Here is a 230686-nt window from a genome sequence, read left to right on the forward strand (position 1 = left end):
TTTAGGCTACGGAGGATTTCCGTATTCTTTGTGTATTTCACCCAACGAACAGGTGGTTCACGGTTTCCCAAGCAAAGAGGAGATTAAGGAAGGAGATGTACTTTCTGTAGACTGTGGAGCCATTTTAAATGGTTTCGTAGGAGATCATGCTTATACTTTTGAGATAGGAGAAGTAAAGCCTGAAACCAAAAAATTGATGAAAGTAGCTAAAGAATCCCTATATAAAGGAATCGAGCAGTGTATCAGAGGAAAGAGAATCGGAGATATTTCTCACGCGATTCAGGCTCATTGTGAAAAAGAAGGTTACGGAGTCGTTAGAGAGCTTGTAGGACATGGCGTTGGAAGACAAATGCACGAAGATCCTCAGGTTCCGAATTACGGAAAACAAGGAAGCGGAAAAGTAATCAAAGACGGTTTAACCATTGCTATTGAACCGATGATCAATCTGGGTACTGAAAAAGTGAAATTTCATAATGATGGTTGGACAGTAACAACATTGGACAATCAGCCTTCTGCACATTTTGAACATGATATCGCTGTAATTAACGGAAAACCGGTGTTACTTTCTACATTCCAGTATATTTATGATGCTTTGGGTATTGTGAGTGATGAAGAAAAGCCATTCCAATTGGATTTTTAATGAAAAAAGTAACTAAGCTTTTACTAAATAAAATTCCGCGTCCCTTACTTATTAAAATGAGTATTTGGGCACGTCCGCTTATTTATCAGTTTTTTAAGGGAAATACATTTCTTGATCCTATTGATGGTAAATCTTACCGAAAGTTTCTTCCATACGGATACGGAAAACAGCGTGAAAATGCTTTGTCTCCGGGAACGTTAAGTTTAGAAAGGCACCGTCAGATGTGGTTGTATCTTCAGAACGAAACCGATTTTTTCATTAAAAACTACAAAGTTTTGCATATTGCTCCTGAACAGGAATTTTTAAGAAAGTTCAAGAGAATGAGAAATCTGGATTATATTTCTGCAGATTTATTTTCACCCATAGTCGATGTGAAAGCCGATATTCTGGATCTTCCTTTTGCTGATGAAAGTTTTGATATTATTTTCTGTAACCATGTATTGGAACACATTGAAGATGATGCAAAAGCAATGAGCGAATTGTACAGAGTATTAAGACCTGGAGGATGGGGAATTTTACAGGTTCCCATGAAAAATTCTTTAGAAAAAACATACGAAGATTTCTCTATAAAAGACCCTAAAGAACGTCAAAAACATTTCGGACAATATGATCATGTTCGTTGGTACGGAATGGATTATTTTGATCGCTTGAGAAAAGCAGGTTTTGAGACAGAACCTAATTTTTATTCTAAAAAGTTTTCAGAAGAAGAAATTAAAAAGTACGGGTTAAGACATAACGAAATCTTACCGATCGTTTTGAAAAAATAAAAAAGCGGCTTCAAATTTTTTGAAGCCGCTTTTTTATTCATTGAAGTTGAAAACTTATTTCTTGAGAAACAATTCAGGCTTAAAATTTTCTACACTCAAAATATACTGTCCCTTTTGAAAATCGGTTGTATTTACCCTTAAAGCTTTACCGGAGGATAAAGTTTCAAAAAGAAGCTTTCCGGACATATCATAAATCTTAACCTTTAAATTCCTTTCTAAATTTTCAACGATTAAAAAATCATTCACAGGATTTGGATAGATTGTAAATGTTTTCTTAAGAGCATTTTCTTTCGTTCCTAAAAACGCATTGTTGTAAAAGATCTGGTTTCCGGAATTAGGATTAGTCACAATAAGAGTTTTTGATGTTCCGTTAGCTAAAATTTGATAATTATAAATTGTTCCGGGAAGGGCATAGCTTATATAAAAATCACAGTTTTTTTGATCATATTGCTGAACAGCTGTCATATTTACTCCCCAATAATCGGCTAATGTACAACCGCCTCCGATTTTAGTGAAGCTGCTTGTTGTAGAGGAGAATGTAATATTGATTTGCGCAGTATTGAAATATTTGGAAGCAAAGTAATAATTAGAGTTGTTTTGGGTAAATAAAGAGGGAGAAACAGCGTATGCCATGGACGGAGTTGTTACCGTCTGTCCGTTGGTTACGATTTGCGAAATATACCAGTCATTGGTAAAAAGCTCAGAATTTTGAGCAGACAAAAATACACTGCAAAGTAAAAGGAATAAAGTTTTTTTCATGATTAATAATTTTTATCAAATTTATAATAAAAAACCGCTTTCAAAGATTGAAAACGGTCGTATTTTAATAGGATAGCTAATTTAAAGTGAATTCATTGTTGGATTTTAATGAGAAACTGCTTTCAATCCAACTACAGAACCAATTAAGGTAACAATAAAGAAAATTCTCCAGAAACTTACCGGATCTTTAAAAAAGAAAATTCCCATTAGTGCCGTTCCTACAGCGCCAATTCCGGTCCATACTGCGTAAGCCGTCCCGATTGGTAGGGTTTGTGTTGCTTTAATTAACAATACCATACTGATGGTCATGGTAATCAGGAAGCCGGTAAACCAAAGATACATAGGTGTTCCTGTGGTTTCTTTTACTTTTCCTAAGCATGAGGCAAATGCCACTTCAAATAATCCTGCGATAATTAAGATAATCCAATTCATTTTTCATTATTTTCTGCTGCAAAGTTCAGGATTTTGATAGAATTAAAATTTTACAATTGTTAAAAAATGAAACTATTTAATTTCCGCTCTGATCCTGCTTAAACTTACTTGTGTAATGCCTAAATAGGAAGCAATATATCCTAATTGAACCCGTTTCAGAAGATGGGGCTTATCTCTCATAAGATCTTTATAGCGTTCTGATGCGGTTTTAAACTGCCTTGAAATAATTAATTCTTCTGTTTTTATAAGTTCTTTTTCTGCAAATTTCCGTCCCCAGTTTGCAATATGAATATCCTTGTCAAAAAGTTCTCTTAAATGAACCGTTTCAAGTTTGTACAACTCACAATCCTCCAATGATTCTATATTTTCATAGCCGGGTTTATCTTCCACATAACTTTTCATTGAAATGACGGTATCTCCTTCACTTCCAAACCAAAAAGTAATATCATTATCTTCGGTAGAAGCATATGCGCGTACAATTCCTTTTTTTACAAAATAAATATAAGGAATTACTTTCTGAGCTTCCATCAGACAAGATCCTTTTGGATAAGAAACCTCTGCGATATGTTTTTTTAAGCTCTGCCTGGAAATATCGGGAATAGGATAGATATTGTTTATGATTTCATCAATCGTCATAATTGTAAGTTAATTATAGATATCAAAAATATTAGTTTTTTAGTGTGAAATTTAAAAAATAGTTAAATAATTGCAGATAAACGTTTAATCTAAATTATCTATTCTAAAAAAATAACGATCCTTTTTGCTTTATTCAATTAAGCTTTTATTTTATATTTTAAATTTAAATTACTGATTTACAGTTTTTTAAATTGTTTTTAAGGCGAATTTTAAAAGTTTGCGAAAATACAATTATTTTTAAAATATTCAAAGAAAATATCTATTGTTATTAACCATTTAATAAGATATTTTTGTTTTTATTAATCCATACAATGAAAAGAGCTTCCATTAAAGATATCGCAAGAATAGCAGGTGTTTCTGTTGCAACAGTTTCTTATGTTCTTAATAAAAAAGAAGGAAGCAGAATAAGTCAACAAACAAGGGAAAAAATTTTAGAAATTGCCGATTCAATCAACTATGTTCCCAATAAGATTGCCAAAAGCTTAAAAATGAGCAGAAGCAAACTGATAGGGCTCATTTTGGCAGATATTTCAAGCGGTTTTTATTCTACAATGGCTCGTTGCATTGAAGATGAAGCCATAAAACTGGGCTATACTCTTATTATCGGAAGTTCAGATGAAAGTCCTGAAAAATTTAAAAAATTAACAGAATTGTTTGCTGAACATCAGGTTGACGGAATGATTGTAGCTCCGATTATGGATTCTGATGATACGTTAAGAAAACTAATTAAAGAAGAATACCCTGTTATAACGATCGACCGTTATCTTAAAGAGGTTGATTTGCCAGGTGTTTTGGTTAATAATTTCGAAATTTCAGAGCAGATTTTTGATTTTCTGAAAGCCAAAAAGTTTGAAGAAATACTTTATGTAGGCTATAATACAGAGCTTCCCCATCTTTTGGACAGACAACACGGTTTTGATAAACAATTTCCGGAAAGCGGTATAAGCTACAAACAAGTTTTGGTAGGACTGGAAAACAGAAAAGAGGAAATACATAATGCTCTTGAAAAAAATCTAAATCTTTCTAAGAGAACAGCAGTTTATTTTGCCAGTAATAAATTAGGAATTGCAGGAATGAGCTATTTTATTAAACATAATATCAAGGTTCCTGAAGATCTTTCGATGATTACCTTTGATGAAGCTGAAGCCTATGAGCTTTTCCCTATTGAACTTACTTACGTTAAGCAACCTTTAAGGGATATGGCAAAAATGGCGATAAAACTTATTGATGATGAAATTACCTGCTACAAAAAAGATGGCGAAAGAGTTACTTTTAAAGCTCAATTAATTCATAAAAATTCGGTAAAATAAATTCCTGAGAATTTTAACTTGATCTTTGTTGAAGTATTTTGACAGTTTTTGCCGAGAAGTTTTCTATTAATCGGGAAAGACGATTTTGTTTTAGTAACTTTGCAGTTCGTAATATAATTTTTATGCACAAAGCAGGATTTGTAAATATAGTTGGAAAGCCAAATGCCGGAAAATCGACCTTACTTAACCAATTGATGGGAGAGAAGTTGGCGATTGTTACTCAAAAGGCTCAGACAACACGTCACAGAATTTTTGGAATTTATAATGAAGAAGACCTTCAGATTGTATTTTCGGATACTCCCGGAGTTCTGGATCCTAAATATGGTTTGCAGGAGAAAATGATGGATTTTGTGAAAGATTCTTTACAAGATGCAGATGTTTTTCTTTTTATTGTAGATGTAACAGATAAGGCAGAACCTTCCGAATTTTTAATTGACAAATTGAATAAAATTCCGGTTCCGGTTTTATTATTATTAAATAAAGTAGATCAGACTAATCAGGAAGGATTAGAAAAACTGGTTTCAGACTGGCACGACAGAATACCGAAAGCTGAAATTTTACCTATTTCTGCGTTGAATGCCTTTAATACGGATATTATTCTTCCGAAATTAAAATCGATGCTACCGGAAAACCCTGCATATTATGATAAAGATATGTATACGGATAAGCCGGAGCGTTTCTTTGTAAATGAAGCCATAAGAGAGAAAATTCTTTTGAATTATGACAAAGAAATTCCTTATTCCGTAGAAGTGGTAACAGAAATGTTCAAGGAAAAAGAAGGGATTATCTTCATTGATTCTATTATTTATGTAGAAAGAGATACACAAAAAGGGATTATTATTGGTCATAAAGGAGAAGCTATCAAAAAAGTAGGTACAGAAGCAAGACTGGATCTTGAAAAATTCTTTGCTAAAAAAATTCACTTGAATCTTTTCGTAAAAGTGAAAAAAGACTGGCGAAAAAATGACAGAGATCTGAAAAATTTTGGGTACCGATAGACTAAAAGTTCAATATTCATCGTTGTATTAAAAGATTTTTATTATCTTTAATTTTAAATTAATACTGAATGAGCTACTCGAACTTAAAGACTAATCCTATTTATGTAGATATCGTTTTATTGATGGTAAGATTATTTGTCGGATTTGCAATGTTATCTCATGGGTTTCCTAAACTTCAACAATTGTTGGAAGGAGGTGAAATAAAGTTTTTCGACTTTATGGGACTTGGACCGACAGTTTCATTGGTCTTAACCGTATTTGCAGAGTTTGTGTGCTCCATTCTTTTAATTTTAGGTCTTTTTACAAGAGTAGCGACCGGATTTTTAATTTTTACCATGGCCATTGCAGCCTTTGTAGTGCATGGAGCAGATTTATTTGATAAAAGAGAATTAAGCTTACTTTACCTATCTGTCTACTTACTTATTATTTCTCTTGGAGCAGGTAAGATTTCAGTAGATTACATGATTGAGAAGAGAAAGAGAGCCTCAGATTGGTAATTCTTTACTATAAAATATTAAAAAGCAGGAAAAACTTTTCCTGCTTTTTTTATGTCATTAAATTCATTAAATTCGTGAAAAATGAATTATAATGAAGATAAAACTAACAATCTGTCTTCTTGCGTTCCTTAATTTTTATAATGCGCAGGAAAGTATTACCTATCAAAAACCTTCACCTGAAATTTTAAAACTTGCTGATTATGATAGACCACCAAGCGTTTTAATGAACAGTAAGAAAGATTGGATTGTTTTTACGTATCGCCCGACTTACAAGACACTCGAAGATTTAAGCCAGCAGGAAATGAAACTTGGAGGGTTGAGAATTAACCCCGTAACCAATATTTCAAGCAGTGCTACTTATCTGAATAATCTGAAGGTGAGAAAAACGAGTGATAAAAATGAAATACAGGTGAAAAATCTGCCCTCCAATGCAAGAATTGTCAATACTTCATTTTCACCGGATGAAAAGAAATTTGCTTTTACCAATACAACAAGCAAAGGAGTAGAACTTTGGATTGTTGATCTGGAAACGGCTACTGCAAAAAAGATTACATCAGATAATCTGAATGCTAATTTAGGTTCTCCGTATGTTTGGTATAAAGATTCTCAGAACCTTTTGATCAGAACATTACCACAAAACAGAGGAACTTTAATTGATTCAAGCAAAGATTTACCAACCGGTCCTATCGTTTCTACTGCAGATGGAAAAGTTTCTCAAAACAGGACTTATCAGGATCTTTTGAAAAATCCACAGGATGAAAAAAACTTTGAAATCCTTACTTCTTCAGATATTTATAAAGTTGACCTCAATGGAAACTTGAATAAAATAAAAGAAAAAGATATGTATGCCGGACTGAGCTTTTCGCCGGATGGAAATTATCTGATGGCAACGACTATTAAAAAACCATTTTCATATATCGTCCCTTTAAGCAGATTTCCAATGAGCACAACGGTTTATGACCTTAATGGAAATGTAGTAAAAGTAGTAAACGAAACTCCTTTGAACGAAATCATGCCTAAAGGATTCTCTTCTGTAAGAACAGGAAAAAGAGATATGGGATGGAGAAGCGATATGCCTGCAACATTGGTATACGCAGAAGCTTTGGATGGGGGAGATCAGTCAAAAACAGCTGAATACAGAGACGAAATTTTCACTTGGGAAGCCCCGTTTAATGCTAATCCGAAGACTTTCTTTAAAACCAAGCAAAGATATGAGGATGTAAGCTGGACAAACGATCATTATGCTATTGTTCATGAATCTTGGTACGATACAAGGAATACAAAATCTTTCTTAGTAGATCTCAACACGAATGAGTCTAAAGTGATCGATGACCGAAATTATCAGGATGTTTATAGTGATCCTGGGAACTTTAATACCACAAAAAATCAGTTTGGAAGAACCGTTCTTGATGTAAAAGGAGGAAAAGCGTATTTAATCGGAGCAGGATTCACAAAAGAGGGGCAACATCCTTTCATTGATGAAATGGACATTAAAACCTTGAAAAAAAAGAGATTATATACTTCTAATTTAAAAAATGAAAAAGAAGAGATCATTGATATTCTAAACCCTTCTAAAGGGGATATTCTTACGATCCAACAGTCGGCAAGCCAATATCCGAACTATTTTAAGAGAAATATAAAGTCCAATAAAACAGAATCGGTAACCAATTTTGCCAATCCTTTTGAAAGCATAAAAGATGTGTATAAAGAAGTGATTACCTATAAAAGAAATGATGGAGTTACCCTTACAGGAACCCTTTATCTGCCTGCAAATTATGACAGAAAAGCTAAAAAAGAAAAACTTCCTCTTTTGATCTGGGCTTATCCTACTGAATATAAAGATAAAAATACGGCAGGACAGAGTACACAAAATCCAAATGATTTTACGTTTCCATATTATGGTTCGTTCGTGTATTGGACAACAAAAGGATATGCTGTATTGGATGATGCCGCTTTCCCGATTATTGGAGAAGGAAAAACAGAACCGAATGATACGTTTCTACCTCAATTAGTAGCCAACGGAAGAGCTGCTATTGATGCCGTTGATAAATTGGGGTATATAGACAGAAAAAAAGTTGCAGTAGGAGGTCACTCTTATGGAGCATTTATGACAGCAAACCTTTTAACCCATTCTAAAGACTATGCTTGCGGAATTGCAAGAAGTGGAGCGTACAATAGAACGTTAACTCCGTTTGGCTTCCAAAGTGAACAGCGAAATTATTGGGATATTCCTGAAATTTATAATGCAATGTCTCCATTTATGAATGCCGATAAAATGAAAACCCCATTGTTATTGATTCATGGAGATGCAGACAATAATCCGGGAACTTTCACTTTGCAGACGGAAAGATATTTCCAGGCACTAAAAAATTTAGGAGCTCCTGTAAAAATGGTTCTTCTTCCAAAAGAAGCTCACGGATATGCTGCTAAAGAAAATATTTTGCATTTGCTTTGGGAACAGGATCAGTTCTTAGAGAAATGTCTGAAAAAATAATAAATAAGACTCGCTCAGATTTGAGCGAGTTTTTTTATAAATACTCCAAAATATCACTGATTTTCTCCAATTCCATAAAATTAGGATGCTCCAAATGAAGATCATGCTGTTCGTGAGACCATGTTACATGATAAGGAATATGAGCTGCAGATCCTCCAATCTCTAAAACGGGCAAAATATCTGATTTAATGGAGTTTCCTAGCATTAAAAAATGTTCAGGTTGACAATCTAAATGCTTTAAAAGCTTTTGATAGTCATTTTCTTTTTTATCACTCATGATTTCAATATGATGAAAATATTCCTGTAATCCGGATTTTTTTAATTTACGTTCCTGATCCAGTAAATCGCCTTTTGTAGCAACAACCAGTCTGTATTTTCCCTTTAAATTTTCAAGTGTTTCAGTGACTCCATCCAGAAGTTCAATAGGTTTTTGAAGAAGTGTATGACCAATTTCGATGGTTTTATTAATTAATCCTAACGAAGCTGTGTTATTTGAAACCCTGCAAGTTGTTTCAATCATACAAAGCATAAACCCTTTTACGCCGTATCCGTACAAATGGAGGTTCTGCATTTCGGTTTTAAATAATTCCTGAGCGAGGGAATGTTGCGGAAGATAGTCTTCCAATAATGCACAAAATTCTCTTTCAGCTTCCTGAAAATAAGGTTCATTAATCCAAAGTGTATCATCTGCATCAAAAGCGATGGTGGTTATCTCATTATTCATATTAAGTTTACTTTAGTTTTTGTATTTTTCTGCCGACAAAAATCAGAATAAAAACCAAAACAGAAAAGGACATTTGTCCCAAACAAAACATGTTACGTACGAATCAGCCATTTTTAGATTATTTAGAAAAACTTTATGAGAATCAGGACCATAAAGGGAATATTGTATTAAAGTCCTTCGAAAAAGGAGATAAGATATTGACACAAAATGAAGTTTCCACTAAAATAATGCTCGTCAAAAGTGGAATTACGAAGTGTTATTTTGTGGAAGAAAATGATAAAGAGTATATCGTTGAATTCTTAGGAAAAGGTGAAATTGTTGGTGAAATAGAAGTAATTAAAAACGTTCCCTGCCTTTGTAGTATTGAAGCCATCACAGAAGTTAGCGTGTATTCGATGACCATTCCGTATTTTCAGTCTTTAATTAAAAATGATCTTACATTAAATAACTTTTTATTGGATGTCTTCGCAGATCGAATCGTGAACACTTCAAGCAGAGCGTCTTATCAGCAGTTACATACTACAGAACATACGTTGTCTCAGCTTTTGGAAGTAAAATCAAAAGAAATGAAAATCTCAAAAGAAGATATGGCAGCTTACTTGGGAACTACAGTGAGAAGTCTTAACAGAGCCATGAAAGAACTGAAAGATAAGGATCGTAAAGAATAATTAGCCGCAATAGAAAGGAAATCTTCATGTATCTTTGCAGAAATAGGATCGTAGACAATGGAAGAATTAACGTTCAGCAATGCAACGCTTGAAGATTTACCGAAAATCGTTGAGATTTATAATTCAACAATCGCCTCCAGAATGGTAACTGCAGATACGGAAGAAGTGTCTGTAGAAAGTAAATTGGAATGGTTTAAAGAGCATAATCCTGAAACCAGACCTCTATGGATGATTGGGGATCAGCAAAAGAATGTGGTTGGCTGGGTGAGTTTTTCTTCATTTTATGGAAGACCTGCTTACAACGGAACCGTAGAAATGAGCATCTATATGGATGAAAGCAGTAGAGGAAAAGGTCTTGGAAAGAAAGTGCTGCAATATTGTATTGACAATGCCGGAAAACTAGGAGTAAAGACTTTGTTAGGCTTTATTTTTTTACACAATGAACCTAGCTTAAAACTATTCAGACATTTTGGGTTTGAAGATTGGGGGGTACTTCCCAATGTTGCTGTATTAGATAGAGTAGAGCGAACTTTAGTGATTTTAGGAAAGAGAATAGTATAAAAGTAATTTTAAAATAAAACATAAAAAACTCGCTTTTAAGCGAGTTTTTTTATTAATTGAACTTAGGCTCTTTATCTTTTTCAATATAAATATATCGGCTTTTTATTCCTTTTTGCAACATTGCTTTCTTTTTATTCAGTTCTTCTAAAGATCCTACTGTTTCTTTTCCAAAAGTAGAACCACCATTTTTCACCCCCTCCGAAAACATTCTTACAGGATCGGAATAGGTATCTTCAAGATATTTATTGAATTTTTCGATGGAAATAGGTAAAGCTGCTTTTCCGTAATGGGTTTCAACAAAGTCTTTTGTAATATAGGTTTCCGGAAGTTTTATGTTTTTAACAAGCTTATATACGAAATCTTTTTTATCATCTTCAATAATAAAAATCAACCCGGGAAGTCCTCTGAATTTATAAGGTCCTTCCTGAGTATCTATTTCTTTAGAAAACCAGGCTGTCCATTGTCTGCCTCCAAAATCGGTAGTTGCCTTTTGTAGAGTGTAGCCATTGTAAGTTTGTGTATCTGAAAAGAGTTTCCATTTCATTTCGTCATTTGTTTTTATGACAAAGTATTCAAAGAAATCTCTGTACCAATTGTTTTTATAAGAATTAGGCTGCCTTTCGATCACCTGATCCGTTTTGGTGCTGAAATGAGAATTGCCCATTTGTGAACTCTTATTGATAGAATCGTAGTCAGCAAAGTTCTTATCATAAAATTTAATGGATTTCGGACTGATATCAAGGTTCATTAAGGCTTTTCTGTATTCCTGGTTAGCATCTGTCCTGAATTGCAGCTCGTAGATAAACCTATTAGTTTGCGATTGATAGAAAGATACTGTGCAAATACCTAATAGGAGAAGAATTTTTTTCATCAGAATTATAATTGTCTTTTTTTGATTTTTAATAGAAACAAAAGTACAAATATCTTTTATCTAATTCACGGGATAATGAATAGGATTGCAAAAAAAAAAAAACGATCCATTAAGGACCGTTTTTTAATTTATTGATTTAGTTTAATTTTTTTTGCTGACATATTGAGGAATCGCTTTACGAGAAACAGCGCTGAAATGGTAAGTCCTAAACCTAGCGCGATCCACATCCCGAAAGCACCCATTTTCAAGGTAACACAAAGGAAATATCCTAATGGAATGGTAATAACCCAATAGGCAATAAAAGTATAGATAGATGGGATTTTCACATCTTGCAGTCCTCTTAATGTTCCTAAAGCAGTCACCTGAATTCCATCTGATAACTGGAATAATGCTGCTATAATCATTAACTTCGAAGCTAAAGCAATCACTTCAATTTCTTCTTTTTTGGTAAAGAACGTAGGAAGGATGTTTCGTCCCAGAATGAAAATAATTCCACAGATGCACATGAAAATAAAAGCTATTTTCAGATTATTAATTCCTACTTCTCTTAGTTCAACATAGTTTTGTTCACCCAGTTTTCTTCCGATCATAACCGTAGAAGCAACACTGAAACCAATACATAAATTGAAAGTAAATGAAGCCATACTTAAAGCAATCTGGTGAGAAGCAATATCATGGGCAGAAATCAATCCGCAGATAAAAGCAGCACCAGCAAAAGCAGTAACTTCAAAAAACATCTGCAACGCAGTAGGAAGTCCCAATCTCACCATTTTATCGAACATTTTTTTAGAAAAAACTTCAATTTTCAAAGAAAAGGCTTTGATGTATTGTTTTGTTTTTGGTTCTTTTAATAATACGATATATAGAAAAACAACCATGAAAATACGAGCAATTAAACTTGCCAATGCAGATCCTTTTACTCCCATTTCAGGAAATATCCAAAGCCCTTTAATGAAAACATAGTTAAGAACGATATTGATCACGTTGGCGATAATGGTTGCTTTCGTTACTCCAATAGTATAGGATAAACCTTCAGAAACTTCTCGTAAGGTCTGGAATGCCATAAATGGAACAATACTTATGGCCATAATGGTTAAAAAGTCTACCGTGTCAGGAATAATCTTAGCTGGTTGACCCGAATGATAGAGTAGAGGCATCCCCAGAAACAAAAGGCCCATCAGAATAATACCCACCGACATATTGATAATAAATCCGTGGCTGAACACTGAATTGATTGTTTTATGATCATGCTGTGAATGTGCTTCAGAAACCAATGGCGGAATGGCAAATGAGAACCCCAATGCTAATACAAACATGGAGAAAAAAACGGCATTTCCTAAAGATACGGAAGCCAATGCATCTGCTCCTAACAGTTTTCCGACAATTATGTTGTCAAATAAGTTTACTGAAACTTGTCCTACCTGCGTCAGCATTACGGGTAAGGCAAGCGTTAAGGTTTCTTTTGTATATTTTTTATGTAAAAAGTTCATCGTTTAAAATTCATATAGTTTGAGTTCAAAAAAAAATTGCAGTAACAAATGATACTGCAATTTTATAATTTATTTAAAATAATCGTTAAATTATTTCCTTACAAAACTTGCAACATCTTCGGCAGAAACAGTGTTTCCTCCTAAAATAATTAACCTTTCCACTACGTTTCTCAACTCTCTGATATTTCCAGTCCAGGAAAGTACTTTTAAGGCTTCAATAGCCTTATCATCGAATTTTTTCGTAGCTGTACCATGCTCATCCGCAATCATTCCAGAAAAATGTTCTACCAACAATTTGATATCTTCTTTTCTTTCATCCAATGGCGGTACATAGATTTCGATCACAGAAAGTCTGTGGTAAAGGTCTTCTCTGAATCTTCCTGCTTCTATTTCCGTCTGCATATTTTTATTGGTTGCTGCAAGTACTCTTACATCAACTTTTATTTCTTTGTCGCTTCCCACAGGAGACACTTTACTTTCCTGCAATGCCCTCAATACCTTTGCCTGAGCAATTAGACTCATATCTCCGATTTCATCTAAGAAAATCGTTCCCCCGTTTGCCTGTTCAAATTTCCCCTGCTTATCTTTGATAGCACCTGTAAAAGAACCTTTTACATGTCCGAAAAGTTCAGATTCAATCAATTCTGAAGGAATTGCAGCACAGTTTACTTCTATCATTGGTCCTCTGGAACGTTCGCTTTGGTTGTGAATAGCGTGTGCTACAAGTTCTTTTCCTGCTCCGTTTGGTCCGGTAATTAAAACTCTCGCATCAGAAACAGCTACTTTTTCAATCATATCCTGGATCTTCTGCAATCCCGCAGATTCACCAATCATTTGATATTTTTTGTTTACCTTTTTCTTTAGCGTTTTATTTTCGGTTTGAAGATTTTTATTTTCTTTTTTAAGTGTTTCTTTAGTTAAAGCATTTTTAACACTTGTAATCAATCTGTTAATGTCGATTGGCTTTGATATAAAATCATAAGCACCTTCCTTTAAACAAGAAACTGCAGAATCGATATCTGCATGTCCCGAAATCATGATGAAAGTAGTTTCAGGTTTCAGTGCTAAACTTTGTTTCAGAAGCTCAGTTCCTGAAAGTTTAGGCATTTTGATGTCAGAAATTACCAATGCAAAGTCTTCTTTTTCTACCTGTTTATAGCCTTCAAGACCATCTTCGGCGATTACAAATTCATAATCAGTAAGTTCATCAGAGAGAATACTGTGAAGAACTCCCGATATTGCTTTTTCGTCTTCTACGATAAGGATTTTTTGCATAGTTGCAAATTTAGAAATTTTTGATTGAATTATTAGCAAAAACCATACCTAAATAATCTATTTTGTATAATCTCTTCTGCCAAAAATTGCAGAACCTACTCTTACAGAATTGGCACCACATTCTATGGCGACAGGGAAGTCATCACTCATTCCCATCGATAAGGTTTCTAAAGATTTCTGCTGATTCAACTCATCAAAAAGATTTTTTAATACTGAAAATTCTTTTCTGATTTGCTGTTCATTGTCCGTAAATGTTGCCATTCCCATCAACCCTGTAATTTCTGTATTTGGAAACTCACCGTTTATGTATTGCTGGAATAAAGCTTTAGCCTCATCAATTTCCAATCCGAATTTGCTTTCCTCTTCAGCAATTTTCACTTGAAGCAATACTTTAATTTTTCTGTTGTATTTAGTAGCTTCTTTGTTGATTTCTAATAGTAATCTTTCAGAATCTACACTTTGGATCGTATCTACAAATTCTGCAATATATTTTACCTTATTGGTCTGTAAATGCCCAATGAGATGCCATTGAATATCTTTAGGAAGGAGAGGTTGCTTTTCAAGAACTTCCTGTACTTTATTTTCTCCAAAAACCCTTTGACCTAAATCATAGACCTCTTGAATGGCAGAAACCGGATGTGTTTTTGATACAGCGACCAATTGTACGTGATCTGGAAGCTGACTTTTTATATGGGTGTAATTTTCCTGAATGCTCATAATTGCAAATTTCTGAATTTTAAAAGCAAAAAACGAATTAATTTATAAATTTTAGATGATGAATGATTTATAGAGAAATGATTTTGTTTGTCATTCTGAACGCAACGAAGTGGAGAGAAGAATCTCTTTGATAATGTAATTAATAAAAGATTCTTCCTTCGTCAGAATGACAAACTACCTGAATATTTCAATTAATTCAAAACCTCATTAATTCTAGGATATTCTGAAATTTTCCTGAATACAAAACGATTGCTTTTTTGAAGTTTTTCAATAAATAAGTCCAATTCTTTAATGGAATCTTCGTCCGTTAAATACTGATCATGAGTAAGAAAAACAAGGTGTCTTGAAGTTTTTTCTAAGTCATTGAAGAAGATGCTGTCAACTTTTTTCAGCATGTCTTCATGTTTTCCTTTTAGAATCATTTTATTGGTCGGTTTCCATTCCAGATCCCAGCCTATAACTTTATATCCGGCTTGCTTTAATTTATTGGCTGCCTCGGTTGAACTTTTAAGATCAGTAACAGTAATATTATTTAACCTCCAAATATTTCTTCCCGGAGTTCTTGCGATTTTATCATACAACTTTAAGCTGTCTTTTGCGATATTAAAATCATTAACTACCGCTTCCGGATTTTTGTAAAAATCGGTGTATTTGTTGTGTGCATGCGTAAAACTGTGATTCGCCAATTCTACCAACGGATCTTTTCTCAGAAGATCAAGGTCCTCTTTTTGCTTTTTGCTTCCATAAACGTGTTTGCCGACTAAGAAAGCCGTAGCGCAGACATTTCGTTTGTTTAAAATTCGGAGAAGATTTTCTGTGCCTTGATTGGGACCGTCATCGAACGTAAGGTAAATAACTCTTTTGTCTGAAGCTACATTTTCATCGTTGATTTTTGAGACGGCTTTTGCGACGGGAGGTTCTTGTGGAATCAGCTTTTCTGATTCTTTTTTGTCTTGTTTTTGGTTACAACCATTAAATAGAACCGAAGTTGCACTCATCAATGCAAACATCCCAAGAAAAGTCTTGTTTCTAGACTTTTCCGCAAAAGTTTTTTTCATAAAAGTTAAGAGGAATTTAAATTGTTAAAAATTGTTAATTTTTCTAAATTATTCTTAACAAATTCTATGCCGCATTTACTTAGATTTTACTTTTTTAAGGATATTTTAATAACTTTATTCTGAGTAAGTTCTATTGAAAAATTTTCTTTAAATACAAACTATTTTTAATGGTTGTGGTTCCTCAAGTATTATTGAAAAAGATAAATATTTTATGTTGCGAATTTTTATTTTTTTTGGCTAAATCATTAAGGAAATCTTCAATGTATTCAGCTGAGTAAAGAACAGGTTTTCCATAAAGTCGATAGTTCAAAATGTAAGAATGGCTTTCTGTAGAATGTTGAATTAATATTTATACAAATCAAAATCCAACTTATTATTATCCTTTTTTAAATTCTCTTTGAAACGCTTTTCATTATTTCTCATCACTTCATTAGCATCTAACTTCTTTCCGGATGCATCTACAAAATTAAAAGTAGAGTTTCCCTGTGCATCCACTCCTGCACTTGCAATTTTCTGCCTTGTTACTTTATTAGGATCCTTAACATATTCCTTCCAAAGCTTGTTGAATTGATTATTGTTTACGGTAATTTCGTTAGGACCATCTTGTTGATCTTTATTTACAGGTTCTTTAACCGTTTTGTTGCCGATTAAAATCATAACGTGGCCCTTATTTTTATCTTCTAATTTTACAATTAATCCGGGTAAACCATAGAATTTATAGGGACCATCCTGAAAAGGTAAATCGGTAGAAAACCAAGCAGTCCATTGTCTTCCTAAATAATTGGTAGTTGCTTTTTGAGCAGTGTAATTTCCAATTTTTTCTTTTGGGGGAAGTATTTTCCAAACAGGCTTTCCGTTTTCTTCCACCGTATAAAAATCTGAACTCAAAGAAGTATGTAAATACGTTTTGTAATCAGGATATTCTTTGGTTACTTTACTTCGAATGACACCTTTATAGTTACTATTTGGCTTTGCAAATGCCATAATGTTTGTGGTACTTCCTTGCTTTTCAAGTTCAGCATTCATAATAGAATCCGTTACAAAAACTTCGTAACTGTAATATTTTGAACCTTTGTTTTTAATATCCAGAAGCATCGTCTCTTTTTTTACATCCGCCATGTTTGTAGAATCTTTAACAAATGAATATTCGTATGTAAATCTTTGAATTTGTGCTGAATACAAAGCTGAAAATAATAAAAAAAGAAGGGTGTAATTTTTCATAAATAAATATTAGGTGTTTTGTAAGTATTTGGTCTCTAAAAATAAACTTTTTATCAATTTCTTACCTAAAAAACACCTGATATTATTTTATTTACTGTTTAAATCAACAGAATTTAAGCGTAAAGAGTTTAAAATCACAGATAGTGAACTGAAACTCATTGCCGCCGCAGCAATCATTGGAGATAAAAGAATTCCAAAAAATGGATATAATAATCCTGCTGCAACCGGAACTCCTAACACATTATAAATAAAAGCAAAAAACAGATTTTCTTTAATATTTTTTAAAAGTTTCTCACTTAATGTTTTTGCTTTGGCAACCCCTAAAATATCTCCTTTTAGCAATGTGATTTCGGCACTTTCAATAGCAACATCAGTTCCTGTTCCCATGGCAATTCCAATATTTGCCTGAGCTAGAGCAGGAGAGTCGTTGATTCCATCACCGGTCATTGCTACGATTTTACCTTGTTGTTGCAGTTTTTTAACTTCATTTAATTTATCTTCAGGATGACAATTCGCCTTGAAATGTTTAATTCCCAATTCTTCTGCAACGGCTTTTGCTGTATGCTCATTATCTCCGGTCATCATAATGACATCGATTCCTTCACTTAACAATTGCTGAACAGCTGCTTTAGAACTTTCTTTAATTTTATCGGTAAAACTGATGAATCCTAATGCTTCATTTTCTCTGGCAACATAAGAGATGGTATGTGCTTTAGACTGAACTTCAATTGCCTTTTGTTTTAAATAATCAGGAATTAAAATCTGATGTGAAGATAATAAACTTTCATTTCCAAGATAAACGGTTTTCCCGTTGATGTTTCCTTTGACACCTTTCCCTGAGATATTCTCAAAATTTGCCACTTTTTCAGGAGAAACACCTGCTTCTTTTGCTTTTTTGATGACAGCATTTGATAAAGGATGTTCCGAATTCTGGTTTAAAGAATAGGCGAGTTTCAGCATTGAGTTTCTATCTTCCAAAATCGTTTCAATATATTCTACAGAGGGTTTTCCTTCAGTCAACGTTCCTGTTTTATCAGTAATCAGAACGTTTACTTTATTCATTTGTTCAAGAGCTTCAGCATTTTTAATAAGGATACCATTTTTAGCGCCTTTACCAATTCCTACCATTAAAGACATAGGTGTAGCTAAGCCCAGTGCACAAGGACAGGCAACAATAAGAACGGCAACTGCATTTACAAAAGCAAATAAACTTCTTTTACCTTCCGGACCGAAAAACTGCCATAGAATGAACGTTATGGCTGCAATTAAAATGACTGTCGGAACAAAAACTTTTGAAACTTTATCTGTTAATTTTTGAATTGGAGCCTTGCTTCTGCTTGCTTCGTTCACCATTTTAATGATTTGAGAAAGTAAGGTTTCGTCACCTACTTTTTCTGCTTTCATGATGAAAACCTGATTTCCATTGAGGGTGCCTGAAGAAACTTTGTCATCTACAGTTTTTTCAACAGGTATTGGTTCACCTGTAATCATACTTTCGTCTACATAGGAACTTCCTTCTATTAATTTTCCGTCGACAGGAATTTTTTCGCCGGGTTTTACTTTTAATAAATCTCCAATTTTCACCTGGGAAAGCAGCACTTTTTTTTCTTCTCCGTTAACGATAAGATTGGCTTCATCAGGTGATAGGTTCATTAATTCCCGGATGGCATTTCCCGTTTTTTTATGAGCAAGAGCTTCCATAAGCTGTCCTAAGATCACTAATGTTAAAATAACACAGACAGCTTCAAAATATAAGGGGATTTCATGATTGTGACCACGAATTTCATGAGGAATCATATCAGGAAAAGCTAAAGCGACAATACTGAAAATAAATGCTGCGGCAACTCCTAAAGCAATTAAGCTAAACATATTCAAATTCCAGGTTTTGAACGAAACCCAGCCTCTTTTCATTAAGAACCAACCTGAATAAAACAGAATGGGAAGCGTTAAAATAAGTTCGATAACTCCCTGGGTCTGGTGTGAAAAAGGGAAATTAATAAACATTCCGCCCATCGAAAGAATAAAAACTGGAATAGTAAAAGCTAAAGAAATAATAAATTTTCTTTTTAAAATAGTATAGGTTTCATCTTCCTCCTCATCGTCTTGATCAGGTATTCTGACTAAGTCCATCCCGCAGATCGGGCAATCTCCCGGTTCATCACGAATGATTTCAGGATGCATAGGACAAGTATATTTTGCTGTTTTTTTCTCCGGATATTTTACCAGATCCATCCCACAAACAGGACAGCCAACATTGCTGTCGTACACTTTATCCCCTTCACAATACATGGGACAGTAATATTTACCTGCCATTTCATCTGTGACTTTTGGAGCTTCGTGATGGTGGCTGTGATCATGAGAATGATGATGATGGGAGTGTGCTTCAGCATGTTGAACCAAGTCTTCTGTGATTTCCTCTAAATGCATATGACAAACAGGACAATGGCCTTTTTCGTCATAAGTTTTATCGCTTTCACAGAACATGGGACAGTAATATTTCCCAATGTTATCTTTAAAGTTCTCAGGAAGATAGGTAGAAGAATACGCCGGCTTAAAATTAGGATCTTTAGCTTTTTTTTCTTCAATTGGAACCAGATACATATTGCACGTCGGACATCTTTTTCCCTGCTGGAAATAGACTTTATCGCCTTCACATTCCATCGGACAATAATAAACAGATGATGGAGAAATTCTGTCTTGTGGTTTTATGAAAGCTTTGTCGGGGTTGTCCGGATCTTCTAATTTATAATTTCCGATTTCACCTAAAGCTGTATTTAATGAATGTAATGTAATTTCTTTTTCTGAAGTGATGGTCGCTGTGCTGTTTTCAAGATTGACATCAGCTTTTAGACCTTCAATACTGTTCAGTTTTTCAGATATTTTTTTCTGACAGCCGGAACAGGTCATTCCAAGAATTTTATATTGTTTATCCATGATCCTTTAATTTATACTACAAATTTCCAAAATGCAAATGGAAGGGTGTTATAAATTTAAGGATGAATTTTATAGAATTCGGATTAATTTCTATTTAAAAGATAATTGATAATTAAAGTCAATCTCGAATTTATATTTTTCTTCTAATGTTTCGAATCTCTCTTTAACTAATGGAAATTTATTTATTATATTTTTAATCATAATATTTGTCATTAAATAAGAGTAAAACAACATTATATAATGTAATTCTTTCATATTTTTATTTTCCATTAAATGCTTAGTTTCTTTTAATTGAAGAGCTAATAATCCTTCAGAATGTGCATATACGGAGGCTATATAATAAATTTTCGAAAAGACACCATCCTTAGTAAATTTTGAATCGTCAAAAATTGTATCCCAATTCTTAAATAATTTGCCTGATCCATTATCCAGTAAGCTTTTCTGTTGTTTTCCTGATAAAAGATGGAATGCAGGATTGTTTTGAATGCTATCTTTTAACTCGAAAATAGACTTTTCTTCATTAATTAAGGCTTTATTATTTTTTTGTTTTGAATTAGAAAAAACTTTTTTTCTAAGCATCATTGAAGACATTATCCATGATTCAAATCTCAATTTTTTTTCTTCTTCCGATTCAATGTTAATGTATAAATGTTGATACATAAGTAAAGACTCATATTGAGACCTTACAATTGTAATAATAGAAGATATATCTAAAAATTTTATTTGAGAATTTTTATTTTTAAAGAAATTTGAAATTATACTATGCCCCTGTGAAATTTGAAGTAGACTTTGATTTTGTAAATGTATTTTAATTACTAACTGCTCTGAATAAACATCCTTCTCAGTAAGATTAATTTTTTTTTCTGCAAGAACTTCATGAAGATATATTAAAATGTCTGAAAAGACAAAAAGCTTTTCTTTTATCTTTTCGATGTCTTTACTTTCATACAAATGAAATAGTTTTATTGCCCAAATATCTTTTTCATTCATGTTTTTATCCTTTTTCTTTAAAAGCTATCTAAAGGTTTTCTGTTATGAACTTTCAGTTTTTTGAATTCGGTAGGGGTGAAGCCTGAACTGTTTCTGAATTGTGAGGACAAATGCTGAACACTTTTATAACCTAGCTTTCCTGCAATTTCTGTTAATGTAAATTCATTATATAAAAGCAGTTCTTTTACTTTTTCAATCTTTTGGAGAATGAAAAATTGCTCCAAAGTAATATTTTCATTCTGAGAAAATGTTTTTGAAAGGGAACTGTAATCTTTATGAATTTTTGAGATTAAAAACTCAGACAAAAGAAAGTTCTCATCAATATCAAGTTCGCTTATTTTTGCAATAATCAGATTTTTAATTTTCTCAACAAGTTGGTGGGTAGAGTCTTTTATTCTTTCAAAACCTGTTTCCAGCAAATGTTTTTCGAGATACTGAAGATCCTGATCTGAAATTTCAACTTCAGTCTCCACTTCGCCAAGAGCAATGGATTTAATTTGAATATGAGCTTCGTTAAAAATAGTTGTGACTGCAGAAATACATCTTCCGCAAACCATATTTTTTATGAAAATCTTCATTATTGAGTTTGGTTATTTAGCCTGTTTTTCACAAATTCAACCTGTGTTTTTCCATGAGGAGCAGGATTGCCATCCTGATCAAGGTTTACCATCACAATTCTATCCACTGTAATAATTGTTTGATGGGTCATTTTATTTCTAACATCACATTTTAAAGTAAGTGAAGTAGAACCGAAATTTGAGACTTCGATACCGATTTCAATAATATCACCCTGTTTTGCAGAGCTTACAAAATTAATTTCTGAAATAAATTTGGTCACGACTTTCTTGTTTTCCAGCTGAATGACGGCATATAATGCAGCTTCTTCGTCAATCCATTGTAATAATCTTCCTCCAAAAAGTGACTGGTTGGGATTTAAGTCTTCGGGTTTTACCCATTTTCTTGTATGATAGTTCATATTTTAATAATTTGCAGCACAAATTTAACGTTAAAAACTTGCTTTATCAAAGGTTTAAGATTGAGTTGTTGAAAGATAATGATTTGTTTTCTCAATAAATTAGGATAAAGTGCTTTTAAAAAGGGCTATTTTCAGTTTAACTTACTCAATTTCAATATTAAGTGAGAATTAATTATAAAAATGCTTTGTTTTGAATTTTTTAATTGTATCTTGCAATCGTTTATATTTGGAATCAATATTTGTTCATTAATTTATGTTGCTTTTCTTTTATATACCAAATTTTTATTAATTTTTTAATTTTATTTAAAATGAACATTTTTGTTTCAAACATCAATTACGCAACTAAAGAATATGAGTTGCACGACTTATTTGCAGAATTTGGAGATATCGCATCTGCTAAAATTGTAACAGACAGAGAAACTGGCCGTTCAAGAGGTTTTGGTTTTATTGAAATGGGTGACGAAGAAGGAAAGCAAGCAATTGAAGCTTTAAACCAAAAAGAATTCAACGGAAAAATCCTTAATGTATCTGAAGCTAAACCAAGAGAAGAAAAGCCAAGAAGAAGTTTCGATAACAACAGAAGTGGTGGTTATGGAAACAACCGTGGAGGTAACGGTGGTGGTTACGGAAACAATCGTGGAGGTAACGGCGGTGGAAATCGTTGGTAAAAAATATAAGCGGCTTTTGAAGCCGCTTTTTTTATGTCTTAAAAGGAGAAATGTTCTTAGATTCAGTCTTTTTTCTTCTTCTTTTTCTTATCTTTCTTTTTATCTTTCTTAGGATTCAAAATTTCTTCGGCATATTCATGTTTAGGTTCTTTTACTTTTGCCGGCTTTAGTTCTATTTTAAGATCAAAATAACCTCTCAAATCATTTTGAGAAATTAAATTCTCATTAAATAAAAATTCTAAAATCTCTTTCCCTGAATTATTAAAGAAATGAAGTGAAAGCTCTTTTAATAAAAATTTTCTGTATTCTTCAAGAGGAACAAGAACAGTATATTTAAAAATTCTCCCTTCTTTTTCTGTAGATAAATATCCTTTTTCAACCAATATTTTCAAGTAAGTAGAAACTGTATTTTGGTGTGGTTTGGGTTCCGGATGCTGTTCCATAACGTCTTTTAGATAAAAAGATCCCAACTTCCAGAATAGTCTCATTAAGTTTTCTTCTGCAGAGGTAAGATGGTTTATTTTCATAGTCGATGCTTAATGTTGAAATTGTATATTGCAATATAGGTAAATAAAAGATACGATAAAAGCGATGAATGCGCCCATGAATACTTCTTTGGGAGTATGTCTGTTTAGAATAATCCTTGTAATTCCTACCAAAACTGCAATTCCCAACCATATAAAGCCCATAGTTATATTTAAAGCAAAAAATAATGCGGCAACAAATATGTTGAATACTGTATGCATAGAACTTTTAATAAAAAAGTTACTGATTTGTAAGGCAAAAAGTAAAATGAGGATGAATAGCATGACGAAATCAACATATCCATTCTTAAAATAATTAAAAGCGAGATAGGCAATGACACAAGCTGCAATAAATATATATAAAGTCTTTCTTTGGACACGATTGGAAACATCCATATTGGTATATCTTCCGGTTTTTACATTCCAGACCAGCCATATAATGATGGGGGCAATGATAAGCAATAATATTGGTAAGAAGTAGGATAAAGAATCTTTCAGCGAATAATTCTTTATGCTCATATATAAGAAGAATATAAATAAAGAAAGTAAAGGATTGAAAAAATCGGATATAATTTTTGATATTCTAAGGACCAACGAAGGTTGTTTTTCTTCCATATTTTAGTTTGATACTGTAAATATAATATTATAAGTAAAAAAACAATTGGTATGTATACAATAAAAACGAAGTTTTTTTTATAATTTTGCTCAACTATTTCATAATAAATAAGCAAGAGCTCAACACATGAAAGAATTTTCTAAAGAGGTATACCTGAAGTGGTATGAAGATATGACTATGTGGAGAAGGTTTGAAGACAAATGCCGTTCTCTTTATTTAAAACAAAAAATCAGAGGTTTTTTACATTTGTATAACGGTCAGGAAGCTATTCCTGCTGGTTTTACCCATGCAATGGATTTGTCAAAAGACAGTATGATTACTGCTTACAGATGTCACATTCATCCAATGGCGATGGGAGTAGATCCTAAAAGAATCATGGCAGAGCTTTGTGGTAAAGCTACAGGTACGTCAGGAGGTATGGGTGGATCTATGCACATTTTCAGTAAAGAACATAGATTTTATGGAGGTCATGGTATTGTAGGAGGACAAATTCCTTTGGGAGCAGGTATTGCTTTCGCAGATCAGTATTTTGACAGAAAAGCTGTAAACATTTGTTTCTTCGGAGACGGTGCAGCGAGACAAGGTTCTTTGCATGAAACATTCAATATGGCAATGAACTGGAAGTTACCTGTAATTTTCGTTGTGGAAAACAACCAGTATGCAATGGGTACTTCTGTTAAAAGAACAGCTAATCACGAAGATATTTACAAATTAGGTTTAGGATATGAAATGCCTTGTCTTGCAGTAGATGCAATGGATCCTGAGAAAGTGGCAGAAGCTGCTTACGAAGCTATTGAAAGAGCAAGAAGAGGAGACGGACCAACTTTCATTGAAGCAAGAACTTACCGTTTCAGAGGTCACTCAATGTCAGATGCTGAACCATACAGATCTAAGGAAGAAGTAGCGATTCACAAAAATGATGATCCAATTGAATTGATAAAACAAAGAATTTTATCAAACGGATGGGCTACTGAAGAAGAATTGGAAGCTACGGATAACAAATCTAGAGATTTCGTTGAAGAGTGTGTAGAGTTTATGGAAAACTCTCCGTATCCGGATACAGAGAAAATCTATGAGTATGTATATGCTCAGGAAGATTATCCATTCTTAGATAAATTAGAAAACTAAAATTAATAATTAATTTGATATTTGAATTTGAGTTTCCCTAATCTCAAATCTCGAATCTCGAATCTCAAATCAATATATATTATGGCAGAAGTGATTACAATGCCACGTCTTTCCGATACGATGACGGAAGGAAAAGTGGCAAAATGGCATAAAAAAGTAGGCGATAAAGTAAAAGAAGGAGATATTTTAGCTGAAATCGAAACAGATAAAGCGGTTCAGGATTTTGAATCTGAAATTGAAGGTACTCTTTTATATGTAGGTGTAGAAGAAGGAAATGCAGCTGCTGTGGATTCAGTTTTAGCAATTATCGGTAGTGAAGGAGAAGATATTTCAGGATTAACAGGTGGAGCTGCTCCCGTTGCAACTTCTGAAGAGAAAAAAGAAGAGCCTAAAACAGAAACAACTACTGCTCCGGAGCAGGCTTCAGCTGAAGTTCCTGCAGGAGTAGAAGTGATTACTATGCCAAGACTTTCTGATACAATGACAGAAGGTAAAGTTGCGAAATGGCACAAAAATATAGGCGATACAGTAAAAGAAGGAGATCTTCTTGCTGAGATCGAAACAGATAAAGCAGTTCAGGATTTTGAATCTGAATTCAACGGGGTATTATTGAAGCAAGGTGTTGAAGAAGGAGGTGCTGCTCCGGTTGATACTGTATTGGCAATTATCGGTCCTGCGGGAACAGATATTTCGGGAGTTGGTGCTCCAAAAGCAGCTTCTTCATCAGAAAAACCAGCTGAACAAAAAACTGAAGCTAAAGCAGAAGAAAAAGCTGCTCCGGCAACAAATACTACCTCTACAGACAGAGTGGCAATTTCTCCGTTAGCGAAGAAAATGGCTCAGGATAAAGGTGTTGATATTAATGCTGTGCAAGGTTCAGGAGAAAACGGAAGAATCGTTAAAAAAGATATTGAAAATTATCAACCATCTGCAAAACCAGCAGCTTCAGCTCCGACTGCAAGTCCAGCGGCTCAAGTGGCATTAAGCTTTGTACAGGGTGAGGATACGGAAACTCCGAATTCACAGGTAAGAAATATCATTGCAAAACGTCTTTCTGAAAGTAAATTCACAGCGCCTCATTACTATCTGATGGTAGAAATTAATATGGATAAGGCGATTGAAGCTAGAAAAGAAATCAACTCTTTACCAGATACTAAAATTTCTTTCAACGATATGATTATTAAGGCAACAGCAATTGCTTTAAGAAAACATCCACAAGTAAATTCTAGTTGGGCAGGAGATAAGATTATTCATAGAGGAAACATCAATATTGGTGTAGCGGTTGCCATTCCAGACGGATTGGTAGTTCCTGTTCTTAAGAATACAGATCATATGAGCTACACTCAAATTTCTGCTGCTGTAAAAGATATGGCCGGAAGAGCAAAATCTAAAGGTCTTAAAGCAAACGAAATGGAAGGTTCTACATTCTCGATCTCAAACTTGGGGATGTTCGGAATTGAAACATTTACAAGTATCATTAATCAACCAAACTCTGCAATCCTTTCAGTAGGAGCAATTATCGAGAAACCAATCGTAAAAGACGGACAGATCGTAGTTGGAAACACGATGAAGCTTTCATTAGCTTGTGATCACAGAGTGGTAGACGGTGCTACAGGAGCTCAGTTCTTACAAACACTAAAAACGTATTTAGAAAGTCCATTAACTTTGTTACTGTAATTTTCTAAACTGTACATAGTAAAACGCTTCTCAATTGAGGAGCGTTTTTTTGTTTATTTATATTCAAAAAAGATGAGTAATCTGAATTCACAATTCACTGCGAAATTATCTCATATCTCAAATCAATTTACTATTTTTGAATCATGATTAAAGCAAGAAATATCCATAAATCATATGGAAATTTAGAAGTATTGAAAGGCGTTGATATTCATATCAAAACAGGAGAGGTAGTTTCTATTGTTGGAGAGTCCGGAGCTGGAAAATCTACACTTTTACAGATTTTAGGGACATTAGATCTTCCTACAAATTCAAAAAGTTTTGATACTGAAATTACCATTGCAGGAGAATCTTTCATTAACATGAATGATAAACAAATTTCTAAATTCAGAAACCAGAATATTGGTTTTGTTTTTCAGTTTCATCAATTACTTCCTGAATTTACAGCCTTGGAAAATGTTTTGCTTCCCACAAAAATTGCAGGAGCTAACGAAAAAGAATCGATTGAAAAGGCATATGCTTTATTTGAAGATTTAAAAATAGAACAAAGATTGCATCATAAACCCAATCAATTATCCGGCGGTGAAGCACAAAGAGTTGCTGTGGCAAGAGCTTTAATAAATTCTCCAAAAATTATTTTTGCAGATGAACCGACAGGAAATTTAGATTCAAAGAATGCAGATGATCTTCATCGCCTTTTTTTCGATCTGAGAGATAAATATGACCAGACTTTTGTAATTGTAACCCACAATCCTGGTCTTGCTGAAATTACCGACCGAAAATTAGTCATGAAAGACGGAATGATTATCGAATAATACCTTCTGCGAAAAATGGGAAAAAGCTTTATTTTTTTATTCCTTTTTTTTCTGTCCTGTTCAAAAATTGAATCTCAGGCTACAAGTACTATTGATTATTTGCCAACGTCAAAAATTTTAGAAATTAAAAATTATTTGAAAGGGAAAAACTACAATCAGGATTTGGCTGTTTTTATTAATTTTAAAATTCATTCAGGGAAATATCGCTATTTTGTTTATGATTTAAAAAACAATAAAATCTTACAAAAAGCAATTGTTGCCCATGGTGAAGGTTCTGTAATGAAGAATTCAGAAAACCTCCAGTTCAGTAATACGGATGGTTCTCATCAATCATCTTTAGGAAAATACGAAATCCGGGAAAGCTATTCAGGAAAATTCGGAAAAGCCTATCGTTTGGATGGCTTAGATTCTACTAACAGCAATGCAAGAGAAAGAGCGATCGTTCTTCATTCGTATTATTGTGTTCAGGATAATGAATCGGGAAATCCGGCTTGTCTGAGTTTTGGTTGTCCTATGCTTTCAAAAAATGCATTTGCTCAAACGTCCAAATATATTGATCAATCACAGCAGCCTATCATTTTATATGCTTTTTATTAATCGTAACTTAATTCATTAATCTAAAAAATGCCCATAAAGTTTCTTGCTGAAGACGACAGACCCAGAGAAAAGTTTTTATTAAAAGGTAAAGACTCGCTTTCTGATTCAGAGTTACTGGCAATCGTTATGGGAAGTGGAAATAAAAATGAAACAGCTATTGAATTAGCTCGAAGAATTTTGGCTTCTGTCAATAACAACTGGAACCAATTAAGTTTACTTTCAGTGAAAGATTTGATGAAATTTAAAGGAGTAGGGGAAGTAAAAGCCATTTCAATTGCAACGACATTGGAAATAGGACGAAGAAAAGCCAGCCAGGAAATCCCCGAAAAAACAGTAATTTCAAACAGTAAGGATGCTTATCTTGTTTTAAAAAATTATTTGGCAGATCTAAGAACCGAGGAATTTTGGGCTATATTTTTAAACCAAAGTAATAAAGTTATTTATCTGACACAGCTTACACAAGGTGGCATCAATCAATCTATTGTGGATGTAAGGGTGTTGTTTAGGACAGCTCTGGAGCATTTTTCGACAGGAATCATCATTGCTCATAATCATCCTTCTGGAAATTTTAAACCCAGTAAGGAAGACACTGAGATTACACAAAAAATAAAAGAAGCCGGAAAGGTATTAAGTATTCAGTTGATGGATCATTTGATTATTACACAGAATTCATATTTCAGTTTCTCAGACGAAGGATTACTATGATTAGAAGGTTAAAATACGACGAAATAGATTTTAAGAAATATACTAAATGTCTGGAAAAATCTGAACAGAGAAAATACTCTGCAGCAAAAGATTTTTTGGATGTTACTTCAGGAAAACAATGGGAAGTTCTGGTGTATAACGATTATGAAGCTGTAATGCCGGTTCCTTTTGTGAAGAAATACGGTGTTAAAATTGTACATAATCCGAGACTTTGTCAACAATTGGGAGTATTTTCTGCTGAAGACAATATAAATATAAATGAAGAATTTCTTAGTTATCTGAAGGACAATTATTTGATACGAATTTATACATTTAATGATACCAATCGTTTTATTTCAACCATCGAATTAAAAAATAACTTTCTTATTTATCCGGATGTGTATGAGAAAGTATATGCCAAATATTCTCCAAAAAGGAAAAGGAAACTAAGATTGGATGAAGAAACTCTACAGAATTCTGAAATAAAGGAAATTACCTATAAAGAAGCTGAAGGTTTTGTAAAAAATAATTTTATCGGAGCAGAAAATGAAGATGATAAACTCAGCTTTATGAAAATTTTTGAATCCTTTTTCAACATTAATAGCCTTACATTCTTAGCTTTTTATTATCAATCTAAAATTATTAATATCATTGTAACCTTTGCTGATAAAGAGAGTATCGCGCTTTTAGGTACTTTCAATGATAAAGAATATGTGAAATTATCCGGAGCTTCTGTTCTGATTGATCAGGCGATTAAAGAAAATATTGAGACTCATATTTTTGATTTTGAAGGGGGAAATCTTCCGAATATCGAGGAATTTTTTAGAGGCTTTCGCCCGGAATTAAAGCCTTATCCTATCATTGAAGGTTCTAAAAAAGATCTTTTCAAAAAACTTTTAAAACTTATTTTTAACGGGAAATTCTTTTAGTAGAGTAAATCAAGCCAATTTGTTTAGATTCATTCTAATTGGAATATTATTTTTGTAACTTTATCTCAAATTATTACATAAATCTCTTATGTTAAAGCAAATCCGAAATTATAAACTTCCGTATGTAGTTTACAATTTTTTTAATAAAAGTAAATTAAAACATAATATTCCTCTGTATAAAAAGTACGGAATCAATAAAAACTACTTTTCGAGTATTTCCAGTAAAGATTTTGCCCATCTTCCCGCAGATGAAAGAAAGATAGATACTGAGAGATTAGCGGAAACATCATTCTACAAAAAACTTTCTGAAGAAAATAAAGATAGTGTAAGGAGTTTTGAAAAGGAGGGATATTTAATTTTAAAGAATTATTTAAGCCCTGAAACTGCCGATAAAATCAATACTGAAATTGATACATTAATGGCAGACGGAACTATAAAATTCCGCTATGGAGGGAAATTAATGTTTGTGATTCATCATTCTGAAATCATCAGAAATATTGGGAACGATAAAAATCTGTTAGAATTTCTTTCTGTTTTAATGGATGGCGAGGCAAAACTTTTCCAAAGTATCAATTTCATTAATGGGAGCCAGCAAAAAACGCATTCTGACAGTATTCACATGACGACTTACCCTTTGGGAGGACTTCTCGGTGTATGGATTGCTCTTGAAGATATTGACGAAAACAATGGGGCTTTACATTATATTCCGGGAAGTCATAAACTTCCTTATTTCCTAAATTCAGATTATGATAATGAAGGAGATAGCATGAGGATTGGAAAAAAAAGCTATAAAGCCTATGAAGAATTTCTTGAAGAAAAAGTAAAAGAATTAGGACTTAAAAAAGAAGTTTTCAGAGCAAAAAAGGGAGATCTATTAATTTGGCACGCCAATATTCTTCACGGCGGTGAACCTCATTTGGATAAATCAAGAACAAGAAAAAGCTTAGTCTATCATTATTTTGATGAAAATAGTGTTTGCTATCATGAGGTAACGCAAAGACCGGCACTTTTTGAACTGTAAAAAATAATTAAAAAGACTATGAGATTTTCGTAGTCTTTATTTTTTGTATCTGGTAGAATATAATTGGGAAAATCTATAAATTAAAATTCTGAAAATGATAGCAAAATAGCCAAATTATTAGTAATTTTGCTACCTCAAATTATGACAAATTTTTCAGGATATCTACCGTATGCATTTGCATTAATTATTGCAATCCCTTTCTTGGTTTTGTTGAGACAGTTTGTATTTACGTACATTAAACTTAAAGAACAGGAGATCAAATTGCTTTCTGTGAAATCAAACTCTGAAAATAAGACTCAGGCTTACGAAAGAATGACTTTGTTTTTAGAAAGAATAAAACCATCAAACTTAGTTCAGAGGTTTAACAAAGACCTTGCTAGCCACGAATTTATTTTCCTTACCGAAAAAACAATCAATGAAGAATTTGAATACAATTCTTCTCAGCAATTGTATGTTACGAAAAATTCATGGCAAAATATCGTTGATTCTAAAAATGCTGTGATAGATTTGCTTCATCAAACCTATGATGGATTGAATGGAAATACTAATCTTGACGAGTTTAAAACCATTTTCATCATGAATTATATGGAAAACGAAGATTATATTTCGGTAACCATAGAAGATTTGAGAAGAGAAATTTTAATAATAGCTTAACTAAAAAAATAAAAATTTTAAATAATGATTCCAAATTTTAAAGCACATCCATGGCATGGGATTTCTGCAGGAGAAGATGCGCCAAATGTTGTAAATGTTTTCGTGGAGATCGTTCCTTCAGATACTATTAAATATGAAGTAGATAAAGAAACAGGATTTTTAAAGGTAGACAGACCTCAGAAATTCTCAAATATTATTCCTGCATTATATGGTTTTGTTCCTAGAACATACTGTGACGAAGCCGTAATGAATTTAGCAATTGAAAGAGGAGCAAATGATGTTACAATGGGAGATCATGACCCTCTTGATATCTGTGTCCTAAGTTCTCATAATATTCATTCAGGAGGTTTATTGATGGAAGCTATTCCAATCGGAGGTTTTAAAATGATCGACGGAGGAGAAGCTGATGATAAAATCGTTGCTGTAATGATTGGAGATCATGCTTTTGGTCATTATAGAGACATTTCAGAATTACCTGAAGCTGAAGTTAAAAGATTAATGCACTATTTCTTAACGTATAAAAACTTACCAGATGAGCCTGCAAAATGCAGAATTCAGGAAGTTTACGGAGCAGATCATGCTAAAAAAGTAATCAAAGCTTCTCAGGAAGATTATGCAAATAAATACGGAGGATAAGATTCTCAGGATTTAAAGATAAAAGTTAAAGGCTAAATGAATTTTCATTTAGCCTTTTTTATTTAATAATTAATATTTTTTTTGGTAGTTGTATTATTTTTCCATAATCCTTGAGAATTATTTATTATATTTAATTCTCTATTACCAAAAAAATATTAAACTATGGACTTATTTGTGTTAGTACCAATTTTTGGTGTCATTGCTTTGCTGTATACTTTTATTCAGAGCAATTGGGTTAGTAAGCAGGATGCCGGAAATGAAAAAATGAAAGTTATCAGCGGACACATCGCTGACGGTGCAATGGCTTTTCTCAAGGCCGAGTACAAGATTTTAATGTATTTCGTAGTAATTGTAGCTATTCTTTTAGCGGTGATGGGAATGAGCAACGCCAACTCACATTGGAGTATCGGAATTGCTTTTGCTGTGGGAGCTGTATTTTCTGCTACGGCAGGTTTTATTGGGATGAAAATCGCTACGAAAGCCAATGTAAGAACGGCAGAAGCGGCAAGAACTTCACTCTCAAAAGCTCTTAAAGTTTCATTTACAGGTGGTTCTGTAATGGGAATGGGAGTTGCCGGATTAGCCGTTTTAGGATTAGGAGCATCATTTTTAATTATTAAGCAAATTTTCGCTCCGGATGCTACAGTTGATTCTCATGAAATGGAAAGAACCATTGAAATCTTGACCGGATTTTCTTTAGGAGCAGAATCAATAGCGCTTTTTGCAAGAGTAGGAGGCGGAATTTATACTAAAGCAGCCGATGTCGGAGCAGATTTAGTGGGAAAAGTAGAAGCCGGAATTCCTGAAGATGACCCTCGAAATCCAGCAACAATTGCTGATAACGTAGGAGATAATGTAGGAGATGTTGCAGGAATGGGGGCTGATTTATTCGGTTCTTATGTGGCAACGGTATTGGCAACAATGGTTTTGGGAAGAGAAACTGTTTCGGAAGATTCTTTTGGCGGTTTTGCACCAATTCTTCTCCCAATGTTGATTGCAGGAACCGGAATTATATTTTCTATCATCGGAACTTTATTTGTTAGAATTAACGATAATGAAGGATCCTCTACTTCAAGTGTACAAAACGCATTAAATCTAGGGAACTGGGGAAGTATCGTTATAACAGCTATAGCTTCTTATTTTTTGGTTACTTATATCTTACCTGAGAAAATGGTTCTGAGAGGCCTGGAATTCTCTAAAATGGGTGTTTTTGGGGCAATTATGGTTGGTTTGGTCGTGGGTACTTTAATGAGTATCATTACAGAATATTATACTGCAATGGGAAAAAGACCCGTTTCAAGTATTGTAAGACAATCTTCAACAGGTCATGCAACCAATATTATTGGCGGACTATCAGTGGGTATGGAATCTACTTTACTTCCGATTATTGTTTTGGCAGGTGGAATTTATGGTTCTTATTTATGTGCAGGCCTTTATGGTGTTGCGATTGCAGCAGCTGGAATGATGGCAACAACAGCGATGCAGCTGGCAATTGATGCTTTCGGACCCATTGCAGATAATGCAGGAGGAATTGCCGAAATGAGTGAATTACCAAAAGAAGTTCGTGAAAAAACAGATATTCTGGATGCTGTAGGAAATACAACAGCTGCAACAGGAAAAGGTTTTGCCATTGCTTCTGCAGCATTGACGGCTTTAGCTTTATTTGCTGCTTTCGTAGGAATTGCCGGAATTGATGGAATTGATATTTACAGAGCTGATGTTCTGGCCGGGTTATTTATCGGAGGAATGATTCCTTTTATCTTTTCTTCATTGGCTATTACGGCGGTCGGGCAGGCTGCAATGGCGATGGTAGAAGAAGTTCGCAGACAGTTCAGGGAGATTCCTGGGATTTTGGAAGGAAAAGCTCAGCCTGAATATGAAAAATGCGTTGCTATTTCTACCGATGCTTCCATTAGAAAAATGATGCTTCCGGGAGCAATTGCCATTATTTCACCTTTATTAATTGGATTTATTTTCGGACCTGAAGTGTTGGGTGGTTTTTTAGCCGGAGCTACTGTGTGTGGAGTTCTTATGGGAATGTTCCAAAATAATGCAGGTGGAGCTTGGGACAATGCCAAAAAGTCTTTTGAAAAAGGAGTTGATATTAACGGACAAACTTATTACAAAGGATCTGAACCTCATAAGGCTTCAGTGACAGGAGATACAGTGGGAGATCCATTTAAAGATACTTCAGGACCTTCTATGAATATTTTGATTAAATTGATGTCGATCGTATCTCTCGTTATTGCACCTACTTTAGCTACTTTACATAAAGATAAAATTGAAGCTAACCGAAAAGCAAAGATTGAGGCTTTAACAGGGGTTTCCGGATTGGGTTCTGCAGCGAATGTTGATGCTTCTATTCCGTTAGCTCCAAAAGAAATTAAAGGATATGTAAATGAAAACGGCGATTTTGTTTACGATACAGGAAATAGTAAGGAAGTTGAATTAAAAGGTGGAAAGAAAATTTCTATGGGTGAAGGAAGCCAGATCTATCAACTTTATAATTCCGTAAAACGAAAAGATAAAAGAATTTTGGATCCCAATAATTGGTATACGATCGAGAACCTTTATTTTGAAACCGGTTCAAGTGATTTAAAAGCAGGTTCTGAAGCTCAACTCTTGAATTTGGTTGAAATTCTTACTGCTTATCCGGATCTAAAAATAAAATTAGGAGGTTATACTGATAACTCAGGAAATGATGAAAGCAATCAGCAGCTTTCAAATCTAAGAGCTCAAACTGCAAAACTGAAATTATTAGAGTTAGGAATTGCAGCAGATAGAGTAGAAGCAGAAGGATATGGCTCGCAGCATCCTATTTGTGCAGCGAATGATACCGATGAATGTAAAGCAAAAAATAGAAGAATTGATGTAAGGGTTTTAGCTCTTTAAAACAAGTAGATAGTATTAAAAAGCACCGCATAATGTGGTGCTTTTTTATTGATTTATAAATGATTTTAACCTTAAAGATTCTTTCTTAAATACTCTAAAGCATCAATAATCAGATCATCTTTTTTTGCAAAACTAAATCTTATATAATCCGAATTTGTTTTAGCATTATAGAATGCAGAAACGGGAAGACAAGATACTTTTTTTTCTATGGTCAGCCATTTGGAAAACTCAACATCTGTAATGGTTTTTGAAATGTTTCTGAAATTTACAATCTGAAAGAAACTTCCCTGTGCTTTTTGCTCAACCTGTAAAGGAGTGTACTGAATAAGTTCATTAAAAATATTTCTTTTATTTTCCATGGCTTTTCGGTTCTCTTCAGGATCAAATACATCAAGATATTTGGCTACCGCATATTGAACAGGAGCATTCGTACTGAAAGAAATATACTGCTGATAACTCCTAAAATCCTTTAGAAGATCTTCTGCAGCAAGTAAGTAACTTACTTTCCAGCCGGTTGCATGGAACATTTTTCCGAAAGAAAATATGCAGAAGGTTCTTTTTCTTAATTCCGGATGAAGAAATGAGCTGTAATGCTCAATATTGTCATAACAATAAATATCATAAATTTCTTCTGAAATAAGGTAAATCTCCTGGTCTTTGATGAGTTCATACAATCGTTCCCAATCACTTTTACTCCATATTTTACCGGTTGGGTTCTGAGGTGAATTGACAATAATTGCTTTTGTTTTTACCGAAATACAACTTTGAAGTCTATCCCAATCGACTGTAAAATCATTTTCCAGATCATAATAAACCGGAACACCTCCGTTAAGAACAATTGAAGGAGCGTAGGTATAATATGACGGCTGTATAACAATAACTTCATCTCCTTGATTGATAATAGATTTTAAAGAAGTATATAAAGCAAAAGTTGAACATGGAACAATATTTACTTCTTCTCTTCTTATGACAATGCTATTCTTTCTGCTGGCGTTAAATTTAATAATATTGTCGATCAGTAAAGTATTGCCTTCAAGTGATTCGTAGCTATGGCTAATGCTGTCTGCAGATTCTTTCAGATAATACCGTAGCCGGCTATCTACTTCAAAATCAGGCAGACCTAAAGACAAGTCAAAACTTCCATGCTTTCGGGAAAGTTCAGACATTTCGGTAAAAAAAGAATAATGATTAAATCCGTAAATTTCTTTCATTCATTTGGCATTTAAATCAAATATAATAAATTTTAGATTTCATTAGAGGATAAATATAAATTTGCTATTTTTAAGAAAATTATTTTAAATGAGAAAGTTAATCATTCCACTATTCGCTGCTGCTTTACTTACCAGCTGCGGAGCTTCAAAAGTTTCTACTGAAACATCAGGTTCTTCTGTTACTTCCCCTAAAAAATATAATAAAGCATTTCAGTCTGCTTATGAGGAAATTAAGGCAGAAGATCTAAAGAAAAACTTATATGTAATTGCTTCAGATGAAATGGGAGGGAGAGATACCGGAAGTCCAGGGCAAAAAAAGGCTGGAGAATACATGATTAATTATTATAAAAGTTTAGGGATTTCTTATCCAAAAGCATTGGGATCCTACTATCAGAAAGTTCCTGCTGATTTTATGAAGCAAAGAGGAGGAGGAAATCTGCCTGATTCTGAAAATATTTTAGCATTCATAGAAGGAAGTGAAAAACCTGAAGAAATTGTTGTTATTTCTGGGCATTATGATCATGTGGGAACAAGAAATGGAGTAGTCTATAACGGTGCAGACGACGATGGGAGTGGAACTGTTGCTGTTATGGAGATTGCAAAAGCTTTTCAGAGTGCTAAAAAAGCAGGAAAAGGACCTAAAAGATCGATTTTATTCCTTCATGTGACGGGAGAAGAACATGGTTTGTTTGGATCAGAATATTATACTGATAATCCTGTGTTTCCGTTAGCAAATACAGTGGTGGATTTAAATATCGACATGATTGGGCGTGATGATCCGGAAAACAGAGGAAAACAGTATGTTTATGTAATCGGTTCCGATATGCTAAGCTCTCAATTAAAAGTAATTAACGAAGCTGCTAATAAAACAACAAATAACCTGGAATTAAATTATAAGTACGATGATCCGAATGATCCTCAAAGATTATATTACAGATCAGATCATTATAATTTTGCCAAAAACAATATTCCTGTAGCGTTTTTCTTTGATGGAATTCATGAAGATTACCACAAACCAACGGATGATGTTGAAAAAATTGATTACAATTTATTGGCAAAGAGAACACAATTGGTTTTCGCTACGGCTTGGGAACTGGCCAACAGAACAGAAAGAATTGTAGTAGATAAGAAATAATTTGTAAAAGTTTAATAAATATAAAGGCAGATTTGCAGATAAGCAGTTTGCCTTTTTACTTTTAATATATATTCTGCATGGAAATCAGAGAGGCTAGAATAGAAGATATTCCGCAGATACAGATCGTGAGAAATTCTGTAAAAGAAAATACATTGTCTGATCCTGGATTAGTTACCGATAAAGATTGTGAAGAATTTTTATTTGAAAGGGGAAAGGGCTGGGTTTGTGAAATTGATCATCAAATTGTAGGATTTTCCATTGTAGATATGAAGGAAAACAACATTTGGGCATTGTTTTTACATCCTGATTCTGAGAAGAAAGGCATCGGAAGAAAACTTCACGATGTAATGCTAAATTGGTATTTTGAACAGACCAAAGAAAACGTTTGGCTTGGAACCTTACCTCATACAAGAGCCGAAGAATTTTACAGAAAATCCGGATGGAAAGAGGTCGGATCTCATGGAAAAGGAGAAATAAAATTTGAAATGACTTATAATGGCTGGATAAACAGATTATCATGAAACAAAATTTACAATCAATTCGCCCATTTATTGGCGCTGAAAACTTTGAAGTCAGCCGTAATTTTTACAAAGACTTAGGATTTGAAGAAGTTGTTTTAGAACCTAAATTATCCTTATTTAAGAAAAAGGAAATTGGGTTTTATTTACAAGATGCCTATGTAAAAGACTGGATTGAGAATACCATGCTTTTTATAGAGGTTGAAAATACAGATGAGTTTTGGAATGAACTTCAGCAATTGAATCTTGAAAAATATGAAGGAGTAAGGTTAACTCCTGTCAGAACAATGTCTTGGGGAAAAGAATGTTTTGTTCATGATCCTTCAGGAATTTTATGGCATTTTGGAGAATTCTTTTAAAAACGAGTTAAATATTAAATGAGATATGATTGATATTTTATGAATACTGACAAATGTCAGTGTGTTTTTATTTTTATTAATTCTAAATAAATATAAATTTGTGTCAGTAAAAATTTACTAAAACACATATTAATCATATCCATATCAATTTTTGTTTTTTCGAACCGGCAAGTCATATTTGCCGGTTTTTTATAGCTATCTCTGATAAAGAGACTTTCTGTATTCAATACCCCATTTAGCAATTTCATCAATAATAGGTTCTATCGTTCTTCCATATTCTGTCACTTCATATTCTACGGTAACAGGTTTGGTATCGAGTACAGTACGTTTAATAAGATGATTGATTTCCATATCCTGAAGCTCTTTTGAAAGCATTTTAGCTGCAATACCGTCAATTTCTCTCAATAAATCCATAAAACGCATAGTCCCTCCCTGCAATAATGTTCCTAAAATATGAAACTTCCATTTGCCTGATAAAATCTCCATAGCATCCTTAATAGCACTCATTCTGTGCTTGCAAACTAATGATGTATTTAAATTGGCTTCCTTTTTCATTCTATTTTTGCTTCTTTAAAAATGTAAAAACGTTTGATTGTACAAATCTAATAAAAATTATTCAGGTAGTTTCCTAGAGGAAACTAGTTTCCAAAAGGGAATTTATTGTTAAAATGTAATGATTAAACGTTAGCTTTGCATTCAATAATAACCAAGTATTAAATATTATCATGATTAAAAAAATGATAAACTGCAAAATACTAACATTCTTGTTCCTTACCGTAACTTTAAGCAGTTGCAATGGGCAGAACGATAAAAGTAAAAAAATGGAAAACAAAACAACCAACCCGTTATTATGTGATCCTGCTACAGGAGTTTGTGAAACGCCGGGGGAAAAAACAGAAAATGGGAACAGTAAAACCAATGAAAAGCCAGTGAAAGTTATTTATTTTACAGACCCGATTTGTTCTTCTTGCTGGGGAATTGAACCTCAATTGAGAAAACTTAAATTAGAATACGGAAACAACGTAGAAATAGAATACAGAATGGGAGGTCTTCTTCCAGACTGGAGCTACAACAGTGGAGGAATCAGTAAGCCTTCAGATGTTGCTCATCATTGGGATGAAGTAAGCGGATATTATGATATGCCGATTGATGGAGATGTGTGGTTAAAAGACCCATTAGATTCTTCTTATCCGCCTTCAATTGCGTTTAAAGCAGCTCAGCTTCAGGATAAATCTAAGGCGTTGGAATTCATGAGAGAGCTTCGTGAAATGGTGTTTTTGAGAAAGAAAAATATCGCAAAATGGGAACATATCTCAGCTGCCGCTAAAAAAGTTGGTTTAGATACTGATAAATTAAAAGCTGATTTTGACGGAAAAGCAAAAGACCTTTTCCAGGAAGATCTTAAATTGGCAAGAGAAATGGGAGTTCGTGGTTTCCCTACTATGTTTTTTACAAACGGAGGAGGAAGCAGAGAAACAGTATATGGTTCAAAACCTTATGCATTCTACGAAACTGCAATTTTAAAAATCAATGCAGAAACAAAAAAATCTGAATATTCTAAAAACTGGGAAAGTCTTTTTGCAAAATACCCTTCACTTACTGCAAAAGAATTTTCAGAATTATCCGGAACACCAAGAGTTGAAAGCGAGAAAATCTTAAATGAACTTGCTTCTAAAGGTACTCTTGAAAAATTTACGACTAAAAATGGTTCAATCTGGACTTTAAAATCGTAATTAACTACAATCATATTTAACAAATTGTACCGAAGGTTCTATGAATCTTCGGTATTTTTTTATAGAATTATTACATCATCTGATTACATTCCCGGCCAATATAAAACATTAAATTTGTGTCCGTCCGGATCGGAAAATCCAAAAGTGTATCCTTCTTTGATTTCATAAGGTGCCGCAAAAATATTTCCGCCGGCTTTTTCGACTGTTTTTACCCATCCATCAACTTCATCTTTACTTCCCGCCGAAAGACTGAAAATGATTTCGTTTCCGGTTTTTAAATCTGAAAAACTCATTTTAGTATTCGTTTCAAGAATGTCTTTCAGGAAAAAATTGATAATAAAATTATTTTTTCCAAAAGAAAAGCTTGTCAGTTCATCAGATTTCACGGAATTATTGGATGTAAAGCCTAATTCTTCATAAAACTTTGTGGTTCTTTCAAGGTCTGCCACTGCCAGATTTGCCCAGATTTGTTTCGTTTCCATATTGATTGATTTAGGAATAAAGTGTTGTTTTAGAATGAAATTTTCAGACCAATTTCATTTTGGCTACATGAAAATCCGTTTTGGCAACTTTAGTCCTTTCAAAAGTGCGGACTTTTGTCATGTAATTTTTAAACAATAAAAAAATGAAAACAATTTTCATAACAGGTGCCTCAACAGGACTAGGAAAAACAACGGCAAAATTATTTCAAAGCAGAGGATGGAATGTGATCGCAACGATGAGAAATCCGGAAGCAGAAACAGAATTAAGTCAATTGGAAAATGTTACGATTCTTCCATTAGATGTTACCAATTTAGAACAAATTCAATCAACAATAAAAAAAGCATTGGCTTATAGTGATATTGATTTGGTATTCAACAATGCAGGTTATGGCTTGATCGGACCTTTAGAAGCGTTGAATGATGATCAGATCTTAAAACAATTAGATACCAATTTATTAGGCGTTATTCGTGTCACAAAAGAATTTATCCCTTATTTCAGAGAGAGAAAAAACGGAATGTTCATCACGACTACATCAATCGGAGGTTTGATTGCATTTCCGTTGGGGTCAACCTATCATGCTACAAAATGGGCATTGGAAGGATGGAGCGAAAGTCTGGCGTATGAATTAAATACTTTCGGAATTGATGTAAAAACAGTGTCTCCGGGAGGAATTAAAACAGATTTTATCAGCCGTTCTTTAGATATGGGAACTCAACCGGAATATCAGACAATGGTAGATACGATGTTTTCGAATACAGAAGCTATGATGGAAGGAGCTTCTGAACCTGAACTTATTGCAGAAGTAGTGTATGAAGCTGCAACGGACGGTAAAACACAATTAAGATACGTAGCAGGAGATGATGCAAAAGCATTGTATGCGCAACGATTGGAAATGGGTGCGGAAGTTTTCAGAGAACAATTTGGAAAACAGTTTATCTAAATCTTATAACCAGCGTATTGGATTAATAATCATAGCTTTGATTAGTCATATCGCTTCTTTTTAATACCTTTAATTATGGAAAAGAAAGATTATTCTCCTTTAAAAATTTCATCGGTTTCGGAATTGCATACTATTTTACAGCTTCCAAAACCTCTTCATCCGCTGATTAGCTTGGTGGATAACAGAACGATGAGTGTGAATAAGGATTTTCTTCACCGAAGTTTTACATTGGGATTTTATAAAATTTCCTATAAATTTTCGGAAAACGGTAAAATAGGGTATGGACAAGGCTATTATGATTTCAATGAAGGAGGAATGATGTTTACTGCCCCTAATCAGGTGTTAATTACCGATGAAAATGCCGAATATTATGGGTATACTTTATTTATTCATCCGGATTTTTTAAGAAACTATCCTTTGGCAAAAAATATAAAGAAATATGGTTTCTTTTCTTATGATACCAATGAAGCTTTGCATTTATCGGAAAAAGAAAAAACAACCATTGTCAGTTTGATGAATAATATTAATGATGAGCTCCATACAGCAATCGATGAAATAAGCCAGGATGTTATTATTTCTTATATAGAAGTTTTGCTGAATTACAGTAATCGCTTTTACAAAAGACAATTCATCACCAGAAAGATGGTTAATCATGATCTTCTTTCTAAAATGGATGATCTGCTGGAAGATTATTTTAACTCCCAGAAGACACTCACGAATGGCCTCCCAACTGTAGACTTTTTAGCTTCTGAGTTACATCTGTCGGCTCATTATCTGAGTGATATGCTTAGGAATCTTACAGGACAGAACGCCCAGCAACATATCCATGAAAAATTGATAGAAAAAGCAAAGGAATATCTTACCACAACCGGTTTTTCGGTATCCGAAGTAGCTTATCAATTGGGTTTTGAGCATTCCCAGTCTTTTAATAAGCTGTTTAAAAAGAAAACGAATACAACGCCTTTAAGTTACAAGCAATCATTTAATTAAAAGAATCCGTTCTTTAGGAACGGATTCAGTAGATAAATACATCTCATTTTTTTAATTAGACAACAATAAAAAAGCACAGCCGACAATGCTGTGCTTAAATTTTTATAAATTTAATTGCAATTTCAAAACTGAAAAAAGCAAAATATGTTTTCACCTCGTTTGTATTACATAGTAAATGTAGTAATAATTTTAATACGAAATATTAATTTAATGTTAAAATTAACAAGTTACTAACATTTTGTTGTGGATAAAGTGTTGCAGCTGAAATAAGGTCTTTGGTGATGCACTATATAAAGCTTCAGGATTTTTGTATATTTTGTTGTGAATCAATCTATTTTTTATAAATTTGGAATATATTCACACTTATGAGAAAAATTTTTATTCTACTATCTGTAATCTTCTCGGCTTACACACTAAATGGTCAAACCTCATTTCCTTACACCAGATCTTGGGGAACTTATGTAGGAGGTACAGGAAATTTATTATTTGATGAATATAAGGTGGAAACCAATGTGTTTCAAGATTCTCAAAATAATATCTACACCAACTCACAAACCACGATGCAAAATGGTTATCAGAGCAGTTATTATAATCAGTTTGTTTTAGGAGGAGATAATTGTAATCTGTCTTTTAGTATTAATCTGTATCATGCGGTATTCGGAAGCTCAGGAGCAATGATTTATGCAGGGTATAAAGGCAGTGACACAGGAACAGCCGGTAATTTTGAAATTTTAAGAGGTATTGATCCTCAGGATAACAAGTATATTTTGAAAGGATATAGCAGTATTGTAAATAATCTTGCGACTTCCGGAGTCTGGCTTACTCAAAATCAAAATTCACTTTCAAACAAAACATTTACACTTTCAAAATATTCTCCCTCGGGAAGCCTGTTGTGGACCACCTATCTTCCCAAACCATTTACAGCAAGAGGAATGATGCTCAGGTTTGATTCGGATTCCAATATCTATTTAGAAGGACATACGAATGAAAATATTCCCGGGCTTACTACTTCCGGTGTGTTTCTTGAGAATTTTATTACTTACCAGAATAGTACAACTACCGGAATAAACAGTTATCTAGTAAAACTTAACAGTTCCGGACAAAAGATATGGGCCACTTTTTCGCCCGAGATTTATGATTATGAAGTACTTGAAGGTTATATTTATACTGTTTCACAATATCATCCTGCAATGCCTGGAAATTATACGGATTCAGGAACTTTTCAGCCTACTTCAACCGCACAAAATTTAATTACTAAAATTAATAGTACCACAGGGCAAAAAGTATGGGGAACCTTTTACGGAACTCCTCTTTCACCCAATACCTATACGGGAACCGGAATCTATGATATGGGTATAAATTCTACAGGAATTTACGTGTCCGGACAAAATGAAGATGCAAATTTTCCTACTTACTTTGCAACAAGTGGAGCATTTAAGCCACAAATGACGGGCTCAGGAGATCTTTTCTTAAGCAAATTTGATTTTACAGGAAACAGAGTCTGGAGTACTTATTTTGGAACCAATGGATATGATACTAACCTAGGTTTTGCTAATCTGTCTGTTTTCGGTAACAAAATTATGATTACGGGCAATCAATATGGAGCTTCTGATAATATTTCTACCCAAAATGCTTTTTTAACGACCATTCCTAACACATCATCAAGTTGGACAAATATGTATTTTGCTGAGTTTGATGATACCGGTGCAAGAAAATGGTGTTCTTATTACGGAGGACCGGGAACCAGTTTTTGGGGAGAATATATCACGCCAAAATTCTTACATGATGGTTCTTTCATACTTTATGGAACAACAGGAGCGACTTCAGGGATCGGAACTTCCAACGGAGCGTTTCCATCCATGCTGAATCCTGCTGTTCAGCAGCCTTTTGGTTATATTGCAAAGTTTGATTTAAAAGAGCAGCTTTCTACATCTGAAGCTACAAAACCAATCGATCTTATCCTTTATGATAATCCAAACAATGGTAATTTCTATTTAAAAGGAAATGTCCTTGAAAAGGAACATACTTCCATTAAACTTTTAGATATGTCCGGAAGATTGGTTGCCAAACAAAAACTTGAGAAGAATGATACTAATTTTATTCAGATGAAAGGAAAACTTTCTGCAGGAAATTATATGCTTCAGGTTCTTTCTGATCAATCAGAACAAATTAAAGTATTTAAAATGACTGTGAAATAGGGATTTAATAAATCAATTACATAAAAACAACAAAAAAGGAAGCAAATTTTGCTTCCTTTTTATTTAGATATGACTACCTATTTTCTATAATTTCTCAGCAACATACTTCGCTGTGTGAGATTTCTTATTTTTTGCTAAATCTTCCGGTGTTCCGGCAAAAACAACTTCACCACCATATTTTCCGGCTTCTGGACCAATATCGATGATATAATCAGCACATTTAATGATATCCGGCTGATGTTCGATCACGATTACAGAATGTCCCAAATCAATTAAAGCCTGTAAGGATTTCAATAATTTCTGAATATCATGAAAATGCAGTCCGGTTGAAGGCTCATCAAAAATAAATAAGGTTTTATCTGTAGTAACACCTTTTACCAAGAAAGAAGCCAACTTCACACGCTGTGCTTCACCTCCCGAAAGAGTAGAAGAGCTTTGTCCTAACTGTAAGTATCCTAATCCTACATCCTGCAGAGGTTTTAGTTTAGTAACAATTTTTTCTTCATGGTTATCTTTGAAAAATTCCAAGGCTTCATCAACCGTCATGTGAAGTATATCGGAAATATTTTTTTCGTCAAATTTTACTTCCAGAATTTCGTTTTTGAAGCGGGTTCCTTTACAAACCTCGCATTCCAACTCAATATCCGCCATGAACTGCATCGAAACATTGATAACACCTTCTCCCTTACATTCATCACAGCGTCCTCCATCTACGTTGAAAGAGAAATGTTTGGGTTTGTAGCCCATCATTTTTGACACCTTTTGTTTCGCAAACAAATCTCTGATGTCATCATACGCTTTAAGATAGGTTACAGGGTTTGATCTGGAAGATTTTCCGATTGGATTTTGGTCAATCAGTTCAATGTGCTTAATGAGTTTTTTAGGAAACTCAACAGAATCATAATCCCCTTTTTTGCCGCCCATTCCCAACTGAATCTGAATATCATTCGTAAGGATTTCTTTCATTAAAGTAGATTTTCCACTTCCGGAAACTCCTGAAATCACTACAAGATTTTCTAACGGAACATCTACATCAATATTTTTAAGATTATTTTGACGGGCTCCTTTTATATGGATCCACTCTTTACCTTTTCTGCGTTTTGAAGGAACTTCAATTTCTAATCTTCCTGTCAGATATTTTGATGTTAAAGTATCTGCATCTTTCAGTTCTTTATAATCACCTGCAAAAACAAGCTCACCACCCAAATATCCTGCTTCAGGACCAATATCAATGATATAATCGGCTGCTTTCATCACATCTTCGTCGTGCTCTACAACAATTACGGTGTTTCCCAGATCACGAAGATTTTGTAAGACTTCAATCAGGTTCTCTGTATCTCTGGAGTGAAGTCCTATCGACGGTTCATCTAGAATATAAATAGATCCCACCAAAGAACTTCCTAAACTCGTCGCTAAATTAATTCTCTGACTCTCACCTCCGGAAAGGGTATTGGATGTTCTGTTTAATGTTAGATATCCTAAACCAACCTTTAATAAAAATTCAAGGCGGGTTGTAATTTCATATAATAATCTCTTGGCAACTTCTTTGTCGTGATCAGATAATATTAAGCTGTTAATTAAAGGAAAAAGCTCATCTAAAGGAAGCTCAATCATCGACTGGATATCGTGTCCGTCAATTTTCACCCAGCTGGTTTCTTCACGCAGTCTCAGTCCTTCACAGGTAGGACAAAGTGTTTTTCCGCGATATCTGGAAAGCATTACACGATACTGTATTTTGTATAAATTTTCTTCCAGCATCTGGAAGAAATTATTTACGGATGGGAACGTTTTACTTCCGTCACCTTTCCAAAGATAAGCTTTCTGTTCTTTGGTCAGCTGATGATAAGGCTTATGAATAGGGAAATCTTTTGCTTTTTTGATAAAATCTTTTTTCCATTCGCTCATACTTTCGCCTTTCCATGAAGCAACAGCATCTTCGAAAATTGATAGTGTTTTATTCGGAATGACCAAATCTTCATCAATTCCGATTACTTTTCCGTAGCCTTCACATGTAGGACAAGCTCCATAAGGATTATTAAAGCTAAAAAAATGAACATTCGGTTCCAGAAATTCAATTCCGTCGAGCTCAAACTTGTTGGAGAATTCTTTAATTTTTCCGGTATCAATATTCTTTAATGCACAGTATCCATGACCTTCATAAAACGCCATTTGAATAGAGTCTGCCAATCTTTGAAGGAAACTTTCATCTTCTTCATAAGAAAAACGGTCGATCACCAGATTGATTTCCATGCCTTCTTCGGGAGTGAATCCAAAGCTTTCCAAATCTTCAATTCCGGCAACATTCCCGTTGATTTCCAAACGTGTGAAACCAGCAAGCTTTAATACATTTAAATTTTCGCCAAAATTTGACACATCATATTTCAGTGGTGCCGTTAATAAAAAGGAAGAATCTTTTTTGGATGATTTAATAAAATCTACCACATCCGTAACCGAATCTTTTTTCACTTCTTCGCCCGAAACAGGAGAATAGGTTTTCCCAATTCTTGCGAAAAGAAGTTTCATATAATCATAAATCTCTGTAGAAGTTCCTACCGTAGAACGTGGATTCGAAGAAATTACTTTTTGTTGAATCGCTATGGAAGGAGCTAATCCTTTAATATCATCAACTTTTGGTTTTTCTAGTTTTCCCAAAAACTGACGCGCATAAGAGCTTAAACTCTCAACGTATCTTCTCTGTCCTTCCGCATAAATCGTATCAAAAGCCAGTGACGATTTTCCGCTTCCGGAAACTCCTGTGATGACAATTAATTTATTTTTAGGAATAAGTACATCTATGTGTTTCAGATTATTAAGGTGTGCATTCTTAACGAAAATCTGTTTTTTAATATCTATATCTGTAGTTGAAGCCATAGTAAAATTAAGACTAACAAAATTACGAATTTTTATGGGAATATGGTGATAACAATATCTTAATAGGATTAATAATTTTTTGTTTTCTATCCCATTAAGATTCAATTTAAGTGAATAAGGATATTGTGTTGATATTTTAAACTTTTTAATCTTCAACGATATGAAAATTAGATGTTTTTAACAGTATGACAACAATCATTTTGCGGTGTAAGTAAACTCTGCTACTTTTGGGGACTTTTAAAAATGACTAAAAACTAAAAGTAAATACCGTTATGATCAAGAGAATAGGCAGTCTTTTTTTTGTTGGATCTGTGTTTTTTATACAAGCTCAGGAAAAAACTACTGACATTGAAACCATTGAGGTTCAAGGGAAATTTATTTCTACTCCGTATAAATCGGCTAATCAAAACATTACCATCATTACGAAAGAAGAGATTGTAAATTCACCGGCAAAAAGTATTGACGAAGTTCTTCAGCAGGTTGCAGGAATGGATATAAGAAGGAGAGGTGCAAATGGAGTACAAAGTGATGTTACTTTTAGAGGGAGTTCTTTTGAACAGGTTCTTCTCCTTATCAACGGAATCAGAATGAACGATTCTCAAACCGGACATAATTCTTTGAACATTCCGGTTGATCTGGCAGATGTAGAAAGAATTGAGGTTATAAAAGGACCTGCAGCAAGAAGATTCGGACAGAATGCTTATGCAGGAGCTATCAATATTATTACAAAAATCAATTCCGGTAAAAATGTAAAGATTAATGCAGAAGCCGGAGATTATGAATCTTATGGATTAGGACTGAGTGCTCATTTGGGAGGTGAAAAATTCTCAAATTCATTAAATATGAGTTCCAATTCTTCTCAAGGATATATGTATAATACAGATTATGACATCCGTAATATTTTTTATCAGAGTCAGTTAAAAATAAAAGACGGTGATCTAAAATTACAGGCTGGTTTCTCTGAGAAAAAATTTGGAGCTAATGGTTTTTATTCTTCTGCAGCGGCGACTGAGCAGTATGAAGAGCTTCAGGCTTCCATTATAAGTTTGGCTCACAGACAGAGTTTTGGAAAGTTTAAACTCAATTCAAATGTATATTGGAGAAGAGGGCAAGACATGTATCTGTACAACCGTCAGAAACCTGAAATCTACAGAAATATGCACATTGGAAATAATGTAGGCGGAGAAGTGAATTCGAGCTATACTTGGGGATTAGGAACGACGGGTGTAGGCGTGGAGCTGAGAAAGGAGTTTTTAGCAAGTAATAATTTAGGAAACAGGGAACGATTTGTATCACAGGTTTTCCTTGAACATTATTTCTCATTCTTCGATAAAAAGCTGAATGTTTCTCCCGGAATTTCATGGGCAAACTATTCTAATGTAGGAAACTTTTTTTATCCGGGTCTTGATGTTGGATATAACTTTACCGGCAATAGTAAAGTCTATGGTAATATTTCAAAAGTTCATAGAGTTCCTACATTCACTGATTTGTTTTACATGAGTAAAACAGAGAATGGAAACCCTAATTTAAAACCGGAAAGCGCTTTATATGCAGAAATTGGATATCAGTATCAAACTAAAAATATCTTGGTAAAAGCAAGTGGTTTTCTGAGAGATTCTGACAAGCCCATTGACTGGATAAAAACGTCTTTAAACGATCCTATTTGGTATGCTCAGAATGTGGGAGATATGAAAATAAAAGGGATTGAGATTGAGGTCAGTCATCAGGTACTAAATTGGCTTAAATATTCTGTAGGATACACATATTTGGATAATGATTTCAAGCAGTCCAAAGATTTTGTTTCAAGATATACTTTAGACAACCTAAAACATCAGGTGATTGCAAAACTGGAAACCAAATTCCTGAAAAGTTTCACCAACGAACTTGTTTACCGATATAACCAGAGATTAAATAATGGAAGTTATAATCTTTTGGATGAAAAAATAAGTTTCGCTAAAAAAGACTATTCGGTGTATGTTTTAATTAATAATATTACAAATACGGAATATACAGAAGCATTCGGTGTGAAAATGCCGCAAAGATGGTTTCACATTGGGTTTTCATATAATATCAATATTAAGTAAATGTTAATTGATGATGAATTAAAGTTAATATTACGAAATTGTTAATTCAATTACATTTGCAAAAATTTTTTCAAGATGAAACTTTTTCTAAGCCTTAGCTTACTTTTAAGTCTTACTTTTATTAAAGCCCAGGAACATATTTCCGGATTCGGCGCATTAACGTTAACCTATAAGTTTCATCCGAAATTTTTCCTTTACGGGGAAGGTCAGGTAAGAAGTATTGATGAGTTTACTTATCCTGATTATTATGAAATAAAAGGAGGATTAGGATATTATCTTACTAAAAATCACAAACCTTTTATTGGTTTGGGAAGATATGCAACCTATAAAGATCATGCGATCAACAAAGAAGAATTCAGAGTATGGTTACAGGATGTGATTGATATTAAAAAAGGGATCGTAAAATTTGAAAACCGTTTTCGTGCTGAGAAAAGTTGGTTTTATGAACCTCAGACGGATAAAAGCTCACAAAGAATGCGTTACCGTTACCGTTTGAATGTGAGTGTTCCTTTAAATGCTAAAGAAGTGAAAAAAGGAACCGTGTTTGCAAATGCATACGATGAAGTGTTTTTTGTAACTCCAATGAAACCTACTTTTGCAAGAAACAGAGTGTATGGAGGATTGGGATATCAGATCGACAACAATTTAGGGGTTGCAACAGGGTATCTTTGGCAAAGAGAATTTGAAGCAAAAGGAAACAAAAATTTACATTTTCTTTACGTTGCTTTAAATATCAATATTGACGGTACCAACCATCCGGTCAAAACATTTGACTATCCTGGTGCGGATTAATAATCCAGGTTTATCTATAAATAAAGGCATTAAGAATAACTTTCTTAATGCCTTTATTATTTTATAATGTAAAGCTTAATACTTTTCCGTAAGATAGCGGTAAGCTTTCAGGTATTTATTGAATCGTTTAATGTCTTTTACAGTAAGTTCTCTGTTCACTCTTCTCAGATCCATATTATCCCGAAGGTCATTCATTTTAACAGCAACTGCCAAAGGAGATCTTTCGGTTCTTTTAATGAATTCATCATAATCTTCATCAGGATCATATTTGGTCAAACAGCTCACCGCGAAAATAATATATTCTGGAAACCCTTCGTTTCTTAAATAATCCAGACTGAATTCTGAAGGATGATCTTCCACTACATCATGCAAAACACCTACGATTTTTTCATCGGTAGTTTTACCATATTCCATGACACGCATTACATGAGCGATATAGGGTGCATGATACTTGTCGGTTTGTCCTTTGTGTGCTTTAGTCGCTATTTTAATTGCTTTATGAAGCAGTTCTTCTTTTATCATTTTTCTTAGGAAAGTAGATACAAAAATAAAAAATGTCCCAAAATCCTGAGACATTTTATAAAATTTATTTACAAATTAATAGTATTAATTTGTTTCTTCTTCTACAGAGGCATCCGGTGCATTAGTTTTTACAGATTCTATGCCATTTTCCATACCGCTTGCAGCCTCATACATTTGGCTTGTTCCTATGATCTGTCCGTTTGTTGCCTTTAGATTAAAGTAGTGACGTCCGTCTTTCGCTGCATTTCTTTCGAATTTTGAATCGTCCTGTGAATTTTTTTTTACAGAATCAATTCCGTTTTCGCAGGATGATTTAGTGCTATACCCTTGGCTGGATAATATAACCTGACCGTTTCCTGCTTTCAAATTAAACTGAAAATCTCCGTTTGAACGGGTAGAAATGATAAATTTTCCCATAATTTTAAAATTGTGATTGGTTGTACAGGATAAAAATATTCATTTTTCTTTACAATTTAAATATTTTTTTCTTCATTTTTAAATCATTACTAAAATATAGTAATACAAATGAATTTAATCGTACCAATATTCTTTCTTAATAGAATATCCAGCTTTTTTAAATGCATTAATCAGTTCGTTAGCCAATTTTTCGTTCTTTTTTTCATGTGATAAATTTAAAAAGAACAGATCGCCACTATAGGTTTCTTCTTTACCAGTTTCCTCAATTTCTGTTGCCTTTGAAGCATTAGGTTCTGTAGTAAATATAATGTTGATGTCTTTCACAATTGCTTTGATCTTGGACAGTTCTATTTGCTGTTTAATAGTATAATAGATGTTTTTGTAGTTGTTTTTCTTTCGGATTTCAAGAGTCAGAATTTTATATTTTCCTTCAAGACTGTCTTTGATACTGTATGGCTTTATCACTTCAAAATTTTCTCCGTAATAATTGGCTGAATCTTGTTTTTGTGCTTTAATTTCCTTTTGAATTTCACGGTTCAATATCTTCACAATTTTTTGCACCTGTGCGGGAGCAAAAACTGCTTGTAAAAGAAAAGCAAGAGAAATAATCAACTTTTTAGTCATAATGATTGTTTTCAGAGATCAATATTAGTTTTATTTACTTGACTGGTTTCATAAGTATTATGCAATTTCCGATTTATATTGACATAAAAAAATACCGCATTTGTAGTATTTTAAGAGAATTTTAAGTATTTTTATAAAAACTCATTGCCTATGGAGCCTGTTAAACATATACTTAATGATATTTGGGATAAATACCCGGAAGCTTTGTCTAATGAGTATATAACGGTGGCATTACCTGAAGTAGAAAAACTTATTGCTGAATTATTTGCTTTAGGACCTTTCTATTATTATACCTTAAATGTTGGAAACAGTACACTTTGCAATTTCAGCGAGAGTATTCTGTCTATTCACAACCTGAAAAAATACCCTCAGCATCTGAAAGATGTTATCGATCTTGTTCATCCTGATGATTTACCTTTTGTAATGGAAGCTGAAGCTTGGACGTTAGAAATGTATAAGGAAATTGGCTTTGAACATCAGACGCAATTGAAATCAGGGTATTGTTTTCGTATGAAAACAAAGGAAAATGTCTATGAACTTTTTCATCATCAGGCAATCCATACCTTAAAAGATGAACAGGGAAGACTGCTGCAAACCATAAATATCCACACCAATATTCAGAGCATTTCACAGGAGAATAATTATGTGGTAACAGTTTCCGGGATAGGATCAAGGCATGATTTCTATCAAAAAACCTTACGCCCGGAATTGTTTGCTTTAAATATATCCGAACGTCTCACGAAAAGAGAACTTGAAGTTTTCGTATTACTAATAAAGGGGTACAGTGATAAGGAAATCGCCGAAACTATAGTAATTTCGTATCATACGGTTCGTACTCATCACAAAAATATCCTGAAGAAAACCAAAAGCAAAAACAGTAAAGAACTTATAAAAAAGGGGTTGGTACAAGGTTTTTTATAAATCTAAATTTTCTATGCATTTAAAAGCCTGAATAGAGTAGTCTTATTTCTCTTTGGGAAGAGACGCTATTTTTTCAGGAATTGCCAGGTTTAATACTTTATAATCTGTAGTATCCCTCTTTTTATCTTTCAGGCATGAATAAATTGCTAGGTCTTTAGGCTTTACAACAAGTATTTTATAGAAATCTTTTTGTTTCTCTTTTTTTGATAGATGAAGATCAGCCATCTTCATGCTCATTGTATCTATTTTAAGGGAAGGTATTCTCTTCTCTGCCTTCTGAGCATATATTGATACAGAAACAAATACAAGTGGAATGAATAATAATTTCATGGGGTATGTGAATTTTCTATTGGTTTTAATAAGACAATTCAGACCAAGTAATTATTACTTTCTTTTTGAAATTATTTTAAAAAATGATACGATTAATATTTTTGTAATTCCAATAATAAAAGGTTTATTGAATTTTGTTTCAATAAACCTTCTTTTTTTTATTAAGTTAATCTTTCAAAAAATTACATTAGAAAACTATTGATTAGCATATTCTACCATATAACTTTTTATTTTCCCCTTCCATGAGCCTAAATCATTATTATCTCCGGTAAATACTTTAGAATTTCCTTTAAAATCTTCTTTGTCAAAAACAACAAACTTTAACCCCTTATCTACATATATGTTCTCCAACTCCTGAACACGGTTGGGCTTTCTGGCTCCCAGATATTGGTTAAATTGATTCCCATAACTCTCACTACTTTTAACAGCTAAATTTTCTATTTCAAAGCTTTTAATTTTATTCGACCAATTGGAGGGAAGGGTAGATTGGTTGGTTGTAATTTCCCAATCATTTCCGTCATATTCTTCAGAATCATAAGCAATCATCATCATACCCGGAGATATTTCAATCCCCATCACATCCTGCTCGGGTTTCAAAGTTTCATGCGAGCAGCCTGCTTTGTGAAGATGTCCTTTTCCTTCACTGTTTTTTATTCTTACATAATGGGTGATTGCCGGATCAAATAATTTACCCGTTTTCTTATCCTCTCTTGATCCATAATTAACTTTATTGGTCGTTACTCTTATATAGTATTGGCCATCATAGTAACTTACATAAGCTTTCCAGGCATTGTCTTTACTCATCCAAATATCGCTTCTCCAAAATTCATTATCCGTTAGCTGGATTTTTTGATGGGTAAGGACATAGCTGGCTGCTTGCAGCTCTTTGTAAAAAGCAATATATTCTTTGTGGGATAAATTGGAGGTTCCAACTCCTTCGCATTTATCATTGATTACAAGAATAGTGATATCATTTTCAACATTATCATCATCTGAAACAAATTCATATTCTACAAAATTTCCTATATCATATTCGTCTTCCATCACGAATTTACTTTGTTTCAGTTCCTTTCCTAAATTGTCTTTATTCATCTTCATAATCTTTTTGAAATCCTCCATTGTTTTAGGAGGAACAATTTGTGCCTGTATCATTATACTGAAGATAACAAGCATTAAAGATAATTTTGATGTTTTCATGCGTTCAGTTTTTTGAGGTTAAAATTAAAGAGATCAGTATCTATATTTTTTCTATGAATTATCGTGTGCTGACTATAAGCTCAATTTCCGGATATTGTTTTTGCCAGACTTCAATTAAATGGTTGTCATTTTCAGGGATTCCTGCAATTAAAGTTTGCAGTTTAGGAAATGCCTGTAAAATTTTTAAAATTCCATTAACGGTAACATCGGTAAATTTTATATAGAGGTATTCCAAATTTTCAAGATGTAAGATACAATCCAGGTTATCATCATTCAAAGGCATACTTCGTAAATCTAAATACTCAACATTTTTTAATTTTTTCAGATATTGCAAACCTTCTTCCGTTACAAACGACCCTCCAATAGCCAAACGATCAATATGAGTGACGTATTGGGTGATGAAAAACAGTTCATTATCAGTAAGATCACTATCACGACAACCAAACTGACTTAAATATGCCGGAATGTTTTTGTTATTTTTAGTGCTAAAATATTTTTCAAGCAAATACTTTTCACGGTTTTTGGAAAGTTTAATCATACCAGTTTTCCATTTCGATAGAGTAGCCTGTTTTTTCTAGTAACGCCAAGAGTTCATTCGCCCAGGTTTCGTTGTATTTTTCCGAACAGCAAAGTTGTAAGAAAAATAAGCTGTATGTTCTTGTTTCTTTGCCGTTTTCATAAATTTTCACCGCGTCAGGCTGGGTTACAAAAATAACATTGATATCTTTTGAAAGTCTGGTGATTTTACTTAATTCAATCTCTTGTTTTTCAGTGAAATAAGTTTCTGTATATTTATCTCCTTGCTCCGAAAATTCCACTTTTTTACGCTTTACTGCGATGCTTAACATTCCATTTTTAATCTGAAACGGCTCTACAACCACAAGTGTGTCATAGCGTTCAACTCTGTCAGAATTTTTAAATTGATTTTCAACTTCCCAACGCAGGTCTTTGTTTAAAAAATCTACGATTTTTTTTTCCTGTGCTTGAAAATTTAGCGAAAAAAGAATGATGAGAAAAAGTAGCGGTTTCATTTTGTTTTAAAAATAGGTTATTATTTATACGATAGGAGTGAGAACTCTGATGACACTCGGAAATGTTCCCATTTTTTCCAGTTCTACTATTACAGCATATTGGGTTCTACAATACTTAAAATATCCGAAAGTAATGCAGTAAAAGAGTAATAGGTTCATTTTAAATTAATCAAGATTATATCTCGTCTTTATAGACTTCTATCTCTTCTAACTCCCCGTTTTCTTTGTAGTATTTCCATTCACCATCAGCTTTTCCTTTTTTATATTTTCCGATTTCTTTCAGTTTCCCACTTTCATAATAAGTTTTCCATTCTCCACTTTTTTCTCCATTTTTATACTTTCCAGCTTCTTCTAATTTTCCGCTTTCATAGTAAAGTTTCCATTCACCTTCCGGTTCTCCTTTTTCAAAATTCCCAATTGATGCCAATGTTCCGTTTTCATGATACGATTTCCATTCACCAATTTCTTTTTCTTCAGCATTTTCATAACCGGAAGACATTAGTGTACCGTTGTCGTAATGATATTCTTTGAGCTTTTTGGATTGTGCAAAACTAGAAATACTTAAAAGTAATGAAAGAATAATAGTAGTGTGTTTTATCATAGTTTTAAAAGTCGTTTTTAAGTTGAGTTAAGACATGATGTTATTTCTTTACACAAAAGGTTGCCAAATGCTTTATTGCCTTATCTACATCCGGAATGTATACACTTTTATCATCAAACCTTAACGTACTGGTACGGTCTTTACTTAAAAATTCTCCTTCAAAATTTGTAATTGCAGTTTCTTCATTATAGAAAAAGTGACCGGGATAACTTTCATTGGAACCAATAATTCGATTGATATTTGTGGGTAAAATTTGCTCAAATACCAATTGTTCCGTCTTACCCTGCTTATTTGTTGAACTTAAAGTATAATTAACTACAATCTTACATTCATCAACACTTTTTATAATGACATTAGTAGCACGAGATGCATTTTTTCCGTAGGCTTTTAGCTTTTCTGTAAGCCACTTAATAGTTTCGTCTTTGGTTTGTGCAGTTGCTGTAAATATCCCTGCTCCGAAAGCAAGTACTAAGAATAGTTTTTTCATATAGTTATTAGTATTTCTTTAATTTATCGTAAGGTTCTAAATAGCTTCAAGATTGTATCTATTTAGATCTTCCCTGCAAATTTCCGATTAATACTATTAAAAACAAATACCACAATAGTAGTATTTTTAAGTATAATCATTTATTTCTACTTTAAAATGTAGCAATTCATTATTATCAATCACAGAAAATAAAAAAAACGTCTCAATGTTGAGACGTTTTAAAAATCAAATTTATATTTAAAAGACTAGTAAGATCCTTTATTAATGTAATGTGCAGCTACTTTTTCTGTTAATGCCACTACATTCGGATGGTTGGTATACTTTGTAAACCTTCTTAGGCCTGAAAGCATCATTCTTTGTTCGTCACCTTCTGCGAAAGAAATAATTCCTTCTTTTGCCGCTACGATGATTTTTTCAACCGCTTTGTAAAGGTTTAATTGAGCCATTGCAGCTTCCACAGAATCAGCAGCGAAGTGTTTTTCTGCTCTTAAAATTGCAGATTCTGCCATGTAGATTTGGTTAAGGATTTCAGAAGCGTTTAGTAATAAATGCTGTTGCTTCTCAATATCCATCATATATTTTTGAAGAGCAGCACCTGAAACCATCAAGAACACTTTCTTAAGGTTCGCGATAATTGCCTTTTCTTCACTCATGAATGCAGAATAATCAGGAACTTCGAATGAAGGAATTCCCATCAATTCTTTGCTGATTGCCATTGCCGGAGATAATAAGTCTAATTCCCCTTTCATCGCTCTCTTAATCAACATTCCAACTGCCAACAATCTGTTGATTTCGTTGGTTCCTTCATAAATTCTTCCGATTCTTGCGTCTCTCCATGCAGATTCCATTGGAGTATCTTCAGAGAATCCCATTCCTCCGTAGATCTGGATTCCTTCGTCAGCAGTAGTCTGAGTAAGATCTGATACGAAAACTTTAAGAATAGAAGCTTCTACAGCAAATTCTTCAACTCCTTTTAATTCAGCTTGCTGATGATCCATTCCTCCGGCAACCAATTCTGCAATTTTATCTTCAACATTTTTTGCCAAACGGTAAGAACCAGCTTCACTCACAAAAACTCCGGTTGACATTTCAGCAATTTTCTTTCTGATCGCTCCAAAAGTTGAAATAGAAACACCAAACTGCTTTCTCTCGTTGGAATACTGAATAGAGTGGTTTAAGATTCTTCTTTGTCCGTCAAGATTTGCCGCCGCTAATTTAATTCTACCAACATTTAATGCATTCAAAGCGATTTTGAAACCATTATTTCTTTCTCCCAACATATTCTCTACAGGAACTTTCATATCGTTGAAGAAAACCTGACGTGTAGAAGACGAACGAATTCCTAATTTGTGCTCTTCCTCACCGAAAGTCAGACTTTCAGGATTTTCCAATTCTGAACGGTTAATCACAAAACCAGTGATGTTTTTATCATCATCAATTTTAGCAAACAAAGTGAAAGTATCTGCAAAACCAGCATTGGAAATCCACATTTTTTGTCCATTGATGATATAATGTTTTCCGTCTTCAGACAATCTTGCTCTTGTTTTCCCTGAATTGGCATCAGAACCAGCATCCGGTTCCGTCAAGCAATATGCTCCGAATTTTGTTCCTGCAGCTAAATCAGGAAGATATTTCTTTTTTAATTCTTCACTTCCGTAAAGAAGAGTAGGTAATGTTCCGATTCCTGTGTGTGCCCCGTAAGCTGTTGCTAATGAACCGTTTCCTCCTGAAACGTAATCACAAGCCAACATCGTGCTGACGAATCCCATTCCAAGACCGCCATATTCTTCGGGAACAGTAATTCCCAGCAATCCCATTTCTCCTAACTGACGCATTTTTTCCTCTGTCAATGCATAATCTTTTTTCTCAAAACGATCATGTTGCGGAATCACTTCTCTATCAATAAATTCTTTCGCAGAATCGCGAAGCATTTTTTGCTCTTCTGAAAGTTCTTCAAGACTGAAAATTTCGTTTGCAGGAATTTCTTTGATCAGGAATTCACCTCCTTTTAGTGTTTTATTAAGTGTAGTCATTATTTTATGATTTTTTAGATTAAAGAATAAAGAGAAAAGAAAAAAGACTTACAACTTTAAGTTTTTTTGAAAGCCGGATATCATTCTCTGTAATTCTGTGATTTTATTTTCTATAATTTCAAGTTTTATTTGTTCAAAATAATCTCTATTGGAAGAGATTATAATTTGAGTTTGCAATTAATAAAGAGAGCCAAGACTTATTTCTAAAAATCGATTAAAATCTTTATTCGAACTTCTGCTTGAACCTTCAGCAATATTTGAAGCAACAGAAACAGAACATCTTCTAAGTTGAGATTTTAAACCAAATTCTTCACTTTTAGGGAAACTGTCTGTAAGAATATAAATATCATTCGCCAATTCAATTGACAATTTCCAGATATCCAGATTCTTAAAATTATGTTTCATTCGGGTCTTTTCTCTTTATTCTTTGTTCTTTTGTCCTTACAATAATTCAAAAATACTCGCCGCTCCTTGCCCTGTTCCCACACACATAGAAACCATTCCGTATTTGTTTCCGCGTCTTCTCATTTCATCAAGAAGTTGTACCGTTAATTTTGTTCCAGTACATCCAAGTGGGTGACCCAATGCGATCGCTCCTCCGTTTACATTCAAAATATCAGGATTTAAACCTAATTCTTTTTTAATGGCAACTGATTGCGATGCGAAAGCCTCATTTAGCTCAATTAATTCAATATCTTTTAATTCTAAACCTGCTTGTTTAAGAGCTTTAGGAATTGCATAGATTGGTCCCATTCCCATAATCCTTGGTTCAAGTCCGGCTGCTGCATAAGCAACTAATCTAGCTTCTGGCTGTAATCCTAATTCTTTTACCATCTCTTCGCTCATTACCATTACGAAAGCTGCTCCGTCACTCATTTGAGAAGAGTTTCCTGCAGTTACGCTTCCTCCGTTGGCAAAAACCGGTCTTAGTTTAGATAAACCAGCCAAAGACGTATCTGCTCTCGGACCTTCATCTACTGAGAAATCAAACTTTTTAGTCTGCATTTTCTGGTTTTCATCCAGGAAATTATATTCAACTGGAATCGGAACAATCTGATTGGCAAATTTCCCTTCCTGATTAGCCTTTAAAGCTTTCATATGAGATTCAAAAGCAAACTGATCCTGTTCTTCTCTTGTGATGTTGTATTGTTTGGCAACTTCTTCTGCCGTATATCCCATTCCCCAATAATAATCAGGGTTTGTTTTAGCTATATCTGTTTCAGGAACCGGCTTATAACCACCCATTGGAATATAAGACATTGATTCTGTACCTCCTGCAATGATGCAATCAGCCATTCCTGCCTGAATTTTTGCAGACGCAATGGCAATTGCCTCACTTCCTGATGCACAATATCTGTTTACGGTAACTCCGGGAACTTTGTCTGTGTTTAATCCCATTAAGGAAATTAAACGAGCTACGTTTAAGCCCTGTTCAGCTTCCGGCATTGCGTTTCCTACAATAAGGTCATCAATTCTGTTTTTATCTAATTGCGGAAGTTCAGCCATTAATTTTTCAATTACGGTTGCCGCCATTACATCGGGTCTTGTAAATCTTAAACTTCCTTTTGGTGCTTTTCCAACGGCAGTTCTGAAACCCTTTACTATATATGCTGTCTTTGACATTTTTTAAAATTATTTGATTAAACATCTACTTTGTCATGCTGAAAGCATCTCAGCTTAGATTCCTACGGAATGACAAAAGATTATGCTAATTTGGGTAGTTATTAATTTCTCAACGGTTTTCCATTCTGTAACATATACTGAATTCTCTCCAACGTTTTTCTCTCACCACAAAGCTGTAAGAATGTTTCTCTTTCAAGATTCAATAAGTATTGTTCGGTTACGACAGTTGGTTCAGAAAGATTTCCTCCTACCATTACATTAGCTAATTTATCTGCAATTTTTTTGTCGTGTGCAGAGATGAAGTTTCCGGTTAACATTTGGTCTGTTCCCACATAGAACATTCCCAAAGCATCTTTACCCAAAACTTTTACTTTCTGTTCGATAGGTTGAGTATATCCTTGTTCTGCCAATAGTTTTGCTACTTTTTTAGCTTCAGCAATCTGTCTGTTTTTGCTTACAGAAACAATATCTTTCCCTTTTTCAAGGATTCCCATATCGTAAGCTTCGTAAGCGGAAGTTGCCACTTTACCCATTGCAATGTTCATAAAAGCATCACGAAGTCTGTTGTTTTTAACATCATCGTTGTGAAATTCTCTTGAAGTTCTCAAGGTCAATTCTTTTGTTCCACCACCACCAGGAATTACACCGACTCCGGTTTCTACCAATCCGATATACGTTTCTGCTGCTGCAACCACTCTGTCGGCATGCATCGTCATTTCGCAACCACCACCAAGCGTCATTCCGTGAGGAGCGACCACAATAGGAATAGAAGAGTAACGAACTCTCATCATTGATTTTTGGAAATAAGCAATCGCCATATTCAAATCATCCCAATCTTGCTCGATAGCCATCATTAAAATCATTGCTAAATTGGCTCCAACAGAGAAATTAGCACCTTGATTTCCGACCACTAATCCGTCATATTCTTTTTCAGCTAAATCAATCGCTCTGTTTAATCCATCCAAAACTTCACCTCCCAAAGAGTTCATTTTAGAACGGATTTCAAAGTTGATAATTCCGTCACCCAAATCTTCAATGGCAGCACCGGAGTTGCTCCAAAGCGTTTTGTTTTTTCTGATATTATCTAAAATAATGAAAGCATCCTGTCCAGGAATTTTATTGTATTCGCCTGAATTTTTATCAACATAAATACTTTGTCCTTCATCATTAACTTTATAGAAAGTCTCTACATTTTTCACCCAGTCTGAAACTTGATAACCTGCTTCTGTTGCTAACTCAATACCTTTTTGAACACCAACTGCATCCCAGATTTCAAACGGCCCGTTTTCCCAACCGAAACCGGCTCTCATCGCATCGTCGATTTTGTATACTTCATCAGAAATTTCAGGTACTTTATGCGAAACATAAGCGAACAATGCCCCTAAAGATTTTCTGTACAATTCTCCGGCTTTATCTTTTCCGCCAATTAATACTTTGAATCTGTCAATCGGCTTGTCAATGTTTTTAGTTAATTCTAAGGTCGGGAAAGAAGATTTTCCTTGAAGTTCATATTCTAAAGTATCAAGATTTAATCCGTGAATTTCAGATTTTCCTTCTGCATTTTTTACTTTTTTGTAGAAACCTTGCTCTGTTTTTGAACCTAACCATTTATTATCAACCATTTTCTGGATGTAATCAGGAAGCGCAAAAACATTATTGAAATCATTAGCTTCTGCACCGCTTTGACGAACACCATTGGCTACCATCACCAATGTATCCAATCCAACAACGTCCGCTGTTCTGAACGTCGCAGATTTTGGACGACCGATTACAGGACCAGTTAATTTATCAACTTCAGAAACTGTTAGACCTAATTTCTGAACATTATGAAGTAAATCCATCATGGAAAATACTCCGATTCTGTTGGCGATAAATGCCGGTGTATCTTTTGCTAAAACCGTTGTTTTTCCTAAAAATTTTGCTCCGTAATTCATATAGAAGTCAATAACTTCCGGAGCAGTGTCGTTAGTAGGGATAATCTCTAAAAGAGGAAGGTATCTTACCGGATTAAAGAAGTGCGTTCCTGCAAAATAATGTTTAAAATCATCGCTTCTTCCTTCCGTTAGTAAATGAATAGGAATTCCTGATGTATTTGAAGAAATCAAAGTTCCGGGTTTTCTGAACTGTTCAATTTTTTCATAAACGGATTTTTTGATGTCAAGTCTTTCAACTACCACTTCAATAATCCAGTCTGTATTTTTTATTTTTGGCAAATCATCGTCAAAATTTCCAACTTTGATTCTATCTGCGAATTTCGGAGAATAGAGTAGAGCCGGACTTGCTTTTTTCAGTTTTTCAAAGTTTTCTGAAGCGATTCTGTTTCTTACCGCTTTATCCTCTTTGGTCAAACCTTTTTTCTGTTCTGCTTCAGTCAGTTCAAAAGGAACGATATCCAAGAGCGAAACTTCTACGCCAATATTGGCAAAGTGTGCTGCAATACCGCTTCCCATAATTCCTGAACCAAGAACTGTAACGTGTTTGATTCTTCTTTTCATTTGAATATATTTATTTTATTATTGGTCAAATGTAACTTAGCAAGTTTCATCTGTAACATATTTATTTAATGGATCAGATGTAACCTCACGGTTTCATTTAGATTTATTATTTGTAATTGTTTTTAATTGGGTCAGAAAAATTTATTTTCTGTTGTTTAGGTCTGTTGCTATTTTCATGATTTCGCACATCACTTCTTTGAAGGTATCTAACTTCTCAGGAGTAATCTTCTCCATCACTCTTTTGTTAAAGTTTACCACAACTTCTTTAGACATGTTTCTGGAATTCAATCCTTTATCTGTAAGTTTAATAATAACCTCACGCTTATCTGTGGTGGTCTTTTCTTTATAGATATATCCGTTGTCTTCGAGAAGTTTGATGATTCTTGTAAGAGAGGTTGGTTCAATAGCCATTTTAGGACCTAGATTCGTACTTCTGGTTCCTTCTTTTGGATCAATTTTGAGAAGAGTAAGCGCCTGAACTGCCGTAGAATCATGTTCCTGCGCAAGATCTGTATACATTTTAGAAACAGCCAACCAGGTCTGTTTTAAAATTAAATCCACGTTTCCTATTTTATCTTTATTGTTATCCATCATATTTTGCTGTAATGGGTTTACCCAAATTTAGCAAATATTATGCATGCATAATATTTATTAACGTTAAAATTTGTTAATACACTGATAATAAACGGATTAAATTGTATGAGAAGCATAATACTATGCATGCATAGTATATGGAATATCTAAAGAAAAAGAAGGATTAGTAAATGGTTTTCACGAAATTAACGATTTCTTCGAAGGATTCGCATTGTTGTTTAAAAGAATTACCGGAAATTAACCAAAAGTTGGTCTGAAATTCAAAATGTAGAGCAGAAAGGTCTTTTTGGAAGTTTTTTTGAAGCAAAGAATACAACATTTCTTTATAAAAATCAGGGGCGATGATTTTAGGAGCAACAAATTTGTCATTAATTTGGAATAGAGAAGCATTTGTCAATTCATCATGCTGTAGCAAAATATCTTCAACGATTCCTGTATACAAATGATGGTCTTTTACATACCATATTTTATCTGCAAATTCTTTTGCTAAACGCCAGTCATGAGAAGAGAACAAGATTAATTTATTTTGTTCCTGAGCTAATTTGCGTAGTGTTTTTAAGATAATAATCTTATTTTTTTCGTCTAAATGAGTTGTAGGCTCATCGAGAATAATGATAGGAGAGCTCTGTGTTAAAGCTCTACCGATAAAAGCTTTCTGAAGATTTCCGTCTGAAAGATTTTTAAGTAAAGTATTTTTATATTGTACTAAATCAAGTTCCTCAATAATATGCGAAACTTCTTCCCGGTCTTCTTTTTTAAGCTCAAAATAGAAAGGATAATAAATATATTTTCCTAAAGAAATCAAATCTTCAACCGTATAATTCTGCGGAATGATCGATTTTGAAAAAACTACCGCAATATGTTCTGCAATTTCTTTAACAGAAAGGTTCTTTACATTTTTATGATGAATAGAAATTTCTCCGCTTAATAGTGGAATTTGATGTAAAATCGATTTAATTAAAGTTGTTTTTCCTACACCGTTGTTACCAATTAACAAGCATACTTCTCCTAAATTCAATTGTGCATTTGCATTTGAAATTAGGGTTTTGTTGTAGCCGATATTTGCTTGTTGAATTTGTAGGTGCATGTTGTTGGGTTATTGCAAAGACGCAAAGTTTATTTTACAAAAATACTGTTTTAAGGTGCAAAGAATTTGACTTTATCAAATTTTTAGAATTTAATTTTATAAAAAATTTACCATTCTTGTTACACCATTTTTGAAAACATCGGATTGAAAATTTAAAAGTAATCCTAATTTACAATTTGTCATTTTTAAATAAGTTAAAAGCTGAGCCTTATGAATAGAATTAATATAATCAACAGTCTTAATTTCTAAAATTAATTTATTTTCAATGATCATATCTAATCTAAAGGCATTTTCAATTTTTAATTCTTCGTATATTATTGGAAGTAATTTTTGCTTTTCTACGAATAGACCGGTTTTTGTTAATTCATAGAACATACATTCTTCATAAACATGTTCAAATAATCCTGATCCGAGTTTCTTATGTATTTTTAACCCGGTATCAAAAACTACTTTTGATAATTCATTTTCTGTCATTTGTTTTGTGTTTTTATATTTATTGTTGGTTTATCGCAGAGGCGCTAAGATAAAAAACTATAATGTTGTTTTTAAGACGCAAGAAAATCAAAGATTTTCAATTTGAAGTGTTCAATTTTATCGAAGATAAAATCTTTGCGCCTTTAAACATTAAATTATAAAATAAACTTTGTGTCTTTGCGAATTTCCAACTGCTAAACTTTATTCTGTTTCAAAAGCATCATTAAAATTACCGGAATTCCGAAAACGGAACTTATTACATTTAAAGGTATTTGTGTTTTTTCTGCAATGATCGAAAAAACGAGCATGATGAACATCCCTAAAAACATATTCAAGATCCATTGCTGCCAAAGTTTTGCCGGGTTATAAATTAGTCTGCAAAAATGGGGAACAATAATTCCTATAAATAAAATGGGTCCTAAGAATGCTGTAACAGAAGCTGAGAGCAGGGAAGAAGCAACAATAATGAACAGTTTTAACTGATTTAAATTAACACCTAAACTTTGTGCGTATGAACTTCCCAACGAATTTCCGATCAAAGGTTTTATACTTTTAAAACAGATCAACAATCCGATGATCACTAAAACTGTCAATACATACACCTGATTTCTTGATACCATATTGTTAGCTCCAAAAGACCACAAAATGTAATTTTTCAGACTTTGGTTTTCTGCATAGAACTGAAGCAAGGAAACAATTGCTCCGGCAAAAGCTGAAACCAAGAAACCAAATATGATCAAATATGATTTGTCCTGGAATTTATTTGACATGGATAATAAAACCAGCATCAGTAATAAACTTCCCCCAATTGCAGCTAAACTTAAAAAACTGTTTTGAAGAAATTCAGGAATCAGAATGTCATGTGAAAAGAAGATATAAAAAGCCACAGATAAACTCGCTACAGAAGTGATTCCCAAGATATCGGGTCCGGCCAAAGGATTCTGAAAATATTCCTGCATCAGAAACCCGGAAGTAGGAATGGATATTCCCGCCAAAAGCATCACTAAGACACGGTTTACCCGAATTTCTGCAATCTGACTATTCGATGAATCCTGAAAGAAATCCTGAACATGTAAACTTAAAAATCCTGTGTTCAGATTAATGATCGCTGTTAAGATAATTGCGATTATTAAAATTAAACACAGAATTTTAAACTTATTTGACATTATAAAGTCTGAAGTTTATTTTAGAAAAGAATTAATTTTCTCGTTCAGCTGTTCTTCGCTTATCATTCCCAATGTTTCATCTGTTTTATCACCTTTTCTCATAAAAGTAAAAGGAATTGCATTGCCAGTCCATTGCTTGAAATTATTTTTGAAGAAATATTCATCCATAAGCTGCCCATCTACAAGAACGGTATGATCCTGAATTCCATGTTCTGCTACAAAGCGGGGAACTTCCGTATTCCATGCTTCTTTTTGGTCTAAACTTACAAAGGTGATTTTTACGGGTTTTCCCTTTAGTTCTTCAATTTTATTTTTAAAATGTGGTATTTCTTTTACACAAGGACCACACCATGTTGCAAAAAAATTGGTTACATACAGGGTGTCATTTTTCTTATTTAAAATCTCGGAAACTTTATCCAAAGTAAGCATTTTCAAAGGAGCTACCGCAGAAGAGGGTTCTGAAGCGGAAATAGAATCCGTTACTGCAACAGCTTCATCATTTTTCTGGCTTTCTTTTTTACAACTTGCTATGGCAAACAGAACAAGCGTGGATAAAATTATCTTCTTCATAAATTATTTTTTATCTATTTTTGAATTGAAGTATGGAACAACAAATCTATAAAGGGAAACTGACACAGTTTCATTGGTTAAAAATAGCGAAAAAGCAAGAACTGACCAAAAATACTTTTTCTCTAGAGTTCGAAATTCCAGAGAATTTAAAAGGAAATTTTGCGTTTGAAGCCGGGCAGTTTGTTAGTGTGAAATTTCAGGCTCATGGCAAAGAAGTGATCAATGACTATTCGATGACTTCAGCTCCGTATGAACATAAAATAACATTAGGAATAAAGGTGAATTCTCCAGATGGAGTAACTTCACAATTATTTAAAAATTATAATATTGGTGATGAATTGCTTGTAAGCGAACCTAGTGGAAGATTTACTTTGGTATCAAAACCCAGTGAGTTTAGAACGATTGTAGGTTTTGCTGCAGGAATTGGAATTACTCCTATTTTAAGCCACTTCAAAAACATTCTTCACAACGAGCCTAGAACAAGGTTGTTTTTATTTTATGGAAATAAGAGTTCACAGGATTTAGTTTACAGAGAACAGCTGGACAATCTTGCCAGAACTTGCGGCGAACGATTACAGATTTTCTATTTTTATTCTCAAGAAAAAACATCCAATAACTTCTTTTACGGAAGGCTGGATGAAAAAAAGCTGGGTTTAATCATCAATCAGATTCTTCATTTGGATGATACTGATGAAGAATCTACGATCTGGGATGCAGTAGACGATGTATTAATTTGCGGAAAAGGAGAAATGATTAAAACATTGGCAAATGCTTGTTATCATCACGGAATTCCGAAGAAAAATATTCATTTTGAGCTTTTTGAAGAGTTTAATGACAATATTTATCCTATAGAAAAAGAATTTCCTCTCATTGAAAATGTAGCAGTAGAGTTTAAAATGTTAGGTCAAAAATATGAAACCGAACTTCCGGACAATAAGGAAAAAATTCTGCAACAACTATTGATTCAGAAGTTTCCGGTACCGTATTCATGTAAATCAGGAATCTGCGGTAGCTGCGAATGTATTTTGGAGGAAGGAGAAGTAGAACTTCTTGAAAATGAATATTTAACGGAAAAAGAAGAAAAGAAAGGACATATTTTAGCTTGTATGTCTATTGCTAAAAGTAAAAAAATAAAGCTTAACTTTGATTTTAGTTGAGAATTCTAAAAAACATATATCGCCTTTTTTTGTCATCAGTAGAACTTGGAGTTTTATTGATTATTTTGGCGAATGCATGGGTTTTTGCTCTTACGAACGGAAGAACTTATACCAAAATATCTAAAATTCCCCCCAGAGAAATTGCGCTCGTTCTGGGAACTTCACCCAAGATGAGATCGGGAATTTCCAATCCGTATTTTACGAAAAGAATGGATGCAGCGGCACTACTTTATCATCATGGAAAAATTAAAAAGATCATAGTAAGCGGAGAGAAAAGCAAAGGGTACAACGAACCTGCTGCCATGAAAAATTATCTGGTATATGAAGAAGGAGTTCCCGAAGAAATTATTATTGAAGATCCTAAAGGATTTAATACCTATAAAAGCATTTTACGCTGTAAAAATGTCTATAAAGGAAAACATGTGATCATTGTATCTCAAGGTTTTCATAATCTCCGTGCTTTATTTTTTGCAAGAAATAATAATATGAATGCTTTGGGATTTGATGCTCAGGATGTTAACAAACCGGAAAGTTACTACAGAAACCAATCCAGAGAAGTTCTTGCCAGAGTGGCTGCTGTAGTATATTATATTTTGGGAATATCTCCTGATTAGAAAGGATAACCAAAACCTATATTAAAGGTAGGTTTTAACGGATTAAATTCTTTGAATCTCCATTTTTCTCCTTCAGGTTTATTCGGATCATAGATTTTGTAGGCAAAATCGAATCTAAGCTTAATATAAGCAATATTCACTCTTATTCCGAAACCACTTCCGATACCCACCTGTCCTAAAAATTTATTGAATTTAAACTGATCATTAAATCCATTATCTCGTAAGCTCCAAATGTTCCCGATATCTGTAAAAATTGCTCCTTCATACATATCATTGAAAGGAACTCGATATTCGATATTGGTGGTCAGCTTCAGATTGTCCATAACGTAAGTACGCACTTTTTCATCAACCTGCGAATTCGCAGGTCCCAATCCTCCAAAAACAGTCCATGCTCTGATATCATTGGGTCCTCCGTTAATATAAGAACGTATTACAGGCATTGAAGAAGAGTTTCCATAAGGAATTCCGATTCCCATAAATTGTCTTAACACCAATGTCTGATTACCGAATTTAATATATTTTCTGATGTCAAAATCAAATTTTACAAACTGAGAATAAGGGACTCCGAATATTGTACGCTGCGGATTTGATGCAACGATACCGCTTTCTTCTCTTTTCTGATTAAAAATACTTGGAATATTACCCGCGAATTCTACCTTTCCATTGAAATAGAAAGGGTTTTCGTAATCCCTTTTACCAATTTCGTTATAGATAAAGTTATAGATCATAGAAGAAATGATCACATCCTGTGTTTGTCTGTCCTTGTTAATCAGAGACTGATGGAAACTATTCAGATCATTGGTTTGTTGTGCATCAAGACTGTTTCTATAACCTTCATCTTTTATAATCTGCGCTGAAACTGCGTCTGCTGAAAGTAAGCCAGCATTATATTTTTGACCTGTAACAGAGTCAAACTGGAAATAATCCTCATAAACGAGATCTCTGATTTTTGCATCATTTACAAAGAAATCGTAGTAAGCGCTTTTATTTTTCGTTAAACTCAATTGAAGGTTAAATAATGTCAATCTATGGGTAATCCTATCATTGACATTGGCTGCGTAATTAAGTCCTGTATTAAAGTTTATTCTCCCCAATCCGATATTATTCTGAATTGATGATCCTAAAAGAATAGAGGTCGTAGGAGTGTAACGCTTAGGAATCAGTTTATAATAATTAAAAGGAACTAGTAGTCTAGGAAAATTAAGAGCAACCTGAGCGGTTAGTTCATAGGCTAAAATCCTTTTATCTAAATTCTTAGGGTTTTTAATGGTACCAAAGGTTCCGGCAACACTGGTCGATAAGTTTTCTGCTCCTCCAAAAACATTTCGGGTCACTAAATCTACAGATGGAGCAACACCAAAATTCAATAATGGAGAGTAATTGACATCGGTTGCCACTTTAATATCATATTTATCAAGTGGTTTCAGGATATAAAGAACATCTACTATACTGTCGTTCGGAGAGGTTCCGCCTCCTCTTCTTAAAGAATCTTTCGCCTTCAGAATACTGAAGTTATTCATAGACAGAATATTTCTTTTCGTAACATCCAGCTGTTTTTGATCATAGATCGAATTTGGAGCGACGATGATTGACCTCCAGAGCGCAGGAGTTCTATACTGTTCATTAATTTTATGAAACCTAATTCTTCTAAGACTGTCTTTCTTTGTGTTTTTAGGAAAATCACTTATCCTGTCAACTATGGCTACATCCACATTTCCAAAGGTTGCAATTTTATAGGGCGTATTTACAGAATCTTTATGGATTTCTAAGGTTAAAGGAACATTTTTAGTGCTTTTCAGTGAGTCTGCCACAAAACCAACCTCTTCTCCGGAAGCGTTGAATTTATAGTATCCCTGTTCTCTCATCACCTCATTAATTCTGTTCACTTCCTTTTCCAACACAGTCTGGTCAAGAATTTGTCCGGATTTGATAAGGCTTTTCTGTAAATTCAGCTGATAATTACTTTTTATACCGGGATCAGGAATGTTATAATAGTATTCTTTGATGAGCGTAGGATCATTATGGGTAATATAATAGGTGGTCTGAGCTTTTTTAGAAGTAGAATCTGTGGTAATTTTAAACTTTACTTTTGCATCCCAATATCCTTTATATCCCATTCGGTTTTCAATGGATTCGGCTCCTTTTTCCGTTCTTGTAGGATCCAGAATAACAGGGGCGGATCCCCAGTTATGATATAGCCTGTCCAGAAATAAACTTTTGCCTACACTGCTTTTCATGTTGTATTTCAAAAAAAGAGAATCTCTTAGTTTCTGATCTCTCATTTCGTTGGGATACGTCATATATTCATTAAGAATAGTATCATATTTAGGATCCGCAGCATTATACAACCATAAACTCAAAGGCATGAAAAGAAACTGTTTCTTATTCGGTTTTTGCTGTACATAGCCTTTTAATTCACTATCAAAAGGTTGTTTGGTATCTTCGAATTCAAATGAATTTTTGGTAAGCAAATATTCTCCGTCAGGAACTTTTTTGGTGGTGCTACAAGCATAAAGTAGCCCCACAAATGTTGCAAATGATATAATTTTATAATATTTTTGAGGAGAATTCATAAAATGCTTACAGCTCATACAATAAAAATTTTACAGTCTTTAGATAAAAAGAAGTTCAGACAAAAATACAATTTGTTTTTGGTTGAAGGTAATAAAACCATCCGAGAACTCTTCAATTCTAACTTTAAAATTAAAGAAATATTCTCTACCGATCCACAAAAATTGGATTGCGGTACGATACCCGTTACTCATGTCTCTGAAAATGAATTGAAAAAGATCAGTTTTTTGATGAATCCTAAAGATTCCGTTGCTGTTTGCTGGCTTAATGAGGAACAGGCTGAAATCGTAGACAAAAAGATTCAGCTTGTTTTAGATGGTATTCAGGATCCAGGAAATTTAGGGACGATTATCCGTTTAGCAGATTGGTTTGGAATAGAACAGATTGTTTGCAGCGAAGATACCGTAGATTTTTATAATCCAAAAGTTGTTCAGGCGACAATGGGGTCATTCACGAGAGTAAATGTTGTGTACACAAACCTTACAGAATATCTTTCAAATACTCAAAATATCAATGTAGGAACGGATATGGTAGGAGAGAGTATTTATACTTTTGAAAAACCTGAAAATCTGAATTTAATTTTAGGAAATGAAGGTAACGGAATACGTCCGGAAACAGAAAAATTACTTCAGAAAAATATTACAATCCCAAGATTCGGAAAATCCCAGTCTACAGAAAGCCTGAATGTTTCTATGGCAGCAGGGATTATTTTAGGACAACTGTTTTCAAAATAATAGGGAAGAGGTAAGAAGTAAAAAGTTAAAGGTTAGAAATTAGCCTATATAAAACAAATTTCTAACCTTCAAGTTTTAATTTAAATCAGTTGTTCCAAACTGGAGACACTTTTGTTCTTTTGATATTCTTCCAATTTTTTTCTTACCATTTTCAAGGCAATAGGAGCAATGTATATTAAAGCGGCACCTATCAGTTTTTTCTTCCAATTGGAGCTGCCCATATTCTTTTTTGCATAGTTTCCTACAAGAGCTGTTACTCCCAGTTTTACTACACTATCCAATGCATTTCCTTTAAGCGCAGAACTGGCAATTCCCAATGCTGTACTTTTATTCATGAATACATCTTTTACTTCTGTAGCAAGCTGCTTCGCAATTACATCTTTTCTTAAAACGATCTTCTCATCTCCGTCTTCGTCTACTTTCTCCTGCAGATACTGATCGGTAAGTCCATTGGTAAATGCACTTAAGCTCTCTTTTGTATTTTTAAAAGTTAAAAGCCCCTCCAAATCATTAATTTCATTTTTTAATAATTTTTTCTTGATTCTTAACTCCTGTATGCTCTCATATTTTGCACTCATGGTTTAATGATTTAAAAATTTGATTACCTTATCTGCTACAGAATATACTATTTTTTGTTTGAAAGCTACAATGAAAATCATGATTACGAAATAAAATGCAGCAACAATTAAAAAACCGTAAGAAGTATTGTCCAATGCTTTTCCTATAAGAAATGCAATTCCAAAATTAAAAAGAATGATGAAAAATGCAAAAGCAACCAACATAATGACAAGGTAAGTAATAATACCCGCAGAAAGAGAAGACTTTTCTGTAGCTTCAAGCTTGAGCAGGTCTATTCTTTTCGATGCATATTCTTTAATAGTTTCTACCATTGTTTTTGTTTAAAGTTACAAAAAAAGGAACTTTCATTCACAAAGTTCCTTCTTATAATTTATTCCAGAAAAATAAATTATGTATTATTTCAGATCATTCAATTCTGCTTCTACATCCTTTACAACATCTGTAGTTTTAGCAACAATTTGATCTTTATATTTATCATAACCATCCTTTACAGTATGTGCTACATTATTTGCTGTTTCTTTAAAAGTAGACGAAATGTTACCATACTGATCTTTTACTTTTTCAGAAACTTCTCCGTATTTACTTCTTGCCTGATCTTTTAAATCATTTGCTTTATTTTTAATTTTCTTTCTCGTTTCTTTTCCTTCTTCCGGAGCATAAAGCATTCCCAAAATAACTCCTGCAGCTGCTCCTGCAAGAAGTCCTGCCAAAATTCCCGCTGTATTGTTTCCTTTTCTAGACATTTCTTGTTTTTTTAATAGTTAATAAAATTAGTTTTTACGGTAAAAATAATTACAATTAATATACCAAAGGATAGAAATCGGCTATTAAAAAATGTTAAATCTTCTGAATATAAGCCAGTATGCTTTCTATGGTCTGTTCTTTGGTAAGAAGACTGTTGTCTATGACAATGGCATCATCAGCCTGCCTTAATGGCGCAATTTCTCTTTCGCTGTCTATTTTGTCACGTTCTATCAGATTTTCTTTTACTTGCTGTTCTTCAGCTTGTATTCCCAAACCTATAAGTTCCTGATATCTTCTCTTTGTTCTTTCGTCTATGCTTGCTGTAAGAAAAAATTTGTAATCAGCATTAGGAAGAACCACGGTTCCTATATCTCTTCCATCCATGATAATTCCACCTTTATCTGCTAATGAACGCTGTGCTTCAAGTAAAAAATCTCTAATTTCTTTTTGCTTAGCTACCAAACTTACATTATCTGAAACCTCATTGGTTCTGATCTGTTTGGAAATATCAATATGATTAAGAAAAAGCACAAGCTCGGTTCCTACATTTTTAAATTCCAATTCAATCTGATCCAACGAAGAAAATAATTCGTTCAAATTAATGGTCCCATCTTCATTAAGACAATTTTGAAGAGCAAACCAAGTCACCCCTCTGTAAAGAGCTCCCGTATCTAAATGAATAAGCCCAAGTTTTTCGGCAATCACTTTAGATATCGAACTTTTTCCGGTAGATGAGTACCCATCAATTGCTATTACAGGTTTTTTCATCCTACAAATTTCAAGAAAATTTCTTGAAAAAAGTAAGAAACCTTAAGAAATTTCTTAAGGTTTTATATTATTTAATGATAAAATTTTTAATTCGAATTAATATCCTGCATGACTTGACAGATCTACAGAAACACCTATCTGATTGACATTGGAAGAGTTATGGTATCTTACGTGAGCATAATCAATTCTGAATCTTGACAATTTAATTCCAAAGCCGGCAGAAAGTCCTGAAAAGTTTCTTTGATCGGCAACAGCCAACTCATTTCCTCTTTTCACATTGTATCCTAATCTGATATTAAAGCTTTTTTCCGGGAAAAGCTCAGCTCCGATAGAAAAGTGATCGGCAATTTTTCTTCCCACATTTACTTCTTGTCCGTCTACATTATATTCTGAAGAAATATCAAATTGCTGAAGATCATGTGCCGTAATAGTAACCGCTAAAGGAATGGTCTTTAAAATTTTTGTATATCCTAAATCTACTCTGAACGGAAGATTTTCTCTTGTTCCGTTGAAAGACTTGAACTGATATCCGAAATTTCTCGCCACTACCGATACCACTTCTTTATTTTTTTTGTTGTGATAAGTAATTCCTGCTGTTCCGGAAATAGCAGAAGATGTATAATTATCAATTTTTGAAGTGATGAAGTTTAATCCCCCTCCAATTGTCCAGTCTTCTTCAAACTGATAAGCATATCCTGCTCCGATGGCTACATCTGAGGCTGAAAATTCTCCATTTTCAAAACCACTTTCATCTGTTCTGGGAATGTTGCCGTAACTCATGTAACGGGCATTCACAGTGGCCATATGTCCATTATCAAAGTCTTTTGCATAAGCAATCGTTCCATACTTTGAATCGGCCAAATAAGCGGTTCCGTTTACAGAAAGTTGTTGATCTGAGTCTTTATTGAGCAATGCAGGGTTTGCAATTGCAAAGGAAACATCATAATCTCTTATCGTAATTGCGTCTCCTCCCAAAGCTGCTTGTCTTGCAGATACAGGAATATTTAAGAAAGGATAAACATTTGTTCCTGTTTGTGCATAAGAAACAATTCCTGACAGAAATAATGAAAAAATGATAATTTTCTTCAATTCAATTTATAATTAATGCAAAAATAATCCTTTTTCGTACGTAGCAAAATATTTAGAACATTATTTACACCTAAATATTTTTCTTTTTGCAATATTTTTAATGATTATATTTGCAGCATCAAATTTAAAAGAATTTGGTTCTAAAATAAACTCTTAAAAATAAAAGATGAAATATAAAAGAATCCTTCTAAAACTTAGTGGTGAAGCCTTAATGGGAAACAGACAATATGGTATTGATAATGACAGGCTGCAGGAATATGCTTTGGAGATAAAAAGAGTAGTAGATAAAGGATGTGAAGTAGCTATTGTAATTGGAGGAGGAAATATTTTCCGTGGCGTAGCAGGAGCTGCTAAAGGAATGGATAGAGTACAGGGAGATTATATGGGGATGCTGGCAACAGTAATCAACGGAATGGCTCTACAAGGTGCATTGGAAGATGCAGGAATCAAAACAAGACTTCAGTCTGCTATCGAAATGGATAAAGTGGCTGAACCTTTCATTAAAAGAAGAGCGGTAAGACATCTTGAAAAAGGTAGAGTAGTGATCTTCGGAGCGGGGACAGGAAATCCATATTTCACAACAGATACTGCTGCAACCCTAAGAGCAATTGAAATCGGAGCGGATGTAATTCTAAAAGGAACAAGAGTAGACGGAATCTATGACAGCGATCCTGAAAAAAATGAAAACGCCGTAAAATTTAATTCATTATCTTTCGACGAAGTTTATGCTAAAAACCTTAAAGTAATGGATATGACAGCATTTACTTTAAGCCATGAAAATAAATTGCCTATTATTGTTTTTGATATGAACAAAGACGGTAATTTAGAAAGAATTGTTGACGGGGAAAGTGTTGGGACTTTAGTAGATTTGTAATCAGGTAGAAGGTAATAGATCTTAGGAATTAGGTTTATTACTTATTACTAATCATTTAAAATGTGTAATTACTCAAATTTTATATATATAATGGAAGAATTAGATCTTATATTAGAATCTGTAAAACAGGACATGGATGCAGCAGTAAAGCATTTGGATCATGCATTTCAAAGAATTAGAGCAGGACGTGCTTCTACAGCTATGGTTCAGGATGTAATGGTAGAATATTACGGAGCATTGACTCCTATCAACCAGGTTGCTAACGTTTCTGTACCGGATGCCATGACGATTTCTATTCAACCTTGGGATGCAAAAGCAATTAATGATATTGAAAAAGCAATTATCAATTCAAATTTAGGTTTTGCACCCTCTAACAACGGTATCAATATTATTCTGAATGTACCACCATTAACGGAGGAAAGAAGAAAGGACTTGGCAAAACAGGCTAAAGTAGAAACTGAAAATACTAAAATTGTAATAAGAAATGCAAGACAGGACGGTTTAAAAGAACTGAAAAAGTTGGATGGTGTTTCTGAAGACGTTGTTAAAGGAATTGAAGCAGATATTCAGGTACTTACCGACAAATATGTGAAACTTTGTGATGAGCATCTGAAAACTAAAGAAGCAGATATTTTGAAAGTATAATTTTCAAAAAAAACATATAAAAAAGGTCTTCAATTGAAGACCTTTTTTATTTTATTCATGCTTGAACCTGTCAAAGGTCTGCCAATATTTATCTTTATAAATATGATAGTCTATTTTTAATTTGTCTGAATACTTGGAAATTGTTTCGTGTGTAATTCTAGATGAGTCTCTAAACTCTCTGCAGGCAAAGAAAATTTCTCTAAGATTATCTGCCGTTTCTCTGCCTATATTCAAGTAACCTTCTGTATCAATAAGAACTTTATTCAGTTCTTCTTCAAAGGCATTCATCAAAGACGAATCTTCGGAATTAGGTAGTCCGTGATTATCTTTTCCATCGTAGTGAATTTCAATTTTTAAAACCCAGGGATGCGAAGCCTTATGATCCCATTCCAAAACGGTAGTATTTGCGATCGCAAAATAAGGTTTTCCATTGCTGAGAGCAGCTTCAAAACTTCCCCAATTATCTTTTTGGGCAGAATATCTTTTGTTTTGATATTTTTGTTCAAACTCACTTTCTCTCCATGAGAGATAATCTTTCAATTTTACAATAGGAATAAGTTCTACTTGCTCCTGGCTGTTCCCTTTTATCTGTAAATGATCAATGATTGTTGCGGAAGATAGCTCGCCAAGAAGATTATTTATATAGAGGTACACTCCGTTTATGATCAGGTCTTTTTCGGTCTCAATAAAATGATCATATACAATGGTAAGGTCTATTTCATCAGGATAATTGTCTTCATGAGTCGCAAAAAAAGATAAATTGTCTGCGGAAAAAGTATGATTTTCCATTTTAATCTGAAACTTAGAAATATTTACTTCCGGTTTGAGTGCTGTGAATTTCCAATTATCAATATCTGGCGCGGATTTTATAAGGTCTTCTACAAAAACAATATTTTTAATATTTGTATCTGCGGTCAGAATAAGCTCTGCCGTGCGATGGTCATACATTCCTGTAAGAAAATAAATTCCGTCTTTAATTTGATTTAATTTTGACATCATCTTATCAAAAAAGACTTCCTCTATTTTTTCGCCATTATGTATTGCTTTCCAAATTTTTTTTTGATTGGCAGAGAACCAATTCCAAAAATCTGTATTCGTAGCAATATTTTCGTATTTAGAAGGGAACATTCTACGGAAAAAATTCATCGATGTATTTGTGTATCTATTTGTATTTCTACAAAAGTAGGGAAGAAGTTTCTAAAAAGACCTCAATTTAAATTAAATTTTTAAGTGTTTTTATTAATTTTTCAATTAACCTGTTAAAATATTTTCAAATAGTGAATTTTATTTACCAGTTATTAAGTCCGTCTTCAAGAGCTTTTTTGTAATTTTCTTCATCAAAACTATACAAATCCGGTGCTTTATAAGCTCCTCCACGACGCTGTTCATCCAATTTTCTCAGAATACTTAAGTTTTTAATTTTTCTGTAAAAATTTCCGCGATTCAGTTCTTTTCCTAAAATGGCTTCATATAATTTTTGCAACTCAGGTAGGGTAAATTTTTCAGGGAGAAGGTTAAATCCAATAGGTTTTATAGAAATTTTTTCTCTTAAGGTAAGCAAAGCTTTTTCGATGATTTCCCGGTGATCCATTGCCAATTCAATTTCAGGAAGTTCACTTAAATAAATCCATTCACAGGTTTCACTCATTTCATCAGCAACAGGATGAAGCGTTGTAGCATTGTAAAGTGCATAGAAACCAATTGTTATGAACCTTTGCTTCTGGAATAATGTTTCATCAAAATCTTCAAAGTAAAACTCACTTCTGTTCTTTTTCCCAAAAACTCCGAATTCTTCAAGGTATGAAACGGCAACACCCGCTCTTTCTTTCAAAAGTCTTACAATACCTTCATCTAGATCTTCATCTTTTCGAATATAACCTCCGGGAAGCATCCATTGCTTTCTGTAATTCATTTTCAGAAGCAGAACTTTCAGTTCATTATTATCGAAACCGAAAATTACGGGATCTGCAGATAAATGGGGCAGAAAAATTTCTTTTGCTTCTGAAGATTTATCTAAAAATTGTTGTTTAGAATCCATACTTATACTGATAAAATCTGAGACTACAAATGTAAGGTTTAATTTCAGAGATCATTCTAATTTTACTTCCTGCTTTAGTGAAATTTATCTATTTTATGAATTTCATAAGTTTTTAAGTAAAAAATCGGGATTTAAAAATCATACGATCAATTAAAAAGGAATTATCTTTAACCTCTTTTATTTTAAATGAATGATTATGACGAATGAAGTAAACACTAAAAGCAGGAATTATACGATTCCTCTTATTACCATTACACTTTTATTTTTTATGTGGGGATTCATTACTTGTATGAATGATATCCTTATTCCTTATCTGAAACAGCTTTTTAAACTGACTTTCTTCGAATCGATGCTCGTACAGTTTTGTTTCTTTGGAGCGTATTTTATAGGCTCGCTGATTTATTTCCTGATTTCTACCTCAAGCGGAGACCCTATCAACAAAGTAGGGTATAAGAAAGGAATCCTGTTCGGGATTTTTCTGGCGGCTTTAGGATGTATTTTATTTTATCCGGCTGCTACTTTTTCTTCTTACGGATTATTTCTTGGAGCTTTGTTTGTTTTAGGATTAGGATTTACGGTGTTGCAGATTACTGCTAATGCTTATGTTTCGCTTTTAGGTTCAGAAGAATCTGCATCCAGCCGACTGAATATGACACAGGCTTTTAACGCCTTCGGAACTACTATTGCTCCTGTTTTGGGAGGGCATTTAATTTTTGAATTTTTCTCTGCCGCAGACGGATCTTTCAGTGCAGTAGCGACAAGAATTCCTTATTTAATTTTTGCTGCAATTTTACTTTTGGTTGCCTTACTGATTTCAAGGGTAAAACTTCCTTCTTTCCAGACCGAAGAAGAAGAGATTGAAAAAGGATTTGGTGCTTTTCAATTCAATCACTTAAAATTTGGGGTGTTTGCCATGTTTTGTTATGTTGGTGGGGAAGTAGCGGTAGGAAGCTTTATCATCAGCTTTTTAGAACAACCTCAAGTGATGAATCTTACCGAAGTCGTAAGTAAAAATTACCTTTCTTTATATTGGGGAGGAGCCATGATTGGGAGATTTTTAGGAGCCATTTCTTTAAATCAGTCGATTAGCCAGACAAAAAAAGCAATGTATATGTTAGGAGCTGCAACGTTAGTTTTTCTAGTAATTTTTAGTATTGTTAATTTAACGTTTGCGCAAATCAGCTTCTTCTTGGTATTCATCGTTCTTAATTTTATAGCCTTCTTTATTGGAAAGGCAGCGCCGGCAAGAACATTATCTATTTTTGCAGCCATTAATGTAGTGCTGCTTATCTCTGCAATGCTAAATCACGGAGAATTGGCTATGTACAGTATTTTAGGGATTGGAATTTTCAATTCTATTATGTTTTCGAATATCTATACACTGGCAATTTCAGGATTAGGGAAATATACAAGTCAAGGTTCTTCATTAGTCGTAATGGCAATATTGGGTGGAGCGATTGTTCCTATCTTCCAAGGATATCTTGCAGATAATTTTGGAGTACAACATTCTTTTATTATTCCGGTGTTCTGCTATTTGGTCATTTTGATTTTTGGAGCGTATTGCACGAAGTATTTAAGCCATGTACAACATGATGGAGCTGCAAAATCCGGACATTAAAACTTACTTTATTAAAATAAAAAACCTGCTTTTAAGCAGGTTTTTTTGTTGAAAAGGATATTCAGACTTATTTCTTAATAATTTTCTCAGTACTTATATTTCCTTTAGCATCTATAATTTTCAAAATATAAACACCTGAAGGAACATGTTTAATATCAATTCTATTATTCTGATTAGTAGATCTTGATACACTCTTACCACTCAGCTCATATACCACTGCTTCTTTTATTTCAATATCACTTTTAATATTGATGAAATCCGATGTCGGATTAGGATATATTGTTAATTTTGGTTTAGATACGGCTTCAGAAACTGCCAGTGTAGCATCTTTTATAATGACAACTTTGTTACCTGTAGATGAAAATGCATAGCAACCGTTGCCACACGTAATAAGACTTTTTACCGTTCCGAAAGCCTGAGAAATAGGTAAACTATCGGTAAGAAGGAAAGTATTAGGATTAAACCTTTTAAAAGTAATATTTCCTGAAGAATCATAGCTTGCATAGGCAACTTTGTTATAATAAGTATCAAAAGCAGCCGGACCATACACATTACTGAACTGCCCAATTACAAAAGGGGCGGCCGTTGCATCAACAACCTTCCCGTCAATAGAATACATTCTATTGTCATGATAAATAAAATCCAGATAAAAATTGTTTAAAACACTTTGAGTAACTCCAAGATTGGTCACACCAGAACTATTTATGGATAATCTTCTGATTCCGAACTCGGTTGATTCATTATTATATCCGATGAGTGCGTTTGGTCCTGTAAATTCAATTTTATTACTTCCTGTATGATCCGGAGTTGTGATAGCTCTCATCACTCCATTGTCATATATTCCTACACCTTCATGTCTGGGTGAAAATCCTACATTTCTTCTTGATACGGCTATTGTTCCTGGCTGACCGGGCATTACTTCTATGTCTTCAACATAAAATGGTCCGTTACTAGGATCTGCTCCCAAAGTAAATTGAAGACCTGCCGTTTGTGTTCCTACATCGAAACGACGGACAATTGATGCACCGCTAAAGCCCGAATAGATGTACTGTCCATTATCGGAAATCGCTAAAAATGTAGGTTCACTTCCCATAAAAACAGTATTCTCGAGAGTAATTGTATTGGGATTAATAATTCCTATACTGTTTCCATTTGCTCCGTTTGCACTGGGAATTGAGGCATAAATCTTATTAGTATTTGAATCATAAACCAAATCATTTGCTGTTATATCAAGCGTAAAAACCTGAAGTTGGGCAAATGCAGCCACACTGATTCCAAAAAATAAAGCGGATAGATTTTTTTTCATACAAAATGATGTTTTTCCTTTAAAAAATATTTTCCAAAGATAATATTTTTTTCAAATCACACCTATGGGAATATTTATAATTTATAGAGATTTAAAAATGGAGAATAAAAAAATCCGGATAACCCAGATTTTAAATTATTGATATCTTTTATGCTCTTTACTTTTTGAAAATCTTTTTGTAATAGGTTTCAGAAGAGATTTGTATTTTTCAGCATCAAAAAGCTGTGAGTCTGTAAGTGCCTTATAAGTCATCCAAATTCCAAAAGGGAATAATACCAGATTCGGGATCCAAGAGGCCAAGTAAGGGTTCATTTTCCCCGCCCAAGCTAAGTTTTCCATTCCTACGTTAATGATGTAGAAAATGATGAAAATAACAATAGCAATAATCACAGGAAGTCCCATTCCTCCTTTTCTGATAATGGAACCTAGACTCGCTCCAATTAAAAAGAAAATAATACAGGTGAAAGAGTAGGTTACAATTCTCTGCTGATACATGACTACTTTTCCAAAGTATTTTACACTCGGATTGATTTCATTGTTTTTTGTTTCCAGAGTGGCTTTTAAATTATTCAGTCTGTCGTTTGCATTAGAAATCATTTCCAGCTTTTTATCGCCTTTTACGGTATCTAGTTTTATTTGTTGTTTTGCTGCAATTTTCGACTTGGTTTTGTCCATATAAGTAACTACAGAATTTACCTGATTCAGGACATCTGAATTTACTGTATTAAAAAACGATGCGTTATCTTTTTTACTTTTTTCAATGGTTTTATTCAGTTCGCGATAGGTCTGGAAACGGTAATCGTCTGTGATTTGCTCTTCTTCAATCGCTTTATTGATTAATTCACTCACATCGAAATGTGAAACCAATGTATCAAATTTAATCACCTGATCCGGCTGTTTCAACCTTACATTTTCACCTTTCCCAGCAAAATTATCTTCAACTACATAACCATCATAAAGCTCAAGCTTTAAAAAGTTTTTATTGGCAGGCGTTACAAATTTCCCTTTTTTAGCAACAATAGTCTGTTGATTTTCGAAGGTACTTGCTTTTTTATGAACAAAAACACCTTCTATATCTTTTCCTTCTTCACCATAAATTTTGTCAAACTTTACCATATATCCCGGAAGCTGATCGATAAACTGACCCGGTGTAAAGTTCAGAGCAGGTTTAGTCTGAGCAATATTGAAAAGCATATTTTTTGCCTTTCTCTGAAAATCAGGAATAATATTGTTGGAAAAGAAGTAAAGCATAATGGCAAGAACAGCTGCTACCCCTAAAAGAGGTGTCATTACTCTTGTTAAGGAAATTCCTGCCGCTTTCATTGCTGCAAGTTCATACCGTTCTCCAAATTCTCCGAATGACATGATACTTGCCAAAAGTATGGTAAGCGGTAATACCATACTGATAACGCTTACTCCAAGATAAAAAAGAAGTTTAACAATTTGAAAAGTGGTAAGCCCTTTTCCCATAAACTGCCCCAATTGTACCCAGATAATATTCACAATGAAGATGAAAAACAATACACTGAAAATAAAGAAAAAGGGACCAAAAAAGGTTTTTATGATATAGCGGTCTAATATTTTAAACATTTGCCAAAATTAAAAAAAAAAGCCACAAAGTTGTTCTTTGTGACTTTATATATTTTACAGATTTCTATTACAATTCTGTGATGATATAATTTTTGAACTTATTTTTATCAAAAACAAACATATTGGGATCCAGATTTTGATTTTCTTTATATTCTTTAATCGCAATAATGGCAACATCTTTATTGTTTCCGTGCTGTTCCAATTTTAACATTTGTTTTTTTGCAGAATTTACGAAAATATATACGGCTTCAAGACCATTGTTTTTTACAGGAGTTAGTTTTATAAAATCAGCACTTACTCCGTCTACCGTTTTCTTACCGTTGTAGGTTACGTTATAATCTTTTCTGTAAGTCGTCAGATAATTAATAGGGGAGAACATCGCGCTGCTTCCGTTCGGCTTTGCAATGGTAACTTCCATATCTTCCGTGTTAATGTTGTAAATTTTGTTTCCGTCAAAAATCTGTTCTGTTTCCATGATTTTCAACTTGTATTTATCTCCTGCTACATAATAGATTCCCGGTTCTGTTTTAGAAATCTGCCCGTTAATACCGCTTCCAAAAGAAAATTTGAAATAAGAGTTTTTCTTAGAATTATAATTTGCAGTCACATCGTCAAGTATTTTTTTAGCCTTTGCATCAATTTTCTGTGCACTTGCTAATCCTACTGTTCCTACCACCAAACCACTCAGTATAATTTTTGAAATAATATTTTTCATTTTTTTAATTTAATAATATATAGATATTTTAGATTGATAAAGGTTAAACAATCATTTTTTCCTTTACTTACGCAGGTCTTCCAAAAACTGTTCCAAAGAATGAAGATCTCCGATAATCACTTCTCTGGCTTTAGCTCCGTTAAATCCTCCAACAATACCACTTGCTTCCAATTGATCCATAATTCTTCCGGCTCTGTTGTATCCTAGTTTTAATTGTCTTTGAAGCATTGAAGTAGAACCTTGCTGCGTAGAAACGATAATTCTTGCTGCTTCTTCGAATAAAGCATCTTTTTCGTTTGGATCAAAAGCTCCGACTGTACTTGTTGATTCTTCAGAAGTATATTCAGGAAGAAGGAAAGCAGACGCATAGCCTTTTTGTTCCCCGATAAATTCTGCCAATCTTTCTACTTCAGGAGTATCTACAAAAGCACATTGAAGTCTTAAAATTTCATTTCCGTTAAAATAAAGCATATCTCCTTTACCAATCAGCTGGTCTGCACCCGGAGAATCTAAAATCGTTCTTGAGTCCACACTTGAAATTACCCTGAAAGCTGCTCTCGCCGGGAAGTTGGCTTTAATCATACCTGTAATAACGTTTACAGAAGGTCTTTGCGTTGCAACAATCAAGTGAATCCCTACTGCTCTTGCAAGCTGAGCTAATCTGGCAATCGGTAATTCCACTTCTTTTCCGGCAGTCATAATCAAGTCGGCAAACTCGTCGACTACCAAAACGATATACGGTAAAAATCTATGCCCGTTTTCCGGATTTAACTTTCTTTCCGTGAATTTCTTGTTGTATTCCTTTAAGTTTTTACAGAATGCATTTTTAAGCAAATCATATCTTGTATCCATCTCTATACAAAGAGAATTCAATGTATTGATTACTTTATTGGTGTCTGTAATGATTGCTTCTTCAGCATCCGGAAGTTTTGCCAGGTAATGTCTTTCAATTTTTGAATATAAAGAAAGTTCCACTTTTTTAGGATCTACCATGACGAATTTCAATTCGCTCGGATGTTTTTTGTAGAGTAGGGAAGTTAGAATCGCATTGATTCCTACTGATTTTCCCTGACCAGTTGCACCCGCCATCAATAGGTGAGGCATTCTAGCTAAATCTGCCATGAAGATCTCGTTGGAAATCGTTTTACCAAAAACCACAGGAAGATCCATATCGGTGTTCTGGAATTTTTGAGAAGCAATTACCGAACGCATAGAAACCATCGTAGGATTCTTTCTCGGAACTTCAATCCCTATTGTTCCTTTACCTGGCATTGGAGCAATGATTCTGATTCCTAAAGCAGATAAATTAAGGGCAATATCATCCTGCAATTTTTTTATTGCTGCTACTCTAATCCCTGCTTCCGGTACAATTTCATATAAGGTAACAGTCGGACCAATTGTTGCTTTAATTTCAGCAATTCCTACATTGAAATTCTTAAGAAGTCCTACAATTTTATTTTTGTTCTCTTCTAATTCTTCTTTATTGATTGAAATTTCTTCGTTTCCGTAATCTTTTAAAAGATCTACAGGTGGCATATGAAAGTTAGCCAGATCCAGTTTATGATCATAAAGACCATGTTTTTCTACAAGCTCCTGCGATTTTTTATCAGATTCATCCAAAATATCGATAACCGGAGCTACTTCTACATTAAATTTAATATCCTCTTCACCTTTACTTATTGATGTTATTGGCTTACTATCAAAAGCGTCTGCGGGATTTACTACAGGAATAGAAGGCTTTGTGTTAAGATTTAAATTAATCGATGGCGAAATCTCTTTATCCTCGTCAAATGAAGTCTGATTAGGAGTAGAAATCGTTTCGATAACCGGTGAAGAAGGAACTTCTGTAAAATCTTTTGTAATACTTAAAGGCTCTTCATTCATTTTAGGGGTAACCACTTCGGTTACAGTAACATTATTTTCACTGATCTCTTCTTCCAGTTCTTCATCAGCTTCAAACTCTTCATCAGAACTCGGCATCATTGATTTTACTCTTCCGATTGTATTTTCGTTGATCTCATTCAATTTAGCTTTTACAGAACTTGGACGAAGGTTGAATTCTAAAATAAAATACAGGGCGATACTTGCGACTAAAACTAACCACATCCCAATATTTCCAATGATTGTGTTAAGAGAATCCATGATCTGATATCCATAAACGCCACTTAAAACTCCGCCTTGATTTTTTGTAAAGGCAGCTCCAAAGAAGATCGGAAGCCAGCAAATGAAAAACAAAGAATGACCTATGGTTTTCCAGGGCTTGAAATAATTTTTTTTCAGAATAAGAGTTCCAAAAACAAAAACTAAAAATGCAATGATAAAAGAAGCTATTCCAATACTGTCAAAAATGAAAATATGTCCCAACCAGTCGCCCACCTTCCCAAAAAGATTGGATGATTTTATGGTTTTATCAAGCATCGTTCCGGCCTGGCTTTGATCTGATTTCCAGTTCATCAAATAGGAGATGAATGAAAAGGTAAGGATGATAGAAAAAAGTATAAATATAAGCCCGAAGAATATACGCGGCTTTGATAATATCTTGCCTTTATCAGGCGCTTCCTGTGTTTTTGTTTGCGTCTTATTCATAATATCAATGTGGGCAAATTTAATGTTTTTTTGAACATTTAAACATCATTTTGATTTTAAATTTTAGATTCTAAATTAATGGTATTTTATCAAAAAGACGAGCTTTTTTAGATGAAATTTGAGAAAGGTTTTACCACAGGCAAATAGAAGGTTACAATAAGAGATATAGCTTTTATAAATAACTATCGATAGGATATAAATATTTAAATTTTCCTCAAGAGAATTTACATTATTAAGAATGAATCAAAATAAGGTTTTAAGGGCTTTCAACTGACAAATGACAGTTTTTTTTATCCCCCTTTTCATTAATCATCCTTATTTTTGCATGTCAAGTATATAAAATATGAAGAAGCTCCAGGACATTCTTATTTCAACCAGGACAATGGCTGTATTGCTGCTGGTTTATGCATTTGCGATGGCATATGCAACGTTCTTAGAAAATGACTACGGAACACCTACAGCAAAAGCTTTAATTTATGAAGCAAAATGGTTTGAACTGATTATGGTTCTGCTGATTCTTAACTTTATCGGAAATATCGGAAGATACAGACTGTGGAAGAGAGAAAAGTGGCCGGTTTTGGTTTTTCACTTAGCCTTTATATTTATCTTCATTGGAGGTGCTATCACAAGATACATCAGTTTTGAAGGTCAAATGCACATCAGAGAGGGGGAAACTTCCAATGAGATTATGACCGACAAAAATTTCCTTAAAATTCAGATTGAAGAAAAAGGAGACGTTCTTAATTATCAGGACATTCCTTACTTAATGTCTCCACTGCATAAAGATCTTGAGGCTACTTACGATTTTCATGGGAAAGAAGTGAAAGTAGTTGCCAAAGAATATGTTCAGAGAAAAAAAGACAGTTTATTGGCTGATCCAAACGGAGCTGAATATCTTCATTTGGTTTCTACAGGAAATACCGGAAGACAAAATATTTACATCAAACCGGGCGAAACAAAATCAATCAACGGAACATTGGTTACTTTCAACAGACCGATTGAAGGGGCGGTTGAATTTAAAAATGAAAACGGACAACTATTCATCAAAACTCCTGTTGATGCTGCTTATATGACCATGGCAACTCAAGCTACAGGAAACACTGTGAAAGACCAGTTCCAGCCTTTAGCTTTAAGAAGTTTATATACGATCAATGAATTAAAATTGGTTGTTCCTGAAGGTCTGAAGAAAGGAAAATTAATGGCAATTGAAGGAGACAGAAAGAAAGATCAGAATGTTCCTGATATGCTTACCGTTGAGCTTCAAGGACCAAAAACAAAGCAATTGGTAGACTTATCTGTTGAAAAAGGAAATCCTAATGCTTACAAGCAAATTACTATGGATGGCTTAAACATCATGGTAGGATTCGGACCAAAGATCTACAATACTCCTTTTGCACTTAAATTAGATGATTTCGTAATGGAAACGTATCCGGGAAGTTCATCTCCAAGTGCGTATGAAAGTCATGTTAAAATTGTAGATGAAGGTAAAGAAACTCCTTATAAAATATACATGAACCACGTTCTTAATTATAAAGGTTACCGTTTTTTCCAGTCGAGTTTCGATCCGGATAGAATGGGAACTGTTCTTTCTGTAAACCACGACTATTGGGGAACTTTGATCTCTTATATTGGTTATGCCTTATTATTTGGAGGGATGTTTGTTATTTTCTTCTGGAAAGGAACGCACTTCTGGAAGCTTAATAAAATATTGAAAGACGTTAATAAAAAAAGAACTGCGGCAGTACTATTGTTGTTCTTAAGCTTAGGTTTAAATGCTCAAAAAATTGAAACACACGGAACAACCGACGGAAGCAGAGAGCACATTCATGTAGAAGGCGACGGACATACTCACGCTCAGACGTCTGAAACAGTTCGTCCACAAGGTGCACAACCTTTTACGAAAATGAAAGTGGTTTCAGCTGACGAAATTATTGCAAGAAATAAAATTAACAAAGAGCACGCGGATAAATTCGGTTATTTATTGGTTCAGAATTTTGAAGGAAGAATCGTTCCGATCAACACTGAAGCATTAGATGTTTTAAGAAAGTTATACAAAAAAGACGAGTTTAAAGGAACTGACGGAAAGTCTTTGACTGCTAATCAATGGTTTTTGTCTGTCAATACAGATACACCAAGTTGGACAATGGTTCCGATGATTAAAATCGGTCCTAAAGGAGGTGATGAATTAATCAAAAAAACAAAAGCTAATGAGGATGGTTATACTTCATTAATGAATCTTTTCCCGGCAGATGCTAATGGAAATTTAACATACATTCTTGAAAGCGATTACAACACAGCCTTCCGTAAAAAACCGGCTGAACAGACCAATTATGATAAAGAAGTAATTTCCGTAAACGAAAGAGTTCAGATTTTCAATCAATTTTTCAGTGGTCAGTTTATGAGAATTATTCCGGTGAAAAATGATGCGAATCACACTTGGCATTCTTGGTTGGATCAAAAAATGGAACCGGATATGGAATCTCAACAAGTAATGGGACCTTATTTTGCAGAAGTTTTACAAGCTCAACAATCAGGAAACTGGAGCAAAGCAGATACAGAATTGGTAAAACTTTCAGAGTACCAACAGAAATGGGGTAAAGCTGTAGTTCCGGCAAAATCTAAAGTAGATCTTGAGGTTTTCATGAATGAAGTGAATCTTAACTTTAAACTATTAATTTTCTATACTATAGTTGGAGGTCTATTATTGATCTTAGGATTTGTTGAATTATTTAAATCTAGAAAAGGTTTAAATAAAATCATTAAAGGAATTATTGCTTTGGGAATCGTGGGATATTTCTTCCATTTCCTAGGATTAGTAGCAAGATGGTATATTTCCGGTCATGCACCTTGGAGTAACGGGTATGAAGCCATTATCTTTATTTCTTGGGTAGGTATTACTGCTGGTTTATTTTTATACAGAAATTCAAATGCATTAATTCCTGCAGCAGGATTTATGGTTGCGGTTATCATGATGGGATTTGCACACGGAGGTTCTGCACTTGATCCGCAGATTACACCGCTTGTACCGGTATTAAAATCATATTGGTTGATTGTACACGTTGCCATTATTACATCCAGCTACGGGTTCTTTGCCTTGTCAATGATTATCGCAGTGATCAGTTTGGTATTCTATATTATTTCCAATAAAGAGACCTACAAAATTCACCATGATACCACATTGAAAGAATTGGCAATCGTATCTGAAATGTCTTTAACAATAGGTTTATTTGCATTAACCGTTGGAAACTTCTTAGGAGGAATCTGGGCAAACGAATCTTGGGGAAGATACTGGAGCTGGGATCCAAAAGAAACCTGGGCATTTATTTCAATCATGGTGTATGCTTTTGTATTGCACATGAGATTAGTTCCGGGATTGAGAAGCAGATGGGCAATTCATGTTGCCACCATGTTTGCATTCTGTTCAATGGTAATGACTTATTTTGGAGTAAATTATTATCTAAGTGGACTTCACTCTTATGCAGCAGGAGATCCGGTTCCGGTTCCGGCTTGGGTATATATCGGATTAGCAACAATGCTTCTTTTATCAGTAGTTTCTTACGTTAAATTTAAAGCATTAACTAAAAAATAAATTCAAAATTTATCAATAAAACGAATCCTGGAATTTTTTTCCGGGATTTTTTTATGCTGAAGTATTCAAAAGATTAATCAGAAAACTTTAAATTATCCAAAATTTAATAATACCTTTATGATATCAAAATAATATCAAACTAAAAATCACATCATGGAAAAAGTCTTAAAACCAATGTCCGGCTATTTAACTTTAGTAATATGCTTAATACTTTTTATAGCCGCTATTTATTTTTTTATAACAGGAGTGGACAACAATATTACTTTTGTCATTCTTGCCATTCTTTGCTTTATTGCGTCGTGTTTTTTCTTAAAAGGCTTAATGATTATTCAGCCCAATCACTCAAGGGTTTTGAATTTCTTCGGAAAATATGTAGGAACAGTAAAAGACAACGGATTGTTTTTTATCAACCCATTGTATTCATCCCAAAGAATCAGCTTACGTTCTGAAAACCTTCAGGGACAAACCTTAAAAGTAAATGATAAAATGGGAAATCCGATTGAAATTGCAGTTGTCATTGTATGGAAAGTAGGAGATACCTATAAAGCAGCTTTTGATGTTGAACGCTATTCAGACTTTGTAAAAATGCAGAGTGAAGCAGCTGTTCGTCATTTAGCAATGAGCTTTCCTTATGATAATCTGGAAGACGATCATGCTCCCATTACCTTAAGAGAAGGTGGAGATAAAATCAATTCAATTTTAGAACAGGAGCTTACAGACCGACTTTCAAAAGCAGGAATTGTTATTCAGGAGGCCAGAATTTCGCATTTGGCTTATGCTTCGGAAATTGCAGGAGCAATGCTTCAAAGGCAACAGGCAACAGCAATTGTAGCGGCAAGAACCAAAATTGTAGAAGGAGCGGTTGGAATGGTAGATTTAGCGTTGAAAAAGCTGTCAGAAGAGAATATTGTTGAATTGGATGATGAAAGAAAAGCAGCAATGGTAAGCAATTTAATGGTCGTTCTGTGTGGTGAAAAAGCGGCGACTCCAATTCTAAATGCCGGAACTTTGTATAACTAGGAGAAATCCTGAGAAAAATCAAAAAATGAAATCAGAAAAAACTCAAACTTCTCCCGAAGGCAAAGGCAAAAAATCTTTTGTTATAAGGATAGATGAGTCTACTTACAAACTCCTTGAAAAATGGGCCAATGATGAATTCAGAAGTGTAAATGGACAAATTGAGTATTTACTTCATCAAAGCTTAGTCGATTCGGGAAGAAAAAAGAAAGAATAAGAAAAAAGGTTACAGTTGATTCTGTAACCTTTTTGTTTTAGCTTTACTCTATTGTTTTAGAAGTCATACTTTTTAATCTAAAAAAAAATAAAATGGAAACGACACAACTAAAACAAAATGTACAACCTGTTTTTACTATTTTAAAAGCTACTTTTACAATAGTTCCTGTAGTGGCCGGACTGGATAAGTTCACCAATATTCTTTGTGACTGGACGCAGTACATCAATCCAGGTATTCACAGTATGTTACCTTTTTCCGACTCAACATTTATGATGATTGTAGGAATTATTGAAATCATTGCCGGAATTCTGGTATTTGCAAAACCTAAAATAGGAGGTCTGATTGTTTCGGCATGGTTAACTTTAATTGCACTGACGTTATTAGCTGGCTGGAAATTTGCAGATGTGGCAGTAAGAGATCTTGTCATGGCAATTTCAGCTTTTTCAATGACTAGATTAGCTTCAATTTTCGATAATAAGTAAATGAATGCACAAGATAAATATACTGACCAGGAATTAATTGAGAAGATTCTGAATAAAGAAACTGCTATTTTTGAATTAATTATCAGACGAAATAACCAGTATTTGTACCGAATCGGAAGAATGTATCGCTTCAGTCATGAAGATACACAGGATCTGATGCAGGAAACTTATATCGAAGCTTACACCCATCTTAATCAATTTGAAAACAAGTCTTCTTTTCGAACCTGGATTTCAAAAATAATGCTTCATCAATGCTATCATAAAACCCAAAAATGGTATACAAAACATATAGAATCTCTCGAAAATAACAGTCAGGTCATCGAAAATCTGCACTATACTGAAACATCAAGTTATGTGATGAATAAAGAACTCAATTCAATTATTGAAAAAAGCCTGCTCAATATTCCGGAAGATTACAGAACAGCTTTTACCCTAAGAGAAATTAACGGATTAAGTGTTCGGGAAACTGCTGAAGTTTTGGAGATAAGTGAAAACAATGTAAAAGTCCGCGTGAACAGAGCTAAAACTTATTTGAGAAAAGAAATAGAAAAGTTTTATGTGAAAGAAGAAATTTTTGAATTTAACTTAGTCTATTGTGACCGTATGGTTTCACAGGTAATGAATAAAATAAAGGAAATATCCAGCTAAATTACCATAAAGAAAAGCAGAGAAATTTCTCTGCTTTTTTCAATTTCATATATCAATTAAATTAATCAAAAATCGTCGTAAAATAATTGCTAATTATAGTCCAGAAATTTTTACCAAGAAAATAAATAAGAGTAGAAGTAATGATTCCCTTTACTGTAAAGAATATAATCCCGCCAATTCCAAACTTCTTAACCAGGCTTTTCCATTTAGAATTTTTCTTTTCTTCTTCAGATTCTTTTAGCATTTTATTATTTTCCATTTCTGAAATTCAAATATTTACCTTACAAAGATAATTATGTTTATAATTAGTCCAAATAAAAAATAAGTTAAAAAAAATTAAATTTTGAGGTTCGTATAATATTTTTATCTTTAGAGAAAACGAAAAGTAAAATTTTTATGTCTAAAAAAATAAAGGATTTCGGAATCGAAAAAACACTGAAAAACTTAGGAATTAAAGAAGAAAATAAAGGAACTTCGGTAGGCGGAAAATATTTCGCATCTGGAAAAACTATAGAAAGTTTTTCGCCGGTAGATGGTAATTTGATTGCTAAAATAAAGACTTCCGGAGAATCTGATTATGACAAGGTGATTGAAACTGCTGAAAAAGCGTTTAAAGAATTCAGATTAATCCCGGCTCCTAAAAGAGGAGAAATCGTAAGACAATTGGGTCAGAAATTAAGAGAATACAAAGATGATCTTGGAAAACTGGTTTCTTATGAAATGGGTAAATCTTTACAAGAAGGTTTAGGAGAAGTTCAGGAAATGATCGATATCTGCGACTTTGCAGTAGGAGTTTCAAGACAGCTTCACGGATATACCATGCATTCGGAAAGACCGGGTCACAGAATGTACGAACAATATCACCCGCTTGGAATTGTGGGAATTATTACGGCTTTCAACTTTCCGGTAGCAGTGTGGTCTTGGAATACAGCTTTAGCATGGATTTGCGGTAACGTTACGATCTGGAAACCTTCAGAGAAAACGCCACTTTGTGCGATTGCATGTCAAAATATAATGAATGAAGTTCTGAAAGAGAATAACCTTCCGGAAGGAATTTCAAGTGTATTGGTTGCAGATCATGAGATCGGACAAAAATTAGTGGATGATAAAAGAGTTTCTTTGATTTCTTTCACAGGTTCTACAAGAGTAGGAAGAATGGTTTCTACAAACGTTGCTCAAAGATTTGGAAAATCTATTCTAGAATTAGGAGGAAACAATGCCATTATTATTTCTAAAGATGCAGACATCGATATGTCGATCATCGGAGCTGTTTTCGGAGCGGTTGGAACAGCTGGTCAAAGATGTACTTCTACAAGAAGATTGATCATTCACGAAAACGTGTATGATGAAGTTAAAAACAGATTGGTAAAAGCTTACGGACAATTAAAAATTGGAAATCCATTGGATGAAAACAATCATGTTGGACCGCTTATCGATACAGATGCGGCAAATATGTATGAAGAAGCCATTAAAAAAGGGAAAAAAGAAGGAGCGAAATTCATTGTTGAAGGTGAAGTTTTAAAAGGAAAAGGATACGAATCTGGTTGCTACGTAAAACCTTGTATCGCTGAAGTTAAAAACTCTTATGAAATTGTTCAGCATGAGACTTTTGCACCGATTTTATATTTAATTAAGTACAAAACTTTAGACGAAGCAATCGCTATTCAGAATGATGTTCCTCAAGGATTATCATCTGCGATCATGACACAAAACCTAAGAGAAGCAGAATTATTCCTTTCTCAAGCAGGTTCTGACTGTGGTATTGCCAACGTAAATATCGGAACATCGGGTGCTGAAATCGGCGGTGCTTTCGGTGGAGAAAAAGAAACTGGAGGCGGAAGAGAATCCGGTTCAGACGTTTGGAAATACTATATGAGAAGACAAACCAACACTATAAATTACACCACACAACTTCCTTTAGCACAAGGAATTAAATTCGATTTATAAAAATAAATTTAACCATTTAAGTTATGTAAAGATTTAAAAGTTTATAGCAAAGTCTTTTAATTTTTAAATCTTTACCTCTTTACATCACATACAATATGGAACACACAACAATTGATATACAAGCAAATAAAGTAAAAGAAACCGTAGGAAGACACGTTTTGGCAGACGGCTTTGATTTCGTAATGGATATTGAAAAATCTCACGGATCATGGCTGTATGATAAGCTTACCAATAGAGAATATTTAGATATGTTTTCAATGTTCGCTTCAGCTTCTGTAGGGTATAATCACCCTTACATTGTTGAAAAATCGGCATGGTTAGGAAAAATGGCGGTGAATAAACCAACATTGGCAGACGTATACTCAGAAGAATATGCTCATTTTTTAGAAGTTTTCGAAAGAGTAGTCATTCCCGAAGAATTGCAATATGCTTTCTTTATTGAAGGTGGAACTTTAGGGGTTGAAAATGCAATGAAAGCATGTTTTGACTGGAAAACAAGAAAGAATTTTGAAAAAGGTCTTGATATTGAAGCAGGAATCTGCATCCATTTCAGACAGGCATTTCATGGAAGAAGCGGGTATACATTAAGCTTAACGAATACTTCAGATCCAAGAAAATATCAATATTTCCCGATGTTTAACTGGCCTAGAATTCTTAATCCTAAATTAACGTTCCCGATAACGGAAGAAAATTTAGAAGAAACAATCCAAAATGAAAAATTGGCCCTTATTCAGATTGAAGAAGCGATTCTGATGAATCCTGATAAAGTGGCATGCATCATTATTGAACCTATTCAGGCTGAAGGAGGAGATAATCATTTCAGAGACGAATTTTTAGTAGGATTAAGAAAAATCTGTGATGACAATGAAATCTTATTGATTTTTGATGAAGTGCAGACCGGAATCGGAATTACAGGAAAAATGTGGGCTTTCCAGCATTTTACAGCAAAACCGGACATTATTTCTTTTGGTAAGAAAGCACAGGTTTGCGGAGTGTTGGCGAATAAAGAAAAGTTTGACGAAATTTCAAACAATGTGTTCAGAGAAAGTTCAAGAATCAATTCTACGTTTGGAGGTAACTTTATTGATATGCTTCGTTTTCAGTTGGTAATGGAAATTATTGAAAAAGAAAATCTGGTAGAAAATGCAAGAGTGGTAGGAGATTATTTACTGGAAGAATTGAAAAAACTAGCCGAAAAATATCCTGAAAAACTATCCAATGCAAGAGGTAGAGGATTGATGTGTGCTATTGATCTTCCTACTCCTCAGCTAAGAGATGTATTAAGAGACGAATTATGGAACGACGGAATGATCATTCTTTCTTGTGGAGATCAGTCGCTTCGTTTCAGACCTCACTTAAATGTTACGAAAGAAGAAATCAAGCTTGCCATAGACAAAATCGAGAATAACCTTAACAAAATTTAAAACCTCAATTTGTAATTTCAAAATAAATGTCATATATTTAGATACTCAAATGGAACAGAATATGGAAAGAAGCACAAGAGTATCAGTTTTTGAAAGTGATATACACACAGAAATTCAATTGATCAAATCTAAGTTAGATGATGCGCAGATTACAAATGCGGTAGAAAACAATTACATGACTTTCACAACTACGCCTACAGCGACTTCGTTGAAAGTAATGGTAGATTTGCAAGATGAGAAGAAAGCATTTGAAATCATAGATGCTTATCTTCAACAAAGTGAAAATCAATAAAAACAATTTCATAATTTTAAATTTTACTACTTCGAACCGAAAATTAATTACAATTAGTTTTCGGTTTTTTAATTCAAATTTTTCACAGCAATGAATTCAGAAATTAAACTAAGAAAGGCAGAAATTGAAGACAGAGACATTATCTGGAATATTTTGCAACAGGCCATTGAAAGAAGAAGACAGGACGGAAGTACGCAATGGCAACAAGGTTACCCTAATTTGGATACTGTAGAAAGTGATATTGCAAAAGGTTTTGGATATGTAATGACAGTAGATGAAGAAATTGCAGTATATACTGCACTAATCCTTAATGACGAGCCGGCTTACAGTACCATAGAAGGAGAGTGGCTGAGCAATGGGGAATTCGTTGTTGTACACAGAGTAGCAGTGGATGAAAAATTTGCAGGTCAGGGAATGGTGAAAAAATTATTTGATCATATCGAAGATTTTACAAAAAACAATGGCATTCAGAGTGTTAAAGTAGACACAAACTTTGACAATATTGCCATGTTAAAGATTCTTGAAAGGAAAGGATATACATACTGCGGAGAAGTTTTTCTGGCCGGCGGAATGAGAAAGGCTTTTGAGAAGATTATAATTTAAGCAAAAAGTTAAATCAACTTTCATTGAATTTTTAAAAGACCCAATATTGAGAAACTCTATTGGGTTTGTTCGTTTAGTTCTGAACTAATTTTTACATTTGTTCAAATTTATATACCATGCATAAGAGTATAGAAATTGATGAAAAGATTTTTCAGGATGCTGTAAAGTTCTACGGCACCATTTTCAATGTACCTCCATTAGCTTCCAAAATTTATGCCTATCTGCTTTTCGATTATGATAAAGTGGGGATTACTTTTGACGAGTTTGTGGAAGTTCTTTCTGCAAGCAAAAGTTCGGTTTCTACAAGTATTTCTTTATTACTGAAAGCCCAGCTTATTGTGGATCATAATAAAATGGATGAACGAAAACGATATTTTTTCATCAATGATGAATATAAGAAGATAAGATTTGAAAAAATAGTTCAAAAGATGCAAGACGAATTAAAACTACTAGATGACTTAGATCAATTTAAAAAAAATCATGACGATGGGTACAACGAAAAAATGGAAGTTTACAAAGCTCTATTAAACAAAAACATACTTAATATTCAGGAATCACTTAATAAACTATAAAATGAACAGTAAACTAGTTATACTTTCTATTGCGGCGCTTTCACTCACAGCCTGCAAAAAAGAAGCTCCGAAGCAGGATGGTGCAAAACCATATCCTGTTGTGAATGTGGAGGTAAAAAATATAGTCGGCTATCAAACATTTCCGGCTACCATCCAAGGTAGAGTAAACAATGATGTTCGCGCTAAAATACAGGGATACATTACACAGGTTTTGGTAGATGAAGGACAGCATGTTACTAAAGGACAGCCTTTATTCCGTCTTGAAACCAATATCTTGAGCGAAAATGCAGCTGCTTCAAAAGCAGGAATCGGAGCAGCAGAATCTAATATTGCAGCAGCTCAGGCTTCAGTAAATGCAGCTCAGGTTGAAGTGAACAAACTCAAACCGCTTGTTCAGAAAAATATCATCAGTAATGTTCAGTTACAAACCGCTCAAGCAAATTTAGCTCAGGCTCAAGCCCAATTGCAACAAGCCAATGCAGCAAAAAGACAAGCAGTTGCCAATTATAAAGGAGTAGAAGCCAATATCGAATATTCTGTTATTCGTGCTCCTATTTCAGGAGTAATCGGGAAGCTTCCTTTGAAAGTAGGAAGTTTGGTAGGACCAACAGATCAAACCCCTTTGACTACGATTTCAGATACTTCAGAGATTTATGCTTACTTTTCAATGAATGAAAAAGAATATTTTGATTTCCTTGAAAAATCTCCGGGAGCTTCAATGCCTGAAAAAATAAAAAACCTTCCGATGGTTGAATTGCAACTGGCAAACGGAAGCCTTTATCCTGAAAAAGGTAAAATTGAGGCTATTACAGGACAAATTGACCCAACAACAGGAACAATCCAGTTCAGAGTAAGCTTTAGCAATGCTCAAAAACTATTGAGTAACGGGAACAGCGGAACAATCAGATTACCAAAAGCATATGACAACGTTTTAGTTGTTCCGGAAAGTGCTACTTACGAACAACAAGGTATTGTTTACGTTTACAAAGTAGAAAAAGACACTGCTAAAAATGCTGTTGTTGAAGTTATTGACAGAATCGACAATATGGCTTTAATTAAATCAGGAGTCAATAAAGATGAAACAATCATTGCAGCTGGAATTGGAGGTTTAAAACCGGGAACAGCAGTAATTAAAAAACCTGTGAAAATGGATAGTCTTGTTCAATCAATAAAACCGAAATTCTAAGATGATTAAAAATTTTATAAACAGACCGGTTTTATCCACTGTAATCTCAATTTTGATTGTGATTCTCGGTGTTTTAGGACTTGTCTCGTTGCCGGTTACACAGTATCCCGACATTGCTCCGCCTACCGTAAGTGTTACGGCAAACTATACAGGAGCCAATGCAGAAACTGTAATGAAAAGTGTTGTTGTACCCTTGGAAGAACAGATCAACGGGGTAGAAGGAATGGACTATATTACCTCTTCTGCAGGAAATGACGGTTCTGCCAATATTCAGGTTTTCTTTAAACAAGGAATTGACCCGGATATTGCTGCGGTGAACGTACAAAACCGTGTAGCGAGAGCCACTCCGTTATTACCAAGTGAGGTTACACGTTCCGGGGTGGTTACCCAAAAACAACAGACGAGTGCATTGATGTATATGTCTTTCTATTCTGAAAACAAGGATTTGAATGACGTATATCTTCAAAACTTCTTGAATATCAATATCATTCCGAATTTAAAAAGGATTAATGGAGTAGGAGACGCCAACGTTTTCGGAGGGAAAAACTACTCTATGAGAATCTGGCTTGATCCTGCTAAAATGGCGGCTTACAGCCTTACACCAAATGATGTTACTACGGCAATCAATGAACAGAGTAGAGAAGCTGCAGCGGGTTCTATCGGACAAAACAGTGGAAGTTCTTTTGAATACATTATTAAATATGTCGGAAAATTCAACGATAAAGAACAGTACGATAATATCATTATTAAATCTCTTCCGGACGGACAAAATTTAATGCTGAAAGATGTTGCAAAAGTAGAATTGGCAGGTCAGTCTTACACTGGAATTGGGGAAAATGGAAACAATCCGTCCATCAGTATGGGGATTTTCCAAACGCCAGGTTCTAATGCACAGGAGATTATTCAGAACATTAAAACTTACTTAAAATCAGCAGAAAGTAGTTTCCCACAAGGAATTAAATACACCTATAACTTCGATACCAACGAATTTCTTGAAGCATCAATCGAAAAGGTGGTTCATACCTTAATCGAGGCATTTATTCTGGTATTCATTGTAGTGTATATTTTCCTTCAGGATTTCAGATCTACCCTAATTCCGGCCATTGCAGTTCCGGTTTCTATTGTGGGGGCATTTTTCTTCCTGAATTTATTTGGATATTCACTCAACTTATTAACGCTTTTTGCTTTAGTTTTAGCCATCGGTATTGTGGTAGATGACGCCATCGTCGTCGTCGAGGCAGTACATGCTAAAATGGAGCATGGGATTTCTGATGCCAAAAAAGCAACAGTAGAAGCCATGGATGAAATTACAGGAGCGATCATTTCAATTACTTTGGTAATGGCTGCCGTATTTATTCCGGTAACGTTTATTACAGGACCTACAGGAGTTTTCTACCAACAGTTTGGTATTACCTTGATTGTGGCGATTATTATTTCTGCTGTAAACGCATTGACATTAAGCCCCGTTTTATGTTCATTATTCCTAAAACCACATGCGGCGCATCATGAAGAATATCAAAAAATGAACATCCTTAATAAGTTCTTCTATAAATTTAATATAGCTTTTAAAACTGCCACAGAACGATACGGAAAAGGGTTTGTATTTCTATTGAGACACAAATGGGTTACTCTTATCATTTTTGCAGTTACCGGGGGAATTTTATTCTGGGCAAGTTCTACCATGAAAAAAGGATTTGTACCTACAGAAGACCGAGGAATCATTTTTACAGATGTTCAGCTTCCACCGGGAGCTTCTATGGAAAGAACCTATAATGCTCTGAAAACACTTCAGGCAAAAGCATTAAAAATACCTGGAGTACAAAACGTAACGATTTCTACCGGTAGAGGTTTCTTATCAGGAAACGGAAGCAACAACGGTCTTGCTTTTGTTAAATTAAAGCCTTTTGAGGAAAGAAAAAAAGACAATTTAACCTCAGAAGACATTACAAAAAAATTATTTGGAATCTCAGGAGCTGTTCCTGATGCTAAAGTTGTGTTTTTCCAGCCTCCAAGTGTACCTGGATTTGGTAATAGTGCAGGATTTGAAATGGTGTTGCTTGACAAATCGGGAGGTGCCTATACAGATCTGGATGCTAAAACCAATGAATTTATCGGTAAATTGATGGAAAGACCTGAAATTGAGTTCGCCCAGACTTCATTCAACACCAAGTATCCTCAATATCAAATGGAAATCAACGTTCCTTTGGCAAAACAACTTGGCGTTTCTGTAAGTGATATCTTGGCAACAATGCAAGGCTATATCGGAGGAATCTATACGGCTGACTTTACTAAGTATGGAAAACAGTTCAGAGTAATGGTTCAGGCACTTCCTGAAAACAGACAAAATGTAAATAATCTTAATCAATTGTATGTAAAAACAGGTTCGGGAGCAATGTCACCAATTTCACAGTTTGTAACATTGGAAAAAGCATACGGACCACAATCGGTAAGCCGTTACAACCTATTTACGTCGGTGAAAATCACAGGAGCCAACTCTGCAGGATTCAGTTCCGGAGATGCGATTGGAGCTGTACAACAGGTTGCCAAAGAAACCCTGAATCAAAATTATGATGTTGAATTTACCGGATTAACCAGAGAGGAATTAAATTCTGGTTCTCAGACCCTTTTGATCTTTGCATTAAGTTTAGTATTTGTTTACTTTATCCTTTCTGCTCAGTACGAAAGTTATATTCTTCCGTTAATTGTAGTAATTTCCCTACCTCTTGGGGTAATGGGAGCTTATTTCGGACAAAAAATCATGGGCTTGGAAAATAATATTTATTTCCAGATTGCCTTAATCATGTTGGTCGGATTATTAGCTAAAAATGCCATTTTGATTGTAGAATTTGCTGTTCAGAGAAGACATCATGGTGAAACGATCGTTATGTCTGCCATTAATGCTGCAAAAGCAAGGTTAAGACCGATTCTAATGACCTCATTTGCATTCATCTTCGGTTTATTACCATTAGTTTTAGCAAGCGGAATTGGTGCGGTAGGAAATAGATCGATCGCGACAGGTGCGGCAATAGGATTATTAATAGGAACCATTTTAGGATTATTCGTAATACCTGTTTTATATGTGATTTTCGAATATCTACAAGAGAAAATTAAACCTATCAAAAAAGAAGAAATCAATTTAGCAGAATAAATGTAAAGTTTAGGAAATTAGAAGTTAGCCTAAAACTAGCTTCTAACTTCTAAACTCTAACTTCTAATTACAAAAAATGAAGAGTTTATTAAACATCATAAAAGGAATCACTTTTTCAGTTGCAATTCTTGCTGCCGTATCATCTTGTATGGCCAGAAAAGAATATGAACGCCCCAAAAATGTGGTAGACGAAAAGCTGTTCCGTACAGATATGCTTCCTTCAGACAGTATAAATGTTGCAAACGTTTCCTGGAAAGAAATTTTTACAGATCCGATACTTCAGGGGCATATTTCTAAAGCTTTAGAAAACAATTTAGACATAAGAATTGCTTTACAGAGCATTACTTCCGCAGAAGCCTATTTAAAACAAAGTAAAGCGGCATATCAACCTACTGTAACGGTGGGTCCCGGCTATACTTTTCAGACACAGTCTTTAAATACACAAACCGGACGTTTGTTTGGTGACAGAAGATATATCAATCAGCTTGATATTACTGCAAGTATTGGTTTTGAGGCTGATATTTGGGGGAAATTGAGAGCTCAGGAAAAAGCGCAAATGGCAACTTATCTAGGGACTGTTGCCGCTCATAAGGCAGTAAAAAGTGATTTGGTTGCATCTATTGCTTCCTCATATTATCAATTACTGACTTTTGATGATCAAAAAAGAATCATCACTGAAACTATTGCGGTTCGTGAGAAAAATTTAGAAACCACAAAAGCTTTAAAAGCATCCGGAACCGTTACAGAAGTTGCTGTTCAGCAAAGTGAAGCACTGGTTTTCAATGCAAAATCTTTACTCATCGATATTGATACGCAGATTCAATTATTAGAGAACACAATGAGTCTTTTAATGGGAGAACCTTCTCATGCCATTGAAAGATCAACATTGAAAAGCCAGCATGTTCCGATTGATTTAAAATTAGGATATCCGGCTCAGTTATTAGCCAACAGACCTGATGTAATGAGAGCTGAATACAGTCTTATGAATGCTTTTGAATTGACCAATGCTGCAAAGGCTCAGTTTTATCCTACGTTGAAAATTACAGGAAATGGAGGGTTACAATCGATGGACATCGATCATTTATTCAGTGTTAATTCATTATTTGCAAGCGTAGTAGGAGGTTTAGCTCAACCTATTTTGAACAGAAGAACAATTAAAACCAACTATGAAGTAAGCCTTGCCAATCAGGAAACCGCTTATTTAAATTTTAGAAAAACAGTTCTTACGGCTGGAAAAGAAGTTTCTGATGCCATCAGAGTATTCTCTGTTCAGGATTCTTTTATTGACTTAAAACAAAAAGAATTGGAATCTTATAAAAAATCGGTAGACTATTCTCAGGAATTGGTTAATTACGGAATGGCCAACTATCTTGAAGTATTGAATGCAAGCGTAAATTCATTAAACGCAGAACTTAATATTTCAAATGCCCAATACAGTAAAATGAAAGCTGCTGTAGAGCTTTATCAGGCTTTAGGAGGCGGTTGGAAATAAATATTGCGATCTATTTTCTTAAAAAACGTATGCTGGTTTTAGCATGCGTTTTTTTATTTCAGTCTTAAAATAGTATAAATAATGATAATTATACAGATAATTTCTATTTTCGTTAAATAAAAACTAACAAATTATTTGTATATGTAGTTTAAATACTTACTTTTGTAGCGTTTCAGAATACGGACGACGAATGGGGGATTGGCGCAGTTGGCTAGCGCGTTTGACTGGCAGTCAAAAGGCCACGGGTTCGAATCCCGTATTCTCCACAATTGAATTTATTTCATAAAACTTTTTTATTAAAACTATGAAGAAACTTTTTTTACTCTTATTAACAGCTTTTTTATTTATTGGATGTAGCTCTGATGACGACAGCATTTACGACTTTATCGGAACTTGGCACGGAACATATGATGGTAATGATAAAGGAGTTTGGAATATTGTTGTAGCAAGTGATGGGAAAGTTACCGGAACGATGCATTCTGATAACAATCAGGAAAACTATAACATTTCAGGAAACCTGAATTCTTCAGGAGATTTAAACGCAGTAGTAGGGCTTCCATCAGACGGAGAATTCAGAGGTAATCTTAACACTGATAAAAAAGGAAGCGGAACTTGGGTAAATTCAGTTCCTACACCAGGAAGATCAGGAAGCTGGACAGGTGAAAAGGATAAAAATTAAGATTAAGAATACATATACAGAACCGGAAAATTTACTTTTCCGGTTTTTTGTTTTTAAAGACATAAATCAATTACGAAATATTAGGTTAATTTAACAAAATCTAAGGATTACATCCTATTCTAAATGTATATATTTGCAATACACATACTTCATTAAACAACCATCCAGCGTATGAAATTGGGATTATTTGAAAAACATTTAAGAATAAAACGAGTATCTGTTCTACTGATTACATCCTCAATTATCATTTCCTGCGGAAGCTCAAAAAGTGCTTCCAATAAAAATTCAAAAACCAAATCTGTAGCAAGAGCCGAAAACCTAAGAAAATTAGATTCAAAATTTGACGGTAAAGTATCCAAATCGATTAATGATATTTTAAAAGATGCCGAAAAATATATTGGTACCCCTTATAAATTCGGAGGAAATACACCTTCCGGTTTCGATTGTTCTGGGTTTACCTTAAAAGTATTTGAAGAAAACGATTTCAAACTTCCCAGAAGATCTTCAGATCAGGCTTTAACCGGAGAACAAATTGATATTACTGACGTAAAACCGGGTGATCTTTTATTTTTTGCAACAGGCGGAGGAAGCAGAGTTTCTCATGTCGGAATCGTACATGATATTGGAAGTGATGGTGAAGTAAAATTCATTCATGCTTCTACCTCAAAAGGAGTTACCATTTCTTCACTCAATGAAAAATACTGGAATAAGGCTTATCTTCATGCTCAAAGGGTTTTATAAATCATAGCAGAGACAATGAGCATGGAAAATAAAACTTTTGCCTTTATTAAAACAGACAAAAAATTGATCAAGCTATTTTTTGATGATATTACCGTGATAAAAGGGCTGGGAAATTATGTTGAAATCAATACTGTTCATCAAAAAAAATATATTTACTATAAAACCCTTAAAGATTTAATTGAGAGCCTTCCACAGGAATTTATGCGTATTCATAATTCCTACATTGTTAATCTTACCAATATTGATTCTTTTGAAAACAATCAAATTATCTGCAAAGATTTAAAAATTACAGTAGCCAAAAGCTATCGCGAGTGTTTGATAAACACATTACACAAAATGATGTTATAAAATCAACTTACATCAAAAATAATTGAATCTGCATTCTATTTCATACAGACGGAATAATAAAATTGCAGTTTTTTTGTATTCAAATTAGTTTTGTTAAAAAATTAAAATGAATAAAAGCATTGCATTGAACTTTATCAAAAACAATACGATCATAGGAATAAAGGCAGGTATAGAGCGCTCCGATTTTTTAGAAATTTGGATGGTGGTCGTTGAAGACCGGATTTTTGCAAGATCGTGGGGACTTTCTGAAAAAAGCTGGTACAACACTTTTATACAGCATTCAAAAGGTCAGATAAAATGTGGAAATCTTATTTTTGATATACAAGGAATAATTCCTGCAGATAATGATGAGCTTACTCCTCATATTAATCATGCTTATTTAGCAAAATATAATTCTGCACACAATATAAAATATGCAGAAGCAATCATTAAAAAAAAGCACATTGAAAAAACCATGGAATTCATTATAGATTGATTAAAATCATTTTTATCATTATCAATTTTCAAAATTATTTGCTTGATCTTTTTTGTATCTTTGGAGCTCTAATTATTCAATTAAATTCAAATAAGAAACATGTCGTTACAACAAACTATTGAAAACATCTGGGACAACAGAGAATTATTGCAGAATGAAGACAGCCAGAAGGCTATCAGAGAGGTTATTTCTTTGGTTGATAAAGGAGAACTTCGTACAGCAGAGCCTACGGAAAACGGATGGCAGGTAAATGAATGGGTGAAAAAAGCTGTCGTAATGTACTTCCCAATCCAGAAAATGGAAACTATTGAAGTAGGTCCGTTTGAATTTCATGACAAAATGCCTTTGAAGAGAAACTATGCTGAAAAAGGAGTGAGAGTTGTACCTCATGCAATTGCAAGAGAAGGAGCTTACATTGCTCCGGGAGTAATTTTGATGCCTTCTTATGTAAACATTGGTGCTTACGTAGATTCAGGAACAATGGTTGATACTTGGGCAACTGTTGGAAGCTGTGCACAAATAGGTAAAAACGTTCACTTGAGTGGTGGTGTAGGAATCGGTGGTGTTTTAGAACCGCTTCAGGCTGCTCCGGTAATCATTGAAGATGACTGTTTCATCGGTTCAAGATGTATCGTTGTAGAGGGTGTTCACGTAGAAAAAGAAGCCGTTTTGGGAGCAAATGTTGTTCTTACAGCTTCTACAAAAATCATTGATGTTACAGGTCCTGAACCTATCGAAATTAAAGGAAGAGTTCCTGCACGTTCAGTAGTAATTCCTGGAAGTTATACAAAACAATATCCTGCAGGAGAATATCAGGTTCCTTGTGCTTTGATCATCGGTCAGAGAAAAGAATCTACAGATAAAAAAACATCTCTTAATGATGCATTGAGAGATAACAATGTAGCAGTTTAAACTCATACAAAACTATGGCCATTCCTAAACAGATCTTTCAGACTTTTAAAACCGATAAGCTGCCCTGGCTTACGAAGTTTCATATTAAAAGAATGTTGAAGAAAAATCCGGAATATCAGTATCATTTCTATGATGATAAAAGGATTACCGAATTCTTTAAAGATGAATTTCCGCCTGAATATCTGAAAGCCTACAACAGGCTTACCATAGGAGCTGCCAAAGCAGATTTTTTCAGATATGCCATCTTATACAAAAAAGGAGGTGTATATCTTGATATTGACAGCGGAATAAATATCCCGTTAAGGAAATTAATTCGCGAAGATGATGCTGCATTAGTTACGGATGAAGATCCGCCAACATATTATGTACAATGGGGTCTGGTTTATGAAGCCGGACACCCATTTTTACAAAGAACATTGGAAAATATAATGGATAATATCAAAAATAATCCACATCCTCATAATGTTCATAAAACCACTGGTCCAACAGTTTATACAGACTCAATTAAAGAATGTCTTAAAGAAAATCCAAATATTCCTCACAGATTTTTGGGACCTCATTATGACAACAAAATGCAGTTTAAATATAAACTTGGCAAGTTCTTCCTGTATAAAGACAAATCCGAACACTGGAAAAAGAAACAATTGACCCAAAACATCATAAGACCGGAGAATGAAGATAGCTTATGATGCGAAACGTTTTTTTCATAACACATCAGGATTAGGCAACTATTCCCGTGATCTGGTTCGTATTCTATCGAAATATTTCCCTGAAAACGAATACATTTTATTCAATAAAAATCAATCAGATAGAGGGAAAGATATTTTAGAAAATCCTAATGTTTATTTTGTTGAAACCTCAAAAGGAAGCATGTCCCGACAATTTAAAATGGGAAAAGATGCACAAAAACAAAATGCAGACATTTTCCATGGATTATCAGGAGAATTACCATTAAAGTGGGACAAAAAACCAATCAAAAAAATCGTTACGATTCATGATTTGATATTCGTACGATATCCTCATTATTATTCTTTTTTTGATCGAAAAATTCATCTTTGGAAATTTAAAAAAGCAGCAAATACTGCAGATAAAATCATTGCCATTTCAGAGCAGACCAAAAGAGATATCATCCAGTTTTTAAAAGTTCCCGAATCTAAGATTGAAGTGATTTATCAGGGCTGTCACAAAGCTTTTAAAGAACAACAATCTGAAGAATTTATCCAACAGACAAAAGAAAAATTTAACCTTCCTGAACGATTTATTTTAAATGTCGGAACCATAGAAGACCGTAAGAATCTTTTAAATATTGTAAAAGGAATTAACGGAACCGATATTCCATTGGTTGTAGTCGGAAAAAAAACAAAATATTATCAAAAAATAGCTGCTTTTATCCAGAAGAATAAAATGGAAAAACAGATTCATTTTTTAGAAGGAGTTTTGATGGATGAATTGGCTGTTATTTATAAATCAGCTGATATTTTTGTCTATCCAAGCTTTTTTGAAGGTTTTGGAATCCCTGTAATAGAAGCCCTTTTCTCAAAAACAGTAACGATCACAAGCAATACAAGCTGTCTTCCAGAAGCAGGCGGTCCGGATTCTGTTTACATTGATCCCCAAAATCATTTAGATATTCAGTCAAAAATAAAGTTTTTGTGGGAGAATGAATCTGAAAGAAAACGCCGTGCTGAAAAGAGTTTTGAGTTTGTTCAGAAGTTTAATGACGAACCTATTGCCAACGAATTGATAACGCTCTACAGAAAAATTATTTCGTAAAATTCTTGCAGGATTAAAAATTAGTCCTACATTTGTACCACAAAATTTCAACAATGAAACCGAATTTTTTAACAGTACATCATTATTATCATCATCTCTGCTAGACGGAATTGTTGATCAATGACTATGTTAAAAATCAAAATAATTAAAAACCGTCTGAGTAAATAGACGGTTTTTTTGTTTCTAAATTTATCCCGGGAAATTTTTTCAATTCAACCATTTTTATTTGCTCAGACTCAACAAAAGTAAAATGAGTACAATAAAAATAGCGATACAAAAAAGCGGACGGCTTTACGAAGAATCTCTTCAGCTCCTCAAAGACTGTGGAATTTTCATCAACAACGGAAAAGACCAGCTCAAAGTTTCTGTTGATAATTTCCCAATGGAAATCATGTATTTACGAAATTCGGATATTCCTCAATATCTAGAAGACGGAGTGGTTGATATTGCCATTGTAGGTGAGAATCTTCTCGTTGAAAAGCAAAAAAACATTCAAATTATCCAACCGTTAGGCTTCTCAAAATGCAGGGTTTCCTTAGCCATTCCCAAAGAAATTGAAACGAATGATATCAATTACTTTCAGGGTAAAAAAATTGCAACCTCTTATCCGAATACTTTAAAAAACTTTCTTCAGAAAAATAATATTTCAGCAGATATCCATATTATTTCAGGTTCTGTCGAAATCGCTCCTAATATTGGTCTTGCTGATGGAATCTGTGATATTGTAAGCTCCGGAAGTACTTTATTTAAAAACGGATTGAGAGAAACACTTACCCTTTTAAAATCCGAAGCTGTACTGGCAAAAACTTCACAATTAAGTCCGGAAAAAGTATCCATCTTAGAGAAGTTCCTATTCAGAATCAAAGCCGTTTTAAAGGCAAAAAATTCAAAATATATTCTGATGAATGTTCCGAATGAGAAGATAGATCTTATTTCAAAAACACTTCCCGTCCTTAAAAGTCCTACCGTAATTCCATTAGCAGAAAAGGGTTGGAGCAGTATTCATTCAGTCATTGATGAAGAACGTTTTTGGGAAGTCATCGACGAACTGAAAGAAAAAGGAGCACAAGATATTCTAATAATCCCAATTGATAAAATGGTAATTTAAGTATGAAAATTAATACATATCCTCAAAAAGAAAATTGGTCGGAATTGGTAAAAAGACCTGCTTTACAAAGGGAAAAACTCACAGAATTAATTGCTGATATTTTTAAGGAAGTTGAAAAAAATGGAGATCAGGCATTACTTAATTTTAATAAGAAATTCGATGGAGCTGAAATCAACAATATAAAAATTTCTGAAAAAGAAATAGAAGATGCAGTAAGCTTAATCAGTGATGAGTTAAAAGAAGTTATTCAACAGGCAAAAGATAATATTACAAAATTTCATGCTTCCCAAATCACTGAAATAGAAAAGATTGAAACTACAACAGGAGTGGTTTGCTGGAGAGAAAACAGAGCCATCGAAAAAGTCGGAATTTACATTCCCGGAGGAACAGCACCCTTATTTTCTACGGTTTTAATGCTTGCTATTCCTGCTCAATTGGCAGGTTGCAAAGAAATCATTTTATGTACACCTCCTGATAAAAATGGAAATATTAATCCGGCGATTCTTTACACGGCAAAGCTTTGTGGAGTGACTAAAATATTTAAAACCGGTGGAGCACAAGCCATTGCAGCAATGACTTTAGGTACAGTAAGTATTCCGAATGTGTATAAAATTTTCGGACCTGGAAACCAATATGTTGTAGCAGCCAAAGAATTTGCTCAAAATTATAATGTAGCCATTGATATGCCTGCAGGACCAAGTGAAGTACTTGTAATTGCCGATCAACAGGCTATTCCTGAATTTTGCGCAGCAGACTTACTTTCTCAGGCAGAACATGGAAGCGATAGTCAGGTAATTTTTCTTTCAACGGATGATGAAATTTTTAATCAAACCATTAAAGAAACGGAAAAACAGCTTAAAGGACTTCCCAGAAATGAATTTGCCAAAGAAGCTTTAAAAAATAGTCACTTTATTTTGCTAAATACAATTAATGAAGCTTTAGAATTCAGTAATTTATATGCTCCAGAACACTTGATTTTAGCTTTGGAAGACTTTGAAAAGTATATCCCTGAAATTCAAAATGCAGGTTCTGTTTTTCTTGGAAATTATTCTTGTGAAAGCGCAGGAGATTATGCAAGTGGAACCAACCACACTCTTCCCACCAACGGATTTGCAAAAAATTACAGCGGAGTTTCTTTAGACAGCTTTGTGAAGAAGATTACGTTTCAGAATTTATCACAAAAAGGACTTCAGAATTTAGGGAAAACAATAAAAATCATGGCAGAAGCAGAAGGATTATTCGCTCACAAAAATGCCGTAAGTATAAGATTAAAATAAGAACATGAAAGAATTTAACATCAATAGTTTAGTAAGAAAAAATATCTTAGAATTACAACCTTACATCAGTTTTAGGGATAACAATGAATTTGAAAATCCTGTTTTACTTGATGCGAATGAGAATCCGTTTGGTGAACTGAATCGTTACCCCGATTCTACTCAGAAGAAATTAAAACAAAAACTTTCTAAGATAAAAAAAATTTCAGCCAGTCAAATCACAATAGGAAACGGAAGTGATGAATTAATTGACTTGATCATCAAGGTTTTTTGTGAGCCGAAAAAAGATTCGATCTTAATGATGAATCCATCGTTTGCGATGTATGGTTTTTATGCTTCTATCAATGAAAATAAGGTCATAAAGCTTAATTTAAATGCAGATTTTGAAATTGTAAAAGATGATTTTATCAAAATTTCAAAAGATTTTAAATCTAAAGTATTTTTCTTGTGTTCGCCCAATAATCCAACCGGGAATTCTGTAGAAGACATTGAATTTTACATTCAAAATTTCGATGGAATTGTAGTGGTTGATGAAGCTTACATAGAATTCTCAGGAAAAAGATCATGTACTGAGTTATTAGAAAAATACCCTAATCTGATTGTTCTTCAAACCTTTTCAAAAGCTTGGGGAATGGCAGGAGCAAGAGTGGGAATTGCTTATTCTTCAGAAGAAATTATTAAGCTGATCAATACGGTGAAAGCGCCTTATAATATTAACTCATTAAGTTTAAATAAAATAATTGAAATAATTAACAAACAAGAAGTTGTAAAATTAAATATAGAAAATACTTTAAATGAAATTTCCTGGCTTAAAAATGAATTTCAGTCTATAAAATGTATCAAAAAAGTATATCCGACTGACGCCAATTTCTTTCTTATTGAATTTGAAAATGTAGAAAAAGTGTACGAAAAACTATTAGAAAATGAGATTCTGACCAGTAAAAGAAGTCCTCAAATTCCTAATTGTATAAGAGTGAATGTGGGAAATCGAGAAGAGAATATTCAATTCATTCAGGTTTTAAAAAGTATGTGATCATGAAAAAAGTATTGTTTATAGATCGTGACGGAACTTTGATTATAGAACCGCCAACAGATTTTCAGGTTGATTCTTTAGAAAAATTAGAATTCTATCCCGGAGTTTTTCAAAACCTTTCAAAAATTGCTAAAGAACTGGACTTTGAATTGATTATGGTAACCAATCAGGATGGGTTGGGAACAGCAAGTTTTCCTTATGAAAATTTTATAGAGCCTCATGAAAAGATGTTGAATGCCTTTAAAAACGAAGGAATTGTTTTTAATGACATTCTGATCGATAAAAGCTTCGAAAGTGAAAATTTACCTACAAGAAAGCCCGGAATTGGGATGTTAGGAAAATACATCTATGGAGATTATGATCTTGAAAACTCTTTCGTGATTGGAGACCGGTTGACAGACATTCAATTAGCAAAAAATTTAAATTCAAAAGCAATTTTCATTAATTCAATTCAGAATGAAGATGCAGCATTGACCACAGAAAGCTGGAATGAAATCTACCAATATTTAAAACAGATTCCGCGAAAAGCCAAAGTTTCAAGAAAAACCAACGAAACGGCTATTGAAATAGAAGTCAACCTTGGCGGGAAGGGAAGTTCCGAGATTTCAACAGGATTACATTTTTTTGATCACATGTTGGAGCAGATTTCAAAACACGGCAATTTAGACTTAGAAATTAAAGTAAAAGGAGATCTGCAAGTTGATGAGCACCACACGATTGAAGATACAGGAATTGTATTAGGAGAAGCTATTTTAAAAGCTTTAGGAAAGAAAAAAGGAATTGAAAGATATGGTTTTCTTCTTCCGATGGACGATTGTTTGGCACAAGTAGCTCTTGATTTCGGAGGTCGCTCTTGGTTAGTTTGGGAAGCTGAATTTAAACGTGAAAAAATCGGCGATGTTCCGACTGAAATGTTTGAGCACTTTTTTAAATCTTTCACTGATTCTGCTAAATGTAATCTCAATATCAAAGTGGAAGGAGAAAATGAACACCACAAGATTGAATCTATTTTTAAAGCATTTGCGAAAGCAATAAAGATGGCAGTTAATCAATCGGATCAGAATTTTAATGTACCCTCAACAAAAGGAAGTTTGTAATATGATAGCCATTATAAAATACAACGGCGGAAACGTTAATTCTGTACAGAATGCCTTGAACAGGTTAGGAGCAGAATCAATTATTACAGATGATTTTGAATTAATAAAAAAGGCAGATAAAGTGATTTTTCCCGGAGTCGGAGAAGCATCTTCCACCATGAAAAATTTAAAAGAAAAAGGATTGGATAAACTAATTCCAACGTTAAAACAGCCTGTTTTAGGAATTTGCCTGGGAATGCAACTGATGTGCGAAAATAATGAAGAAGGAAATACTGTCGGGATGGGAATTTTTGATATTAATGTAAAGAGATTTCCGGCGAAAGATATTATTCCGCATATGGGATGGAATACAATTTCAGGCTTTCAATCCTCAATTTTTAAAAGAATTGAAGAGGAGAGTGATGTCTATTTTGTTCACAGCTATTATTGCGAGCTCTCGGAGAATACTACTTCGGTTTGTGGTTACATTTTGCCTTTCAGTGCATCTTTGCAAAAGGATAATTTTTACGCTATGCAGTTTCATCCTGAAAAATCCGGAAAAATTGGAAGTCAATTATTAGAAAACTTTTTAAAACTTTAATTATGAAAATCATTCCTGCCATTGATATTATCGATGGAAAATGTGTTCGTCTCTCAAAAGGAGATTACGGAACGAAAAAAATATACAACGAAAATCCGATTGAAGTCGCCAAAGAATTTGAAAGTTTTGGAATCAGATTTCTGCATTTGGTTGATTTAGACGGTGCAAAATCCAGGCATATTGTCAACCAGAAGGTTTTAGAAGATATTTCCAGAGAAACTTCTTTAGAAATTGATTTCGGAGGTGGTTTAAAAACTTTACAGGATATTGAAATTGCTTTTAATTCAGGAGCGAAACAAATTACCATTGGAAGTATTGCTGTTCAAAATCCTGAGTTTTGCTTTGATTTAATTAAAAAATATGGTTCGGAGAAAATTATTCTGGGAGCAGATTGTGATAACAGAAAAATCAAAACTTCAGGCTGGTTGGAAGAAAGCGATCAAGATGTGATTGATTTTATTCTTCAATATCAGGAAAAAGGGGTGAAAAATGTAATCTGTACTGATATTTCAAAAGATGGAATGTTGGAAGGACCTTCAATGGATTTATATCAGGACATTTTAAATCAAACTTCCATTCAGCTGGTTGCAAGTGGTGGAATTTCCTGTATTGAGGATGTATATCGAATGAAAGAAATCGGTTGTTCCGGGACGATTATCGGAAAAGCAATTTACGAGGGAAGAATCAGCTTGGAACAACTTAAAAACTTTATTAAAAATGCTTAAAAAGAGAATTATTCCTTGTCTGGATATAAAAGACGGAACAACGGTAAAAGGGGTCAACTTTGAAGGGTTGAGAAACGCAGGAAATCCTATTGAACTGGCAAAGAAATATGAAAATGATGGTGCTGATGAATTGGTTTTTCTGGATATCACTGCTACAATTGAAGAACGAAAAACTTTCGTTGAATTAGTGAAAGAAATTGCCCAAGAACTCAGCATTCCTTTTACGGTAGGTGGTGGAATTTCAACAATTGGAGACGTGAGAAAATTATTGGAAGCCGGAGCGGATAAAATCAGTATCAATTCTTCTGCCGTTAAAAATCCACAATTGATTTCTGATCTTGCAAGAGAATTCGGAAGCCAATGCATTGTTGTTGCCATTGATACAAAATTTGTTGAGGATTTAGATTGGGTTCACGTGAAAGGAGGAAGGGAAATGACCAATTTAAAAACATTAGATTGGGCTAAAAAAGCTGAGGAATTGGGAGCTGGAGAGATACTTCTCACTTCAATGGATGGCGATGGAACCAAAAATGGTTTTGATCTTAGAATTACAACATTGATTTCTGAGAACGTGAATATTCCGGTTATTGCTTCCGGAGGGGCAGGAAAGATTGAAGATTTTGAAACGGTTTTTAATGAAACGAAAGCAACCGGAGCTTTGGCGGCAAGTATTTTCCATTTTGGAGAAGTAAAGATACAGGACTTAAAAAATGAATTAAAAGCTAAAAAAACTGCAGTACGATGAACATAAATTTTAATAAAAGTGATGGTTTAATTCCTGTTATTATTCAGGACAACAGAACTTTACAAGTGTTGATGCTGGGTTATATGAATGAGGATGCTTTTGAGAAAACAAAAAAAGAAGGAATTGTTACATTTTTCAGTCGTTCAAAAAACAGACTCTGGACAAAAGGCGAGGAATCAGGGAATTTTCTAACCGTAAAAAACATGGATATTGATTGTGATAACGATACGATTTTAATTAAAGCTATTCCTAAAAATGTAGTGTGTCACACCGGAAGCTTCAGTTGTTTTGGAGGAAAAGCTTCTAAAGGGTTTTTATATGAATTGGAGGAAAAAATCAACCAACGAATTGATGAAAAAGTAGAAGATTCTTACACCTATTCTTTATTTCAAAGAGGGATTAATAAAGTGGCTCAAAAAGTAGGAGAGGAGGCTGTAGAATTGGTGATAGAAGCTAAAGATAATAATGAGGATTTGTTTAAAAATGAAGCCGCAGATCTGCTTTATCACTATTTAATTTTATTAAAAGCTAAAAATTTAAGTTTAGAAGAGATTGAAGAAGTATTGATAAAACGAAACAAATAACATGAAATAAAAAGAGCCGGTTTATTAAAACAGGCTCTTTACTTATTTTGTAGAATTTATTTAACTAAAAACTTTCTCACGGCAGTTTTATCTTCAGATTTGATAATTCCTAAATACGCTCCTTTCTTTAGCATCGAAACATTAATTTTTGTTTCATTTTCTGTTTTAAGCAAAGATCTTCCTGATAAATCTGTAATCTCGAAATTAAAATTTCTGATATCCTTAGGAAGCCAAATATTTAAAGTATCTTTTGCCGGGTTCGGATACATCCTAACAGCATCAAGTTTATCAATTGATAGATCGGAAGTTGATAGCGTAGAACTTGCTATTGCAAAATGCTGAAGCGCTCCAACGGCCGCCTTGCCCACATTAAAAACATAGGTAGGATCTACATTGGCAAAAGTATCATTTGAGGTATGCTCATTGTAACTTCTTGTTGTTTCATAAAAACCGGTGATAATATCTCCTTTACCTTCAAAAGGCATATAATCTGAAGCATACGTATTTGACATATTCGTCTGGAGTGGAGAATACAATGTTGTACAGGTGGCTAATTGTTGCGTAAAGGATAAAGAAGTAGCATTGTTACCTGACTGACCACTCTGATCACTTTCACAATTAATCGTGTTATTGGTATTTCCGATTTTCCCACCCACCTGATCTATGTTAAACACCACACGTAAATTCAGCTGACGAACACTATTTTGGAATACAACGTTGTTTACATAATGAGTACTTCCTATCAAGCCCTGTTCTTCACCCGAAAAATGAATGAATTTAACAGAGTATTCCGTAGGAACATCTTTCAAAATTCTTGCTGCTTCCAGTATAATGGAAGTACCGCTTCCGTTATCACTTACCCCTGGTCCGGTTATCGTATCATAATGCCCGCAGATAATAACATAGGTGTTCGGATACAATGTTCCGGTTTTGGTAATAATCAGGTTTTTCGATGTGGAACTTCCGTACGTAAAAGAATCTTCCGTAATCTGGCTTACATCATAGCCATAAGATTGATATTTTGCTTTTAACCAATTTAATGCATTTGTATTCGCCGTAGAGCCCGTAGTTTTCACTCCCAGATTACCAAACTCCTGTAAAAGAGTAGTAACATTCGTCTGAGAAACCTGATTGGCTCTCGTTTGATATGCCTGAATAAAACTCTGTGCCTTACTGCAAAATCCTGCTACTGATAAAAGTAGAATAGTGGTAATCTTTTTCACTGAAATTCCTGATTTTAAACTTTACTAATAAAAATAAAGAACAAATGTAAATAATTAAAAAATCCCGAGCAAAAAACCCGGGATTTATATTGATAACAAAAATTTTACATTATTTTACTTGATCTACAACTGCTTTGAAAGCTTCAGGGTGATTCATTGCTAAATCTGCTAAAACTTTTCTGTTAAGCTCAATGTTGTTCTTCTTAAGAGCTCCCATAAATTGAGAGTAAGACATTCCGTGTACTCTAGCTCCCGCGTTGATACGAGTGATCCAAAGTGCTCTGAAGTTTCTTTTCTTCTCTTTTCTACCACGGTAAGCATATTGCATTGCTTTTTCTACCGCGTTTTTAGCTACTGTCCAAACGTTCTTTCTTCTACCGAAAAAACCTTTAGCTTGCTTAAAAATTTTCTTTCTGCGTGCTCTTGAAGCAACGGCATTTACTGATCTTGGCATAATTTAAATTGTTTTTTTGAAATGTGCGGTAAATTATTTCATTACTCTTAGCTGCTCCATTTCAGGGTTAAATTGTTGAATTTGTTTTGAATTCTTATAAACCGAATATAGATTTATAAAAACTACTTGATTGCTAATTGACGTTGAACGCTTTTCTCATCCACTTTAGCTACGTAAGAAGTACTAGTAAGATTTCTCTTTTGTTTAGTTTCTTTCTTAGTTAAGATGTGGCTTTTGTAAGCATTTTTTCTTTTGATCTTACCTGTTCCAGTAAGAGCAAAACGCTTTTTAGCACCTGATTTCGTTTTTAATTTTGGCATTGTTTTGCTTTTTATTGTTTTGTTATCAATATCTGTTTTGGTTACTCCTAAACTTATTTAGGAATAATAGTTTGCAAAATTACGAAAAAAACTCAAACTGTAAAAGGTTTTTAGGCTAAATATTTATTTATTGAACTTGTTTTAATTCTGAAAATTAGAAAACCCTAGATACATCTAGAAATTAAGGAGTTTATTGAATATAAAAATAATTTAAATCATTGAATATGAGTAAAATGCAATTTATTACTTTAATGTTTTCTATTTGCAAAAGTATGAGGTGAATCCACCACTTTTTCTCTGTAATTTCACATTCTCTTTATTTTTTTTCATTAATTTAGTTGTATGCAAAAATATCGGTTCATTTAGGATATTTTGCTAACTAAAACCTATTTTAAATCAATATATCGCAAATAATTTTCCGTCATATAAAATTATAATAAATACAGTATAGCAATAGCGAACGGGAGTTTAACATAAGAACCTATCACAATTTTTAATATAAGTAGCGAGGCCGAAAACTACATTATGAAAGAGTAGGCATTAAAAATTAATTTTGAAAAAAATGAAAAAAATTATTTTCTCACTTGCTTTTATTCTCATTGCAACTCTTGGGTTTAGCCAAAACACTGACACTCAAAAAAAATTTTCATCTCTCATTTTAGGAAGTTGGAAATTGAGAGAGGTTCCTGACGAAGGAGCAGTTAAAGGCTTTGCCATGTACGGTGATCAATATTATGGAGAAAGCTTCTATAATGATAACGGTACAGGAACCCATATTTCTCTTTACAAAACTTCCTGGAAGATTGATAAAGATGTACTTACCGAAACGGTGACAGAAGACGACGGACAAACGCCAACAGAAGAAATCTGGATAAAGTATAGAATATTAACACTGGATGACACAACATTGGCTCTGGAAGTAATTGATAGACATGGAAATACAAACCATAGAATTGATGGCTCATCTAAATTAATATTTAAAAGACAATAAACAATAAGATAATAAAAGCTACAATTGATACTTTTCAATTGTAGCTTTTCTTTAAATATATAGATAAAATTATGATTGAATAAACTCCAAAAGATCTTTATTAATCGTTTCATGTTCCGTAGTTGGCATTCCGTGAGGGAAGCCCGGATAAGTAATCAGTTTTCCATTCTTTAGTAATTTCGCAGATTTTATGGCTGAATTTTCAATAGGCACAATCTGGTCGTCTTCACCATGAAGAAGTAGGACAGGAATATCTACTGCTTTTAGATCTTCAGTAAAATCGGTCTCCGAAAAAGCTTTAATCCCATCATAATGAGCAACAATTCCTCCCATCATACCTTGTCTCCACCAGTTTCTTTGCACCCCTTCCTTTACATTGGCACCTTCTCTGTTGTACCCATAAAAAGGAAAAGTGATATCAATATAAAATTGGTTTCTGTTATTCATAGTTTGATCTCTGATATTATCAAAAACTTCCATTGGAACTCCATCGGGATTATTTTCACTTTTTACCATAATTGGAGGAACAGCGCTTATTAAAACTGCTTTTTTCGCTCTTCCGTTAGCATATTTGTGAACATAGCGGATCACCTCACCACCTCCTGTAGAATGTCCGATATGAACTACATCTTTCAAATCTAAAAATGATACCAGTTCAGCTGCGTCAGAAGCATATTGTTCAATGGTATGATTATATATATTTTGGCTTGAACGCCCGTGACCTCTTCTATCGTGTGTAATCACTCTATATCCTTTCTGTAAAAAGAAAATTACTTGTGCATCCCAATCATCAGATGACAAAGGCCATCCATGGTGAAACATCAATACAGGTCCTTCTCCTTGATCTTTGTAATAAATTTCTGTTCCGTCTTTTAAAATAAGTGTGCTCATCGTTTCTTGTTTTAATAATTAATAAATAGTGAATTTGATTTTTTATACTCACAAAGGTAGATGGAAAATTCCCTTAATATCTTGATCTAAGATAATATTTGAAATAAAATCAAAATAAACAACATATTATTAACATTAGTGCACAAAATTCAGAATTTTATAAAATAAATATTGAATAAAAAAAAGAAAGTAACGCTTTTGTATCCCCAAAAATATCACTGATAATCGGGATTGTTTTATTCTTCGATTCTCTATACTATTGATTATTGCAATAAATAAAATTTCAAAATTTGAAAACAACGGTATTGAGTATCCTTTTTATGTTGAATTCATTTCTAGCTTGTACTCAGGAAAAAAAAGATCATTCTTCATTAGTTCTTTCAAAAGCAAAGACAATACATTGGGTTCCGTTTTTAACAAAGCAGAAGAAGTTTATCTATGTAGATAAAGTGAACATGAAGCCGCTCTCGAATCAGATATTCAGGAACGCATCTGTTTTTACTCCTACCGGTTTTGCTATTGTTGAAAATGAAAAAGGTGAATATGCAGCAATAGATGATCATGCAAAAATAGTGTTGGATTTTTCATCCAGCAGCATCGATCTAAATATTGCAAATGGTTTTACATTCTATAAAAAAAATGTTGAATATGAAAAAAAAATGCCTGCATGGAAGTGGGAGTGGAATATTCTGGGAAGTGGCATCAAGAAAGAACAAACCTATCATAAAATTGAAATTGGAGTATTGGAAACCCAACAGGTTTTACTTGAAAAAGATCTTCCATATTTAGAGGATAATTATTCCTTAAACTTTGTTTCTATAGATGAAAACCATATTTTTTGGAATGAGAATCTTTATGAAATTAAAAAAGGGCATTTGAAGATAATTGAACAGAATATTGCTGAAGTATTAGAAAACAAACGTTTTATCAAAGCTTCCAATACAGGTTTTTCAATGTATGAACTGGATCAGAAAAAAGCAATCCATCAAGAAATGAAAGGTACGGAAATACTTTCAATTCAATTTGGAAAGGAAATCATACAACTTCAGGAAGTCAATAAAGAACGTTATGATCCAGAAGTTCCAAAGCTTTTAACAGATAGCAAAACCAATGATGTTTACGCTTTCCCTCTATATGAAAAGGCATTTCCGAAGCAGATTACAAAAGCAACAACTTCACAGATCGAGTTCATCAAAAAAGTTTCTTTAGTGTATTCCATAACCAATTCACCTTACTTTTTGCTGGGAGTTTTTAATTACGATCATGATGTCTGGGCATATGATTGGCTTTATATCGATACCGAAGGAAATGTTACAGATTCTATTGATCCGTATAATTTTAAGGTTCTGGATCAGATCGGTGCTCTGGTTTGGCCCGACAGAAAAATGATTTTGCCTGATCAATTCATTAATAAAAACTGGAAATTCGGGAAAATAAATTCTTATGCAGGCATGAATAATGCCTATCTGATCAGAATTGAGGACGAAAAACAACTGAGAACAATGGGTTTATGGAACAGCAATACAAAAACATGGGAGATAAAACCTGAATACTATGATATTTCAGTTTTGGATACAGAAAAGCAGATTTATGCTCTTCAAAAAGAGAAAGACGGGTTGTATATCCTTTATAGCAATAAAAACAAAAAACGTATTGGTTCAAATACATACCAGTCAATTAATTCGGACGGTTTGGTGACTGTTAAACTTAATTCGAGACAAACGATTTATTACTATATTGACATTGACTACGGAAAAGAATACAAAGAGCATTAAATACTATACTGAAAACATTAAAAATATGATTGTTAGAAAGCTATTATTTGATTATAAGTGCATTATCTTTTGCTCAAATGAGAACAGCAGTCTATTTTTCTTCAGATAAAAAAACATTCTCGAAATCAAAAATTACCGGTTGGATTCCATTTCAGGAAGAAGATCAATATTGTGAAGAAAAAGATGCCAATTTCAAATTATTACCCAAATCCATAAGACTGAAAGCTGAAAAACTATTGGAAGACGCCCAACAAGGATTCAAGCGGAGCTGTTAAAAACCACCGTTATCAGGGATATATTCTTCCAACCTCTTTGATTATCTTTAATTTTTAAAAATAAAGCAACCAAACACAAGAGTAAATGGATAATAAAGAAATCTGGATAGAAGGAGACATCCTTTTTTACAAAGATCACGGGAATATCGAAACTACAAATATTCACGCTCTAAAATACGCGTATGTACAGATTTTAGGTGATGCCCCATTTTTGTTTGTTTTTACCGATCAGCAGCATTATATCTCTACTGAGCTCAATGGTTTTGATAAAGTATATCACGAGCTTTCGGATCGTTTCCGTTTTGATGACGAAACCTTTTTTGCAGTATGTAAAGCAAGAAAAGAGGATGAAAAAGTAAAAATTTGGGCAAAGAAAGAACCTCAAAATTTTCAGATCCTAGACGAATATGTGGATGACGGTGATTTTGGCTACGAAGTATATACAAAACCCAAACAAATGATATCCTGGGATACGACTTACGAACAATTGGAAGCATCGGGTTTTGTAGAAGCTTATTTTGCCCATTATGGTACTAAATATCTAAGATTCAAATATCCGGTGAGAATAGAAGGTATTTTGATTGATCAATTGGAATTATATGCAGACCACATCAATACAGATCGTCCTGTACAAGAGTTTTTTGTTGATCTTTATGATGAAACCAATACAGATGAAAGTTATAAAAAACTACGCGAGCTTTGGATTGATGACGATGCTGATATTGACCAATACGGCTATGAAAGGGACGACCAATGTTATCTTCGGTTTGTCTTTGCAGAAGGCATAGATGCTTCTATTTGCTATACCTATGATGAAGAATATGGGTATGATGATGGCAGTACATCGCTTCATTTCTATAACAAACGAGAATACGAGTATTTTTTAGAAAATAGGGAATATGAAGAAGTGATGGAGGTTTCCGAATTAATAACATTTCAAAATACATTAGATCTGAACATCAAGTATATTGACAATGATGGAGTTAAAAATATTCCGCCAAAAGTTAAAGAATTACTGAAAGAGAAAAGCGGTATCTGGCTTGATAATGTGAATCATAAAATAGGATTTGCAGGAACAGATACGGCGTTGATTATAGACCTTGCAAAAATTAAATATTTTACGCTTCAGAATATTCTTCCCGCAAAAGGACCGGGATATTCAGATTTTACAGTTCATCTTAAAACAGAAGAAGATCTGACTGTTTTTATGGAAGACACTTATTTCTTCGATCAATTTGCTGAACAACTGCAACAAATGACAAAAAAGTCGGTGAAAATCCCTGAAGCATATCACAACTGTTAAAACCACATATCATATTATATTTCCAAATTATAAATGGCACACCGGATTTATTTATACAATTACGATCAGAAAACAAATCAGTCGTTTGAAACTCATTTAGGAGAGTGGAACTACGAAATTCCTTTGTTGTTGTATCCTCTCATTGCAGAAGATAGTAAAGTAGAAGGTGTTGAGTTTCTCTCAAACAAAGAACAAGGAATTGTTCATCTGCGTTATTTCTTCAATTTGCTGGCAGATACTTATCAGTTGCATTACAAAAAAGCATACTATGAACCCGTTAACAAAATGTTTGAATTTCTGGAAGGATTGCCTTATGATTCTTTCGTATTGAATGCCACAGATGTTTTCAATATGAACGAAGAAAAGCATAGAGTACAGGCAAAAGAATGGTTGGTAGAGATTCAGCAGAAAAGTAAACTGTATAAAAAATCGGTAGAAACTCAGAATCTTTCCTTATTAGATTCCTTAGTTTCGTACACTGGTTATTCTTCATTTCTTGAAATTTTAGAAACCGACTGGATTAATTATGGGCTCGGTTATTTTGAGGAACTTGCTTATAAGAAAGTAGCTTCTTCTCTATTTGAAGAAAATGGGAAATTTGGTTTAAAGGATGCAAAAGGTAAAGTCTTGGCTCCCGCTATTTATGATGAAATCTTTGAAGCGGACTATCATTACGGTATATCGATAATTCAAAAAGACGGGTTATTCGGTTACCTGCAAAGTGACGGAAAAGAATGCGTTCCTCCGATTTATGAAGATGCTTTTGATGTGTTCGATTTTGCATTAGAACCTTTGGGTGAAGTAAAAGTAAACGGAAAATCAGGGATTTTAAAAATGTATTCAAACACTTGGATGGTTCCCGCAGATTATGACGCCATCGAAAGAGTGACTTACGGATTTTTAGGCATAGAAAAAGACGGGGAATTTGGAGTTTATAATGATAAAAACGGAATCATTCTTCCCGTTGAAAGCGAAACTCCGTATGAATATGATTATTTTCCGGAACTGTTTTTCACCAAACAAAAAGGAACCAGCAAACGTAGATATTATACAAAAGAAGGAGATTATCTGGGTGATTTTGTAGAAGACAGCATCTTAAAGTCCAGTGCATGTTTTTGGATTAAACCTAATAAATTTGACAAAAAAGGGAAGTTAATAGATGAGAAAGGTAATCTGATCATAGATGAAGTAGATCAATTGATGTTATTAGATAATTTTGAAGCTTTGGCGATTCATAAAGATAAAAACTGGAAGATCTATCACACCTTACAACATCAGTTTCTGTTAGAAAATGAACAAATTATTAAAGTAAAAGGACAATCAAATATTGAATATAAAAACAATGTTTTTATCCTGGAAACCCCAAAAGGATTAGGGCTTTTTGATGCAGATCATCACATCTGGCTAATTGCTCCACAATCTGAAATTAAACAGATTCGTTATTTGGATAATGGCTTTTTATCGGTTCAAAAAAAACAAAGCTATCAATTGTTTGATTTTAAAACGGGCTTATCAGACGAATCCTACGACTATATTTCTAATCCTTTGAATTATAGAACAGAAGAAGGTTTATTGTTTCTGTATATTGGTGATAACATGTTTAGAATGAATAAGGATCGCATTCGTCTGGTAGAAGTTTCTGAGTATGGATCAATTTATCTGGATCGGTATTCATTTCGGGGAAAAGATTTAGACTATTTTACTTCCTTTTATAATCGTTGGAAAGATAGAGCAGGAAGCAATTCAGAACGACTCATGGATGTCGAAATCATTAAAAAGATGGCTTTTGACGCGAAAAAAAATCAAAATTATGAAGAGGCATTGCACTTGTTCGAGCTATCTGCTCAAAAAAATGATCCGGATAGTTGGGTAGAGATAGGTATATTGCTCACCGATCCTGAAATTGAAGCGTTGTTTGATCCACAAAAAGGGATTTCGTATTACGAAAAAGCTGCACAAGAAAACCATCCTGTAGCCTGGAACAATATGGGTACTTTGTATCACAATGGTATAGGCTATTCTTTTGATATTAAAAAAGCGATTCGGGCATATGAAAAAGGAGCTGAGCTGGGTGACGGAATGGCACTTGCCAATTTAGGTGATTTGTATTATTTTGGAGAACATGTACTACAGGATTACAATAAAGCACTGAATTTTTATCAAAAGGCAGAAAAAAAATACTACTATAATTACGATAAAATCTCAGAAATCTATTATCAGTTACGTGATTATAAAAACCTTTTAAATTACTTAAAAAAAGACTATGACCAGTCTTTCTCCTGCATTTATTATGGTATTATCTATGAACATGGCATGGGCGTAAAAACAAATGTAAAGAAAGCCATTAAGTATTACGAACAAGCGAATGTTTACAGCGCCTACGAATACGCCACCCAACGATTGGTATATTATTATGGTGAAGATCCAGAATTTAAAAATGATAAAAAATTCCAGAGATGGAAATCTTTCGCTGAACAGAATGGCTTCGAAATCGATTAGCAGGTATTTGCCTATATTTACGTTTTGTAATGTAATGAACAGGAATTGATGTACAGGTTATTATTAATATTTACTTTATGTATTTGTCCGTTTTTTGCTCGGGCACAAGATGTTTTAAGCAGATTAGAAAAGGAATATAACAATACTTCAGACAAAACTACAGAGCGGTTAAATCTTGCTCCAAAATATGCTACTGCCTTATTTTTTCACAATTTAAAATCTAAATCTTATCAGATTTTAGAAACCAATATTGCCTCTGCACGAAAACAGACCGATGGGAAGTATGCCGTCATTCTGTATGCCGTACAAGCCATGAATTATCGACTTGATAATAAAGAAACTGAGGCTTTAAAAAGTCTGGAAACGGCAAAGATGTATAGTTTAAAAACGAATAGTAATGAAGCTAAAGGCTATTTTCACTATGCAAAAGGATGGATTTTAATACGCAATAATAAAACGACGGAAGCTGTTACTGCTTACCTGAAAGCTATTGAATATTATGAAAATTCACCGACAACTTCTACGCTGTATGGAAGATTTGGGAATGCAGCAAAAGAGTTGTCCACTATTTATTCTAACCTTAATGAATACCATCTGGAAGAAAAATACAGCAAACAGTTTTTGTTGTTGGCATCCAAACAGAATGATCCTAATCTTATTTTTGATGCCTACATGCGAATGGGCTACGTCCATGAACAAAAATATGATCAAAATCCATCGAATATAGAGTTTAGGAATAAAACAGAGCAGTATTATTTGCAGGCTATTACCACCTTCAATAAAAATAAGAAGATGATGCTCAACAGGAGCAGTCTTTCCTATGCTGCCATCAATTTAGCTAATTTGTATACTGGTTTTGATAGAAATAAGGCTATGCAATATGCCCGGTTAGCCAATACTGTGAGTCTGGAAACCGGTGATGCCATTCATATCGCTTCTTCATTTGGGATTTTGGCAGAGTTGGCCATACAGGATGAAAATTATGATTTAGCCAAGTCTTATTTTCTAAAAGCTTCTATGGAAATTGGAAAAAGTCCGGTCAGAGATCATAATATAGAATTATCCATTCTTGAATCGCTATCCGATATTAGTGAGCAGCAAGGCAATTATAAAGAAGCGCTCACTTATTATAAAAGTTATGTAGATAAATACAAAAGTGTTTATGATCAGGAAAAACTGAATATTACCAAAAGATTAGAATCGCAGTTTGATAAAGAACGACAGGAACAAAAGTATGTAAAACTGCAGCTGGAAAGTGATAAAAAAGCACAGCAGATTAAGCTGATCAATATTCTTCGGGCACAACGTGAACAAGTGTACAACAATTTAAAACTGGTAGAAGAAAATCAGCGGGAACGACTTAAATTTTCAGAACTCGAATCCGAAAAAAGAGCACAGCAACTTCGTTTATCAAAGTTAGAAACAGAGCAGAAAAATAATGATATCAATACCTTTAAAAAGCTTTTAGCTTACAAGGAAAAGATTAATACCTACTACATTATTTTTATTGTAATCTCTATCGTTTTGATCTCCTTATTGCTTTATGCTTATAAACAACGTGTAAGATCGATGAAACAAAGAGACGAACTGCATAATTTAGCCATAGAAAAAGAAAAACAAAATTCAAAAATATCTACACTTACCGCATTGCTTGAAGGACAGGAGCAGGAGCGTGGTCGTTTAGCCCGCGATCTTCATGACGGATTGGGTGGCTTGCTTTCAGGAACTAAACTTCAGCTATCTTCACTAGAATCTCATCAATCCGAAAATATAAAAGAGGGAATTTCAAAGTCGATTAACCAGATTGATGGTGCTGTAGAGGAATTAAGACGTGTAGCGCATAATTTAATGCCTGATTTATTAATTAAATATGGTTTCGAAGCTGCTATTAAAGAATTTGCTTCCCGTATGTCTAATGCTTCATTAGATATTCATACTGAATTTATCAATTACAGCAATTCCATAGCAGAAGAAAAGCAATTGATCATGTACAGAATCATTCAGGAATTAGTCAACAATGCTATAAAACATGCTCAAACTTCCGAAATTATTATTCAGATAAGTGAAGAAGAAAATGTAGTAAATCTCACCGTAGAAGACAACGGCAAAGGTTTTGATACAACCAGCGTAGATGTAAGAAAAACAGCAGGTTTTCATAATATAGAATCAAGAGTTCAGTTTTTAAAAGGAACGATGAATATCAGATCCGAACTGAATATCGGTACCAGTGTAGAACTTCAAATTCCTATTCATTTATCATGATAAAAGTAGCCATCACAGACGATCATCCTCTTTTACTGGAAGGATTGAAAAATATTTTAGGAAATACCAACACCATTGATGTAGTAGATTGCTTCAAAAGTGTTTCGGAAATGAATACAGGTCTGGAAAAACAAGCTGTCGATATTTTGTTGCTGGACATTAATCTGGCAGATACCAACAGCATCGAACTGATAAAACCTTTAAAGAAAAAGTACGAAGATCTTCAGATTATTATGCTTAGTGTTCACAACGAACTGCCAGTAATTAACAGCACTTTGGCTGAAGGCGCTTTAGGATACATTCAAAAAAATGCCTCTGTTTCTGAAATCCTGGAAGGTATTACTACCGTATATTCCGGTAAAAGATTTTTATGCTCACAAACCCAATGTGTTTTAGAGAAAAAATCGACGGATGGATTACATCAGGTTCCCAAATTAACACGAAGAGAAAAGGAGATCTTAGCCGAAGCAGCGAAAGGACTTACAACCAACCAAATGGCAGAAAAGCTTTTTATTAGTCCTCATACCGTAGAAAGTCACCGGAAAAATCTTATTGAAAAATTTCAGACTTCCAATCTGAGTTCAGCCATTAAATTAGCCATAGAATACGGTTTGATTATCGAATAAAATATTATCCAGCAAAAAGGCCTGCTTTCATAGTGTAAGCAGACCTTTTTTATATAATTAAATAATTAGGTGTTTAATTAATCTTTGAATTTCAGGGTAGCATTGAACAGGTTTTTCTTTCCTATTAAATCATATTCGTCATTATATACAGGTTCATACATCAATACATAAACGCTTCCAATAAAGTCTTTTAAATTGATCGGCTGAGCGACCATAACATCATAAAACCTTGTAATCGTACGTGTTGCCGTCCATTGTTTTAAGTTTCCTTTAGGTGTTTTATCAAATCTATGATCTTTAGCGTCTGTATAATACCAATAGGATGGCGCCTGATCCATCAGATACATTTCTTTGTCCTTGTTATACAATTCTTCCGCCATACCTGTATTCTGAAACCATGGAACTTCAGGATTATAAAGACCGACAGCTGATGCATAGATATTCTCATCTACAGTTGCCCCTATTAAAAAACCTTCAAGATTGGTAGAGGTAATTTCGTATTGAAAAGGCGATTTTTTCAGTTCATAAACATCATTTACAGGCTCAATTACTTTTCCGTCCTGCTTAATAACTACTTTTAGAGATTGTGCGAAAGTCAGAAGACTGAATAAACAAAAAAGGATGGTTAAACTTATTTTTTTCATTATATATCTTTAAAATAACTGCAGCAAAGATATTGGACTTTATCTCTATAAACACTGGCTGATTTCAGGGGTTTTTATGTTTAAAGCTGGAAGTTTTTCAAACCTCAATAATTTCCTTCTTTAAACCTACATCTCCCAAATCCAGGTTAAAACAGATTGCCCTTCAACTGAATTTTTATGAAAGCTGACTTTTGCTTCTTACCAACTGATGGAGCCGAAGTTGTAGGATAAACTTCTGCATAAAATATTTCATGATCTGCCCAAAAAGATTTTGTTTCATTGGCGATCTTAAAATTGGTAAAATTCATATATAAAAGGTTCTCCTGATTATAATTTTGTTCTAAATATCTGATGATTACAAAATCACTACCTGTATCATTGTTTGAAGCGATGTAAGAAATCCATTTCTTAGTCGGAAGAATTTGCGGGTAGCCTCCTGCAAATATTTCAACATTCGCTAAAGGTTTTACATGATAAAAAGAATAATAAGAGTTCGGAGTATCTATCGAAGTTTCTTTGAAGATCTCTAAATTCAGATTAGAAAATCCTCCAATATATTCACTGGACGATCCTCCGTCTTCTGTAGATTCATTTTCATCAGGCATAATCACGGTTTCTTTTGTGTTTTCAGTATATACCCATTGGTCATGTTTTAATTTTACATGTGGATTTTTCACTAAAACTTCATCGATCCGGTTTTTAGAAGCCATTTTAAATTCCTGTTCAGAAACTTCTACAATCGTACCATATTTCTTGAAAGATTTGTTATCAAAATCATCAGACTTTTTAAAAGTACTGCCTCTGATCTCATAAAGATTCACACCTTTTAAAGTTAAATCAAATGCCGCCGTGAATTCCGATTTCAAAACAAAAGCTTCAATGCTGTTTGAAATATTATTTTCAATACTATAATGAATAGAGTAGAAGTCATCAAACTCTTCAAATCCATAATACTTATCAATTTGATGATAAGCCATTTTCAGATGAGCTGCATCTTTGTTTGGAGCCACAAAAAACCGTACTGAATCTAACTTGGTAAATAATTGAAAGGGGACATCCTGCACATTATCTACCCCTTTTATCTTTTTAAAATCGGAAAAAGTAATGGTTTTCTGAATAACGGTCAACTCTTCTTTGCTGGTTTCCGGTGCTTTATTCTTTGGATTACATCCCACAAAAACAAGCATAGATGTTATAAAGAAATGAGATAGGCTTTTCATTTTTGTATTTTTTTTCAGCCAAAGGTATATGTATTCCCAACAAAACTGATTAACATGGGGAATAAATGGCTGAAAACAGGGATATACTGAATGGTCTATTTTAGACATTTTTGCAAAGGATAAATTAACGTATTGTAAATTATTTTACAGATGAAAAATATAATAATCAACTGGTCGGTTGTAATAGCTTTGCTTGCTTCCTGTTCACCTGCTACAGAAAAAAAAGTAGTCAAAACAGATTCTACAAAGGCAAAAGTAGACACAGTTCCGACACTTGAATCTGAAAAGAAAAATAAATCAGAATCAGAAATACCCAATGATTTTTCTGCGTTAGTTCCCATTGATATATTGAATAGCAAAAGCACAAATGTGTATGAAAAATACGGGATAGAGTTCTCAGGAAACTGTTATTCATGCGATTTAGCAAGCTTATCGATAACAAAGGGTAAAATGATCTGGACCAATATCTGTGATGAAGATGATGCTTTTGAAATGAATGATTTCTCAGTTGTTAATGAAGGAAACAAAACAATTTTGAAAACATCAGAAACAACCTATATTTTAACACAAATAGATCAAGCACCTGTTTACGAGCTGGTTGTTGAAGGTAAAAAACTTGATTTACATAATAAAAGACTTTCCAGATATTTTACAACCCAACACGCCTTGTCCCTTTTCAAAGAACACGACTGTGGTAATTTTGAGGGGTAATATTATAAAAGATTAATAAAATTAGTGATCCGGACGGGAGTAGAGCAGTCCTAAAAATTGAGAAAGAGTTTTTAGTTATTTAAAATGATTTACTTTTTAAAAACACAATAATTAATATAGAATCATTTTATTCGTAAGTAAGCTTGCAATAACATCAAATACTAAAATCTTTGCATAAAATATATTGCATAGGTTAGCTTCATCAACTTTGACGATTGATCCGGATCAACTATTTTTCTATGTTTCATACAGCTTTCAGAGAAAACTGTGATATAAAAAAACCTCAAATTACTTTGAGGTTTTTTTATATTAAAATAATGACTTAATTATTTTGCTGGTTTTTTAGGACTCATCATCATAATCATTCTCTTTCCTTCAAGTTTAGGAAGCTGGTCTACTTTTCCAACGTGCTCCAATTCCTGAGCCAGTTTTAAAAGCAAGATTTCTCCCTGATCTTTAAAGATAATCGAACGTCCTTTAAAAAATACGTAGGTTTTCAGTTTTGAACCTTCTTCAAGGAATTTTTCAGCATGCTTTTTCTTGAATTCGTAATCGTGATCATCAGTCTGAGGACCGAAACGGATCTCTTTCACAACTACTTTTACTTGCTTAGCTTTTAGCTCCTTTTGCTTTTTCTTTTGCTCGTATAAGAATTTTTTATATTCTAATACTCTCGCAATAAACGGTTCTGCCTTATCGGAAATTACTACTAAGTCCAATTCCTGTTCCGCAGCAATTTGTCTTGCTTTGTCAATTGGATAAATTCCCGGCTCTACGTTATCTCCCACTAAACGAAGCTCTCTCACACGAATTTTATCGTTGATCAAGTGTGCGTCCTCTTGTACCGGACGTCTTTGTGGGCCCCTGTTGTTAAATCTTTGTGCTATTGTATTATAATTTTATTGGTTAACTTTCTATTTTTATGGATCATTCTGAACAAAAATTAGTTTTTAAATTTATTCAGAATGATATTTTTTAGATTTAAGCATTAAACTCAAATCCTGTTTTTGATGCTTCTTTAAAATAAGTAACGAAATCTTCAATTTTCATAACTCCTAAATCACCTTCGCCACGTCTTCTTACAGAAATTGTGCCATCATTTTCTTCATTTTCTCCCACTACAATCATGAATGGAATCTTATTCAATTCTGCATCACGAATCTTTTTACCCGTTTTCTCGTTTCTGTCATCAATTAGTCCGCTAATATCGTGATTTTCCAGTAATTGAGAAACTTTTTTAGCATAATCTACATATTTCTCACTGATTGGTAAAATGATGAATTGATCCGGAGCTAGCCACAATGGGAAATCTCCCGCTGTATTTTCAATCAAAATCGCAATAAATCTTTCCATAGAACCAAATGGCGCTCTGTGAATCATTACCGGTCTGTGCTTTTCACCATCATTTCCTGTATACCAAAGATCGAATCTTTCCGGTAGGTTATAATCCACCTGAATGGTTCCTAACTGCCATTTTCTTCCTAAAGCATCTTTCACCATGAAATCTAGTTTAGGACCATAGAACGCAGCTTCGCCGTATTCAGTGACTGTTTTTAAACCTTTTTCAGTGGCAGCAGTTACAATTGCATTTTCAGCTTTCTCCCAATTTTCATCAGTTCCGATATATTTTTCTTTGTTATTCGGATCTCTTAATGAAATTTGTGCTGTAAAATCAGCAAAACCTAGTGAACCAAAAACATAAAGAACCAAATCAATCGTTTTCTTAAACTCATCCATCAACTGATCAGGAGTACAGAATAAATGCGCATCATCCTGAGTAAACCCACGAACTCTCGTTAAGCCGTGAAGCTCACCACTTTGCTCATATCTGTATACGGTACCAAATTCTGCATATCTTTTAGGTAAATCTCTGTAGCTCCATTGTGAAGTTTTGTAAATCTCACAGTGATGCGGACAGTTCATTGGCTTCAGCATAAATTCTTCTCCTTCATTCGGAGTTTTAATAGGCTGGAAGCTGTCTGCTCCATATTTATCCCAATGTCCAGAAGTTACATACAATTCCTTTGCTCCGATGTGCGGAGAAATTACAAACTCGTAACCTGCTTTTTTCTGAGCCTCAGAAAGGAAATTTTCTAATTTTTTTCTTAAAGCCGCTCCTTTTGGTAACCATAAAGGTAATCCTTGACCAACTTTTTCAGAAAAAGCAAAAATTCCTAATTCTTTACCTAATTTTCTGTGGTCTCTCTTTTTAGCTTCTTCTAAAAGCTCAAGATATTCAGTTAAATCTTTCTGTTTTGGGAAAGAAATACCATACACTCTCGTCAATTGAGGATTATTTTCATTTCCTCTCCAATATGCTCCGGCTGCATTTAAAATTTTCATTGCCTTCACAATACTTGTGTTCGGAATGTGTCCTCCACGACAAAGATCTGTGAAATCATCGTGTGTAACAAAAGTGATTTCTCCATCATTAAGATTAGAAATCAATTCCACTTTATAAGGATTGTCTGCATACACTTTTAAAGCTTCTTCTTTAGAAACAGGGTACAAAGAGAACGTTGAACCTTTTTTAGCATTTTCCAATACTTTTTTCTCAATTTTCTCGAAGTCTTTATCAGATAAACTTTCGTCACCGAAATCTACATCATAATAGAATCCTTTTTCAATTGCTGGACCAATTGTCAACTTAGCATTAGGATAAAACTCAAGGATAGCCTGCGCCAAAAGGTGGGCTGAAGAATGCCAGAAAGCTTTCTTACCAAGATCATCATTCCAGGTCAACAATTGTACCGTAGAATCCGTGGTTATAGGTGTGGTCGTCTCTACTTGTTTGTCATTTACAACTGCGGAAATGGTATTTCTAGCCAATCCCTCGCTTATAGATTTTGCCACATCTAGCGGAGTTACTCCCGCCTCGAATTCTCTGACGCTATTGTCTGGAAGTGTAATTTTTATCATTGTTTACTAAGAAATTTTAAGATGCAAAAATACGGAATTTTTAATAAAAAAACGACATCTATGCGACTTATAGATAAGATTTAATATGAAAATTTAACAAAAATCGTTTTTAGTAATCAATAATTTTTTATTGTTTTAATTATAAATGAGTTAATTATCTCTGATTCTTCTTTTTATCTTTTACTTTCACATTAAGAATTCCCACTTTATAGCTTACTTAGCTGTGAATATCTCTATATAATAAAGGTTTTCTATACTATTTGGATTTTCGGACTTCTTTAAAAGATTTAGATATATAAAAAAAGATTCTGCCTTCTTAAGACAGAACCTTTTTATTTTAAGATTATTCTTTTGTATTATCTGTTTTTCCTGATTTGTTTTTTGAAGATTTCTGAACATCTTCTTTATCAATATCAGGTGGATTCGTTTTCTTCGACGAAGCAGGAATATCGGGAAAATCCTGATTTTGTTTCTTTGTTTCTGCGCTGTTGGCAGATTCTTTTCCTTTTTTATCTCCTTTTGAGTCCATAACTTTTGAATTTTATAGTCCTAAAATACCCAGCTTACCGGTCTGGTCTTCTATACTATAATTCAAAGCCTTTGCCAAAACGAAAATATTGTTCAGATTTTCCATCAGCTGTTTATGTCCTTCTGTTCTCAACTTATTCTGATCAACAGATTTCATTGCTGTTTCTTTTGCTTTCTGAGTCACATTTTTAATGTCTTTTTCAGAAATCCTGTTGAAAAAAGAATCGTCTAATGATTGGATTTCCACACTGGGTGTTATCCTGATATTTGCTTCCGGAAGGTCTGTGATAATAAGCTTTTTATTAATGGAATCGACCTTAATTTTCATTTTATTAAGATCATAAGAAACCTGCGCATTAGTTTTAGTATATGTAATAATGCTGTTGCTGGAAACTTCTTTTCCGAAAAATTCATAGCCCATTTTCGTCTTCTGCATTGTAGAAAAATTCTGCTCAATCACCACCATTTTATTCATTTTAGAAATCTGGTTCGTCAGAATGTAATAATCTGATTGTTCAGTTTTTCCTCCAAGATGTAAACAAGATTTCAATCCAAAGAAAAGCACTACCATTAACAAAGCTCCTGCTAAGAACGGTATTATGAATCTGATATTTTTCAAATCTGTTATTTTATAATTTCATTGATGACAGATTGGTCGTCTTTCTTCAGAATATTCACTAAATCTCTTTCAATATAACCTGTAGTAGGCATTTCGATGATTCTTCCGATTTCTTTACCATATTTCTCTACAATAATAGTCGGAACTTTCTGAATATTATAACGACCTTCGTCTCCGGTTGGAGATTCTTTTTTACGATTTACTGCAATGATCGTTAGTTTATTATCCGGATATTTCACTTCCTCCAATATTTTCATCAGTCTCGGAAAATCTCTGTGGCTGTCTTCGCACCACGTTCCCATAAAAACAATGATATTATAGGAGTTTATTTTATCTTTTTTAAGATCATTGATGGCTTTTTGATCCATTGCATACTCATCATGTTCTTTTACATACCAGTCTGCATACGGAGCTTTCAGGAACTGATCTTTTAATTGGTGTCCTAAAAGCATTTTGCCGTCATTAGTTGTTTCAACTTCGCGGTTTACTACCACTTTTTGAGCACTGAACTGTTGGGCTGTAAGAGCCAAACATGAGATCACGGCAATATTTGTAATCAGTTTTTTCATATTATTTTTCGATAATTGTCTTCAGATCAGCCGGAGAATAATATTTATTTTTCAGAACTTTATGATCGGCCTGTCTGTAAACATTGAATTTCTCACCTGATTTTTCATAAAATGATTCTACGTCTTTTGCTTTATAAAACTCAACGGTTTCCTGTGCCTGTTCTTCATTATCACAAGCTTTCGACATATTGGAACGCTGAACTTCGTTGAATAGCTCTACAAATTTGTTGCCAAGTCCGAATTCTAATACGGCTCCACTCAAAACATATTGCAAATCACATAATGCATCAGCAATTTCTACAATATCATTATCCGCAATCGCTTGTTTTAATTCGTTCAATTCTTCCTGTAAAAGCTCAACTCTAAGGTTGCATCTTTCCGCTGAAGGAATTTGTGGAGTATCTAAAATAGGGGCTTTGAAAGTGGTGTGGAATTCTGCTACTTGGTTCAGACTATCAATTTTATCCATGAATATTTTTTATTTAAAGCAAATATAGAAAACGATTTTGAAAATGTCTAGCGCTTCTTGATGAATTACCGAATCTTTTTATTAAAAAACCACAGCTTCAAAAACTGTGGTTTTACTTTGATTATCGGATAATTCAAAAAATCAATTATTTTAATTCTTCATATTCCCAAATACCTGAAATCTCTAAAATTGTTAATCCCGGTTGCTTTTCGCCATAACTAAAAACTCCTATGTATTTAGACTGACAGGATCCACAATAGGTTCCAAAATATAAAGTAGGCAACTCATTCACCGTTAATTCTCCAAAATGAATTCTTCCTGGTGATGTTTTCGCAACCATATTATTATTTAAAAGATCTGTTTTCGTCAATACCTTATCCTCATTATAAATCTGAAAGATTGGAAACCCCGATTCATAAGGTGTTATTTCAACTGTATTGACATGGTTACATTTATTACAGGTGAATTTTACAATTGCTGACGGAATAATCTCATCATTACTAAAATAATTTTTCGCAACAAGCGCTTTTTTATCGAGAATTATTTTTTTTGATATTGAATGCATTTGAGTTTGTTTATTACTGGATTACCGTACCTACCAGGTTATTATATTTTCCGCTTGGGCTTTTTTTGATGGTAATTTTTACATATCCTTCTTGTGCTAATTTATTCCAAGTTTTCTGATATCCTGTTGTAATATCGATCGGAATTTTCCACATCGTCTGTTTTCCTCCTCCAACTTGACCAAACCAAGGAATTACATCTGCTGTTTGGGATTTGAAAGGTAATATATTATTTACAACATCGATCTCATAATAGAAATCATAAGCATTTTCAGGCTGATTTAAGGCTCTTTGCGAGAAAGTATATGTATATCCGTTGATTATCGGGCTTGTAAAACTTCCTCCCAGAGTAGGAACCCCTGTCCCGTTATAATTACCAATCGCTCCGCTGTATCTGTCGAATTTCTGTCCGGCTTGTAAAGGTACATCATCTACAATATTATAGCCTCCGTTTGCTGGTGGCCATCCTCCATTCAGTTTACTGCCTTTGAAAATAACCTCCAACGCTCCCCACTGTCCTTTTTTGTAGAGTTCAAATATATGATCTCTTGATGCCTGATCTACAGTTCCGCCCGTATCATAGGTTAAAGCAAAATCGTTAGCATTTTTGTAGAATACAGTTTTAACAGGTGGTACATCAGTTTCCGACTCATTGTCTGAACTACACGCAATTGAAAAAGAAGTAATTGCTAAAAAGAATAAATACTTAAATAAATGTTTCATATAAAAAGTTTAAATTATGTAGGATAGAGTAGACCGCATAATAGTTTACCTTGTGACACAACAAGATCTCATCTCAATGATTTTTACTATTATTTTACTGGAAGTTTTACATGATCATTACTTTTATTTAAGATCAAAAAAGTAATGAATGGTATTACCCGGTTTTTCTAAGAATATAAGTTTTAGAAAACCTCTTCAAGTGCAAGTCGGGTAGGCGGTACAATAGGAATGAATTCCGAATTCTAAAATTAAATAAAAAATCCATTTAATAGTGGCTTTTTTTGATAAAATTATCATTCCTGCATTAATAATAATTTATAAAAGAAAATTTCACATTCACATCTGAATTGATTTTGAATATGTTAATTTGATTTTTAACAATAAAAAAGCTGCCTGTTTTCACAGACAGCCTTACATAATTTAATATTCGGTATTAGTTTTTAATAAATCTCTTAGAAGTCTCTCCAATCTGGATCATATAAGCACCTTTAATAAGATTACTTACATTAACAGAGCCTCTTTCAAGTTTTCCTGATTTAATTAGTTTTCCACCCATATCGAAGATCTTATAGTCTTCTGAAGTCGAATTTGAAACATTTAAAATATCTCTTGCCGGATTTGGATACAACTTAACATCAGTAATCAAGTCTTTAGTATCAATCAGATCTCCTCTTCCTGATGAAAGGATATTTAAGGTATAATCTTCAACCTGTCCGTACGTGTAAGATCCACAAGAAGATGTAGGAACAGAGCTGTATTTCATCATTACTCTCATTCTTGTAGTTCCTAAAGTTGCTGTAGCCGGAATAGTAATTGATCCTGTAACCGGTGTAGTCGTAGAACCTGCTTTAGACCAAGCCAACTCTCCGCTGTCTGCAAAGTCTCCATCTTTATTGTAATCAATATACACTGCATAAGCTTCACTGTATTTTGTAGAAGACCATGTAGGAGTTACTGAGATCGTGTAAGCACTTCCTCTTGTCACATTAGTAGAAACAGAGGTGAAGTCCTCATAACCAGCAGTTCCTGTAGAAGTGTTATTAATTGTTCCGAAACTTACATTTCCAATTCTTTCATCAGCTGTATTCGTTGCCGTTGCTGTACAATAACTTACTGAAGTTCCCGCAAGAGTTGTTACACTTACCGTATTGCTTGAAACGGAAACATTTCCTGCCGCATCTTTAGCTTTTACTGTGAAACTGTAAGTTGTAGAAGGAGTTAAGCTTGTTACAGTATAAGAAGTAGATGCTGTGGAACCGATCAATGAAGCTCCTTGATAAACATCGTAACCTGTAACTGCTACGTTATCTGTTGCTCCTGACCAAGAAAGATTTGTGCTTGTAGAAGTAGTGCCTGAAGCTGCTAATGTAGGTGCTGTAGGAGCCACAGTATCTGAAGATCCCGAACCTGCATTCACAGTAATATTTGCGTTATTTACATCAAAGAAAATATGATTTGAACCTTTTACCATAATTCTTCCGGTAGTAGTAGAAACATTCGGAATTGTTACCGCTTCGGTTCCATCGTTTGGAGTTCCTGCCAATAGAGTAGCCCATGTGTTTCCGCTGTCTGTAGACCAAAGAATATCTACATTTGCTGCATTTACATTGTTAGCAGTAGTTCCTGCTACATTCCAGGTTATCGTTTGAGAAGTTCCTCCCGAATACGTAGTTGCAGAATTTTGAGAACTCACACTGAAAGGTCCTGCTGTCGCATTTACCGTAATTACTGCATCATCAGAATTATTTCCGGAACCTCCGGCTCTGTTATCACGAACCGTAAATCTGAAGTTATACGTTCTTGCCACATTAGACAATGCTTCAACTGCAATTTCTGAACCTGCTGTTGTTGTTGCGCCCGTTAACACAGAAGCCATTCTTGGAAAATATCTCGTTGGAGTGGTTTGAGGAGTCCAAGATCTGAAAGTTGGTCCGGAAGCTTTTGTTGCACTTGCAGCCGAACTTGCAGCCGTTTGAGAAGAAGAAGCATTATCCATCTGCTCCCAAATGTAGGTTAGAGAATCTCCGTTCGCATCTGTACCGGCTCCGGTTAACATAAATGGAGTTCCTTTTGGTATTGTATAGTCCAACCCTGCATTAGCTGTTGGAATTGAATTTCCTGTAGCCGTATTTACAGAGCAGGTCTTCGCTTTAATATTATTGGTAATCTGCTGAATACTCACTGCGTGGAAGAAAGCATCTGAATGCGGTTGAATATCCTGACTTGTAATCCCTGCATACCCCATAATCGTTGATCCGGAACCAGGTTCCATATTCACTCCTGTTCCTTCATTATTCATTGAGAAGGTATGGTTTCCTCCAAACTGATGCCCCATTTCGTGTGCTACATAATCAATATCAAAATTGTCACCGGATGGAATTGCATCTGCAGGCGAAGTGTAGCCACTTCCTTTTGAACCGTTTGTACAGACACAACCGATACAACCTGCATTTCCGCCACCTCCTGAAGCACCGAATAAGTGACCGATATCATAGTTGGCTTCTCCGATTACCGATGTTAACGTACTTTGAAGCTGAGAATTCCAGCTACTCATTCCGGAAGCTGCAGAATACGGATCTGTAGAAGCGTTGGTATAAATTACAGCATCATTATTAGCAATTAAAACCATTCTAGCCGCAAAATCTTTTTCAAAAACTCCGTTTACACGAGTCATCGTATTGTTCATTGCTGCCAAAGCATTGGCTTTTGTTCCTCCGAAGTAAGTCGTATACTCACCAGTACAAGATAATGCTAATCTGAATGTTCTTAACTGAGCATCATCTGCGTTGGGCCTTGCCACAAGACTTGTTGCATTAGCTGCTCCTTTTTGTGCAACATCAATTACACTACATTCAAATTTACTTAAATCATCTTTCTTGTCAGATTTTTTGTACACTACATAAGTGGAAAGATCTTTTGTGTAAGGCTCAATGAAAACGGCAGATTTATCACCGTAAATTTCCATTGAAGATAAACCTAGAGGGGAAATACTGAAATAAACCGTAGAATTGGGATCTTCTAAACCTGTCCCTACATAAGATTTAATATCGGGATATTTCGCAGCCAGTTCAGGAGTAAAATTGGAATTTTCTCTGATTTTAAAGTTTTCCATTTTTCCTTCAGAATTCGGGAAAGAAACAATAACCTCTGATTTTTCTCCTGCAGCTAATCTTTTGGGGGCTTTTGCAAGAACGCTTTTCAATCCGTTCATATCCAGACTGAAAATCTTAGGAGAAGTAACGAAGGATTTGTTTTCAAAAATTTCTGAAGTTGTTTTTCTTGAACTTTCAGACCAAAGACGGCCGGTCTGAGCGAAAGAAATGCCTGTGATCAGAAGCATTCCGATCATCGATAGTTGTTTTCTCATATAATCTTTATTTTGTTTGTGGAATATCAAAGCTAATAAAAATTATATTACGAAAAACAAATTTTTTTAAGAAAATTTTAGACTATCACTTTAAAATATTATGCAATACATTGAAAATACTTAAAATTCTATATTCTCAAAAAAAGAAAATAGCACGCGCAAAATGCGCATGCTATTCAGTTATTAATGATATAATTCTAAATTTCTAAAATTTATCGTCGGCAGTTGGACCGTATAATCCCGGAACTTTATTTCCTGTAGATCTTAAATAAACAACCAACTCGCCTCTATGATGATACAAATGATTGTACAAAAACGAACGAATCACCTGAATTTTTGGCATAGGAGGGAAGAGTACATTTCCATCCATTTCCATTTTCCATTCATTAAAATAAGTGTTTTCGTCTGAGTTTTCTAAAACTTTTTGAGCTTTAGCAACATTTTCTTCAAACTTAGCCACAATATTTTCTGCCTTGGAAATATCTCCTTTATCATACTGGTATGTTCCCATATCGAAAACATCCTGATTAAAGGTAGATTCAAACCAATTATAAACTTCAGCAACATGGGAAGCCAACTGACCTGTTGTCCAGTTAATTTCAGAGGGTTTCCAGTCTAAAGCGCTGTCCGGAATTGCTTTCAACAATTTTCTGGTGCTTTCTGCTTCATGCAAAAATTCGCCTAATAGTGCCTGTTTAATCATTTGTATGTATTTAAAAATTATTTTGTGATATCTCTACCGATCACTAATCTTTGGATTTCAGAAGTACCTTCTCCAATCGTGCAAAGTTTAGAATCTCTGTAGAATTTCTCAGCAGGGAAGTCTTTCGTATATCCATATCCTCCGAAAATCTGAACGGCATTGTTAGAAATTCTTACACAAGCTTCAGAAGCATATAGTTTTGCCATAGCTCCTTCTTTTGTCATTTTTTGTTTAGCGTTCTTTAAAGTTGCAGCTCTTTGAATCAATAATTCAGCAGCATCGATTTCAGTTGCCATATCTGCTAACATAAAGTTGATCGCCTGGAATTCTGAAATTGATCTTCCGAATTGATGTCTTTCTTTAGCATATTTTAAAGCTGATTTATAAGCTCCTCTTGCTGTTCCTAAACTTAATGCAGCAATAGAGATTCTTCCTCCATCAAGAATTTTCATCGCTTGCTTGAACCCTTCTCCAACTTCTCCTAAACGGTGAGAATCCGGAACACGAACGCTATCAAAAATAAGTTCTGCAGTTTCTGAAGCTCTCATCCCTAGTTTATTTTCTTTTTTACCAGAAGTAAAACCAGGCATTCCTTTTTCCAAAACAAATGCTGTTGAATTATTTTTAGCACCAATTTCTCCTGTTCTTGTCATTACAACGGCAATGTCTCCGGAAATAGCATGCGTAATAAAGTTTTTAGCCCCGTTAATGATCCAGTCATCTCCATCTTTTACAGCTGTTGTAGACATTCCTCCTGAATCTGAACCTGTGTTATGCTCTGTTAATCCCCAAGCTCCGATTACTTTACCTGAAGCTAATTGAGGAAGCCATTTGTTTCTTTGCTCTTCATTTCCAAACTCATAGATGTGATTGGTACAAAGTGAATTGTGAGCAGCAACTGAAAGACCGATAGAAGGATCTACCTGAGAAATCTCATCAAGAATTGCAACATACTCATGATAACCAAGACCAGAACCACCGTACTGCTCAGGAACAACAATCCCCATAAAGCCCATCTCACCTAACTGATGAAATAAATCTTTAGGAAAAGTCTGGCTTTCGTCCCACTCCATAATATTAGGTCTGATATTTTTCTCAGCAAACTCTCTTGCTGTTTCTGCTATCATTTTAATGTTGTCAATAGTCTCTGTATTCATATAGATAATAGTTAGTTCCCAAAGATAAATAAATTGACGGAACACCCCAAAAATTATTTTCCCCATACTATTTGGACAACAAATATTTATCCCTCAACCTTTTAAATTCTAATATTTAATGATTTCTTAATAAAATTTTCTAGAAAACAAGTTTAATAATTTACTAATTTAGCCTTCCAATACTAAAGCATGAAAAAACTTCTACTACCTATATTTTTAATTTCATCATATTTTGCAGCACAAGCTCCTGCAGGATACTATAATGGTACAACCGGTTTAAGTGGCTATGCATTAAAATCTAAGCTTCACGATATTATTTCTAGTCATGCCATCAATTGGCATTACGGAGATCTGCAAAACTATTATAACCAAACCGACCTGGATAAATACTATGATCACGGAAGCAGCAACACTACATTATTATTAGATATTTATTCTGAGATTCCAACCGGACCGGATGCTTATGAATACACTTCAGCTCAATTAATCGGCAGTGCTTCTACAGAAGGATTAGGCTGGAACAGAGAACATATGATTCCGCAAAGCACATTCAGTACAGGAAGTATTAGCGATTATCCTATGTATTCCGATTTATTCTATGTAATTCCTGCCGATGCCAGAATTAATCAGCTAAGAAGCAACTATCCGTACGGAATGGTAGGTTCCACAATTTATTACACTTTCACAAACGGTTCCAAAATAGGAAACTGTGCAATTCCCGGAGCGGCTTACACCGGAAGAGTATATGAACCTATCAATGAATTCAAAGGAGATGTTGCAAGATCTTTACTTTATTTTGCAGTACGATATGAAGGCAAATTGAATTCTTTTAATTATATGGCGGGAACAACTCCTGCAAATGATGAATCTCAACTTGACGGAACAGAAGAAAGGGTTTTTGAACCTTCCTATATCGCTATGCTTCTTCAATGGAACCAGCAAGATCCTGTTTCACAAAGGGAAATCGATAGAAATAATGCGGTTTATAATATCCAGAAAAACAGAAACCCTTTTATTGATAACCCGGCTTGGGTAAATGCAATTTGGTCTGATACTCCGGATGCCATTGCTCCGAATCCACCTACAGCTTTAACTACAACTTCACAAAATGCTTATTTTGTCAATCTGAGCTGGACTCCAAGTACAGATACCGATATTTTAGGATATAAGATATATATGAATGGTTCTGCAACACCGGTTGCTACTACAAAAAACACTTCAATAGCATTAGATCATCTTTCACCATCCACATCTTATACGTTTACCGTAAAATCTTATGATAAGGGTTATCTGGAATCCGTAAACAGTAATATCGCTTCTGCAACTACACTTTCATCAGATTCTTATGCTAAAGATTTAATCATCACCAAATATCTGGAAGGCACTTCAGACAACAAAGCTCTTGAAATCACCAATAAAACAGGACATGAAGTCAATCTGAACGATTATCGTCTCAATATCCAGTTTTACAGTGGAACATCCTATTATTTTTCAGATACTTTTGAGCTGGAAGGAACGATTGCCAACAACGAGAACTTTGTCATTCTTAACCCTAATGCAAATCTCAGCTGTTACACCAATGCACAGGCGAAATTCGTAACTGCATCTACACCTATGACTTATACAGGAAGTCAATATGTAGAATTAGCCTATAACGAAAATATTCCCGTAGATGTTATCGGAACCAAAGGAGTAACGAATTCTAATGGAAACGTTTCTTTATACAGAAAAGCAACGGTAACCCAACCAACGGCAAACTTTGCTATTTCAGAATGGGATTCTTATGCAAGCAATTATTGTTTAAACTTAGGATCATTATCAACTTCGGACCTTATCACTTCCTATGAAGAAGGATTAAAAATTTACCCAAATCCTGCCAATGAAAACATTTTCGTAAGCGGAAAAGTCGAAGAGATACAGTCTGCACAAATTTTAGATTTCTCCGGAAAAGTGATTTCTACAGAAAAAACTCCATTCAAAAACAAAAAGAATATTTCTGTTCAGCATCTATCTACAGGTTCTTATTTGTTAAAACTTGATGAGAAAATCTATCCGTTTATTAAAAAATAATTTAAAAAAGCTCCTGAAATCAGTACTTTAAAACATCATTGATATAAGCAGATTCACTAATAATCAATATCTATAAGTGTTTCTGCTTATATTTTTTATTTATAAGTAATTATGCTTATATTTGCAAAATGATAGCGGTCATTACCGGAGATATTATAAATTCACAACAAGCGGAAACAGAAGTTTGGATCACCAAGCTTAAAAATCTTCTCGAGAATTGGGGAAGCGCTCCTCACACATGGGAAATCTACAGGGGAGATGAGTTTCAGTTCAAATGTAATATTGATGACGTTTTCTGGCGTTTCTTAGCCATAAAATCACTTATAAAAAGTCAGGAAAATTTAGATGTAAGAATTGCCATTGGAATTGGTGAAGAAAACTTTTCGTCTGAAAAGATTACCGAATCCAACGGAACAGCTTATGTGCATTCCGGAAGATTATTAAATGATTTAAAAAATGACGGTCATACGGTTGCCATCAAAACGTCTAACGATTCGGTAAATAAAGACTTAAATATTCTTCTTAAATGGTCCTCAAAAGATTTTGACAACTGGACGATGGCGACTTCAGAAATCATTCATGAAATGATTATGAATCAAGATATTACACAGGAAGATTTAGCAAAAAGATTTAACATCTCACAGTCCTCAATAAGTCAGCGACTGAAACGTGCAAACTACGAGCTTATCGTAGAAACTAATCAATATTTTAGAAAGAAAATTTCAGAACTGTAAGATGATTTTTATTCAACTCATATTGGCGCATTTACTTGGAGATTTTGTTCTTCAGCCAAATTCTTGGGTTGCAGAGAAGGAAAATAAGAAACTAAAGAGCAAATATTTGTACCTTCACATTCTGATTCACACTGTATTAAGCTTTGTTTTTCTTTGGAATCTGGAACTTTGGTGGGTAGCTGTGTTGATAGGAGTTTCACACTTTATTATTGATGCTGCGAAACTGAGTTTTCAGACCATAAAAAATAAAAAGAACTGGTTTTTTATCGATCAGGCTTTACATATTGTAGTTATTGCAGGAGTCTCTTTTTGTTTTAATGAATTCAATTTTGAATTTTTAAAAAATCAGGACTTCTTAAAAATATTGATGGCAGCCTTGTTTTTAACGACACCTGCTTCAATTTTCATTAAAATAGTATTGTCTTCATGGACGCCCGTTCCGGAGACAGCAAACCATATACAAACCGAATCTTTATCCAGTGCAGGAAAGTATATTGGAATTTTAGAACGTTTACTGGTTTTCACTTTTATCATGGTGAATCACTGGGAAGGCGTAGGTTTTATGGTGGCTGCAAAATCTGTTTTCAGATTCAGCGACTTAGCACAAGCCAAACAAAGAAAATTAACAGAATATGTACTCATCGGTACACTTCTGAGCTTTGGAACGGCAGTTTTAACAGGAATTTTAATTAAATAATATAAAATAAATCTAGTAAGAAATGGAAAAGAAAGAAATGTTGTACGAAGGTAAAGCAAAACAAGTATTTGCTACCGATAATCCTGATCAAGTAGTAGTACGTTTTAAAGACGACGCTACAGCATTTAACGCTCAAAAAAGAGGATCTGTTGATTTGAAAGGTGAAATGAACAACGCCATCACCACTTTGATTTTTGAATATTTAAATGAAAAAGGGATTAAGACTCATTTCATTAAACAATTGAACGAAAGAGAGCAATTGGTAAGAAAAGTATCTATCATTCCTTTGGAAATGGTGGTAAGAAACTATTCTGCAGGAAGTATGGCTCAAAGATTAGGAGTGGAAGAAGGAATTAAATCTCCGGTTACCATCTTCGATATCTGCTACAAAAAAGATGAGTTGGGAGATCCGCTTATCAACGATCACCATGCTGTTTTCTTAGGTGCTGCTACTTACGAAGAGCTTGATGAAATGTATGAATTGACTTCAGACATCAACGAAATTCTGATCGATTTGTTCGACAAAATGAATATCATCTTAGTTGATTTCAAAATTGAATTAGGTAAAACTTCTGATGGCGAGATTATCTTGGCAGACGAAATTTCACCTGATACTTGTAGACTTTGGGATAAAGATACGATGAAGAAGTTGGATAAAGACAGATTCAGAAGAGACTTAGGAGAAGTTACTGAAGCATATGTTGAGATCTACAACAGATTGAAAACTGTGCTTGCTAAATAATTTAGGCTAAAAGCCAGAAGTTGGATGCTGGAAGTTTATTGGTATAGAAAGTTTAGCTATAAACTTCAGACTTCGAGTTCCCAGCTTCCATCATTATAATTTAGAAAAAATAGAAATGAAAAGTTTAGACATTCATAAAAGTGAATATTTAAAACAGTTTGAAACTCAAACTTACGGAAGAAATCTTTTCAGAACGCAGGAAGAAGAGAGATTAGATGCTCCGAACGAGGAGTGTGGTATCTTCGGAATGTATTCTGATAACGATTTGGATACGTTTTCTCTTTCACAATTCGGACTTTTTGCACTTCAGCACAGAGGTCAGGAAGCTTGTGGTATTTCTGTTCTAAAAGACGGAAAAATCACCAATATGAAAGATGAAGGGTTGGTTTTAGACGTTTATAAAGAGATCGCAGATCCTGAAACTTTTATGGGAAATTCTGCAATCGGACACACTCGTTATACGACTGCAGGAGATAAGAAAAAGTATAATTTCCAGCCATTTTTCGCCAAAAACGAATATGACCAGATTATCCTTTCGATTGCACACAACGGTAACCTTACCAATGCAAAAGAACTGAAAGCTGAATTGGAAGCTGAAGGTGTTGTTTTCAGAGCAACTTCAGATTCTGAGGTTATCTTAAGATTAATTCAAAAAAATCTTGATTTAGGTCTTCGTGGAGCGATCAAAGCAACGATGGAAAAAATTGAAGGAGCCTATTCAGTTGTAGGGATGACGAGAAATAAATTCTTTGCATTCAGAGATTTCAACGGAATCAGACCTTTGGTTTTAGGAGCAATTAACGAAAATTCTTACGTGGTTGCTTCAGAATCTGTAGCTTTAGATGCAGTTGGAGCACAATATGTTCGTGATATTTTACCGGGAGAAATCATTTACACCAATGAAAATGAGCCTGGAAAATTACATTCAATCATGGTGGATGAAGAAAAAGCTAAGCAAAGAATCTGCTCATTCGAGTATATTTATTTTGCAAGACCTGACTCTTCTTTAGAAAATATCAACGTTTACGAAATCAGAGAAAAATCTGGTGAAAAAATCTGGGAACAGTCTCCTGTAGAAGCTGATCTGGTAATTGGAGTTCCTGATTCAGGAGTTCCGGCTGCTATTGGATTTTCTAAAGCTTCGGGAATTCCTTTCCGTCCGGTTTTGATTAAAAACAGATATATCGGAAGAAGTTTCATCGTACCGACTCAGGAAATGAGAGAAAGGGTAGTGAACTTAAAATTGAATCCGATTATTTCCGAAATCAAAGGTAAAAGAGTAGTGATCATCGACGATTCTATCGTTCGTGGAACTACTTCTAAAAGATTGGTTAAAATCCTTAAAGATGCAGGCGTGAAGGAAATCCACTTCAGAAGTGTTTCTCCACCAATTATCGCCCCTTGTTATTTAGGAATCGACACGCCGTCTAAAGATGATTTGATTTCTGCCAATATGACGACTGAAGAACTTAGAAATTATTTAGGAGTAGATTCTTTAGAATTCTTAAGTATCGATAATCTAAAAGTTATTTTAGGTTCTGCTAACCATTGCTTCGGATGTTTCACAGAGGAATATCCTGTAGGAAAAGGAGAAGAATTGGAATTATTTAATTAATTCTTTGATACATAAAAAAATGTCAGACTTAAAATTAAGTCTGACATTTTTTATTGAAACTAATTTGTTTAGAATTTATAAGCGATACCTACTTGGAATACGCTGTTTCTGATTGCATCAGAAGGATTGTTTTCAACAATATCAGTAGCTCCGGCAACAAATCTTGCAGTAACTCCAAATCCTTGCGCAATATAATAACCTGCTCCTATTCCAACACCAAAGTCAAATCCTTTGTAAAATTGATCTACATCTACAGAACCTCCGTCTCCTTTCATTTTTCTACTAATTGCAAAGCTAAATTGAGGTCCAGCTTCCAAATAGAATTCAGGAAGAACATTATACTGTAACATTACAGGAATAGAGATATAATCAAGGTTTAATCTTACATCTGAAAAATCCTTACTTTTCGCTCCCATTCCGTTATACAAAACTTCCGGTTGTACACTGAAAGAAGATGCTACCGGAATATTGGCAAATACACCTGCATAAAGTCCAGCTTTTGCTTTCGCATCATCATTAATAGAAGCTACGTTAAGACCTGCTTTTACACCAAATGATACTGGAGAAGATGAAGATTTTGCCTTTTCTTGAGCAAATGTTAAAGAACTGATTGCAATAGCAATTCCTAAGATTAATTTTTTCATAATTATTATTTTTAAATATTTTCAAACTTTAATCATCAAATTTCTTGCCAAAATTTATTAATTTTAATTATTATCTTTAATAAAACACTTATATTTTATCAAAAACAAAACTTATTTAATGTTTTTTATTTTCACTTATCACCTATAAAAATGTCAGACTTAAAAATTAAGCCTGACATTTTTTATTGAAATTAAAATTTGTTCTTGAAATAAATCTGAGATCTAGAATTTAAATGCCAATCCAACCTGGAAAACATTGTTTCTAATCGCATCAGATCCACTTGGTCTGTCTTTAGCAACATCTGTTACACCAGCAACATATCTCGCTGTAAGACCAATATTATCTGTGAAATAATATCCTGCTCCAATACCGATACCAAAATTGAAGGTGTTCATATTATCTTTGTTGATATCTTCAGTTCCGCTGGTTGTAGTCGTGTTACCTCCAATAACCGTTGTTTGGTCATACTTTTCTTTTGCAGTAACGTTAAAACCAAACTCAGGACCTGCTTCTAAATAGAAGTTCGGAACGAAATTGTACTGGAACATCACCGGTACAGTAATATATCCTAAATCTGTTGTATACGATCTTTTAACACTGTTGTTAGCGTCAACTACATTATTGTATACCGCTTTACTTCCGTACTGGCTATACAAAACTTCTGGCTGAATGCTGAATGAACTAGCAACCGGAATATTAGCAAAAACACCTGCATTAAAACCAATTTTTGATTTTTGATCATCTAATCCTTCATCTTTAGAAAGTGAAGAAACGTTCATACCGGCTTTTACACCAAATGAAACCGGACTAGATGAAGATTTTGCCTGTTGTGCAAATGCTAATGAGCTAGCCGTAACTGCTAATCCTAAAATTAACTTTTTCATAACTTTAATTTTTTTAATATTTACTACTTTATAATTTTAAACTTTACTACTGCCTGAATTTTCATCAGACGGGGAGTATCTTTCAAATTGCTTGCCAAAATCAAAATCGAAAAAAAAAGCAATAAAAAACCGTCGGAATTCCCAACGGTTAAAAATTATATAAAACTGATATTCAGTAAAATAAAAATTAAAACAAAATAATGTTTAGAATAATTCTAAATTTATTTTTTCATTAAAAACAGCTTAAAATTTATGCGAAAAAACTAGGCATTATTCAATTTTCTATAGAATTTTAACGATTCTGCTATGTTATTTTGACTGCACTGATGATCAAAAGTACATGAACCAATTCCTGAGAGTAAAGAAAAATTGATTTTACTGTCTACGTTTTTCTTATCATTTAATAATAAGGCAAAAATATCTTCATCCTTAAAATCACTAATATCTAAATAAGGATAATGCTTCTGAACATTTTCTATAATAATTTGAGAGTCTTCCTGTGACAGTAATCCTTCAAGATAGGAGAGGTGTGCTTCACAAATTGTTCCGGCAGCTACTGCTTCCCCATGAAGAATAGGATTTCCCTGTTCAAGACATAAGCTTTCAATAGCATGACCTATCGTATGAGCAAAGTTTAATGTTTTTCTAATATTTTTCTCATGAAAATCCTGATCTACAACATTCTGCTTGATATTCATTGAAGTCTGGATATGAGGAATTACACTTTCAATATCCAATTTATTGATACGGATAAGGTTTTCCCAATGGTTTTTATCTGCAATCAGTCCATGTTTCAGCATTTCTGCAAAACCGCTTCTCAATTCTTTAAAAGGAAGAGTTTCTAAAAACTTTGGATACACAAAAATCTGTTCAGGGAAAGTGAAAGTTCCCACCATATTTTTAAAATGCATTAAGTCAATTCCTGTTTTTCCTCCTATAGAAGCATCACACATCGATAGAAGAGTCGTAGGAATATTGATAAACTGAATCCCTCTTTTGTAGGTAGAAGCTACAAAACCTCCCATATCTGTAATTACACCGCCTCCTAAATTGATTACCAATGCTTTTCTGTCCGCCTGCATTTCCGTCAAAATTTCCCAAAGCTGGTTCGCCGTTTGAATATTTTTCATTTCTTCTCCGGCTTCTATCTCCAAAATTTCAAATCCCAAATCCGTCTCCATATTTCCTAAAAGAATAGGAAGACAATATTCATGAGTATTTTCATCGACCAGGATAAAAATTTTACTAAACGATTTTTCGTGTAAGAATTCGTTTAATTGAGAAAAATTATCATTTAATATTGTTATCATTTTCAGAATTTCTATAAGGTTAATTGTAAAACAATATTGCAAAGTTATGATTCTTAATTTTTAACTCGTTATTAAATTACTATCTTTGCACAAATATTTAGCATGAGCAGAGACAATAATTCAGGAAGACCAAAGAAACCAAGAAGTTCAACAAGAAATAATTCTGATGATTCTCGTGCTTCAAGATCAGGAAATTCTTCTGGTTCAAAACCTTTCAAAAAGTCTTTTCCTAAAGCAGGAGAAAGAAATTCAGATTCCAGAAATAGTGGTGGTACAAGTTACCAAGACAGAATGGATAAGAAGTTTGGAAAAACTGAAAAAACAGACTTTGTTACCAATTCGAGTGAAGAGAGAAAAACTTTTGGAAAATCTGCACCTAAAAGAGGAGGAAGCAGACCTAATACCTTTGATACAAGAGATAAGTATGAAAGAGGTAGCTTAAAATATGGAAGAAGACCGGGAAGTTCAGATGACAGAAACCAAGACGGTGCAAAATCTTTCGTACAAAAAAGAAGGCTGAACAAAATTGACAAAGACATTCATAAAGATACTATTCGTCTTAATAAATATATTGCTAATTCAGGAATTTGCAGCAGAAGAGAAGCTGATGAACTGATCACTCAAGGTTTAGTTGAAGTAAACGGAAAAGTGGTAACTGAAATGGGATATCAGGTTCAGAAAATAGATAAAGTAGTTTTTGACGGACAAAATATCACTCCTGAAAAACCGGTTTATGTACTTTTGAATAAACCTAAAGGATATATTTCTACTACAAAAGATGATAAAGCGAGAAAAACTGTAATGGATTTGGTAGCCAATGCTTCTCCTTATCGTGTTTTTCCTGTTGGAAGACTAGACAGATCTACAACAGGGGTTATTCTTTTAACGAATGACGGGCACATGACGAAGAAATTGACTCACCCGTCTTTTGATGCGAAAAAGATTTACCATGTAACGTTGGATAAAAAACTGACGCATGAAGATATGAAACTCATTGTAGAAGGAATTCGTCTGGATGAAGGAGTTGCTGTTGTAGATCAGATTTCTTTCATTGAAGGAAAACCGAAAAATGAAGTGGGTATTGAGATTCACATCGGTTGGAACCGTGTTATCAGAAGAATCTTCCAACGATTAGGATATGAAGTGGAAGCTTTAGACAGAGTAATGTTTGCAGGATTAACGAAGAAGAATATCAAAAGAGGACACTGGAGAATTCTTACAGATCAGGAAGTTAACAATCTTAAAATGCTTTAATTAAAAGCTTTTAAGTCCGAAATAAAAAAAGGTGTTGAATATTTTCAACGCCTTTTTTGTTATGAATTTGTCATTCTATAAAGAAAATAAGAAAGCTTCGACTCCGCTAGTTGGTAAAACTTACGAAATAGTATTAGTGTTGCCAGGCTGAGCGGAGTCGAAGCCTTTAATATAAAAAACTATCCCAAAACAGTCACGCCTTTTTGAATCATCTCATAAATGGCATCTCTTCCGTTCTCCGGTTTCACGTTAACAGCACGCGTTCCGTTGAAATGCAGACACGTTATATATCCGTTTGCCACTGCATCTGTACATGTAAATTTCACGCAATAATCCATTGCTAGCCCTACGATCTCAACCAATTGAATTTCATGATATTTTAAAAAATCATCTAAACCAGTTTTCATGAAGTGATTATTATCCTGAAAACCGCTGTAACTGTCGATTTCCGTGTTCTTACCTTTCTGAATAATATGAGTCACTTTATCTCTGTTCAGATCTTTATGGAACTCTGCCCCAAAAGTTCCTTGCACACAGTGATCCGGCCACATAAACTGAGGAACACCATTTAAAATAATGCTTTCTCCTACTTTTCTGCCATTATTACTTGCAAAACTTTTGTGATCTGCAGGATGCCAATCCTGTGTAAGAACAATTTGATCATATTCATTTTCTTCCATCAGAAGATTGATATAAGGAATTACTTCATTTGCTCCCGGAACAGCCAATGCACCTCCTTCACAAAAATCATTCTGTACATCGACTATTATTAATGCTTTTTTCATATTTTAAAATTCTCGAATTTTTGATAAATTTACAAAAACTAATCCTCAAAAATTTGCCCAAAACTGAATTTTCGGACAAATCGGCATTTTAATAATAAAACCCAATCGTTTTTTCCTATTCCGGATATACCATATCAATAGCTTATCTTTGCATTAAATAAGTTTTTATGTCATTTGAATCTTTAGGATTATCACACAATATTATTCGTTCCGTTAAAAAATTGGGGTATTTGAAGCCATTTCCAATCCAGGAACAGGCTGTTCCCGTTATTTTACAAGGAAAAGACCTGATGGGAATTGCACAGACCGGTTCCGGAAAAACAGCTTGTTTTGTGATGCCAATTTTAGAAAAATTACAGAATGAAGAAGTTAAAAAAGATCGAAATGTTCAGGTTTTAATATTGGTTCCTACCCGTGAATTGGCCATTCAGATTGACGAAGTTTTTAAAGCTTTTACAGAGAACCTGAAGCGTGACATCCGTACCATGGCTGTTTACGGAGGGGTTTCCATCAATCCGCAAATGAAAGGAATGTTTGGGGTGGAAGTTCTTATTGCAACACCCGGTCGTTTATTGGACTTAATTGATCACAATGCTTTGAGCATCTCCAGAATTCAGCATTTGGTGATTGACGAAGCAGACAAAATGTTTCAATTAGGTTTCGGCGAGGAAATGAATAAGCTTTTTGCGATGATGCCTGTAGCAAAGCAAACTACTTTATTTTCGGCAACTTTAAATGACAAAGTTTCCGAAATGAAGGAACGTTTATCAATCAATCCTACGATTATTGAAATCAAAAAAGAAGAAGTTGAAATTGATAATATCGAGCAGTTGGCTTATCATGTTGCTCCTGAGAATAAAGGTCCTTTTTTACGATATTTAATTAAGGAAAAAAATATTGAAAAAGCTATAATTTTTGTTTCATCTACAAGATCTGCAGATAATCTGGTAGAAAAACTGAAAAAGAATAAAATCAAAGCGGTTGCCATTCACAGTCAGAAATCGCAGGGTGCGCGTAGAAATAATCTGGAAGAATTTAAAGGAAAAGGCGCTCAGATCCTGGTTGCTACGGATTTAATTGGTCGTGGAATCCATATTGAAGCTTTGCCTTACGTTATCAATTATGAGCTGCCGCGTTCGCCTTTAGATTATGTCCACCGTATCGGTAGAACCGGACGTGCCCATGAGAAGGGAACCGCCATTAGTATCCTTACCGATGATGAATTACAGCATTTCCGCGTGATTCAAAAGAAAATGGGAAAGAAAGTTACTTTGCAAAGAACTGAGGATATCAATTTACACGGTTATTAATAGCTGACTTTACATAATAAAGGCTTCAATTTTTATAGAATTGAAGCTTTTTTTGTGTTTAAAATTCTTGAATTTTTGATACATTTACAAAACTAATCCTCAATAAATTGTCTCAAATTAAAGCATTAGACAAATCAGTAATCTTTTAAATCATCAAAATTGTTTATGAGTAATTTAGATCAAAAAAAATTTCCGATAGGTCAGTTTCTGCAACCCGAAATTATAAGCACTGAGAAACTATCAGAATTTATCAATGTGATCAGCGATTTTCCGAAAAGATTAAAAAAACTAGTCGAAAACTGGTCAGATGAACAACTGGATACGCCTTACAGAGAAGGTGGATGGACGGTACGACAACTTATCAATCACCTTGCAGATAGCCATATCAATAGTTTTACAAGATTCAAACTTGCTTTAACAGAGGAAAACCCTACCATAAAACCTTATGACGAAGCAAAATGGGCTGAGCTTGCCGATAGTGCAACAATGCCTATCAAATCTTCTTTAAAAATGCTTAAAGGAACTCATCAAAGATGGACTGTCTTGCTAAAAAGTCTGTCTGAAGAACAATTAAACAGAACCTTTCATCATCCTGAGCAAAATACCGATTATGATTTAAAAAACTGCCTTGCCTTATACGCTTGGCATTGTAATCATCATTTTGCACATATTGAAAATTTGAAGAACGAAAAAGGTTGGTAAAAAAGACACTTCATAACAGAGACTTTTTTGACGAGATTAAAACAAGAATCTCTAAACTTTCAGCTGGTTCTGAGAAGAAATGGGGGAGAATGAAGGTCTCTCAAATGCTCTGTCATTGTGATTTGGTACTGCAAGTTCCCCTTCGGAATATTGATCTCCCAAATATTAATTATCTTTTCAGAATCATAGGAATCTTTACCAAAAAAGAAATGCAAATTTTTGACAACGGAATTCCCCATAATATGCCTACTTTTCAAAAACTAATCGTTAATTTTGAATGTAATTTTGATGAGGCAAAAAGTAACCTTCTAAAAACACTGGATTCTTACTGGGAAGCCTTTGAAAATAAGCGTTTGCCTGAAGAACACGTTCTTTTTGGCAGCATGAAAGAAAAAGATTGGGGTTTTTTGGAATATAAACATCTCGACCATCATCTTAAACAATTTAACGTATGAGTTTTTTTGATAAAATATTCGGAGGAAAAGAAGAGGCAAAAGAGCAAAAATCATTTTGGAAAACAATAAAATCCGAAGATGATTTAAAAATTGCCATGGAAAATTCGAGCACCGGAAAAATTGCCATATTCAAACATTCTACGAGTTGTTTTATCAGCAGAACGGTATTGAAGAATTTTGAAAGAGAGATAGAAAATCATGAAAATATTGATGAGGTTGCAGATTTGTATTTTTTAGACCTTCTCGCTTACAGACCTCTTTCCAATAAAATTGCGGAAGATCTTGGAATAAGGCATGAAAGTCCGCAACTGCTTGTGATAGAAGACGGAAAAGTAATTAACGATGCTTCTCACCAAAATATTTCTATAAATCTATTATCATAATGAAAAATATTAATACTTATTTAGCAAACATTCTCGAAGTTCCCGTAGAAAATGTGAATACATGCAGCCTTCATTATGAAATTAAAAAAGTGGCTAAAAATGATTTCCTTTTACGATACGGAGAAGTCTGCAGATACAACTTTTTTGTAGAAAAGGGTTTGCTCAGAATGTATTCCATCGATAAGAATGGAAAAGAGCACATTATTCAGTTTGCGCCGGAAAGCTGGTTGATTTCTGATAGAAGCAGCCTTTATTTTAATGAAAAATCAGTCTATTATATTGAAGCGGTAGAAGATTCTGAAGTTTTATTATTACAACCTGATTTTTTCAAAAAACTGGTGAAACAATTCCCTAATATTGCTCCTAATAATGATATTTTACTTCAAAAGCACGTTAGAAGCCTTCAAAACAGAATCAATTCTTTGCTGGGGGAAACTGCTGAAGAAAGATATCTGAGATTCATTAAAATGTATCCGGATTTATTATTAAGAGTTCCACAATGGATGATTGCTTCCTATTTAGGCATTACGCCAGAAAGTTTGAGCCGTGTAAGAAAAGAACTGGCAAAGAAGAATTTTGTAACAGATAAATAACGTAAGACAACTTTATTTTTGAATATAAAATCATTTTCACCTTAGAAAATGATTTTTTTATGCACTGATTTCAAAGCTGTGCTGCTTATTTTCATTCGAAAAGCTTTTATAATATTCTGATGGTGTTTTGCCAATTATTTCTTTAAAATATCGGTTAAAAGACGATTTTGATTTAAAACCGGCTTCATAAGCAAAAGATAAAAAGTTAATATTCTCATTGCTTTCAATTGCTTTTTCTACTATATTTTTGAAATATTCAATACGATATTCGTTAATGTAACGGTAGAATGGTTTGTGTTTGTAACCATTCAACATTTCGCTGATCTGATATTTGTTGATTTCTGTTTTTAGCGCCAACTGATCAAGATTCAAATCACAATCTCTGTACAATTGTTTTTGCCTCACAGACTGATCCATCTTTTGCCAGAGTTCACTGAATTTTATTTCGTAATCAACTTTATTTAATACTACATGTCCTTCATCATTATTTTGATTAACAAATACTTTCATACTATTATCTGAAGTTATTTTCAGAGAATAAGTTTCCGTTTTTAAGCTTTTTCTTACAATTAAAAGACAGATGATTAATAATAAAAAGTAAGCAACACTTCTAATTGATAAGTTAATTAACTGATTTTCTTCAGGATAAAGATAAAGCAGGGTTTTGGAAACAATTACCCCAAATTCCATAAAAAGTATACAGTAAGAAATTCTTGTAATGACATCATATTCAATCTTTTCAAGGTTTTCTACTTGAGTTTTTCTGGCAATTAAAATACTCTTCAAAGGATAATACAGATTAATCGTAAATATTAAATATAAACTGAAATTGTTGTACAAATCGAGTAGCTTCTGATCGGCATGATTGAGAATAACAAACACACAGGAAATAGTAAAATAAGCGATCATCAACATGAAAAGCGGAATGAATATAAACCATTTACTCGCAATGGAAAATTCTTTTTTGGTCTTGCTTAAAGTATATAAATAGATCAAAGGTCCATAACAAACCCCAATGAACGTATTCATCTGTTGTCTGATACTTTCGTCAGGAATAAAATTGAAGATGACGAACTTAATGGTTAAATGAACCGCAATGGCAGAAAGTAGAAAAATAAACAGATAATTTGATTGCGATTTTTTTTCTCTGAACTGTAAAAGCCAAAGCGCTACAAGTGCCTGAAAAGCCCCAATAATAACTATATACTGCATTCTTCCTTAGGTTTTCACAAAATAAATACAAAATCTTCATTGCATCATTCACAAGTCTATTATTTATCTATTAAAAATTTAATTTATGATTTAATATTAGGTTCATAAATAAATAACAAATAGTTAAATAATTTTAAATATCTGATAAACAATTAATTAAAAGTACAAATCCAACGAGTGACACGTTCTGAAATCTGATTTTTTCCTTCGGACGAATAGATGCGATTAGCAGCCCAAATTTGCATCAAAAAAAAATCTATGAACAATTCAATTGGTTTTTCAAAACAAAAGTCAAGAATCATTCAGATCTCTGCATTTTTTCTAATGGCATCTTTGGGAACCATCCATGCACAATCCATCAAAGGAACTGTTGTCGGTAAAACAAACGGAGCACTTCCGGGAGCTAATATCTCAATTGTAGATGCAGACGCAAAAGCAATTTCTTCATTGGACGGAGATTTCAATCTTCTTTCACCAACATTGGGAGAAATTAATCTTAAAGTTGAATATATTGGATATGAAACAAAAATTTTCCCAATCACTATAAAAGAAGGGACCAATGATATCGGTTACATCACCATTACTCCTGAAGAAAAGAAGAGCAAGGATAAGGTAAACGATATTCAACAGGTTGTCATTTCAAGACCTAATGCTTTAACTCAGGCAAAAGCTTACGAAATCAAGAAAAATAACAATGCCATCATGGAAGTCATTGCAGCCGATGCGATCGGAAAACTTCCGGATAGAAATGCGGCAGAAGCGGTACAAAGAGTTCAGGGTGTTGCTGTAGCAAGATATCACGGGGAGGCAGATCAAGCGACGGTACGAGGAACTCCTTTTTACTGGACATCAGCTTTATTTAATGGAAACAGATTACCAAGTGCCAATGTAATGGGGAATCGATCATTTGTTCTAGATGTTGTTCCGTCTGAATTAATTCAGTTTGTACAGGTTTCAAAAGCCGTAACTCCGGATATGGATGCAGATGCCATTGGTGGAAGCATCAATTTTATCACCAGAACGACACCTGCAAGAAAAACTCTAAGTGTGAGCGGAGCAGGTGGATATAATACTTTTTCACAGAACGGAACTTATAATGGTTCAATCGTATATGGTGACCGTTTCTTCAACAATAAATTAGGGGTAATCTTATCAGGAGCTATTTGGGACAGACAATGGGGAGCGGATGCTTTTGACGTAAGTTATAATACCGGGTTATCTAATACAGAGCGTAAGTCTATCAATACGATCATGATGAAGCGCTATATGGGAACCAGAAGAACGATCGGATTAAATGGAGGGTTAGAATATAAATTTAACGCCAATAACAAAGTGTATTTCCGTGGAATGTACAATAAGTTCGATGACATTCGTCCCGTATACGAATCTTATGTAGATTACACCAATAAAAGATATCAGTATAATTTCAGATATTCTCATTATCAGACCGAATTATACGGGATGGAATTAGGAGGAGAGCATACTTTAGCACCAAAACTAAGTTTGGATTGGATGGCAAGCAATTATCAGGCAAATTACTTCTTAGATACACCTCCAACCAATGATACCAAAGGATTACCTATTGCTACTTTCAGACAGAAAATTGCAAGTGGTTTTAATAATCTAACCAATGGAAAAAGATATTGGGGATTCGATTCTCCTAACGGAATTGGAGGAAATTATTTAGATTACAGTTCAGATGTTTCCAATCCGGCAGAAGTAATGAGCGCTGATAAATTATTGCTTTCACAATTGGTTATTGCAAAATTAGACAACAACGAACGCGATAGAATTGCAAGAGTTAATCTAAAATATGAACTCAATTCTAATATTACTTTAAAAGCAGGCGCAAAATATAGAGCAAAACAAAGAAACAGTACGTATGGATACAATCAGGTGTATGCTCCTACAACAGCAAATTTACTAAGCTTATCCCAACTCTCAACTGAACCGGCAGCACAAGGAACCCAGTTCCTAGGAGGAATGAATAATAATTTAGATACCTATATTATGAATCCACCCACAAAAGGACAGCTTTTTGACTTGTTTTCTCCGGGATTCCTGTCACAAAATAACTTCAAAGATTTTTCCAATGCAGCGGGTAATGCAACAAGTGTTTACAATGGTGAAGAAAATGTAATGGCAACCTATGCAATGGCAGAAATAAAAGCATCTGAGAACTTTAAAATTGTGGGAGGTTTTAGAAATGAATCTACCAGATTAACATTAAATGGTTCAAAATCTACAAAACAAGGAACTGAAACGATTATCTCTCCTTCAACGGTAGAAAGTAATTATAATGCGTTCTTACCGATGTTGCACATGAAATATAATTTTACTCCAAAAGCGAACGTAAGATTTGCCTATACAAGATCATTCGTAAGACCTAATTTTGGAAATATGTCTCCGGGAGTAAGCATTGACAATACCACAACACCCAATGTAATTACAAAAGGAAACCCGGATCTGAAACCAACATTCAGTGATAATTTCGATCTAATGGGAGAGTATTACTTCGATAATATCGGTCTTCTTTCCGGAGGAGTATTCTATAAAAAAGTATCGGATGTAATTTTTGATGATGCTTCTATGATGAATATTGATGGAAACAACTATCTGGTAAAACAGGCTAAAAACCTTAATGATGCAAGTTTAGTAGGTTTTGAAGCAGGAATCAACAAGCGTTTCGATTTCTTACCCGGCTTTTTCAGTGGTTTCGGGGTTGAATTTAACTATTCTTATATCGATTCAAAGGTGGATGTTCAAAGAACAGACGGTAGCTTAATCTCTGACAGAACAACACTCCCTAACCAGTCCAAAAATATGTTTAATGCTATTCTCTACTATGAAAATAACAAGTTAATGGTTCGTCTTGCGGCAAATTACAGAGGTAAATCTGTAGAATCTATTAATCAACAACTGGGAACACAGTATTACATCTGGTCCGATAAAAACTTTACAATAGACTTCTCTGCGAGCTATGATCTGTCTAAGAAACTTAAGCTATTTGTAGAGTTAAATAACATCAACAACGAAAGTTTAAGACAATACATGGGAGACAATAAACAAAGAATTACTTCTCACGAATGGTATGGAAGCAGAGGACAAATAGGAATTCGTTGGCAGGTATTTTAATCTAAAATCTTATTATAAAAATGAAAAAAATAATTTTAACATTGGCAATTGCTACATTAGGAATTTCAGGACATGCACAAATAAAAGACAGCGCAAGACGTGTCGTAAAGATGGAAGGTGCATACAATTTCAGAGATACAGGAGGTTATAAAACTTCTGACGGAAAAGAAGTAACATTAGGAAAAGTATTCAGAAGTGACGCGATCGATAAATTATCAGAGAAAGATTTAAAGACTTTTAAAGATAAAAAAATCGTGACCGTAGTAGATTTCAGAGGAGTGAAAGAGGCCAAAAAAGCACAGGACAGACTTCCGGCAAACACTACTTATATTCTTTGCCCTGCAGGAAGCAATAATCTTCCTACTGCTCAGGATATGGCAAAATTTTTAAAAGACAAGAATTTCTTGTTTGATATGTATGGAGAAGGTGGATTACCTTATTTTGGAGAAAGATACAGAGCTTTATTCGTTCAGTTATTGACCTTAAAACCCGATGAAGCGTTGCTTTTCCATTGTACGGGAGGACGTGACAGAACGGGAATGGCTTCTGCATTATTCCTGAATATTTTAGGCGTTCCTCAGGATATAATTGAAAGTGATTATGTAGCTTCTAATTACTATCTGGCGAAAAATCCTACTATGAAAGGAATGTATTCAGGACTTTCAAAAATGTCGGGATTAACGGAAGCGGAAATCAAGCAGCAAATGGAACTAAGGCCAGAATTAATCAGAAATTTCTTCGCAGCCATCAACAAAAAATACGGAAGCGTAGAAAACTTCTTCCAAGTAGAAATGGGAATCGGACCAAGAGAAATTGCCGTTTTAAAACAAAAATATTTGAAATAATGAATTGTGAACGGTCAATTTGCCTTGCTTGGTACATTTAAATTTTATTTCAAATTTACTATTGACTTTCAAACCAAAATTGGCAATTGACTCTTCTTCATAAACCCTAGTTAGATTTTTATTTAAATAGGCCGTGTCTTTACTGATACGGCTTATTTTTTTGTAAGAAGTACTGTGTTATTAGATTTGAATTACGGAAATTTGCATAAAATAAATTTAATGAAGGTAATCGATTTTGAAAGTTGGAACAGAAAAGAACATTTTGAATTTTTCTCAGGTATGAAAAGTCCGTTTTTCGGATTTACGACAGAGGTTGACTGCACAAAGGCATATGATGATGCAAAAGAAAAAGGCTGTTCTTTTTATGCTGTTTATCTTTATAAATCAATGGTTGCCATCAATACCGTAGACGAATTAAAACTCAGAATTGTCGATGGAAAAGTAATTTTATATGATGAGGTACATGTTGGGGGAACCATCGGAAGACCGGACGGAACTTTTGGATTTTCATTTTTCCATTACGCTTCGGATTTTGAAACCTTTAATGCTAACTTACAGAAAGAAATACAATCTGTTCAAAATTCGACGGGTTTAGGAATTAGTAATGATGTTTTACCGATTAATCACATCAGACACACTACAATTCCGTGGAATTCTTTTAGTGCAATACTGCATCCGACAAATTTCGACCCTAAAGAATGTATTCCTAAAATTGCTTTTGGAAAATTCAGTATTAAAAACGGAAGAAAAATGATGCCTGTTTCCATAGAAGCTCATCACGGATTGGCAGATGGGCTGCATTTAGCCAAATATATCGAAGAATTTCAAAGACAGCTTGATCTTTAAAAACACAATAGAAAATGGGCAAAGAAACTTTGCCCATTTTTACTTCAACTTATTCTGTTAATAGTAATTTTTAAGATTTTTCGTTTTTAGGAATGCTATATTCAGTATTGAATAAATGATTAGGCTTCAGATACACTATATTGTTCTGAAAATCCAGAATCGTATTGAAACGCTTTAAAATTTCACCTCCTAAGAAATGAGTACTGAATCCAGCCGGTTGATTATATGAATTGATTTGAGCCGGTACATTTTTCAGCACATATTTTCCAAAAATCAGTTTTTCATTCAACACAGTTTCAACTGGAATTTCGTCCTTATTTGAATTATACATCACCGTTTTTGCAATGACAGGCAGTTCAGCTTTTGGATAGCCGCTTTTTGTAATTAAACCATTATCCAGCATTAATGTTTTCTGAAACCCGGAATCAAATAAAAACCTGCTCTTAAATTTTTTTTTATGGACTTCCATTTCAGCATTAATACAAAAATGTTCCTTCATTAGTTCCATTTCAAATTTTTCATAATCTTTGCCTATTTTAGGAAGTTGAGAATGAACAATGATGATATTTTTATCATAGTCAATCTCTACCACTTTACCGTCAAACACATTCCATCCAAACATCCCGTCACAACCATGTCCGGTCGTTTCAATCGGATACACTTGCTGATGTTGCCATTCTAAATTTCCTACCTTGAAATCATTATCACTTATATCGTTGATGGTTAATTTTCGTCCTTCAGGATTCAGGTATTTCTTTATCGCATCTTTTATAAGGTAAAAATCCATCGCTCCGGTATCAAACATCAGATCAACATCAAACTTATTATTAAGCCTTCCTTTAATTTTTATATTGTTCTGTTCAGTAAGAATAAAAGGGATCGTATCTTTCAGAACAGGTTTTACCTTAGAAAAATTTTTGATCTCGGGACTTTCAAATCGGGTGTTGCAAGAGTCTTTACCATTAAGAAGCACTATAAAATCAAACTTCTCTGTAGGTTTTAATTTTACCTCAATAGAGTCTATATCCGTTTTTAATTTTACTTGTTTAAATTTCACATTTTTTCCTGTGGTATAAACGTCCGGTTTTACTTTAGGATTCAAAGACCAGCTTGTTTTTAATTCATTACTCTCTATTATGGTAACCAGCTGTATATTCGATCTCACAATCGGTAATTTTTTCTGTGAAAACAATAGAGTAGAGCTTATAAGTAAAAGGGTAGATATGGGTAATTTCATTTTATAAATTTGATGATGTGTTTGTTCGCAAATATAACCAAGAACTCACCAAATAAAGAAATAAAAAGATTCAAACTAAATAATAATTATCATTTTTTTAATAAACTTTCTGCAAATTCAAAATTTTTCCAAAATTTAATAGTTACTTTACATTTTTTAAAATAACTATGGTTTCAAAAGCTTTTTCAACTCTGAATCAAAAGATGTTCAAAGGCAGATTCTCTGCTTTGTTTAGTATTTTAGTCTTATACATTTCCTTATCATTTTTAATAAGAGCAGGTTTTCTTATTGTTTCGATAAAAGATATCGATTTTAGTATTTTCTCTGTTTTCAGAGCTTTTTTTACCGGATTTCTCTTTGATTTTACAATAGGATCGCTATTTCTACTTTTGTATGGAGCCTACCTTTTAGTACTCCCAAAGAAGTTCATAGGCTCAGTTTTTGACAAAATTTTCAGTTATTTCTATTTCACACTCATCTTTATCATTATTTACTTCAGTCTTTTGGCTGAAATTCCGTTTTGGGATGAGTTTGGGGCAAGATTCAACTTTATTGCGGTAGATTATTTGATCTATACGTATGAAGTGGTGGAAAATATTAACCAATCATATCCTTTACCGCTTATTGCAGCAGTTCTGATCCTTCTTATTGTCCTGACATTTGTGGTATTCAAAAAATTAAAGGTTTTCAAAAATACTTTTACAGATAAAAAACCTTTATCATTACGTGCATTATATTTCTTGCCTCTTGCAATTGTTACAGTAATTTTAGCTTTGGTTCTGAAAAATAAACAGGCAGAATTCAGCAATAACCTGATCGTTAACGAACTGGGAAAAAACGGTGCATTTTCTTTTGTAACGGCTTTCAAATCAAACGAACTTGATTACCAGACTTTCTACCCGAAAGTATCTGATCAGGAAGCCTATAAAACATTAAAGAAAAACCTTTTACAAAACAATCAAAGCTATACATCTACGCAATACGACGATATTTCAAGACTTACTCAAGGTAATAATGTACAGAACCCGAATATTATTTTAATTGCCATTGAAAGTTTCAGTGCGGAATTTTTGACTGAATTCGGAAATAAAAGTAATCTTACACCCAATTATGATAAACTGGCAAATGAAAGTGTATTTTTCACCAATTTATATTCAACGGGAACAAGAACGGTAAGAGGTATGGAAGCCCTTACTTTATGTGTTCCTCCAACACCAGGAAACAGTATTGTAAGAAGACCAAACAATCAGAATTTATTCTCAATTTCTACTATTTTGCAGGCAAGAAAATACCATCCTTATTTCATATATGGTGGCGATGGTTATTTTGATAATATGAATAACTTTTTTGGAGGGCAAGGTTTTGATATCGTAGACAGAGACAGAGGAAATCCTTTATCCGATGAAATTAAAACAAAAAGATACGCGATAAAAGATCAGGAAGTTAATTTTGAAAATGCATGGGGAATTTGTGATGAAGATCTTTATAAGCAGTCTATAAAATATGCTGATATCAGCAGCAAACAAAACAAACCATTCTTTCAGTTTGTAATGACGACTTCCAATCATAAGCCATATACATTCCCGAAAGGTAAAATTGACCTTCCGCAAGGAGAAAGAGATGCTGCTGTAAAATATACCGATTATGCTTTAGGACAATTTATTGCGACGGCTAAAACTAAACCTTGGTTCAAAAACACTGTATTTTTAATTGTAGCTGACCATTGTGCAAGCAGCGCCGGAAAATGGGAAATTAATATCGCTAAACATCATATTCCTGCGATTATTTATAACCTTAATCAACAACCTGAAAAAATTGATCGTCTAACTTCTCAAATCGATCTTATGCCAACGTTATTCGGGTATTTAAACTGGAATTACAGCACTAGCTTGTACGGGAAAGATATCAACCAAACAAAACCAGGAGAAGAAAGAGCTTTCCTTGGGAATTACAGAACATTAGGATTACTGAAAAACGATGTATTTACCCAAATTGATGACAGAAGGAGAGTAAAGCAATTCAATGTTACCGGAGCAGACAAAGCTTTATCTGAAGTAAGCTCTAAAAACAACACTTTAGTGGCAGAAACTATTGCTTACTACCAAACAGCAAGTGAAAGATTTAAAAACGGAAAAATGAAGCACAAATAAGCCGATTTTTAAAGAATAAATAAAAAACTCTTCTCAAATTTGAGAAGAGTTTTTTTATGGGATACAAAAGCTTTTTCAGTTAAATTAAAACTGAATAACAGCTTTGCTAAGATCATGATACAATAATACTTTCCAATGATTTTCGATCGCTTCTTTTTGCCATTTTAATCTGAGTTCCATTGCTTTTCTGCCGTCAAAATCACTTTTATAGGCAAGATGGTATTTTAAATACGATGCCTGAGGAAGATTATCTGCACCGTAAAAAACAATTTCTTTTCCTTCTTTGATCCAGAAAACCTGCATAAAAGGAGTATGGCCGCCAACAACTTCAAAAGAAATTTCTTCTGTGATAGTACCTTTGTCTTCATCCATCCAGACAATATTCTCCAATTCAATCAGTTTTTCCAGCGTATCAAAATCAAAAGAATAGTTTCCTTTGTTTTCTAAAGCAAAACCCAGTTCCCGTTTTTGAATATAGATTTCAGCATTAGGGAAAGTAGGCTCAAAGCTATGTTCGGTTCGCGTTATAACCGTTTCAATATGATCTTTATGAAGATGTGAAAGCAATATTTTAGTGATCTGACCTGGATTTATATTTTCCTGTTCAAGAATTTCAGAAATGACCGTCCTTCCATCATCATTTTTCCAACCGATTCCTGCATCTAAAAGAATGACATCCTTTTCCGTAATAATTAAAAAAGGAGTGACCGACATTTTAATTCCTTTAACGGTATCTTTATTTTCGTCTGTTAAAAGCGTGAAATCTTTCGTCTTGTTTGTAGAAAAATTTCCTTCTTTTAATGGTATAATTTTCATACTGCAAAGTTCTTCATTATTTTTAAAATAGAAAAAGCTTTTTCTCAATACAGATCATTGCTAAAACCGATAATAGCTGATAAACCATTAAAAACGAAATGAATTTGCTTTTGTGAAATTTCAATAATCCTTACCTTTGAATTTTCTGCTTCCGATTGATAGGATGAATGTGTCAATTAATTATTAACAATCTGAAACAGGCAAAAATCACCTTTTCTATAACTAAATTTGTAGCAAATTTTACTATGCAGATGAATTCTACCAGCGGTATCTCTCGTACTGTTATTTGGTTGATGTCCGTGATTTCAGGACTTGTTGTTGCAAATAACTATTATAACCAGCCGTTACTGGCCCTTATTTCTGATGATTTACATGTTCCGGAAAGTGCAGCAAGTAAAATTTCGGTTCTTACACAGCTCGGTTATGCAGCCGGATTATTGCTAATCGTTCCTTTGGGAGATAAACTTTTTCGGAAAAAGCTCATTTTAATAGATCTGGTTTTAGTTTTTGCATCATTGTTGTGGATGACTTTCGCTCAAGAATTGTGGATGTTGTATGCTGCCAGTCTGTTGATCGGGGCAACCTCTGTCATTCCGCAATTATTTGTCCCGATTGCAGCAGAATTGTCTTCAGATAAAGAAAAATCATCCAATATCGGAATAGTCATGTCCGGATTATTGCTTGGGATCCTTTTATCCAGATTTGTAGGGGGAATTGTCGGAGAAATGTGGGGTTGGAGAGCCATGTTCGGAATTGCAGCCGGAATCATGGTTTTGGTATGGTTTGCAGTCTATAAAATGCTCCCTGATCTGCAACCCAATTTTAAAGGAACTTACAGAGAATTGATGAAATCCGTTTTCCATTTGGCAAAAACCCAGCCTGTTTTACGACTGGCGTCTTTCCGTGGTGCAATGGCTTTCGGATCAATGTGTGCCTTGTTTACGACCTTGGTCTTCCATATGGAAAAACCGCCTTTCAATGCCGGTTCATCCGTTGTAGGAAGTTTCGGATTGGCAGGAGCAGTCGGAGCTTTAGCAGCAGCGAAAGTCGGGAAACTCCAACGTTTTTTGGATTTAGATAGAATTATTCTGTATTCTCTTCTGATTGTTCTGGGTAGCTGGGCTTTCACTTATTTTGCAGGAGAAACGTATTGGGGATTGATCGTAGGAGTTATTTTGGTAGATTTAGGAGTACAATCCAGTCACATTATGAATCAAACCAATTATTTTTTAATTAAATCCAATGCGGTCAACAGGTTAAATACCGTGTATATGGTTTCCTACTTCATTGGTGGTTCTTTGGGAACATGGTCTGCTTCCATCGCTTGGCAATACGCACAATGGAGTGGAGTTTGTTTGGTAGGAGCAACGATGGGAATATTGGCTTTAATCGCTCATTTAATGTTTAGCAGAAGATTAAGTTTGAACTAATTTTGTACATATAAATTCAATTAAAAATAAATAAAATGAAAATAGAAATCTGGTCGGATGTGATGTGTCCGTTTTGTTATATCGGAAAAAATAATTTTGAACAGGCGCTAGAAAAATTGCCTTTCAAAGATGAAGTAGAAGTAGAGTGGAAGAGTTTCCAGCTTGATCCTACTTTAGATCCTAAAAAAACTAAAAACACCATCGAATATTTCAGAGAAAAAAAGGGTTTTCCAGAAGCTCAGGCACAACAAATGATCGGTCAGGTTTTGCAGATGGGAAAAGGAGCAGGAATTGATTTTAATTTTGAAAAAGCCTTAATTACGAATACTTTTTCGGCTCATAAACTGATCCATTTAGCAAAAAAACACAATAAAGCGAATGAAATGGAGGAAGCTCTTTTCATTGCCCATTTCATTGACGGGAAAAATGTCGGAGATCTTGACACTCTAATTTCTTTAGCCGAATCTTTAGGAATCAATAAGGAAGAGGCGCAACAAGCTTTAACCACAGAAGAATTCGATTATGAGATCAGCCAGGATATTCTTGAAGCAAGAAATAGCGGAGTTTCCGGGGTTCCATTTTTTATTTTGAATGGAAAATATGCCGTTTCAGGAGCTCAGCCTGTTGAACTTTTTTCAAATGCCCTTCAGCAAACTTATGATGAGACGGTTACTCCTTTAAAAAATCTTTCAGATAACGGAGCTTCTTGTGATGCAGATGGATGTGAAATTTAATTTTTTTACCGAATGATAACAGTAAACCACCAACATCAGTTTCCTATTGAAGACACGCTTTTCGTTTTTGCTTTGGACTCGGAAGCAGGCAAAGTGTTTAATGATAAAAATAAATTAATTACAGGCATCGGGAAAGTAAATGCCGCAATGGAACTCACCAAAGAAATTCATCGGAAAAAGCCAAAACTAATCGTTAATCTGGGATCTGCAGGAAGTAAAAATTTTGGAAAAGGAGAAGTCATCTGCTGTACCAAATTCATTCAGCGTGATATGGATGTAAGAGGTCTTGGATTTAGTTTATATGAAACTCCGCTGTCCGGAATTCCGCCTGTTTTAGAATACGGATTAAAGAAGAATGATCTTCCGGAAGGTATCTGTGGAAGTGGTGACAGTTTTGAAATGAATCACTCTGAAACCGCTTACAATATTGTGGATATGGAAGCGTATCCTTTAGCATTAATAGCAATGAAAGAAAACATTCCGTTCCTTTGCCTAAAATACATTTCGGATGATGCAGGAAGTGATGCCGCTGATGACTGGACGGTGCAAGTTCACTTAGCTTCCGAAGCTTTCAACAAAATTTTATTTTCTTAAAAAACCGTTTTCATCATGTCATCCATAATCATCAGTAAAGCCGGTCTTAACGAATTGGAAACCATCCAAAAGCTTGGAAGGGAAACTTTTGCTCAACATAATGCTGAAGAAGAAATGCAAAATTATCTGAACAAAAGCTTTGCTTCGGAAAAATTAACTGCTGAGATCAACAATCCGGATTCCCATTTTTTTATTGCCTGGGAAGAAGATGTCCCGATTGGTTATTTAAAACTAAACTCAGGAAGAGCACAAACAGAATTGCAGGATGATACTTCTCTGGAAATTGAAAGAATTTATGTAAAAAGCAGTCATCACGGTAAAAAAGTGGGACAGATTTTATATGATAAAGCTTTGGAAATCGCTCAGGAGGAAAAGAAAAAATATATCTGGCTGGGAGTTTGGGATGAAAACCTGAGAGCAGTTAATTTTTATAAGAAAAATGGATTCGTAGAGTTCGACAAACATATTTTCAGATTAGGAAATGATGAACAGACTGATTTGATGATGAAAAAAATACTCGATTAATTATATTCTGAGAATCACAAGACTATCATTTTATTTGAGGTTTTGTGATTCTTTCAATGCATTAATCTAACAATTTCCTTACGTTTTCAGAAAGGATTTCTATACTTTTCTTCATTTCATCAGTATTCAGGTTTCCAAAACCGATTCTCATCGCTGTTAATTCTTTATTCTGATACAGAAGCGTTTTAGGAATAAAAAGATTGTTTTGGGCACAGTTTTTACTCAACTGCATCAAATTAATTTTACGATTCAGCTGCATCCAGATGGCGAGACCTCCTGCTGGTTTTTTAAAGCTGATAAATTCTCCGAAATGGTCCTGAATTAGCTGAGCAAAATGATCCCGCCTTTCCTGATAAATTTTCAGTGATTTTTTTAAATACCTGTTAATTTCTCCTTCAGCAATCATTTCTCCCAAAACATGTTCCATTAAAATATCTCCTTGCCGATCGATGATTCCAAGGTATTTTCTCATTTCAATCATAAGATTTTCCGGAGCAACAATAAATCCGGTACGAAAACCCGGAGCCAAAGATTTTCCGAAAGAACCGATATAAATAACCATTCCATTCGTATCGGCACTTGCAAGAGGAAGAATCGGGCTTTTATCATAATGAAAATCATAATCGTAATCATCTTCCAGGATAATGAAGCCGAATTCATTGGCAAGATTTAATAGCTCCAATCTTCGGTGAGCGCTTAATGTAACGGTTGTAGGGTAATGATGATGAGGAGTCAGGTACAACATCCTGATTTTCTGCTGCTGGCATATTTTTCTCACTTCATCTACATTAATCCCTTCATCATCAATAGGAATCGTAATGATTTTTACGCCTGCTTTCTGAAAAATCATATTCACAGAAAAATAACTTAAAGCTCCGACCAAAACAGTATCTCCTTCAGACAACAAAATCTCAGAAACAATATAAATACTCATTTCAGTACTTCTAGTAATCAAAAGATTGTCATTGGAAATCGGTAATCCTCTTGATAAATTTAAATATTGGGCAAGGTGTTTCTTAAAAAATTCACTTCCATCTTGATTATAGTGACCAATTTTATGAGCTCTTCTTTTCAATGTTGAACTATAAATTCTGGATTGCTGATCAATTTGCGTCAAACGGATATCCGGAACACCATCATTAAAAACAAACTCACAGTCTGAATGCTCAAAAGGATTATCTAAAATCGTAGACGTTTTAAAGCTAAATCCTGTTAATTTTGGATAATTTTTAAGGTTTATCTTGTTAAAATCGTCAAACTGAACTGGTTTTTCGTCATTTTTTCCGATCACGAAAGTTCCTTTATTGGGAAGGCTTTCTACCCAGCCTTGAGCAAAAAGCTCATCATACACCGCAACAATCGTATTCCTATGAACTTCTAAAGTCAGGCTTAACGTTCTTGTTCCCGGTAGTTTGGTTCCAAATGGTAAAAAACCTCTCTGAATGGCATTAATTAATTGATTGGTGATCTGCATATAAATGGCAGACTCGGAATTTCTGTCAATTTTAATGAAACTTTTATAAGGAATTTCAACCGGACTATTCATAATATAAAAACTGGCACCATTGAACCATCCGGCAATATACTACTTTTGAACCAAAACAAAAAAGAATGGAATTCTACAACCTTTTAGAAAAAATAGTTCAGTATAATGAGATTCATGCAAAATGGCTGAACACGCTTTCATTCATGGAAAATGCGGGAGCAAGAAAAATTTCAGCTTGCGAACATCCTACAAAAGTAAGTTTAATTCAACTAAAACACGCTGCAGAAGAGCATCGTCATGCTTATTACCTGAAAAAACAAATTGGTAAAATAGGTCCTGAATTTTGTACAACTTATGAGCAAAATGAGCTTTTGGCTTCCACCGCAACACGACAATATCTTCATTCTTTGGATATTAAATCCTGTAAATATCTTCAACAAGCTTTTCAACTCACAAAGGAAGAATTAAAATACGCTGCTTATCTTTTTGTTACGTATGCGATTGAAGTTCGTGCCGATGAATTATATCCTGTTTATCAGGAAATTTTAACAAAAACTTCCTCAAAAATTATGGTAAAATCAATCATATTGGAAGAAGAAGGACATTTAGAAGAAATGATTAATCAGCTTAATGAATTTTCAGAGGATTGGAAACAACATGCCGAAATCATCCTGAATATCGAAAAAGAACTGCATGAAGAATGGATCAAGGCGATTTCTCAGGAAGTTGTAGAGCTTAACTATGCTTAGTCATTTTCAGCATTTTCATGAGGCTTTACAAAAAAGGGAAGAAGAAGGTACTTTAAGAAATTTACGTCCAAAATTTGACGGAATTGACTTTTATTCCAACGATTATTTAGGGTTGGCAAGAAATAAAGATTTACAAAAATTATTGGTACAAAATGTGTCGGAAAATCCTCAATTATTATCAGGAAGTACCGGTTCGAGATTAATAAGCGGAAACAGTTCTCTCCTCATTGAAACAGAAGAATATATCGCAAAGGAACATCAATACAAATCTGCTTTGCTTTTCTCTTCAGGCTACAATGCTAATCTGGCTTTGTTTTCGACGCTTCCAACACGTCATGACATTATTATTGTTGATGAACAGATTCACCGTTCAGTTCACGATGCCTGTAAAATGTCTCATGCGAAAAAGATAAAATTCAGGCATAATAATCCTGAACATTTGGAAGAGATTTTAAAGAAACAGAGTGGTCACTGTTATGTTGCCATTGAGAGTTTATATTCTATGGATGGAGACATCGCTCCTCTTCAGGAAATTGCTAAAATCACTGAAAAATACAATGCAAGCCTTATTGTAGATGAAGCTCATGCTTTCGGCGTTTTCGGGTATGGATTAATTGATGCGTTGCAGTTGCAAAACAATGTTTTAGCCACGGTAATCACTTACGGAAAGGCACTTGGAACACACGGAGCTGCAATTGTGACGAATCAGCTTATCAAAAACTATCTCATCAACTTTGCTTCACCTTTTATTTATACCACTTCAGCCCATGATTTTCTATGGATGAGCATTCAAAAAGGGTATGAGTTTTTACAAGCGAATAGTCAATTTCCAGTTGAATTACAGAAAAACATCAAAGTTTTTCGTGACCAGCATCTACAAAGTCCATCTTCTGAAAACAGTCCGATTCAGGCTATTATCGTACCAGATAACCATCAATTAAAAGCAGTAAAAGAAGCTTTACTTGAAAACGGGTTTCTGACTTATGCGGTTTTTAGCCCGACTGTAAAAGAAGGAACGGAAAGACTCAGGATTTGTATTCACAGCTTTAATACTGAAGAAGAAATTATCAATTTAATTAAGATTATTCGAAGTTTTATTTAACATCATGAATTTAGAAATTGAAACAAAAAACACTGAACAAAAACTACTTTTCGTCACTGGAATTGGTACTGAAGTAGGAAAAACTGTTTGTTCGGCAGTTTTAACAAAATATTTTAATGCAGACTACTGGAAACCTGTTCAGTCGGGAGATTTAGACTTTTCCGATTCTGCAAAAATTAAAAATTGGGTAGGAGAACATACAATTTGTCATCCTGAAACGTATCATTTTCAGCTTGCCGCTTCGCCACATCAGTCTGCAAAAGAAGAAGGAGTCACTATTGATTTAAATGAATTCAAGCTTCCTGAAACTCAAAATAATTTACTTGTAGAAGGAGCAGGAGGTTTGATGGTTCCACTGAATGATAAGGATTTCATCATCGATTTAATTGAAAAATTAAACATTCCCGTCGCTTTGGTGGTGAGGAATTATCTAGGATGCATCAATCATACTTTACTGTCAATTTTAGCTCTCCAACAAAAAAATACTAAGCTAGAATATCTGGTTCTTAACGGAGATTTCCCTCAAGACACAGAAAGAGCTATATGCAACAGCATTCACCCGGAAACAAAAATCATCAGGATTCCTGACTTAGAAAACATAACAAAAGAAAGTATAGAAAGTATTGTACAACAATTAGAAAAAATAGAATAATGGATAAAAAACAATTAAGAAACGACTGGACAAAAGAAGAAATTGAAGAAATATACAATCTTCCGCTTCTTGAATTGATTTATAAAGCAGCAACGGTTCACCGCGAATGGCATAATCCTGAAGAGGTACAAATGTCAACTTTATTATCGATAAAAACCGGCGGTTGTCCTGAAGACTGTTCATACTGCGGACAAGCAGCCCGTTACCATACGAATATCAAAGTTCAGGCATTACTTCCTACTGAACAAGTGATTGAGCACGCCAAAAAAGCTAAAGAAGGAGGTTCATCCCGTTTCTGTATGGCTGCAGCATGGAGAGAGGTTCGTAACAATCGTGATTTTGACCGTGTAATCGACATGGTAAAAGGCGTAAACGATCTTGGAATGGAAGTTTGCTGTACATTAGGGATGCTGACGGAAGAACAGGCAATACGTCTTCAGGAAGCAGGTTTATATGCTTATAACCACAATTTGGATACTTCTGAGCAATATTATGAAGAAATTATTTCCACAAGAACTTTTGATAACAGGATCAACACTATTAATAATGTAAGAAAAGCAGGGATCACGGTTTGTTCAGGCGGAATTATCGGATTGGGAGAAACGCACAGAGACCGAATTTCAATGCTTTTGACTTTATCAACAATGCCTAAACATCCGGAATCAGTTCCGATCAATGCATTAGCCAGAGTAGAGGGAACCCCGCTTCAAGACAATGAAAAAACAAATACCTGGGAAATGGTGAGAATGATTGCTACGGCAAGAATTATCATGCCTTCATCTATAGTTCGTCTGAGTGCAGGAAGAATTGAAATGACGGAGTTTGAGCAAGGATGGTGCTTTATGGCAGGAGCAAACTCCATTTTCACAGGAGAAAGAGAAACCTTACTGGTAACGCCAAACCCGGGAGTTTCGGAAGATATGCAATTGCTTCAGACACTAGGATTAAAACCTATGAAAAGACAAGCAGAAAAAGCGATGGATCAGTTTGAAACATGGAAAACCACTTGTTAATTTTTAATTCTTTCAACTTTTAAATATGAATTTACAGCAACGTGACAGAGCCGTCAACTGGCATCCATACACGCAAATGAAGACGGCAGAAGACGCTATTCCTATTGTGAAGGGGAAGGGAGTTTATCTTTTTGATCATGAAGGAAAGCAATATATTGATGCAGTTTCTTCGTGGTGGGTAACTTTGCACGGTCATGCTCATCCATACATTGCACAAAGGGTTTCTGAACAGCTGAACACTTTGGAACAGGTCATTTTTGCAGGTTTCACTCATGAACCGGCGATACAGCTCTCCGAAAATCTATTACAGCTTCTTCCCGACAATCAGGAAAAAGTCTTTTATTCGGATAACGGTTCTACGGCCGTGGAAGTCGCTTTGAAAATGTGTATTCAGTTTTCATATAATCAGGAGAAGGAAAAAACAAAAATTCTGGCGTTTAAAAATGCCTATCACGGTGATACTTTCGGAGCGATGTCTGTAAGTGGAAGAAGTGTCTGGACAAAACCTTTTGGCGAAATGCTTTTTGATGTTGTTTTCATAGATACTCCAACTTCTGATAATCTGGAGAATCTTAAGTCTCAAATAAAAGAGATTGCTGATGAAGTTGCCTGTTTCATTTATGAGCCGTTAGTTCAGGGAGCTGCAGGAATGCTCATGCACAAACCTGAAGATTTATCTGAATTGATGAAGTTCTGCAAAGAACAGAACATTTTACTGGTTCAGGATGAAGTGTTCACAGGTTTCGGAAGAACAGGGAAATTATTTGCAGCCGATTATCTTACGGAAAAACCAGATATTATGTGTTTTTCAAAAGGATTGACAGGCGGAACCATGCCTATGGGAATCACCACTTCTTCCAATGAAATTTTTAATGCTTTTTTGTCTGAAGATAAATATAAAACCCTGTTTCACGGGCATTCTTTTACAGCAAATCCTTTAGCCTGTACTGCGGCTTTGGCAAGCATGGAACTTTTATTGAAAAAAGAAACGCTGGAAAGCATCCATTTAATCAGTGAAAAACATCAGGAGTTTTCTCAAACTTTACGACAGCATCCGCAAGTTGAAAATGTTCGTCAAATCGGGACAATTTTAGCATGGGATTTCAAAACAGAACATGGAACTTCTTATTTTAATACCATCGGAAAGCATTTCTATAAAGAGTTTTTAAATAAAGGAATCATTATGAGACCTTTAGGAAATGTAATGTATCTGGTTCCTCCTTATTGCATTACTGCTGAAGAGTTGGATTATATTTATCAGACGATTTTGCAGGTTTTAGCAACGAGCCTGAATTAAAATGTAAAAGTCTCCAAAATTCTTGGAGACTTTTTATATAATCTGATAGCTTTCTTTGATGCTGTTCATGACAAAAATACTTTTCGTCTGCCCAATTCCCTCGATTTCGGAAAGCTTGTTGACAAAGAACTCATGAAAATTATCCATGTTGGCAGCTAAGATTTTAAGCATGAAATCAAATTCTCCGCTTATATTGTAAAACTCTACCACTTCTTTTAATTTGCTAACCTGTTCAATGAAAACTCCTGCTGTTTTTTTATTATGAACATTTAAGGCAACCATACAGATTACCATCATACCTTTATCGATCTTCTTGCGATCTACAACAGTCGTGTATCCTTTAATAATCCCTAATTTTTCCAATCGCTTTATACGTTCATGCGTTGGAGTTGGGCTTAAATTAATTCTTACCGCAATATCCCGAATACTCAGTTTTGCATCTTTCTGTAATATGCGTAAAATGGACAGGTCTTTTTCATCAGGAATATAAATTTCAGTAGCCATACGTTCTATATTATAATTCTAATCACACTTAAAAAGAACATTTAATCTTTTTAATATTCAAATATAATAATATCGTTCTAAATTAATAGTCAAATTTTATAAAAAGTTCTATAAAAACTAATTTTGCAACACAAAAATAATTGCAATGCAGTCTAAAAAAAATCTTATTTTAATCTTAGCATCTATCGGAACTTTTGTTGAAGCTTTGGATATCGCTATCATTAATTTAACCATACCATCCATTCAATCTCAGTTCAATATCAGCTCCAACAACTTACAGTGGTTACAGACTCTTTATGTTCTTTTTTTTGGTGGTTTTTTGATTATTGGCGGAAAACTATCAGATCAATTGGGTCGTAAAAAGATTTTTATCATTGGAGGAATCATTTTTATGCTGACTTCTTTAGGAGCCGGATTGTCAACAAGTTTTCAAACGCTGGCTGTTTTCAGAGCATTACAGGGATTAGGAGCCGCTTTTATTATGCCTTCTGCATTGTCTATTGTGACTCATACCTTTCAAAAAGACCAGGAGAGAAATCGTGCATTAGGGATTTTCAGTGCTTTTGCAGCGATCGGATCGGGAAGTGGTTTGTCTTTTGGTGGTATTATTAGTACCTATTTGAGCTGGCATTGGGTATTTTTGATTAACGTTCCCATACTTTTTATTACGATTATATTATCTTATAAATTTCTTCCTTCAGATATAAAAACCAACAATCGGGAATCTGCGGATACTATCTCAGGTATTCTTTTAGTGTTAGGGTTATTGCTGTTAACTTATGGAACTCATGAATTCATTCACATTCAGGAAAAACCTTTTTTAATTTTAGGTTCACTTATATTATCTGTATCCTTATTATTAGCATTCTTTTATCGTTTAAAAAACATTTCCAATCCGTTAATTGATCTTAAACTTTTTTCTCATTCTTCTTTGGTAACTTCCAATCTTGCATTTTTTTCTTTAGGGGCATTTTTCATTTCCTTTTTGTTCCTGATCTCACTTATGCTACAAAAAGACATGGGATATAGTGCTGCAAACTCAGGGCTTATGCTTGTTCCTTTTAGTATATTATCTGCTCTTATTGCAAAATTTGTTTTACCCAATGTTTCAAAAAAATTAAATTCCGTGCAAATCGGACTTTTAGGTTGGTCATTTATGCTTTCAGGGGCTTTATGCTTGATATTTGCCATATATTTCCATCATCCGACTGTTTTGGTTTTAATAGGAGCAGCCTGTATTTCAGGAATCGGTATGACTTTATGTTTTACCAGTCTATCTGTGTTAGGCATTCGTGATGTTGAACCAAAGCAATATGGAGTTGCCTCCAGTTTAACCAGTACAAGTTATTTTTTAGGGGCGGGAATTGGTTTATCATTTATGACCTTAATGACTCAGTTTTTCCCTTCAGATTGGGCTGTAAGTAACCTAGCCGTATCTATTCTTTTTATTTATGGGTTTATTGCGGTGATTTTTCTTTTATTCTTTATTATAAAGGAACAAAAAGCTATGCGAACATCTATCGATTATTAACAAGAATTTATAACCAATAAGTGAAATAATATTTTTATTTTTATAGAAATAAATAGACTATGAAAAAGATTTTATTACCACTTAGTATTTCTTTAGGGGCTTTTATATCTGCTCAGGAAAAGTCTGAAGCTCCTGTTGTCGACACCACAAAAGCGTGGAGTATACAAGGTCAAAACACATTAATGCTCAATCAGGCCGCATTCTCAAATTGGGTAGGGGGTGGAGCAAACAATGTAGGATGGCTTGCCGGAGTTAATTATAATCTGACCTATGAAAAAGGAAAAGACCTTTGGGAAAATATCATCATTTTAGGCTATGGACAAAATAACACCAAAGGAGTAGGAACAAGAAAGACACAGGATGTCATTAATCTATCTACGAATTATGGTAGAGAATTTGCAAAACACTGGTACATTTCTGCCGGAGCAAGTCTACAAACACAGTTTGCAGCAGGATATGAAGACGGCAACAATCCGGAAGCTCCGAAAATTTCCAACTTTATGGCTCCGGGTTATGTAAACGTAGGAGCAGGGGTTACTTACCGACCGAATGATAATTTTACAATGACACTCAGACCGGCCAATGCAAGATGGACTTTTGTACTGGATGATGATTTGCAATACGCAGGAACTTATGGTCTTAAAAATGACGGAGATTCTTCATTATTTCAGTTTGGTTTTTTAGGAACTGCTATATATAAGGTAAAAATTATGGAGAATATTAATTTGATCAATACAGGTTCCGTTTTTTCTAATTATTTGGATCATCCTGAGAGATTGGTGCTTTCCTATAGCGGAGTTCTTAATATGAAGATCAATAAGTTTATTTCTACCAATGTTACCTTAGATTTATTATATGATCATAACCAAATCCAGAAAACACAGTTGAAACAGACATTGGGAGTTGGATTTGCTTATAATTTTGAGAACGGAAAAAAGAGATCTGAAAACAAAGACAATCAATCTTGGCTCAAAAAGTAAAAAAATAGGCAACTAGAAAATGCTAAATACTCCCAGAAACAGGCACTTTTGCTCTATAATTTGATTCGCTATTCACATTCTATTGAAATAGAAATTAAAAAAGTAAACAAAAAATTAATTTCAAAAAAAGGCAGAAACTACACTTTTACTTTTTTTAACATTTAGAAAATCAATCAAATACCAGTAAAAATGAAATCCCTATCAAATACTCCTTATATTAATGAAATATTAAATCATAAAAATATTTTATTATTTTTTTAAAAAAGATATAAACATATCATTATTATTCATATCTTAGTGATGTATTAATCATATAAAATTACATTCATGAAAAATTTGAAAAAATTAAACAGAAACGAGTTAAAAACTATTTCAGGAAACGGATTACTTGATAACATCACTGGTGTTGTAACAGGTTTAGGCGGTGTAGTAGTTGGGACTGTTAACGGTCTTGGTGCTGTTGCTGGAGGTGTAGTAGGTGGAGTAGTTGGAACAGTAGGTGGTGCTGTTGCTGGTACTGTTGGTGTTGCAACAACTACATTATGCAACGTACAGTGTGTTGTTAATGGTGTTGTTACTATTAAACTTCTTAATTGCGGATCTACTTGTTAAGAAATAAACAAGTCTAGTTAAGGTATAACCGCTCTTTTTTAAGAGCGGTTTTTATTTTTAGAAAGTAAAAACACATACAAATTTGATTTCAGTGAGACGAAATCCAAAAGGGTAGAGGCATTTCAAGTTTAACAACCCATCAGCAAATCAAAAGCAATCTATACTCACCATTGTTTTCTATGGGCGCTCGATGTATACAAGGTAACACTTGCTGATCAGGATGATCTACAGCCAGTTTCCAAAGATTACCTTGTTCTAAATTAATAAGTCTAGCATTGGGTTTAGCCTGATAATGCAAATCAAAAAAACATTCCTTCAGGAAATTTTCAAATTCGTTTTCCGGTCCATCATATAATTCTCTGAGTTTTTTCCGAATTTCTGGTATCTGAATTTTTTGTTCGGCCTGTTCATTAGGCAAAATATCGCTTGCTGCTCCATGATAAGTGCATAAAAAAGTATCAGTAGCAACAGGAGAGCGGTCTACATGAAACGAATATACATCTGTCGAAATAAAATCAAATTCATCATCACGTTCATAACATTTCAGCAAATTGAGCGATGGTGAAGCCCCGAAACGAGCCAACGATTGCAAATCATTGATGATAATTTCCCGGGCTTTATTTCCTTCATTGGATAATTTCAAAGACATTAGATCTTCTACAGAAACCTCGGTAATATTTTCTTTTAATCGGAGTTGAATTACAATTTCATTAAAATTTCCTTCTAATTTTCTATTCCAACAAACTGCATTGGTATTTCCTTTAAATTTTATAGTAACAAGTTCGTCAAAAGAAGAAACCAACTGAACCTGATCGTGGATAGAAGTAATTTTGTTCATAAATATTTTGTAAAGATCAAAAAAATAAAATCTTTCAAACCTGTTTTGAATGCTGCTATAATTTTTAACGAAATTATGAATTTTAAAGTCAGAATTTGACTTCATTCATGAAATTTTATTGAGAATCAATTCTGGAGCTAGATTTTAAAAACAAGTTATATTATTAGAGAATGAAAATCTAAAACATGTACAATTTAACTAATACACTGTGTAATTTGTTCATATTAATATAATGATTAAAAGAAAAACTACAAATAGCAATCATTTCTAAACATTTTCCTATTTAACAAATTTCATTTCTGTTCATTTTTGATGTTCATATTTGTAAAAAAAAATTCTGTGAAAATAATCACCTAAAATATGCTGCCAAGTTTAAATAAATAAAAAAATCTAAAACAATATAACTATTTTTTGTTTCTATTGCTTTCCTATAAATAAAAAGTATTGGAATTCGGTCGGTTTCCTGTACATCTATTAATATCTTGTTAGCAAAACTATTTTGTTCTGTTCTTAGTTCATTTTCGTTGTACACGAAAACAAATTACAGTATATTTGAAATAAATGAGTAAAATGAACTTATGTTAATTGGATATGCAAGGGTAAGCAAGTTTGAACAGAATCTCGATTTACAAACTGATGCTTTAAAGAATATAGGAATTGAAAAAATTTTTATTGATAAAGTTAGTGGTGTTAAATCAGAAAAACCGCAACTTAACGATTTATTAAATTTCGTACGTAAAGGGGATACCTTAACTGTATGGAGATTAGATAGGATTGGGAGGACTACAGTTGGGTTAATTCAGTTTGTGACAGAGCTGAACGAAAAAGGAATACATTTTAAATCTATTTCTGAAAACATTGATACAAGTTCAGCAAGTGGAAAATTAATTTTCCAGATTTTCTGTGTTTTAGCTGAGCACGAAAGAAATGTTTTGATTGAAAGAACAAATGCTGGATTGAAATCTGCTAGGGCAAGAGGTAAAAACGGAGGAAGACCAAAGGGTATGACCGAAAAATATAAAAAAATCGCACCTTTAGTAAAGAGCTCTTATGAAAGTAAGAATGTTTCAATTGAGGAAATTATGAAAGCTTTTAATATTGGAAGTAAAGCAACTTTTTATAAAATAGTTAAAAGTTAGTATAGTAAAATCAAATAATTAATAAGATAATATTTAGTACAAATAATTACTAATGCAAAAAACACCAAATTTAGAGAGGTTATTGGAATTAATTCGCAGAGAAGACGTGATTCTTTTTGCTGGAGCCGGTTTATCAAAATATGCCGGATATCCTATGGGAGCTCAACTTCAAAGTATTTTTTACAATAGTTTACCAGCTAGCGCAAAAGAATATATTGAACCGACACGTTCATTAGCAGATTTAACTGATGATATTTTTCACTTATATCAAAGCAATAATGAAGTTATAAATATACTGAAAGAAAATTATGCAAAGCCACCAGAGTCTACTTTTGTCCACGATATAATTTCATCAATTCCTCATTTTAAAACAATCATAACAACAAATTATGATGGATTATTTGAAGGTGCTTACAAGGAAAATTGTGAAGTTTTATATAATAATAGTCATATTAGTTTAGCTAATCCTAAAAAAACACATATATATAAAATTCATGGACACTTAGCTGACAGTAATTCAATAATTATTAGAAAAACAGATTATACGAATTTCTTTAACCCTAACAGCCAAAATTCCGTTTTTTGGAATGCGGTAAAGGATAAAATGGCGACAAACTGTATCCTATTTATAGGTTATTCTCTAGAAGATACTAATATCGATTTTATTTTTACTGATATTTTAAAACAACTTGGTGACAATAAAAAAGAGGTATTCTTTATTGCACCTTCGTTAACACAGCCTAAAAAGAATAAGCTAAGTAGTTATGGTATAAATTTTATTGAGGGGACTGGAGAAGAATTATTCCCTTTAATTTTCGACCATATAAATGAAAATATATTTTTAGACCTAAAAAGTAATAAAGTTTCAACTGACAGTACTTATAAATTTGCTAAAAAACTAGGATATAATGTAACAGTTGGCACCAATACAGCCTCAAATTTTTTTATTGAAAAAATAGAAAAAATTGATGGTGTCTTACAACAGAAAGTACATTTCACAACTAAAAATAACAAAGACTTTATTAGTAAATTAAAAAGTTTTATGGAAGGAAAAACCGCAGAAAAAAGTTTCAGAATTCCTAAAACTGAATTATCTGATTTTGTAATGCATGTAGATAATTTCAAACTTCAAGATTTATCAGACATGGAATTTTTATACATTATGAAACTTCCTTCGTATGAAGGTAAAATTGATATTATTTTTGAAGATGGTATGTCTGTAATGGATTTTAACGTAAAAGTATATAAAGATATAGTAGAAGGGAAAGTTGTATTGTCCTTTGAAACAGATGTAGCAAAAGGGTCTATTACATTTATGCCAGGTGCTAAAGGAGCTAATATAAATTATGAATCTGAAATAAATGAAGTTATTAAAAATCCAAGAGTACTTTTGGAATATTATAAATCCTTTGCTAAAATTATTGAAGGAATTCGCTTTTCATTTTTGGTAAATGGAGAATCTGTCTTTACAAAAAAACTCATTGCAAATAAAATCCCAGAAGATTTAGAGTTCTATATTAACTATCTTGAACAGTTATGCAAAGTTGAAACTTTGCACATGATAAGATTTAAGGACATAAGTAGAAATGAAATTAACGAGAATAATTATCACACACTTGAATCTATAATAGCGAAGGCGGAAAATACTTTAATTGAATTGCCATTACCACCATTAAGGGCTGTTCTGGATGAAAGTTTTGATAAAGGTTTTTTGAATATAAATCAAGAAGAGCATATAATGTTTTTTGGAGGAAATACTGAAGTAAAAGTAAATGTGCATGATAAAGAATTTAATTTAGGCTATATGAGATCATATGTTTTTGATCCTTTTATATCAAACATGGAAGAAATCAAAAATAAAAAAGCAAAAGAAGTTTTAATTACTAATAAATCGGGCAAGAGAAAAGTAGGATTCTATGACGTTTACGAAATTCCTGGAGATAATTGAATAGTATTTTAATGTAACATCAATCTCACAAAGGATAAAATTATGGCAGAAATCCAAAGAAATAGTACGGGCCTTTCAGGAGAATATTTTGTCGCAGCTGAACTTCTTAGGAGAGGATTTAGCGTAGGAATAACTATGGGAAACGCTAAATCAATTGATATTCTTGCAGAAAAGGACGGCAAACAATTTATTATTCAAGTTAAAGCAATATACAAAAGAAAGAATGTGGGATGGCCAATAATGAAGGATAAAATTAATCTGAATCACTACTATATATTTGTAAATCTTAATGGAGATCAAATGTCAGCTCCTAATTTTTATATTGCTACAGGTAAGGAAGCCTATGATAAATGTAAACAATATTCAACTAGGGGCATTGTAGATTTATCAACACTAAATAATGATGAATTTCTTGGAAATTGGAACAAACTTAACAAGGATTCTTTTAAAAAAATCTTAAAAAACGAGTAGATGAAAGACTATTACAGGTTAACCAATGTTCAGAAAGTGAATATTTCTCAAAATTTAATTGATATTCTTGAAAAAGAAATTTGTCCTTCTCCAGAGACGATTACTTTTATTTGTAATTGGATACTCACTGACCGTAGTGAAAAGTTTAAAGCTTATTATGATGTTTGGGAAATAGTTTTAAAGAATTTCTATCCAAAAGCAAGACCAATACTAATTAGAAGCATATCTAGAAAATCCAAACACGAATATATTGCAAGTTTTACAAACTCAGCATACTCTGCCGAAAGATTTGGTGAAGGTAAAGGATATTGGATAATTTGTGATACAAAAGATTCATTAATTTCAGATATTCCAATGAATAAAAAAGGAAGTTATCGAAATACTTTTTATCCACTTAGTGATGTTTTAAAAAAAGCTAAAGAAAAAGATGGATGGGGATTTACTCAAAGTTTTTTGAGTAAATACTCTGGAGAAGATGAATATATAATGAAAATAAACTTCTCACATATGCAACTTCTGAAATATATAAATATTGAAGATTAAATCTCAAAGAAGGATGAAAACAATTTTTACCTCTTTTTGTATTTTGCTATCGACATTTTCATATAGTCAATCATTAAAATTGACTTTACGAGAACCTGATAGAAAAAAATTAGATAGTATAGTTATTAAAATGTTACAGAACAGAGAAACGGAAGATAACATTAGAGCAGTTGTTGCTAATTTTAAATTACAACATGGTCATCTTCCATCTGATGATTGGGAATATATATCATCATCTGTTAGTGCTACAAAATACTATATAAAAAAACTAATACATACTTCTAATACATCTGATTTCTGGGTTAAAATTATCTCAAAATCAAATGAATATTCTATTGAACATTGGAAGATTTATTGTAATACAAACCAGCTGGCGATTTCTTCTGCTACAGATTATACAGCTAAAGGACTAGTAAAAGTATCTGAAGAATATGTTGGAATCCTTAAACCAATAATACCAGATTCAATAGCTGATAGTGTTCGTGAAAATGTTTGTGAAAAACCGATTAAATAAGATAGATATGGTTTACCGTAAAGAAGTTTAATTTTTAAAGATAATTTTAAAGACTGAAAATTAATACTAAATCTTAAAAAAAGATGAAAGAAAAATTCGTTACTAATCGAAATATAGAACTATGGGAAAAACTATCTGGGAAATTCACAATAGAGATAAAGCCCAATACTGTTAAAGAATATATGATCTTTGTTAAAAATAGTCATGCAATTATTTATTATAATCCAGTAAATATTTGTGAGGCTTCATTTACTCATGAGTTACTGCATCTAAACCTTGACTATCATGATTTCTATTTATGTTCAGCAATAAAAAGAAATATGGCCAGTGACCCATTATTCTTTACAATGTTTAATACAAGCATGACTGAACCTTTATGTAATTTTATAGAGCATAAGATGATGTTCAATGATTACAAGAAATTAGGTTATACTGAGGATCTTTTTATTATAGATTACTTTGAAAAAAAAGTAAATCAAAAAGAAATTGATTCACTAGTAAAAAACTATAAAATAAATAATAAAATTAATGTGCGAGCTGCACACTTTTTTGTGGGTAAATTAGGCTCTCTTTTTGGTGATGTTAACACTCAACATAATTACAATCAAATATACTCGATTTTTAAAAATCTTGATTCTGATTTATATAATTCGGTTGCTAACCTATTTGTTGAATCTTTGAAACATGACTATGAAAAAGCTGATTATCTTTACAATTATAGAGATATAGCTGATAACTTTCATAAAAGGTTAATTAGTTGGAAAAATAATAACCAATTTACATAATAGTAAATTCGAACGAACAATATATTGTAAATTTTCAATCTCAAAAAACGATAGTTCAAAAACACCGGAAGAAATTTATAAACCACTAGGGCTAACAAGAGCAACATTTTATCGTTACGCAAAAATTCTTGACAATCATACGAACGATGAAATTAAAAAAATGCAAAGCAAAAAATAATATAATGAGTAATAATTTAGAACAAAGTAATCCTATTAGAGTATATGCAGAAAAGCAAGGAAAAGAATTTGCATTGGTTCAAATTGTTGATTACTACAACGAAACTTTTAGATTTGAAATTCTACTGAATGTAAAAGGTACTCTTTTTCCCAATATAGATTCTGCGAAAAAGGCAGTAGATGAATTTAAAAAATTTAATTCCACACATGATATTGATAATTTTAAATATGTCGATGTTATAGACTACAAAAAATAATCTCAAAAAACGATTCGATGAAAAATAAAAATTTACTCTATATGACATCTCTTCTATTCTTAATAGTGTTTCTTTTGAGTTTTATTTTAATACAGATAGAAGTGAGAAATACATATATTGATATTATTTACTCAGCGGTTATCTTATCAACTATGGTTACTATTGTAGCTTTATTTTTTAATCTAATACTAAATCTAAACGATAAATCTAAAAAAATGATCAAATGCAAGAAAAACAAATACTTATAGATTATTTACCTCAAAATGGATTTTCAAATGAAGAGGGTGAAGATTATGTGTAGTTTCAGCAACTTGTGATATTTGCAGTTCTGAATATGAAACAACAGAATGGGGTGAATGGGAGAATTTAGAAGCTAGCTGCAAAAGAAGTTTTACAAGATTATATTTCCAAAATTATTAAATCAAATTAATCTCAAAAAACGATAAGAACTATCGAATATATTCAAAAAAAATGTTTAGACTAACTTAAAATACGAACAAATGACTAAAATCAATTACGATGCACTAAATGAAAAATTTAAGCCATTATTTTTAGAACAATATCGAAATTTTATAAATGAACAAATTGAGGAGATTAAAAACTCAAATTATTCAATTGATATTTCAATATACTCTTCAAGAATTGTTCAAGAGCCATATAATATTGTTACGAAATTTCTACAAGATGAAAATATAGATAATCATCCAATAACAAATGCTATTAGAAGTTTTCAACGTGATTTGGATTTTCACCTAATAATGTCAGCATTTGATGAAAGACAAAAAATGGATCATGAACTTTTTCATAAAATATGGTTGCATAATCAAAACTATTAAATATACTGTAGCTGATATGATTACCTTACTTTGAGTATATGATAGTATAAATAATCAAAAAAATGATGAAAAAACTTTTATTTCTCCTCTTACTTTTTCCAGGAATTACTTTTGCACAGGATGAATGGGAATATGTAGCAACAACAAATTCTGAAGACAATTACTTTATAAAAGATATTATTAAAGAAGATAATTATAGAAGACTTTCTGTCTGGGTTAAAATACAAAAATCTGATAAAAAGGAATATTTTAAAGGACAGAAATATTATAGACCTTCAGATCGTATTCTTACAAAATGGATTATGGATTGCCAAAATAAAACTAGCAAAACACAAACATTGGTTGTTTATGATTTAAAAGGCAAAGTTAGACAATCTTCTAACGGTCCTTTTGAAGAAAGCTACATCATTCCCGATTCTATTGCAGAGAAAATTATGTCTATAGCTTGTAGAAAAATTGATTAAAAAGTAGTAAATCCTTACAAAATAAAATTTTATAGAACAATATCAAGATATTTAAATAAGCGTAATATGAAATGGACCATAAATCTAACTCTTCTTCTAATTTTGATAAATATAATTTTTTCTTGTTCGCCAAAGGCTGAAAATGTTCAAGGAAATAATAACTCAAATATTTCTTTTACAAGTACTCCCGATGAAGAAAATGATGAAGATTTAGGAAGTAGTGGTAGTGAAGATATTGATAATTTTGCTGACTGCAAATTTGATGATGGAACTTATTCTGCAACTGTTGATTATAATAATTCTGAAACAGGTTATTCTGCAACATATACGCTTGATGTTGATGTTCAGGACTGCCAAGTCATTCAAATTAACTTTCCTAATGATGGATACTTAGATGATGACCACATTTCTTATGCAAATATTAGCGATGATGGGAGCGCAAGTGTTGATGGTGAAGATGGAAAAACTTATCAAATTCAAATAGACAATTAATAAGTCAATACAAAATCTAAAAAACGCTTAATTAAACTTTAATTTAAATTCCGAAATTCATTAGGTGTAACGCCAGTCCTCTGCTTGAATAATCGAATAAAATGCTGTGGATAACCAGTGACAGAAGAAGAATATCATAAATAATTAATTTTTCTTTTATTATGGAAGATGATTGAAAGTGAAAAGTAATAACTTTAAAAATTCTTTAATTCTGGTTAAAATAACATTTTAACTTTGTTTCCGTCATTTCAATTACTGTTGAATATATTGAGGCCAAAAAACCTTCCATATCTTTAGTCAAGTTATTAGCCTTTACTCCAGGCTGCGCAATGGCAAATTCAAACTCTACGTTGGAATATTTTAAGCCTTTTTTAATTCCATCTAAGTCTGTTTCATTTCCATGGTAAAATCTAAGACCTCTTAAAATTCCATTTCCATTTCTCCGTTCAAGATGTTTTAATAATTCTTCTGGCTTCCATTTATATCTAAGAGAAACTATTGCCTGTCCACAGACTTCATATAAATCTTCAAGCCTTAGCCCACTTTTTCCTTTGGAATATTTACAGTGAACAAGTTCAAATTTAATTAACTCATTGTCTTGGAATATAGCAACTATATCTGCTGATTCTCCAGCATTATCATCATTAAAAACAATTTTAGCTCCTTTCTCGACAAGATATTTCATCATATATTCTTGAACAGATTTTTCCCTTTTTTCCCCTTTTTTATATAGTGATTCAATAGTATAATCAACATTATCCCAGATAAAAGCTTCAATTTGATTTTTGGGAATTTGAATTAACTCAGTGGATCCATAATCTGTTTGAATACAACCAGAAATAGTACAACCATTCAATAAAAATAGAGTAGGAGGATTCTCTTCAAAGAATTTTTTCAAAGATATAGGTTCACTTTTAAGTCCATCAATCATAATATCAATATCATCCAGCCCTATTACAGAATGGCCCTGTTCACCACCTAACACAATGGAAAAATTAATTATCTTCTCAGGTAAATTTAATTCAAAATCAGCCTTATTATCTTGTATTAAAATATTTTTTAGTGTACACTCTGAAAGCATAATAGATTTATAACTTGAAAGACTAATAGTTAATTTATGAATTCTACTATATAATTCTTCAGCCCAATCTGTAGCTAGAATAATAAGCCCTTCAGGATATTTATCCAATTGAATTTTTTCAGCAGAATCTTCTAATAATTGATTGGAATCAATGGTTTCATCAGTTATTAATTTTCCAACCTGTAAACACCACGCTTTCCACTCTTTCAAATCGCCTACTCGAGCTGGACTCCATATTTTCCCTTTAACAGAAGCTCCGACACTCACAGGGAAACCATCCCGATATCCTACACCAACAAAATCAGATTTTTGACAGCGTTTTCCTTCTTTCCATCTAGTTAATTCCGTTGTAACATCGGCCCCACTAAGTCTTGAATATCGGTGAAGATGATTTGCGGGCTTAAATATACCTGCATGTATTATGCTTAATCGTTTTATTGAATCAAAAGAACGAAAGACACAATCTCCGTTCAACATATTAGGTATATTACTTGATAAATTCTCAACTAAACTATTTACATCTAATCGCTTTTCCGAGTATCCGATATACAATAATTTTGTAGTTAAATCATAATGCATAACAATAAGATTCCATGTTTGATCACGCATTTTATCAGTTCTAGCCCATTTTACTTTTTCCCTTTTTTGTGTTGTAAAATAAAAAACATTTTCTTTCTGATTAAAATACGGTTGCGTAATAGCATACCTATCCAGATTAAAAGAATCTTTGAATTTACTCCAATCGACTTGTTCACATTCATAACAAACACAACTTAAAGCAGGATAAACTAATTTAGGATTTAACTCTATTTCAGGAGAATCAAAACCACCGTATGGTTTACATCCTTGTAAAAATGTTAATAATGATTCAGCTTCTGCTTTTCTTGCATCTGCAATTTCACTAATTACCATTTCCCAACCAGCTCCTTCTTGAAACAAATTTTCTAATTCTGTAGACATTGATTCTTCTGCATAATTAACAATAAATGACGCATCCCCTAAATCTTTTTGCGTTCGGGTAAATCTTCCAATAAACTGTAGGAGTACAGACATAGACTTATGTAAATCATGTACAGCTGCAATTTTAAATTCAGGATAATCAAACCCTTCTTTAAGCATATCTACACAAATTATAATATCATAACTACCTCTCTTTATTTGTTCTACAATTTTACCCCTACCTTTAGTTCTTGAATGAACCATTACTATTCTTTCATTTGGAAACCACTCCTTGTATTTTGTGAAAAGCATTTCTGCACGAGGGGCAGTCTCTGTCCGAACCATCATTCTATGACGCACCCAACCTCGATTTCGATCTTCAATAAGTCTATCCATAGCAGCCCTTGCAATGACTTCATCTTTTTTACTAGGATTTCTCTCATCTATTGACACCAATGATATCTTAGAAAAACAGCCATCTGCTAATGCTTTAGATAAAGGATAATTATAAACAACTTCACCTTCAATTGGTTTTTTATCATTGCGGTAAGGAGTTGCTGTAAATTGTACAATTTTAGATTGTTTGAATAAATTTTTAATATGATCCCACTCATCCGCTTTAATATGGTGTGCTTCGTCAAAATATACATGGGAAAAAAGCTCTTTTAAACCATCTTTTATCTTTTTATTTGCTCTTGCAATTAATGAAGGAGTTGAAACTATAACATCAGCTATTTCAATATCGTTAATGCATGATTCATTCGTCAAAATTTTGTCTAAAATAAAAACAACTGGATTAGGTGTACTTTCACTGATAACACCAAGTTCTCTAAGCATACCCCAAGTAGAAAATTTATCTGCAATTTGATTTTTAAGCTCTATAGATGGAACAATTACCAATGTTTTTCTTGCTCTATCAGCTAATGTTGCTACTAACATAGTTTCAGTTTTCCCTGTTCCAGTAGGTAAAACAACAGTAGCAGCCTCATTGGATAAAGACCAATGTCCCATAAGATTGTATACTGCTCCAGATTGAGCAGGTCTTAATGTTTGGTTATCTAACCCCGAACCATTAATTTTAAAATCCTCAAAAAAACTTTTCCCATTCTGGTTTATATTTTTCACACAACCTTTTACTTTAAAACCTTCTGGTATTTTTTCAAGTTCACTCTCAAATATGCAGTCATCACTTGAAATATGATAAGTAGATCCTTGTTTATATATTGCTGAAAAAACACTATTTTTTTTGTTATATGCTATTTGAAAGATATGTCCATTCTCAACTTTTTTGTCTATGAAAAAGAATGGGCCATCAAGTTTAATTTTTTCCACAGCGATATAATCGAAACTCAATTGATTCATAATGTATTAGCTTTCTACAAATATGTGAATTTTAAATATATAAATTATAAATCTTTGATAAAAAAGGGAAACCGTAATTAAGACTTAATTAATATTAATTTATTTTTTATTATATTATGATTCTTTAATAACATTTAAAAATATGATTTGTTGGATTTGCAATCAAAACGAAGCCAATTCTGAAGAGCATAAATTTAAAGCTTCAGATATAAGAAGAAATTTTGGAAAGAAATTCGATGCCATTTATTATAATGGTAGTCTACATTCATTCCATTCTGAAAAGGATAAAATAATCAAATTTCCAAAGGTAATTTGCATTGATTGTAATAATAACAAAACTAGGGATGCAGATGATGCTTACACAGAGTTTTTTGAAAATTTCGAGACTATTAATTCATCTATCGAATCTAATGGCCAAATTGATTATGAAAAAATATTTGGTATAAAATGGAAAGAGAAAAAAGTTGATCTATATAGATATTTTGCTAAACATGCAGGTTGTAAAATTATTACAGGAAATACTACAGAAAAAATAGATTTATCTAAATTAAGTGCATTTATATTAGGATCTACGAATATTGATAATTTTTATCTGAAAATTTATTTTAATCCCGTTACAAAAGCTTTCACTAATCAATTAAAAACTTTAAAAGGAGGAAGATATAAATCAAATGATGCTTTTGGTTCAACAATATATTTAATAAAAGATAATAATCTTTTATTTTGTGGCTGTATTATCAAAGGCTCATTAAGAATTGAATGGTTTTATAGTAATAATAATTCATTTAATAAAAAAAATAATTTTGAAATGTCATTAGAAAATGTAATTATATTGAATAACGAGGAGTTTTACCCCAAGTCTTTCTATGATTTTAAAATTGAGGACCAAATGACATATTTAAACTTTGGAAAATTTTATTTAAATGAGGAATTAGAGTATTCTCATTATAGTTCAGAAATTGATGAACTCCTAAGGAGATAGCTTTATATATATATATCTGATGAGAATAAAAAAAAAGGCTTTAAGCAATATCAATATTTTTTTTAACCTTGAAATATTTTTAAAATTTGGATTTTAAAAAATCATCTTTCTTTCTCTCTTTATACATATGCTTTTCTTTAGGTTTATTATTTTCATCCAACCATTCTTTTTTACCCCAAACAGTGTCTTTATATGCTTTAGAATATTTGTAACTTACTAAATTAGATATTGTTTTTTTTCTTTTTATTAAGTATAATAGAGATCTTTCCTTGTAGTCCTACAATATCATTGTGCTCCTTATTATACTTTAAAAAAAGTTGAGATATTTCTTTATTATGAAGAAATCTATTCTCCTTGTTTATTATAAAAAGTATCTGATCTAGATAATTGTTCTGAGGAAAAAGATGATGATCATTTTGTAAACTATTTTCATAGTTATACAAGTTTATTAAAATATCAATTCGTTCAATTATGCCTTGGTATAACTTTTTTTCATAATCTAAAAACTGGGGTACATCCATAGTAAATTTATTTAATATTAAATAAATAATAAATTAAATAAAAAGCGTGGCACTAAGCACAGTCTGTGTAAGAGGTACCGCTAAGAACCCACAATCCAGAAAGACTTAGCCCACGCCGATATAAGGCACGGGCGTAAGTCTATCGAATTTGGATTGTTATGAAAATTAGCGGTTTTCTTACACCAATACGATAGCTTACGCTTGATATTAATTTCTTAAAAACAAAGATATAAAAAGATTTCGGTTTATATAAATTGAATAGGAGAGACAATCATATTAAATTCTCAATGGTATCATTATCTCTTCAACATCTAACCCCTTGGCATTTAGGTTATAAATTATTGCAGCCATTTTTAGAATTAAAACTTCTTTCTCTTTTTCAGATTCTTCAAGTTTTTCCTTATAATAATCAAGCTGTTCCTGTAAATTTTTCCTTTTTCTTTTACCAGTAGAATCTAACCCTATATTTTTCAGCTGAGCTATTCTGGCATTATCAATTAATTCAGCTCTATTATTTAACAACAATGTACTACGACTTTTTAGTCCAAGTTTTTTTAAAATAACTGAGCGTGAAATAGGAGAGAGAGCAAATCCATCATTTAGCATTTCATTTAAAATTTTCTTAAGATGAATATCAATTTCTTCTCCTCTTAACTTCTTATTTTTTTCCATTAATTAAATCCGTTTTTTTATTCGTACTCGAAAAATCAATTCCATTAGGAAATAATTGATGCTTTACACCCTTAGTTGCTAACTGCTGAACAAATTTCATATTTGACAATTTTTTTTCGATATCTAAAATCCAGATATCAGATCCAAAGTCTCCTTCACCTTGATTTTTCATTTGCTTTAAAGCTTTTTCAGTACTATCAATTAGCTTATTTAGATTATCAATTTCATGCTTAGATCCGGTCAAATTTAGATTAGTACAACCATTCCAACACTGCAAATGTTTTGGACATGGACTTAGGCTAAAATCATTAGAGCATGCACCAAAAGGAGTAATATGTAATGCATTTGTATGGGTACTAATAAATTCCTCAGCTATTACCAAACCTTGACTTTGTTTTAGTTTATGATAAGTATCTGTTAAATCTCCAATAATTGTTTTATCTCTAATACCTGTACGGAGAAAATTAATTTTCTCTGCAACTGAATTGAACGTAATAAAGTCTTTATGTACTTGTGTTGTCTCTTTAACTGTTAAATGTTTATATACTGTATTTTGATCAATTAACTGCCTTCCTAATGCCAAAGCTTGGTTAATATTTGACATTCCTGCTAATTCATACAAAGTATTTCTCCAATGTCTTGGCTGGTGGCTTGTAATTTTTATTTTACTCCCATCTGCTTCTTTTAAACCACGTCTTTCAAAAATTGATTCTGTTTTAGAACCACTCCCTAATGCTGCATTTATGTCTTCTAATGTCAACTTACAAGGAACAACTCGAAATGTGTTTGCTTTTCTCTTAAACCTAAATGCACCTTCAAATTTTATAGAAAGTAAATCTCCAACTCTAAGAATTACTTTATTGTTATCTTTCAATATGATGTTGCTTTCATATTTTTTGAAAAATAAATTTTCAATATCACCTGCTAAATAATAATGCTGGCATATTCTTTTTCCAGAATTATTAATGGGGTGCTTAATCTTTTTATCAATAGAATGTATTGGAATATTATTCCTTTTTAAGTATAAACTAAGATTATACGTATTTTGAAATCCTAAATATTGCAACAATCTAACATCTGAAATAATTTCATCCTTGTCATATTTCCACATTCGATTATATTGCTCTTGAAACTTTGCAACTTTTCGTACTTCTTCTGTAAGCACTTTTAAATCATTGACTGCTCGATATGCAAATTGGACATCCTGCTCTGCAAGCCAGTGAACTCGTGATTCAAATTTCTTCTCAGCATAATATCTTATGCCTACATCTTTAATTGGTTTCTTTTTAGCATCTAATATTATTTTCCCATTCTCATCTTTTTTTTCTATTTCAACCCAACAATCATATGGAATATATGTTACCTCATTTGCTCTTTGTCCCATTGCAATTAGAAGGTCAATTGTTCTAAGAAGAATTTTTTCATCATTATTAATTGGTTTATTAGTACAAATTGCATAAGCAACCATTGCTTCATAAGAAGGAAGTTTTTCTTTACCTATTCTATCATCTTCAGAGTTTAATTCTGATAAACTTTTATAATCATGATAATAATGATTATTTTTCTCACAATTAATATAATTTATTGCTAGGGGAGTTATATCTAATTTGTCTAATAAGTCAGCTACTACTTTCAAATTAGCCGCTGCTTCATATATTTTTTTAAATTTATTTTCCTTTAAATCATCAATAACTTGATCGAAATGCCATTTTGTTAGCTGTACAGGGGAAACCTCATTTCTATTCTTCAAAACAACAGATAATTGTCTACATGCAATCACATAGTTTCTTATTGCCATAAATCCGACTTTTTTTGATCTATATAGATAGATTGCCAAAGCTTTTGTAAAATCACCAAATTCTTTCGGCATTTGAGAATCTAAAACTCTGGTTTTAAACTTATAAAGATTAAAATTAATGTGATGATCACTTCCTCTGTGAAACAGCCATTCTTTGGTATTCCATTGCATAGCATCCCAACTATCACTAATTGGGAGACTATTAAAGAATACTTTTTCTTTCTCTACAAAATTTACTAAGTTTTCATAACATACATTTATATTATTCATAATCTTTTATGTAGTTAATAATCTTTTTGACAGCAATAATTGTGTCTTCAAGCTGCCCAATTGTACGGTTATATTTTACATCCCCAGAACTAGTTCCTATATCAATAAATTTTTGGATATTTTCTTGTAATCCTTTTAATACTTTCTTATGTTCACCATCTTTAAAAGGATTAAATTTATCACATGTATAACAAGAATAAACTGGATTTTTGGGGCAAATCTTATCCAATGTACATCCACCTATTTCACCAATATATTGCATACCAGCAATGCCTTTGACCCATTTTTCTTTTTCAATATCAGATTTATTGATAATCTTCCCCGTGGTGAACATTTTCATTATATCAATATAATTATTATTTTTTCCCAAGGCTCTCGTTTTTATTTCGGCAATTTTAGGTGTAGCAGCAATATATGCTCGAGCAGGAACAGTAGAATTATGTCCCATTATATCGGCTATAATTTCGGCCGATGCACCTTGATCTGCTAATGACTGTGCAAGATTATGCCTTAATTGTATTGTTGATTCATCAATATCAAAATCTCCATGGATCTTTAACTGCTTAGAAATAATTATAATTAATTTTGTTGCTGATAACCTCTTACCTCTTTTATCTATAAATAAAGCAACATTATTAGGAAAAAACTCTTTTTGCAGATAAATTAGTCTTTCAATTTTATTTGCCAAATTTTCGCTTATCTGTCTATTTCTTACCTCTTTTTCACTCAGAAGTCTTTTTTTTGACATTGAGAGAATCAATGATGAATAAGAATGATTTCCACCATTGATTCTTTTAAAATCTATATGATTTAGCAGATAAATTTGTGATGGTCTAGGTGCCAATTCAAAGCACAATTGTAATAATACTAAATTTTGAAGATCATTGATTTTTAATAAACTATATTGTTTATTACTGTTAAAATAATTTACAAGCTTTAAACACTTTTTCTCTTCCAAATAAGTTTGACGTAAAAAAATCTTACTATACTGATTTTTTTTGGGCATTTTAATATCATTTATTTCAGAGAGTATATTTTTTTCAAAACCTTCAAATTTTTGATTATACCCCCATTTATAAAATGATTTTAAACAATAATAACTATTGGGATATTTTACCATTATAATATTAAAAAAATTAAGGATTCCGGCTAAACTCCATGGGAAGAATTTAAATTCATTATAATTATTTAATTGACGTAGGAAGGGGATATATGAATTTTTTATTGTTGTTGGTGAAAGATTTCTAAATTGACCATAGAAAAAACCTTTTAATAACTCTTTAAGTTCAACACTTATATTTTTATAATTATCCCAATGTATATAAGCTACTTCTCCATTAACATTAAATTTCCAATTATCAATGTCAATATTAAGTATCATATCTAAACCTGTTGGATCCTTACCGTAGATCATATCAACACCCAGAAAATAGTGTTTGCTATCATTTGATACTATATTTGGGACTAGTTTCTTATTTTTAAAATTTCTTTTATTCATAATATTGAGAAATTCTTTTGATATTATGCCCATTAGATAATTCCCAAATATATTTTCCCGTATAATGCAAAGGAAGTGAGGAATTATTTTTCCAACCGCAAATTTTCCTAAGTTCATCTTTTGCTCTCTCCATATCATAATTATGTACTTCTATTAAGTACTTTAAAAAATCATACGCAAAAGTATGCCTTAGAATGTGTGGAGTAATTTTTTCCCAAGTGGGAGAGGAAAGTATACCTACATTATTTATTTTATTAAATATATCATAAATAGCATTTATTGAAATAGGATCATTGTTTTTTGCTGTAAAAATATATGGATGACTGATTTTTGAATTATTCCTACGGTCTTTCTTAATATATAATAATAAGTTTTCATATAAATTTTTAGAAATAGCTACTAAACGATTAGATTGGTCTGTCTTAATACTTGGTCTTCTAGTTCGTTTATCTGTTGCCATATATTCATGTCGACCAATAACTAAATAGGGGACATCAGCAATGATCTTAATATCTAATGTTGTTAAATTAAGAAGTTCACCGATCCTAATCCCAGTGTCAAGCAAAATTCTTAATATTAAGTAATTACGATTCTGCAAGAAAACTGTAAATGGATTTAAATCAGAATTTACTTGAATAATTTCATGTAAAGATTTCAATTGTGAAGATGTCAAACTTTTAAATTGTAATCCAGTATTATTTCTTCTTAAAATAAATGTATTAAAAAAATCATCCAAGTTCACAGACTTAATATAATCAACATCAATTGGATTAGCGTTTCTATTCAAATGTCTATCAATAGACCATTTTATATAGTTTTTAATGCAGTCAAGCTTTGTTATTTGGTTTTGAATTTTAATCTCATTTTTAAAAATAAATAACTGAGCAGATCTACCAAATTCACTGAAAAATATTCTAAAATCTCCATTTAATAAGATATTATCAAGATTATAATCCAATATTTTAAAAGCATTGTATAATTCTCGAATTGTTATTAAATAGGAATATTGAGTATTATATCTAAGTCTTATGAATTTTGAAGTAATACAGAAAATAAAAGTATGTAACAAGGGTGTACCATCATCTTTTATTAATAGTGGTAATCTTTTATATGAAACTTTATTAAAAGTTCTAATAAACATACAATTAATTCATTAACATAAATATAGTAATTAATTAAATACTAAGCTTTTAATTAATATGAACAAATATGCCACCATGAATAATTTAACATAATATAAATTATAGGATTTTATTTTCTTATAACTAGAGGTGATCTATCTTCATATTTTATCCCTATTTATTCATTATTTGCATAATGATTTCAAATGCTTTTAAAAGTAATAGGTTTACAAAATGAACTTTAAAATTTATTTTGTAAACCTATTATTAAATGTTTAAAATTATTTTTTGATAATCTTAACGGTTCTAAAGACATTCCCTTTTGTATCTTTTAAAGAAAGAAAATAAATTCCTTGAGGCCACTTAAGAATTTCTGTATTTATTTTCTTTTCAATAACTTCAAGATTTCCGTTTGAATTGAAAATTATTTTTCCATCTGTTCCAAAAATACTTACATTGTAATTTCCTGATGTATTTTTTAATCTAATATGAATTGAGTCATTCTGCCCCACAGGATTAGGATAAACAACAAATTCAGAATTGTTACTTTCCAATTCAGCTATGGAAAGCGCTGAAGCAGGATAAACTAAAATTTTCTGTCCATTATAACCTACTGCATATACAGCTACCGCATTAGATGGATAATAAACTTTTGTAGTCTGATTAGTGGTATCTCCTGTGCCTATGACAGATACATAAATAAGTTCATTGCTGGCATTAAATGTTTCATAAGCTACTGCATTTTGCCAAACACTATGCTGCACGGTAAGGTAATTATTGCTTAAAGTAACTCCTTGTCCTGTCTGCCCGCTAAGCGGAAGATGATCACGGAAAGCTGCAATACTTCGCGATGAAATATAATGCATCACCGGTGAAACAGGTGTCTGATAGTTTTGAGCCTGTATATAAGCAATAGTAGCATCTATCTGAGCCTGGGTAATGGTAAGTTGTCCGATGCCATAGTCATCAATGGCTCTGTCGATTGGTTTTAAAAATCCTGTTTTTATGAAGAAACCGGTTAAATCTTCCTGAACTACTGCACAGGTATTTTTCACAAAATTCAGAAGCAATTCACCATTGGAAACACCTGAAGCATTGTAACTTCTTGCAATATTGGCAACCATTCCAAACCAGTGTGCATAATCTATCCCTGTATAAGTAGTTGGATAATTAAAGGAAAGAATTGGTGCATTTCGTGAAGCTCCGGCCAGTTGATAATACAATTCAAGTTGCCAAAAAGGTACCAGCACTTTAAACACATCTATATTTGTATTCCCTTGTAAGGCTTCCTGGTTTATGGCAGTATTCAAAATTGCGCCGTTTATTCTTCCTCCCGTTAAACTAGTCATTCCTGTTGTAGGCTCCACAGATTCTCTTTCTAGACGTGACATGCCATCATTTTGTACATTCATATGATAATCTACCCATGTACTATATATATTATTAGTAACTTCTGTAGTACCAATCCATTTAAGATCCGGTCTTATCTGATTGATATGCCCGAATTCATGAGCAATTCCCCATAAAGACAACTGATTGACATCGGCTAGAGATTCCTCGCCCCAGTCGGAATCCATATTTATACCTAGCCCTCCCGCATACCAACCTCCGCCATTATTACTATAGCTGAACATACGGTTTTTTGGAACTAAATTATATTTATACAGCCCCATCACAAGCCATTCATTTTTTACAATAAGATCATATTTTGAAGTGAGTTCGACAGGATTAAAAGGAGCATAATTTTTCAACATGCTTTTTTTGTAAACCAAATGAGAATGTTGCCCCACAACATCGATCATATTATAAGCTGAATTCGTCAGATTTGTCTGCCAGTCAGTTTGTGTAGAGGTCTGATAATGATAAAGACCATTTACCTTGCCGGAAACAATATTGATCTTGATATCCGGTAGTGCTGAATTGGGATTATAATAACTGATATATCCTAAACCACTGTTAGTAAGCTGGAATACATTCAAACCATTATGAAGTTCATAATAAGAAGAGGTACCACCAATAGTGGTAGAAAAATCCTTCACTTGCAACGAAATACTAGCACTAGAAGGTAAATTTTGAACAAACATGGCCACCTTGCTTCCTTGTTCAAAAACAATACCTGTTGGGTTTTCAAAACGGCTATAGCCACCTCCCACTTTTAAATTACCTGTAGTAACAGCAATGGGTGGATAAACCTTATAATCCTGAACTCTGTACTTATTTACATATGTTCCGTTGAAGAGGCATTGTGCCAAACCTTTATAGAACGGCGACGTCATAGCATCTATATCTGCTTGCGTAACCGAAGGCTGTAATGCTGAATAAAGAGTATTTGCAAAAATATTGGTGTAAGGATTGGCAGTTCCTGAAGAGCCTAATGTGTAAAAGCCCATTTCAGCACAACTTGCATAGTTTCCCTGACCATTATTTATTGTAATTCTTATATTTAAAGGGGTAATCTGATTAGGAAAATAGACGTTCACAGGAGAAGAAGGATTTTGAAAATCAAATGCCATCAATGTCACAAAGGTACTATTCGACGTAGTATTATAGCTGATGCTTACACTTCCAAACCGCCCGTTGCTTCCACTAGTTCTCGGAGTATATTTCAGATAATCAATAGGGGTAACACCATCTAATCTGTAATTTAGCACCACCGGAAAAATAGTATTGCCATATGCAGAATGATAAAGTGTATTTACATCATTGTCAAAAGATTTATCTATATTTTCTCCTGACTGATAAGATGATGCGGTTGTTCCTGAAGGTATAATGGTTGCCTTCACATCGTTAGTACCATTTACATTTAATTCTGCTGTATTGATGGTACAGTCCGTGCCGTCAGGAATTACCGGTTGTACTTCAGAAAAGAATTTCATCTCTGCTCCACTCGAGTAGTTACCACTGCCGGCATTTACAGAAATTTTAATAATGTAAGGGGTCTGAATAGCTGTTGGAAAAATAACTTCTTTATCTAGGGCGTTAGATGTCCAACTCAAAGTATTGCTTACCGAAATGAAAGTATTGGGTGCCGCCTGTGTACTGTAGGAAATACTTACATTGGTCCATATTCCATTTGTTCCTGATTGTCTTGGAGTATAAATAAGCTTCTTAATACTGGTAACATTAGAAGTAAAATAAAACTTCAACTCATCCGGAATACCGTTCTGTGACCATTTAGAATGATAAAGGGTCGAATTATCATCATCAAGTAGCTTTGCAACTTCACTCCCTGGTTGTGCAGGCTGCAAGGATGATCCAGCATATACAGGAACTTGGTATAGTTGTGAAAATAGATGGGATCCCCATAAAATAAAAAAATATAGTAGTAATTTTTTCATATAATATCATTTTATATACAAAAATAGCTTTTTGAGAGCTATTACTTTTTTCAGGAAATTATTTTTACAATATAAAAAGTTAACTTTTTATTTATCAATTTTATTACATTTTATTAAATATTTTTTGATTTTAACAAAAATAATTTGCGTAGCTAAATAACTACATATATATTTGTAGTCAAATAACTACATAATGAATTTAAGAAGAGATGTATTTCAGGCAATAGCTGATCCTACCAGAAGATCAATTCTGATGCTGGTTGCAGCTCAATCTATGACTGCAGGTGCGATCGCTTCAAATTTTGATACCGCAAGACCCACCGTTTCAAAACATCTTCAGATCCTTACAGAATGTGAATTATTGAAGTCAGAACAAAACGGACGCGAAATTATTTACCATTTAAATCCAACAAAAATGAAAGAAATTGCAGACTTTATTGAACCTTTCCGTAAAATGTGGGATGAAAAATTCAATAAACTAGAAAGTGTGATGAAAGCATACCAGAATAGAGATGCGTGATATGAGATTCGAGTTTTGGGGTTCGGGTTTTTAGCGATGTAAGTTAAGTTTACAAATACAAAACCTGATAAAAACCCATTACTCTTCTCTTCAATCCTGATAACTCGAATCCTGTATCACACAAAACACTATAACTCGAATCCCGTACCTCGAACTACTAAACCCCAAATCTTAAAATATGGAACTTAAAACAAAAATCCACGCTGAAGACGGAAAACAGGAAATCTTCATCATCAGAGAATTTGATCTTCCTGTAGAATTGCTCTTCAAAGCCTATACAGAAGCTGAGCTTTTCGAACAATGGATGGGAACCAAAGTGACCAAGTTTGAAAACCAACCCCACGGAAGTTACCGTTTCGAAACCTCAAATTCTCAGGGAGAAGTCATGTTCAGCGCCAATGGAACGATTCATGATATTGTTCAAAATGAGAAAATTATAAGAACTTTCCAGATGGAAAACACCCCTTTTCCGGTGCAGATCGAGTTTTTAGAATTTGAAAAAATAACAGATACCACCAGCAAAATCACGATCCAAACCATTTATAAATCTGTAGACTTCAGAGACCAGCACCTGAAAATGCCTTTTGCACGGGGAATTAATATGGCACATAATCGTTTGCAGGAAATATTTAAATAATGAGATGCGGGATACGAGTTTCGAGTTCTCAGAATCAATCCATTGCATCTCGCATTTCGCATCACGAACCTCTCAAACTCAAAACATATGAATCCAAAAGTTGATTTTTTCTTCGATAAGGCCACCCAATGGAAAGAAGAATTTGAAAAATTAAGAACCATTGCCTTAAACACCAAATTGGTAGAAGATTTAAAATGGGGCTGTCCTTGCTATACGTTTGAAGGAAAAAATATTTTCTTAATTCACGGTTTTAAAGAATATTGTGCGCTTCTCTTTTTCAAAGGTGCTTTAATGAAAGATTCCGAAAATATTTTAATTCGACAAACTGAAAATGTACAGGCTTCAAGACAAATCCGTTTTACAGATCTACAACAAATTGTTAATTTAGAAAAAACACTCAAAGCTTATATGTTTGAAGCTGTTGAAATTGAAGAATCAGGGGCAAAAGTCGAAATGAAGAAAACCAAAGAATTCGAAATGCCTGAAGAATTTCAACAAAAACTAGATGAAAGTTTCGAATTAAAAAAAGCTTTTGAATCGTTAACTCCAGGAAGACAACGCGCTTACCTACTCTATTTTTCTTCCGCCAAACAATCCAAAACAAGAGTTTCAAGAATTGAAAAATATATTCCGGAGATTCTTGACGGGAAAGGCTTAAATGATTAAAAACTTAAACAACAAAAAATGGAAACACCAAACAAATCACAAAAAAGAAACAAAATCATCTATTGGATCTTTACCCTTTGGATGTCTTTAGGAATGGCTTCAACAGCCATTGTTCAATTAATGAAAAACAAAGATGAACTAGCCAATTTCACCAATCTCGGCTACCCTTCTTATTTAATGATCATTATCGGAGTCTGGAAAATATTGGGCGTTATCACTGTTTTAATCCCCAAATTTCCTTTACTAAAAGAATGGGCATACGCAGGTTTTTTCTTTGTGATGTCCGGAGCGGTTATTTCGCATATTATTGTTAATGATCCGTTTAGCAAAACTTTTCCGGCAATTTTATTGCTTGTGTTAGTAATTATTTCTTGGTATTTTAGACCTGCCGATAGAAAACTCTCTGTAAATTAATCCTGATCACCATAACAAAATTAAATATGAAAAAAAAGAAACTTTCCACCACACAAAACGAAGAGCTTTTAAAAGTTCTGAAAACCCGTTTTGAGAAAAATATGAGCCGTCACAAAGGAATGCATTGGGATAAAATTCAGGAAAAACTGGAGAAAAGCCCGGAAAAAATATGGTCTTTAAACGAAATGGAAGAAACAGAAGGCGACCCCGACGTCGTGAGCTACGACAAAAAAACAGACGAATACCTTTTCTTCGATTGTTCCCCTGAAAGTCCGAAGCGCCGAAGCCTTTGCTACGATTATCCTGCCTGGGAAGCCAGAAAAGCGAATAAACCGGAAAATAATGTTATTGACAAAGCTTCAGAAATGGGGATAGAGCTACTCACTGAAGAACAATATCGCCAACTCCAGGAATTAGGAAAATTTGATCTGAAAACTTCAAGTTGGATACAAACTCCTGCAGCGATCAGAGAATTAGGCGGAGCCATTTTCTGTGACCGACGTTATAATACGGTTTTTACCTATCATAACGGAGCGGATTCTTATTATGCAGCGAGAGGTTTCAGAGGATGTCTGAAGGTTTAATTTTTTACAATCATTCAATAATAAAATGATTATTTTAGCAACTTCGAAATTTAGCTAACCCAACAAAAAAGGATTATGAAAAAGTTGATCTTATTAAGTTCACTATCAGTTTTTTTAATGAACTGCAATAAAAAGACAGAAACGGCAGCTCCAAAAGCAGAAACAGATTCTACAGCAACCACAGAAGCGGTAATTGATACTTTAGGACCAAAATCATTCTGTTATATGGGAGTAACCGGAAAAGACTCTGTATTTGCCAGTATTGATGACAATTTGGGAACCATTACCGGAAAAATGTCTTACAAAAACGCTGAGAAAGACAGTAATAAAGGTGATATTTCAGGTTATAAATCAGGAGATACATTAAAATTAACTTATGAATTTGAATCTGAAGGCAAAAAAAGCGCAAGAGATATTTTCTTCATTCAAAAAGATAATTCATTAGTAGAAGGTATTGGAGCTCATAAAGAAGAAAACGGACAGGTAAAATATGCCAGTGAGAAAAACATCAGTTATAATGATGGCCAAAAACTGGAAAAAGCCGATTGTAATCTTGTAAATAAAGGTTTAAAATAACGAAAAATGCAACTTAGTTAAGTTGCATTTTTTTATAGTTCTGCGTTGATAATTTCAATAAATTCATTTACAGGTTCATCCTGAGTATTCCAGGAAGTAATAAGCCTGATTGCTGAAAAATTTTCATCTATTTTTTTCCAGACATAAAATTCAAACTTTTCGGATAGTTTTTGAATAAGTTCATTGCTTAAAATCGGGAAAATCTGGTTGGTATACGTATCCGAAAGAAACTGTACTCCTTTTTCTTTCATCGCATTTTTAATTTTCATGGCCTGCTGATTCGCTTGTTTTGCCAAATCAAAATAAAGGTCGTTTTTCATCAATTCCAAGAACTGAATTCCTAATAATCTTCCTTTTGCCAGCAATGCTCCTTTCTGTTTAATATTGAAAGCAAAATCCTGTTGAAGTTCATGATTATTAATGACAATAGCTTCACCAATCAAGGCTCCGTTTTTAGTTCCTCCCAAATAGAAAACATCCGTAAGTTCCGCTACTTTTTCTAGCGTCAGATCACTGATTTCGGAAGTTAAACCATGTCCCATTCTCGCGCCATCCATAAATAGAAACAAATTGTTTTCTTTACAGAATTTCGAGAGTTCTTCCAGTTCTTTTAAAGTATAAATCGTACCCAATTCTGTAGAATTCGAAATATACACCAACTTCGGCATGACCTGATGCGGAACATTTTTATGATTTTCCAGAACCGGAATGATATCTTCCGGACTTAGTTTTCCGTCCACTTTTTCTATACCTAAAATCTTGTGTCCGGTTGCTTCAATTGCTCCTGTTTCATTATTGAGAATATGTCCCGTGGATGCAGAAATTGCACATTGATAAGGTCTTAAAATGGAAGAAATTACAATTAAATTAGCCTGAGTTCCCCCAGAAACAAGATAGACTTCCGAGTCTGTTTTTTTAATTCTTTGTTTAATTAATTCCTTAGCCTGTAAAGAATACCCGTCTTCTCCATAACCTGCCTGCTGATCTGTATTATGCTCTAAAAGAGCCTGTAAAATAGTAGGATGACAGCCCTCCGAATAATCGTTTTTGAATGAAAATTTCATAGAGTAAAATTAAAAAAACTTAAAATAACAAGCAGCAATAATTCATAATATTTTGTTAGATTTGTAATGAAATTCATCTAACATTTTGAAAACAACACTAACCGAAGAAAACTATCTGAAAGCTTTATTTCATTTGGTAGATAGTGAAAGTAAGGTAACGATTAATGAACTCAGCAAATTTTTAACTGTAAAAATGCCGAGTGTTAACAACATGATGAAGAAGTTTGCAGAAAAAGGCTGGGTGATCTATGAAACCTACAAACCGCTTATCGTTACTGAAAAAGGACGTCGCGAAGCTGCTTTGGTGGTAAGAAAACACAGACTTACAGAAATGTTTCTGGTAAAAAAAATGAACTTTGGATGGGAAAATGTTCATGAAATTGCGGAACAACTCGAGCATGTACACTCTACTATTTTCTTTGATAAAATGGATGAAATTCTTGATTATCCGAAATTTGACCCTCATGGAGAACCGATTCCTGATAAAGACGGGAATATTATTGCTCAGGATTTACAAAAATTAAGCAGCTGCGAGCTTGGAGAAGTTGTGACTTTTGCTTCTGTAACGCTTTCTGATGATGCTTTTCTTAATTATCTGACCGAAAGAAATCTATTATTAAACAAGAAAATAAAAATTATCAAAATTGAAAGTTTTGATAAATCCATTACCGTAGAAGTTGATAAAAAACAGGAAGTTTTGAGTCGAAAAGCAACAGAAAAAATACTGGTTAAGAAATAATTTTCAAAACTATTAAGATCTTATTCGTGTTATTAAATGATTAAACTTAAATAAGATCTTAATGGTTAAAACATCCTACTAAAAACTACTTTTCAAGATTTCGGAAACTGTTTCAATTTCTTCAACGGTATTGAAATAATGTGGTGACAGTCTTACAATTCCATTGATATTTTTATTGGTAAAATCAATTAAGGCAGAATTCTTATACGTTACAGAAAAGAAAACATTATTTTCTTTCAACACTTTTTGAATATTTTCGAGATCTCCGTTTGGACTGCAAAACGTAATAATACTGCTCAGATTATTTCCCTGATCCCAAACCTGAAAACCTTCATTTTTTAAATTCCCTCGAAGTCTTTCGGATAGACCTTTGTTATAATGTTCAATAGCATGCATCCCAATATTATTTGCATATTTTACAGCTTCCGTAAACCCAAGCAAAGACGCATAAGAAATTTCCCAATGTTCGAATCTTTTTGCGGTTTTAAATAATTCATAATCATCATATTCAGACCAGTGAGCTCCTCTCATATCTAACAATAAAGGAGCATAATTTTGTTCCAACATTTTATCGGAAACATATAAAAATCCTGTTCCTCTTGGTCCTCTCATGAATTTACGTCCGGTTGCCGTTAAAAAATCACATCCGATTTTCTCGACATCCACAAACATTTGTCCGACAGACTGACAAGCATCAACCAGATACAAAACATCATATTTTTTACAGATTTTTCCTACACCTTCAACGTTTTGGATTAACCCCGAATTTGTTGGAATATGTGTAACAGCAACCAGTTTTGGATGATGTTGTTTAATTAATTGTTCCAGATCTTCCAAATCCAGTTCATGGTCTGCAAGATTTTTTGTTCTGATGATTTTTACCTTTAATTTTTTCTGAAGTGAAATAAAGGTAATCTGGTTGGAAATATAATCGTCAATCGTGGTAATGATCACATCGCCTTCTTTAAAAACAATACTGGATAAAGCCTTTGTATAAGCATCTGTAGCACTTGTTGCAAAAGCAATATTGGAAGGTTTACAATGAATCAGCTTTGCCGTTTCTTCATAAAAATTTTCCAACAATTCAGCATTTCTATTGGCGACTTCATAGCCTCCAAATTGCTCTTCTTGCTGTATATAATGCAGCATTGAATCTACCACATACATCAGCATTAATGAAGATCCTGCATTATTGAGAAATATTTTGCCATCAGATAATCCTCTAATATCCTGTCGTATTATATCTATATTCATATTTACTGAATGCTTTAAAACAATTTTACACAAAAAATCCCGAATGTATATACCGGGATTTGTTCTTTCGAGCTCTATATGGTTAATCCAAAACGCTCCAGCCTCTTTTCGGGTTGGTATTGGAAGAAACTTCCTGTTCGTTGACGATAATGTTTTCTTTTCTCTGACCAATATAATCCAGCTCACTCAGTTTGGAGAAAATAATTTCTAAACTTCTCAATAGCTGTTGAATGTACAATAAAGGTTCTCCACAATTGTGGTGGTCATAATTGGTTTCAGCTACAATTGATAATTGGTTTAATAAAGTATGAGGTGCAATTTCACTCCATTCTAAGCTATAATTCAGCATTTCTTCCAATTCTGCAGGAACCAGAACCTGTGTAGAATTATATAAATTAAGAGCCAGCTTCGCAAAAGATTCAATCAAAAATACTGGTGGTTGCCAAGGCGTAATATTTCTAAACTGAAAATACATATCCGCAAAAGTGGTTACCATCGTATTACACAAAAATTTTACATTCTGTGCTAATGCTGTATTCTGGTTTTTATGAGAAGCTTTCTGAATAATTTTAAAAGCATATTGCTGCAAATTACCAATTGATTTTGCAAAACCGTTGTAATAGTTAATTAATGTAGGATGACTCTGAATAGAAGTACATGGCGGAATAAAGTTTGAATCCACCTGAGCAATATTTCCTTTAAGATCAACTTTCCCTACAATTAGATAGTTTCCTCCTGAATAACTGCTATTTAGAGACGTTACCGGAAGTAATTCTATATGATAATTCGATTGTGTATTCGGATGTCTTGGCGGAATTTCTTCAGGATCAATATCCCCAAATGGAACCTTATCAAAAGGATTTACCGAAATCAAAATATAATATTCTCCGTCTACCTGTTCTTCGTTCATTGATTTTGCCAATGACTTCACACTTACTCTCCTATCATTAAGTTCTACTCTATATCCGGCTAATGTAACAGCACTACAATGTTTTATAACTAGCTGAACATCATTAGTTGCCGTATTATGAACATCAAAAATAGTTTTGTCGGTAAACTCGTTGGGAATGGGTAAAAGTCCGTAATTATAATTGGTAATTCCTAATGAATTGGAGTCTCTAATGGTATCAATTAAAAAGTTATCCTGATCATTTAAATGTCTTTGGGAGACCTTCATTCCGTCTACCCAATTGATCGCAAAATGTTTAATTGGCTGTATCATATTAAATACTTTTATAATTTGTGTGTGTGTTAAGATTTTTTGGTAATTCCTTCTTCTTCATGCTGAATTACTCTTTTGCAAATAACCACTTCATTTTCTGAAATACTATTTGCTGCAATATCCTGATCGAAATTGATGTATTTTCTAAAGCTGAAAAATGACTTTTTTGTGTAAAAAATCCAATAATAAGATTCTTTCTCACTATCAGTAAGATGAATAATAGATCCAGGATTTTTATGGTTATAATCGTCTACGACTCTATAAAACCAATCCCCGAAAGTAACGCCTGTCGGTAAAGTCTTAGCTTTAATCCTGAATCGGTTGGATTCTTCCAGGTTTTTGCTCAATTCTACATTCAGTACCATTAATCTGTCAAAATCTGCCCCTTCAAAATCAGGAAGTTTTTGATCCGGTGAATACCTCCATGTTTTATAAATATCAACCGGAATGCTGATAAACTGAACATAACAATAATGGAACACCATCGGAACAAGGAAGATGAAAACACTTGTCGCAGCCATTACAGGATACCCTGTTCCTCTACTCATCAAGTCAAAGATCAATGTAAAAAGGTAACCTCCGAATAAAATGCATGTTAACGAAAGTACAGATTCAAATAATACATTCATTGAGAATGAATCAATATGCTTTTTAAAATATCTGTCTAAAAGATTAACATGAATAATCCCTAAAACGAAATAAACAATCTGAGCAATCAGATACCAATAAGGATTAAAAGAATTTCCGGCAAAGCCAAAAAAACCGGGTACAGCTATACACAAACTGCACAGAAGAACATAAATAATGATGGTTTTGATTTTGATGGCAGGCTTATTCCTTCTGATGATTCCTAAAATAATCATCATAATTACTGCAATCAAAGGCATTAAAATATATCTTAAAAATATACCTTTTACTGAAGAGATTTCCATTTGTCTTTTTTCAATTAATAATGTATTGGTGTTTGTAAATATAGTAAATTATTTCAGAGGAATGTAGAGTAACCAAGGCGATTTGCATTTCTTCCATCGTCTTCCAAAGCGAAAGAATATTCCTGTTTTTCCGTGATGAAATTTTCTTTTACATCTACACTTACCGGTAAAAAATAATCATACATCGTATGAAGGATTTTCCTGAACGGACTTCCGTCAATAAACTTTTTCATCTCAGAATACGGAATCGGTCCGATATTCACCACCCAGTTTCTTTGTCCGTCCATATGACTTCCACTCGGAATGTAAGTAACTCCCAATCTGGAATTTCCCAACAGCATCGAATCATCATTCTCTTCTATTTTATCAATAATATTAGGAGCAAAAGTAACTTCTACCGGAATTTGAAGAAAAGCGGTCATGCATCTCTCAAACCACTTTTTATCACCTCTGATCTGGTGAAAAAACGGTAAAATATAGATGAAAATATAAGCATTCTGCTTGTCAAGCATGGTCACCAAAGGCCAAAGTTCACTCACTGTATCAAGTAAAGAATCTGTATCACTGGAGATATCAAAGTCGGATTCTTTCAGCAAAGCACTGATTTCAGTAAAGAAAATCTCCAGCTCAAACGGTTTGAAGAACTTTCTGGCATCCTCTTCTACTCTTTTTTGTTTTCGGATTTCTTTAACAACCGTTTCTACATTTTTCCTGGATGTTCCCAATGATGGCGGATGAAACAAGCCTTCAGGAAGATAATCGTAAATTCCTTCCCGATAGGTTTCTATGGTAAAAACTTCTTCATCAAACCCTAAGAAATGACTTGAAATTCCTTTTATATCTTTAAGATAAGCTCTGTCATTAATTCCCAGGCGTTCAATAAAAATATTACTTACGGCTCTCTGGTATTTTAATAAATTAACAGCCACAGCTTCAGCTTTAAAATCTGTCTGCAGCTTATTGTAATGCATATCTACAATATCATTCTCATACATAGTATTTTCTGTGATTTTGGGCGTGTAAAGGTAATATATCTCCTATTATTGAAAAAATATTTCTTAAATAATTTCACTTTAAAAATACTAATTTAATCCCATTAAAAAGAATAATCCATGTAATTATCCGTAAAAATACGGTAACAAAGTGTAGAACTTCTATGTTTAAAGTTTATGTACAATTTTGAACCCACTAGAAATAAATTCACGAAATACTTATTTAGATTAAATTTTATTAACATGATCAAGCACAAGAATTCTGATATATTGTACTCCTACTTCGGAAACTGAGCCGTATCTTTGCACCCTGAAAATGTTATTTACAATGAAAAGTATTTATTCTAAAATTCTGATTTTAGCTTTCATGGCATCTTCGCTTTATTCTTATGCGTGGGGACTGACGGGACACAGAATTATTGCAGAAATCGCAGAAAATCATCTTTCCGGAAAGGCAAGAAGAGAAATTAAAAAAATCATGGGGAAAGAGCGCCTTGCTTATTGGGCAAACTGGCCAGATTTCATCAAATCAGATACTACAGGTGCATGGAAAGAAGCTTCAGCTTGGCATTATGTAAACATCGATCCTCAAACAGATCTTAAAGCGTTCGAAAAAAACCTGGAAGCTCAGGCGGGACCAAGTTTATACACTCAGGTAAAAGTATTGTCTAGCCAGATAAAAGATGAAAAAACTTCTGAAAAAGACAGAAAAATAGCTTTAATTTTCCTGATTCACATCATGGGAGATTTAGCACAGCCTTTACACGTAGGAAGAGCTGAAGATTTAGGAGGAAATAAAATAAATGTTACTTATTTTGGAGAAAAAACAAATTTACACTCAGTTTGGGACGGAAAATTAGTAGATTCTCAAAAATACAGCTATACAGAATATTCAAAATTACTGGATATCAAATCTAAGGATGAAGTGGCTAAAATTCAGTCAGGAACACTGGAAGACTGGTTGTATGATTCTCATCAGATTGCCAATAAAATCTATGCTCAAACTCCTAATGATTCAAAATTGGCGTACGATTATCAGTATAAATTTAATGATATCATGGAAAGACAGCTTTTATACGGAGGTTTGAGATTATCGAAATTATTGAATGACCTTTTTTAATGTTGATGGTTGATGGTCTCTAAGTTGATCGTCAAACTTAAAATAATATAAGCGGAACTTTGGTTTCGCTTTTTTTGTTTTTAAGCGGCAAATGATCTCAGAAGGAAAAGCATCCAAGATTGAGTTATTTCTGAGGTTTTCTATGCATAGATTCTTAACAGAATGACAACCTCTGTGAATGTTTTTTAAAAGGATTACAACTCTAGCCCTGATTGTAGCAATTGTTTGAGCTCATTTTCCGGATTTTGGCGGAGGCAAAGCCTCCGCCAAAATCCGGAAAATAGCGAGTGCGGAAAGCGGGATAAAGCTCCAAATAAAATTGAATTCAAAACGTCTCAATACAATTTTCTCAACATCTACCCGAACTGACAAAATCAAAAAAATCACCGTTCTACGTCATGAAAGGCATAAATTACAACTAATTTTTCAATTTCAAATTAAATAAATATAAAATAATTGAAACAAGTGTAACCTTTTTACCTTTTCATACGTATAATATATAGTAACTCTTTTTTGAGGATAAAAATAGATGAGACAATTAAAAATCACTAAGCAGGTTACCAACAGGGAAACTGCTTCATTAGACAAGTATTTGCAGGAAATTGGTAAGGTAGAACTAATCACTGCAGACGAAGAAGTAGAATTGGCACAAAGAATTCGTGCGGGCGACAGAGCAGCATTGGAAAAACTAATCAAAGCCAACCTTCGTTTTGTGGTTTCAGTATCTAAACAGTACCAAAATCAAGGTCTTTCTTTACCCGATTTGATTAATGAAGGTAACTTAGGACTTATGAAAGCAGCAAAAAGGTATGATGAAACAAGAGGTTTCAAATTTATCTCTTACGCGGTATGGTGGATTCGTCAATCAATTTTACAAGCTTTGGCTGAACAGTCGAGAATTGTAAGATTACCTTTGAACAAAATCGGTTCCATCAATAAAATCAACAAAGCATACGCTCACCTTGAGCAGGAAAATGAAAGACCACCTTCTCCTGAAGAATTGGCCGAAGTTCTTGACATGAGCGAGGAAGATATCAAAGAATCTATGAAAAACTCCGGAAGACACTTGTCTATGGATGCACCTTTAGTAGAAGGTGAAGATTCTAATCTTTATGATGTATTACGTTCAGGAGAATCTCCAAGTCCGGATAAAGATTTGATGCTTGAATCTCTACAAATCGAGATCGAAAGAGCATTGAATACTTTGACTCCTAGAGAAGCTGATTTGGTAAGATTATACTTCGGATTAAACGGAAAACATCCGATGACTTTAGAAGAAATCGGAGAAACTTTCGATCTTACAAGAGAGAGAGTTCGTCAGATCAAAGAAAAAGCGATCAAGAGATTGAAACACAATACCAGAAGTAAGATTTTGAAATCTTATTTAGGTAAATAATTTTATCGAAATAATGTATAGGCGGAGTTTGATTTTCAGGCTCCGCTTTTTTTTGTAACGAAATTTAAACGAATTTAAAAAGTATATTTGTCATTCTGAACGCAGCAACGCGGAGTGAAGAATCTCAATTCGCATTTCAAAAGTTTAAAGAGATTCCTCCTTCTGTCGGAATGACAACTAAAAGAAAAATAATGAATTCAATTTCAATCATCGGAGCCGGAATCGGAGGTTTAACCCTCGGGAACATTCTGAAACAACATCATCTTGATTTTACGATTTACGAATCGGCACCGGAAATAAAACCGGTCGGTTCAGGAATTATGATGGCTATCAATGCCATGCAGATTTTTGAAACATTAAGTTTAAAAGAAAAAATTGAAAAAGCAGGGAATACAATTCATGGAATTTCTATTACTGATGAAAACTTAAAGCTTCTGTCAAAAACCAACGTTCTTGAGCTTGAAAAAAAGTACAATTCTTGTAATGTAGCGATCCACAGAGCTGATTTACAGAGAATTTTAGCTGAAAATATGGGGGTTTGAACATCTTGAATTGAATCATTCGCTAAAAACAATTCAAAAGAATGAAAATTACCTTTTAAGCTTTGAAAACGGAACTGAAATTGAGAGCCAAACAGTTTTCGGTGCAGATGGAATTCACTCAAAAATAAGAAATCAGATGTTTGGAACAGGAAATATTCGTAACACTGAACAAATGTGTTGGAGAGGTCTGGTTGAGTTTGATCTGCCTGAAAAATTTCATCAGGAAGCTATTGAAGCATGGGGGAAAGGAAAGCGTTTTGGGTTCGTTAAAATGACTGACAGAAAAATATATTGGTATGCCGTCATCAATAAAAGAATATATAAACGTTATAATAGTTTATCTGAAAATTTTCACGGCTTTCATCCATTAATCTTAGATATTATTGATTCTACTTTACAAGAAAATATCATTCTGAATGACATTATAGACTTATCTCCCATTCCGACATGGTATTCTGAAAATCTTTGTCTGATCGGTGATGCTGCACATGCTACCACTCCCAATCTGGGACAAGGTGCTTGTCAGGCCATTGAAGATGCTTATATCATTGGAAAATTATTAGAGAAAAACAAAGACTTCAATTTAATCTTTGAGCAGTTTCAGAAAATCAGAAGGACAAAAGTCGATCACGTGGTGAATACCAGTCTGAAAATAGGACAAATCTCCCAATGGGAAAAGGGAACTCATCTACGAAATTTTCTCATGAGGTCAGTTCCTGAAAGGATGAATCAGCAAATGGTTGAAAGGGTGATAAAATTAGAAATGTAAAAATTTGCCTATTGAATGAAACTACAATTCATTCAAATACTGAGAAAGGTCTTCTTTAGTATTGGTAAGGTTCATTTTCTTTCTGAGGCGGGTTCGTGAATTTTCTATTGTTTTAGGAGTAACATTCAGCAGATTGGAAATTTCTTTTGTTGATAATTTAAGTTTAAGCATTGCCGCCAGTCTTTTATCATAATTGGTCAATCCCGGATGTTTGGCATCCAAATTTTCATAAAACGACTCATGAACATTCAGGAAATGATATTCAAAATCACCCCATGAATCTTGCTTGGTATTGATCTTAATTTCATTCACAATCCTTGAAACTTCATCAATTTCACTGTCATTAACCTTGGATTTTAATACATTGATCTGCTCCAGAATAGATTTAAAGATTTCTTCAATCTTAGACTGCTCCATAGATTTATAGACCAGCAATTTCTCCTTCATCTGGTTATCAATTTCCAGTTCTCTTTCTCTGTTTTCTATAAGTTTTTTCTCAAGTCTAAGCTTCTCGGCTTTATTTCTGAAATTAAAAAGGAACAAAATACAGATCGCGACTACCAACAGAAGAATAATGAACATAACAATATACAGTGTATTCTTACGATCCTGCTCTATTTTATTGAGTCTTTGCTGGAGTTCATACTCATGTTTTACTTTAAGTCTTTCTACATTGACTGCTTTTTCCTCAACATTCAATAACTCGCGGATCGAATCATATTTTTTAAACGTTTCAGAAGAAAGTTTATAATCTTTATTAAGCTGATACGCCTTGTATAATGTTCTTAAATAGTTGGTATTATCAAAATTAATAGAATTGGAAGCCAAATAATTCCCCACATTTTTAGCATATAATAATGCTTTAACAGGATCTTTGGTTTCAATATAAAAATTGGCAAGATTATAATTGACCTGATAATTGGATTTTTTGTCTTCAATATTATTTTTTTCTAAAATTTCCTTGGCTTCCAATAAATACGTTTCGGCTTTAGGAGCATTACCATCTATGAAATTAAATTTTCCAAAATTTGAAAAAACAAAAGCCTTTAATACAGGATTATCATAATTATCAAAAGCCTTTAAGCCTTTTTCAAAATAATATTTTGAAGAATCCATTTTTGAAAGTACCAAATAAGCATTTCCGAGATTATTCAATGATTTAACAGTCTCTGCTTCTTTTTTTTGTCCCTGGTAAAAGTTTAAAAGTTTTTTATAATACGTAATCGCCCGTTGAGTATCATTGAGTTGAGAATAGATATAGGCGAAAACACCATTTACTTTAGCCGTTTTTTCCGGATCTTTATCTAAGAACAGATGATTTGCTTTCGAAGCATATTCTAACGCAAGATCAAAATAATTAACATCACTATAAATTTTGGCTACTTCTATATAAAAATCACCTAAATTCTCTTCAGGAACTTTTTTTTGGGCTTCCTGTATATTAAGTTCTGTTTTTCCCCAATCTTTAAATTTCAGTTCATTCGCTTTATCCAAATATTGTTCATAGCTTTTCTTCTCTTGCCCGAAGCAAAAAATCACGGAAAAACACAGAAGAAAAACAAAAAATAAACGTACTTTCATATCATATAATTCACTATAAAAATATGAAATCATTTGAAAGTTCATCTAATTTTTTTTCAGATTTTATAGTCTTTAATAAAACTTTCATCCAATTATTAAAAATAAAAGCTGCTTCAACATTGAAACAGCTTTTATTTTTTTTAATACGTTAAAGTAATTCCGGCTCCCCAACCCATTTCGTTGTCGTAATTTCCGGAAACAGACAAATATTTTTGTAAAATATACCGTAATCCTGTCGAAAATTCTCCATCTGAATTTAAACTGAAATTTCCTCTCCATCTTCTGGAAATCGGAATATCTTCCCTGCTCAATTCTAGTAAAACTTTTCCGTTTTGGTCAACACTTGCATCCGCAGTCACCAACATTGGTAAGAGATATTGCATCCCGACAATAAAGTTCGCTTTATTTTTAGATGCTATTTTCTGTCCAAACCAACTTTTCTCTCCATGAAAATCCATTCCCATTTTTTCCATCATCTGTCTTTCCATTATTTCATGGTTTTTCTGAATTCTAAAACCTGCATAAGGCAATGCCCATTGAAATTTTCCTAAAAATCTTCCCACTTTTACATTTCCTTCAAAATGATCGAAATCCCAGTTAGAATGAAACTCATTCAGGTTCGCCCATCTCGGTCCGAACATCGTCATCGTTTCTGCATGGAGTTTATTAGACTGAAGATCCAGCATCGCCATTGAACTTACCATTCTGTTGTCTTTTAAAAAGTCTTTCCAGGCCAGTTTTCTATTCGGAAGCTGTGGATTCGGTTTTGAGTTCTCATAACTGAAAATTCTTCCCATTCCCGCCATCATATGGTATAAAATATGACAGTGGAAAAACCAGTCGCCATCCTGATTGGCTGCAAATTCAATAATATTGGTTTCCATCGGCATGATATCTACTACATTTTTAAGCGGCGAATATTCTCCTTTTGAATTAATCAATCTGAAATCATGGCCATGAAGGTGCATCGGATGACGCATCATGGAATTATTATACATCGTAATTCTCAGAATCTCTCCTTTTTTTACCAATATTTTATCTGTTTCCGTAACAGTTTTATTATCTAAAGTCCACAGATAATGATTCATATTTCCTTCCAAAGTAAACTTCAGCTCGCGAACATTTTCTGTAGGAAGAATTGTTTTTTCAGGAGATTTCAAGATATTATAAGACAATCTTTTAATCGGTTTTTCTTCTGACATATTCATACCTGAATGATTGGAATGGTCTTCCCCTTCTTTTTCTTTGGTTTTAATTCCCATCATTTCATTGATATGCTTCATTGTCGTCTTTCTTTGAGTTTCTGAAAGTTCAGGATACATCACTTCATTCATATCCATCATCTGGTTGCCCATCGTCATATTCATCGGCTTCATATTTCCGCTCATTTCCATCATTCCGTTCATCATTTTCATACCTTCAAAAAGCTTTAATCTCGGTAAATCAGGAGCTTCGTTTTTTTCTCCGGAGCCCAGCCAAAGTGAAGCATGACCAATTCGGTCTTCTGAAGTAGCACGGAATTCAAAACTTTTATTCTCAGGAATCGTTACTTCAATATCATACGTTTCAGAAACTCCAACAATCAGACGGTCAACTTCCACAGGAACAACATCATTCCCGTCATTTCCAACCACTTTTATTTTTCCTCCTCCATAATTCAGCCAGAAATAGGTGGAAGAACCTCCGTTAGCCACTCTTAATCTAACTTTATCACCAGCTTTTAAATGAGGATACTCAGAACTTGGTTGTCCGTTGATAAGAAATTTATCATAATAAACATCACTCACATCCATCGCTTCCATTCTTTTCCATTCATTCAGAGCTTTTGTTCCGAAGTTTCCGGATTTTATGGCTTCCCAATAACTTTGGACCGCATTTTTCTTAACGGCATACCAATCCGTATTGGCCATGTGAAGTCGTCTTGCGATCTGCATAGGATCATCATCACTCCAATCCCCTAATAAAACAGGAATCTCCTTTGTATATTCTGTTTTAGGTTCACCTTCTCTTTTTTGAAAAACCAAAATTCCGTTCATTCCGATTTGTTCCTGCAAACTTTCATGGGAATGATACCAATAGGTTCCGTTTTGAGAAATTTTAAATTTATACAAATGGGTTTCTCCCGGTTTCACAGGTTTTGTAGTAAGATACGGAACTCCGTCATGTTCATTAGGTAAAATCACGCCATGCCAGTGAAAGCCTGTATTCTCCTTCAGCATATTGTGAAGATAAATTTCGGCGGTATCTCCTTCTGTAAAATACAAAGTCGGAGCTTGGAGTTTTCCGTTAACAGCAATGGCTCTACGGTTTTTTCCTGTGAAATTGACAATCGTATCTTTTACATACAAATCATAGCGTACTGTTTTTCCTTTAAAGCTAATCTTGCCATTTTCAGAGTTTCTTTTTAAAACAGAACCTTGAGATTCCAACTGCAAAGGTTTAGTATCATCTTCTTTCTCAACCAGCTCCATACCGCACTTCGGGCATTTTCCGGGTTTATCAGAGATCACTTCCGGATGCATCGGACAAGTATATTTCTGAACCTGAGATTGAGATTTAGGTTGAGGCTTTGATTCTGTTACAGTTTTATTCTGAACAGGCTTTGTAGCATTTACCTTAGTGACTTCTTTAGCCTTTTTTAGCTTTTTAGCTTCAACTTTATTGTCAACTTTTGCTTTAGGCTTATTTTTAATTTCTGTCGGCTTTGTTTCTGTTTTCGGTAACGTTTTAACTTGTGGTTTTGCAATAACTTTCGGTTTTATTACTACTGTTTTTTTTACCAATGTCATTCCGCATTTTGGGCAGTCTCCAGGTTTTGAGGAAACAACTTCAGGATGCATCGGACACGTATAAAACGTTTTTGTAGTTTGTGCAAAAGAGAAAACAGAGAACAAAAGCATCAGAAATAATATCAATTTTTTCATACTATTTCGAACTTTTATCAAGTTGTACAGCTCATTTTAAAAATTAAAGTCAATTCTAACTTAAGCTATACAACTTATTAATTTAAAATAAGATAAATAAACTATTTAATCGTTGACTTTACACTTCCACAAGAAAGCATAGAGCTTCCGTAATAAGGATTTACGATTTTAGATTCGTCGCTCAGCCAGCTTCCGTCTGCCATTGGACAATACTGAACGTAGATCGGATTTTCTGAAAGCTTAAATTCTTTCGTTAAGCCAATCATATTATCAGAAAGATTGTAAAAAGTTTCTCTTTGAGCGTTGATTGTCTTCGCATCTGAAATTGCAGTAGCGTCTTTTCTAAGGATGTTTAAATTTCCTTCTGAAACCTGCTTATAATCAATTGCTGAAGCGGTTTTAATGAATTCTGCCGCTGCTTTCGAGGTTTTATCTGCATCATCTGAAGCCAAAGCTGATTTTATGGCAATATAGTTTTGATACAATTTAGAAACTTGTGCATCTTTTTTAGATTGTGCTGAAAGAGAAAGTACTGAAAATAAAGATAATGCTGCTGTAATGATATATTTTTTCATTGTTTTAAATTTTAGAATTAATTTTTAAGTAAAGAATTGTAATCATCGCATAAAGCGACAAACCATGTCGTCCGTAATGATCAAAGATCAAACGACAACTGACGAATTCTAAATTCTAAAATTACAATGATTAATAAAGATGGGAACCGACCGGTTTTCCGGCGGTGCATTGATTTGAATCTGAGTAAATTTTGTAACTGAAAAAGATCGGTCAACAAAGAAAAATTCATGAGTCTGAACTTCCAGAATTTGTTTTAAAACATCAATTTTAAGAAAATCTGATTTTTGGGAATCGTCAACTTTTACGACTTTGATTTCGGTTTTACAACAGTCTTTTTTGGTTTTAACACCGCATTTGCTGCAGACATCATCAACTTTCTGACTTATAGAAGCCAATTCCTTCATACAATAATGTACACTGAAAGCTGCCCCGGAAGAAAATCCGAAGTAGAAAACAGAAAACAATATTGCCAGAAACTTTTTCATTGAGACAAAGTTAAAAATATCTTTAATATGAAGGTTATAGAATTTTGTATTCTTGTTATAAAATTTGGGAAAGACAAAAGCTCCTGATATTTCAGAAGCTTTTGTCTTATAATTTAAATTCAAGTTTAACATTGAAGAACCTTCCTGTCAGACGAACCGGAACCGGATACATCAGGTTGGAATTATAATCGGTAATCCATTGGTTGGCAACTGTATTATTAATATTAAATGCATTAAACACCTGAACTCCTAATGTCAACTCTTCGAAATTGCTCCAGAAACCGTATGTTTTTTTATTGTCTTTTCTATCAATAAATACTTTAGAAAGCCCAAGGTCTACCCTTTTATAGGAAGGAAGTGTATTCTGATATTGATAAGGATCTGTAAACACAGGTGCTCCGTTTGGCAATCCCATTGCATATACCAAAGTAAGGTTTACACGCATGGAAGGAAATCTCGGCATATAATCCTGATAAAACATTGCAAATCTTAGTCTTTGGTCAGTAGGTCTCGGAATATTTCCTCTTCCGTCAATATTTTCATAAACTCTTGCATAACTTGCAGATAACCATGAATCTACGCCCGGAACAAATTCACCGAATAATCTGGTATCAATTCCATAAGCATACCCAGAAGCATTATTCTTTCCTGAATAACGGATTCTAACATTATCCATATAATAAGGAATAAGGTTATCCATTTTTTTGTAATAAGCTTCAGTAGTCAGTTTAAATGGTCGGTCATACATCTCAAACTCATAATCATTCGCCAATACAAGTTGGATTGAGCGCTGAGATTTTATATCAGAGTTGAAATTACCTTCTAAATCTTTAATTTCTTTATAAAAAGGAGATTGGTAATAAATACCTCCATTCACTTTAAACAACATATCCGACTCCCAATCCGGTTTTATCGCAAACTGGAATCTCGGAGAGAATATGGTTTCTTTATTGAAACTCCAATTAGCAACTCTTGCTCCTACATTTAAAAATACTTTACTGCTTCCCCAATAGAATTTTTGGGAATATTGTGCGTAAGCTGATAATCTGGTCGGCTGAATATGATTCTTCCCTGAGATGCTGTAAAACAACTCAAGATCTGCCGCATTAAGTCTAGGATCGTTAATATTTGCAGGGGTCGGAATACTATAACCGGCAGAATCTACCAATTTCCATTCGTTCGTAAGATCTTTCAGGTTTTCTTTTTCATATTTAAAACCAACTTCAAAATCCGAATTCACGTTAGGTGAAAAACGTGCTCTGAACTGCGTTCCGTAAGTTCTTACAAAAAGATCATTTCTTGCACTTTCAATCTGACCACCTACATCGTATGAAACAACAGGAGCTCCGGTTGCCTGATCGAATGTCTGAAGTTCATATTGGGAATGAATGGTATAATATTCTTTTTCTCTATTCTGGTACGAAAAACTGTCTAAAGTAAATCTCCACTTATCTGACGGTTTATAATTCATAGAGAATGTTCCCATCATATTCTTATACATATCCTGTTCTCTTCCTGCATATCCGATATTAACCATAATAGGCTGCTGAAGAGTTCCAAAGGTTACGCTTTTTGACTTAGGAACCATTTCGTAATCATTCTTAGAGTAATATCCTATGAATGAAAGTGAAAATTTGTCGCTGATATGATAATTGATATACGACTGAAAATCCCAATACGTAGGGTTGAAATCCGTATCTTCATTTAAGGTATTCAATACTAAATTGGTATTTCTGTACCTTCCTGAAAATAAAGCGGTCAGTTTCTTATTTTTTGAAGCTAACCCAGTAGTTAATCTTCCTCCGATAAGACTTGCTTCTCCCGAAAGTTCTAATTTTTTAGGCTCTCTGTAATAAATGTTCAAAGCTGAAGACATTTTGTCTCCATATCTTGCTTCAAAACCTCCTGCCGAAAAATTAACCGTAGAGACCATATCCGGATTAATGATACTCATTCCCTCCTGCTGAGAGTTTCTAATCAGGAAAGGTCTGTAGATTTCAATATCATTAATATAGATCAGGTTTTCGTCATAGTTTCCACCACGAACCATATATTGAGAAGAAAGCTCAGTATTTGAATTTACGGAAGGTAAGGTTTTAAGAATTCCTTCGATACCTCCTGCAAGACTCGCAACATTCTGAGCATCTTTTGCTGAAATTTTTACAGCGGAAAGGTCGGTTGTTTTTCCTGATTGTCTCTGGAAAACGACTTCCTCTATATTGGTAACTCTAGTTGTAGTATCTTTCTTTTTTGTCTGAGAAAATACAAACAGAGGAGCCATTAAGCTCAGTGGTAAAACTAGTTTTTTCAAAAGAAATATTTTAAGGATTTCTAAAATTAATGTTTTTTTAACAATTACAAAATGGATTCTCTAATTCTTGTGAGTTTTTGTAATAAATCTTCTAATAAATCTAGTCTTAACATGTTCGCACCATCAGATAAAGCGGTTTCCGGTGTCGGATGCGTTTCTATGAAAATTCCGTCTACTCCTACTGCAATTCCTGCTTTTGCCACTGTTTCAATAAGATCCGGTCTTCCTCCTGTAACTCCAGAGCTTTGATTAGGTTGTTGTAAAGAATGGGTAACATCTAGAATAACAGGTGCATATTCTCTCATGGTAGGAATTCCTCTGTAATCTACAATCAGGTCTGTATATCCGAAAGAGTTTCCTCTTTCAATGATAGCTACTCTCGGATTATCTGAATCGGTAACTTTCTGAACGGCAAATTTCATAGATTCCGGAGAGAGAAATTGTCCTTTCTTCAAGCTCACACATTTTCCTGTTTTTGCAGCAGCCACCAAAAGGTCGGTCTGACGTACTAAAAAGGCAGGAATCTGCAGAACATCAACATATTGAGCCGCTAAAGCCGCATGTTCGTTCTCATGAATGTCTGTAGTTGTAGGAATATTGAATGTTTCTCCCACTTTTTTAAGAATTTCCAGCGATTTTTCTTCACCAATCGTCGTAAACGAGTCTACTCTACTTCTGTTGGCTTTTTTGAAACTCCCTTTAAAAATGTACGGAATATTATATTTATTGGTTAATTCTACCACTTTTTCGGCAATTCTAAGTGCCATATCTTCGCCTTCAATAATACAAGGACCGGCAATAAGGAAAAAGTTTTTTGAATCTTTGTGATGAATATTATCTAAATACTGAATCATTTTATTTTTTATTAAAAAGTTCAGTAAAAATACTGAGAAAGTTTCAGAATCGGAAATTTTTAATTTCTTTAAGTCATGGTTTTGACTATTTCGTCAATAGGAATAAATAATACTTTTATTTTAACGGTTATAATTTTATTTTTGATTCTTATAAATTATAAACTATCCATGACTATGAATTGGGAACCTATATCTTTTGAAGAATTATCAACTGAAATTTCAAAAGGTGAAAATGATATGAAAACAGAACTTTTAAATTTCTGGAATAAAGTTAAAATTAATCCCATTAAATGGTCTGAACATGAATATGGAGATGATGGAAATGGTTTCTGGGTGGTTGCAAAATATAAAAATCTTGTTTTATACTATAATGACATAGAAGAAGGATTCAACATTTCAGAATTTGAAAATGAAGGAGAAATTAAAGAATATTATGCCGAACAAGATGAATTGTATTTCGCTGTACTCAAACTTTCAAGACTATAAATTGTCAGCTTATTTTCTTTAGAATCTTTTCAAAAGTATTAATATTCCTGCTCGTAAACTGGTCTTTCAGACTTTTCTTACCAAGAATTTTCCCAAAAGTGGAATCCAATGTATTTCCTTTCGGAACCTGCCAGTAGAAAATATTATTTACGATTTTAGCATCTTCATGAGCTGCTTTTACTGCGTTTTCGAATTCCTGCATCAGAACTTTTTCAACACCGTCATTTCCAACAAAGGTATAGGAATGAAGTTCTTCATTTTTTTCAAAAGGATTTCCATTCCAGAATTGCTCTATTTCTTCCTGAGATTTAATAAAAAGATAGGCTTCGTAAGAGAAATGTTCCGACATTGCTTTTTCAAGAATCTCTTTTAACTCTCCTGCTTTTTTATCCGATGAAAAGATAATATTTCCGGAAGCCAGAATAGAAATAACATCACTCATGCCTGCTTTTTTGAATACCTGGCAAACATCTGCCATTTTCATGTTTGTTCCTTTTACATTAACTCCGCGGAGAAAAGCACAGTATTTCATAGTTGGTGAGTTTGTTGAGTTGTTAAATCGTTAAATCGTTGAGTTGCTATACTATTTAATTCTTTCGTATAAATTATAATCTGTTCCGGATGGTTTTAAATGGTAAATTTTTTCAAGAATCTTATTCTGACTGTTCAGATGATCTTTGATGCGGAATTCTTTTAGAAGTTTGTAATGTTCTTTATAATATTCAGCATCTTTTTCAGTATATAAATTTTTATAGGAAAGCAGATATTTAGGTTTTCTTTTCTTTACCGTATTAATCCAGTAATTGGTTTTATCTTTTTTGATTTCCTCCTGAATCTGCTGATCAACCAGCCCTACTTCATCAATTGTTTTAAGTCCTGAGAAGTACGGAACATAACCCGCAGGTTCAAGCAGAATCCATTGTTTTTTATCTTTTTCATACAAATCCAGATAAAGTCCGATTGATCTTCTGTAATTCCATTCTCCGTTTCCTGTTGCAATGGAATGTACCGTCTGAAAAGCCAACATAGGAAGGATATAAAAAATGATAAGTGAACTCAGCCAAAGGTTTCTTTTTTCTTTCTGCTCTAACACAAAAATAAGAACCGGAACAAAAAGTAAAATCTGAGGGATCCAGTAATACCAATCAAAAAGACTTTTCTGTGAAAGAAAGATAATTTGTTTCGTCCAGGCAAAAATAAAAATCATCCATAAAAACGGGTTCCTTTGCTTTTGCTCTTTCTGTCTTATGATAAAGATGAAACATACGATTTCAAAAACAGCTATAATAATTGTAAACGGGTTAAAATCTCCGGGTAATTTGAGCATTCCCCAAAAGTTCCCATAATTCAGTCTGAAATAATCCCAATTTTGTTGGAAAGTAAAATGATGATCATATCGCAATTGCTTTGCAACAATCGTATTATTGATCAATTCTCCAAAATAAAACCAGTTAAAAGCCAGTGCCACACTAACTCCTAAAATTCCTCCCAAAACATAGCTCCATCTTATTTTTCGATTCCAAAAAACAGCTACTAAAAAAACAATTCCTAAGAAAATTACCGAGTCTATTCTCGTAAATAAAATCAACACAGGTAAAATGAATAAAGCCCATTTTTTCTCTTTTTTAAAGCCATAATACAGCAAAGCCATTTCTAAAAAGAACAGAATTCCATATTCCATTCCTAAAATAGAAATCTTTATAGAAGGCGGGAGTATGCCAAAAAGAAAGATAAAAATTGCTTTATGCCAAGGATTTTTAAATATCAAATGTGAAAGAAACAGACTTCCTATTGTAAAGAGTACGGTATTAAAAATCAGCAAAGGCTCTATAAAATTCTCTTTCCCAAAAATCAGATTAAAAAAGTAGGATACAAAAACATACAAATGCGTAGTAGATGCTGAAATCTTAGTGGTTCCGTTGAACCCTATGACTCCGTAATCCATCAAATTCTGAGCGACTCTCCAGGTAATAAAAGCATCTTCCTGAATATGATGGGTAAGCAAAAAATAAAGCTTTACAATAATTGCAAAAAAAAGAGCATAAATGGGAAGGTATTTATTCTGAGATTCAGTCATTCTGTATTTTTAGTTTTGACAAAGATAATTGTAAAATTTCTGAATATCAACAAATAAAAAACGGAACCGAAGTTCCGTTTTAGTGAATATGTTATTGTGTTGCTTTTATAATTGCGTTGGTAATCTGTTCTTCTTTTTCTTTGGAATAAGTAGAATCATACGGTTCCATCACATCAAATAAATACTGGTAGAAAGGGGTTATCTTTTGTACTTTTTCAGATTCATGGATTGCTTTTTCTTTACCCATTTCTTTAAGATTTTCTACAAATCTGTTAAACTTACTGTCAATAGGCTCGATTGATTTTACAAGATAATTATAAGCTTTCTCTTTTTGTCCTATCTTTCTGTAAGCATCTGTAACTGCAGAAACCACTAATGAGTATTCCATTGGTTTGCTTCTCATTTCTCTTCCGATCATTCGTTGATCTTTCGGATTTAGTTTCAGATAATACTCATATTCTTCAAAGATTCCTTTTTTAAGAACATCAGCCAATTTTAAAGCTTTTTGCTCTTTCCCGGAAACGATATATCCGTAAACCATTGAGCTTAATGAACGTGGATCATTGTATTTCTCCACAGGAATTTCTTTTGAAGCAAGATCCAATAATTCTAATGCTTTTGCTTTCTGACCGCTTAATGCTAATTCTGCAGCCGCTCTACTTGCAGAACTTCTATAGCTCATAATGTTTGAAGTAGCTGTTTCATCGAAATGCGTGTTCAGGTCTTTGAAATTACCCCATCTGTAGTTTTTCACTACATTATAAAGCGAGTTTGCGTCTACTCTTCCCAATTCTCCGTCCGGAGTTTGAGGGGTATGGATAGGAATTAATCTATAACTGAATCCGTCAAACTGAAGATATTCATCAAGATAGAATATATTTTCACTGTCATAGATACCTCCTGAAGAGAAACTTACAGGTCTTTTCCAGTCAAAGTTAGCAAGAAGGTCAAGCATGATAAGGTTACTCTTATACAATGTATTTGCCTTATAATCAATCATGATTTGATTCGCTGCCTTTGGAAGATCTGCTGCATTGATGATTCCTGCTTTTACTGCATTTTCTTTATTTACAGGTAAGATAAATTTGGTTACAGGAAGAATATTATATTTTTCATATTTCTCTTCTCCAAAATACATTTTCAACAATTCGTCTTTTTCAGGCGATTTCATCTTAATGAAGTTCAGCGCTTCTTTCAAAGTCATTGAATCCTGAGTAAGATATTTTCTGAACGACTGAAATTCAGTTTCCGGAGCTCCTTGCTGTTTCAACATTGAAAAGAATCCTTCCCAATCATCTTTTTTCATTAAATAGATCTGATCATTTACTCCGTCTCTGTAATCGTCATGAGTAAGTATACCAGGAATTCCTGCTGCATTATATGTTCTTCTTTTCACCTGATCCAAATTCCAAGGTGTAGATGCTAAAGTAAAGTTCACCACTTTCACATCATCACGGAATCTCTCAGTCTCCTGAATCGCCCAAACCGGATACGTGTCATTATCTCCATACACAAATAAAATATCATTCTTCGGTAAAGATTTCAAGATTGAATATCCATAATCATAAGAAGTATATCTGTTGTGTCTGTTGTGTACATTATAATTCTGGAAGCCCATCATAAAAGGAACTCCTAATAAAACAACTCCTGCAAGAATATTCGCTGCATTAGACTTTATTTTAGATTGTAAAAACCACAGAATAGCTCCAGCTCCCAATCCTATCCAAATGGCAAACGCATAGAACGAGCCTACCATTGCATAATCTCTTTCTCTCGGTTCAAATGGTTTTACTCCCGTGTAGAAAACAATTCCGACACTTGTTAAAATGAATAAAGATAACAAGGCGTAAAATCTTCCGAAATCTCTATTCAATTGGAAAAAGAACCCAATTAAACCTAAAATTAATGGTAAAAAGAAAAACTTAACCGTGCTTTCATTTTTGAATTTCGCAGGCATTGCCTCCTGATTTCCCCACATTGCATCATCTATAAATGAGATCCCTGAAATCCAGTTTCCTCTTGTATTTTCACTGCTTCCTTCCAAATCATTCTGTCTTCCTACAAAGTTCCACATCAAATATCTTGCAAAATAATATCCGTTTTGGAACGTAATGAAGTAGTCCATATTCTGAGCAAGAGAAGGCTTCTGCACATTGATTAAATCATAAGGTTTTACTTTTAAATAATCTGCTGCTGTGATAGATCCGTCTTCATATTTTGCTCTCAGTTCCTCAAAAATTTGTTTTGCCTGTGGATCGTCAGCAATATCTTCATTGTCATAATTAAAAGTAAAATCCGGTGCTCCATACATAGAAATGTAGTTTGACATCACTGATTTATCTTCATTAAACATTCTCGGCATTAAACTTACATGTGATTTATTGAAAACATAGTTAAATCTGTCCCCAGTCTTTCTATACGTTCCGGTTTTTTCATCCTTTTCGTAGATATCACCTGTTTTAACCGTTTTAAAACTTCCATCTTCATTTTTTTCGATCCCTTTCGCGTCTAAAAACGCCGTATAGTTCTGTCCGTAGAAAGTTGGCCAATCTCCGTATTGTTCTCTGTTATAATAATCCAGCATACCAATTGCCGTATCAGGATCATTAAGGTTCATTGGTGGGTTTGCATTCGCTCTGATAGGAATTACCATCCAGCAAGAGAAACCGATAATCATATAAACAACTGATAATGCAATCGTCTGGAATACATTTCTTTTTGCTTTTCTGGCATATTTAATAAGGAAATAGCAAATTGCCACCATTAAAATAAATGCCACAATAGTTCCTGAATGGAAAGGAAGTCCTAAACCGTTTACAAAGAAAATTTCCAGTCTTCCAAACATCGTCATGATCAATGGGAAAATAATTTTAAAAACAATAATTAAAATCCCAAGAGTAATCAAGTTAGCCCAAATAAAATTCTTCCAGGTAAACTGATAATTTCTAGCATAATATACTAAACAAACCGCAGGAATTGCCAACATACACATCATGTGCACCCCTACAGAAAGGCCTAAAATAAAGAAAATAAGAATGATCCATCTTTCGCTGGCCGCATCTTTATATTCATTTTCCCATTTAGTAATCAACCAAACTAATAAAGCAATAAACATAGAAGCCATAGAATATACTTCACCTTCTACTGCCGAAAACCAAAACGTATCTGAAAAAGTAAAACATAAAGCACCTATTATACCTGCAAAAAGTATAGATATTTCCTGATGCTTTGTAATTTCTTCAAAATCTTTGTTCAGAAGTCTTCTTACAAAATGAGTGATCGTCCAGAACAAAAACAGAATAGTAAATGCACTGAATAATGCAGACATTCCATTAATAACAATTGAATAATTTTCACCATTTCCAAAAGCAAAAATGGCAGCGACTGCTCCCACAATCTGGAACAAAGCTGCTCCCGGTGCGTGTGTCACTTCCAGCTTTACTGCTGAAGAAATATATTCTCCACAATCCCAAAAACTAAAATTGGGCTCTATGGTCGAAAGGTAAGTGAAAAATGCAATGACAAAAACCACCCATCCGAGAAGGGTGTTCCATCGCCTAAAAGTCCAGTTTTTCATAGTATAAAATCAATTATGCGAAAATAACGTTTTTAGATCATTCTATAGGGATTTTAACAAAATTTAAAAATTTGGCGCAGTATTTGCGAAGTCAGTATCGCGAAAAAAACAAAATAAAAATATTTTTTTATTTAATCAATAGTTTCAAACCCAACAAAAGTTTAGAAATTATTTATTTTTTTGTATTTTTGCCGTCAGATTTTTATTGAAAATAACAAATAATGAGTAATGTTTACGATAATATCCTTGGCCTAATAGGAAACACTCCTATGGTGAAGCTAAATACTGTTACAAAAGATATTCCTGCAACCGTTTATGCCAAGTTAGAATCATATAATCCTGGACATTCCACTAAAGATAGAATTGCACTTCACATTATAGAAAACGCTGAGAAAAAAGGCTTATTAAAAGAAGATTCTGTAGTTGTAGAAACTACTTCCGGAAATACCGGTTTTTCTATTGCAATGGTTTGCATCATTAAAGGATATAAATGTATACTTGCTGTAAGTGATAAGACAAAGCCAGAAAAAATAGCTTATCTTAAAGCACTTGGAGCTACGGTTTACATATGCCCTGCTAATGTACCTGCAGATGACCCTAGATCTTACTATGAAGTTGCTAAAAGAATCGCTTCAGAAACACCAAATTCAGTTTACATCAATCAATATTTTAATGAACTAAATATTGATGCCCACTACCAAACCACAGGTCCTGAAATTTGGGAACAGACAGAAGGTAAAATTACTCACCTTTTTGCCTGCACTGGAACAGGTGGAACTTTATCAGGATCAGCAAAATTTTTAAAGGAAAAAAATCCTGCTATCAAAGTGATCGGTGTAGATGCCGACGGTTCTATTCTTAAAAGCTATCATGAGACCGGTGAAATTCGTAAAGAAGATGTTCACCCTTATCAGATCGAAGGAATGGGGAAAAATTTAATTCCTTCTGCCCTGCTTTTTGATAAAATTGATGAATTTGTAAGAGTAAACGATGAGATGTCTGCTTACAGAACCCGCGAAATTGCTTTAAAAGAAGCAATAATGGGAGGTTATACTACAGGAGCGGTTACTCAGGCATTGATGCAATATGCGCAATCTCATGAGCTTTCTGAAAACGATATCATTGTTTTAATATATCCGGATCATGGGTCAAGATACATTACCAAAGTGTACAGCGACAAATGGATGGAAGAACAGGGATTCATCAACAACTGTGTTCATAATTATGATGAAGTTTTCAAA

At 33.6% G+C, this 230686-nt stretch carries 221 protein-coding genes, 1 tRNA gene and 1 pseudogene (2 of these 223 running past the window's edge); 123 read left to right on the top strand and 100 right to left on the bottom strand.

Features of this window, described 5'->3' with window-relative positions:
* Both map and LV842_RS00725 read left to right on the top strand, forming a co-directional pair.
* A protein-coding gene (gene map, locus LV842_RS00720; protein ID WP_233109544.1) for a type I methionyl aminopeptidase crosses the window boundary here: on the top strand, positions 1-640 show its 3' portion. Its footprint begins 170 nt before the window's first position; the window shows 640 of its 810 coding nt (coding positions 171-810); its start codon lies off the left edge, out of view; its stop codon occupies positions 638-640.
* A complete protein-coding gene (locus LV842_RS00725) occupies positions 640-1407 on the top strand; it encodes a class I SAM-dependent methyltransferase (RefSeq protein WP_233109545.1) in 768 nt (255 codons plus the stop codon). Before map ends, LV842_RS00725 begins: the two co-directional genes overlap by 1 nt.
* A gap of 54 nt (positions 1408-1461) precedes the next feature.
* Here LV842_RS00725 and LV842_RS00730 read toward each other — a convergent pair whose 3' ends face one another.
* The 3 genes from LV842_RS00730 to LV842_RS00740 all read right to left on the bottom strand — a co-directional run bounded on the left by LV842_RS00730 (position 1462) and on the right by LV842_RS00740 (position 3234).
* Positions 1462-2166 carry a T9SS type A sorting domain-containing protein gene (locus LV842_RS00730; protein ID WP_233109546.1) on the bottom strand — a complete coding sequence of 235 codons (705 nt, stop codon included), beginning with the start codon at positions 2164-2166 and terminating at the stop codon, positions 1462-1464.
* Positions 2167-2271: 105 nt separating this feature from the next.
* On the bottom strand, positions 2272-2598 hold the full coding sequence (locus LV842_RS00735) for a DMT family transporter (RefSeq protein ID WP_039368753.1): 327 nt from the start codon (positions 2596-2598) through the stop codon (positions 2272-2274).
* A 72-nt stretch (positions 2599-2670) separates the two neighbouring features.
* Complete coding sequence (locus tag LV842_RS00740; RefSeq protein ID WP_233109547.1) at positions 2671-3234, bottom strand: Crp/Fnr family transcriptional regulator; 564 nt, start codon at positions 3232-3234, stop codon at positions 2671-2673.
* 311 nt (positions 3235-3545) lie between these two features.
* Here LV842_RS00740 and LV842_RS00745 point away from each other — a divergent pair, with 311 nt between their 5' ends.
* The 4 genes from LV842_RS00745 to LV842_RS00760 all read left to right on the top strand — a co-directional run bounded on the left by LV842_RS00745 (position 3546) and on the right by LV842_RS00760 (position 8533).
* Positions 3546-4544 carry a LacI family DNA-binding transcriptional regulator gene (locus tag LV842_RS00745; protein WP_233109548.1) on the top strand — a complete coding sequence of 333 codons (999 nt, stop codon included), beginning with the start codon at positions 3546-3548 and terminating at the stop codon, positions 4542-4544.
* Positions 4545-4666: 122 nt separating this feature from the next.
* Entirely contained in the window at positions 4667-5542 is an 876-nt protein-coding gene (gene era / locus LV842_RS00750; RefSeq protein ID WP_233109549.1) for a GTPase Era, read from the top strand.
* A gap of 68 nt (positions 5543-5610) precedes the next feature.
* Complete coding sequence (locus LV842_RS00755) at positions 5611-6039, top strand: DoxX family protein (protein WP_233109550.1); 429 nt, start codon at positions 5611-5613, stop codon at positions 6037-6039.
* 91 nt (positions 6040-6130) lie between these two features.
* Entirely contained in the window at positions 6131-8533 is a 2403-nt protein-coding gene (locus LV842_RS00760) for an alpha/beta hydrolase family protein (protein ID WP_233109551.1), read from the top strand.
* Between the two features lie 34 nt (positions 8534-8567).
* Here the strand turns inward: LV842_RS00760 and LV842_RS00765 are convergent, their stop codons facing one another.
* Positions 8568-9257 carry an HAD family hydrolase gene (locus tag LV842_RS00765; protein WP_233109552.1) on the bottom strand — a complete coding sequence of 230 codons (690 nt, stop codon included), beginning with the start codon at positions 9255-9257 and terminating at the stop codon, positions 8568-8570.
* Positions 9258-9346: 89 nt separating this feature from the next.
* Here LV842_RS00765 and LV842_RS00770 point away from each other — a divergent pair, with 89 nt between their 5' ends.
* Together LV842_RS00770 and LV842_RS00775 are read left to right on the top strand one after the other, a co-directional pair.
* On the top strand, positions 9347-9925 hold the full coding sequence (locus tag LV842_RS00770) for a Crp/Fnr family transcriptional regulator (protein WP_233109553.1): 579 nt from the start codon (positions 9347-9349) through the stop codon (positions 9923-9925).
* Positions 9926-9982: 57 nt separating this feature from the next.
* Positions 9983-10486, top strand: coding sequence for a GNAT family N-acetyltransferase (locus LV842_RS00775; RefSeq protein WP_233109554.1), 504 nt, complete (start codon positions 9983-9985; stop codon positions 10484-10486).
* 52 nt (positions 10487-10538) lie between these two features.
* Here the strand turns inward: LV842_RS00775 and LV842_RS00780 are convergent, their stop codons facing one another.
* The 10 genes from LV842_RS00780 to LV842_RS00825 form a co-directional block, all read right to left on the bottom strand.
* Positions 10539-11357, bottom strand: a complete 819-nt coding sequence (locus LV842_RS00780) for a GLPGLI family protein (protein ID WP_233109555.1) — start codon at positions 11355-11357, stop codon at positions 10539-10541.
* 128 nt (positions 11358-11485) lie between these two features.
* Positions 11486-12847 carry an MATE family efflux transporter gene (locus LV842_RS00785; RefSeq protein ID WP_233109556.1) on the bottom strand — a complete coding sequence of 454 codons (1362 nt, stop codon included), beginning with the start codon at positions 12845-12847 and terminating at the stop codon, positions 11486-11488.
* Positions 12848-12937: 90 nt separating this feature from the next.
* Positions 12938-14122: a sigma-54-dependent transcriptional regulator gene (locus LV842_RS00790; protein ID WP_233109557.1), complete on the bottom strand. Its 1185-nt coding sequence runs from the start codon at positions 14120-14122 to the stop codon at positions 12938-12940.
* A gap of 57 nt (positions 14123-14179) precedes the next feature.
* Positions 14180-14839: a YggS family pyridoxal phosphate-dependent enzyme gene (locus tag LV842_RS00795; protein WP_233109558.1), complete on the bottom strand. Its 660-nt coding sequence runs from the start codon at positions 14837-14839 to the stop codon at positions 14180-14182.
* 191 nt (positions 14840-15030) lie between these two features.
* Positions 15031-15897: a polysaccharide deacetylase family protein gene (locus LV842_RS00800; protein ID WP_233109559.1), complete on the bottom strand. Its 867-nt coding sequence runs from the start codon at positions 15895-15897 to the stop codon at positions 15031-15033.
* Between the two features lie 342 nt (positions 15898-16239).
* Complete coding sequence (locus tag LV842_RS00805; RefSeq protein WP_233109560.1) at positions 16240-17118, bottom strand: GLPGLI family protein; 879 nt, start codon at positions 17116-17118, stop codon at positions 16240-16242.
* An 87-nt stretch (positions 17119-17205) separates the two neighbouring features.
* A complete protein-coding gene (locus tag LV842_RS00810; RefSeq protein WP_233109561.1) occupies positions 17206-20052 on the bottom strand; it encodes a heavy metal translocating P-type ATPase in 2847 nt (948 codons plus the stop codon).
* A 90-nt stretch (positions 20053-20142) separates the two neighbouring features.
* Positions 20143-21042: a hypothetical protein gene (locus LV842_RS00815; RefSeq protein ID WP_233109562.1), complete on the bottom strand. Its 900-nt coding sequence runs from the start codon at positions 21040-21042 to the stop codon at positions 20143-20145.
* Between the two features lie 17 nt (positions 21043-21059).
* Entirely contained in the window at positions 21060-21620 is a 561-nt protein-coding gene (locus LV842_RS00820; RefSeq protein ID WP_233109563.1) for a helix-turn-helix domain-containing protein, read from the bottom strand.
* Entirely contained in the window at positions 21620-22018 is a 399-nt protein-coding gene (locus tag LV842_RS00825) for an acyl-CoA thioesterase (RefSeq protein ID WP_233109564.1), read from the bottom strand. Before LV842_RS00825 ends, LV842_RS00820 begins: the two co-directional genes overlap by 1 nt.
* Before the next feature lie 308 nt (positions 22019-22326).
* On the opposite strand from LV842_RS00825, the gene LV842_RS00830 reads away from it, so the two are divergent.
* Positions 22327-22686: an RNA recognition motif domain-containing protein gene (locus LV842_RS00830; RefSeq protein WP_233109565.1), complete on the top strand. Its 360-nt coding sequence runs from the start codon at positions 22327-22329 to the stop codon at positions 22684-22686.
* Positions 22687-22748: 62 nt separating this feature from the next.
* On the opposite strand, the gene LV842_RS00835 is transcribed toward LV842_RS00830, so the two are convergent.
* Positions 22749-23213, bottom strand: coding sequence for a BlaI/MecI/CopY family transcriptional regulator (locus LV842_RS00835; RefSeq protein ID WP_233109566.1), 465 nt, complete (start codon positions 23211-23213; stop codon positions 22749-22751).
* 9 nt (positions 23214-23222) lie between these two features.
* Positions 23223-23825 carry a phosphatase PAP2 family protein gene (locus LV842_RS00840; RefSeq protein WP_233109567.1) on the bottom strand — a complete coding sequence of 201 codons (603 nt, stop codon included), beginning with the start codon at positions 23823-23825 and terminating at the stop codon, positions 23223-23225.
* A 127-nt stretch (positions 23826-23952) separates the two neighbouring features.
* Between LV842_RS00840 and pdhA the strand changes: the two genes are divergently transcribed.
* The 10 genes from pdhA (at position 23953) to LV842_RS00890 (ending at position 34856) form a co-directional block, all read left to right on the top strand.
* Positions 23953-24954 carry a pyruvate dehydrogenase (acetyl-transferring) E1 component subunit alpha gene (gene pdhA / locus LV842_RS00845; protein ID WP_233109568.1) on the top strand — a complete coding sequence of 334 codons (1002 nt, stop codon included), beginning with the start codon at positions 23953-23955 and terminating at the stop codon, positions 24952-24954.
* A gap of 81 nt (positions 24955-25035) precedes the next feature.
* Positions 25036-26631, top strand: a complete 1596-nt coding sequence (locus LV842_RS00850) for a pyruvate dehydrogenase complex dihydrolipoamide acetyltransferase (protein ID WP_233109569.1) — start codon at positions 25036-25038, stop codon at positions 26629-26631.
* A 143-nt stretch (positions 26632-26774) separates the two neighbouring features.
* Positions 26775-27443 carry an ABC transporter ATP-binding protein gene (locus tag LV842_RS00855; RefSeq protein WP_233109570.1) on the top strand — a complete coding sequence of 223 codons (669 nt, stop codon included), beginning with the start codon at positions 26775-26777 and terminating at the stop codon, positions 27441-27443.
* Between the two features lie 15 nt (positions 27444-27458).
* A complete protein-coding gene (locus LV842_RS00860; protein WP_233109571.1) occupies positions 27459-28040 on the top strand; it encodes a murein L,D-transpeptidase catalytic domain-containing protein in 582 nt (193 codons plus the stop codon).
* Positions 28041-28067: 27 nt separating this feature from the next.
* Positions 28068-28745, top strand: a complete 678-nt coding sequence (radC, locus tag LV842_RS00865; RefSeq protein ID WP_233109572.1) for a RadC family protein — start codon at positions 28068-28070, stop codon at positions 28743-28745.
* Positions 28742-29653 carry a hypothetical protein gene (locus tag LV842_RS00870; protein ID WP_233109573.1) on the top strand — a complete coding sequence of 304 codons (912 nt, stop codon included), beginning with the start codon at positions 28742-28744 and terminating at the stop codon, positions 29651-29653. The genes radC and LV842_RS00870 overlap by 4 nt, the downstream gene beginning before the upstream one ends.
* Before the next feature lie 88 nt (positions 29654-29741).
* Positions 29742-30674, top strand: a complete 933-nt coding sequence (locus tag LV842_RS00875; RefSeq protein ID WP_233109574.1) for a phytanoyl-CoA dioxygenase family protein — start codon at positions 29742-29744, stop codon at positions 30672-30674.
* A 141-nt stretch (positions 30675-30815) separates the two neighbouring features.
* Positions 30816-31328 carry a DUF7935 family protein gene (locus LV842_RS00880; protein WP_233109575.1) on the top strand — a complete coding sequence of 171 codons (513 nt, stop codon included), beginning with the start codon at positions 30816-30818 and terminating at the stop codon, positions 31326-31328.
* A gap of 24 nt (positions 31329-31352) precedes the next feature.
* Positions 31353-31964, top strand: a complete 612-nt coding sequence (locus LV842_RS00885; RefSeq protein ID WP_233109576.1) for an inorganic pyrophosphatase — start codon at positions 31353-31355, stop codon at positions 31962-31964.
* A 162-nt stretch (positions 31965-32126) separates the two neighbouring features.
* Positions 32127-34856, top strand: a complete 2730-nt coding sequence (locus LV842_RS00890; protein ID WP_233109577.1) for a sodium-translocating pyrophosphatase — start codon at positions 32127-32129, stop codon at positions 34854-34856.
* A 71-nt stretch (positions 34857-34927) separates the two neighbouring features.
* Here the strand turns inward: LV842_RS00890 and LV842_RS00895 are convergent, their stop codons facing one another.
* Positions 34928-36067, bottom strand: a complete 1140-nt coding sequence (locus LV842_RS00895) for an aminotransferase class I/II-fold pyridoxal phosphate-dependent enzyme (protein WP_233109578.1) — start codon at positions 36065-36067, stop codon at positions 34928-34930.
* A gap of 88 nt (positions 36068-36155) precedes the next feature.
* Here LV842_RS00895 and LV842_RS00900 point away from each other — a divergent pair, with 88 nt between their 5' ends.
* The 3 genes from LV842_RS00900 to LV842_RS00910 all read left to right on the top strand — a co-directional run bounded on the left by LV842_RS00900 (position 36156) and on the right by LV842_RS00910 (position 38079).
* Entirely contained in the window at positions 36156-37202 is a 1047-nt protein-coding gene (locus LV842_RS00900) for a M28 family metallopeptidase (RefSeq protein WP_233109579.1), read from the top strand.
* Positions 37203-37279: 77 nt separating this feature from the next.
* On the top strand, positions 37280-37723 hold the full coding sequence (locus tag LV842_RS00905) for a GNAT family N-acetyltransferase (RefSeq protein WP_233109580.1): 444 nt from the start codon (positions 37280-37282) through the stop codon (positions 37721-37723).
* Positions 37720-38079 carry a VOC family protein gene (locus LV842_RS00910; protein ID WP_233109581.1) on the top strand — a complete coding sequence of 120 codons (360 nt, stop codon included), beginning with the start codon at positions 37720-37722 and terminating at the stop codon, positions 38077-38079. Before LV842_RS00905 ends, LV842_RS00910 begins: the two co-directional genes overlap by 4 nt.
* A 195-nt stretch (positions 38080-38274) precedes the next feature.
* On the opposite strand, the gene LV842_RS00915 is transcribed toward LV842_RS00910, so the two are convergent.
* On the bottom strand, positions 38275-38634 hold the full coding sequence (locus LV842_RS00915; RefSeq protein ID WP_233109582.1) for a winged helix-turn-helix transcriptional regulator: 360 nt from the start codon (positions 38632-38634) through the stop codon (positions 38275-38277).
* A 266-nt stretch (positions 38635-38900) separates the two neighbouring features.
* Between LV842_RS00915 and LV842_RS00920 the strand changes: the two genes are divergently transcribed.
* Positions 38901-39812, top strand: a complete 912-nt coding sequence (locus LV842_RS00920; RefSeq protein ID WP_233109583.1) for a ClpXP adapter SpxH family protein — start codon at positions 38901-38903, stop codon at positions 39810-39812.
* Between the two features lie 83 nt (positions 39813-39895).
* Here LV842_RS00920 and LV842_RS00925 read toward each other — a convergent pair whose 3' ends face one another.
* Positions 39896-40294 carry a VOC family protein gene (locus LV842_RS00925; protein WP_233109584.1) on the bottom strand — a complete coding sequence of 133 codons (399 nt, stop codon included), beginning with the start codon at positions 40292-40294 and terminating at the stop codon, positions 39896-39898.
* A gap of 143 nt (positions 40295-40437) precedes the next feature.
* On the opposite strand from LV842_RS00925, the gene LV842_RS00930 reads away from it, so the two are divergent.
* From LV842_RS00930 to LV842_RS00940, 3 genes are all read left to right on the top strand, one after another.
* Positions 40438-41235, top strand: a complete 798-nt coding sequence (locus tag LV842_RS00930; RefSeq protein ID WP_233109585.1) for an SDR family oxidoreductase — start codon at positions 40438-40440, stop codon at positions 41233-41235.
* A 75-nt stretch (positions 41236-41310) separates the two neighbouring features.
* Positions 41311-42225, top strand: a complete 915-nt coding sequence (locus LV842_RS00935) for a helix-turn-helix domain-containing protein (protein WP_233109586.1) — start codon at positions 41311-41313, stop codon at positions 42223-42225.
* 365 nt (positions 42226-42590) lie between these two features.
* Positions 42591-44423, top strand: a complete 1833-nt coding sequence (locus LV842_RS00940; RefSeq protein WP_233109587.1) for a T9SS type A sorting domain-containing protein — start codon at positions 42591-42593, stop codon at positions 44421-44423.
* An 84-nt stretch (positions 44424-44507) separates the two neighbouring features.
* Here the strand turns inward: LV842_RS00940 and uvrA are convergent, their stop codons facing one another.
* Positions 44508-47294, bottom strand: coding sequence for an excinuclease ABC subunit UvrA (gene uvrA / locus LV842_RS00945; protein ID WP_233109588.1), 2787 nt, complete (start codon positions 47292-47294; stop codon positions 44508-44510).
* A gap of 272 nt (positions 47295-47566) precedes the next feature.
* Between uvrA and LV842_RS00950 the strand changes: the two genes are divergently transcribed.
* Positions 47567-49378: a TonB-dependent receptor plug domain-containing protein gene (locus LV842_RS00950; protein ID WP_233109589.1), complete on the top strand. Its 1812-nt coding sequence runs from the start codon at positions 47567-47569 to the stop codon at positions 49376-49378.
* Between the two features lie 75 nt (positions 49379-49453).
* Positions 49454-50170: a DUF2490 domain-containing protein gene (locus LV842_RS00955; RefSeq protein ID WP_233109590.1), complete on the top strand. Its 717-nt coding sequence runs from the start codon at positions 49454-49456 to the stop codon at positions 50168-50170.
* Positions 50171-50245: 75 nt separating this feature from the next.
* Here the strand turns inward: LV842_RS00955 and LV842_RS00960 are convergent, their stop codons facing one another.
* The 3 genes from LV842_RS00960 to LV842_RS00970 form a co-directional block, all read right to left on the bottom strand.
* Positions 50246-50692, bottom strand: coding sequence for a phosphohydrolase (locus LV842_RS00960; protein WP_233109591.1), 447 nt, complete (start codon positions 50690-50692; stop codon positions 50246-50248).
* Between the two features lie 84 nt (positions 50693-50776).
* Positions 50777-51109 (bottom strand): YegP family protein, encoded by a 333-nt coding sequence (locus tag LV842_RS00965; protein ID WP_233109592.1) that lies wholly within the window; start codon positions 51107-51109, stop codon positions 50777-50779.
* Between the two features lie 114 nt (positions 51110-51223).
* Entirely contained in the window at positions 51224-51733 is a 510-nt protein-coding gene (locus tag LV842_RS00970; RefSeq protein ID WP_233109593.1) for a hypothetical protein, read from the bottom strand.
* 150 nt (positions 51734-51883) lie between these two features.
* Here LV842_RS00970 and LV842_RS00975 point away from each other — a divergent pair, with 150 nt between their 5' ends.
* Entirely contained in the window at positions 51884-52654 is a 771-nt protein-coding gene (locus LV842_RS00975) for a response regulator transcription factor (RefSeq protein ID WP_233109594.1), read from the top strand.
* A gap of 42 nt (positions 52655-52696) precedes the next feature.
* Here the strand turns inward: LV842_RS00975 and LV842_RS00980 are convergent, their stop codons facing one another.
* From LV842_RS00980 to LV842_RS01050, 16 genes are all read right to left on the bottom strand, one after another.
* Positions 52697-52984 (bottom strand): hypothetical protein, encoded by a 288-nt coding sequence (locus LV842_RS00980; protein ID WP_233109595.1) that lies wholly within the window; start codon positions 52982-52984, stop codon positions 52697-52699.
* A gap of 195 nt (positions 52985-53179) precedes the next feature.
* The gene (locus tag LV842_RS00985; RefSeq protein ID WP_233109596.1) at positions 53180-54181 is read right to left on the bottom strand and encodes a hypothetical protein; all 1002 of its coding nucleotides are present in this window, start codon (positions 54179-54181) and stop codon (positions 53180-53182) included.
* A 58-nt stretch (positions 54182-54239) separates the two neighbouring features.
* Positions 54240-54719, bottom strand: coding sequence for a hypothetical protein (locus tag LV842_RS00990; RefSeq protein WP_233109597.1), 480 nt, complete (start codon positions 54717-54719; stop codon positions 54240-54242).
* Positions 54712-55212: a hypothetical protein gene (locus LV842_RS00995; RefSeq protein ID WP_233109598.1), complete on the bottom strand. Its 501-nt coding sequence runs from the start codon at positions 55210-55212 to the stop codon at positions 54712-54714. The genes LV842_RS00990 and LV842_RS00995 overlap by 8 nt, the downstream gene beginning before the upstream one ends.
* A 24-nt stretch (positions 55213-55236) precedes the next feature.
* Entirely contained in the window at positions 55237-55371 is a 135-nt protein-coding gene (locus LV842_RS16070) for a hypothetical protein (protein WP_262909352.1), read from the bottom strand.
* Positions 55372-55387: 16 nt separating this feature from the next.
* Positions 55388-55813, bottom strand: coding sequence for a toxin-antitoxin system YwqK family antitoxin (locus LV842_RS01000; RefSeq protein ID WP_233109599.1), 426 nt, complete (start codon positions 55811-55813; stop codon positions 55388-55390).
* A gap of 40 nt (positions 55814-55853) precedes the next feature.
* Complete coding sequence (locus tag LV842_RS01005) at positions 55854-56300, bottom strand: hypothetical protein (protein ID WP_233109600.1); 447 nt, start codon at positions 56298-56300, stop codon at positions 55854-55856.
* A gap of 245 nt (positions 56301-56545) precedes the next feature.
* The gene (locus LV842_RS01010) at positions 56546-58333 is read right to left on the bottom strand and encodes an acyl-CoA dehydrogenase family protein (RefSeq protein ID WP_233109601.1); all 1788 of its coding nucleotides are present in this window, start codon (positions 58331-58333) and stop codon (positions 56546-56548) included.
* 177 nt (positions 58334-58510) lie between these two features.
* On the bottom strand, positions 58511-58738 hold the full coding sequence (locus LV842_RS16100; RefSeq protein WP_317207289.1) for a four helix bundle protein: 228 nt from the start codon (positions 58736-58738) through the stop codon (positions 58511-58513).
* Positions 58739-58774: 36 nt separating this feature from the next.
* Positions 58775-59956, bottom strand: a complete 1182-nt coding sequence (locus LV842_RS01020) for an acetyl-CoA C-acyltransferase (RefSeq protein ID WP_233109602.1) — start codon at positions 59954-59956, stop codon at positions 58775-58777.
* A 101-nt stretch (positions 59957-60057) separates the two neighbouring features.
* Positions 60058-62451 carry a 3-hydroxyacyl-CoA dehydrogenase/enoyl-CoA hydratase family protein gene (locus LV842_RS01025; protein WP_233109603.1) on the bottom strand — a complete coding sequence of 798 codons (2394 nt, stop codon included), beginning with the start codon at positions 62449-62451 and terminating at the stop codon, positions 60058-60060.
* 141 nt (positions 62452-62592) lie between these two features.
* A complete protein-coding gene (locus LV842_RS01030; RefSeq protein WP_233110054.1) occupies positions 62593-63042 on the bottom strand; it encodes a MarR family winged helix-turn-helix transcriptional regulator in 450 nt (149 codons plus the stop codon).
* 166 nt (positions 63043-63208) lie between these two features.
* Positions 63209-64132: an ABC transporter ATP-binding protein gene (locus tag LV842_RS01035; RefSeq protein WP_233109604.1), complete on the bottom strand. Its 924-nt coding sequence runs from the start codon at positions 64130-64132 to the stop codon at positions 63209-63211.
* Between the two features lie 96 nt (positions 64133-64228).
* Positions 64229-64606, bottom strand: coding sequence for a GxxExxY protein (locus tag LV842_RS01040; protein ID WP_233109605.1), 378 nt, complete (start codon positions 64604-64606; stop codon positions 64229-64231).
* Between the two features lie 194 nt (positions 64607-64800).
* Positions 64801-65772 (bottom strand): FecCD family ABC transporter permease, encoded by a 972-nt coding sequence (locus tag LV842_RS01045; protein WP_233109606.1) that lies wholly within the window; start codon positions 65770-65772, stop codon positions 64801-64803.
* Positions 65773-65787: 15 nt separating this feature from the next.
* Positions 65788-66342, bottom strand: a complete 555-nt coding sequence (locus tag LV842_RS01050; RefSeq protein WP_233109607.1) for a TlpA family protein disulfide reductase — start codon at positions 66340-66342, stop codon at positions 65788-65790.
* Between the two features lie 32 nt (positions 66343-66374).
* On the opposite strand from LV842_RS01050, the gene LV842_RS01055 reads away from it, so the two are divergent.
* The gene (locus tag LV842_RS01055; protein WP_233109608.1) at positions 66375-67499 is read left to right on the top strand and encodes a ferredoxin--NADP reductase; all 1125 of its coding nucleotides are present in this window, start codon (positions 66375-66377) and stop codon (positions 67497-67499) included.
* Positions 67496-68113: a SanA/YdcF family protein gene (locus LV842_RS01060; RefSeq protein WP_233109609.1), complete on the top strand. Its 618-nt coding sequence runs from the start codon at positions 67496-67498 to the stop codon at positions 68111-68113. The genes LV842_RS01055 and LV842_RS01060 overlap by 4 nt, the downstream gene beginning before the upstream one ends.
* On the opposite strand, the gene tamL is transcribed toward LV842_RS01060, so the two are convergent.
* The gene (tamL, locus tag LV842_RS01065; protein ID WP_233109610.1) at positions 68110-70704 is read right to left on the bottom strand and encodes a translocation and assembly module lipoprotein TamL; all 2595 of its coding nucleotides are present in this window, start codon (positions 70702-70704) and stop codon (positions 68110-68112) included. The two genes, LV842_RS01060 and tamL, sit on opposite strands and share 4 nt — an antisense overlap.
* On the opposite strand from tamL, the gene LV842_RS01070 reads away from it, so the two are divergent.
* Entirely contained in the window at positions 70690-71418 is a 729-nt protein-coding gene (locus tag LV842_RS01070; protein WP_233109611.1) for a TrmH family RNA methyltransferase, read from the top strand. The genes tamL and LV842_RS01070 overlap by 15 nt on opposite strands.
* Positions 71419-71498: 80 nt before the next feature.
* Here LV842_RS01070 and LV842_RS01075 read toward each other — a convergent pair whose 3' ends face one another.
* The 5 genes from LV842_RS01075 to porQ form a co-directional block, all read right to left on the bottom strand.
* On the bottom strand, positions 71499-71996 hold the full coding sequence (locus LV842_RS01075; RefSeq protein ID WP_233109612.1) for a phosphoribosyl-ATP pyrophosphatase: 498 nt from the start codon (positions 71994-71996) through the stop codon (positions 71499-71501).
* Between the two features lie 3 nt (positions 71997-71999).
* The gene (locus tag LV842_RS01080) at positions 72000-72308 is read right to left on the bottom strand and encodes a phage holin family protein (protein WP_233109613.1); all 309 of its coding nucleotides are present in this window, start codon (positions 72306-72308) and stop codon (positions 72000-72002) included.
* Between the two features lie 84 nt (positions 72309-72392).
* Positions 72393-72740 (bottom strand): YtxH domain-containing protein, encoded by a 348-nt coding sequence (locus LV842_RS01085; protein ID WP_233109614.1) that lies wholly within the window; start codon positions 72738-72740, stop codon positions 72393-72395.
* Positions 72741-72834: 94 nt separating this feature from the next.
* Positions 72835-73509, bottom strand: coding sequence for a (d)CMP kinase (gene cmk, locus LV842_RS01090; protein ID WP_233109615.1), 675 nt, complete (start codon positions 73507-73509; stop codon positions 72835-72837).
* Between the two features lie 96 nt (positions 73510-73605).
* Entirely contained in the window at positions 73606-74598 is a 993-nt protein-coding gene (gene porQ / locus LV842_RS01095; protein WP_233109616.1) for a type IX secretion system protein PorQ, read from the bottom strand.
* A gap of 166 nt (positions 74599-74764) precedes the next feature.
* On the opposite strand from porQ, the gene pyrH reads away from it, so the two are divergent.
* Both pyrH and frr read left to right on the top strand, forming a co-directional pair.
* Complete coding sequence (gene pyrH / locus LV842_RS01100; protein ID WP_233109617.1) at positions 74765-75472, top strand: UMP kinase; 708 nt, start codon at positions 74765-74767, stop codon at positions 75470-75472.
* Between the two features lie 90 nt (positions 75473-75562).
* Positions 75563-76117, top strand: a complete 555-nt coding sequence (frr, locus tag LV842_RS01105; RefSeq protein WP_233109618.1) for a ribosome recycling factor — start codon at positions 75563-75565, stop codon at positions 76115-76117.
* A gap of 51 nt (positions 76118-76168) precedes the next feature.
* On the opposite strand, the gene LV842_RS01110 is transcribed toward frr, so the two are convergent.
* Positions 76169-77263 (bottom strand): DUF695 domain-containing protein, encoded by a 1095-nt coding sequence (locus LV842_RS01110; RefSeq protein ID WP_233109619.1) that lies wholly within the window; start codon positions 77261-77263, stop codon positions 76169-76171.
* 142 nt (positions 77264-77405) lie between these two features.
* Positions 77406-78155, bottom strand: a complete 750-nt coding sequence (locus LV842_RS01115) for an NUDIX hydrolase (protein WP_233109620.1) — start codon at positions 78153-78155, stop codon at positions 77406-77408.
* A gap of 196 nt (positions 78156-78351) precedes the next feature.
* Between LV842_RS01115 and LV842_RS01120 the strand changes: the two genes are divergently transcribed.
* Positions 78352-79773 carry a sugar MFS transporter gene (locus LV842_RS01120; protein ID WP_233109621.1) on the top strand — a complete coding sequence of 474 codons (1422 nt, stop codon included), beginning with the start codon at positions 78352-78354 and terminating at the stop codon, positions 79771-79773.
* A 67-nt stretch (positions 79774-79840) separates the two neighbouring features.
* Here the strand turns inward: LV842_RS01120 and LV842_RS01125 are convergent, their stop codons facing one another.
* The 4 genes from LV842_RS01125 to LV842_RS01140 all read right to left on the bottom strand — a co-directional run bounded on the left by LV842_RS01125 (position 79841) and on the right by LV842_RS01140 (position 85970).
* Positions 79841-81079: a T9SS type A sorting domain-containing protein gene (locus LV842_RS01125; RefSeq protein WP_233109622.1), complete on the bottom strand. Its 1239-nt coding sequence runs from the start codon at positions 81077-81079 to the stop codon at positions 79841-79843.
* 135 nt (positions 81080-81214) lie between these two features.
* Complete coding sequence (locus LV842_RS01130) at positions 81215-82669, bottom strand: LptF/LptG family permease (RefSeq protein ID WP_233109623.1); 1455 nt, start codon at positions 82667-82669, stop codon at positions 81215-81217.
* Positions 82670-82736: 67 nt separating this feature from the next.
* The gene (locus LV842_RS01135) at positions 82737-83384 is read right to left on the bottom strand and encodes a LolA family protein (protein ID WP_233109624.1); all 648 of its coding nucleotides are present in this window, start codon (positions 83382-83384) and stop codon (positions 82737-82739) included.
* Between the two features lie 63 nt (positions 83385-83447).
* A complete protein-coding gene (locus LV842_RS01140; protein ID WP_233109625.1) occupies positions 83448-85970 on the bottom strand; it encodes an FtsK/SpoIIIE family DNA translocase in 2523 nt (840 codons plus the stop codon).
* Between the two features lie 343 nt (positions 85971-86313).
* Here LV842_RS01140 and ccsA point away from each other — a divergent pair, with 343 nt between their 5' ends.
* From ccsA to LV842_RS01165, 5 genes are all read left to right on the top strand, one after another.
* Positions 86314-89559, top strand: coding sequence for a cytochrome c biogenesis protein CcsA (gene ccsA, locus LV842_RS01145; RefSeq protein ID WP_233109626.1), 3246 nt, complete (start codon positions 86314-86316; stop codon positions 89557-89559).
* Positions 89560-89712: 153 nt separating this feature from the next.
* Positions 89713-90579: an SPFH domain-containing protein gene (locus LV842_RS01150; RefSeq protein WP_233109627.1), complete on the top strand. Its 867-nt coding sequence runs from the start codon at positions 89713-89715 to the stop codon at positions 90577-90579.
* Positions 90580-90604: 25 nt separating this feature from the next.
* Positions 90605-90793, top strand: a complete 189-nt coding sequence (locus LV842_RS01155; protein WP_233109628.1) for an Arc family DNA binding domain-containing protein — start codon at positions 90605-90607, stop codon at positions 90791-90793.
* A gap of 92 nt (positions 90794-90885) precedes the next feature.
* Entirely contained in the window at positions 90886-91275 is a 390-nt protein-coding gene (locus LV842_RS01160; protein ID WP_233109629.1) for a hypothetical protein, read from the top strand.
* Entirely contained in the window at positions 91276-91923 is a 648-nt protein-coding gene (locus LV842_RS01165; protein WP_233109630.1) for a sigma-70 family RNA polymerase sigma factor, read from the top strand. It abuts the gene before it with no gap.
* Between the two features lie 61 nt (positions 91924-91984).
* Here LV842_RS01165 and LV842_RS01170 read toward each other — a convergent pair whose 3' ends face one another.
* On the bottom strand, positions 91985-92182 hold the full coding sequence (locus LV842_RS01170) for a hypothetical protein (RefSeq protein WP_233109631.1): 198 nt from the start codon (positions 92180-92182) through the stop codon (positions 91985-91987).
* Between the two features lie 137 nt (positions 92183-92319).
* Here LV842_RS01170 and amaB point away from each other — a divergent pair, with 137 nt between their 5' ends.
* The 24 genes from amaB (at position 92320) to hisIE (ending at position 114661) form a co-directional block, all read left to right on the top strand.
* The gene (gene amaB / locus LV842_RS01175) at positions 92320-93870 is read left to right on the top strand and encodes an L-piperidine-6-carboxylate dehydrogenase (protein ID WP_233109632.1); all 1551 of its coding nucleotides are present in this window, start codon (positions 92320-92322) and stop codon (positions 93868-93870) included.
* Positions 93871-93965: 95 nt separating this feature from the next.
* A complete protein-coding gene (lat, locus tag LV842_RS01180) occupies positions 93966-95294 on the top strand; it encodes an L-lysine 6-transaminase (RefSeq protein WP_233109633.1) in 1329 nt (442 codons plus the stop codon).
* Positions 95295-95355: 61 nt separating this feature from the next.
* Positions 95356-95586, top strand: a complete 231-nt coding sequence (locus tag LV842_RS01185) for a DUF2007 domain-containing protein (RefSeq protein WP_233109634.1) — start codon at positions 95356-95358, stop codon at positions 95584-95586.
* A 90-nt stretch (positions 95587-95676) separates the two neighbouring features.
* Entirely contained in the window at positions 95677-96189 is a 513-nt protein-coding gene (locus LV842_RS01190) for a GNAT family N-acetyltransferase (protein ID WP_233109635.1), read from the top strand.
* A 116-nt stretch (positions 96190-96305) separates the two neighbouring features.
* On the top strand, positions 96306-96761 hold the full coding sequence (locus LV842_RS01195; protein ID WP_233109636.1) for a transcriptional regulator: 456 nt from the start codon (positions 96306-96308) through the stop codon (positions 96759-96761).
* A 1-nt stretch (position 96762) separates the two neighbouring features.
* Positions 96763-97947 carry an efflux RND transporter periplasmic adaptor subunit gene (locus LV842_RS01200; protein ID WP_233109637.1) on the top strand — a complete coding sequence of 395 codons (1185 nt, stop codon included), beginning with the start codon at positions 96763-96765 and terminating at the stop codon, positions 97945-97947.
* Position 97948: 1 nt separating this feature from the next.
* Complete coding sequence (locus LV842_RS01205) at positions 97949-101095, top strand: efflux RND transporter permease subunit (protein WP_233109638.1); 3147 nt, start codon at positions 97949-97951, stop codon at positions 101093-101095.
* A 76-nt stretch (positions 101096-101171) separates the two neighbouring features.
* The gene (locus LV842_RS01210; protein WP_233109639.1) at positions 101172-102587 is read left to right on the top strand and encodes a TolC family protein; all 1416 of its coding nucleotides are present in this window, start codon (positions 101172-101174) and stop codon (positions 102585-102587) included.
* A 192-nt stretch (positions 102588-102779) separates the two neighbouring features.
* Positions 102780-102853: transfer RNA gene (locus LV842_RS01215), tRNA-Ala, on the top strand.
* Positions 102854-102891: 38 nt separating this feature from the next.
* Positions 102892-103266 carry a hypothetical protein gene (locus tag LV842_RS01220; RefSeq protein WP_233109640.1) on the top strand — a complete coding sequence of 125 codons (375 nt, stop codon included), beginning with the start codon at positions 102892-102894 and terminating at the stop codon, positions 103264-103266.
* A 171-nt stretch (positions 103267-103437) separates the two neighbouring features.
* A complete protein-coding gene (locus LV842_RS01225; RefSeq protein WP_233109641.1) occupies positions 103438-104007 on the top strand; it encodes a C40 family peptidase in 570 nt (189 codons plus the stop codon).
* A gap of 21 nt (positions 104008-104028) precedes the next feature.
* Positions 104029-104355 carry a LytR/AlgR family response regulator transcription factor gene (locus tag LV842_RS01230; RefSeq protein ID WP_233109642.1) on the top strand — a complete coding sequence of 109 codons (327 nt, stop codon included), beginning with the start codon at positions 104029-104031 and terminating at the stop codon, positions 104353-104355.
* Positions 104356-104461: 106 nt separating this feature from the next.
* Positions 104462-104830 (top strand): DUF2255 family protein, encoded by a 369-nt coding sequence (locus LV842_RS01235; RefSeq protein WP_233109643.1) that lies wholly within the window; start codon positions 104462-104464, stop codon positions 104828-104830.
* 99 nt (positions 104831-104929) lie between these two features.
* A complete protein-coding gene (locus tag LV842_RS01240) occupies positions 104930-105742 on the top strand; it encodes a 2,3,4,5-tetrahydropyridine-2,6-dicarboxylate N-succinyltransferase (RefSeq protein ID WP_233109644.1) in 813 nt (270 codons plus the stop codon).
* A gap of 14 nt (positions 105743-105756) precedes the next feature.
* Complete coding sequence (locus tag LV842_RS01245; protein ID WP_233109645.1) at positions 105757-106431, top strand: glycosyltransferase family 32 protein; 675 nt, start codon at positions 105757-105759, stop codon at positions 106429-106431.
* Complete coding sequence (locus tag LV842_RS01250; protein ID WP_233109646.1) at positions 106415-107515, top strand: glycosyltransferase family 4 protein; 1101 nt, start codon at positions 106415-106417, stop codon at positions 107513-107515. The genes LV842_RS01245 and LV842_RS01250 overlap by 17 nt, the downstream gene beginning before the upstream one ends.
* 250 nt (positions 107516-107765) lie before the next feature.
* Positions 107766-108623, top strand: coding sequence for an ATP phosphoribosyltransferase (gene hisG / locus LV842_RS01255; RefSeq protein WP_233109647.1), 858 nt, complete (start codon positions 107766-107768; stop codon positions 108621-108623).
* A gap of 2 nt (positions 108624-108625) precedes the next feature.
* Positions 108626-109900, top strand: coding sequence for a histidinol dehydrogenase (hisD, locus tag LV842_RS01260; RefSeq protein ID WP_233109648.1), 1275 nt, complete (start codon positions 108626-108628; stop codon positions 109898-109900).
* Between the two features lie 4 nt (positions 109901-109904).
* Positions 109905-110930 carry a histidinol-phosphate transaminase gene (hisC, locus tag LV842_RS01265; protein WP_233109649.1) on the top strand — a complete coding sequence of 342 codons (1026 nt, stop codon included), beginning with the start codon at positions 109905-109907 and terminating at the stop codon, positions 110928-110930.
* Positions 110931-110932: 2 nt separating this feature from the next.
* Positions 110933-112027, top strand: coding sequence for a bifunctional histidinol-phosphatase/imidazoleglycerol-phosphate dehydratase HisB (gene hisB, locus LV842_RS01270; protein WP_233109650.1), 1095 nt, complete (start codon positions 110933-110935; stop codon positions 112025-112027).
* 1 nt (position 112028) lies between these two features.
* Positions 112029-112607 carry an imidazole glycerol phosphate synthase subunit HisH gene (hisH, locus tag LV842_RS01275; protein WP_233109651.1) on the top strand — a complete coding sequence of 193 codons (579 nt, stop codon included), beginning with the start codon at positions 112029-112031 and terminating at the stop codon, positions 112605-112607.
* A gap of 2 nt (positions 112608-112609) precedes the next feature.
* A complete protein-coding gene (hisA, locus tag LV842_RS01280) occupies positions 112610-113332 on the top strand; it encodes a 1-(5-phosphoribosyl)-5-[(5-phosphoribosylamino)methylideneamino]imidazole-4-carboxamide isomerase (protein WP_233109652.1) in 723 nt (240 codons plus the stop codon).
* Positions 113325-114077 carry an imidazole glycerol phosphate synthase subunit HisF gene (gene hisF, locus LV842_RS01285; RefSeq protein WP_233109653.1) on the top strand — a complete coding sequence of 251 codons (753 nt, stop codon included), beginning with the start codon at positions 113325-113327 and terminating at the stop codon, positions 114075-114077. Before hisA ends, hisF begins: the two co-directional genes overlap by 8 nt.
* The gene (gene hisIE, locus LV842_RS01290) at positions 114074-114661 is read left to right on the top strand and encodes a bifunctional phosphoribosyl-AMP cyclohydrolase/phosphoribosyl-ATP diphosphatase HisIE (protein ID WP_233109654.1); all 588 of its coding nucleotides are present in this window, start codon (positions 114074-114076) and stop codon (positions 114659-114661) included. Before hisF ends, hisIE begins: the two co-directional genes overlap by 4 nt.
* 56 nt (positions 114662-114717) lie before the next feature.
* Here the strand turns inward: hisIE and LV842_RS01295 are convergent, their stop codons facing one another.
* The 3 genes from LV842_RS01295 to rpmI form a co-directional block, all read right to left on the bottom strand.
* Positions 114718-115884 carry a M28 family peptidase gene (locus LV842_RS01295; RefSeq protein ID WP_233109655.1) on the bottom strand — a complete coding sequence of 389 codons (1167 nt, stop codon included), beginning with the start codon at positions 115882-115884 and terminating at the stop codon, positions 114718-114720.
* Positions 115885-115993: 109 nt separating this feature from the next.
* On the bottom strand, positions 115994-116338 hold the full coding sequence (gene rplT / locus LV842_RS01300; RefSeq protein ID WP_039368473.1) for a 50S ribosomal protein L20: 345 nt from the start codon (positions 116336-116338) through the stop codon (positions 115994-115996).
* A gap of 122 nt (positions 116339-116460) precedes the next feature.
* Complete coding sequence (gene rpmI, locus LV842_RS01305; RefSeq protein ID WP_034694453.1) at positions 116461-116658, bottom strand: 50S ribosomal protein L35; 198 nt, start codon at positions 116656-116658, stop codon at positions 116461-116463.
* A gap of 562 nt (positions 116659-117220) precedes the next feature.
* Between rpmI and LV842_RS01310 the strand changes: the two genes are divergently transcribed.
* On the top strand, positions 117221-117649 hold the full coding sequence (locus LV842_RS01310; protein ID WP_233109656.1) for a hypothetical protein: 429 nt from the start codon (positions 117221-117223) through the stop codon (positions 117647-117649).
* Between the two features lie 69 nt (positions 117650-117718).
* On the opposite strand, the gene LV842_RS01315 is transcribed toward LV842_RS01310, so the two are convergent.
* Positions 117719-118540: an alpha/beta fold hydrolase gene (locus LV842_RS01315; protein WP_233109657.1), complete on the bottom strand. Its 822-nt coding sequence runs from the start codon at positions 118538-118540 to the stop codon at positions 117719-117721.
* Between the two features lie 290 nt (positions 118541-118830).
* Here LV842_RS01315 and LV842_RS01320 point away from each other — a divergent pair, with 290 nt between their 5' ends.
* From LV842_RS01320 to LV842_RS01345, 6 genes are all read left to right on the top strand, one after another.
* Complete coding sequence (locus LV842_RS01320; RefSeq protein WP_233109658.1) at positions 118831-120315, top strand: hypothetical protein; 1485 nt, start codon at positions 118831-118833, stop codon at positions 120313-120315.
* 77 nt (positions 120316-120392) lie between these two features.
* Positions 120393-120590 (top strand): hypothetical protein, encoded by a 198-nt coding sequence (locus tag LV842_RS01325; RefSeq protein WP_233109659.1) that lies wholly within the window; start codon positions 120393-120395, stop codon positions 120588-120590.
* A gap of 85 nt (positions 120591-120675) precedes the next feature.
* Complete coding sequence (locus LV842_RS01330; RefSeq protein ID WP_233109660.1) at positions 120676-121893, top strand: hypothetical protein; 1218 nt, start codon at positions 120676-120678, stop codon at positions 121891-121893.
* A gap of 33 nt (positions 121894-121926) precedes the next feature.
* Positions 121927-124392 carry a tetratricopeptide repeat protein gene (locus LV842_RS01335; protein ID WP_233109661.1) on the top strand — a complete coding sequence of 822 codons (2466 nt, stop codon included), beginning with the start codon at positions 121927-121929 and terminating at the stop codon, positions 124390-124392.
* A 48-nt stretch (positions 124393-124440) separates the two neighbouring features.
* A complete protein-coding gene (locus LV842_RS01340) occupies positions 124441-126654 on the top strand; it encodes a tetratricopeptide repeat-containing sensor histidine kinase (RefSeq protein ID WP_233109662.1) in 2214 nt (737 codons plus the stop codon).
* Positions 126651-127280 carry a response regulator gene (locus LV842_RS01345; protein WP_233109663.1) on the top strand — a complete coding sequence of 210 codons (630 nt, stop codon included), beginning with the start codon at positions 126651-126653 and terminating at the stop codon, positions 127278-127280. The genes LV842_RS01340 and LV842_RS01345 overlap by 4 nt, the downstream gene beginning before the upstream one ends.
* 77 nt (positions 127281-127357) lie before the next feature.
* Here the strand turns inward: LV842_RS01345 and LV842_RS01350 are convergent, their stop codons facing one another.
* On the bottom strand, positions 127358-127924 hold the full coding sequence (locus LV842_RS01350; RefSeq protein ID WP_233109664.1) for a hypothetical protein: 567 nt from the start codon (positions 127922-127924) through the stop codon (positions 127358-127360).
* A 146-nt stretch (positions 127925-128070) separates the two neighbouring features.
* Positions 128071-129144: a resolvase gene (locus tag LV842_RS01355; protein WP_233109665.1), complete on the bottom strand. Its 1074-nt coding sequence runs from the start codon at positions 129142-129144 to the stop codon at positions 128071-128073.
* 150 nt (positions 129145-129294) lie between these two features.
* Here LV842_RS01355 and LV842_RS01360 point away from each other — a divergent pair, with 150 nt between their 5' ends.
* Complete coding sequence (locus LV842_RS01360; protein ID WP_233109666.1) at positions 129295-129855, top strand: hypothetical protein; 561 nt, start codon at positions 129295-129297, stop codon at positions 129853-129855.
* A 326-nt stretch (positions 129856-130181) separates the two neighbouring features.
* Here LV842_RS01360 and infC read toward each other — a convergent pair whose 3' ends face one another.
* From infC to LV842_RS01415, 11 genes are all read right to left on the bottom strand, one after another.
* Positions 130182-130682: a translation initiation factor IF-3 gene (gene infC, locus LV842_RS01365; protein WP_027372223.1), complete on the bottom strand. Its 501-nt coding sequence runs from the start codon at positions 130680-130682 to the stop codon at positions 130182-130184.
* Positions 130683-130836: 154 nt separating this feature from the next.
* Positions 130837-132774 (bottom strand): threonine--tRNA ligase, encoded by a 1938-nt coding sequence (gene thrS / locus LV842_RS01370; RefSeq protein ID WP_233109667.1) that lies wholly within the window; start codon positions 132772-132774, stop codon positions 130837-130839.
* A 343-nt stretch (positions 132775-133117) separates the two neighbouring features.
* Positions 133118-133303 (bottom strand): hypothetical protein, encoded by a 186-nt coding sequence (locus LV842_RS01375; RefSeq protein ID WP_233109668.1) that lies wholly within the window; start codon positions 133301-133303, stop codon positions 133118-133120.
* A 12-nt stretch (positions 133304-133315) separates the two neighbouring features.
* Positions 133316-133921: a DUF4230 domain-containing protein gene (locus LV842_RS01380; protein ID WP_233109669.1), complete on the bottom strand. Its 606-nt coding sequence runs from the start codon at positions 133919-133921 to the stop codon at positions 133316-133318.
* 5 nt (positions 133922-133926) lie between these two features.
* The gene (locus LV842_RS01385) at positions 133927-134490 is read right to left on the bottom strand and encodes a TlpA family protein disulfide reductase (RefSeq protein ID WP_233109670.1); all 564 of its coding nucleotides are present in this window, start codon (positions 134488-134490) and stop codon (positions 133927-133929) included.
* A 1-nt stretch (position 134491) separates the two neighbouring features.
* Complete coding sequence (locus tag LV842_RS01390; protein WP_233109671.1) at positions 134492-134959, bottom strand: nucleoside triphosphate pyrophosphohydrolase family protein; 468 nt, start codon at positions 134957-134959, stop codon at positions 134492-134494.
* Positions 134960-135104: 145 nt separating this feature from the next.
* Complete coding sequence (locus LV842_RS01395; RefSeq protein WP_233109672.1) at positions 135105-135524, bottom strand: hypothetical protein; 420 nt, start codon at positions 135522-135524, stop codon at positions 135105-135107.
* Between the two features lie 13 nt (positions 135525-135537).
* Positions 135538-136245 carry a glycohydrolase toxin TNT-related protein gene (locus LV842_RS01400; RefSeq protein WP_233109673.1) on the bottom strand — a complete coding sequence of 236 codons (708 nt, stop codon included), beginning with the start codon at positions 136243-136245 and terminating at the stop codon, positions 135538-135540.
* A 433-nt stretch (positions 136246-136678) separates the two neighbouring features.
* On the bottom strand, positions 136679-139612 hold the full coding sequence (locus LV842_RS01405) for a reprolysin-like metallopeptidase (RefSeq protein WP_233109674.1): 2934 nt from the start codon (positions 139610-139612) through the stop codon (positions 136679-136681).
* A gap of 205 nt (positions 139613-139817) precedes the next feature.
* Positions 139818-140315, bottom strand: a complete 498-nt coding sequence (locus LV842_RS01410) for a DinB family protein (protein WP_233109675.1) — start codon at positions 140313-140315, stop codon at positions 139818-139820.
* Between the two features lie 17 nt (positions 140316-140332).
* Positions 140333-141472, bottom strand: coding sequence for an acyl-CoA dehydrogenase family protein (locus LV842_RS01415; RefSeq protein WP_233109676.1), 1140 nt, complete (start codon positions 141470-141472; stop codon positions 140333-140335).
* Positions 141473-141661: 189 nt separating this feature from the next.
* Between LV842_RS01415 and LV842_RS01420 the strand changes: the two genes are divergently transcribed.
* The 5 genes from LV842_RS01420 (at position 141662) to purF (ending at position 147330) form a co-directional block, all read left to right on the top strand.
* Positions 141662-143542: an endonuclease gene (locus LV842_RS01420; RefSeq protein WP_233109677.1), complete on the top strand. Its 1881-nt coding sequence runs from the start codon at positions 141662-141664 to the stop codon at positions 143540-143542.
* A 128-nt stretch (positions 143543-143670) separates the two neighbouring features.
* The gene (locus LV842_RS01425; protein WP_233109678.1) at positions 143671-144276 is read left to right on the top strand and encodes a SatD family protein; all 606 of its coding nucleotides are present in this window, start codon (positions 143671-143673) and stop codon (positions 144274-144276) included.
* Position 144277: 1 nt separating this feature from the next.
* Positions 144278-144973 (top strand): DUF3307 domain-containing protein, encoded by a 696-nt coding sequence (locus tag LV842_RS01430; protein ID WP_233109679.1) that lies wholly within the window; start codon positions 144278-144280, stop codon positions 144971-144973.
* Positions 144974-144995: 22 nt separating this feature from the next.
* The gene (purC, locus tag LV842_RS01435) at positions 144996-145715 is read left to right on the top strand and encodes a phosphoribosylaminoimidazolesuccinocarboxamide synthase (protein WP_233109680.1); all 720 of its coding nucleotides are present in this window, start codon (positions 144996-144998) and stop codon (positions 145713-145715) included.
* A 115-nt stretch (positions 145716-145830) separates the two neighbouring features.
* Positions 145831-147330, top strand: a complete 1500-nt coding sequence (gene purF, locus LV842_RS01440; RefSeq protein WP_233109681.1) for an amidophosphoribosyltransferase — start codon at positions 145831-145833, stop codon at positions 147328-147330.
* A gap of 68 nt (positions 147331-147398) precedes the next feature.
* Here the strand turns inward: purF and LV842_RS01445 are convergent, their stop codons facing one another.
* From LV842_RS01445 to aroB, 3 genes are all read right to left on the bottom strand, one after another.
* The gene (locus tag LV842_RS01445) at positions 147399-147974 is read right to left on the bottom strand and encodes a porin family protein (protein ID WP_233109682.1); all 576 of its coding nucleotides are present in this window, start codon (positions 147972-147974) and stop codon (positions 147399-147401) included.
* Positions 147975-148196: 222 nt separating this feature from the next.
* Positions 148197-148859 carry a porin family protein gene (locus tag LV842_RS01450; protein WP_233109683.1) on the bottom strand — a complete coding sequence of 221 codons (663 nt, stop codon included), beginning with the start codon at positions 148857-148859 and terminating at the stop codon, positions 148197-148199.
* A gap of 263 nt (positions 148860-149122) precedes the next feature.
* Positions 149123-150169: a 3-dehydroquinate synthase gene (gene aroB / locus LV842_RS01455; protein ID WP_233109684.1), complete on the bottom strand. Its 1047-nt coding sequence runs from the start codon at positions 150167-150169 to the stop codon at positions 149123-149125.
* 102 nt (positions 150170-150271) lie between these two features.
* Between aroB and LV842_RS01460 the strand changes: the two genes are divergently transcribed.
* On the top strand, positions 150272-151423 hold the full coding sequence (locus LV842_RS01460; RefSeq protein ID WP_233109685.1) for a pseudouridine synthase: 1152 nt from the start codon (positions 150272-150274) through the stop codon (positions 151421-151423).
* A 179-nt stretch (positions 151424-151602) separates the two neighbouring features.
* On the opposite strand, the gene pncA is transcribed toward LV842_RS01460, so the two are convergent.
* Positions 151603-152208 (bottom strand): bifunctional nicotinamidase/pyrazinamidase, encoded by a 606-nt coding sequence (gene pncA, locus LV842_RS01465; protein WP_233109686.1) that lies wholly within the window; start codon positions 152206-152208, stop codon positions 151603-151605.
* Between the two features lie 167 nt (positions 152209-152375).
* On the opposite strand from pncA, the gene LV842_RS01470 reads away from it, so the two are divergent.
* The 5 genes from LV842_RS01470 (at position 152376) to LV842_RS01490 (ending at position 155651) form a co-directional block, all read left to right on the top strand.
* The gene (locus LV842_RS01470) at positions 152376-153518 is read left to right on the top strand and encodes a DEAD/DEAH box helicase (RefSeq protein ID WP_233109687.1); all 1143 of its coding nucleotides are present in this window, start codon (positions 152376-152378) and stop codon (positions 153516-153518) included.
* A 165-nt stretch (positions 153519-153683) separates the two neighbouring features.
* Complete coding sequence (locus tag LV842_RS01475; RefSeq protein ID WP_233109688.1) at positions 153684-154220, top strand: YfiT family bacillithiol transferase; 537 nt, start codon at positions 153684-153686, stop codon at positions 154218-154220.
* Positions 154214-154675, top strand: a complete 462-nt coding sequence (locus tag LV842_RS01480; protein WP_233109689.1) for a DUF1569 domain-containing protein — start codon at positions 154214-154216, stop codon at positions 154673-154675. The genes LV842_RS01475 and LV842_RS01480 overlap by 7 nt, the downstream gene beginning before the upstream one ends.
* Positions 154672-155058: a bacillithiol system redox-active protein YtxJ gene (gene ytxJ / locus LV842_RS01485; protein WP_233109690.1), complete on the top strand. Its 387-nt coding sequence runs from the start codon at positions 154672-154674 to the stop codon at positions 155056-155058. The genes LV842_RS01480 and ytxJ overlap by 4 nt, the downstream gene beginning before the upstream one ends.
* Complete coding sequence (locus LV842_RS01490) at positions 155058-155651, top strand: Crp/Fnr family transcriptional regulator (protein ID WP_233109691.1); 594 nt, start codon at positions 155058-155060, stop codon at positions 155649-155651. Before ytxJ ends, LV842_RS01490 begins: the two co-directional genes overlap by 1 nt.
* Positions 155652-155708: 57 nt before the next feature.
* On the opposite strand, the gene LV842_RS01495 is transcribed toward LV842_RS01490, so the two are convergent.
* Positions 155709-156863 carry a helix-turn-helix domain-containing protein gene (locus LV842_RS01495; RefSeq protein ID WP_233109692.1) on the bottom strand — a complete coding sequence of 385 codons (1155 nt, stop codon included), beginning with the start codon at positions 156861-156863 and terminating at the stop codon, positions 155709-155711.
* 258 nt (positions 156864-157121) lie between these two features.
* Here LV842_RS01495 and LV842_RS01500 point away from each other — a divergent pair, with 258 nt between their 5' ends.
* The 3 genes from LV842_RS01500 (at position 157122) to LV842_RS01510 (ending at position 161689) form a co-directional block, all read left to right on the top strand.
* Positions 157122-159998: a TonB-dependent receptor gene (locus LV842_RS01500; protein ID WP_233109693.1), complete on the top strand. Its 2877-nt coding sequence runs from the start codon at positions 157122-157124 to the stop codon at positions 159996-159998.
* A gap of 20 nt (positions 159999-160018) precedes the next feature.
* Positions 160019-160843, top strand: coding sequence for a tyrosine-protein phosphatase (locus LV842_RS01505; RefSeq protein ID WP_233109694.1), 825 nt, complete (start codon positions 160019-160021; stop codon positions 160841-160843).
* Between the two features lie 219 nt (positions 160844-161062).
* The gene (locus LV842_RS01510) at positions 161063-161689 is read left to right on the top strand and encodes a chloramphenicol acetyltransferase (protein WP_233109695.1); all 627 of its coding nucleotides are present in this window, start codon (positions 161063-161065) and stop codon (positions 161687-161689) included.
* A 70-nt stretch (positions 161690-161759) separates the two neighbouring features.
* Here the strand turns inward: LV842_RS01510 and LV842_RS01515 are convergent, their stop codons facing one another.
* On the bottom strand, positions 161760-162926 hold the full coding sequence (locus tag LV842_RS01515) for a hypothetical protein (RefSeq protein WP_233109696.1): 1167 nt from the start codon (positions 162924-162926) through the stop codon (positions 161760-161762).
* 167 nt (positions 162927-163093) lie between these two features.
* Here LV842_RS01515 and LV842_RS01520 point away from each other — a divergent pair, with 167 nt between their 5' ends.
* Positions 163094-165076 carry an LTA synthase family protein gene (locus LV842_RS01520; RefSeq protein ID WP_233109697.1) on the top strand — a complete coding sequence of 661 codons (1983 nt, stop codon included), beginning with the start codon at positions 163094-163096 and terminating at the stop codon, positions 165074-165076.
* 84 nt (positions 165077-165160) lie between these two features.
* Here the strand turns inward: LV842_RS01520 and LV842_RS01525 are convergent, their stop codons facing one another.
* Complete coding sequence (locus LV842_RS01525) at positions 165161-165892, bottom strand: MBL fold metallo-hydrolase (RefSeq protein ID WP_233109698.1); 732 nt, start codon at positions 165890-165892, stop codon at positions 165161-165163.
* A 218-nt stretch (positions 165893-166110) separates the two neighbouring features.
* Here LV842_RS01525 and LV842_RS01530 point away from each other — a divergent pair, with 218 nt between their 5' ends.
* The 4 genes from LV842_RS01530 to LV842_RS01545 are packed head-to-tail and all read left to right on the top strand — an operon-like array spanning position 166111 to position 169175.
* Positions 166111-167322, top strand: a complete 1212-nt coding sequence (locus tag LV842_RS01530) for an MFS transporter (protein ID WP_394801194.1) — start codon at positions 166111-166113, stop codon at positions 167320-167322.
* Positions 167323-167357: 35 nt separating this feature from the next.
* Entirely contained in the window at positions 167358-168056 is a 699-nt protein-coding gene (locus LV842_RS01535; RefSeq protein ID WP_233109700.1) for a DsbA family oxidoreductase, read from the top strand.
* Positions 168057-168068: 12 nt separating this feature from the next.
* The gene (locus LV842_RS01540) at positions 168069-168650 is read left to right on the top strand and encodes a 5'-methylthioadenosine/S-adenosylhomocysteine nucleosidase family protein (protein WP_233109701.1); all 582 of its coding nucleotides are present in this window, start codon (positions 168069-168071) and stop codon (positions 168648-168650) included.
* 15 nt (positions 168651-168665) lie between these two features.
* Entirely contained in the window at positions 168666-169175 is a 510-nt protein-coding gene (locus LV842_RS01545) for a GNAT family N-acetyltransferase (RefSeq protein WP_233109702.1), read from the top strand.
* Positions 169176-169236: 61 nt separating this feature from the next.
* Here LV842_RS01545 and pdxR read toward each other — a convergent pair whose 3' ends face one another.
* Positions 169237-170721 carry a MocR-like pyridoxine biosynthesis transcription factor PdxR gene (gene pdxR / locus LV842_RS01550; protein WP_233109703.1) on the bottom strand — a complete coding sequence of 495 codons (1485 nt, stop codon included), beginning with the start codon at positions 170719-170721 and terminating at the stop codon, positions 169237-169239.
* Between the two features lie 65 nt (positions 170722-170786).
* Here pdxR and LV842_RS01555 point away from each other — a divergent pair, with 65 nt between their 5' ends.
* From LV842_RS01555 to bioA, 5 genes are read left to right on the top strand one after another with little or no spacing between them, the layout of a single operon-like run.
* Positions 170787-171410: a hypothetical protein gene (locus LV842_RS01555; RefSeq protein WP_233109704.1), complete on the top strand. Its 624-nt coding sequence runs from the start codon at positions 170787-170789 to the stop codon at positions 171408-171410.
* Entirely contained in the window at positions 171403-172512 is a 1110-nt protein-coding gene (locus LV842_RS01560; RefSeq protein ID WP_233109705.1) for an aminotransferase class I/II-fold pyridoxal phosphate-dependent enzyme, read from the top strand. Before LV842_RS01555 ends, LV842_RS01560 begins: the two co-directional genes overlap by 8 nt.
* Positions 172513-172516: 4 nt before the next feature.
* On the top strand, positions 172517-173164 hold the full coding sequence (bioD, locus tag LV842_RS01565) for a dethiobiotin synthase (RefSeq protein ID WP_233109706.1): 648 nt from the start codon (positions 172517-172519) through the stop codon (positions 173162-173164).
* Positions 173164-174177 (top strand): biotin synthase BioB, encoded by a 1014-nt coding sequence (gene bioB, locus LV842_RS01570; protein ID WP_233109707.1) that lies wholly within the window; start codon positions 173164-173166, stop codon positions 174175-174177. Before bioD ends, bioB begins: the two co-directional genes overlap by 1 nt.
* A 25-nt stretch (positions 174178-174202) precedes the next feature.
* Positions 174203-175474 carry an adenosylmethionine--8-amino-7-oxononanoate transaminase gene (gene bioA / locus LV842_RS01575; protein ID WP_233109708.1) on the top strand — a complete coding sequence of 424 codons (1272 nt, stop codon included), beginning with the start codon at positions 174203-174205 and terminating at the stop codon, positions 175472-175474.
* Between the two features lie 33 nt (positions 175475-175507).
* Here bioA and LV842_RS01580 read toward each other — a convergent pair whose 3' ends face one another.
* Complete coding sequence (locus LV842_RS01580) at positions 175508-175978, bottom strand: Lrp/AsnC family transcriptional regulator (protein ID WP_233109709.1); 471 nt, start codon at positions 175976-175978, stop codon at positions 175508-175510.
* A 145-nt stretch (positions 175979-176123) separates the two neighbouring features.
* Between LV842_RS01580 and LV842_RS01585 the strand changes: the two genes are divergently transcribed.
* From LV842_RS01585 to LV842_RS01595, 3 genes are all read left to right on the top strand, one after another.
* Positions 176124-177509, top strand: a complete 1386-nt coding sequence (locus LV842_RS01585) for an MFS transporter (RefSeq protein WP_233109710.1) — start codon at positions 176124-176126, stop codon at positions 177507-177509.
* A gap of 59 nt (positions 177510-177568) precedes the next feature.
* Entirely contained in the window at positions 177569-178489 is a 921-nt protein-coding gene (locus LV842_RS01590) for a DUF3078 domain-containing protein (RefSeq protein ID WP_233109711.1), read from the top strand.
* A 327-nt stretch (positions 178490-178816) separates the two neighbouring features.
* The gene (locus LV842_RS01595) at positions 178817-179101 is read left to right on the top strand and encodes a bacteriocin-like protein (protein WP_233109712.1); all 285 of its coding nucleotides are present in this window, start codon (positions 178817-178819) and stop codon (positions 179099-179101) included.
* A 139-nt stretch (positions 179102-179240) separates the two neighbouring features.
* Here LV842_RS01595 and LV842_RS01600 read toward each other — a convergent pair whose 3' ends face one another.
* Positions 179241-179939, bottom strand: coding sequence for a DUF1826 domain-containing protein (locus LV842_RS01600; protein ID WP_233109713.1), 699 nt, complete (start codon positions 179937-179939; stop codon positions 179241-179243).
* A gap of 578 nt (positions 179940-180517) precedes the next feature.
* Between LV842_RS01600 and LV842_RS01605 the strand changes: the two genes are divergently transcribed.
* The 10 genes from LV842_RS01605 (at position 180518) to LV842_RS01650 (ending at position 187565) form a co-directional block, all read left to right on the top strand.
* Positions 180518-181078 (top strand): recombinase family protein, encoded by a 561-nt coding sequence (locus LV842_RS01605; RefSeq protein ID WP_233109714.1) that lies wholly within the window; start codon positions 180518-180520, stop codon positions 181076-181078.
* 52 nt (positions 181079-181130) lie between these two features.
* Entirely contained in the window at positions 181131-183026 is a 1896-nt protein-coding gene (locus tag LV842_RS01610; RefSeq protein ID WP_233109715.1) for an SIR2 family NAD-dependent protein deacylase, read from the top strand.
* Between the two features lie 42 nt (positions 183027-183068).
* Entirely contained in the window at positions 183069-183497 is a 429-nt protein-coding gene (locus LV842_RS01615; protein WP_233109716.1) for a PDDEXK-like family protein, read from the top strand.
* Positions 183498-184040 carry a hypothetical protein gene (locus LV842_RS01620; RefSeq protein WP_233109717.1) on the top strand — a complete coding sequence of 181 codons (543 nt, stop codon included), beginning with the start codon at positions 183498-183500 and terminating at the stop codon, positions 184038-184040.
* Positions 184041-184053: 13 nt separating this feature from the next.
* On the top strand, positions 184054-184554 hold the full coding sequence (locus LV842_RS01625; RefSeq protein WP_233109718.1) for a hypothetical protein: 501 nt from the start codon (positions 184054-184056) through the stop codon (positions 184552-184554).
* An 83-nt stretch (positions 184555-184637) separates the two neighbouring features.
* Positions 184638-185339: a hypothetical protein gene (locus LV842_RS01630; RefSeq protein ID WP_233109719.1), complete on the top strand. Its 702-nt coding sequence runs from the start codon at positions 184638-184640 to the stop codon at positions 185337-185339.
* A 182-nt stretch (positions 185340-185521) separates the two neighbouring features.
* Complete coding sequence (locus tag LV842_RS01635) at positions 185522-185773, top strand: hypothetical protein (RefSeq protein WP_225689915.1); 252 nt, start codon at positions 185522-185524, stop codon at positions 185771-185773.
* 500 nt (positions 185774-186273) lie between these two features.
* Complete coding sequence (locus LV842_RS01640) at positions 186274-186609, top strand: hypothetical protein (RefSeq protein ID WP_233109720.1); 336 nt, start codon at positions 186274-186276, stop codon at positions 186607-186609.
* A 62-nt stretch (positions 186610-186671) separates the two neighbouring features.
* Entirely contained in the window at positions 186672-187073 is a 402-nt protein-coding gene (locus LV842_RS01645; RefSeq protein ID WP_233109721.1) for a surface-adhesin E family protein, read from the top strand.
* 66 nt (positions 187074-187139) lie between these two features.
* A complete protein-coding gene (locus tag LV842_RS01650) occupies positions 187140-187565 on the top strand; it encodes a hypothetical protein (RefSeq protein ID WP_233109722.1) in 426 nt (141 codons plus the stop codon).
* A 38-nt stretch (positions 187566-187603) separates the two neighbouring features.
* Here LV842_RS01650 and LV842_RS16115 read toward each other — a convergent pair.
* Together LV842_RS16115 and LV842_RS01655 are read right to left on the bottom strand one after the other, a co-directional pair.
* A pseudogene (locus LV842_RS16115) lies at positions 187604-187672 on the bottom strand (helix-turn-helix transcriptional regulator); the annotation flags it as partial.
* 98 nt (positions 187673-187770) lie between these two features.
* On the bottom strand, positions 187771-190947 hold the full coding sequence (locus LV842_RS01655) for a DEAD/DEAH box helicase (protein WP_233109723.1): 3177 nt from the start codon (positions 190945-190947) through the stop codon (positions 187771-187773).
* Between the two features lie 142 nt (positions 190948-191089).
* On the opposite strand from LV842_RS01655, the gene LV842_RS01660 reads away from it, so the two are divergent.
* Complete coding sequence (locus LV842_RS01660) at positions 191090-191929, top strand: hypothetical protein (RefSeq protein ID WP_233109724.1); 840 nt, start codon at positions 191090-191092, stop codon at positions 191927-191929.
* A gap of 797 nt (positions 191930-192726) precedes the next feature.
* Here the strand turns inward: LV842_RS01660 and LV842_RS01665 are convergent.
* The 5 genes from LV842_RS01665 to LV842_RS01685 all read right to left on the bottom strand — a co-directional run bounded on the left by LV842_RS01665 (position 192727) and on the right by LV842_RS01685 (position 201147).
* A complete protein-coding gene (locus LV842_RS01665) occupies positions 192727-193122 on the bottom strand; it encodes a hypothetical protein (protein WP_233109725.1) in 396 nt (131 codons plus the stop codon).
* Positions 193109-195190 carry a hypothetical protein gene (locus LV842_RS01670; protein WP_233109726.1) on the bottom strand — a complete coding sequence of 694 codons (2082 nt, stop codon included), beginning with the start codon at positions 195188-195190 and terminating at the stop codon, positions 193109-193111. Before LV842_RS01670 ends, LV842_RS01665 begins: the two co-directional genes overlap by 14 nt.
* Positions 195183-196721, bottom strand: coding sequence for a tyrosine-type recombinase/integrase (locus LV842_RS01675; protein WP_317207291.1), 1539 nt, complete (start codon positions 196719-196721; stop codon positions 195183-195185). The genes LV842_RS01670 and LV842_RS01675 overlap by 8 nt, the downstream gene beginning before the upstream one ends.
* Entirely contained in the window at positions 196681-197829 is a 1149-nt protein-coding gene (locus LV842_RS01680) for a site-specific integrase (protein WP_233109727.1), read from the bottom strand. Before LV842_RS01680 ends, LV842_RS01675 begins: the two co-directional genes overlap by 41 nt.
* A 261-nt stretch (positions 197830-198090) precedes the next feature.
* Positions 198091-201147, bottom strand: a complete 3057-nt coding sequence (locus LV842_RS01685; RefSeq protein WP_233109728.1) for a M60 family metallopeptidase — start codon at positions 201145-201147, stop codon at positions 198091-198093.
* 193 nt (positions 201148-201340) lie between these two features.
* Here LV842_RS01685 and LV842_RS01690 point away from each other — a divergent pair, with 193 nt between their 5' ends.
* From LV842_RS01690 to LV842_RS01715, 6 genes are all read left to right on the top strand, one after another.
* Positions 201341-201667 (top strand): ArsR/SmtB family transcription factor, encoded by a 327-nt coding sequence (locus LV842_RS01690; RefSeq protein ID WP_233109729.1) that lies wholly within the window; start codon positions 201341-201343, stop codon positions 201665-201667.
* 178 nt (positions 201668-201845) lie between these two features.
* Positions 201846-202304: an SRPBCC family protein gene (locus LV842_RS01695; protein ID WP_233109730.1), complete on the top strand. Its 459-nt coding sequence runs from the start codon at positions 201846-201848 to the stop codon at positions 202302-202304.
* An 87-nt stretch (positions 202305-202391) separates the two neighbouring features.
* Positions 202392-202970: a YdeI/OmpD-associated family protein gene (locus tag LV842_RS01700; RefSeq protein WP_233109731.1), complete on the top strand. Its 579-nt coding sequence runs from the start codon at positions 202392-202394 to the stop codon at positions 202968-202970.
* An 18-nt stretch (positions 202971-202988) separates the two neighbouring features.
* Positions 202989-203384 (top strand): DoxX family protein, encoded by a 396-nt coding sequence (locus LV842_RS01705; protein WP_233109732.1) that lies wholly within the window; start codon positions 202989-202991, stop codon positions 203382-203384.
* 26 nt (positions 203385-203410) lie between these two features.
* A complete protein-coding gene (locus LV842_RS01710) occupies positions 203411-203968 on the top strand; it encodes a DUF4256 domain-containing protein (protein ID WP_233109733.1) in 558 nt (185 codons plus the stop codon).
* A 75-nt stretch (positions 203969-204043) separates the two neighbouring features.
* On the top strand, positions 204044-204544 hold the full coding sequence (locus LV842_RS01715) for a hypothetical protein (protein WP_233109734.1): 501 nt from the start codon (positions 204044-204046) through the stop codon (positions 204542-204544).
* A gap of 32 nt (positions 204545-204576) precedes the next feature.
* Here LV842_RS01715 and LV842_RS01720 read toward each other — a convergent pair whose 3' ends face one another.
* Positions 204577-205608, bottom strand: a complete 1032-nt coding sequence (locus LV842_RS01720) for a threonine aldolase family protein (RefSeq protein WP_233109735.1) — start codon at positions 205606-205608, stop codon at positions 204577-204579.
* 85 nt (positions 205609-205693) lie between these two features.
* Between LV842_RS01720 and LV842_RS01725 the strand changes: the two genes are divergently transcribed.
* Positions 205694-206347: a metal-dependent transcriptional regulator gene (locus tag LV842_RS01725; RefSeq protein ID WP_233109736.1), complete on the top strand. Its 654-nt coding sequence runs from the start codon at positions 205694-205696 to the stop codon at positions 206345-206347.
* Between the two features lie 78 nt (positions 206348-206425).
* On the opposite strand, the gene LV842_RS01730 is transcribed toward LV842_RS01725, so the two are convergent.
* From LV842_RS01730 to LV842_RS01745, 4 genes are all read right to left on the bottom strand, one after another.
* On the bottom strand, positions 206426-207601 hold the full coding sequence (locus tag LV842_RS01730) for an aminotransferase class V-fold PLP-dependent enzyme (protein WP_233109737.1): 1176 nt from the start codon (positions 207599-207601) through the stop codon (positions 206426-206428).
* An 82-nt stretch (positions 207602-207683) separates the two neighbouring features.
* Complete coding sequence (locus tag LV842_RS01735; protein ID WP_233109738.1) at positions 207684-208823, bottom strand: hypothetical protein; 1140 nt, start codon at positions 208821-208823, stop codon at positions 207684-207686.
* A gap of 29 nt (positions 208824-208852) precedes the next feature.
* Complete coding sequence (locus LV842_RS01740; RefSeq protein WP_233109739.1) at positions 208853-209755, bottom strand: TssN family type VI secretion system protein; 903 nt, start codon at positions 209753-209755, stop codon at positions 208853-208855.
* A gap of 53 nt (positions 209756-209808) precedes the next feature.
* Complete coding sequence (locus tag LV842_RS01745; RefSeq protein ID WP_233109740.1) at positions 209809-210750, bottom strand: type VI secretion system baseplate subunit TssG; 942 nt, start codon at positions 210748-210750, stop codon at positions 209809-209811.
* 325 nt (positions 210751-211075) lie between these two features.
* Between LV842_RS01745 and LV842_RS01750 the strand changes: the two genes are divergently transcribed.
* The 4 genes from LV842_RS01750 (at position 211076) to LV842_RS01760 (ending at position 214574) form a co-directional block, all read left to right on the top strand.
* The gene (locus tag LV842_RS01750; RefSeq protein ID WP_233109741.1) at positions 211076-211867 is read left to right on the top strand and encodes a S1/P1 nuclease; all 792 of its coding nucleotides are present in this window, start codon (positions 211076-211078) and stop codon (positions 211865-211867) included.
* A gap of 529 nt (positions 211868-212396) precedes the next feature.
* Positions 212397-213263, top strand: coding sequence for a sigma-70 family RNA polymerase sigma factor (locus LV842_RS01755; protein ID WP_002979276.1), 867 nt, complete (start codon positions 212397-212399; stop codon positions 213261-213263).
* A 191-nt stretch (positions 213264-213454) separates the two neighbouring features.
* A complete protein-coding gene (locus tag LV842_RS16075; RefSeq protein ID WP_262909358.1) occupies positions 213455-213805 on the top strand; it encodes an FAD-dependent monooxygenase in 351 nt (116 codons plus the stop codon).
* A gap of 10 nt (positions 213806-213815) precedes the next feature.
* A complete protein-coding gene (locus LV842_RS01760) occupies positions 213816-214574 on the top strand; it encodes an FAD-dependent monooxygenase (protein WP_262909359.1) in 759 nt (252 codons plus the stop codon).
* 21 nt (positions 214575-214595) lie between these two features.
* Here LV842_RS01760 and LV842_RS01765 read toward each other — a convergent pair whose 3' ends face one another.
* The 6 genes from LV842_RS01765 to kdsA all read right to left on the bottom strand — a co-directional run bounded on the left by LV842_RS01765 (position 214596) and on the right by kdsA (position 223305).
* A complete protein-coding gene (locus LV842_RS01765) occupies positions 214596-216155 on the bottom strand; it encodes a tetratricopeptide repeat protein (protein ID WP_233109742.1) in 1560 nt (519 codons plus the stop codon).
* 140 nt (positions 216156-216295) lie between these two features.
* Positions 216296-219079, bottom strand: coding sequence for a multicopper oxidase domain-containing protein (locus tag LV842_RS01770; protein ID WP_233109743.1), 2784 nt, complete (start codon positions 219077-219079; stop codon positions 216296-216298).
* Positions 219080-219180: 101 nt separating this feature from the next.
* On the bottom strand, positions 219181-219654 hold the full coding sequence (locus LV842_RS01775; RefSeq protein WP_233109744.1) for a DUF3347 domain-containing protein: 474 nt from the start codon (positions 219652-219654) through the stop codon (positions 219181-219183).
* Positions 219655-219762: 108 nt separating this feature from the next.
* Entirely contained in the window at positions 219763-220140 is a 378-nt protein-coding gene (locus tag LV842_RS01780; protein WP_233109745.1) for an HYC_CC_PP family protein, read from the bottom strand.
* 106 nt (positions 220141-220246) lie between these two features.
* The gene (locus tag LV842_RS01785; RefSeq protein WP_233109746.1) at positions 220247-222451 is read right to left on the bottom strand and encodes a TonB-dependent receptor plug domain-containing protein; all 2205 of its coding nucleotides are present in this window, start codon (positions 222449-222451) and stop codon (positions 220247-220249) included.
* A gap of 44 nt (positions 222452-222495) precedes the next feature.
* Positions 222496-223305, bottom strand: a complete 810-nt coding sequence (gene kdsA / locus LV842_RS01790) for a 3-deoxy-8-phosphooctulonate synthase (protein WP_233109747.1) — start codon at positions 223303-223305, stop codon at positions 222496-222498.
* 174 nt (positions 223306-223479) lie between these two features.
* Here kdsA and LV842_RS01795 point away from each other — a divergent pair, with 174 nt between their 5' ends.
* On the top strand, positions 223480-223791 hold the full coding sequence (locus tag LV842_RS01795; RefSeq protein ID WP_233109748.1) for a hypothetical protein: 312 nt from the start codon (positions 223480-223482) through the stop codon (positions 223789-223791).
* A gap of 4 nt (positions 223792-223795) precedes the next feature.
* Here the strand turns inward: LV842_RS01795 and LV842_RS01800 are convergent, their stop codons facing one another.
* The 3 genes from LV842_RS01800 to LV842_RS01810 form a co-directional block, all read right to left on the bottom strand.
* Positions 223796-224323, bottom strand: a complete 528-nt coding sequence (locus tag LV842_RS01800; RefSeq protein ID WP_233109749.1) for a DUF1697 domain-containing protein — start codon at positions 224321-224323, stop codon at positions 223796-223798.
* Between the two features lie 51 nt (positions 224324-224374).
* Complete coding sequence (locus tag LV842_RS01805) at positions 224375-225868, bottom strand: LTA synthase family protein (RefSeq protein ID WP_233109750.1); 1494 nt, start codon at positions 225866-225868, stop codon at positions 224375-224377.
* A 91-nt stretch (positions 225869-225959) separates the two neighbouring features.
* Positions 225960-229445: a protein O-mannosyl-transferase family gene (locus LV842_RS01810; RefSeq protein ID WP_233109751.1), complete on the bottom strand. Its 3486-nt coding sequence runs from the start codon at positions 229443-229445 to the stop codon at positions 225960-225962.
* Positions 229446-229666: 221 nt separating this feature from the next.
* Here LV842_RS01810 and LV842_RS01815 point away from each other — a divergent pair, with 221 nt between their 5' ends.
* Positions 229667-230686, top strand: the 5' portion of a protein-coding gene (locus LV842_RS01815; RefSeq protein WP_233109752.1) for a PLP-dependent cysteine synthase family protein. Its footprint extends 18 nt past the window's final position; only the first 1020 of its 1038 coding nucleotides appear in the window; its start codon is at positions 229667-229669; the stop codon falls past the right edge of the window.

Origin of the sequence: Chryseobacterium gwangjuense (genome assembly GCF_021311115.1) — a bacterium.
GTDB lineage: Bacteria > Bacteroidota > Bacteroidia > Flavobacteriales > Weeksellaceae > Chryseobacterium > Chryseobacterium gwangjuense.

What these genes read in the sequence shown, in the direction of transcription:
- LV842_RS01400 (WP_233109673.1), bottom strand. Translation starts at nt 136,245, where the DNA reads ATGAAACATTTATTTAAGTATTTATTCTTTTTAGCAATTACTTCTTTT.
- LV842_RS01350 (WP_233109664.1), bottom strand. Translation starts at nt 127,924, where the DNA reads ATGAAAAAAATAAGTTTAACCATCCTTTTTTGTTTATTCAGTCTTCTG.
- LV842_RS01670 (WP_233109726.1), bottom strand. Translation starts at nt 195,190, where the DNA reads ATGAATAATATAAATGTATGTTATGAAAACTTAGTAAATTTTGTAGAG.
- ytxJ (WP_233109690.1), top strand. Translation starts at nt 154,672, where the DNA reads ATGAGTTTTTTTGATAAAATATTCGGAGGAAAAGAAGAGGCAAAAGAG.
- LV842_RS00860 (WP_233109571.1), top strand. Translation starts at nt 27,459, where the DNA reads ATGGGAAAAAGCTTTATTTTTTTATTCCTTTTTTTTCTGTCCTGTTCA.
- LV842_RS00820 (WP_233109563.1), bottom strand. Translation starts at nt 21,620, where the DNA reads ATGAAGATTTTCATAAAAAATATGGTTTGCGGAAGATGTATTTCTGCA.
- hisC (WP_233109649.1), top strand. Translation starts at nt 109,905, where the DNA reads ATGAAAGAATTTAACATCAATAGTTTAGTAAGAAAAAATATCTTAGAA.
- LV842_RS01710 (WP_233109733.1), top strand. Translation starts at nt 203,411, where the DNA reads ATGAAAAAAAAGAAACTTTCCACCACACAAAACGAAGAGCTTTTAAAA.
- LV842_RS01735 (WP_233109738.1), bottom strand. Translation starts at nt 208,823, where the DNA reads ATGATACAGCCAATTAAACATTTTGCGATCAATTGGGTAGACGGAATG.
- LV842_RS01070 (WP_233109611.1), top strand. Translation starts at nt 70,690, where the DNA reads ATGCTTACAGCTCATACAATAAAAATTTTACAGTCTTTAGATAAAAAG.
- cmk (WP_233109615.1), bottom strand. Translation starts at nt 73,509, where the DNA reads ATGAAAAAACCTGTAATAGCAATTGATGGGTACTCATCTACCGGAAAA.
- LV842_RS01705 (WP_233109732.1), top strand. Translation starts at nt 202,989, where the DNA reads ATGGAAACACCAAACAAATCACAAAAAAGAAACAAAATCATCTATTGG.
- tamL (WP_233109610.1), bottom strand. Translation starts at nt 70,704, where the DNA reads ATGAGCTGTAAGCATTTTATGAATTCTCCTCAAAAATATTATAAAATT.
- LV842_RS01225 (WP_233109641.1), top strand. Translation starts at nt 103,438, where the DNA reads ATGAAATTGGGATTATTTGAAAAACATTTAAGAATAAAACGAGTATCT.
- radC (WP_233109572.1), top strand. Translation starts at nt 28,068, where the DNA reads ATGCCCATAAAGTTTCTTGCTGAAGACGACAGACCCAGAGAAAAGTTT.
- bioA (WP_233109708.1), top strand. Translation starts at nt 174,203, where the DNA reads ATGAATTTACAGCAACGTGACAGAGCCGTCAACTGGCATCCATACACG.
- kdsA (WP_233109747.1), bottom strand. Translation starts at nt 223,305, where the DNA reads ATGATTCAGTATTTAGATAATATTCATCACAAAGATTCAAAAAACTTT.
- LV842_RS01315 (WP_233109657.1), bottom strand. Translation starts at nt 118,540, where the DNA reads ATGAGCACACTTATTTTAAAAGACGGAACAGAAATTTATTACAAAGAT.
- LV842_RS01000 (WP_233109599.1), bottom strand. Translation starts at nt 55,813, where the DNA reads ATGATAAAACACACTACTATTATTCTTTCATTACTTTTAAGTATTTCT.
- era (WP_233109549.1), top strand. Translation starts at nt 4,667, where the DNA reads ATGCACAAAGCAGGATTTGTAAATATAGTTGGAAAGCCAAATGCCGGA.
- LV842_RS01755 (WP_002979276.1), top strand. Translation starts at nt 212,397, where the DNA reads ATGAGACAATTAAAAATCACTAAGCAGGTTACCAACAGGGAAACTGCT.
- LV842_RS00735 (WP_039368753.1), bottom strand. Translation starts at nt 2,598, where the DNA reads ATGAATTGGATTATCTTAATTATCGCAGGATTATTTGAAGTGGCATTT.
- LV842_RS01205 (WP_233109638.1), top strand. Translation starts at nt 97,949, where the DNA reads ATGATTAAAAATTTTATAAACAGACCGGTTTTATCCACTGTAATCTCA.
- LV842_RS00765 (WP_233109552.1), bottom strand. Translation starts at nt 9,257, where the DNA reads ATGAATAATGAGATAACCACCATCGCTTTTGATGCAGATGATACACTT.
- LV842_RS00910 (WP_233109581.1), top strand. Translation starts at nt 37,720, where the DNA reads ATGAAACAAAATTTACAATCAATTCGCCCATTTATTGGCGCTGAAAAC.
- LV842_RS01655 (WP_233109723.1), bottom strand. Translation starts at nt 190,947, where the DNA reads ATGAATCAATTGAGTTTCGATTATATCGCTGTGGAAAAAATTAAACTT.
- LV842_RS01360 (WP_233109666.1), top strand. Translation starts at nt 129,295, where the DNA reads ATGAAAAATATAATAATCAACTGGTCGGTTGTAATAGCTTTGCTTGCT.
- LV842_RS01210 (WP_233109639.1), top strand. Translation starts at nt 101,172, where the DNA reads ATGAAGAGTTTATTAAACATCATAAAAGGAATCACTTTTTCAGTTGCA.
- LV842_RS01470 (WP_233109687.1), top strand. Translation starts at nt 152,376, where the DNA reads ATGTCATTTGAATCTTTAGGATTATCACACAATATTATTCGTTCCGTT.
- LV842_RS01520 (WP_233109697.1), top strand. Translation starts at nt 163,094, where the DNA reads ATGGTTTCAAAAGCTTTTTCAACTCTGAATCAAAAGATGTTCAAAGGC.
- LV842_RS01035 (WP_233109604.1), bottom strand. Translation starts at nt 64,132, where the DNA reads ATGCACCTACAAATTCAACAAGCAAATATCGGCTACAACAAAACCCTA.
- LV842_RS01625 (WP_233109718.1), top strand. Translation starts at nt 184,054, where the DNA reads ATGAAAACAATTTTTACCTCTTTTTGTATTTTGCTATCGACATTTTCA.
- LV842_RS01025 (WP_233109603.1), bottom strand. Translation starts at nt 62,451, where the DNA reads ATGAAAAGAAGAATCAAACACGTTACAGTTCTTGGTTCAGGAATTATG.
- LV842_RS00780 (WP_233109555.1), bottom strand. Translation starts at nt 11,357, where the DNA reads ATGAAAAAAATTCTTCTCCTATTAGGTATTTGCACAGTATCTTTCTAT.
- rpmI (WP_034694453.1), bottom strand. Translation starts at nt 116,658, where the DNA reads ATGCCAAAATTAAAAACGAAATCAGGTGCTAAAAAGCGTTTTGCTCTT.
- rplT (WP_039368473.1), bottom strand. Translation starts at nt 116,338, where the DNA reads ATGCCAAGATCAGTAAATGCCGTTGCTTCAAGAGCACGCAGAAAGAAA.
- LV842_RS01450 (WP_233109683.1), bottom strand. Translation starts at nt 148,859, where the DNA reads ATGAAAAAGTTAATTTTAGGATTAGCAGTTACGGCTAGCTCATTAGCA.
- LV842_RS01675 (WP_317207291.1), bottom strand. Translation starts at nt 196,721, where the DNA reads ATGGGCATAATATCAAAAGAATTTCTCAATATTATGAATAAAAGAAAT.
- LV842_RS00895 (WP_233109578.1), bottom strand. Translation starts at nt 36,067, where the DNA reads ATGAAAGAAATTTACGGATTTAATCATTATTCTTTTTTTACCGAAATG.
- LV842_RS00900 (WP_233109579.1), top strand. Translation starts at nt 36,156, where the DNA reads ATGAGAAAGTTAATCATTCCACTATTCGCTGCTGCTTTACTTACCAGC.
- LV842_RS01055 (WP_233109608.1), top strand. Translation starts at nt 66,375, where the DNA reads ATGGAACAACAAATCTATAAAGGGAAACTGACACAGTTTCATTGGTTA.
- LV842_RS00890 (WP_233109577.1), top strand. Translation starts at nt 32,127, where the DNA reads ATGGACTTATTTGTGTTAGTACCAATTTTTGGTGTCATTGCTTTGCTG.
- LV842_RS01525 (WP_233109698.1), bottom strand. Translation starts at nt 165,892, where the DNA reads ATGAAAATTATACCATTAAAAGAAGGAAATTTTTCTACAAACAAGACG.
- LV842_RS01140 (WP_233109625.1), bottom strand. Translation starts at nt 85,970, where the DNA reads ATGAATAAGACGCAAACAAAAACACAGGAAGCGCCTGATAAAGGCAAG.
- LV842_RS00960 (WP_233109591.1), bottom strand. Translation starts at nt 50,692, where the DNA reads ATGATAAAAGAAGAACTGCTTCATAAAGCAATTAAAATAGCGACTAAA.
- pncA (WP_233109686.1), bottom strand. Translation starts at nt 152,208, where the DNA reads ATGAAAAAAGCATTAATAATAGTCGATGTACAGAATGATTTTTGTGAA.
- LV842_RS01585 (WP_233109710.1), top strand. Translation starts at nt 176,124, where the DNA reads ATGCAGTCTAAAAAAAATCTTATTTTAATCTTAGCATCTATCGGAACT.
- LV842_RS01040 (WP_233109605.1), bottom strand. Translation starts at nt 64,606, where the DNA reads ATGACAGAAAATGAATTATCAAAAGTAGTTTTTGATACCGGGTTAAAA.
- LV842_RS00870 (WP_233109573.1), top strand. Translation starts at nt 28,742, where the DNA reads ATGATTAGAAGGTTAAAATACGACGAAATAGATTTTAAGAAATATACT.
- LV842_RS01130 (WP_233109623.1), bottom strand. Translation starts at nt 82,669, where the DNA reads ATGTTTAAAATATTAGACCGCTATATCATAAAAACCTTTTTTGGTCCC.
- LV842_RS01745 (WP_233109740.1), bottom strand. Translation starts at nt 210,750, where the DNA reads ATGTATGAGAATGATATTGTAGATATGCATTACAATAAGCTGCAGACA.
- LV842_RS00915 (WP_233109582.1), bottom strand. Translation starts at nt 38,634, where the DNA reads ATGAAAAAGGAAGCCAATTTAAATACATCATTAGTTTGCAAGCACAGA.
- LV842_RS01230 (WP_233109642.1), top strand. Translation starts at nt 104,029, where the DNA reads ATGGAAAATAAAACTTTTGCCTTTATTAAAACAGACAAAAAATTGATC.
- hisA (WP_233109652.1), top strand. Translation starts at nt 112,610, where the DNA reads ATGAAAATCATTCCTGCCATTGATATTATCGATGGAAAATGTGTTCGT.
- LV842_RS01395 (WP_233109672.1), bottom strand. Translation starts at nt 135,524, where the DNA reads ATGCATTCAATATCAAAAAAAATAATTCTCGATAAAAAAGCGCTTGTT.
- LV842_RS00815 (WP_233109562.1), bottom strand. Translation starts at nt 21,042, where the DNA reads ATGAATGAAAAAGATATTTGGGCAATAAAACTATTTCATTTGTATGAA.
- LV842_RS01085 (WP_233109614.1), bottom strand. Translation starts at nt 72,740, where the DNA reads ATGTCTAGAAAAGGAAACAATACAGCGGGAATTTTGGCAGGACTTCTT.
- LV842_RS01505 (WP_233109694.1), top strand. Translation starts at nt 160,019, where the DNA reads ATGAAAAAAATAATTTTAACATTGGCAATTGCTACATTAGGAATTTCA.
- LV842_RS01500 (WP_233109693.1), top strand. Translation starts at nt 157,122, where the DNA reads ATGAACAATTCAATTGGTTTTTCAAAACAAAAGTCAAGAATCATTCAG.
- LV842_RS01405 (WP_233109674.1), bottom strand. Translation starts at nt 139,612, where the DNA reads ATGAGAAAACAACTATCGATGATCGGAATGCTTCTGATCACAGGCATT.
- LV842_RS01115 (WP_233109620.1), bottom strand. Translation starts at nt 78,155, where the DNA reads ATGGATTCTAAACAACAATTTTTAGATAAATCTTCAGAAGCAAAAGAA.
- aroB (WP_233109684.1), bottom strand. Translation starts at nt 150,169, where the DNA reads ATGATAACAATATTAAATGATAATTTTTCTCAATTAAACGAATTCTTA.
- LV842_RS01240 (WP_233109644.1), top strand. Translation starts at nt 104,930, where the DNA reads ATGTCGTTACAACAAACTATTGAAAACATCTGGGACAACAGAGAATTA.
- LV842_RS01030 (WP_233110054.1), bottom strand. Translation starts at nt 63,042, where the DNA reads ATGGATAACAATAAAGATAAAATAGGAAACGTGGATTTAATTTTAAAA.
- LV842_RS01185 (WP_233109634.1), top strand. Translation starts at nt 95,356, where the DNA reads ATGGAAAGAAGCACAAGAGTATCAGTTTTTGAAAGTGATATACACACA.
- hisG (WP_233109647.1), top strand. Translation starts at nt 107,766, where the DNA reads ATGAGTACAATAAAAATAGCGATACAAAAAAGCGGACGGCTTTACGAA.
- LV842_RS00745 (WP_233109548.1), top strand. Translation starts at nt 3,546, where the DNA reads ATGAAAAGAGCTTCCATTAAAGATATCGCAAGAATAGCAGGTGTTTCT.
- LV842_RS01605 (WP_233109714.1), top strand. Translation starts at nt 180,518, where the DNA reads ATGTTAATTGGATATGCAAGGGTAAGCAAGTTTGAACAGAATCTCGAT.
- hisH (WP_233109651.1), top strand. Translation starts at nt 112,029, where the DNA reads ATGATAGCCATTATAAAATACAACGGCGGAAACGTTAATTCTGTACAG.
- LV842_RS01775 (WP_233109744.1), bottom strand. Translation starts at nt 219,654, where the DNA reads ATGAAAAAATATATCATTACAGCAGCATTATCTTTATTTTCAGTACTT.
- LV842_RS01730 (WP_233109737.1), bottom strand. Translation starts at nt 207,601, where the DNA reads ATGAATATAGATATAATACGACAGGATATTAGAGGATTATCTGATGGC.
- LV842_RS01720 (WP_233109735.1), bottom strand. Translation starts at nt 205,608, where the DNA reads ATGAAATTTTCATTCAAAAACGATTATTCGGAGGGCTGTCATCCTACT.
- LV842_RS00770 (WP_233109553.1), top strand. Translation starts at nt 9,347, where the DNA reads ATGTTACGTACGAATCAGCCATTTTTAGATTATTTAGAAAAACTTTAT.
- LV842_RS01795 (WP_233109748.1), top strand. Translation starts at nt 223,480, where the DNA reads ATGAATTGGGAACCTATATCTTTTGAAGAATTATCAACTGAAATTTCA.
- LV842_RS00825 (WP_233109564.1), bottom strand. Translation starts at nt 22,018, where the DNA reads ATGAACTATCATACAAGAAAATGGGTAAAACCCGAAGACTTAAATCCC.
- LV842_RS01800 (WP_233109749.1), bottom strand. Translation starts at nt 224,323, where the DNA reads ATGAAATACTGTGCTTTTCTCCGCGGAGTTAATGTAAAAGGAACAAAC.
- LV842_RS01170 (WP_233109631.1), bottom strand. Translation starts at nt 92,182, where the DNA reads ATGGAAAATAATAAAATGCTAAAAGAATCTGAAGAAGAAAAGAAAAAT.
- LV842_RS01150 (WP_233109627.1), top strand. Translation starts at nt 89,713, where the DNA reads ATGGAAAAAGTCTTAAAACCAATGTCCGGCTATTTAACTTTAGTAATA.
- LV842_RS01640 (WP_233109720.1), top strand. Translation starts at nt 186,274, where the DNA reads ATGACTAAAATCAATTACGATGCACTAAATGAAAAATTTAAGCCATTA.
- LV842_RS01620 (WP_233109717.1), top strand. Translation starts at nt 183,498, where the DNA reads ATGAAAGACTATTACAGGTTAACCAATGTTCAGAAAGTGAATATTTCT.
- LV842_RS01385 (WP_233109670.1), bottom strand. Translation starts at nt 134,490, where the DNA reads ATGAAAAAACTGATTACAAATATTGCCGTGATCTCATGTTTGGCTCTT.
- LV842_RS01645 (WP_233109721.1), top strand. Translation starts at nt 186,672, where the DNA reads ATGATGAAAAAACTTTTATTTCTCCTCTTACTTTTTCCAGGAATTACT.
- LV842_RS00810 (WP_233109561.1), bottom strand. Translation starts at nt 20,052, where the DNA reads ATGGATAAACAATATAAAATTCTTGGAATGACCTGTTCCGGCTGTCAG.
- LV842_RS01200 (WP_233109637.1), top strand. Translation starts at nt 96,763, where the DNA reads ATGAACAGTAAACTAGTTATACTTTCTATTGCGGCGCTTTCACTCACA.
- LV842_RS01460 (WP_233109685.1), top strand. Translation starts at nt 150,272, where the DNA reads ATGAGCAGAGACAATAATTCAGGAAGACCAAAGAAACCAAGAAGTTCA.
- LV842_RS01345 (WP_233109663.1), top strand. Translation starts at nt 126,651, where the DNA reads ATGATAAAAGTAGCCATCACAGACGATCATCCTCTTTTACTGGAAGGA.
- LV842_RS00965 (WP_233109592.1), bottom strand. Translation starts at nt 51,109, where the DNA reads ATGGGAAAATTTATCATTTCTACCCGTTCAAACGGAGATTTTCAGTTT.
- LV842_RS01560 (WP_233109705.1), top strand. Translation starts at nt 171,403, where the DNA reads ATGCTTAGTCATTTTCAGCATTTTCATGAGGCTTTACAAAAAAGGGAA.
- LV842_RS01330 (WP_233109660.1), top strand. Translation starts at nt 120,676, where the DNA reads ATGGATAATAAAGAAATCTGGATAGAAGGAGACATCCTTTTTTACAAA.
- LV842_RS00985 (WP_233109596.1), bottom strand. Translation starts at nt 54,181, where the DNA reads ATGAAAACATCAAAATTATCTTTAATGCTTGTTATCTTCAGTATAATG.
- LV842_RS01390 (WP_233109671.1), bottom strand. Translation starts at nt 134,959, where the DNA reads ATGGATAAAATTGATAGTCTGAACCAAGTAGCAGAATTCCACACCACT.
- LV842_RS01805 (WP_233109750.1), bottom strand. Translation starts at nt 225,868, where the DNA reads ATGACTGAATCTCAGAATAAATACCTTCCCATTTATGCTCTTTTTTTT.
- ccsA (WP_233109626.1), top strand. Translation starts at nt 86,314, where the DNA reads ATGAAGAAGCTCCAGGACATTCTTATTTCAACCAGGACAATGGCTGTA.
- LV842_RS00930 (WP_233109585.1), top strand. Translation starts at nt 40,438, where the DNA reads ATGAAAACAATTTTCATAACAGGTGCCTCAACAGGACTAGGAAAAACA.
- LV842_RS16070 (WP_262909352.1), bottom strand. Translation starts at nt 55,371, where the DNA reads ATGAACCTATTACTCTTTTACTGCATTACTTTCGGATATTTTAAGTAT.
- LV842_RS01075 (WP_233109612.1), bottom strand. Translation starts at nt 71,996, where the DNA reads ATGAGTGCAAAATATGAGAGCATACAGGAGTTAAGAATCAAGAAAAAA.
- LV842_RS00800 (WP_233109559.1), bottom strand. Translation starts at nt 15,897, where the DNA reads ATGAAAAAAACTTTTGCGGAAAAGTCTAGAAACAAGACTTTTCTTGGG.
- LV842_RS01410 (WP_233109675.1), bottom strand. Translation starts at nt 140,315, where the DNA reads ATGATTAAACAGGCACTATTAGGCGAATTTTTGCATGAAGCAGAAAGC.
- LV842_RS16100 (WP_317207289.1), bottom strand. Translation starts at nt 58,738, where the DNA reads ATGAAACATAATTTTAAGAATCTGGATATCTGGAAATTGTCAATTGAA.
- LV842_RS01540 (WP_233109701.1), top strand. Translation starts at nt 168,069, where the DNA reads ATGATAACAGTAAACCACCAACATCAGTTTCCTATTGAAGACACGCTT.
- LV842_RS00980 (WP_233109595.1), bottom strand. Translation starts at nt 52,984, where the DNA reads ATGAAATTATTATTCATTCCACTTGTATTTGTTTCTGTATCAATATAT.
- LV842_RS00835 (WP_233109566.1), bottom strand. Translation starts at nt 23,213, where the DNA reads ATGAAAATAAACCATCTTACCTCTGCAGAAGAAAACTTAATGAGACTA.
- LV842_RS01045 (WP_233109606.1), bottom strand. Translation starts at nt 65,772, where the DNA reads ATGTCAAATAAGTTTAAAATTCTGTGTTTAATTTTAATAATCGCAATT.
- hisB (WP_233109650.1), top strand. Translation starts at nt 110,933, where the DNA reads ATGAAAAAAGTATTGTTTATAGATCGTGACGGAACTTTGATTATAGAA.
- LV842_RS00830 (WP_233109565.1), top strand. Translation starts at nt 22,327, where the DNA reads ATGAACATTTTTGTTTCAAACATCAATTACGCAACTAAAGAATATGAG.
- LV842_RS01630 (WP_233109719.1), top strand. Translation starts at nt 184,638, where the DNA reads ATGAAAGAAAAATTCGTTACTAATCGAAATATAGAACTATGGGAAAAA.
- LV842_RS01050 (WP_233109607.1), bottom strand. Translation starts at nt 66,342, where the DNA reads ATGAAGAAGATAATTTTATCCACGCTTGTTCTGTTTGCCATAGCAAGT.
- LV842_RS01535 (WP_233109700.1), top strand. Translation starts at nt 167,358, where the DNA reads ATGAAAATAGAAATCTGGTCGGATGTGATGTGTCCGTTTTGTTATATC.
- LV842_RS01235 (WP_233109643.1), top strand. Translation starts at nt 104,462, where the DNA reads ATGAATAAAAGCATTGCATTGAACTTTATCAAAAACAATACGATCATA.
- frr (WP_233109618.1), top strand. Translation starts at nt 75,563, where the DNA reads ATGGAAGAATTAGATCTTATATTAGAATCTGTAAAACAGGACATGGAT.
- LV842_RS01325 (WP_233109659.1), top strand. Translation starts at nt 120,393, where the DNA reads ATGAGAACAGCAGTCTATTTTTCTTCAGATAAAAAAACATTCTCGAAA.
- LV842_RS01715 (WP_233109734.1), top strand. Translation starts at nt 204,044, where the DNA reads ATGAAAAAGTTGATCTTATTAAGTTCACTATCAGTTTTTTTAATGAAC.
- LV842_RS00855 (WP_233109570.1), top strand. Translation starts at nt 26,775, where the DNA reads ATGATTAAAGCAAGAAATATCCATAAATCATATGGAAATTTAGAAGTA.
- LV842_RS01080 (WP_233109613.1), bottom strand. Translation starts at nt 72,308, where the DNA reads ATGGTAGAAACTATTAAAGAATATGCATCGAAAAGAATAGACCTGCTC.
- LV842_RS01600 (WP_233109713.1), bottom strand. Translation starts at nt 179,939, where the DNA reads ATGAACAAAATTACTTCTATCCACGATCAGGTTCAGTTGGTTTCTTCT.
- LV842_RS01515 (WP_233109696.1), bottom strand. Translation starts at nt 162,926, where the DNA reads ATGAAATTACCCATATCTACCCTTTTACTTATAAGCTCTACTCTATTG.
- LV842_RS01005 (WP_233109600.1), bottom strand. Translation starts at nt 56,300, where the DNA reads ATGAAAAAACTATTCTTAGTACTTGCTTTCGGAGCAGGGATATTTACA.
- LV842_RS16075 (WP_262909358.1), top strand. Translation starts at nt 213,455, where the DNA reads ATGAATTCAATTTCAATCATCGGAGCCGGAATCGGAGGTTTAACCCTC.
- LV842_RS00995 (WP_233109598.1), bottom strand. Translation starts at nt 55,212, where the DNA reads ATGAAACCGCTACTTTTTCTCATCATTCTTTTTTCGCTAAATTTTCAA.
- LV842_RS00850 (WP_233109569.1), top strand. Translation starts at nt 25,036, where the DNA reads ATGGCAGAAGTGATTACAATGCCACGTCTTTCCGATACGATGACGGAA.
- LV842_RS00755 (WP_233109550.1), top strand. Translation starts at nt 5,611, where the DNA reads ATGAGCTACTCGAACTTAAAGACTAATCCTATTTATGTAGATATCGTT.
- LV842_RS01220 (WP_233109640.1), top strand. Translation starts at nt 102,892, where the DNA reads ATGAAGAAACTTTTTTTACTCTTATTAACAGCTTTTTTATTTATTGGA.
- LV842_RS00875 (WP_233109574.1), top strand. Translation starts at nt 29,742, where the DNA reads ATGTTAAAGCAAATCCGAAATTATAAACTTCCGTATGTAGTTTACAAT.
- LV842_RS01245 (WP_233109645.1), top strand. Translation starts at nt 105,757, where the DNA reads ATGGCCATTCCTAAACAGATCTTTCAGACTTTTAAAACCGATAAGCTG.
- LV842_RS01420 (WP_233109677.1), top strand. Translation starts at nt 141,662, where the DNA reads ATGAAAAAACTTCTACTACCTATATTTTTAATTTCATCATATTTTGCA.
- LV842_RS01425 (WP_233109678.1), top strand. Translation starts at nt 143,671, where the DNA reads ATGATAGCGGTCATTACCGGAGATATTATAAATTCACAACAAGCGGAA.
- amaB (WP_233109632.1), top strand. Translation starts at nt 92,320, where the DNA reads ATGTCTAAAAAAATAAAGGATTTCGGAATCGAAAAAACACTGAAAAAC.
- LV842_RS00775 (WP_233109554.1), top strand. Translation starts at nt 9,983, where the DNA reads ATGGAAGAATTAACGTTCAGCAATGCAACGCTTGAAGATTTACCGAAA.
- uvrA (WP_233109588.1), bottom strand. Translation starts at nt 47,294, where the DNA reads ATGGCTTCAACTACAGATATAGATATTAAAAAACAGATTTTCGTTAAG.
- LV842_RS00925 (WP_233109584.1), bottom strand. Translation starts at nt 40,294, where the DNA reads ATGGAAACGAAACAAATCTGGGCAAATCTGGCAGTGGCAGACCTTGAA.
- lat (WP_233109633.1), top strand. Translation starts at nt 93,966, where the DNA reads ATGGAACACACAACAATTGATATACAAGCAAATAAAGTAAAAGAAACC.
- LV842_RS00885 (WP_233109576.1), top strand. Translation starts at nt 31,353, where the DNA reads ATGATTCCAAATTTTAAAGCACATCCATGGCATGGGATTTCTGCAGGA.
- LV842_RS01335 (WP_233109661.1), top strand. Translation starts at nt 121,927, where the DNA reads ATGGCACACCGGATTTATTTATACAATTACGATCAGAAAACAAATCAG.
- LV842_RS01190 (WP_233109635.1), top strand. Translation starts at nt 95,677, where the DNA reads ATGAATTCAGAAATTAAACTAAGAAAGGCAGAAATTGAAGACAGAGAC.
- LV842_RS01495 (WP_233109692.1), bottom strand. Translation starts at nt 156,863, where the DNA reads ATGCAGTATATAGTTATTATTGGGGCTTTTCAGGCACTTGTAGCGCTT.
- purC (WP_233109680.1), top strand. Translation starts at nt 144,996, where the DNA reads ATGGAAAAGAAAGAAATGTTGTACGAAGGTAAAGCAAAACAAGTATTT.
- LV842_RS00935 (WP_233109586.1), top strand. Translation starts at nt 41,311, where the DNA reads ATGGAAAAGAAAGATTATTCTCCTTTAAAAATTTCATCGGTTTCGGAA.
- LV842_RS00840 (WP_233109567.1), bottom strand. Translation starts at nt 23,825, where the DNA reads ATGGAAGAAAAACAACCTTCGTTGGTCCTTAGAATATCAAAAATTATA.
- LV842_RS01615 (WP_233109716.1), top strand. Translation starts at nt 183,069, where the DNA reads ATGGCAGAAATCCAAAGAAATAGTACGGGCCTTTCAGGAGAATATTTT.
- LV842_RS01765 (WP_233109742.1), bottom strand. Translation starts at nt 216,155, where the DNA reads ATGAAAGTACGTTTATTTTTTGTTTTTCTTCTGTGTTTTTCCGTGATT.
- hisIE (WP_233109654.1), top strand. Translation starts at nt 114,074, where the DNA reads ATGAACATAAATTTTAATAAAAGTGATGGTTTAATTCCTGTTATTATT.
- LV842_RS01020 (WP_233109602.1), bottom strand. Translation starts at nt 59,956, where the DNA reads ATGTCAAAGACAGCATATATAGTAAAGGGTTTCAGAACTGCCGTTGGA.
- LV842_RS01740 (WP_233109739.1), bottom strand. Translation starts at nt 209,755, where the DNA reads ATGGAAATCTCTTCAGTAAAAGGTATATTTTTAAGATATATTTTAATG.
- LV842_RS01695 (WP_233109730.1), top strand. Translation starts at nt 201,846, where the DNA reads ATGGAACTTAAAACAAAAATCCACGCTGAAGACGGAAAACAGGAAATC.
- LV842_RS01355 (WP_233109665.1), bottom strand. Translation starts at nt 129,144, where the DNA reads ATGAAAAGCCTATCTCATTTCTTTATAACATCTATGCTTGTTTTTGTG.
- LV842_RS00805 (WP_233109560.1), bottom strand. Translation starts at nt 17,118, where the DNA reads ATGAAAAATTACACCCTTCTTTTTTTATTATTTTCAGCTTTGTATTCA.
- LV842_RS00905 (WP_233109580.1), top strand. Translation starts at nt 37,280, where the DNA reads ATGGAAATCAGAGAGGCTAGAATAGAAGATATTCCGCAGATACAGATC.
- LV842_RS01125 (WP_233109622.1), bottom strand. Translation starts at nt 81,079, where the DNA reads ATGAAAAAAAATCTATCCGCTTTATTTTTTGGAATCAGTGTGGCTGCA.
- LV842_RS01510 (WP_233109695.1), top strand. Translation starts at nt 161,063, where the DNA reads ATGAAGGTAATCGATTTTGAAAGTTGGAACAGAAAAGAACATTTTGAA.
- LV842_RS01545 (WP_233109702.1), top strand. Translation starts at nt 168,666, where the DNA reads ATGTCATCCATAATCATCAGTAAAGCCGGTCTTAACGAATTGGAAACC.
- LV842_RS01680 (WP_233109727.1), bottom strand. Translation starts at nt 197,829, where the DNA reads ATGTTTATTAGAACTTTTAATAAAGTTTCATATAAAAGATTACCACTA.
- LV842_RS01165 (WP_233109630.1), top strand. Translation starts at nt 91,276, where the DNA reads ATGAATGCACAAGATAAATATACTGACCAGGAATTAATTGAGAAGATT.
- LV842_RS01415 (WP_233109676.1), bottom strand. Translation starts at nt 141,472, where the DNA reads ATGAATACAGAGACTATTGACAACATTAAAATGATAGCAGAAACAGCA.
- LV842_RS01195 (WP_233109636.1), top strand. Translation starts at nt 96,306, where the DNA reads ATGCATAAGAGTATAGAAATTGATGAAAAGATTTTTCAGGATGCTGTA.
- LV842_RS01780 (WP_233109745.1), bottom strand. Translation starts at nt 220,140, where the DNA reads ATGAAAAAGTTTCTGGCAATATTGTTTTCTGTTTTCTACTTCGGATTT.
- LV842_RS01750 (WP_233109741.1), top strand. Translation starts at nt 211,076, where the DNA reads ATGAAAAGTATTTATTCTAAAATTCTGATTTTAGCTTTCATGGCATCT.
- purF (WP_233109681.1), top strand. Translation starts at nt 145,831, where the DNA reads ATGAAAAGTTTAGACATTCATAAAAGTGAATATTTAAAACAGTTTGAA.
- LV842_RS01110 (WP_233109619.1), bottom strand. Translation starts at nt 77,263, where the DNA reads ATGAATTTTTTCCGTAGAATGTTCCCTTCTAAATACGAAAATATTGCT.
- LV842_RS01120 (WP_233109621.1), top strand. Translation starts at nt 78,352, where the DNA reads ATGACGAATGAAGTAAACACTAAAAGCAGGAATTATACGATTCCTCTT.
- LV842_RS01135 (WP_233109624.1), bottom strand. Translation starts at nt 83,384, where the DNA reads ATGAAAAATATTATTTCAAAAATTATACTGAGTGGTTTGGTGGTAGGA.
- LV842_RS00795 (WP_233109558.1), bottom strand. Translation starts at nt 14,839, where the DNA reads ATGAGCATTCAGGAAAATTACACCCATATAAAAAGTCAGCTTCCAGAT.
- LV842_RS01665 (WP_233109725.1), bottom strand. Translation starts at nt 193,122, where the DNA reads ATGGAAAAAAATAAGAAGTTAAGAGGAGAAGAAATTGATATTCATCTT.
- LV842_RS00790 (WP_233109557.1), bottom strand. Translation starts at nt 14,122, where the DNA reads ATGCAAAAAATCCTTATCGTAGAAGACGAAAAAGCAATATCGGGAGTT.
- LV842_RS00760 (WP_233109551.1), top strand. Translation starts at nt 6,131, where the DNA reads ATGAAGATAAAACTAACAATCTGTCTTCTTGCGTTCCTTAATTTTTAT.
- LV842_RS00920 (WP_233109583.1), top strand. Translation starts at nt 38,901, where the DNA reads ATGGAAAACAAAACAACCAACCCGTTATTATGTGATCCTGCTACAGGA.
- LV842_RS01660 (WP_233109724.1), top strand. Translation starts at nt 191,090, where the DNA reads ATGATTTGTTGGATTTGCAATCAAAACGAAGCCAATTCTGAAGAGCAT.
- LV842_RS00955 (WP_233109590.1), top strand. Translation starts at nt 49,454, where the DNA reads ATGAAACTTTTTCTAAGCCTTAGCTTACTTTTAAGTCTTACTTTTATT.
- LV842_RS01010 (WP_233109601.1), bottom strand. Translation starts at nt 58,333, where the DNA reads ATGACTACACTTAATAAAACACTAAAAGGAGGTGAATTCCTGATCAAA.
- LV842_RS00990 (WP_233109597.1), bottom strand. Translation starts at nt 54,719, where the DNA reads ATGATTAAACTTTCCAAAAACCGTGAAAAGTATTTGCTTGAAAAATAT.
- pdxR (WP_233109703.1), bottom strand. Translation starts at nt 170,721, where the DNA reads ATGAATAGTCCGGTTGAAATTCCTTATAAAAGTTTCATTAAAATTGAC.
- LV842_RS01430 (WP_233109679.1), top strand. Translation starts at nt 144,278, where the DNA reads ATGATTTTTATTCAACTCATATTGGCGCATTTACTTGGAGATTTTGTT.
- LV842_RS00880 (WP_233109575.1), top strand. Translation starts at nt 30,816, where the DNA reads ATGACAAATTTTTCAGGATATCTACCGTATGCATTTGCATTAATTATT.
- LV842_RS00950 (WP_233109589.1), top strand. Translation starts at nt 47,567, where the DNA reads ATGATCAAGAGAATAGGCAGTCTTTTTTTTGTTGGATCTGTGTTTTTT.
- LV842_RS01160 (WP_233109629.1), top strand. Translation starts at nt 90,886, where the DNA reads ATGGAAACGACACAACTAAAACAAAATGTACAACCTGTTTTTACTATT.
- LV842_RS01700 (WP_233109731.1), top strand. Translation starts at nt 202,392, where the DNA reads ATGAATCCAAAAGTTGATTTTTTCTTCGATAAGGCCACCCAATGGAAA.
- LV842_RS00740 (WP_233109547.1), bottom strand. Translation starts at nt 3,234, where the DNA reads ATGACGATTGATGAAATCATAAACAATATCTATCCTATTCCCGATATT.
- LV842_RS01580 (WP_233109709.1), bottom strand. Translation starts at nt 175,978, where the DNA reads ATGGCTACTGAAATTTATATTCCTGATGAAAAAGACCTGTCCATTTTA.
- LV842_RS01475 (WP_233109688.1), top strand. Translation starts at nt 153,684, where the DNA reads ATGAGTAATTTAGATCAAAAAAAATTTCCGATAGGTCAGTTTCTGCAA.
- LV842_RS00725 (WP_233109545.1), top strand. Translation starts at nt 640, where the DNA reads ATGAAAAAAGTAACTAAGCTTTTACTAAATAAAATTCCGCGTCCCTTA.
- LV842_RS01685 (WP_233109728.1), bottom strand. Translation starts at nt 201,147, where the DNA reads ATGAAAAAATTACTACTATATTTTTTTATTTTATGGGGATCCCATCTA.
- pyrH (WP_233109617.1), top strand. Translation starts at nt 74,765, where the DNA reads ATGAAATATAAAAGAATCCTTCTAAAACTTAGTGGTGAAGCCTTAATG.
- LV842_RS00730 (WP_233109546.1), bottom strand. Translation starts at nt 2,166, where the DNA reads ATGAAAAAAACTTTATTCCTTTTACTTTGCAGTGTATTTTTGTCTGCT.
- LV842_RS01610 (WP_233109715.1), top strand. Translation starts at nt 181,131, where the DNA reads ATGCAAAAAACACCAAATTTAGAGAGGTTATTGGAATTAATTCGCAGA.
- LV842_RS01650 (WP_233109722.1), top strand. Translation starts at nt 187,140, where the DNA reads ATGAAATGGACCATAAATCTAACTCTTCTTCTAATTTTGATAAATATA.
- bioD (WP_233109706.1), top strand. Translation starts at nt 172,517, where the DNA reads ATGAATTTAGAAATTGAAACAAAAAACACTGAACAAAAACTACTTTTC.
- thrS (WP_233109667.1), bottom strand. Translation starts at nt 132,774, where the DNA reads ATGATAAAAATTACACTTCCAGACAATAGCGTCAGAGAATTCGAGGCG.
- LV842_RS01810 (WP_233109751.1), bottom strand. Translation starts at nt 229,445, where the DNA reads ATGAAAAACTGGACTTTTAGGCGATGGAACACCCTTCTCGGATGGGTG.
- hisD (WP_233109648.1), top strand. Translation starts at nt 108,626, where the DNA reads ATGAAAATTAATACATATCCTCAAAAAGAAAATTGGTCGGAATTGGTA.
- LV842_RS00970 (WP_233109593.1), bottom strand. Translation starts at nt 51,733, where the DNA reads ATGACTAAAAAGTTGATTATTTCTCTTGCTTTTCTTTTACAAGCAGTT.
- LV842_RS00785 (WP_233109556.1), bottom strand. Translation starts at nt 12,847, where the DNA reads ATGAACTTTTTACATAAAAAATATACAAAAGAAACCTTAACGCTTGCC.
- LV842_RS01250 (WP_233109646.1), top strand. Translation starts at nt 106,415, where the DNA reads ATGAAGATAGCTTATGATGCGAAACGTTTTTTTCATAACACATCAGGA.
- LV842_RS01375 (WP_233109668.1), bottom strand. Translation starts at nt 133,303, where the DNA reads ATGGACTCAAAAGGAGATAAAAAAGGAAAAGAATCTGCCAACAGCGCA.
- LV842_RS01445 (WP_233109682.1), bottom strand. Translation starts at nt 147,974, where the DNA reads ATGAAAAAATTAATCTTAGGAATTGCTATTGCAATCAGTTCTTTAACA.
- bioB (WP_233109707.1), top strand. Translation starts at nt 173,164, where the DNA reads ATGGATAAAAAACAATTAAGAAACGACTGGACAAAAGAAGAAATTGAA.
- LV842_RS01635 (WP_225689915.1), top strand. Translation starts at nt 185,522, where the DNA reads ATGAGTAATAATTTAGAACAAAGTAATCCTATTAGAGTATATGCAGAA.
- LV842_RS00940 (WP_233109587.1), top strand. Translation starts at nt 42,591, where the DNA reads ATGAGAAAAATTTTTATTCTACTATCTGTAATCTTCTCGGCTTACACA.
- LV842_RS01490 (WP_233109691.1), top strand. Translation starts at nt 155,058, where the DNA reads ATGAAAAATATTAATACTTATTTAGCAAACATTCTCGAAGTTCCCGTA.
- LV842_RS01340 (WP_233109662.1), top strand. Translation starts at nt 124,441, where the DNA reads ATGTACAGGTTATTATTAATATTTACTTTATGTATTTGTCCGTTTTTT.
- LV842_RS01590 (WP_233109711.1), top strand. Translation starts at nt 177,569, where the DNA reads ATGAAAAAGATTTTATTACCACTTAGTATTTCTTTAGGGGCTTTTATA.
- pdhA (WP_233109568.1), top strand. Translation starts at nt 23,953, where the DNA reads ATGAAAGAATTTTCTAAAGAGGTATACCTGAAGTGGTATGAAGATATG.
- LV842_RS01155 (WP_233109628.1), top strand. Translation starts at nt 90,605, where the DNA reads ATGAAATCAGAAAAAACTCAAACTTCTCCCGAAGGCAAAGGCAAAAAA.
- hisF (WP_233109653.1), top strand. Translation starts at nt 113,325, where the DNA reads ATGCTTAAAAAGAGAATTATTCCTTGTCTGGATATAAAAGACGGAACA.
- LV842_RS01770 (WP_233109743.1), bottom strand. Translation starts at nt 219,079, where the DNA reads ATGAAAAAATTGATATTATTTCTGATGCTTTTGTTCTCTGTTTTCTCT.
- LV842_RS01690 (WP_233109729.1), top strand. Translation starts at nt 201,341, where the DNA reads ATGAATTTAAGAAGAGATGTATTTCAGGCAATAGCTGATCCTACCAGA.
- LV842_RS01310 (WP_233109656.1), top strand. Translation starts at nt 117,221, where the DNA reads ATGAAAAAAATTATTTTCTCACTTGCTTTTATTCTCATTGCAACTCTT.
- LV842_RS01595 (WP_233109712.1), top strand. Translation starts at nt 178,817, where the DNA reads ATGAAAAATTTGAAAAAATTAAACAGAAACGAGTTAAAAACTATTTCA.
- LV842_RS01555 (WP_233109704.1), top strand. Translation starts at nt 170,787, where the DNA reads ATGGAATTCTACAACCTTTTAGAAAAAATAGTTCAGTATAATGAGATT.
- LV842_RS00975 (WP_233109594.1), top strand. Translation starts at nt 51,884, where the DNA reads ATGGAGCCTGTTAAACATATACTTAATGATATTTGGGATAAATACCCG.